Origin of the sequence: Kribbella sp. NPDC050241 (assembly GCF_044459685.1) — a bacterium.
In the GTDB taxonomy this organism is placed as follows: domain Bacteria; phylum Actinomycetota; class Actinomycetes; order Propionibacteriales; family Kribbellaceae; genus Kribbella.
On record NZ_JBITJE010000005.1, the window covers coordinates 1 to 197932 of the forward strand.

Sequence of the window (197932 nt, forward strand, 5' to 3'; positions counted from 1 at the left end):
GTACTGCGACCGGGAGGTCGTGGGAGAGTAGGACGCCGCCGGACATTCACACTGTTAAGGGCCACCCCACAAGGGGTGGCCCTTAACATTTGTCCGGACAACTTCGGCACACGAGCCGCCTGCAGGGAAGCCCTCGATGGGGCTGATCGTTGTAGGTGGCGGTACGTTTGTCCGATTACTGCACTTCAGCATCGTTAGGAGTCACCGTGGCGACGCCACCTCGCAATCCTCACTCCGGTTCAGGGGACCGTCGCGGTTCCTCCGGAGGCAGCGGCCGTTCCGGCCGTGCCGGTGGTGGGCGTTCGGACTCCGGTTCCGGTCGTTCTGGGTTCGGTTCGGGTCGTTCCGGCTCTGGGGGCCCGCGCTCCTCGGGCGGTGGGCGTGCCGGCGGGACTGGTGGCTCCAGCAGCTCTGGTGGGCCGCGGTCGTCTGGTGGTTATCGGGGCGCCTCGAGTCGCGGCGACGGACCACGGGCCGGTGGGCCACGTGGGGGTTCGCGTTCTGGTGGGTCTTACCGGGACGGGGATCGTGATGACGCGCGTTCCGAGAACCGGCGGGGTTTTGCCGGCGGACGTGGCGATGACAAGGGTGACCGGGATCCGTTCGGTGGTCAGCTGTCCGGTCAGGGCGGCGGTGGACGCGGCTCTGGTCGAGACGACCGCTCTGGCGGTTACAACAGGGACGACCGAGGCGGTGCGGGCCGTAGTTCCGGCGGCGGCCGCGGTGGTCCCCGTCGAGACGACCGTAACGAGCGCTCGGGCGACCGCGGCGGCTACCGCCGCGACGACAGGTCAGGCTCCGGTGACCGCGGCGGCTACCGCCGCGACGACCGGGGCGGCGACGATCGCGGTGGCTACCGACGGGACGACCGCGCTGGGCGCGACGACCGCGGTGGCTTCAAGCGTGACGAGCGTTCCGGGTCAAGCGACCGTGGCGGCTATCGCCGGGATGACCGTTCTGGGACCGGGGACCGCGGCGGGTATCGCGGGAATGACCGTTCCGGGGGCGGGGACCGCGGCGGGTATCGCGGGAATGACCGCGCCGGGGCCGGGGACCGCGGCGGGTATCGCGGGAATGACCGCGCCGGGGCCGGGGATCGCGGTGGTTATCGCCGTGATGAGCGTGGCGGCAGTCGGCGCGACGACCAGGGGTTCCGGCGTGACGAGCGTCCTGGCGCTGGTGATCGTGGTGGCTATCGCCGTGATGAGCGTGGCGGTGACGACCGTGGTGGCTACCGGCGCGACGACCGATCCGGGCGCGACGACCGTGGCGGTGCTCGGCGGGACGACCGTTCCGGCTCTGGCGACAGAGGCGGCTTCCGTGGAGCTGACCGGTCTGGAGCTGACCGGTCTGGGGCTGACCGGTCTGGGGCTGACCGGTCTGGGGCCGGCGATCGGGGCGGATTCCGGCGTGATGAGCGTGGTGGGTCGCGGTCTGACGAGAGGTCTGGGCGGGGCGGTGCTCGTGGGGGCGGGCCGGCTCGTGGCGAGCGTGGCGCGTTTCGGCGGGATGAGCGTGGGGGTGACTCGCGCGGCCGCGGTGGTTCTCAACGCGACGGGCGGGATGACCGCCGCGGCGGGTTCCGGCGGGACGAGCGTGGCGAGGAGAAGGCCGGCCCGCGTCGAGACGACCCGGCGATTCCGGAAGGGATCACCGGAGCCGAGCTCGACCGTGGTGTGAAGGCCGAGCTGCGGTCGTTGCCGCGGAGCCTCGCCGACCTCGTCGCGCAGCACCTGGTCGCGTCCGGGCGGCTCCTCGACGACGATCCCGAGCTCGCGTACAAGCACGCCCGCACCGCACGGCGGTTGGCCGCGCGGCTCGGCGGCGTACGGGAAGCTGTGGCGATCACGGCGTACCTGGCTGAGCATTACGACGAGGCGCTGACCGAGTTCCGGGCGGTACGGCGGATGACCGGGAACCATGAGGTTCTCGCGATGATGGCCGACTGCGAGCGGGCGCTCGGGCGGCCGGACAAGGCGCTCGCGCTGGCGCGGGACAAGCACGTCCACGACGTGTCGGAGGCCACGCAGATCGAACTGCTGATCGTGGCGGCCGGTGCGCGCCGCGACATGAAGCAGCTCGCGGCGGCGATCCAGACACTCGAGGTGCCGGAACTCACCAAGCGCACGCGCGCCGAGTGGTTGCCGCGGCTGCGCTACGCGTACGCCGACGCCCTCGAAGCAGCCGGACGCACTGAAGACGCGCTCGAGTGGTTCCACCGCGCCGCCGGCGCCGACGCCGACGGCTCCACCGGCGCCGCCGAGCGAGCCGCCCAATTGGAAGGCCTCGAGTTCACCGACCTGGACGAAGACGACGACTACGACGAGCCCACCGACGAAGCAGACCTGGTGGACGAATCCGAGCCCACCGACGAGCCCGAGCTGGTAGATGAAGCCGAATCCATCGGCGAGCCGGAGCTGGCGGACGACCCCGCCACAACCGATGAAGCCGAATCGGCGGACGAATCCGCCCTAGCCGATGAAGCCGAGCTCGCGGACGAGCCCGAGCCCGCCGACGAAGCCGACCAGGCCGATGAAGTCGAGCTCGTGGACGAGCCCGCCGACGAAGCCAACCTGGTAGATGAAGCCGAGCTCGTGGATGAAGACGACGTGCCCGCCGACGAGGCAGAGTTTCCGGACGAGCCCGCGCCGGCCGACACCGAAACGCCCGAGAAGCCGGAGAACTAACCGCATAGCCGCGCTGCGCGCGGCCGCGGGGAGCTGAAGAGCCTACGGCGCGCTGGAGCTTGGCGCAGGCGCACCGAGCGGGTTTGTGCGGTGATGGAGAGCGGGAGTGGCACGGCGGGCGCTCGAACGTGGCGCAGCCGTGCTACACGCGTTTGCGCGGCGGTGGGGGAGCGGCCACGGCCGCGAGACTGCGCCGCGTGTCGCCGGGCGGTGATGAAGACGCACATGGCGGGAGCGTGGCGTCGCCGAGGGCATGAGCACGCTGGCACGGAGCTTGCGAAGCACGAGACTAACGGAGCCGCGTCAGTGTGCGGTCGGATGGGCTGCGCGGGGGCTCGTGAGTTGCGGTGGGATGCGTGCGAGGGCACGGAAGCGAGACTGTGGGGCGGTGAGGTTCTGCTTGTTGGTTGATGCGGGGAGAATGGGGTGATGGGTGAGAGTTTGGGTGGTTGGGCCGGGGCTTTGAGTGCCGAGGCTCCGGTGGGGGTGTTGGTGGGGAACGCGCTCACCAAGGGGGCTGCTCGGTTGCAAGGGGCGGTTTTGATGGTGGAGAAGGGTGAGGACGACGCCATCCACCAGGTTCGGGTTTCGTGCCGGCGGTTGCGGAGTGATCTGAAGCTGTTTCGGAAGTTGCTGGCCGGCGACTGGTCGAAGGAGCTGCGGAGCGACCTGTCCGCGTTGGCGAACGCGTGTGGGGAGGCCCGCGATCTCGAGGTGATCGCGGCGCTCGTTCGTGAGACCGCGAACAGCGAGGACGACGAGGAGCACGTCGAGACGATCCTGACGACGCTGACGGTGGGCCTCGATCGGGCTGCCAAGCGGTCGGCCGAGGTGGTGACCGGTGAGAGTACGGCGGAACTCCTGCAGACCCTCGAAGTGGTCGCGGCCGCGCCGGACCTCAAGCCCGATGCGAGCAAGCCCTGCGGCGAGGTCCTGCCTGAGCTGCTGGCCGCGGCGAACGAGGCGTTCACGCAGGAAGCCGACAAGCTCAAGCCCTGGACAGTTGACGACCACTGGCACGAGGTGCGGCTGTTGGCCAAGAGAGTCCGGTACGCCGCCGACACCAGCGCAGCTGTGCTCGGTGACGAAGCGAAGGCGACCGCGACCCAGGCCGCCAAGTACCAGGAGTTGCTCGGCCAGCACCAGGACCACTGCGCCGCTGCAGACGCGCTGACCGCCATGGCAGCGGACGCAGCAGCCCAGGACGACCCAGAGCTCTCGTTCACCCTCGGCCGCCTCACAGAGCGGCACCGCGCCGCCCGCAGGCCCCTCCGCGAAGAGTTCCTGAGCCTCTACCACAGGCCCTAGCCGGTCACAGCGTCCGGAACAGCAGCCCGACCCGCGGCTTGGGGCCGAACGATGTCGCCTTCTGTGGCAGCACAACGCCTTGCGCGGCGGAGCGCAGTACCTGGTCCATCCGGGGCGCTGTGAGCTCCACAACCGCCTGCTGCGGGCCAGCCAGCGCCAGAGCGTCTGACAGTGCGTGGTGGAAGCTGATGTCTTCCTCAACGACGCCCCACACCGGCAGCAGCTCCCGATGCAGCATCGAGACCGTCGGAGCCTCCTGCCCGGCGGTCGACCGCACTGTCACCCAGCTGGACCCATCCGTCACCGCAATCCGGTCGGGTACACCCTCTACGCGTCCAGGTAGCACCTGCCAGCCGGCCGGCGTACGGGAGCGGACCGTGGCCAGGTCCAGACCCGGTATGACGCGGTGGATCGGGTCCAACGTGAGTGGGTGCCGGCCGTGGTCGACGAGCATGGCCAGACCGACCGACGCCCCCTGCCGTCCGGGCTCACGCTTCTGCCGTTCCAGGTACGCGGCATAGCGGTGGTGGCCGTCGGCAATGAGCGCCTCGTGCTTCGACAGTTCGCCGGAGATGGTTGCCAGCACAGCTGGGTCCTCGATGCGCCAGATGCGGTGCAGGGCGGTGCCGTTCTGCGTCTCGGCTTCAACCCACGGCTCTCCGGCCCGTGCGGCGTCGACAGCGTCGCTGGCCGCGCCTCCGTCGGCGTACGCGAGCAGGATGGGCTCCAGGTCGGCGTCCGTGGCCTCCATCAGCTGGAGCCGGTCGTCGACCCAGTGCGGCATCACATCCTCGTGGGGCAGCACCACTCGGCGGGCCGGATCCAGGCTCAGTGACCCGACGAGGCCGCAGAGCAGCGCGCTGCCCAGTTGCTGCTCGTACACGTAGAGGGCGGGCCGTGGGTCCTGCACAACCACACCGGCGCGTTGCCAACCGGCGAGCCGTCGGGCCGGCTCGTCGTACCGGCCGGAACCGAGCTCCGGATCGCGTGGAAGGATGAGCCTCACCATGTTGTGCAGATCAGAGTCAGTCAGCCGCCGGACGATGGCGGGTTCGAGTACGTCGTACGGCGGCGAGGTGACGGCGCCGAGCGCGCTCACCTTCCCGGCCACGAACCGCCAGGCACGCAGTGGGTCGAGTCGTAGCACGCTCCCCCTCGAATCCGGCATGGGCGGCATCGTACGGCGGGAAGCATGAGCGCGGAACGAAATGCGCCCCCGCCGCTGTCGGCGTGTGACGAACCGCTCGCCAGCCGGTACGACGTGGCGCTGCTCGACCTGGACGGTGTCGTCTACGTCGGGCCGGACCCGGTTCCGGACGCGCCGGAGAACCTGCGCAAGGCCTCCAAGGAGGGCATGCGGATCGGCTACATCACCAACAACGCGAGCCGGCCGGCGCGGGTCGTTGCCGAGCACCTCGCGTCGTTCGGGCTGGAGGTGATCGCCGACGACGTGGTCACGTCCGCGCAGGCGGCGGCGAAGCTGGTCGCGAACGACTTCCCGCAGGGCTCGCCGGTGCTCGTGGTCGGCGGGGAAGGGCTGTACTCCGCGCTGGAGGAGTACGGGATGAACCCGGTCCGGAGCAGCGACTCGCATCCGGTGGCGGTGGTTCAGGGATTCCACCCGGAGGTGAACTGGGTGATGCTCGCGGACGGCGCGCATGCGATCAACGAGGGCGCGAAGTGGTACGCGACCAACCTGGACCTGACCATCCCGACCGCGGCCGGGATGGCACCGGGCAACGGGACGCTGGTACAGGCGATCCGGGCCGCCGTCGGCGTGGACCCGATCGTGGCGGGCAAGCCGGAGCCGCCGCTGCTGGAGACGAGCATCGAGCGGCTCGAGGCGAATCGGCCGTTGATGATCGGGGACCGGCTGGACTCCGACATCGCGGGTGCGCACGCGGTCGGCGTCGCGAGCCTGTGGGTCGCGACCGGTGTGAACGACCCGCACGACCTGGCCCGCGCGCCGAAGAACCAGCGTCCGACGTACATCGCGCCCGGCCTGGGGGCGTTGGCGCAGAAGCAGCCGGGTGTGACGGTCGAGGGCGGCAAGCACACGTGTGAGGGCTGGACTGCCGAGGTGGTGAACAACGCTGTGTCGGTGAAGGGCGAGGGCGCGCCGTACGACGGCCTGCGGGCGATCCTGTCCGCGGTGTGGGCCGCGGTCGACGCGCCGCCGAAGCCGGCCGCCAAGACGGCGAAAACCGCCGGCCGCAGCCGCCGCCCGCTGCCCAAGCCCGCTCCGACCCCCGACTCGATTGCGATTGACGCCGCGCTCCACCGCATCGGCCTGGAAACCTGAGGCGCTAAACCGCTCAAGGGCGGTGGCTGGGTGGTGTTGGGGTGGGGAGGCGATACCGTTGCTGGGACGAAGCGAGGAGGCAGTCATGGTTCTGGACGCACTGCGAGGCTACGTACAACTGGCGAGCGGACTGACCGAGGTCACCAGGCAGAGAGCCCAGGCGGCGGCGAAGGCACTGCTGCAGCAGACCGGCGCGGACACGCTGACGACCGGGCTGACCAGCAAGGTGAGCGAGCTGACCGACGAGATCGTTGCCACCAGCAAGAGCAACCGTCAGCTGCTGCAGGCGATCGTGTCGAACGAGGTCGAGGGCGCGGTGGCGCGGCTCGGGTTCGTTCGCTCGGAGGAGGTCGCAGGGCTGACCCGCCGGGTGCAGAAGCTGGAGAGGGAGCTCGCCGAGGAGCGTGCCGCCGGGCCGGCCGGCGATGTCGCCGTACACGCACCGAAGCATCCGGCCAAGAAGTCCGCGGCGAAGAAGGCGGCGAAGAAGGCTGCCGCGAAGAAGGCGGCGGCCAAGAAGACGGCGAAGAAGGCGTGACGTGACCGAGCATCCTGGCGAGCAGTTCCCGCCGGACGTCGACCCCGACGTCGAGCCGGGGTTCGAGCCGCACCCGGCCGAGGAGGCGCCCGCCGTCCCCGACTACGACGCCGAGCCCGGCTCACAGAGCTTCGAGTACGCCGACGAGGCAGGCGAGGCATCCGGCGACCAGTCCGGTGAGCCTGGGCATGTGGATCCGGCCGAGGTGGAGTTCGGGCCCGAGTTCGCCCGCGAGCCTGGGCAGGAATACGAACACCCCTACGAAGCCGAATCAGCCGAACCCGAGCACCAAGCCGAACCCGAGCACCAGGCCGAGCCCGAGCACCATCAGGCCGAGGCCGACCAGCACGAAGGTGAGGCGGGGCATCCGTTGGTGGATGAGGTGATGGGCCGGCTGGACGAGTTGCGCGAGCGGCCCGTGGACGAGCACGCCGAGGTGTACGCCGACCTGCACGAGCGACTGCAGAGTGCCTTGGTGGAAGCGGATGCCGAGCACGGCGACCGTGGCTGACCGGAAGGTCTGAGTGGCCAAAGGAGTCAAGCGATCCCGGCTGGACGCCGAGCTGGTACGGCGCGGCCTGGCGCGGTCCCGGGAGCACGCTAGTGAGCTGATCGCGGCGGGCAAGGTGAAGGTGTCCGGCACCGTCGCCTCCAAGCCCGCGACCGGTGTCGGTGCCGACGCCCCGATCGTCGTCGACACCTCCGAAACAGACGACCCCGGCTACGCGAGCCGTGGCGCGCACAAGCTGGTCGGTGCGCTGGAGGCCTTCAGCGCTGTTCAGGTGAAGGGTCGCCGGTGCCTCGACGCGGGCGCGTCCACGGGCGGATTCACCGACGTACTGCTGCGCAACGAGGCAGCGCACGTGATCGCCGTCGATGTCGGGTACGGCCAGCTGGTGTGGTCGTTGCAGACCGACGAGCGGGTCACGGTGATGGACCGGACCAACGTCCGTACGCTCACCCTCGACGACATCGGCGGTGAACCGGTTGAGCTCGTCGTCAGCGACCTCAGTTTCATCTCGCTCACGCTCGTTCTGCCCGCGCTGATCGGGGTGGTGACGCCGGACGGCGACCTGATGCTGATGGTGAAGCCGCAGTTCGAGGTCGGCAAGGAGCGGCTCGGCAAGGGCGGGGTCGTCCGCGACCCGGAGTTGCGCGCGGACGCGGTCCGGAGCGTCGCGGCCAAGGCCCAGGAACTCGGCTGGGGTATTCAGGGAGTGGCCGCCAGCCCGTTGCCTGGTCCGTCAGGAAATGTCGAATACTTCCTGTGGATACGCCGGAATGCACCGCCTCTCGATGAGACGATGCTCCAGACCGCCATCGAGCGCGGTCCGCAGTGAAGGAGGCAGGGTGGTAGAGCACGAGCCGCGGCGCGTGCTGGTGGTGACGCACACCGGCCGGGAGCAGGCGGTCGAGGTGGCCCGGGCCGCGCACCGGCTGCTGACCGACGCCGGTCTGCAGGTCCGCCTGCTCGGCGACGAGGCCGAGGCGCTGAAGCTCGAGCCGGCCGAGGTCGTGGACGACCACGAGAAGGCTGCGCTGGACGTCGAGCTGATCATGGTGCTCGGCGGTGACGGCTCGATCCTGCGCGGTGCCGAGCTGGCCCGCCCGCACGGTACGCCGGTGCTCGGGGTGAACCTGGGCCATGTCGGGTTCCTGGCCGAGGCCGAGGTGGACGACCTGGAGCGGATCGTCCAGGTGGTGGTCGATCGCAGCTACACGGTCGAGGAGCGGATGACGCTGGCCGTCGAGGTCCGGCTGGCCGGCGAGCTGATCTTCGACACCTGGGCGCTGAACGAGGCGAGCATCGAGAAGGCAGCCCGCGAGAAGATGCTCGAGGTGCTGGTGGAGGTGGACGACCGCCCGCTGTCCCGCTGGGGCTGCGACGGCGTCGTGGTGGCGACACCCACCGGCAGTACGGCGTACGCGTTCTCCGCAGGTGGTCCGATCGTCTGGCCCGAGGTCGAGGCGATCCTGATGGTGCCGCTGAGCGCGCACGCGCTGTTCTCCCGGCCGATCGTGGTGGCACCGACGTCGCGGCTGTCGATCGAGCTGGTCCCGTCCTGGCATGGTCGCGGCGTGCTGTGGTGCGACGGCCGCCGGATGGTCGAGGTGCCGCCGGGTGCCGAGATCGAGGTCCGGCGCGGCACGACCCCGGTCCGGCTGGCCCGGGCGCACGAGGCGCCGTTCACCGACCGGCTGGTGGCGAAGTTCGACCTCCCGGTGCTCGGCTGGCGCGGCGCCGCCGAGCGCAAACGCAACGGCAGCACCAACCGCAACGGCGACAACGGCAACGGCAGCAACAGCCAACAGGAGACCTGATGCTCTCTGAGATCCGCATCACCGGGCTGGGCGTGATCGAGGACGCCACGCTGGACCTCGATCCGGGGTTCACCGCGGTGACCGGCGAGACCGGCGCCGGCAAGACGATGGTCGTGACCGGCGTGAACATGCTGCTCGGTGGGCGTGCGGACAGCGGCCTGGTGCGGCACGGGACCCGTCGCGCCCGGGTCGAGGGCCGGGCCAGCGGCGTGCCGAAGTCGATCGTGCAGCAGGCCGAGGACCGCGGCGGCGAGCTGGACGACGACGAGCTGCTGATCGCCCGCGAGCTGTCCGCCGAGGGTCGCTCCCGCGCGTTCCTGGGCGGTGCATCCGTACCGGTGTCCGTGCTGGGCGAGGTGTCCGGCGATCTGGTCGCGATCCACGGCCAGGCGGACCAGTGGCGGCTGCTGCAGCCCGCGCGGCAGCGCGAGACTCTCGACACCTTCGCCGGGAAGCCGCTGCTCGTGCCCTTGCAGGAGTACGTCGCTGCCTACAAGCGCCACCGTCAGGTCGAGGCCGAGCTCATCGAGCTGACCACGCGCCAGCGTGATCGTCTGGCCGAGGCGGACTTGCTGCGCTTCGGCCTCGACGAGGTCGCGAAGGCCGAGCCACTGCCGGGCGAGGACACCGAGCTCGCCGCCGAGGAGGACCGTCTCGCGTACGCCGACGGCCTGCGTACGGCGGCCACCACGGCAGCCGACGCGCTGGCCTCCGAAGAGGACCAGGACTCCACCCGGCCGAACGACGTACTCGGTCTGCTCGCCCTCACCAAGCAGGTGCTGGACGCGGAACGCGAGCACGACCAGAAGCTCGCCGATCTCGCGGACCGGGCCGGCGAGCTCGGTTACCTGGCAGCTGATCTGGCCGGCGAGCTCTCGTCGTACGCCGCTGATGTGGACACCGATCCGGCACGGCTGGCAGTGGTGAGCGAGCGGCGGGCGTTGCTGACCAGTCTGGTTCGCAAGTACGGCGCTGACCAGGGCACTGTGGACGAGGTGCTCGAGTGGACAAAGCGGTCCGCATCCAGACTGGCCGAGCTGGACGGCAGCGACGAGCGCGTCGAGGTCCTGACCGCTGAGCTGTCCGAGCTCGACGCGAAGCTCACGGAGCTCGGCCGGCAGATGCGGGAAGCGCGGATCGAGGCGGCCGAGCGACTCGGCGTCGCAGTGTCCGAGGAGCTGACCGGACTGGCGATGCCGCACGCGAAGCTGTCGGTCGAGGTGCACGAGACCACGGCCGGGCCGTTCGGCATCGACGAGGTCGAGTTCTGCTTCGCGGCGAACCCGGGCAGCCCGGCCCGCCCGCTGCAGAAGGCCGCGTCCGGCGGTGAGTTGTCCCGGGTGATGCTCGCGCTCGAGGTGATCCTGTCCGACACGCATCCGGTGCCGACGCTGGTGTTCGACGAGATCGACGCCGGGATCGGAGGCCGGGCCGCGGTCGAGGTCGGCAAGCGGCTGGCCCGGCTGGCGGAGAAGACGCAGGTGATCGTGGTGACGCACCTGCCGCAGGTCGCCGCGTTCGCGGACCGTCACGCTGTGGTGCTGAAGAGCGACGACGGCTCGGTCACCACGAGTGGTCTGGTCGCGCTGGACGAGGACGCGCGGCTGAAGGAACTCTCCCGGATGATGGCCGGCCTGGAGAATTCCGACGCCGCCCAGGCGCACGCCGAAGAATTGCTCGCGCTCGCCGCCGAACGGCACAAACCGCGGAAGAAGAATCGTCCCAAAGGATGATTTGACGCACAGTCACCGTTAATTCAGTGCGTGAAGGAGGCCTCGCGCGGGTAAATGGACCGGATAGGGGCTCTTGACATGGCAGGATGAGAGCGCGATGAAACTGCCCAGCCTGCGGAGAGCACGACCCACTGAACTGCCCGGGACCACCGGTGTGGTCCGGCTCGATCGCCGTACCAAGAATCTCACCAAACGGCTCAAGCCGGGCGAGATCGCCGTCATCGACCATGTCGACCTGGACCGGGTCAGCGCCGAGGCGCTGGTCGACTGCCGGGTCGCCGCCGTCGTCAACGTCGCCGACTCGATCAGCGGCCGGTACCCGAACCTCGGCCCGGAGATCCTCGTCGAGGCCGGGATCCCGCTGGTGGACGGGGTCGGCCGCGAGGTGTTCTCGGTGCTGCACGAGGGCGAGCGGGTCCGGCTGAACGAGGGCTCGCTGTACCGCGGCGAGGAGGTCGTCGCCAAGGGCATCACGCAGGACAGCATGTCGGTCGCGGAGCTGATGGACGAAGCCCGGTCCGGACTGTCCACGCAGCTCGAGGCGTTCACCGCCAACACACTGGAGTATCTGCGCCGCGAACGTGATCTGCTCCTCGACGGTGTCGGCGTACCCGACATCCATACGCCGATGGACGGTAAGCACGTGCTGATCGTGGTCCGCGGGTACGACTACCGCGAGGACCTGGTCGCGCTGCGGTCGTACATCCGCGAGTACCGGCCGGTGCTGATCGGGGTCGACGGCGGCGCGGACGCGCTGGTGGAGAACGGCTACGTCCCCGACCTGATCGTCGGCGACATGGACTCGGTCAAGGACGAGACGCTGAAGAGTGGCGCCGAGGTGGTCGTGCACGCGTACCGCGACGGCCGGGCGCCCGGCTCGGAGCGGCTGGAGCGGCTCGGCGTGGACTCGATCGAGTTCCCGGCCGCCGGCACCAGCGAGGACGTCGCGATGCTGATGGCCGATTCCAAGGGCGCCTCGCTGATCGTCGCGGTCGGCACCCACAACTCGCTGGTGGAGTTCCTCGACAAGGGACGCCCCGGCATGTCGAGCACCTTCATCACCCGGTTGCGGGTCGGTGCCAAGCTGGTGGACGCCAAGGGTGTCAGCCGGCTGTACCGCAGCCGAGTGTCGACCATGCAGGTGGTCGCGCTGGCTGTGGCCGGCCTGTTCGCGCTCGGCGTGGCCTTGGTCGCCGCCGGCGCCGACGACGTGCTGTGGTCGATCCTGCGGGCGCGCTGGAGCGACTTCGTCTACTGGATCCGGGAGCTGTTCACGTGATCGACTTTCGCTACCACATCGTCTCGATCGTGGCGATCTTCTTCGCCCTCGGCGCCGGTGTGGTGCTGGGTGCCGGACCGCTGAAGGGCACCGGCAGCGAGCTCGTCCAGAGCCAGGCCGAGAAGGACCGCCAGCAGCTCGCCGACGCGCGGGCCGAGCTGGTCCAGGTGAAGGCGCTGGACAAGTACCGCGACGACTTCGTCGCCAAGGTCACCGCCGGGCTCACCGACGGCAAGCTGGACGGCAAGCGCGTCGTCGTGGTCACGATGCCCGGCGCCGACGGTGATCTGACCAACGGCCTGCAGGACGAGCTGGAGAAGTCCGGCGGCCAGGTGACCACCCGGGTCTCGCTGGACGCGAAGCTGTTCGACCCCGGTCAGCGTCAGCTGGTCGAGCCGCTCGTCACCGATCTGGTCACCGCGGACACCCCGTTCCCGCCGGACAGTACGACGTACGAGCGGGCCGGGCTGATCCTGGCGCGCGGTGTCGCGGCCAAGGAAGAGGGCAGGCCGGCCGACGCCGAGTCGACCAAGATCCTCAGCGGGCTGACCGGCGCCAAGCTGTTGTCGCTCAAGCCGTCGCAGATCAAGGACCGGGCCAGCCTGATCGTCGTGGTCGCCGCGAAGCCGCCGACCCCGACGCCGGACAACTCGTCGTACAGCGACGCGGTGGACTTCATCACCGGCCTCGACCAGGCCAGTGGCGGGGTCGTGGTGGCCGGTACGCCGGAGACCGCGCAGAACGGTGGTCTGCTCAAGGCCTTGCGGAGTGACTCCGAGGCCACCAAGATCGTTTCCTCTGTGGACGTGGCCGACATCCCCTCCGGTCGGATGACTGTTGTCTTCGCGCTGGCCGAGCAGGCGACTGGCAAGGCGGGGCAGTACGGCGCCATGGACGCGAAGAACGGCGTAGCGCCGTCGGCCGTACAGACGAAGGACAACTGACGTGGGAATTCTGAGCGCTGCCGTCGCGGCAGCCGCCACCGCTGCGCTCGAGCGCGCCGCGGAGAAGCTGCCCAAGGAGAACCGGGCACCGTTCCAGCGGACGAACCACCGGGGCGAATCGGTCACCCTGCTGGAGGGTCCGATCGCGGTCCTCGGTGCATTGGCCGGTGTCGCCGCCGCCGGGAAGACGCCGGGCAAGGTGAAGGCCGCCGCGATCCTCGCGGGCTCGGTCTCCGGCGCGGTCGGCGCGTACGACGATCTGCGCGGGACCACGCAGGCCAAGGGTTTCCGCGGCCACCTCAGTGCACTGAAGCGCGGTGAGGTGACCAGCGGCGCGGTGAAGATCCTCGGCGTCGGTGCCGCCGGCCTGGCCGCCGCCGCATTGCTGCCGCGGAAGTCGACCGGGGCGAAGGCGCTGGCCGGTGTTGTTGCCGACGGCGCCTTGATCGCGGGTACGGCGAACCTGACGAACCTGCTGGACCTGCGGCCGGGCCGCGCGCTGAAGGCCGTGGCCGCGGTGAACGCTCCGCTGGCGGCCGTGAACGGGCCAGCCGGCGCGGTCGTCGGTGCGGCTGTCGCCTCGGCGCCGTCCGACCTGGGTGAGCGCTCGATGCTCGGCGACTGCGGCGCGAACGGTCTGGGCGCGATCACCGGGACGGCGCTGGCAGCCTCGTTGCCGCGGCCGTTGAAGACGCTGGCGCTGGCCGCGGTCGTCGCCCTGAACCTGGCCAGCGAGAAGGTCAGCTTCACCAAGGTCATCGCCGAGAACCCGGTGCTGGACAAGATCGACCAGTGGGGCCGACGACCCAGGTGAGCACGGGCGGTCGGGTCGCCCGCGCCGCACTGCTGATCGCCGCGGTGACCGTGCTGGCGCGGGTAGTGGGATTCGGCCGCTGGCTGGTGTTCTCCAAGACTGTCGGCGCGGGTTGCCTGGCCGAGGCCTACGCGACCGCCAACCAGCTTCCCAACATCCTGTTCGAGGTCGTCGCCGGTGGAGCCCTGGCCGGTGCGGTGATCCCGGTGCTGGCCGGCCCGGTCATGCGCGGCGATCGCGGCGCACAGGGCCGGATCATCGGCGCGCTGCTGTCCTGGTCGTTCGTGCTGCTGGCGCCGTTCGCCTTGCTGTCGTGGGTTCTGGCGTCCAGCTACACAGGTGCGATGCTCGATCCCGGTGCGGAGTGCGCTGGTACCACCGCAACCGCGACGCGCATGCTGGTGATCTTCGTGCCACAGGTGTTCGGTTACGCGATCGCTGTGATCGCGACCGCCGTTCTCCAGTCCCACAAGCGCTTCGCAGCCGGCGCGTTGGCGCCACTCATCTCGAGCGTGGTGGTCGTTGGCACCTACCTTCTCTTCGCGGCGTACGCTCCTGACGCGGATGCGGCGTCGCGCGATGCCACCAATTTCCTGGCCTGGGGAACCACAGCGGGCGTCGCTGCGCTCGCACTCACGGTGCTGATCCCGATGCTGACGCTGCGGTTGCCGATCAAGCCCACGCTGCGGTTGGACCCTGGTGTCGGTCCAGTACTGCGGAGGCTCGCGCTGGCCGGTCTCGCCGTACTGATCGCGCAGCAGCTCACGTTCGTCGTCACCACCTATCTGGCCAACCACAGAGGCGTTGCGGGCAGCATTGCCGTCTACTCCTGGGCGAACGCGGTCTACCTGCTGCCGTACGCCGTACTGGCCGTGCCGATCACCACAGCGGTGTTTCCGCGGCTCGCTGCGGCGTTCGACTCGGGGGAGCGCTTCGAGGTCTACGCCTCTGCGTCGACGCGCGCAGTCATGCTGGCCGGTGGGGTCGGCGCCGCGCTGCTCGTCGGTACAGCGGTTCCGGTCGCGAGGATCTTCGCGTACGACGACGGTGCGGTGCAGGAGGCCCGAGCGACGTCACTGGGCAACGCTCTGGTCGCCTTTGGTCCAGCTGTCATCGGATTCGCGGTGCTGATGCACGTCGGCCGAGTGCTCTACGCACGGCACGCGGGCCGCGAGGTCGCTGTGGTCACGTCTGCCGCGTGGCTGCTGGTGGCTGTGGCCGGTGTGGTTCTGACGACGTCATGGGACGCCGTTCCCGCGCTGGCGGCCGCGATGTCGGTCGGCATGGTCGTCGGTGCGGTCGTCCTGGTGGTGGTCCTGTGGCGTGAGGTCGGTCCAGCCGTGCTGGCCGGACTGACCCGTGCCACGCTGGCTGCGCTGGTTGGCGCCGTACTGGCTGGTGCCGCGGGCTGGGCGGTCGCTCTGCCCGCCGCCGACGCCGGAGTGGGCCGAGCACTCGTGTTCGCGGTCCTCGCCGGCCTGGCCGTCGTCATCGTGTACGCCGCCGTCGCGGTCGCAATTGATCGCGCGGACACCGTCGCACTGCTCCGCCGGAATCTCGTAGAGGAGACGCAATGAGGATCGGCCTGCTGCTCGCGGAGTCGCGGGGTGGCATCGGGCAGCACGTCGCCTCACTGGTACCGCGGTTCGTGGCAGCCGGCCACGAGGTCGTCGTGTGCGCACCGCCCGGTACTGCGGAGCACTTCGACTTCGGTGCTGCCACGGTCGTGACGCAGGCGACCGCGCTCCGCGGGTCCGATGTGATCCACGCTCATGGCTACCGCGCCGGCATGGCCGCGCTGCGGGACCGGTCGCGGCTACGGCCGCTGGTCGTCACCTGGCACAACGCGGTGATCGCGCCTGGACCACGTGGACTGGTCATGCGGCTGGGCCAGAGGCTCGTGGCCAAGGGCGCGGACCTGACTCTAGGAGCCTCTAGCGACCTGGTGGACCTGGCGAAGAGCCTGGGCGCCCGGCAGGCGCGGCTGGCGCCCGTCGCGGCTCCAGCGCTCCCAGAGGTCCGTACGCCGGCCGCCGACGTACGTCAGGCACTCGGACTCGGGGACCAGCCTCTCGTGGTCACTGTGGGTCGCCTGGCGCCGCAGAAGGACTATCCGACCCTGCTCGCCGTGGCTGCCCGGGTGCACGAGTCCACTCCGGACGCTGTGTTCGTGGTTGTGGGCGACGGACCGCTGCATGACAACCTGCAGGCGCGGATCGACGCTGAGCAACTGCCGGTGCGATTGCTGGGACACCGGTCCGACGTGGCTGACCTCCTCGGCGCGGCCGACGTCTTCCTGCTCACCTCCCACTGGGAGGCCCGCGCCCTGGTCCTCCAGGAGGCGATGCAGGTCGGCGTACCGGTGGTGGCGACGGCGGTCGGCGGCGTACCCGAGCTGGTCGGCGACAGCGCCGTACTGGCGTTCCCCGGCGATGCGGACGGGCTGGCCGACGGGGTCCGGGCGGTGCTGGCCGAGCCCGACACGGCGAACGCTATGCGGACGCGGGGCCGGGAGTTGGCCGCCAGATGGCCGGACGAGGACGCCGTGGCGAAGAATCTGCTCGACATCTATGCGGGTCTCGTTTCGACCACCCCTTGACAGCAGGTAGGCTGAAGGCCCGTGGACAGGGCTTCGAACTCCCAGCAGACCAAGCACGTTTTCGTCACCGGTGGTGTGGCGTCCAGCCTCGGCAAGGGGCTGACAGCGTCAAGCCTCGGCAGTCTGCTGACGGCACGGGGCATCCGGGTCACCATGCAGAAGCTGGATCCGTATCTCAACGTGGATCCCGGCACCATGAACCCGTTCCAGCACGGCGAGGTGTTCGTCACCAACGACGGCGCCGAGACCGACCTGGACATCGGGCACTACGAGCGTTTCCTCGACCGCGACCTGTCCCAGGTCGCCAACGTCACGACCGGCCAGGTCTACTCCAGCGTGATCGCCAAGGAGCGCCGCGGTGAGTACCTCGGCGACACCGTCCAGGTCATCCCGCACATCACCAACGAGATCAAGGAACGGATGCTGGCGATGGCCGGCGCGGACGTCGACGTCGTCCTGCACGAGATCGGCGGCACCGTCGGCGACATCGAGTCGCTGCCGTTCCTCGAGGCGGCCCGTCAGGTCCGGCACGACGTCGGCCGGGACAACGTGTTCTTCCTGCACATCTCCCTGATCCCGTACCTGGCGCCCAGCGGTGAGCTGAAGACCAAGCCGACCCAGCACTCGGTCGCCGCCCTGCGCTCGATCGGTATCGCCCCGGACGCGGTCGTCTGCCGCGCCGACCGGCCGATCCCGGACGGCGTGAAGCGGAAGATCTCGCTGATGTGCGACGTCGATCAGGAGGCCGTGGTCGCGGCCGTCGACTCGCCGAGCATCTACGACATCCCGAAGGTCCTGCACACCGAGGGCCTCGACGCGTACGTCGTACGCCGGCTGAACCTGCCGTTCCGCGACGTCGACTGGACGCGCTGGGACGAGTTGCTGCGGGTCGTGCACCACCCGAAGGACGACGTCACCGTCGCGCTGGTCGGCAAGTACATCGACCTGCCGGACGCGTACCTCTCGGTCGCGGAGGCGCTGCGGGCGGGCGGCTTCGACAACGACGCGCGGGTGAACCTGCGCTGGATCGCGTCCGACGAGTGCGCCACCCCGGAGGCGGCCGCGCGGTTGCTCGGTGACGTCGACGCGGTCTGCATCCCGGGCGGTTTCGGCGTCCGTGGCATCGAGGGCAAGATCGGCGCGATCCGGTACGCCCGCGAGCAGGGCATCCCGATCCTCGGCCTGTGCCTCGGTCTGCAGTGCATGGTGATCGAGGTGGCCCGCGACCTGGCCGGCTTGGTAGAGGCGAACTCCAGCGAGTTCGACCCGGACGCCGAGCAGCCGGTGATCGCGACGATGGAGGAGCAGAAGCACATCGTCTCCGGCTCTGGCGACCTCGGCGGCACCATGCGGCTCGGCCTCTACCCGGCGAATCTGGCCGACGGCTCGATCGTCCGCGACCTGTACGGCGCTCCGTCCGTGCAGGAGCGGCACCGGCACCGGTACGAGGTGAACAACGCCTACCGGGACAAGCTGGAGACCGCCGGCCTGGTGTTCAGCGGACTGTCCCCGGACAACGAACTGGTCGAGTTCATCGAGCTGGACCGGTCGCAGCACCCGTACTTCGTCGCCACCCAGGCCCACCCCGAGCTGCGGTCCCGGCCGACCAAGCCGCACCCGCTGTTCTCCGGCCTGGTCGCCGCGGCGCTGGTCCGCCAGCGCGAGTCCCGGCTGCCGGTCGAGGAGCCCGCCGTCGCCAAGAAGACCGCGGCCAAGGCCAAGCCAGAAGCGGTCAAGGCTCGATGAAGGAGCACCCCGAGCTGCGGTTCGGCGGCGGGCTGGAGGACGTCCCCGAGCGGTGGCCGGTCTCCTCGTCCGAGGTGGTGCACGAGACCGGCCGGGTGATCTCGGTACGGCGCGACACCGTGCAGCCGGACGGTCGCGACTCGTTCGTGCGTGATGTGGTCGTCCACCCCGGCGCTGTCGGGGTGGTGGCCCTGGACGGCGCCAACCGGATGCTGCTGGTCCGCCAGTACCGGCACCCGGTCGGCTACCGGCTGCTCGAGCCGCCCGCGGGGTTGCTCGACGTACAGGGCGAGCAGTACCGGCTCGGCGCGGAACGGGAACTGTGGGAGGAGACCGGCACGAAGGCCGCCGACTGGCGGGTGCTCGTCGACGCCTTCACCTCACCCGGCCTCACCGACGAAGCGATCCGCATCTTCCTGGCCCGCGACCTGTCCGTGGCCCCCGAAGCCTTCGAACGCCGCCACGAGGAGGCAGACATGGAGACGGTCTGGGCCCCCTTGGTCGACGTCGTCGGCGCCGCCCTGGCCGGCCATCTCCACAACCCCATCCTCGTCATGGGGTCCCTCGCCGCCTGGACCGCCCTCAACGGCCCCGGCTTCGACTCCCTCCGCCCCGCCGACGCCCCCTGGCCCGCCAAGGACCACTGACGCCGGGGCCTGCTGACCCCGGGTTCGCCAACGCCCGCTGGCGGGTTGTTTGACGGGTGGCGGGACAACTTGCCGTCAGTGGTGAAAGAAGCCGCCATCGGGCGGCGGTTCCGGAAGCTGCTGGGGGTTGACCTGCGGGGCGGGCGAGGGTATTTGTTGCTGACAACGATGTCACTCCGCCCCGTTCCGACGTCGAAGGTTGGCCGCTCATGCGCCGTTCCGCCCCGTCCCGTCGTGCGAGCTTTCTGCTCGCCGGTGTTCTGATCGCAGCGTTGGCTCCCGCGGCTCAGGCCGTGCCGTCGCCTGGAAGCCCTGGAAGCCCTGGAAGCCCTGGTTGGCCGACCACCGCGCCGCCGCCTGATCCGGCGGTTGTGGGATTGCGGGCGCCCGAGGTGGTCGGGAGCAGCCGGATCACCACGGTGTCGGCGGATCCGGCTGACCACGTGGATCCGTTGATCGGTACGTCGAATCTCGGGGACGTGTTCCCGGGAGCGGTGACGCCGTTCGGGATGTTCTCGTTCAGCCCGGAGACGAGCCGGGGGAATGCGTACCGCACAGCCGCGCCGGGTGGATACCTGTACTCCGCGACCACGATCCGCGGGCTCAGCCTCACCCATATGAGTGGCACCGGATGCGCCGGTGGCTCGGGCGACATCCCGATCTTCCCGTACGTCGGTGACGTGACCAGCTCGCCGCAGTCCGACGCGAAGGACGCGATCTACGCCAGTACGTTCGACCACGCCAACGAGGTCGCCGAACCGGGCTACTACAAGGTGGGCCTCGACTCGGGAGCGACCGCGGAGTTGAGTGCGACCACGCGGACCGGCTCGGCCGCGTTCACGTTCCCCGTGGACAAGGCGAAGTCCCTGCTGTTCCGTACGTCGAACTCCGAGGTCGGCTCCAGCGACGCGGACATCAGCATCGACCCGGCCACGCGCACAGTCTCCGGATCGGTGACGAGCGGCAACTTCTGCGGCTACCTCGCCAGCGTCGGCCGCCGCAGCTACTACACCCTGCACTTCGTCGCCGAGTTCGACCAGCCGTTCAAGAACCAGGGCACCTGGACCGACACCACCGTCACCCCGGGCAGCACCAGCTCCCGCGGCGGTACGTCGTACGGCGTCGACGGCTGGATGCCGCCGGACAAGGGCTCCGGCGGGTACGTCGGGTTCGACAGCAGCAAGGTGACGATGCGCATCGGCATCTCGTACGTGAGCAAGGCCAACGCTCTGCAGAACCTGCGCGCCGAGAACCCGCGCGGTACGTCGGTCTCGGCGACCGCCGCGAAGGCCAAGCAGGCGTGGCGAACGCAGCTGAGTCGGATCGAGATCACCGGCGGAACCGCGGACCAGCGCACCACCTTCTACACCGCGCTGTACCACGCACTGCTGCACCCGAACGTGTTCAGCGACATCAACGGGCAGTACTGGGGTTTCGACCAGAAGCCGCATCGCCTCGCGCACGGCCAGCAGGCGCAATACGCGACCTTCTCCGGCTGGGACGTCTACCGCTCGCAGCTGGAACTGCTCACGTTGCTGGAGCCGCGCAAGGCCGGCGACATCGCGCAATCCTTGCTCAACCAGGCGTCGCAGAACGGTGGGATCTGGGATCGCTGGACGCACGCCGCCGGGAGTACGTCGGTCATGACCGGAGATCCGTCCGCGCCCTCGGTCGCCGGGATCTACGCCTTCGGCGGCACGAACTTCGATGCCCGGGCGGCGCTCGAGTCCTTGGTGAAGGCGGCGACCGTGCCGACCGAGAAGGACCTGAGCTCGGCCGGCAAGCCGGTGATGTCGATCGGCCAGCGGCCGTCGCTCGACAAGTACCTCGCGCTGCACTACGTCCCGACCAAGTCGAACGCCTGGGGCGGTGCGGTCGAGACGCTCGAGGACGTGACCGCCGACTTCGCCCTGGCCCAACTGGCCCAGCGCACCGGCGACCAGGCGACGTACCAGCGCTTCCTGGACAGGTCGCAGTACTGGCAGAACGTGTTCAACCCGGAGAACGGCGGCTACATCCAGAACCGGGACGACAACGGCGCCTGGCCCGCGTTCACGCCGTCGACGGGTGACGGGTTCGCCGAGGGGAGCAGTGCGCAGTACACGTGGATGATCCCGCACAACCGGGCCGGGCTGGTCGACGCGATGGGTGGTGTGGACAAGGCCAACCAGCGGCTGGACGCGTTCTTCAAGAACCCCGACGGCACCTGGGCGCTGACCGGCGCCGGCGAGTTGCACGCCGAGATGGACAACGAGCCGTCGATCAACACGCCGTGGATCTACAACTACACCGGTAAGCCGTACCAGACGCAGGAGACGTTGCGCCAGGCAATGAATCAGCTGTGGAACACCGGCACCGGCGGCATTCCCGGCAACGACGACCTCGGCGCGATGTCGTCCTGGTACGTGTGGACCGCGCTCGGGCTCTACCCCGACGTACCGAGCCGCGCGGAGCTGCAGGTCGCGGCGCCGCTGTTCTCGCAGGCTGTCGTCCACCGGGACGGCGGCCGCACGATCCGCATCAACGCTCCCGGTGCGGACGCGCCGTACGTGCAATCCCTGGAGTTGAACGGACTTACGACGACCAAGTCGTGGCTGCCGGAGTCGTTCGTGCAGCACGGCGGGACCCTGGACTTCACGCTCGGGACGACGCCCAACACCCAGTGGGGTGCCAGCGCGGCGGACGCACCGCCATCGTGGCGGACCGGTGAGATCCCGTTCCAAACCTCAACGGACGCGAGCCGAGTGGTCGTTGCCCCCGGCACCACCAGCGCGCCGATCGCGGTGAAGGCACACCGACTCAGCGGGACGGCTCAGGACGTCAGCTACACAGTCACGACTCCGACAGGTCTCACTGCATCGCCGGCCAGCGGCACCTTCCCTGTGGACCAGGACGGCAGCGCACCCGTGACGATCACGGCGGCCGTCGGCACACCCAACGGCCGCTATCCGGTGACCGTGTCGATGAAGGCAGCCGACGGCACGCTGCTTCCGCAGGTCGGCTTCACGGTGGTCGTCGGTCAGCCCAACTCGTTCTTCGTACTGCGCGAAGGTGTCGCCACCTCAGACGACACAGGCGACCACACCGAGGCCGATTTCGATGGTGGCGGCGTGAGCTACTCGCGACAAGCGCTGGCTGCGGCCGGGCTGGCACCCGGTGGTACGACCACTGTGCAGGGCCTGAGCTTCACCTGGCCCGACGTACCGACTGGTGACCCGGACAACATCCCGGCCGACGGGCAACTGCTCAACCTGGACGTCCCGGCCGGTACGACGAAACTGTCGTTCGTCGGCAGCGCGGTCAACGGCAACCAGGAGGGCAGCGCGACGCTGACCTACTCCGATGGCACCACCAGCCAGGTCGACCTGTCCTTCAGCGACTGGACGCTCGGCGGGGGTGGCGACACCGTCCACTTCGGCAACGTGATCGTCGCGACCACGCCGTACCGGAACGAGTCGGGCGGGGGAAGGGACGACGTCACCACGCACATCTTCGCGACGGCGCCCGTGACCTTGACGAAGGTTCCGGTCAGCATCACGCTTCCGGAGAACCGCGACCTGCGGATCTTCACGCTGGCCACCGGCTGAGGGGATTGACCATGGCCAACGCCGGCCCGGACACGAACGGCAGCCAGTTCTTCCTCGTGTTCGCGGACTCGCGGCTGCGCCCGGACTACACCGTTTTCGGGTCCGTGGACCGGCTCGGCCTGAAGGTCCTGGATCGGGTCGCGGCCGGCGGCGTCGTACCGACCCCGGAGGACCCGGCGCCGGTCGACGGTGCGCCTCAGCGTAAGACCGACATCCTGGTCGCCCGGTCGCTCGGCGTCAGGTAGTCAGCTCAGGCCGATGCCCACGGCTTCGCCGCCGTCCTCGACCAGGGCGGCGGCGACCAGCCGCGCGTTGGCCGTGAGTTCCTCGTCGGGGATCTTCGGCAGCATGTCGTCCCAGGCCGCGATCATCGCCCCGCGGAGCTGCATCATCCCGGCCGGCCGCGCCAGGAACCACAGATGGAAGTGCTCGCTCCCGTCACCCCACCGGCTGAAATGCGTCCGCCCCACGCCATCGATCTGCCGGATCGCGTTCGCCACCCGCTGGATCAGCGGCCCCAGCGTCGCGGTCAGCTCCGGCGGCAGGTTGTCCAGCCGGTAGTGTTCGTGCGGCTCCAGAATCGCTACGAACGGCAGCCCACCCGCCGCGAAGGTCTTCAACTGCCACTGCTCGTCTCGCCAGATCGCGAACCGATCCGGATCCGCACACTTCGGACACGGCTCGCCGCCCTCCTCACCCCGCCGCGGCGGCTCCGGCAACACCGGATCGGCCAGCGGGACGACCTGGAGATCTCCCTCGAACGGGAAGAACGGCCCACCCAGCAAGGGCTCGGCTGACATGCGCTCGCCGTACGGAAGGCGGCGGTGGTACTCGGACGGAAGCTCGGTCATCCCCGCATTGTGCCCGACCGGCAGGACCGGGTCAGCTGGGTTCCTTCGCGGCCGCGATGACCCGGGTCAGGCGTTCGTGGAGCTGCATCAGCTCGTCGACGTCCATGCCCAGGCGGTCGACGATTGCCGGTGGCACCTTCAGCGCCTCCTTGCGAAGGTCCCGCCCTTTCTCCGTCAGGGAGACGGCGAGTGAACGCTCATCCCTGGTGTCCCGATCCCGGCGCAACAGGCCCGCGCTCTCGAGACGTTTGAGCAGCGGGGACAGCGTCGCCGGCTCGAGCTGCAGCATCCCGGACAGGTCCTTGACCGAGACCGGCTCGAACTCCCAGAGCGCCAGCATGACGAGGTACTGCGGGTGCGTCAGCCCCATCGGCTCGAGGACGGGCCGGTAGAGCGCGATGACGCTGCGCGCGGCGATCGCCAGCGCGAAGCAGACCTGGTGCTCGAGCGCCAGCGGGTTCTCGAGGTCGGTCTGTCTCATCTGTCGTTCGGCCACACCGTGAGTGTACCAATCTTGCGTACGCTAATGGTTAGTACACTAACTAATGAGGAGGAACGATGGCCCGAGAGCACGTGCTGGTCGATGGCGACTGGCTCGAGAAGCAGCTGGACGATCCCGCCGTGGTGGTCTTCGAGGTGGACGAGAACAGTGGGGCGCACGCCGCTCGGCACATCCCGGGTGCGCTCGCCCTCGACTGGCGGATCGATCTTCAGGACCCGCTCCGACGCGACCTGATCGGCCAGGACGCGTTCGAGCAGCTGTTGACCACGCACCAGGTCACGCCGGACGACACGGTGATCCTGTACGGCGGGGACAACAACTGGTTCGCGGCGTACGCCTACTGGTACTTCAAGCTCTACGGTCATCGCGACGTACGCCTGCTCGACGGTGGCACCAAGCGCTGGGAGCTCGACGGGCGGCCGCTGACCGATGCGGAGACCGTACGTCGGCGTACTCCGCGCCCGGCCGCCTACCGCGCACAGCCCGCCGACGGAAGCCTGCGGGCCTACCGGGACGACGTCATCGCCGCCATCGGCAGGGACAGCATTCTCGACGTCCGGTCGCCGGCTGAGTTCTCCGGCGAGATCCTGGCCCCGGCGCACTTTCCGCAGGAGCAGCCTCAGGTTCCGGGCCATGTTCCCGGCGCGGTCAACGTGCCGTGGTCGCAGGCCGTGGCCGACGACGGCACCTTCCGCACCGATGCACAGCTTCGCGACCTGTACGCCGGCGCCGGACTCGCGCTGGCCGGACCCGGCGGCGAGCCTGCCTCCGACATCGTCGTCTACTGCCGGATCGGCGAGCGCAGCGCACACAGCTGGTTCGTGCTGCACGAGCTGCTGGACCAGCCGTCGGTCAAGAACTACGACGGTTCCTGGGTCGAGTACGGCTCTCTGATCGGTGTGCCGGTCGAGGTGTGACGATCCCCTCGCGGCCGTTGCAGACCTCTGCAACGGCCGTGCAACAGGGCAGCGGACCATCTCCTCACGACCCCCACAGGCCAGGAGATCCGATGAACCGCACCAGCGAAGGCCACTGGAAGCGAGACGTCATCACCGCCTTGTGCCGGCAGCTCTACGCCCTCGCGAAGCGCGAGGAGGAGGCTGCGGCGGACGAGGCCGCGCGTACGCCGTACTGGGCGTCGCTCCCGGCATCGGTCGAGGCACATCGGAGCGCGGCCCGGATGCTGCGGGCCGATGCCGACCGCCTCGAGCTCGAGACCCGGCCCTGGGGCGTTCCGATCTGAGGAGGTGAGTCCCGTGTTGATCGAGAGCTCAGAAGTGGATGAGGTGGTGCTGGCCTGCGAGTCGTCGGAGTGTGACGGCCGGCAAGGCGAGCACGAGTCCGAGACCGTGGCGTACTGGGAGACGCCGGACTCCGGCACGCTGGTCACCCGGACGTCCTGCCGGCGGTGCAGCCTGGCGACGATCATCCGGCGATGGGTCGGCCCGGCCCGTCCGGAATCCCACGACTGCGGCTACTACACCGGCGCGTCGGGCTCCTGCTCCTACTGCAGCTGGTGATGACAGCTGCGTGGCCGGACCTGGCCACACTCCGGCGCGACCAGGTCTCCGGCGACGTCACCTCTGTTGCCCTGGTCAACGAGTGTCTGAACCGGATCGCCGAGCTCGACTCGCGGCTGGGCGCCGTACTGGCGCTCAACCCGCTGGCAACGACGGACGCGGCCGCCGCGGACGAGCACCTGACACGAACAGGCGAGGTCCTCGGTCCGCTGCACGGGATCCCGATCCTGGTGAAGGACGTGTTCGAGACGCGCGGGATCCCGACGAGTTTCGGTTGCCACGCCTTCCGCGACTACCTTCCGGAGGCCGACGCCGAAGCTGTACGGCGACTCCGGGCCGCCGGCGCGATCATTCTCGGCAAGACCGCGACCCCGGACTTCGCGATGTCGTGGTTGTTCGACTCGTCCATCGGCGTCCGGACCGTCAACGGCCGGTCGCCGCTGCACGATGCAGGGGGCTCCAGCAGCGGGTCGGCGGTCGCGGTCGCGGCCGGACTCGTGCCGGCCGCACTCGGGTCCGACACGGGCGGATCCGTGCGAGTCCCGGCCTCCTTCAACGGGGTGGTCGGAATGCGGCCGACCCCTGGCCTGGTGCCGGCCCACGGGCTGTCCGCGTTGGTGTCGATGCAGGACACCCCAGGTCCACTGACCAGCTGTGTCGACGATGCCGAGCTCCTCCTGGCCGTGCTCTCCGACGGGCGATTGCCGGTGAGCGAACCGACGCGACCGCTGGAGAGCTACCGGCTGGGTCACCTCCTCCGGCCGGACGGTCCGGTCGGGTGGGACGGCTCGGACCAGGTCTCGACAGTGTTCGGCAAAGCACTCGCACGACTCGGCGTCCCGGTTGCCGACGTCGAGGTGCCGGCGCTCGAAGGGTTGCTGCGGGACAGCTCGCCGTACGTCGTTGCGGCGCGAGCGGACCTCGACGCCTTCCTCGCTTCGCGGCCGGCGCTTCGGGGCAGGTCCTTCACCGAGCTGTACGACGAGGGGGTCTTCCCCGAAGAGCTGGATCTTGCCGAGCTGCTCGCGACCCGCTCGTCACCCAGTGTTCGGGGTCGCGTGGAACTGCTGGCCGGGCGGCGTCGGCTGCGCGAAGCGATGGTCAATGTGATGACCAGCCGCGGCCTCGACGCACTCGTGTACCCGACGGTTCGCGTGCCTGCGCCGCGGCGGGACCGGGACCGGCTCCGACTGCCGAGCCGCGCGCTGCCCGTCAACACCTTGGTGGCGTCCCAGGCCGATCTGCCGGCGTTGACGCTGCCGGTGGGCAGAACGGACGAGGGCCTGCCGGTCGGCCTCGAGCTGCTCGGACTCCCGGCCAGGGATGCGGGCTTGCTGCGCCTGGCGCGGCTGGTGGAGCGGGCCTCAGACGCCCAGCCGGCGTTCGAGTGCCGCCCATGAGGCGCTGTCCGCGACGAGCGGGAGTTCGTGGTCGCGCGCGTGCCACGCGGCCGAGACGATTGCCTGGAGCAACCGATGTCGCGCGACCGGACGTCGTACCGACAGCACGCCCTCGGGTGACAGCTCGACGGCGTCGTCGGGTCCGGGCCGCCGGCACAGTCCCGGTTGGAGCAGACCCGACAGGTCGAATCCGAAGTACGTCGGTCGCGCGTTGTCCTCGGCGAAGGCCAGGTCGCGCAGGGTGCTGGCGCCGCCCAGCACGAACATCGAGTCCACGCCGGCCGCGCCGGCCCCGGCGATGTCGGTGTCCAGGCGATCGCCGACCATGATGGTTTCGGAACGATCGGAGCCGAGTCGGGAACGGGCGAGGTCGAACAGCGCCGTACCGGGCTTGCCCGTCACGTGCGGGGCAGCCGGCGTCGTCGTCTGCACCGCGCCGACGAAGGCGCCGTTGCCCGGCGACAGTCCGCGTGAGGTCGGCACCGTCGCGTCGAGGTTCGTGGCGACCCAGATCGCGCCTGCCTGAACCAGGTACGCGACCTCGGCCAGGTCGCGCCAGGTCACGTCCTGCCCTGCTCCCTGGACAACCGCGTCGACTGTCTGCCCGTCGGCGAGCTCGGTGACCCGAAGTGGTGTCAGACCTGCCTCGGTGAGTGCCTCAGGTACGCCGGGTCCACCGACGGCGAAGACCGGCGCTCCTGGCCGGAGCCGTTCGGCCAGGTACGCCGCAGCCGCCTGTGAACTGGTGACGACGGACCAGCCTTCGTCGCTGAGCCCCAACTCGCGCAGATGCTCGCGAGCAGCGGCGGGGGAGCGGGACGCGTTGTTGGTCGCGAACACCACTGGCACCTGGCCGGCGATCATCGCGTTCAGACTCGGAACCGCACCCGGCACTGCCTGTGCACCGCGGTACACCACACCGTCGAGATCGCAGATCACCCCGCGGTACTTCGCCAGTACCGGCTGGGATCTGTCGATGACGGCTGTGTCGTGGAGATGGCTCACGAAGCGGCTCCGCCGGACACCAGCGCGGCGGCCACGGCCTCGCTGGCCTGCCTGCAGTTGTCGAGCAGTACGCGCTCATAGTCGGCGCCACGGCTCCAGGCCTCCGCGGCCGCGGAGATCAGCGGGCGTGAGAATCCGAAGGTCACTCGCCACGGTTGGCCCGGAACCGAGGCGATGGCCTCCAGGTGCGCGCAGGCTCGGTCGAGAGGTTGCCCGCCGGAAAGCAGCAGTACGCCGGGGGTCTGTGCCGGAACACCCTTCTCCAGCAGGGCCACGGTCCTTCGAGCGACCTGCTCGGAGTCCGCCGGCACCGGGTTCGTGAGTCCGGGCACGACCATGTTGATCCGCAGCAACAGGTGGTGCGGATCGACGCCGACCCGGTCGAGCTCGGCGCGGAGGGCGAGCAGCGCGTTGGTCGTGACGGCCTGGGTGACACCGATGCTGGACGCGCCGAGCTCCGGCATGGCGATCGTGAGGACGGGAAGGATTCCCTTGGCCTGCGCCGCCGCCGCGCCCAGCGCCAGCGTCTCGACACCGACGTGGACAGAGCCGCGCGGAACGTCAAGCGGTGAAAGGTTCTCGCGCCACTCGACGAACGACGCGCCCGCTGGTACGTCGGCCTCCGCCGACGTCATGCGCACACCAATCAGTGGCGCGGCCTCCGTCGTCCCGAGCGCGGTGAACGTCCCAGGAGTCAGCAGCACCGCGGAGACGTAGTTGCTCAGGCCTTCCGTCCGCAGAACCGCCTCAGCGAAGAAGTGAGCCTGGTCGGCGCCGACGAGAGCCTCGGCGTACTCGTCTACGACCAGCATTCCCTTGGGTGGTGCCAGGATCGCGGCGGCGGTCTCGTCCATCGTGGGCATTTCGGCCTCCCTGCAACGAATGTACGGCGTTGCATCGACGCTAAGTGGCTGTGCGCACGATCGATTCACCCGCGGGGCTGAGTGTGTGGGTGATCCGGCGTACGACTCCCACCCCCGCGGTCACCCCTCGGGTGGATGCCGCGTGGCGGAGGCAATGGTGTGCTCGGGGCAGCCCACCCCTGCCGCGAGGAGTGCCCATGCTGACCGAACGCCAGACGCTGACCCAGTTCCTGACCGAGGACCGTCGTCGTCACCCCGGTGCGAGCGAGGAGGTCGACTCGCTGATCCTCGACGTCGCGCTGGCCTGCAAGGCAATCTCGAAGCGGGTCGCGTCCGGTGCGCTGGCCGGCGTACTCGGCGCTGCCGGGGCCACCAACGTGCAGGGCGAGCAGCAGCAGAAGCTCGACGTACTGGCCAATGAAATCTTCGTGCGCACCAACGAGTGGGGCGGTCTCGTCGCGGGCATGGCGTCCGAGGAGCTCGAGGCGCCGTACCAGATCCCGGCGCACCATCCGCGCGGCAACTGCCTGCTCGTGTTCGACCCGCTCGACGGATCCTCCAACATCGACGTCAACGTCTCGGTCGGGAGCATCTTCTCGATCCTGGCCGCTCCCGTCACCGGCCCCGACGTCCAGGTCGCCGACTTCCTCCAGCCCGGAACCGAACAGGTCGCCGGCGGCTACGCGATCTACGGTCCGTCGACCGTTCTGGTGCTCACCGTCGGAACCGGCGTGCACGCCTTCACGCTGGACCCGGGTCTGGGGGAGTTCTTCCTGACCCGCCAGGACATCAAGGTGCCGGAGGCAACGGCCGAGTTCGCGGTCAACACCTCGAACCGCCGGTTCTGGGAGCCGGCCGTGCAGCGCTACATCGACGAGTGCCTGGCCGGCACGACGGGTCCGCGGCAGAAGGACTTCAACATGCGCTGGGTCGCCTCGCTGGTGGCCGAGACGCACCGGATCCTGACCCGTGGCGGCGTGTTCCTGTACCCGCGCGACTCCAAGGACCCCGCACAGGAAGGCCGGCTGCGGCTGCTCTACGAGGCGAACCCGATCGCCTTCCTGATCGAGCAGGCCGGCGGCCGCGCGATCACCGGACGCGAACGCGTACTCGAGGTCACGCCCACGCAGCTGCACCAGCGGATCGGGCTGATCTTCGGATCGCGCGAGGAGGTCGACCGGATCGAGCGGTACCACGCCGTGTCCGGCGGCGACCCCGAGCAGCAGGGCAATCCGTTGTACGGCTTCCGCGGTCTGTACCGCGCCACCGCCTGAGGAGTTGGTCCCATGTCAGCCAAGCACCCCGTCGTCGCGATCACCGGCTCGTCCGGAGCCGGCACCACCTCGGTGATGCGGACCTTCGAGCAGATCTTCCGGCGCGAGCAGGTGAACGCCGCCTTCGTGGAGGGCGACAGTTTCCACCGCTACGACCGGATGGGGATGAAGGACGAGATGACCCGGGCGTTCGCCGAGGGGGATCACACCTTCAGCCACTTCGGTCCCGACGCCAACCTCTTCGAAGAGCTGGAAGGGCTGTTCCGGCAGTACGGCGAGAGCGGCGGTGGCCGCGTCCGCAGGTACCTCCACGACGAGCAGGAGGCAGCGCCGTACGCGCAGGATCCCGGGACGTTCACACCCTGGGCCGAGCTCCCCGGTGCTACGGATCTGTTGTTCTACGAGGGTTTGCACGGCGCGGTGGTCACCGAGAAGGTCGACGTCGCGCAGCACGCCGACCTGCTGATCGGCGTCGTGCCGGTGATCAACCTGGAGTGGACCCAGAAACTGCATCGGGACAAGGACAAGCGCGGCTACTCGACCGAGGCCGTGACGGAGACGATCCTGCGGCGGATGCACGACTACGTGAACTACATGTGCCCGCAGTTCTCCCGTACGCACGTGAACTTCCAGCGGGTGCCGGTGGTCGACACGTCCAATCCGTTCATCGCGCGGACGATCCCGACGCCGGACGAGTCGATGCTCGTGATCCGGTTCAAGGACCCCCGCGGGATCGATTTCCCTTACCTGCTGTCGATGCTGCACGACTCGTTCATGTCGCGCCCGAACACCATCGTCTGCCCCGGCGGAAAGATGGATCTGGCCATGCAGCTGATCTTCACCCCGATGCTCTGGCGCCTGCTCGACCGCCAGGCCAAGACCCGCTGATCCCTGTTCCCCGAGGTTCTGGAGGCTCCCTTTCATGACTGTTCGTGTCGGTATCAACGGCTTCGGCCGGATCGGCCGCAACTTCTACCGTGCCGTCCGTGCTTGCGGGGCCGACATCGAGATCGTCGGCGTCAACGACCTGACCGACCGGTCGACGCTGGCGCACCTGCTGAAGTACGACTCGATCCTCGGCCGGCTGGACGCCGACGTCCGGTCGACCGACGCCGCGATCGTCGTCGGCGACGCGTCGATCGTCGCCCTGGCCGAACGCGATCCCGGGAAGCTGCCGTGGAAGGACCTCGGGGTCGACCTGGTGGTCGAGTCGACCGGCTTCTTCACCGACGCGAACCTGGCCCGCGCGCACGTCGACAGCGGCGGCGCCCGGAAGGTGATCATCTCGGCACCCGCCTCCAACAACGACGTCACGATCGTCATGGGCGTCAACCACGACCAGTACGACGCCGCAGCGCACACGGTGATCTCGAACGCCTCCTGCACCACGAACTGCCTCGCGCCGATGGCCAAGGTCCTGCACGAAGGGCTCGGGATCACCAAGGGCCTGATGACCACGATCCACGCCTACACCGCCGACCAGAACCTGCAGGACAACATCCACCAGGACCTGCGCCGGGCACGGGCTGCCGCGATCAACGTCGTACCGACGTCGACCGGGGCTGCGAAGGCCATCGGGCTGGTGCTGCCCGAGCTGAAGGGAAAGCTGGACGGGTACGCGATCCGGGTGCCGGTGCCGACCGGATCGGCGACGGACCTGACCTTCGACGCGGCGCGGGACACCTCCGTCGAGGAGGTGAACGAGATCGTCCAGGCGGCGGCCGAGGGAGATCTCAAGGGCTACCTTCGCTACTCCACCGACCCGATCGTCTCGTCCGACATCGTCACCGATCCGGCGTCCTGCGTCTTCGATGCTCCGCTGACCAAGGTGATCGGCAACCAGGTCAAGGTTGTCGGTTGGTACGACAACGAGTGGGGTTACTCCAACCGGCTCGCCGACCTCGTCGCCCACGTCGGCGCGAGCCTCTGAGCCGACGCCAACCAGCGACGACGACGTACGAGTACGACGGCTCACCCTTTAGTCATCACTTTGGCGGCGCGGGCCATGACCGGCCGGCCTGGTTGGTGATGCCACCAGCATGCTCAACCAATCGACGGTGATCGAGGACAAGGGAGCGATGGTGGCACCGTGTCCTTCGGGGAGAGTCCGTGGGTCCTCTGGGACGGCGACAACCACACATCCAGCAGCGGCAGCTGACGCGATGCCGTTCTGCGAATCCTCGATCGCGACGGCGTTGTGCACGTTCACTCCGAGTCTGGACGCCGCAGTCAGGTACGACTCCGGATGGGGCTTGGGGTATGCGACCTCGTCACCGCACAGCACTAGGTCGAAGGTATCCGGTGGAAGCTGTGCGAGGACGACGTCGACCAGCACCCGATAGCTCCCGGTCACCAATGCGGTGGGGATCCCGTGGGAACGTACGCCGGCGACCAGCTCACGGGCCGCCGGGCGCCAAGGAACACCGACTGAGAAGAGTTCCTGTGTCCGGTCGAGCAGCCACTTCGCCAAGCGTTGGTCGTCGCCGTCGACCCCGATGTCGTCTTGGATGATGCGGACGGTGTTGAGCAGGTTGCTGCCGACGATCCGGAGCCGTGCCTGCGGAGACAAGGTGCCGCCTAGCTTGCTCGCCAGGTCCTGAAGGCTGACGTCCCAGATGCGTTCGCTGTCGAACAAGGTTCCGTCCATGTCGAACAGGACCGCTTGGAGGGCTGGTTGGTTCAAGATCGGGTCTCCTCGTGAGGTTCATGGGACGGGAACGGATCCGGTACTGGGCCGGATGACTCGAGCCGGGTGATCGGTGGTGACACCGTCTGCGCCCCAGGCGATGGCTCGGTCGACTTCAGTTCGGGTCGGCGCCGGCCAGAGGCAGTACTCCAGCCCTTTGTCGTGGGCCTGCTTGATGAGCTCCGGACTGCTTCCCTGCCATCCGACCCCGACCCACTGGGTACCGATGGCGAGTGCCTGCTCCAGCAGTTCTTCGGACCCGGTCTCGGACAACAGTGCGCAGCGTAGGTCGCCGAAGGCCTCGGCGAGGGGTTCAAGCCTCTCGGCGTGGAAACTGATCGGCTGGATCTGCTGTCGCAATTCCGCGCGGTCGGCCAACTGGCGGCGCAGTGGCTCGACCACCGCGTCGGTTTTGATCTCCGCCAGGATCGTGATGTCCAGGGCTTCGATCGCTTCTTCGAGGGTGGGGATGTGCTCGCCGTTGCCGGCGTCCAGGCGTTGCAGTTCGGCGAGACTGAGTTCATCGACTGCGCCGTGACCGTTGGTTGTGCGGTCGACTGTCGGGTCGTGAATGAGGACGATGTGACCGTCTTTGGTGAGGCGCAGGTCGAGTTCGACCTCGTCCACGCCGTCCTGGACAGCGCGAAGGTAGGAGGGGATTGTGTTCTCGGGCATGTAGCCCATGGCGCCGCGGTGACCGGTGATGCGAAACGGTGCCACCGGTGTCAGCCCTCGTCTCCGGCGAGCTTGTCGTACTTCGGTTTGATCTTCTCCGCGCCGGCCTTGAGCTGCTCTGCGACGCCGTCCAGCACCTGTTGGGCCGGCTGATTGTCGCCGTAGATCTTCTGCAGCCCCCCGTAGATGATGGGTGAAGCGTTCTGCACGTAGGCGTCGACCTCATCGAGCTGGCCGGCCTGCGCCAACTGGGCGATGGCCACGCCGCGGTTGGGGTCCTTCTTCAGCGCGGTCTGGTATTCGGACCGACTCACTGCCTCCTTCACGACCGGTAGGTAACCGGTGCCCAATGACCAGGTTGCGGCCGATTCTGGTGAGGAGAGGAACTTGATCACTTCCCAGGCGGCTTCCTTGCGCTCCTTGGGTATGCCCTTGAAGATCGAAAGCCCGCCGCCGCCCGTGGGTACTCCATGGGTGACTTGTTCGGGCAGTGGGCTGACGCCGACCTCGAACTTGGCTGCCTCGTAGGTGCCGGCCAACGCCCCGGTCGAGTTCATGTAGGTGCCGACGAGGCCGTTGTTGAAGTTCGTCCCATAATCACGGGAGAGGACGGCCATCTTGTCGTCGAAGATCAGCTTTCGCATCCAGTCGGCACACTCGACGGCGCCGTCCTTGTTGATGGTGACGTCGAGGCCCTTGGAGATGCGTCCGCCGAACTGCCACACGCTGGCTTCGAATTCCCAGCTGTCACCACCGGACAGTTCGGTCACCTTCACGGGCTTGCCGGCGGCCTTCTGCTGGATCAGCGCAGGTCCCCACTCCCGCAGTTCTGTCCAGGTCTCAGGTCCGCGGTCGGGTAGTCCGGCCTTGGCGAACAGATCCTTGTTGTAGTATATGATCGGTGTGCTGCGGGCGAACGAGATCCAGTACAGCTTGTTCTTGATCACGCCGGCGTCGAACAGGTTCGGGTAGAACGACGCTGTGAACGCGTCGTCGACGTAGCTGTCGAGCTCTTCGAGCGTTTCGTTGAGGAAGAAGACCTGCCAGGCAGTCTGACCGAACGCCATGATGTCGGGGACGGCCTTCGCTCGCAAAGCGGCGGTGACCTTGGAAGTGGCGTCGAAGTAGTTCCCTTGGAACTGTGCTTGGGCGTAGATGTCGTTCTGTGAGTCGTTGAACTTGTTGATCAGCTCGTTCAGAACGTTGCCCGGCTTCCCGTTCCACGAGCTCCACAGGACGACCTTCTGACCGCGTTTGCGGTACTTCTCCGGCACCTTGACGTCGACTGCAGCGAACCCGCCCCCTGCTCCGCCGCCACCGCCACCTGAGCAGGCCGCAAGAGCAGGAGCTGCGAGAGCGCCGGCGCCGGCCAGTTGGAGCAGTGAGCGTCTGCTCAACCCGGTCCCAAGGCTGAGGGGGGAGTTGTTTCCGGACATGTGATGTGGTCCTTCCAGCTGTGACGGCAATGAGTGGGTCAGCCCTTGATCGCGCCGCCGGAGAATCCGGCGACGATGTAGCGCTGTGCCAGGAGGAAGACGATGATCATGGGTGCGGCGACCATGACGGTGCCGGCCATGATGGCGCCCCAGTCGTTGTAGCCCTCCTGGGATTTCAGGTAGAGCAGGCCGACCGGCAAGGTGCGCATCTGGGTTGTCGTGGTGATGATCAGTGGCCAGATGAAGTCGTTCCATACTTCGATGACCGAGATCAGCGTGACGGTGATCATCATCGGCCGAGACATGGGCACGACCAGTTGGAGAAGGATCCGTAGGTGGCCGGCTCCGTCGACGCTGGCGGCCTCGAACACCTCGCGCGGGAGGCTCATCATCTGTTGGCGTAACAAGAACATTCCGAACGCTGATCCGGCCCCAGGGATGATGAGCCCCGCGTAGGTGTCGACCCAGCCGAGGTGGGAGGCGGTCAGATAGTTGGGCAGTAACGTGATCGTGCCCGGGGTCATCAGTGCGCCGAGCAGCAGGAAGAAGATGCCCCGCTTGAAGGGAAACGGCAGGAACGTGAAGGCGTAGGCGGAGCCGGTTGCCAACAGCATCTTGATGGTGGTTCCGATGACGGTGACGACAATCGAGTTGATGAAGAAGGATCCGAACGGCGCGTCGTGCCAGGCGTTGGCAAAGTTCGACCAGTGCAGGTGCTGCGGGATCCATTGGAGTGGGAAGCGGTAGATCTCGCCGCTGGGTTTGACCGCTGAGCTGAGCAGCCAGTACAGCGGCATGATGAAGACAGCAGCGATCAGCACCAGTAGTGCGTAGATGACGATCTGTCTGGAGACTGCTCTGCCGGCGATGTCTCGCCGTGCTGAGGTGTTGGCGCTCACTGGTAGGTCACCTTCCGCTCGGCGAATCGGGTCATCAGGAAGGTGATCGCCAGCAGGATGATCAGCATGACCACTGCCGCGGCAGCTGCCAGGCCGGCATCGGATGCCTGGAATGCCTTCTGGTAGATGAACCAGCTCAAGGTCGTCGAAGAGATGCCTGGACCGCCCCCGGTCATGATGGCGGTGACGTCATAGGCCTGGAAGGTGCCGATGACCGATGTCACGACCAGGAAGTAGGTGACCGGGGACAGCAGCGGCACAGTGACGTAGCGGAAGCGCGACCAGCCACCCGCACCGTCCAGCGTCGCGGCCTCGAACAGGTCACTGGGGAGGTTCTGCATGCCGGCGACGTAGATGATCGCGCAGAAGCCGATTCCCTTCCAGAGGTACACCATCACGAGGGCATAGAGCGAATAGTGAGAGCTGGTCGTCCACTGAGGTGAGGTGATCCCCAGTGGCTCCAGGACTGCGCGCAGCAGGCCGAAGCTCGGGTCGAGGATGAACAGCCAGAGTGTGGCGATCGCAGCCCCGGAGACGATGTGTGGTGCGAAGCTGACCGTTCGCACCAGACCACGGCCGATGAGTCGCTGGTTGAGGACCAAGGCCGTTGCCAGTCCCCCGACAACGGCACCGACAACGATCAGTGCCACGAACTTGAACGTGTTGAGCAGCACCTGGGCGAAGTCGGAGCTGGTGAACAGCTCGCGGTACTCCGCCGGACCGGCCCAGGTCGGACTCGGAGAGATCATGTCCCACGAGGTGAAGCTCAGATAGAGGTTGTAGATCACCGGCCAGTACGAGAAGACCAGGATGAGTGCGAGGTTCGGTCCGACCAACGCCGCGAAGAGAAAGTACTCCTTGCCGTGCCGCTGTAAGGCACGTTTCCAGTGCGGAGCAGCCTTCGCGGTTGCCGACGCTGTGACCGTGCCAGTTCGGCCGGCCAGAATGCCGGTCACGGCGCTGCCGCCGGTCGAGGTCGCCGCCGGCAGCGCGTGCCGGCGATCAGGGGGTGTCGTTCCATGCGAAGAGCCTCTCGGTATCGCTCATCTGATCGGTCCAGTGGAAGCGAGTGGACATCGAATTAAGGCACTCGCGGCGCCCGCCTGACAATGACTCGAATCAATATGAGGTCTAGAGTGCTCACATGAGCGATACCGGCGATGGTGCTGACCTGCAGAAGATTGACGGCCGGCGACTACGCGGCAAACAGAGCCAGATGCTGTTGATGGCTGCGGTGGCGAGGCGCTACTACCTCCAGGAGCGTTCTCGCGTGCAGATCGCGGAGGAACTCGGCCTGTCCCGGTTCCAGGTCGGCCGGCTGCTGGAACGGTCTCGGGAGACTGGCTTGGTCCGGATCGAGATCGGCCTGCCCGATGACTTGGAGATGGATCTGTCCGTCCAGTTGCAGGATCGCTTCGGACTGCGGTACTGCGCCGTGACCCAGGCGCCGGCCGACTCTCCGGAGTTGTTGCGGGGCATCGTCGGGCAAGCCGCAACCTCGCTGCTGCAAGAGATCGTGACCGATCGCGACGTCGTGGGCATTTCATCTACCCGCACGCTGATGGGACTCCCAGATCCTCCGGGTGGATTCAGCAGGTGCGCTGTCGTGCAGATCACCGGCGCGGTGTCGCGAATCGACGCGTGGGACGTGATGGAAGCCGTACGTCGGTTCACGCGGGCCGGTGGGGGACCGGCCTACCTCTACTACGCGCCGATGGTGTGTCCGAGTGAGTCAGGTCCGGAAATCTATCGGAAGCAACCCGACTTCGTGCGCTGCCAACAGCTGTTTCGTGAGTTGACAGTCTGCGCCATCGGCATCGGCGCGTGGGGCGATGGACTGTCGACGGTCTATGAGGCAGCGTCGGCACGCGACCGGGAAACTGCTCGAGAGCTGGGGGTGTGTGCAGAGGTCGTCGGACACCTCCTGGATGATCAAGGCCGCAAAGTGCAGACGCCGCTCGACAAAAGGATGATCGGCATCTCCGAAGCCGAGCTGCGTTCCGTGCCCACGCGGATCGGTATCGCCTTCGACGTACGCAAGAGTGACGCCGTTCGAGCCGCGCTGACATCTGGACTGATCAACGGGATCGTCATTGATCACGACCTGGCTGAGGCTGTGCTCCTCGGCGCCCCATGACACGGATCCCGACCGTGACGTGGCCAGCAGGTTGCCTCGGGCAAGGATCGGTTGCTGAAGCAGTGGGTGACGAGTCGGGCGAAGGTAAGTCCCTCCCCGGCATTGACGTTGTTCAGCGACCGTTCAGGACCCGGTGAGTGCGGTCGTACGCCGTGGCGCTGTGATGCGCCCGGGCCAGCAGCGTGCCGGTCACCAGACCCAAGGTGGTCCAGAGAACGGCCAGCGTGCCGAGTGACCTGAGCCGGAACTGCCAGACCAGGCCGGCCCCGACGTCAGTGGGAATCGCGTCGGGGCCGGCCGGCAGTCCGGCGAAGAGGACGACGCAACCGGCGGCCACTACGCCGACGATGCTCCAGGAGAGGCGAGTGGTCGACCACCCGCGCCGCCGGGCGGCGCGGACGACGGCGAGCAGCGCTGTGACCGTCAGCGCCGCGATGGCGATTGCGCAGCCGTAGAGGAGCGTGCGTTCGGTGACCGTGTCCGGGTCGCCGACGGCCGGCGGGTTGGCGGGGTACTTGAGGCCGGGGGCGAGGGCGAAGATCGTGAAGCCACCTCCGGCCACGACCAGCGCGCTGGTCAGGTCGCTGAGCTTCGACGACCGGCGGAAGCGGCTCAGGGCGACGGCGTACAGCACGGACAGCAGGAGGGCGGCGACGATCACCGCGATCGCTCCGCCGACCTGCTGAAGGCTGCGCGAGACGAGCTCGGCCTCATGCGTATGTTCGCCCTGCGCGTGGTCGGCGGCGGCGCGGCTCTCCTCCACCTCCAGGGCGAGCCGGACGGTCGGTTCGACGACCACGAAGCTGAAGACCGCGGCGACCCCACCCGCCGCGAGTCCGCCGGCGAGTGAGGCACGAAAGGTTGACGGCCAGAGGTTCATCGCGGCGTCCCTAGTGGCAGGGCACGCCGAGAATGTGGCGTCCGTCGTGGGTGAACTCGTGGACGTACGGCGCGACGGTGGACAGCACCGCACCGTTGTCCTGGAGCATGAGATACAAGGCGATCAACGACAGTACGGCGATCAGATACGCCCAGACCGGGATGCGCTCGGCCGTCGTGGTCACATTGCTCATGTGTCGGGCTCTCCTTCGGTGTGTGATGAGAGTGCTCGGCGATAGACCTCGAGGTGTTGCTCGGCAGTGCCGGACCACGGGTACGCCGCGGCGACGGCCGGCCCGCGCCGGGCCAGCCGGTGCCGGGTTGCTTCGTCGTCGACCAGTCGCGCCAGACCCTGTGCGAGTGAAGCCGCATCACCCGCGCCGGTCATCAGTGCGTCCTGCTCGTCGGTCAGGAACTCGTGGAAGACGTCGATGTCGGACGTGACGACGGGGAGTCCGGCGGCCATCGCCTCCAGGACCACCAGACCCCAGCCCTCCTTCATCGAGGGGAACGCGAAGCCGTCCGCGGCGCCGAACCACTCCGGCAGCTCCTCGTCGGAGACGGTGCCGAGCAGTACGACGTCCGTACCGAGCCGCAGCCCGCTCGGCTCGAGCGAGTCGAGCACCGTCTCGCGGTAGGCCCGGTAGTCCTGGAAGGAATGACCGCCGATGATCGCCAGCATCGGCGGATTCGGGTGCGTCGCCTTCAGCCGGGCCAAGGCCTCGACGAGATAGGCGGTGCCCTTGCGCGGCTCGATGCCACCCACGGTCAGATAGACGAAACGGTCGCCGGCGTTGATCCGCTGACGCAGCTCCTTGCGACGCAGCTCGCTGACGCCGGCGCCGAACCGGTCGGTGCGGACGCCGTTGGTGACGATGCGCGCCTCGACTCCGTAGTCGCGCAGCAGGAGGCCCTGCCAGAGCTTGCTGACCACGAGTACGTCGTCCGGCTCGAGGATCGCGTTGCGCTGGCAGTCCATCAGCGCCTGTGTGGTGAAGTCGTCGACGTGGTGGACCGTGCGGATCAGCCGGAACGGCGTACCCGCGTCCCGGACCCGAGCGGCGGCCCGGGCCGAGATGCAGTCCTGGCTGTGCACGATGTCGAACTGGTCGCCGATCTCGGTGAGGAAGTCGGTCAGCGTCGCGATCGACTGGAACACCCGCTCCTCCAGCGTCGGCGCCGGTGGCGGCGCATCGACCAGCCGTACCGGTACGTCGACCTCCCGGAAGAAGCCCTTGCCCTGATCGGACAGCGCGATCACGGTGACGTCGACCCCGGCGGCCTGCAGTGCTTCCGCAAGCTCCAGCGTGTGCACGACACCACCGCGTGGTTTCACCGAGTACGTCGTGAGTGCGAGGCGTAAGCGATCCACCGCAGCCACCGCCTACAGCTCCGCCGCAACCAGAGCGGGGTCGCGCAGTGCGATCGCGGACGCGGCGAGCGCCGCCCGGGCAGCCGTCTCGGTGACGATGCATCCGGCTCGGCGCAGCGTCTCCTGCTGGGACGCGAACCCCTGCGGGTCGAGCTCGGTGCCGAGCACATAGGCGACGACGATCGCGCCGGAGCCGGTCACCTTCTCGATTGCGGGCGCCAGCATGCCGGCCGGATCGTCGTGCGCGCCATCGCCGATCACGACGTCGAGGAGAACCGCGGCGACACCGTCGTCGTCGACCTGACGCTCCAGGAACTCGATCCGGGCCTGCGGATCGATCATCGGGTGCGGCCGGCCCACCGTGTACTCCTCCTCGCCGAGGTCGAGGAACAGATGCGAGTCGGGCTTCGCCGAGTCGACGGTGAGCGACTTGTCCAGCGGGACGTTCGAGTGGATCGGCCCCAGGTGATCGGTGGCGATCGTCAGAGCCTCGTAGCAGAGCGTTCCGCCGCTGTAGAGACCGACGACCTTGCGTCGCGTCGGTGCCAGCCCGGTGATCAAACTTGCTACCTGCTCAGCCGTCCCCTGAACCAGGTCCGGAGTGGATCCGCCGACCAGAGCGATCGTCTCGGCGGCGCCTCGTTCGAGGGTGTTGACCACTGTCACGTGGTCGGGAGTGGAGAGGCTGTCCCGCAGGCCCATCAGCGCGGCGACCGTGGGCTTGGACGGCACCTTCAGCAGCCGTTCTGCGACCTCACGGGACGGCGGCTTCGACACCAGCAGGATCGCCTGCGTCCGCTCGTCCGCGTCGAGCGCGCGCAGCGCGGACTCGGCCATCAGGCCGCCGACCTCGGGAGACAGGTCGCGGCCGCCCACGCCGATGACGTGCGAGACGCCGATTCCCCAGCGGTCCAGCAGGCTCATCACCTCTTGCGCGCCGGTCCCCGCGGCGGCAACGATGCCGACCGGTCCGGCGCTGACCCGGTTCGCGAACCCGAGTCCGGCGCCGGCGATCATCGCCGTACCGGCACCGGGACCCATCACCAGCCGGCCGAGGTCGCGGGCGCGTTGCTTGAGCTCGATCTCCTCCTGCAGCGGAACGTTGTCGCTGAAGAGCAGCACGTTCAGACCAGCCGTCAACGCCTTGTGGGTCTCCAGAGCGGCGTACGAGCCCGGCACCGAGATGATCGCGACGTTCGCGTCCGGCCTCTCGGCCAGCGCCTCGCCCAGATCGGTCGCGTTCGGTACGTCGCCGTCCGCCTCCTGCGCTGTCGCGGCGAAGAGTGTCTCCGAGGCCGTCTCGAGCGCTGCCGTTGCCGAGTCGTCGTCCTCGGCCCGGACGGCCAGGACGAGATCGTTGGCCGCCGCGCCCTCCACATCGCCGGCGATGCCTTGCTCCGCAAGGGTCTCGAGGTTGGCGGGGGTGGCCATCAGGGCCCAGCCCCAGGACACTCCGGGCGATCCGAGGATCGCGCGGGTGGCCTCGAGGAGGCGCACGCTGTCCTTGTAGGAGTTCTTGCGTACGGCGACGCGGGTGCTCATCCGACCAGCTCCTTGGTGGTGGCAGGGATGGGGACGTCCTCGGTCAGGATCCGAGTGCCACGGGTGCCCTCGACGATTCCGTGCGGCTCGTCGAGGGTCGCGTAGACGAGTTCAGGGGTGGTGATGGCCGCGAAGCGCGGCCGCTCGACCGAGGCCGAGCCTTCGACGAACTTGATCGCGGCGCTCATCTTCGGACCCATGCTCCCGGGCGGGAACTGCCCGTCGGCCAGATGGCGGCGGGCCTCGGTCACGGTCAGTTGCTCGACGGACCGCTCCTGCGGCGTACCGAAGTCGAGCTTCACCGATGGGACACCGGTGACCATGACGAGTGCGGTCGCGTTCGCCGCGACGGCGATCCGCTCGGCGGCGAAGTCCTTGTCGATGACCGCGTCGACGCCGCGGTAGGCGCCGTTCTCCTCGACTACCGGGATGCCGCCACCGCCCGCAGCGACGACGATGTGACCCGACTGGGTCAGCGCCGCGACGGCGTTCGCCTCGAGGATCGCCTGCGGGGTGGGGGAGGGAACGACCCGGCGGAAGCCGCGGCCCGCGTCCGAGACCATGGTCCAGCCGCGCGTGGCCGCGAACTGCTCTGCCTCGGCCTGCCCGAAGAACGGCCCGATCGGCTTGCTGGGGGCGGCGAACGCGGGGTCGTCGCGGTCGACGACGATATGCGTGACGACGGAGACCGCGCCGGAGATCTCTCGGCCGCACACCTCGTGCAGGGCCAGGCAGATCAGGCTTCCCAGTGCTCCCTGGGTCATCGCGCCGAGGGAGTACAGCGGCTGCGCCGGCACCAGCCGGGCACCTTCCTCGTGCTGGATCGCCAGGTTCCCGACCTGCGGCCCGTTCCCGTGCACGATGATGATCTGCCAGCCCTTGCGCAACAGCGAGCGAACGGACTTGGCCATCGCCAGCGCGTTCGAGTACTGCTCGTCCAAGGTGCCCCGCTGGTCCTCGCGGGTGAGTGCGTTGCCACCGAGGGCGATGACCGCGATGTCGCTCATAGATCCGGCTCCCACTGTCGTGCACGTCAGCTGTGCGTCCGCCTCGTTCGGATGGCACAACATAGCAGATGGACGTGTCGTATAGTAGACATCGGGGCGACCGACCAGGGAGAACTGCGATGACTGACGAGATGACCGCCCGTGCGCTCCGATCCTCCTGGCGAGCCTCGGAACAGAGCCTGTACTCGATCGGTGGCGGCGACGTCGAGCGCTATCAGCTCGCGGTCCGGCTGGTCCGCGCGATCGTCGACGAGCTGGGTGGCGTCGGGTCGACCGACGAGCTGGTCGACCGCTGGCCGCAGGCCGGGGAGATCGTGGCCGGCGCATTGGAGGGCACGGGTCTCACGCTCGGCGCACTGCCGTTGGATCAGGTCGCGGGTGCGGCCTTCGCGCTGCGTCACGCCGCCCTGCAGGCCGAAGAGACCAGGCGAGCCAGGACCGAGCTGATCGCCGCGGCGAGGGCTGACGGTGCCGACTGGGTCGTCCTGCATGAGACCGGTGATCTGCTGGCCGGATTCGCGGATCCCTACGGCTCCACCCGGATGCATCTCGGGTCCGGTCTCGCGATCGTCGCCGCGGTGCAGCCGGATCTGACCACGGGGGTGGCGGTTCGCACTCTGACGGTCGTCCGGCTCGACCCGCGCACCGGCGACCTCGTCGACGACGATCCCGGCATCGCGGACCTCCAGTACTCCGACAGTGCGTCGTTCCGCAGCGGAGAGGCCGCGCTGCGTGAGGTCGTGGAGGAGACGGCCGCGGCCGAACGTATCGGATGATAGACGAATGTATCGGTCAGGAGATACGGTAGGTCAATTGCGCTCCGCGAACCCTCGGCCACGTCGACACGCTCGGAAGGACCTCCCGTGACCCAGACGGCACAGACCCGCACCCCCATCGCCACCGTCGACGACGGCAGTCGGCTGAGTGACCTGATTCTCGAGCTCCAGGAGAAGGGGCTCACGGTCAGCGGCCCGCTGGAGCGCAGGCCGGGCGGTGCCGGGCCCTCGGACGCGGGCATGATCTGGGTCGAGGGCACGCCTGTCACGGTTCCGGTCGACGCCGCGTACGTCGCCAACACGCCGTACTCGCTCGAGGCGGAGGACTCCGGGCACGGGATCTACCGCGACGGGGTGCGGCTGGCTTCCGCGACACCGGCTGGGCGGCCGCGCTTCTACGACCTGGAGACCGCGGACGGTACGCCGTACTGGAAGCTCGCGCTGATGCATCTGGACTCGCTGGCGAGCACCGTTCTGCAGACCTGTGCGTACTGGGGCAACGACGACCAGTGCAAGTTCTGTGGCATCGGCGTCTCGCTCGCATCGGGTAACACGGTCAAGGTGAAGCGGCCCGAGCAGCTCGCCGAGGTCGCGGTCGCCGCCCGCGACCTCGACGGTGCCGTGGACATCACGCTCACCACCGGATCGACCTGGGGCAAGGACCGCGGCGCGTACTACGTCAGCAAGTGTGGCCACGCGATGAAGGAGGCCTCCGGGTTGCCGGTGGAGGTGCAGTTCGAGCCGCCGACCGATCTGGCCGTCATCGACAAGGTGCACAGTCTGGGCATCGACTCGCTCGGCATCCATGTCGAGTCGTTCGATCCGCAGGTGCTGGCCAGGGTCGCTCCGCCGAAGGCCCGTACCGGTATCGAGCGCTACTTCGAGACCTGGGAGTACGCCGTCGAGCGGTTCGGCGAAGGCCAGGTGTCGACGTACGTCATCCTCGGCATGGGCGAGGATCCCGAGGTCACCCTGGCCGGCTGCAAGCGGGCGATCGACATCGGGGTCTACCCGTTCATCGTGCCGCTGCGCCCGGTGCCGGGGAGCCTGATGGCCGACTCCGTCCCGCCGAGCCGCGCCTACACCGAGAGCATCGCCCGGGTGGTGGCGCCCGAACTGGTCAAGCGAGGACTGACCGCGGACAAGGTCTCGGCCGGTTGCGCGCGGTGTCAGGCGTGTTCGGCGCTGGGATCCCTCGAGCGAACCATCCAGCTGGGTATGCCCGGCCTGCCGGTGCGAAGCGCATCATGACCACGCGGTCGGCCGAGATCGGCGTCTGGCGGGCTCTCGACCGTGATCTGGCCAAGCACTATGCGATCCGGCAGCGGGTCTTCGTGCTCGAACAGCGGATCATGGAGTTCACAGACCTCGATCCGCACGACCGGGACACCGGCACCATCCATGTGCTCGCCGCCCAGGGGTCCTGTGCGGCAGGCACTGTGCGGCTGTATCCGCTGGACGGCGAGCTGTGGCAGGGCGACCGGCTGGCCGTCCTTGCCTCGCACCGGTCGTCGATGGTCGGGGCCGAGCTCGTTCGCTTCGCGGTCGCGACGGCCGGCGGGCTGGGCGGTGCGCAGATGCTCGCGCAGATTCAATTGCCCAACGTGCGCTTCTTCGAACGTCTCGGCTGGACGCGTGCGGGCGCGGCAGCGCCGTACTGCGGGCTACCTCATCAGCCGATGGTCTACGACCTGACGCAGGCGCCGGTCACCACCTGGCCAGGCCGACCGGACGAGCTCGTCCTCGAGCCGCTCGCCGAAGTACAGGACCTGCGCGCCGGCTAGGCCCACAGGCCGGTGATCGTCTCGGTGGCCAGGTCCATCAGGGTCGCCTTGCGGCCGCCGGATCCGATCGTCAGCAGACTCGTCTCGGTCACCTCACCCACCTGCGCGCAGACCAGGTCGTGGGCCTCGAACACCGCCGCACAATCCGCTGCGCGCTCGGCCGGAGTGGTCAGCCAGAACGCGTACGTCGGGAAGGCGATCAGCCAGCGCAACGGGTCGGTGTCGGCCGGGACGGGCATCCGGTCCAGGTCGATGTGGGCGCCGTGGCGGGTGAACTCCAGGAGCATGGCCAGCGAACCGAGCGCGCCGGCCATCGATACGTCCTTGGCCGCCACGGCCAGGCCGTCGTCGGCCACCTGGGCGAGCAGCCGGACATCGCGGGCCAGGGTCTCGGCCTGCTCCTCGATCGAGGTGAAGAACGGGAAGTCCGGCCGCATCGTGCCGTTCAGGCACGCCGCGAACATGACTGCCTGACCCGGTCGTACATGGGCCATCGAGAGCGGTGACCGCACCTGTCCGAGGGCGAACGCCGACAGTGAGGTGTCGGTCTCGGCCCGGGTCAGGTGGCCTCCGACGATCGGTACGTCGTACATCCTCGCGGCGTCGGACATGCCGCGGAACACCTCGGAGACCTCGGCGTCGCGGCCGATCACCGTGTTCACGATCGCCTTCGGAACGCCGCCCATCGCGGCGACATCGTTGACGTTGGCAAGCACACTGGCGACGCCCGCGCCGTACGGGTCGGACCGTACGAAGGGTGGCGAGATCGCCTCGCCGCAGACGACGGCACGTGCTCCGTCGAGCTTCACCACGGCACCGTCGTCACCCGGGCCGTGGAGGGGATCGCCGGTGTCGACGAAGCCGGACACCTGGGCGATCGCGCCCTTCCCGGATACCCCCGCGTGCTGACGGACGACCGCCACCACCTCGTCCACTGCTGGCGCCGGCTGGATGCTGGTGAGGGTTGGCTCGGTCATGGTTCGTATCCTATAATAAACGTCCATATCGGTCGAGAGATATCCGCTCCGGCTGTCATCCCTGGAAAGGCCACGTGATGAGTCAGACTCCCGTCGTCGAGCTGCCGGCCGCCGTTGATGTGATCAACATCGGGCTCCCCCTGTTCGAGAGCGCGCTGCGCGATCAGGGGCTGCCGGTCATCGGCGTGGACTGGCGGATCCCGGGCGGCGGCGAGGCGCGGACCGTGGCGGCCCTGTCCCGGCTGCTCGGCCCGCAGGCGGCCCGGATCGACCAGGCCAACGCGGAGGTGCTCCGGCGCCTCAACGAGGGCGTCCCACTGCTGGTCGGCATCGACCGCGCTGGTGCCGTCATCGAGGGCATGGGCGAGCGCGACATCCTGCACTGCGGCCCGTCCATCGCGTGGCAGGACATGCCGGATCCACTCCAGCGCTCGGTGCGGGCTGCCGTGGTGGCGGAGGGCTGGGCTCCTGATGTGGCGGCCGCAGGACAGCTGGTCGAGTCGGGCGAGGTCCGCCTGGCGCCGGCCAACGAGCATCGGACCGTCGTACCGATGGCGACATCGATCGGTCCGTCCGCGCCGGTGTACGTCGTACAGAACGAGCTCGGCGGTGTGACGGCGTACTCGAGCATCAACCAGGGATCGGGGGCAGTGCAGTGGTTCGGGGTCGACAGCGACGCTGCCATCGAGCGGATCCGCTTCGTCCGCGACAAGGTGGGGCCGGTGCTGGCGGAAGCGCTGTCGAACCACGGGCCTGTGGATGCGTTCGCGCTCGCCGCACAAGGCGTTCCGATGGGCGACGACGTACACATGCGAGTGCAGGCGACGACCAACCTGTTCCTGCGCGACCTGCTGCCTTACCTGGTTCGGGGTACGCACCCGGCGACGGCTGAGGTGGCGACCTTCCTGAGTGGCAACCACCTGATGTTCCTCAACGTGGCCATGGCCGCGGCGAAGTCGCTGGTGGAATGGGCCGGCGAGGTGCGCGAGTCGAGCATCGTGACCACGATGGCCCGCAACGGGACGACGTACGGCGTACGCCTTGCCGGCGGTGGCGACGACTGGTTCCTCGCGCCCTCTCCGCCGATCCAGGATGCCTTGTACTATCCGGGTTTCGGCCCAGAGACGAGCGCGCCGGACATCGGTGACAGCGCGGTACTGGAGCTGGTCGGACTGGGCGGACCGGCGGCGGCGAACTCGCCTGCCGTGGCAGGCTTCCTCGGTGGCAGGATGTCCCACGCGATCGCGGCCACCCGGAGCATGCAGCGCATCTGCGCGGGGGAGAGCCCGCGGTTCAGGCTGCCGATCCTCGACAACGTCGGTACGCCGGTCGGTGTGGACGTGCGCAAGGTGGTCGAGCTGGGCATCACCCCGGCCGTGAACACCGGGATCATCCACGCGACCGCCGGGACCGGACAGGTCGGTGCGGGCGTGGCCTGGGCTCCGATCGAGTGCTTCACCGACGCCTTGCTCGATCTCGACCGACGTCTCGCGCCTGACGCGTGACAAGCCACCTAGCGCCGATCGTCGCCGGGGCGGGCGTCGCTGCCGCCCATCCCGACGGCGCGTACGGGACCGTTGTCGGCACCTTCCGGCACGGTTGCTACGTGCAGGTCCACGGTGGCATGTACGCCGTGGCCGGACCTGCCGTCGCACCCGGGCCGATCCACCTGATCGTCGAGCAGGCTCCCGCTCGGGTACCGGAAGGACTCGCGGTCTGGCGCGACGGCGGTCGGTTGCGCTCGACCGAGTGGCAGATCGACCTGGCCGGGGCTGCTCTCTTCAGGCCACGGATGCCCGGCCCGCGGGACCTCCAGCTGGCGGCGTCCGCGCTCAATGCGATGCGCGGCCGGCTCGCTGTGCCCGACGATCTCCACTCTTGCTGGGACTCCGTACGCCGTGCCGTGGCCACCGACGATCTGACCGCGGCCAGGGAACTGCTCGAAGGTCGTGGCGGCGGCCTGACACCGACCGGCGACGACGTCCTCGCGGGCATCCTGCTGGTGCACGCCTGGCGAGGCGACGATCCACAGGGGCTGTCGGAGGTTGCGCGGGCCGCGGCCACCACGAACCTCAGCCGGTCGTTCCTCACTTGGGCGGCACAGGGGCAGAGCCTGTCGCCCGTGCACGACCTGATGGCGCACGCGGCAGCGCACGATCAACCGGCGTTCGTCCATGCGGTCGCGACGGTGTCGGCGATCGGCGGATCGTCAGGAGTCGCGCTGCTCTGGGGCATCGGACTGGCCGCCGGCGCGGCCGGCACCCTCAGGAGTTGGCCCGCGGCAGCCGCCCCGCCTGCGCAAAGCACGACCTGAGCTGGCGGGGGAGCGTTGCCTCCAGGCGACGCAGCGCCGTACGTGCCTCGTCGGGAGCTCCGACCTCACCGAGGAGCAGGAGTGAACCGGTCTGCCGGGCGACAGTGGCTGCCTCCTCGCCGCGTCCGAGCAGATGGAACGCCAGGGCCTGGTACTTGAGTGAACTCGCCGCACGCGCGGCCACGAGCAGCGCTTCAGGGTCCTGGAGCCCCATCCGGCAGGCCACCTCGCGGACCCGCAGGTCCGCTCGCCACCGGAACGGCAGCCAGTGCTCGATCAGGCGCCCGGCCATCTCCAGGCGTTCGGCCGCGCGGTCGGCCTGGCCGTCCAGACGCTCGCTGTCCGCCAGCGAGCAGAGGGCATGCAGTTCCTGCTCGATCTGGAGGCTGCCCGCCTCCACCTCACGGGACTGACTCAAGGCCAGCTCCGACAACTCGTGCGCCCGGAGCGGCTCGCCCAGTTCGCGCCACACCCAGGCCAAGGTCGTGTTCGTCCGCGCTCGGTAGAACGAAACGTCGTACCGCTCCAGGATCTGCGCCTTCGTCTGCAGGACGGTCAGGGCGCCGGACAGGTCGCCGACGTTGCCCCTGGCCAGGCCGGCGAAGAACAGTGCCCGCAGCAGTGGATGGAACGCGCCGATGCTGTTCGAGACCGCGACCGCGTCGTCGAGCACCTCGATGGCCTCGCCGTACCGGTCGGCATGGGCGAGCAGGGCGCCGAGACAGCTCGACACCGAGGCCTTCACCGCTCCGTCCTCGTCGCCGTTCTCGTTCAGGGCCCGCTCGTAAGCGCGATGGGCGGCGTCGAAGTCGCCGGCCCAGTGCTTGGTCCGCCCGAGCAGATTCCATGCGCTCGGTCGGGCGCCGGGCATCCGGGACGCTTCGTCCGCGCGCGCCACCGCCTCCTCGACGTCGCGTCGGTAGTACGCCGTCCAGCCGAGCCGCTCGACCGCGGTGGCCCTGAGCGAGCGGTCACCTCGGGCGACCGCGAGCGCCTCGGCCTCCTGGTGATCGTCCGTCGCCGCGTCGAAGGCTCCGAGCTCTTCCTCGGCCGCGCCGCGTCCGATCAGCGCGAGCCCTTCGAGCTCTTGGTCGTCTGCCTGGCGGGCGGTGTCGAGGGCGTTCGTGAACAGGCGCACGGCATCGGCGTTCGCAAACGAACGGCGGGCCAGGGTGGCCGCTTCGTACCACGACCTCGCCGCGGCCTCGGTCAGTCCGGCTCGTTGCTGGTGATGTGCGCGCAGCTCCGGTCGCGCCGAGAAGATCTCCGCCAGCTGACGGTGCCGCAGGACCCGGACCGGTCCCGGGAGGTTGTCGTACAGCGCCTGGCCCAGGATCGGCGGCGACGAGACGAACAACTCGTTGCGAGAGGCAAGCAGTCCGGCCGCCATCGCCTTCTGCAAGGTGGGCATCAGGTTGACCGCCGGGCGGCCGACGAGCTGCTCGAGGGTGTCGACGTCGAACGCGGTCCCGATCACCGATGCGGACTGGAGTAGTTCCTCGACGTCGCTGCCACTGCGCCGTACCCGGTCCAGGACCATCGAGCGCAGCGTGCCAGGGATCTCCGCCTTGTTCTCGCCGCGGGTGAGAGCGGCGAGGACCTCGACCACGAACATCGGGTGGCCCTGCGTCAGCTCCCAGACGAAGGCTGCCTCGGTGGCACTTCCAGCCTGCTGTGCCAGCAGCGCCACGTCCGACTCGTCAAGCGGACCGAGCTCGACCAGTACGCCGTTGCCCGCCAGTGCGCGCAGCTCCGGGTCGAGGCGGTCGGACGGAACGGTCGCCACCACGAGGAGTGGTACGTCGTCGATCGTGTGCAGAAGCCACTGAAGTGCCTCCACCGTGGCTGTGCCGGCGAGGTGCAGGTCGTCGAAGTACAGCAGTAGCGGCCGGTCCTCCGCGGCGGTCGCAAGCACATGGCGCAGCGTGTTGAGGATCCGTCGATGCTCGATCTCCGGACTCGCACGCCGGTACTCCGTGACGCCCACGACGTCACGCAGATCCGGCACCAGCTCCACCGCGGTGTCCGTCCAGGAACCGAGCATGGCCGGCAGGGCATCGGGAGCGGTGGAGAGAAGAATCCGGCTGAGCACGGTGAGGAGCGGCTGGAGCGGTGAGGATCGCTCGCCCTCGAAACAGTCGACTCTGATCGCCCGCGCGCCGCCGCGCTCGGCGTAGTCGGCCAGCTCCTGCGCGAGCGAGGAGCATCCCGAGCCGGGACTTCCGGTGACGACGATCGATCCGGCCTGTCCGGCGGCCACGACAAGCCACCGGTCGACCATGGCGGCGTACTCGTCCTGTCTGCCGATCAGGGTGGAGCTGCCCGCGACGGACGCTGGGCGAGGCGTCAGGATCGGTCCGGGGTCGGCGCCGCTGACGATGGCACTGAACAACGCGTCGGTCTCCGGGCTCGGCTCCACCTCGAGCTCGCGGCGCAGCTCGAGCCGGAGCTCGTCGTACGTCTGCAACGCCGAGGCGCGGTCGCCGAGGTGCCACTGCGCGTTCATCAGCGCGCGGCCGGCCTGCTCGTCGTGGCGGAAGCGGGACAGGACCGACTCGGCCTGGTTCGCGATCTCGCTCCACATCCCGAGCCGGGCCTGGGCATCCCAGCTGGCCCGGTTCAGGCGGCGGGCGAGCGCGTCCACGTGGCGCTGCTGGTCCTCGGCCCAGGTCCGTTGGGCGACGGCGGGAGGCAGCTCGGGATGGCCACGAGTGAGCAGGCCGAAGGCACGGCGCGCCGCGGTGACCGTCACGGCCGGGCTCAGGGCAGCGCGGGCCTGGGCCGATTTGGTCAGCTCCTCCAGGAGCGCGAGGTCACTGGTCCACGCCCGTCCGCAGTTGAAGCGGTAACCGGTCGACGAGGAGCCGGTGATGACGTCGGATCCGGCCGCCCGGCGCACCCTGCTCACCAGCGAGGCGATCACGCGGTCGGCACTGTGCGGAGCGTCCTCGTCCCAGAGGGCGTCCACCAGAGCGTCGATGTCCACGAGCGCGCCACTGGCGGCGACCAGCCGGCGCAGCAGGATCCCGGCCCGGCCGGCCGGGATCGGGCCGAGCTGACGACCGTCCGCGTCGGTGACCGTCAGGGCCCCGAGCACGTAGACGGTCGAGGGCGCCGCATGGCTCGGCATCAGGATGACGCTCCTCTCTCCCCAGTTTCTCCGACCATCTCCTATGGTATAAATACATCACTGATAGTGGAGGGCGGGTGGTCCTCCCGGGCGAGTCGGCTGGAGAGGCAGGCGCAATGGCTGGAGCTGGTCCGAGCTTCCTGACGCTGCCGGAGCGACCCGCCAAGCCACGGTCGGCCGGGCTGACCCATGTCTTGGACAAAGGGTATTCCCTGGACCGGGTGGAGTCCGTACTCAAGGCGTACTCCGGCTGGATCGACGTCTGGAAGCTCGGCTGGGGTACGGCGTACATCGAGCCCGCGCTGGCCGAGAAGGTCCGGGCGCTGCGCGACCACCAGGTCAAGCCGTGCACCGGCGGCACGCTGCTCGAGATCGCCTGGCTGCAGGGCCGGGTGGACGAGTTCTTCGAGTTCGCGACCTGGGCGGGTTTCGAGTGCGTCGAGGTGTCCCGGGGGAGCACGGACATGCTGCTGGCCGAGAAGCACCGGATCATCCGGCAGGCCCGGTCGCTCGGGTTCGAGGTCTTCGCCGAGGTCGGCAGCAAGAACCCCGGTGACGCTGTGTCCGCGGCCGAATGGACCACCGAGCTCGAGACGGATCTGGAGGCCGGCGCCGGCTGGCTGGTGGCCGAGGGTCGCGAGAGCGGCACCGTGGGTCTGTACGACGCGGGCGGCTACCTCCGCGAGGACCTGCTCGACGCGCTCGCCTCGTCCGCCGCTGCCGAGCTGATCATCTACGAAGCGCCGCAGCGAGCGCAGCAGGCGGACCTGATCCGGCGGCTCGGCCCTGAGGTGAACCTCGGCAACATCGCGGTGGACGACGTGATGGGCCTGGAGACGTTGCGCCGCGGACTCCGCTCCGACACGATCGGGCTCGGCGCGACGCTGGAGAGCTCGGCTCGTGCGCACTGAGGAGCCGGACCTGATCGAGCCGACGGATCCGGGCGCACCGAATGTCATCCCGTCGCGCTACCGCCAGGTCGCCGTCGCGGCCGTCCCGACCCTCGACCCCGTCTGGCTGACCGATCACTTCACCGATCGCGAGGTGTACTTCCGGACCCGGTTCATCGTGGCCCGGCACGAAGGTCGCGTCGCGCTCGTCGAGGTGGACCGCAAGCCGTCCGCGGACCTGTTCACGCTGACCGTCGCGGCCCGGGTACTGGCCGGCCCCGACGACTGCGCCGTGGTCGTCGACGAGACCGTCGACACCGCCGTTCCGTCACAGCTGGCTGCCGCCGCGGAGGCCCTTCCCGGCGTCCGGTGCGTCGTGGTCGAGGGGTCCTACTCCCACGTGAGCTTCATCCTGAACCCGGCACCGATCCGGATCAGGCTGGTCGACGTCGTTCCGCCCGGCCCGGCCAAGTTGCTCGACCAGGTACGCCGGGTGCTCGCGACGGCGGAGGATCTCCCGCCGATCGTCGTCGTACCGGATCTGGTCGACAGTCGACGTCTTCTCGCCGAGGCGTACGACGTACCTCCGCGCGATGTGCTGATCCCGTGCCGTGGGTCGGGGATGGACTTCCCGGGCAGCACGGTGTCGTTCCTGGACGAGCGACCGCCGGAGCGCGGCTGGACGCTGCTCGGGTGTGAACGGTCCAATCAGATCCACCAGTGGTTCTACGGCAGCACGCCTGAACGCGTCGACATTTGTCCGCGCCAGTGGCTGACGGCGGACGGCCGGCGTACGCTCACCCGCTGCTGCCTGCTCCAGGAGGGCATCGAGAGCGAGCCGACCGGAACGGTCGTGCCCTGGGGTGCCTCGCTGGCCGAGGTTCGCGCGGCGCTCGAGACGATCGTCGATCGGTCGGGGGTCGCATGGACGCACATCTGATCGATTCCGCGGTCTTCGGGCACCAGTGGAGTACGGCGGAGAGCCGCGGGATCTTCGCCGAATCCACCCGGGTTGCTCGGTGGCTCGACGTGATCATCGCGCTGGCCGAGGCCCAGGCGGACGTCGGCATCATCCCGGCCTCGTCGGCGGCTGCCATCGCTGGGCTTCGCGGCGACGAGCTGGATCTGGAAGCCGTTGCGGAAGGCACCCGGACGACTTCGCACTCGACGCTCGGCCTGATCCAGGTGCTGCAGCGGATGCTGCCCGCGGACGCGGCCGAGCACGTGTACTACGGCACCACCGTCCAGGACATCTCGGACACCGCACAGGTGCTGGAGATCGCGGAGGTCGGCGAGCTGGTCTGGCGGGACCTCTGGGCGATCGAGGCAGAGCTCCTGGCTCTTGCCGCGCGGTACCGCGAGACGCCGATGCTTGGCCGCACCCACGGTCAGCCGGGGGCTCCGATCACGTTCGGGTTCAAGGCTGCGACGTGGGCCGACGAGATCGGGCGCAGTCTGGAACGTCTTCGCCAGGGTCGTGACCGCTGGCTGGTGGCCGAGCTTGGTGGAGCGGTCGGCGTGCTCGGGTTCTTTGGTGCACAGGCGTTGCCGCTGCGGGCGGCGTACTGCGATCGACTCGGGCTGGCCGAGCCGGCCATCTCCTGGTTGACCACTCGCGATCGGCTCGCGGAGTTCGCTCAGGTGATGGCCGTCGCGGTCGGTGCGATGGCCCGGATCGCCAACGAGGTCTACATGCTCGCCCGCGCCGAGCTGGGCGAGGTGCGCGAGCCGACACCGTCGACCACGGTGGGCAGTATTTCCATGCCACACAAGCGCAATCCCGAGGTGTCCGAGCAGATCGTCACCCTCGCCCGGCTGGTTCGATCCTCGGCGGGTGTGCTCGCCGAGACGTTGATCGGCGAGCACGAGCGGGACGGCCGCTCGTGGAAGACCGAGTGGGTCGTGCTGCCGGAGCTCAGCCATTACGTTCTCGCCGCGTCCGGTATGACGCGGTCGCTGGTAGGCGGGCTCGAGATCGACCCGGCACGGATGCTTGCGAACCTGGCGGCGACCGGGACGGCGTCCTCGGAGCGGCTGCTGAGCGTGATGTCGGCGCGGCTGGGTAAGCACCGAGCGCAGGCCACGCTGCAGGACGCCTACCGCGCCGCGATCGGCTCCGGCCGTTCTCTCACGGCAGTGCTCGACGGGCAGATCGAGCCCGCCGAGCTGGCCGAACTCGACCGGTTCGACACCGGCGCCGCTGCTGCCATGGCCGACGAGGTGGTGGCACGCGCCACCCGACGCCGGGCCGGGGAGAGTGCGTCGTGGCGCTGACCGACCTTCCCCGCGTGCCGCTCGGGACCTTCCCCACTCCGCTGCAGTACGTCGCGGATCTCGCGGGTACGCCGGGACTGCGCGACGTACTCGTCAAGCGGGACGATCTGACCGGGTTCGCCTGGGGTGGCAACAAGGTGCGCACCCTCGAGTACGTCCTCGGGGACGCGGTGTCGCTGCACGCCGACACCATCGTGGTCGCGGGCGGTCCCCCTTCGAACTTCGCCGCTCTCCTGGCCGTTGCTGCCGCCGGGCAAGGCATCGCGGTCGTGCAGGTCTGCTACGGCAACCCGCGCGATGGTGCAGCCGCGCTGGCCTTGTCGAGAAGAGCAGGCGCGGCCGTGGAGTTCACCGGCTCCGCCGATCGCAGCAGCATGGACGAGTACGCGGGCGCGCTGGCCGGACGGCTACGGGCAGAGGGTCGGCGGCCGTACGTCGTACCTCGCGGGGGAGCGACACCGGTAGGCGCATGCGGGTTCGCCGTCGCCGCCGCGGAGTTGGTCTCGCAGTTGGCCGAACGACGGATCGGCGCCGCGAGCGTCGTGATCCCGGTCGGCTCCGGAGGCAGCATCGCCGGACTGCTCGCCGGCCTCGCGTCGACCACTGGGATCGAGATCGTAGGTGTCTCGGTCTCCCGGCCCGTCGCGGAGATCGAGGCGCAGGTTTCGACTCGCGCGGAGGAGTGCGCCCGACTGATCGGCGCCACCGGCCCGCTGCCGCGCTGGCGGGTGGTCGACGGACGCGGCCCTGGGTACGGCGGCGGATGGCCGGAGGCTGACGAATTGGCGGGCGCCTTGTTGCAGCACAGCGGTTTCGTCGCCGACCCGGTCTACAACGCGAAGGCGCTGTTGTGGCTGAGCAGTCATCGCAGCGAACTGTCAGAACCCGTCCTGTACTGGAGCACCGGTGGGGCACTCGCCGCCGCCGACGAACTCACCACCCCGGCAGCCACCCCCACGGCCGTCGGCGAGGAGGCAACGTCATGACTGCGGTGAACTCGGGCCGACGGGTCGAAGGGCCTTCCAAGGACCGCCCCGCGCAGCAACTCATCGACGCGGGGTTCGCTTGGGAGATCGCGGACGCGCCGCTGCTGCACCACGGTCTGAACATGGCCGACATCGCCCACGTACTCGACCTCCGCCACCGGCACATCATCCCGGAACGGGCGGCCGCGGCGCTGCTCGGCGTATTGCTGGACACGCATCGCACCAAGCCCGAGGACTTCCCGTACGACGCGGCATACGGCGAACCGTACAACTCGCGCGAGCGCCACTTCGTCGCCACGATCGGCGACGACGCCGGCTGGTTGCACGCCGGCCGGCCCCGGCGCGAGGCGGCCCGGGTCGCACTGCGGATCCTCCTGCGCGGACTGACCGCCCGGCTCGCGGTCGCCGCCTCCGAGTTCGCCGCCACCTCGTGCCGTACGGCGGCTCGCTATCGCGAGGTGTACATGCCGGACCAGACGTACCTCCAGCAGGCGCAGCCCTCGACGTTCGGCCACTACCTGCTCGGGTTCGTGCCGCCGGCGATCCGGGACTGCGATCGGTTGATGGACGCCCTGGCCCAGGTCAACACGAGTCCCGGCGGCGCGGGGTGTGTCAACGGCAGCCGGTTGCTGGACGACCGGCGGGTGATCGCGGACCTGCTCGGGTTCGACGACGTGATCACGCACACCCGCGACGCGATGTGGCAGACCGACACCTTCGTCGATGTGCTGAGCACCAGCGTCAGCTTGCTGTCCAACCAGTCCAAGCTCGCCGAGGACCTCGAGATCTGGTCCAGTCAGGAGTTCGACTACGTCGACCTGGCCGGCCCGTACACCCGTGCCTCGGTGCTGATGCCACAGAAGCGCAACCCGTACGCGTTGTCGATCGTTCGCGGCGGTGGCGGCGTACTGATCGGGCGGCTGACCGGATTCCTGGCGGTCGTGAAGAGCCCGTCGGCCCGCAGCGACAACCTGATCTTCGCGTACGGCGAGATCCCCAAGGCGGTCGAGTTCGCAACCCGGATCACCGCGCTGATGGAAGGCGTGGTGGACACGCTCAGCGTCAACGAGGACCGGATGTGGCAGCGGCTGGAGGAGGGGTACACGCAGGCCACGGATCTGGCCGAGTTCGTCATGCTTCGGTGCGGCCTGGACTACCGGGCGGCGTACCTGGTGGTGGGCGAGGTGGTGCGCGAGGCCAGCCGGCGCGGGGTCCGGGGTGTCGACATCAGTTCCGAGGACCTCGATCGCGCGGCGACGTCGGTCGTGGGGCGAACCCTGGATCTCGATGCCGAGGAGATCAGGACGGTCCTCGATCCGCGGGCGATCGTCGCGACCCGCAGCGCCCTCGGCGGCGCCGCGCCGGAGGCCGTCCAGTCGATGACCGAGGAGTACCTGGCCAAGGCCGTGGACCTCGGCTACCGGGCGAATCACGCGCTCGAGAAGTACGCCGCCGCGGAGGCCCGGCTGCTCGCCGAGGCGGAACAGGTGGCCGCCGGACGGAACGACTAGGTCGTGTCCGGGCCCGTTGCAACGCCGTGCAACACCTGTGCAACAGCAGGGGGCAGCATCCGTTCATGGACACGTACATCGCTGGACCTGACTGCTGCGGATGCCGATTCGAGCAGAGTGCACCGGCGCACCATCGGCGCCTGATGTCCCTGGAGGCGCAGCCGATGACCTCCTTGGTGGAGCTCATCGAGATGGCCGCCACCTGGGGTGAGATCGAGTACGGCGAGTTCGAGCCGGTGATCCCCCCGAGCGAATGGATCGACTTCGCCGAAGCGCACGCGTGGACCGACGGTGACCGCGTGTTCGACGCGCTGGTGGCACTTGCCTCCCTGGTGCCACCAGCGCGCTCCACGGCCGGCGCCAGAGCCGTGCCCGTGCTGGTTTCGGTGTGAGACCCCGAGAGGAATCCCGATGACCGATGCACCCCGGATCGCGATCAACGGCCTCGGCCGGATCGGCCGCGCGCTGCTGCGCTCCATCATCGCCCGTGACTCGTTCGTCGACGTCGTCGCCGTCCATGACCTGACCCCCGCCTCGACGCTGGCCTACCTGCTCCAGCACGACACGGTGCACGGCCGGCTCGGCGTACCGGTGGTGGCGACCGACGACGAGCTGATGGTCGGCGACCGGCGGATCCGGGTACTGCGGGCGAACCACCCGGGGAACCTGCCGTGGTCGTCGCTCGGGGTCGACGTGGTCGCGGAGTGCAGCGGGCACTTCACCAGCAGGGACCGGGCCGGAGGGCATCTGCGGGCCGGCGCGAAGCGAGTGGTGATCTCCACCCCGACCGACTCGGCGGAGGCGACGATCTGCCTCGGCGTCAACGAGGCGAGTCTCGACCCGGACTCGGACCGGATCATCTCGAACGCATCCTGTACGACGAACTGTGTCGCGCCGATCCTCGCGATCCTCGACGAGGCCTTCGGAGTCGAGGGTGGCTGGGTCGACACCGTGCACGCGTACACGAACGACCAGCAACTGCTCGACCTGCCGCACCACGACCTGCGCCGATCCCGTGCCGCGGGCCAGAACATCATCCCGACCGGAACAGGTGCGGACACCGCGCTCGCGCGTGTACTGCCGCACCTGAAGGACCGCGTGCACAGCGTCGCGGTGCGCGTCCCGGTGCCCGACGGCTCGCTCAGCAATGTCGTGGGCATGCTCCGCGGCCGGGCCGGCACAGAGCAGGTGCGCGACGCGTTCATCCAGGCCGCGCTGTCCGAGCGATGGTCCGGCATTGTGGGCGTGAGTGACATGCCGATGGTCTCCAGCGACGTGATCGGCGACCCGCGGTCCTGCGTCGTGTCCCTGCAGGACATCGAGTCGCACGGCGACGCCGTCCGCGTGTTCGGCTGGTACGACAACGAGTGGGGCTACGCCAACCGGTTGCTCGACCTGGTCGAGATGGTGACGCTGCGCACCAACGTCAGGCGCCCCGTGACCGACCTGGGCACACCCCACTCCGCTCTGGTGCGCTGATCAGTTCCGGCGTTCGGGGAGCGACACCCAGACCGCCTTGGTGGCGCGGCCGGACGGGTTGCGCCAGGAGTGGCTCTCCTCGGAGCGGAAGTGCAGCGAATCGCCCGCGGTGAGGCGGTAGGTCTGAGCGCCCACCGTCAGCTCCAGCGATCCTGACTGGACATGCACCAAGGTCTCGCCCGCCGAGCGCCGTTCGTCATCGGCCGACTGTGCGCCCGCTGCGATCTCGTTGACACTCGCCGTCAGGTCGAAGGGCCCTGAGTCCGCGGAGATCGATCCGAGCACCACATCTCCATCGTGTGACGTGTGGATCCGCCGCTGGTCCTTGGGGGTGAAGGCCACTGGCGTGGCCGGAGCGTCGGTCTCGTCGATGAAGTGCGCGACCGGCACCTGGAAGGCCGCCGCCAGCTTGAGCAGCGTGGTGATGGTCGGGACCATCGTGCCCTGCTCCACCTTGTGAATCGCGGCCGGCGACACGTCGGAGCGCTCGGCCAGCTGCTGGAGTGACAGTCCGAGCCGGGCGCGCAGAGCGCGCAGCCTCGGGCCGATGCCGGAGACGACCTCGGAGACGGCGGACTCCGACAGAGGGGGCCCGGTGGGTCGCTCGGCCGGCGCGTCGTCGCGGGCCCGTGCGGGCCGCTGCGATGGAGGTGTCACTGGTCGCTCCTTCGTCGTCTGCCGGTCGACCCCGGCGTTTAGTAGACGCAGTCTATCCGATGGTTGACGGATGTCTGTGTGTCTCATAGTGTACTAGCTTATCCGATAAGAGATTCGGAGTCATTCCACCGGACGCGAGGAGAACCGCTTGTGGACGGCATTCACGACATGGGTGGCACCCACGGCTGGGGCACGGTTGCGGTCGACCCGGACGAGCCCGTCTTCGCCGAGGACTGGCACGCCCGCACGTTCGCCCTCAGCCTCGCGTCGATGGGCGCCTCGGGGACCAACCTGGACGCTTTCCGGCACGCGCTCGAGCGCCTGCACCCGATCGACTACCTGTCCGACGGGTACTACGGGCGTTGGTTGTGCGCTGCCGAGCTGCTGCTGGTCGACAGCGGTGTGCTCGCGCCGGGTGCGGTCGAAGCCCGTGCACGTCGCCTGGCCGGCGAGGACGTCACCGAGCCGGCCGGCACCGAGGTGAACAAACCGTCGTACCAGCGTGGTGGGCCCGGTTCGTTGCGGCAGATCGACGACGAGCCGGCCTTCGGCACCGGGCAGCGCGTCCGGGCCCGTGAGCTGTACAAGTCCGGCCACACCCGGATGCCCGCGTACGTCCGCGGTCGCACCGGGACCGTCGAGGCCCGCCGTCCGGCCGCCGTGCTGCCCGACAGCACGGCGCATTTCACCGGCGAGGACGCCCAGCACGTGTACACCGTTCGCTTCGAGTCCACCGAGCTGTGGGGCCCGGACGCCGAACCTTCGACCCTGCTCATCGACCTCTTCGAGAGCTACCTGGAGGAGAGCCAGTGAGTTCTGATCCACGTTCCGTCGACCGGCCACCGGCCGCCCTGCGCGCCGAGGCGCTCGAGGAGCTGCTCACCGAGCGCGGCCTGGTGAAGACCGAGGTACTCGACGGTTTCATCAATCGCTATGTGAACGACGTCGGCCCGCTGAACGGCGCCAAGGTCGTGGCCAAGGCCTGGGTCGATCCGGACTACCGTGAGCGGCTGCTCGCGGACGGCACCGGTGCCATCAAGGAGCTCGGCTTCGCCGGTCCGCAGGGCGAGCACATCGTGGTGGTGGAGAACACCGAGGAGGTGCACAACCTCGTCGTGTGCACTCTGTGCTCCTGCTACCCGTGGCCGGTGCTCGGGCTGCCGCCGGATTGGTACAAGGATCCGGCGTACCGGTCCCGGGCTGTCCGGGAGCCGCGGGCGCTGCTCGCGGAGATGGGGCTGCAACTTGCCGACGACATCGGCATCAAGGTCTGGGACTCCAGCGCCGAGAACAGGTACTTCGTTCTGCCACGCCGCCCGGCGCACACCGAAACCCTGTCCGAGGAGGAGCTCGCCGCCCTCGTGACCCGCGACGCCATGGTCGGCGTCGCCGAGGTGGTCTCATGACCGCGGACGCACTCGAAGACACCGTTGCCGGGCTGCCCCGGTCGAACGGCGAGCTCGTCTTCGCGCAACCGTGGGAGAGCAGGGCCTTCGGGATCGCGGCGGCCTTGGCCGATCAAGGGCTGTTCACCTGGAAGGACTTCCAGGAGAACCTGATCGCCGAGGTGTCCCGGCGCGAGGCGGAGCCGGGGGAGTACAGCTACTACGACCGTTGGCTCGGTGCGCTCGAGGCGCTGCTGTCCGAGCGCGGTGTGGTGTCCGCGGACGACATCGACGTTCGCGCCGACGTTCTCTGTCATCGGCCCGCGGGTCATGATCATCGCGACGACGGCCATGGCGACCACACGCACTGACGGCCAGGTGGCAGCCGACCGCACCGTCGAAGGTGTCTGGCACGGCGGATACCACTGCTCCGTCGAGGCCGGGTCCTTCACGATCGAGGTCGACGAACCCCTGAGCGTCGGCGGCACCGACCTCGGACCCCAGCCGACCGACCTGCTCCTCGCCTCGGTCGCCTCCTGTTTCACGCTGGCGCTCAGCTATGCGGCGCGGAAGCGCTCGATCGAGCTGACAGAGCTGTCGGTCCGCGCGACCGGCACGTACGACGGGTTGCAGTTCGGCGCCATCCGGGTCGACGCCCGGATCGGTGCACCCGAGGCCGAGCTCGAGCGCCTGGTCGAGGTGGCCGAGCGGGTCTGCTACGTGACCAACACCCTTCGCTCCGGTGTGCGACTGAGCACCCAGGCGGTGTCCACCGCCGCTGTTCCTACTGACGGAAGTGAGTACTCGTGAAGATCGTTGTGATCGGCGGCGGAGCCGCCGGCCTGGGGGTGGCCGGTGCCGCCAAGGGCCAGGATCCGTCGGTGCAGACCGTGGTCTACACCGAGTACGAGGACGTCGCGTACAGCCCGTGCGGGATCCCGTTCGTGCACGGCAAGGAGATCGAGTCCTTCGAGAAACTGTTCCTCGCCACCAAGGAACAGTACGTTGCCCAGGGCATCGACGTGCACTACGAGACCACCGTCGAGAGCATCGACACCCGGTCGCGCACGATCAAGGTCGGCGGCGAGGGCGAGGTCGGCTACGACAAGCTCATCCTCGCGACCGGCTGGAACTACGACACCCCGGACATCCCCGGTGTCGAGCTCGGCGGCATCTACCACGTCAAGAACATCCGCGCCGCGATGGAGTGGGACAAGTACCTGGACACGGTCGAGTCGGCCGTGGTGGTGGAGTCCGGCCCGATCGCGATGGAGATGGTCTCGGCCCTGCAGCACCGAGGCATCAACGTCACGCTGGTCGATCCCGGTCCGTGGCCGATGGCCGACGTGATCGACCCGGACATCGTCGAACCGGTCCGCAAGGACTGGGCCGACTCGGGCGTGACGCTCAAGTTCGGCGAGCGGGTGACCGCCTTCCACGGCACGGACACGCTCACCCACGTCAGTACGACGTTCGGCGACGTACCGGCGCAACTGGCCGTCATCGGCAGCCACAAGGTCGCCAACACCGCACTGGCCGGCGCCGCGGGGATCAAGCTCGGCAGCACCGGCGGCATCGCGGTCGACCCGCGCATGCGCACGTCCGACCCGAACGTCTTCGCCGCGGGTGACTGCGCCGAGATCCCGCACGGTGTCTCGAACGTGCCGCTGCAGGGACTCTCGGGCAGCCACGCGTACGCGCAGGGCAAGACGGCCGGCATCAACGCGGCCGGCGGCAACCGGGTGCACAACCCGGTCTACGTGCCCTGGGGAATGCTCGCCGGGCAGTGGATGATCGGCGGAGTCTCGTTCGGAGAGACCCTCGCCACCGCGCTCGGCCTGCCCTTCGTGACCGGTGTCGCCGACGGCATCACCCGGGCGCGCTACTACCCGGGCGTGAAGCCGATCAAGGTCAAGCTGCTGGCGGATCCGAAGACCCGGCGGCTGATCGGCGCCCAGATGATCGGCGGCGAAGGGATCAAGGAGCGCGCGGACTTCCTCGGCATCGTGGCCCGGACCGGCGTCACCATCGACACGCTGGCGACGATGGAGAACGTCTACTCGCCCGCGATCGGCGCGCTGAACGAACCCATCGCGATGGCCGCGCAAGCGCTCGTCGCGAAGCTCTGAGGCGGCCGGCATGTCCTTCTTCCGCTGGCTCCGCTCGAACTCCGAGCACGCCCTGCTCAGCGACGCACAACGCCGCGTGGCCGCCAGGTACGACGCCAACCCGCCGGCCCGGCCACACGGACTCAAGGACCGGTGGTGGCGACAGGTCTTCGCCCCCGTGTACCGGTTCCTCCCCTGGGGCCTGCGCCGGGCCACCATGCAGGCGATGCCCGGCAGCCACCGGATGGGATGGCCGAAGCCGGAGTACCTCCCGCCCGGCGACCAGTGAACCCCTGCACCCGACCCGGGCGCAGGTCCTCCCATCATCTCCGCACCGTCAACACCTCGAAGGAGTCAGCATCATGCCGAAGACGGTCACCATCGAACCGCCCCAGGAGGGCGACATCCTCTTCGACGTCGAGGAGAAGGTATTCCCCGACTACCAGGCCAACGAAGGCGACAAGGCGTACGTCTTCATGCACACCGTTCCCTTCGAGGGTTCTGTGGGTCTGGTCAACATGCTCACGGCCACCCGGCTGCAGCGGAAGGGGTTCGACCTCACCTTCGTTCTCTACGGACCCGGCGTCCTGATGGCGTCGGCGGCCCGTGGTTACCCGGCCGTCGGCAACGAGGGCTTCCCGGGCAACCTGGGCTACAACAAGCAGTTGCGGACGCTGATCGACGAAGGCGCGAAGGTCTATGCGTGCCGGTTCGCGATGGGCGCCCTCTACGGCATGCGCGAGGACGACCTGATCAAGGGCGTCACTCCGTTCAACCCGCTCGACGTACTGGACGCGAACATCCAGGCCTGGCGTGACCGCGCCCTGGTCCTGGCGACCTGGACGGTCTGACCCAACGGTGCCCCGCAGCGAGGCTGCGGGGCACCGTCGTTTTCCCAGCATCTTCACTGCCGGAACCAGGCCACCAGGTCTGGATCCTCGAACCCGTCCGCCACCAGATCCGCCCCGGACAGATCGTCGTCCCGGGTGTACTCGTTGTGGGCGGCAACAACACGGAGGCCGGCCGCGACAGCCGCCCGTACGCCGTTCTGCGAGTCCTCGACGGCCACAGTCCGCTCGACCGGACAGCCGGCCAGCCGCAGCACCTCGTCGTACGCCGCCGGGCTCGGCTTGAGGTCGGGTATTTCGGTGCCGGTGACAACGATCTGGAAGCGGGGACCGAAGACCCGGTCGAGCAGTGGCTCGACCCACGCCCGAGTCCCAGTCGTTGCCACATGCACCGGTACGCCGCCCGCCTCGAGGTCGTCGAGCAAGCGGTGAACTCCTGGCCGCGCCTGCACCTTCCCGTCCTCGATCAAGTCCCGCATGATCGCGGTCTTGCGAGCATGTAAGCGCTCCGCCAGGCGCCGGGCATCCTCGGACGACCGACCCGCCTGCTCGAACCAAACTGCCAGGCGTCTGGCTCCGCCGGTGATCCGGAGGAGCCTTCCGTACGTCGCGATGTCCCAGTGGTCGGGCAGTCCCGCCTCCTCGAAGGCGGCGTTGAAGGCGACCCGGTGGCCATCGCGTTCACTGTCGACCAGCGTTCCGTCGACGTCGAACACGACAGCGGCCAGCCGGTTCACCTCAGGTACCGCAGGTGTTCGCGGATCCGCTCGACCACCACCGGCACGGTGAAGCCGTGATGCGCCATCACCTCATCCCCGGGACCACATGTACCGAACTCGTCGATCCCGATGGCCAGGTCGACCACGCCTTTCCAGCCCATGGTGCTACCGGCCTCCAGGCTGACCGTGGTCGCGTGCGGATCCGCGACGTACGTCGACCGGTCCATTGCCGAGACCAGGCGAACGTCGTACCCCTCGGCGGTCAGCGCCTTCGCGACCTCCACGCCGAGGCCGACCTCGGATCCGGTAGCCACGAGCTCGACCGCGACGCGCGGGCCGTGGTCATCCAGTGGCGTGGTCTGGGGGAGCGACTGACGGGACAGGATCAGAGCGGTCGGTCCGTCGGTCCGCTCCAGCGCGAGGTGCCAGGCCCGTGCGGTTTCGGCGTCGTCGGCAGGACGCAGTACCTGCAGTCCGGGGATCAGGCGCAACGACTCGATCTGCTCGACGGGCTGGTGAGTGGGACCGTCCTCGCCGACCGCGATCGAGTCGTGGGTCAGCACGTGGATGACCGGCTGCCGCATCAGGGCGGCGAGCCGGAGCGCGGGGCGCAGGTAGTCGGCGAACGCGAGGAACGTGCTGCCGTACACCCGGAATCCGCGGTGCAGGCTGAGTCCGTTCATGACCGCGGCCATGCCGAACTCCCTGATTCCAAAGGCGATCGTGGAGCCGGAGTAGTCGTCTCGCGTCACCACGGCACCTCCGGTCGCAGTCCCGGTGGAACCTGCGAGGTCCGCCGAGCCGCCGACCAGTTCCGGCATCAGCGCGGTCACCGCCTTGAGGCAGGCTTGGGACGACTGCCGCGTGGCCCGCGGCGCATCGCCGGGGACCGCGAGCAACGCATCCCCGAGGCCATCGGGCAGTTGCCGAGCCTGACTGCGGTGGAATTCCGCTGCACGCTCCGGCGTGTACGCCGCAACCGCCGCGTCCCACGCGTCATGTTCGCGCGCACCTGCCGCGGCCAGCTCATCGCAGACAGCCCGCACCTGCTCCGGAACAGCGAACGGCGCATGCTCCCAGCCGGCCAGTCGTTTGGCCTCCGCGGCCAACTCCTCACCGAGCGGCGAACCGTGTGCCTTCGACGTACCCGCCACGCCGGGCGCGCCGTGACCGATCATGGTCCGGACGGCGATGAAGCTCGGACGTGGGTCGGCCTTGGCGAGGGTGATCGCTGCGTCGACGGCGTCCACATCGGTGCCGTCAGCAACCGTCTGTGTGTGCCAGCCGTACGCCGCGAAGCGGGCTGCCTGGTCATCGCTGCAGGACCGATCGACCGCTCCGTCGATGGTGATCGAGTTGTCGTCCCAGAGCACGACCAGCCGGCCCAGGCCAAGGTGCCCGGCGAGGGAGGCGGCCTCGTGGCTGATCCCCTCCATCAGGCAGCCGTCGCCGACGATCGCGTACGTGTGATGGCCGGTGATCTCCGGGTAGCGGGCGTGTTCCATCCGCTCCGCCAGCGCCATCCCGACCGCCATGCCAAGTCCCTGTCCGAGCGGACCGGTGGTGCACTCGACCCCGGCCGTATGACCGAACTCGGGATGCCCGGGGGTGCGCGACCCGAGCTGCCGGAAGTTGCGCAGCTCGGCCTCGGGAAGGTCGTACCCGAAGATGTGCAACAGGCCGTACAGGAGCGCGGATCCGTGCCCGGCCGAGAGAACGAAGCGATCGCGATCGGCCCAGTCCGGTGCGGCCGGGTCATGGCGCAGGTGCCGGCTCCAGAGCGCCCACGCCATCGGCGCGGCGCCCATCGGCATACCGGGATGCCCCGAGTTCGCGGCCTGCACCATGTCGACGGCGAGGAACCGCAGGGTGTCGACAGCGAGCCGGTCGGTCTCGACGGACGGCGGTGTGGACCGCTGCAGGAGTTCGGTCATCAGGCAGCCTCCTCGTTCCGTGCAGCACTCGCCGCGGCGGCGCGCAGTTGCCGTACGGCCGCTGCTTTCCCGTCCTGGTGGGCGTACATCCAGGAACCGGAGATGAAGACGTCGGCACCGGCGGCAGCTGCGCCGGTGATGGTCTCGGCGGTGATCCCGCCGTCGACCTCGAGTTCGATCGGCAGGCCGGAGTCGTCGATCATCCGCCGCAGCCGCGCCACCTTCTTCTCGATCGAAGGGATGTACGCCTGACCGCCGAAGCCGGGGTTGACCGTCATCGCCAGTACCAGGTCGGTCTCGGTCAGGACGTTCTCCACCAGGTCGGCGGGCGTGTGCGGGTTCAGAGCGACACCGCTGCGGGCGCCGAGGTCCCGGATCCGGCCCAGGGTGCGATGCAGGTGCGTGCAGGCTTCCGCGTGCACGATGACCAGCTCACAGCCCGCCTCGACGTAGCGCGGCAGCAGTACGTCGGGCTCGACGACCATGAGATGCGCCTCGAAGGCGACCCGGCTGTGCTGCTGGGCCGCCGCGATCACGTCCGGGCCGAAGGTGAGGTTCGGGACGAACACCCCGTCCATCACGTCCCACTGGATCCGGTCGACGCCGGCGTCGCACAACTCGCGGATCTCGTCGCCGAGACGGGCGAAGTCCGCGGGCAGGACCGACGGAACGATCAGCGGCGGGGGAACGCGAGGGGTGGGTTCGGTCATGGGTGCGGCCTTCCTGGTCGGAGAACTCCCAGCGGACCGCGCCAGACCCCTTCCGGCACTCACCCGGCCGGGTGGAGATGCGGGTGAATCCCCCTGAGAACACAAGGTTTCCGGGCCTGCTCCGCTTAGTCTTGGTCTATGACGGCACCGCTGCGACTGGTCCTGGTGGACGACCACGAGATGGTGCTGCACGGCCTGGTCGCGATGCTCGGTCATTTCGCCACCGAGGTGGTCATCACAGGACAGGCGACCACAGCCGCGGCGGCTCTCACGCTGGTCGCCGACGAGCGGCCCGACGTCGTGCTGTGCGACGTGCGGATCGGGAAGGAGAGCGGGCTCGATCTGTGCCGTCAGATCACCGCGCAGTACCCGGAGACCAAGGTCGTGCTGCTGACGGTGTACGACGACGAGCACTACCTGTACCAGGCCTTGCGGGTCGGTGCCTCCGGCTACATCCTCAAGCGGATCGACGGCCAGGAGCTGGTGGCGCATCTGCGCCGGGTGCGCGACGGCGAGACCGTCATCGACCATGCGCTGGCCGGCCGCGTGGCACTGTCCGCGGCGCGGCTCAACGCGGGGGAGTTCTGGCCCGGCGCACACCTCGGCCTCACCCAGCGCGAGTCGGAGGTGCTGGAGCTCCTCGTCTCCGGTCACTCCAACAAGGGCGTCGCGAGCAAGCTCGTCGTCAGTGAGGACACCGTGAAGACCCACATCCGTGGCCTGTACCGCAAGCTCGGAGTCTCCGACCGCAGCGGCGCCATAGCTGTCGCTCTCCGCGAGGGTCTGTTCCGTTGACCACCGCCACAGGCGCCGTGCCCACGGCCGCCGAGCTCGCGAGCTTGCTGCGGGCCGACGGCGTACTGCTGCTGGCCAGCGACGGGCAGGAGCTCACGGTCGCTGACCTCTGGCCGCCGCACCCGTCGGCAGCCGCGTTGAGTATGCCGGTCGGCTTCGGAGTGACCGGACAGGTGGCGCGCAACGGCACACCAGTTGTCCTTGCATCCGACTCGCCGCGCAATGCGCTGCACCGGCAGCTGTTGCGGCTGGAGCCCCGGCAAACCGTCGCCAGGATGGTCCTGCCGCTGCGCGGTCTGGAGGACCGCATCGTCGGCGTACTGGCGGCACATCGCAGTCCGCGCCTGCCGTTCGGTCCCGACGACCTCGCCGTCGCCGAGCCGTACGCCGCCGTGCTCGGGCTGCGGTTGCATGCCGAGCAACTGTGGCTGGCGGTGAACCGCCACCGGACGGAACGCGACCGCCTGATCAAGCAGGCGATCTCGGCCCAGGAAGCCGAGCGCCGGCGGATCGCCTTCGATCTCCACGACGGTGTCACGACAGCCCTGGCGTCGATGGCGTTCCACCTCTCGGCGGCCGACCTGACGGTCTCCGAGCTCAGCGACCCCAAGGCTGCGACACCGGCGAAGCAGGAGCTCGAGCGGGCCCGGGCGGAGCTCGTCAGTGCCCGGGAGCTGGCCGATCTTGCCTATCATCAGACGCGCGCCGCGATCTCCGGTCTGCACAGTCTCGTGCTGGACGACCTGGGCCTGGTCGCGGCGATGGAGTCCCTCGTGCAGACGGCGGCGAGTGGCGGGGAGTCACCCTCGATCGACCTGTTGGTCGATCCTTCGGCGGCTCTGGACGTGATCCCCGACCACGTCGCCGCGGCCCTCTACCGGATCGCCCAGGAGGCACTCGCCAACGCGGTCAAGCACGCCGAGGCCGATCGCGTCGTCCTGTCACTGCGGCGGGTCGGCGACTCGATCGTGTTCGGCTGCGCCGACGACGGCAAGGGCTTCGACCCCGCGGAACGGCGTACCGCCCGCGCATGGGACGCGGACGGTGCGCAGCACTTCGGGCTCAGCTCGATCGCGGAACGCTGCGCCCTGATCGAAGCGTCACTCCGGATCGAATCGGTGCCCGATCGAGGGACGACGGTGCTGGTCGAGCTGCCGTTCTAGCGGATCGCCTGGCCGGCCTGACGGCAGTTGTCCACCAGGATCTGCTGGGCAGTCGCCACGTTCCGTCCGTCGCCACCCCAAGCGCTCAGGGCGTCACTGACCAGCGCGCGCCCGAACGAGAAGGTGACCGGCCACGGGCGATCGCCGAGGCGGTGCAGTTCCCGGAGCGCCTCGCAGACGTGACTCGTCGGCTGACCCCCGGACAGGAACGCGATTCCGGCCACCGCGGGCGGAACTGTGTCGGACAGAACGCCGAAGGTCGCGGCGGCAACTGTGCGTGCGGTAGCAGCGGGGGCATCGAGACCCGGCGTGACGAAGTTCGGCTTGAGCACGATGCCGGACAGGTCGACCTCAGCCTGCGCCAGTTCGTCGAAGAGAACGCTCAGGGCCAGGCTCGACGCCTGTGCGGACGCACCCAGGTTGTGGTCGCCGGTGCACAGAACCTCCGGCTCGACGATGGGGACGATGCCGTGCTGCCGGCACAGGGCGGCGTACCGCGCGAGCGCGTGACCGTTGGCCCGCGCCGAGTACGGCGTGATCGTGGCGACGTCGAAGACCGCACGCCACTTCGCGAACGCGGCTCCGCGCTCGGCGTACGACGCGAGCCGGTCACCCAGGCCGTCGAGCCCCTCGGTGATCAGCGCTCCGCCACCACCCGGCAGCTTGCTCGTGCCGGTGTCGACCTTGATACCGGGCAGGATGCCCAGCTCGCGGGCAGCCTGCGGGAACGGGCGGCCGTCGCTGAGGTCCTGACCGAACGTCTCGTCGCACCAGATCACCCCACTGATCGAGTCGGACAGCCCTTCGGCGGTGATCAGCAGCTCGCGGTAGTCCCGTCGCGCGTTCTCAGTCGATGCGATGCCTTCCTGTTCGAGCCGGGACGACATGGTCTTGATGGACTCGTCGGCGGCCAGGATGCCGCGACCGGCGTGGGCCATCCGACGGGCGGTGTCGGCGAGGGTGGGGAGGTCGGTGCGCAGCGTCGTGGTCATGCAGAGCAGCATGCGGTCGTACGACGGCGCCGTACTCACCCCTTCGGGCGAGACCGGGTGTGAAACGCGGCCGTCCCCACCCGCTCGGGATCGCAGACATGCCGCAGGAACAGGCGGCTCGCGGCGGTCGGGTCGGCGGTGGTGCACAGATGCCACGGCCGATCGACAGGAGTCCCGGGTACGGCGTACGGCGCGAGCTCGCCGGCGTCGAGTTGCCCGAGCACGGCCTCTTCATGGACCAAGGTCAGGCCCAGTCCCTGGCGAGCCGCTGCGACCGCCGCCCCTGACGTCCCGAGGGTCAGCAGCGGTGGCGCCGCTTGGAGCCGGCTCAGCAACGAGAGCGTGGTGTCTCGCGTGCCCGAACCCTGGCCGGTGAGCAACCAGGTGGTGGTGAGCGGGTCTTCGTCGCGACCGGGCCGGCCGACCAGCACCAGGCGGTTCGCCCGGCGGGCGCGCGTGACCAGGCCGGACCCGCGCGGCGGTCGTCCGGCCAGGACGACATCGACGGCGTGGTCCCGGGCGAGGGTGAAGAGCTCGTCGCGGGGGAGGACCGACAGCGACAGCTCGACCTGCGGATGTTCCTCGGCGAACGACGCCATCAGCCGCGGCAGGACGTACTCACTCGCGGTCGCCACCGCGCCGATCCGGAGCCGGCCTCGATCGGCGTCGTGAACGGCACTGGCCGCCTCGGCGAGTAGACCGAGCAGCTTGCGCGCGTACGACGCGAACGTCTCGCCGGCGTCCGTCGCGACGATGCCACGGCCGGACTTGGTGAACAGCGCCGTGCCCAAGGCCGTCTCCAGCGCCGCGATCGCGGCGGACACCGCGGGAGGCGTGACGTGCAGAGCCTCGGCCGCCGCGCGGATGCTGCCGCCCTCGTAGACCGCGAGGAAGGTCTGAAGGCGTCCCCAGGTCGCGGCGGCCGGTAAGTTCATTGTGCACCTATCGCTTAACGGTAAGCGGAGAAGTCTCAATTGTAGTTGACGTATTGCAGGGCGCACGCTGGTGACTCGACAGCTGGAAGGAGCGATCGATGACCAAGGAACGCTGGGACCCGGGGGTGCAGAGCTACGCCGGGATGGGGTACTGGAACCCGGACTACGAGCCGAAGGAGACCGACGTACTCGCCGTCTTCCGGGTGACACCGCAGGACGGCGTCGAGCCGATCGAGGCCGCGGCCGCCGTCGCCGGCGAGTCCTCGACGGCGACCTGGACGGTGGTCTGGACCGACCGGCTGACCGCGAACACCCACTACCAGGCCAAGGCGTACCGGGTGGACGCCGTCCCCGGACGGCCGGGCGAGTACTTCGCCTACATCGCCTACGACATCGACCTGTTCGAGGAGGGGTCGATCGCCAACCTCACCTCCTCGATCATCGGCAACGTGTTCGGCTTCAAGCCGCTCAAGGCATTGCGGCTGGAGGACCTGCGGATCCCGGTCGCCTACGTCAAGACGTTCCAGGGTCCCGCCCACGGGATCGTGATGGAACGCGAGCTGCTCAACAAGTACGGGCGCCCGTTGCTCGGGGCAACCATCAAGCCGAAGCTCGGGCTGTCCGCCCGCAACTACGGCCGGGTCGTCTACGAGGCCTGCCGCGGCGGGCTGGACTTCACCAAGGACGACGAGAACATCAACTCGCAGCCGTTCATGCGCTGGCGGGACCGCTTCCTCTACGCGATGGAGGGTGTGAACAAAGCGGTGGCCGAGACCGGCGAGGTCAAGGGCCACTACCTGAACGTCACCGCCGGGACGATGGAGGAGATGTACAACCGGGCCGAGCTGGCCAAGGAGCTGGGCAGCGTCGTCGTGATGATCGACCTGACCATCGGCTACACCGCGATCCAGTCGATGGCGCACTGGGCCCGGCAGAACGGCGTACTCCTGCACCTGCACCGGGCCGGGCACTCGACGTACACCCGGCAGAAGACGCACGGCGTGAGCTTCCGGGTGATCTCGAAGTGGTGCCGGCTGATGGGAGTCGACCATGTCCACGCCGGGACCGTCGTGGGCAAGCTCGAGGGTGACCCGGCCACGACCCGCGGCTTCTACGACACGCTGCGGGACGACCACGTGCCGGCCAACCTGCAGAACGGGATCTTCTTCGACCAGGACTGGGCCTCGATGCCCGGAGTCATGCCGGTCGCGTCCGGTGGCATCCACGCCGGCCAGATGCACCAGTTGCTCGACCTGTTCAGCGACGACGTCATCCTGCAGTTCGGCGGCGGCACCATCGGCCACCCGTTCGGCATCGCGGCCGGCGCAGAGGCCAACCGAGTCGCGCTCGAGGCCGTCGTCAAGGCCCGCAACGAAGGTCGTGACCTGCTCCGCGAAGGACCCGACGTACTGCGGATCGCCGCCAAGTCCTGTGCACCACTGGAGGCCGCGCTGTCCACCTGGGGCGACGTCACCTTCGACTACACCAGCACGGACGCACCGGACATCGTTCCGACCGCCACGGCAAGTCACTGAAGGGAGCACGATCATGCAACTGCGTCACGGGACCTTCTCCTACCTGCCCGCGCTGACCGACGACGAGATCGCCGACCAGATCCGCTACGCCTTGCGCAACGGCTGGCCGGTCTCGGTGGAGTACACCGACGACCCGCACCCGCGCAACGTCTACTGGGAGATGTGGGGGCTGCCGCTGTTCGACCTGGACGAGCCCGACGGTGTCCTTGCCCAGATCAACGAGTGCCGGGCGACGTACCCGAACCACTACGTCCGGGTGCTCGCGTACGACGCGAGCCTCGGCCGGCAGACCACTGCCATGCACTTCATCGTCCAGAAGCCCGCCGAAGAGCCAGGATTCCTGCTCTCCCGGGTCGAAGGGCCGGACCGGACCCAGCGCTACGCCCTCTCGTCGTACGCCACGACGCGACCGGCCGGAGCACGCTACGGGGACGGGTGACGGATGGACACGCCGAAGGGCTTCGGTGTCCCTCGCCCGGTTCCGGAGGCGGCCGCCGAGGCCGCGGAACCGGAGGTGCTGACGGACGACGCCGAGCTCGACCTTTCGGTCGACGAGGCCGCGGCCAGGGTCGAGGAGACCCTGGCCGCCCTCGACGCGGAGCTGGTCGGGCTCGCCCCGGTCAAGCGCCGGGTCCGCGAGATCGCCTCGCTCCTGCTGGTGGACCGCGCACGTCGTCAGTTCGGGCTGACGTCGTCGCGGCCCACGCTGCACATGAGCTTCACCGGTGGACCCGGGACCGGGAAGACGACGGTGGCGCTCCGGATGGCCGCGATCCTGCACGCGCTCGGGTACATCCGTGCGCCGCGGGTGCACACCGTCACCCGCGACGATCTGGTCGGTCAGTTCATCGGCCACACCGCGCCGAAGACGAAGGAGGCGATCGCCCGGGCGGCCGGTGGGGTGCTGTTCATCGACGAGGCCTACTACCTGTTCCGGCCGGACAACGAACGCGACTACGGGCAGGAGGTGATCGAGATCCTGCTGACCGAGATGGAGAACGAGCGGGGTGACCTGGTCGTCATCTTCGCCGGCTATCCGGACCGGATGGCGACGTTCTTCTCGGCCAACCCCGGCCTGAGTTCGCGGGTTCCGCACCACATCGGCTTCGACGACTACAACCACACCGAACTCGTGCAGATCGCCGACCTGATGCTGACGTCGGAGAACTTCCGTTTCGACGACGCCGCGCAGTCCGCGTTCTCGGAGTACCTGACCAAGCGGATGCGACGGCCTCGGTTCTCCAATGCCCGCAGTGTGCGCAACGCGATCGAGCGATCCCGTCTCCGGCAGGCCCGGCGGCTGGTCGAGCTCCGGCGCCCGTTGCGTAAGGAGGATCTGATCACGCTGACGGCCGAGGACATCTACGGCAGCAGCGTGTTCCTGGCGGATACGGCTGGCGAGGCTCAGTAGGGCGTGCCGGTCTGCCACCGGCGGGGAAGTGTGTCCAGTGCCCGGCGGCCGGCCGGCTTGACTCGTCGGGTCGGCGCGGCCGACGTCACCCGGCCTTCGACCTCGTCCCAGAGCGCGTCGAGTTTCGCCCAGAGCACGTGCGTGCAGTAGCCCGGAAAGCCGGTGTGTGGCAGGTGTGGGTGCGGCCGGGTCGGCGAGGTGGCGATCGCCCGCGTGAACCGTTCGCGCAGTCGGGCGTCGTCGCCGGTCTCGAGGTGCTCGGCGAGCATCGCCGCCAGACGGCGCTCGGCGGCGATGGTCCGGGCGAGGTGAGTGCGGACCCCGGCCCACACCGAAGCCCACGGCAGGGGGACTGTCTGGGCTTGGCCGTACTCCTTCGCCTTGGCCTTCACCAGCGTCACTTCCAGTCGACGGATCGCCCGCAGGTGGTCGCGGACCTCGGCCCGACCGGCCGGGAGATGCTTCGCGATCGACGGAAGCAGAACCCGGGTGGCCGCGGCCGTGTGGCGGCTGGCTTCGGCGAGGAACCTGTCGGTGTTCATCCGGGCCTCGCCGGGCTGGCCCGGCGACCCGCGATGTGCGGCGGCCTGCAGCAGATTCAGCAGAGCAGCGTGGCGTTCTTCGACTTCACTCAAGAGTGTTCGCATCGGTGCACCTCGCGAGCTGGGGGCTGGGAGCTCCGAGTCTCCGGCTCCGTTCACAAGCGCACAAGGCTGATCTTCGGCTCACCCCCGCACTCACCCGTCAGGCGGAAGGGAGGCGGGGAGAACGCTTGTAGATGTAGGTGGTGGACATGAGGACCAGACGCGGCGCGGGCGAACTCGAGGGTGCGGTACTCGCCACGTTGTGGGCCGCCGAGCGACCGTTGTCGCCGGTCGAAGTGCATGCCGCGATGGCCGGCGACCTCGCCTACACCACGGTTCACACCATCCTGACCCGGCTCGGCCGCAAGCGCCTGGTCGCCCGCGTGCAGGCCCGCTACCACCCGACCAAGGACGCCGCGGAACTCGTCGCGGAGCAGATGCGCGCGGCTCTGGAACTCGGAGCGGATCAGGCCGAGGTCCTCCGGCGCTTCGTCCGATCGCTGGACGGAGCCGACGTGGCCGCGGTGCGAGCCTTGCTGGCCCGAGAATGAACGCATGGACAAGCCTGCGTTGGCGGATGTGCTGGGCCTGGAGTCACACCCCGAGGGCGGGTGGTACCGGGAGACGTGGCGCTCGGAGGTGGAGTTCGAACCCGAGGGGTACGGCGGAACGCGCGCCAGTGCGACCGCGATCTACTTCCTGCTCGCGCCGGGCGAAGAGTCGCGATGGCACCAGGTGCGCTCGGCGGAGATCTGGCTGTGGCACTCGGGCGGCCCGTTGACCCTCGAGTACGGCGAAACCCCGGAAACCGCTGAGGCGGTCACCCTGGGACCGGACGTGCGCGCCGGCCAGCGACCTCAGGTGGTGATCCCACCCAACGCGTGGCAAGCGGCACGTCCGGCCGACGACGAACCCGTCCTGGTGTCCTGTGTGGTCTCACCAGGGTTCGACTTCGCGGACTTCAGGATGCTCTAGGCACTCAGGTCTGCGGTACGGCGGCCTCGCCGGTGGTCACCTCCGGAAGATGTTCGCGCACCATGTAGCCGCCGGCGCAGACCAGCCAGACCGAGGACAGCAGCAACGGGACCGTGGTCATCAAGGTGCCACCGGCAACGAACGTGCCGTCGGAGACGAACACCCCGAAGGCACCGGCGAAGGACACCACCGCGGCCAGCAGGCCCAGGTACCCGAGCCAGTTCGGCATCAGCCGGGTCCGCAGTACGCCGATGCCCGCGGCGGCCAACGGCAGAGCGGCCGCGAAGCCGATCATCGTGCTCATCACCGCGGTCACCTCGAACAGCATCAAGGAGAAACCGGCGTCCCGGCCGTCGACGCCGAAGGCGGTCGCGCCGGTGAGGGCGGCGTTCACGAAGATCGCGCTACCGACCAGCACCGAGCCGGCCAGCAGGGCGAGGTGGACGTCACTGCGTTCGGCCCGCTCCCGCATCGCCTCGGCGAACGCGGCGGCGAACCAGATGATCAACCCCGCCGCAGCGCACCACATCAGCGAGCCGATCAGGATCGAGTTCCGGTGGTCGGTCAGCCAGCCGGTGATGGTTCCGTCCGAATCGCCGACCGTCGGAGGGGTGCCGGGCAGGAATCTGCCCAGGAGAGCCAGGACGACGAAGGCCAGTCCGGCGAAGCCGCCCCAACGCAACTCATGTCGCTCAGTCATGGGGAAACACCTCCACAGCGCACCGCACGATGTGGTGCGTCTACTGCCGATGTTCCCTCGTTCCGGCGGGGATTCAAGGGGTGCCGTCCGGCGAACAGGCGCGTCGTCGGACGGCTCCGCCGATCCCTATCCGAGAACCGTTGCCAACGCCTCGTACCCGGGCAGCAGATCGACCCCCTCAGGCCCCAGCAACTGGATCGCGACGTGGTCCGCACCGGCCTCCAGATGTGCGTTCAGACCGTCGGCGACCTCCACCGCCGAACCGTGCAGCACCATCGCGTCGACCAGCCGGTCACTGCCGCCGTCGGCGATGTCGTCCTCGGTGAACCCGAGCCGCTTGAAGTTCGAGGTGTAGTTGCTCAACTGCAGGTACGACGCCAGCCGGTCGCGAGCCGTGGACCGCGCGATCTCGTCGTCGGTCTCCAGCACGATCATCTGCTCCGGCGCGAGCAGCACCCCGCCGCCGAGGGTCCGGCGCGCTTCGCGGGTGTGCTCCGGCGTCGTCAGATACGGCAGCGCGCCGGCAGTCCGGCTGCCCGACAGTTGCAGCACCTTCGGGCCGAGCGCGGCCAGAGCTCGCCGGTCGGCCGGCACCTTCGCGTCGTCCAGCTCGTCGAGGTAGCTCACGATCGTCTCGTACGGCGACCGGTACTCGCCGGTCCGCTCCCGGTGGCCGATGCCGACCCCGAGCAGGAACCGCCCCGGATGCTCGCCCTCCAGGCGGTGGTACGACGCCGCCACCTCGGCCGCCGGCGACTTCCACATGTTCACGATGCTGGTGCCCACAGCAACCGAACTCGTTGATGCGAGCAACACTTCCGCATCGCGCAGGTCCGCCTCGGGCGATGCCCCCAGCCACAGGGTGCTGTACCCGGCCTGCTCCAGCCCGGCCGCCAGTTCCGGGCCCCAGTGCGGCGATCCGTGCCAGACCCCGAACCGTCCCAGTTCGACCGCCACGTCGTTCTCCTCTCGTCGACCGATCTCAGGGTGCAACCCGGAGCGGGCGGGCTCCACGGACAAGCATCCCCGACGACGCGGAGGGGGCGTCAATGATCGTTGTCACGTCAAAGGTGGGCGGCGATCTCCGGGACCCGTCGCCGCAGGTCCTTCAACCGGTGTTCGGTGCGCTCGGGTTCGCCGACGGTCGCGAGGTTGAGCATGCCCGGATCGCCGGCCAGTTGACCGGCGCGGATGACGCGAGCAGACCGTTGCGCGCGCAACGGAGCGCCCTCGAGGATCTGCAGTGGCGTGAACACGTCACCGCCGTACGCCTCGGCCATCAGCCGCAGTCGGCCGGCCTGGTAGGCGGGATCCATCGGCATCGCGAGTGGCGCTGTGTTCCAGGCGGTGAAGGCGATGTCGTCCAGCGGCACACCCGGGCCGGCCATGTCCCAGTCGATCACGCCGCTGAACCCGTCCTCGGTGCCGATCCAGTTGTAGTACCCGTAGTCGTGCATGCAGATGATCTGGCCGGCCGCGAGTTCACCGCGGCTCGTTCGCCAGACGACCTCGCCCACAGGCCGGTACGACGCGACTACGCGGTGGTACTGCGCGAGCCAGTGCATCGCGTCGGCCAGCACGTCGTCGGGCACCTCGGGGCCGTACGACGTACCTGGCAGGAAGTCGAGGATCTCGCGTCCGCTGTCGTCGAAACCGTGCACCCGCGGTACGCCGGTCAGTCCGGCGGCGGCCAGGTGGTCGAGCAGTCCATGAACGGCCGGCGTCCACGGTCCGGTGGCCCGCCGTACGGTGTCGCCGACGCGGACGGCACCACCGACGTTGCCGCCCGGCAGAGCGATCTCATGCTCCATGTCACGACCTTCCTCAAGCGTTTCAAACGGGGCACCGGACGAGCGACGGACGCTGCCCTTCCGGGCAGTGCAAAACTGGCGTTAAGACAGAAATGGAGATTGCGTCAAGATTGCGCAAAGCCTGCGGGATAAGGGATTCCGGCGTAAACGTCACGGCCCGCTACGGCGTCCTACAAGAGTGTAACCGAACCGCCGGGCAATGATTCAGCGAGTCGTGTCACGATCAGACCATCCGATCAGGTGGTATGAACTTCGCGGGCTTACACTCGGCAGCGACCTGGCAGCACACCCCTCACCGCCGGGCCGCGGACACAACGACGTGGGCCGCACACCTGGAATGTGAAAGAAGGGCGAGTTGTGAAGGTCGGAGTTCCGAAGGAAGTCAAGAACCACGAGTACCGGGTGGCCATCACCCCGGCCGGTGTGCACGAGTTCGTGCGCAGCGGGCACGAGGTTCTGATCGAGCGGGATGCGGGGGCCGGTTCGCTGATCCCCGATGACGAGTTCGTGGGGGCCGGGGCACGGATCCTGCCGACAGCGGACGACGTCTGGGCCGAGGCCGAGCTGGTGCTCAAGGTGAAGGAGCCGGTGGCCGAGGAGTACCACCGGATGCGCAAGGACCAGGTCCTGTTCACCTACCTGCACCTGGCCGCCAGCCGCGAGTGCACCGACGCGCTGCTGACGTCGGGGATCACCGGTATCGCGTACGAGACGGTCCAGCTCTCGGACGGGTCGCTGCCGCTGCTCGCCCCGATGAGCGAGGTGGCCGGTCGGCTCGCTCCGCAGGCGGGTGCCTACCACCTGATGCGCAGCGGCGGTGGTCGCGGTGTGCTGATGGGTGGCGTCTCCGGTGTGCACCCGGCGCGGGTCGTGATCATCGGCGCGGGTGTCGCCGGGATGAACGCGGCCGCGATCGCCCTCGGCATGCAGGCGCAGGTGCAGTTGTTCGACCGCAACATCGCGCGGCTGCGCGAGGCCGACCGGATCTACCAGGGGCACCTGCTGACGATCGCGGCGAACGCGTTCGAGATCGAGAAGGCCGTGCTCGAGGCGGACCTGGTGATCGGTGCGGTGCTGGTTCCGGGGGCGAAGGCACCGAAGCTGGTCAGCAACGACATGGTCAGCCGGATGAAGCCGGGCAGCGTGCTCGTCGACATCGCCATCGACCAGGGCGGCTGCTTCGAGGACTCGCACCCGACGACGCACGCCGACCCCGTGTACCAGGTCCATGACTCGTTGTTCTACTGCGTCGCGAACATGCCCGGCGCGGTCCCGAACACCTCGACGTACGCACTCACCAACGTGACCATGCCGTACGCCGTCGAGCTGGCGAACCTGGGCTGGCGGGAAGCGCTGAGGCGCGACCACAGCCTCGCCCTCGGTCTGAACACCTTCGACGGTCAGGTCACCTACGGCCCGGTCGCCGAGGCGCACGACCTGCCGCAGCTGAAGCTCGACGAGGTGCTGGTCTGAGCATCGGCCGGGCGGTCAGCGCGTACCTGGACCACCTCACGGTCGAGCGCGGCCTGGCTGCGAACACCCTGGCGTCGTACCGGCGTGACCTGCGCCGGTACGGGGGTTACCTCGCCGCGGCCGGGATCGACGATCTCGGCCGCGTCACCGAGGCCGTGGTGAGCGACTTCCTGATGCGGCTGCGGGAGGGCGACGCGGACCATCCGCCGCTCACCGCGTCGAGTGCGGGCCGCACTCTGGTCGCGGTCCGGGGGTTTCACCGGTTCTGTCTGCGTGAAGGGCTGACCGCAGTGGATCCGGCGGCCGCGGTGAAGCCGCCGGCGCCACCGCAGCGGTTGCCCAAGGCACTCTCCGTCGACGAGGTCACGCGCATCCTCGCCGCGGCCGCGGGAGCCGAAGCGGAACCCGCCGTACTCGCAACGCGGGACGCGGCGTTGCTGGAGTTTCTCTACGGGACCGGCGCCCGCATCTCCGAGGCGGTCGGACTGGACGTCGACGACATCGATCTGGAAACCGGTGCGGTGCTGTTGCGCGGCAAAGGCAGCAAGGAGCGGGTCGTCCCGGTCGGGTCCTACGCCCGGGACACGTTGTCGGCGTACCAGGTCCGTGGACGTCCGGATCTGGTGCAGCGCGGGCGCGGTACGCCGGCTCTGTTCCTCAACGCGCGAGGCGGTCGGCTGTCGCGGCAGAGTGCATGGACCGTACTGCGCCGGGCCGCACAGCGCGCAGGGATCGCGAAGGAGATCTCACCGCACACGCTGCGCCACTCCTTCGCCACCCATCTGCTGGACGGCGGCGCCGACGTCCGCGTGGTCCAGGAGCTCCTCGGCCACGCGTCCGTCACCACAACGCAGGTCTACACCCTGGTCACCGTCGACAAACTCCGCGAGGTCTACGCGACATCACATCCCCGTGCCCTGTCGTCCTGAGCCTCCGGCACCGCTCACCACCGCGGGAGCCCCGGCAGGGCCGATGCGGTCGTTTCAGGGACGGTGTGCGATCATCTGACTACGGTTGGTCATCCTGGCGCGGTGATGGACCGCGTCTGGAGGCATGTCGACAAACCACCCCACCCCGGTGCGGAGTGGCTGGTTGAGAGTGCTTGAATGCACGCTTACAGTCGCTGGGATCGCCCGTATCGGTTGAAAGGTTTGACGAGTCATGAACGAGTCGACATTCCCGGGCACCGAGCAGCTGCCGACGCCTGCCCAACCGATCGCGCCGCAGCGGAATCTGACCGTACCCGACAACTATGCGGAGATGCCCAGGCCGACGGCCAAGCTCACCGCGGAGGACATCGCACCTGTGACTGATGCGCACGGCCCGAGGAACAAGATCGGGCCGACCGGCCGGCCACTACCGGACCTGCCGGTGCCGCAGCGGCCGGACAAGACCGGCCCGGCCCAGGTCATCGCGATGTGCAACCAGAAGGGTGGCGTGGGCAAGACCACCACCACGATCAACCTCGGCGCGGCGATCGCCGAGACCGGGCGCAAGGTGCTGCTGATCGACTTCGACCCGCAGGGGTCCGCCTCGATCGGCCTCGGCGTCCAGCCGCACGACCTGGAGCTGTCGGTCTACAACCTGCTGATGCAGCGCGACATCACCCCGAACGAGGTGATCCGGCCGACCCGGGTGGAGAACCTCGACCTGCTGCCGGCCAACATCGACCTGTCCGCGGCCGAGGTACAGCTGGTCCAGGAGGTCGCCCGGGAGTACACCCTGCAGCGGGTGCTCGAACCGATCATCCCCAACTACGACGTGATCCTGATCGACTGCGCACCGTCGCTCGGTCTGCTCACGGTGAACGCGCTGACCGCGTCGAACGGCATCGTCGTACCGCTGGAGTGCGAGTTCTTCGCGCTGCGCGGCCTGGCCATGCTGACCGACACGATCGGCAAGGTGCAGGACCGGCTCAACCCGAAGCTGGAGATCGTCGGCATCCTCGGCACCATGTTCGACGGGCGTACGACGCACGCCCGGGAGGTCCTCGACCGGGTGGTCCAGGCCTTCGACGAACGCGTCTTCCACACCGTCATCCGGCGTACCGTGAAGTTCCCCGAGACCACGGTCGTCGGCGAGCCCATCACGACGTACGCCCCCTCGTCCCAAGCGGCTACCCAGTACCGCGACCTTGCCAAGGAGGTGCTGGCGCGTTGTCCCGCCGGGTGAGCCTGCCAGGTGCCAGTGAACTCTTCGGGGGTGCGGCACCGAAGCAGACCAGACCCGAGAAGCGCACCACCACAGACAGCCCGACGCCGGCCGGAGTCCGGTCGCGCACGGCTGTCGTCGACGACCGCAAGTCCAGCGGTCGGATCCGGCACGACACGAAGATCACCGTGTACGTGACGGAGGAGGAGCTGATCGGCCTGGAGAAGACCAGACTCGCGTTGCGCGAGGAGCACGGCCTGAACGCCGATCGCGGCCGGATCGTCCGGGAGGCGATCGACGTGCTGCTGGCCGACTTCGTCGACCACGGACCGGACTCGGTGCTGGTACGGCGGCTCAAGGCCTCGGAGTGACCGTGGCGCCGGACTCGCTGCCTCTCGACCTGGGCGCGGACGACGCTGCCCCGGCTGTTGCCGAGGGCAAGGGGTTCAGCGTTCACCTGGTCAACTTCGAAGGGCCGTTCGACCTGCTGCTGCAGCTGATCAGCAAGCACAAGCTCGACATCACCGAGATCGCGCTGTCGGTCATCACCGACGACTTCATCGCGCACATCAAGGCACTCGGGTCGGAGTGGGACCTGGACCAGACGTCGGAGTTCCTGCTGATCGCGGCGACGCTGCTGGACCTGAAGGCGGCGCGGTTGCTGCCGAAGGGCGAGGTCGAGGACGACGAGGACCTGGCGCTGCTCGAGGCCCGGGATCTGTTGTTCGCGCGTCTGCTGCAGTACCGCGCGTTCAAGCAGATCGCGGCGCTGATACACGACCGGATGGCGGCCGAGTCGCGGCGGTTCCCACGGGCGGTCGGGGTGGAGCCGCGGTTCGCCGAGCTGCTGCCCGAGGTACTGCTGGGGATCGATCCGGCCGGGCTGGCTGCGCTGGCTGCTCGCGCGCTGGCTCGGAAGGACAACCTGCCGGAGGGCGTGTCGCTGGCGCACCTGCACGCGCCGACGGTCACAGTCCGCGAACAGGCCCTCGTCATCGTCGACCGCCTCCGTCGGCAGCGCAGCACCACGTTCCGTGCGCTGGTCGCTGACTCGCCGGACACCGTCACCACGGTCTGCCGCTTCCTGGCGTTGCTGGAACTCTTCCGCGAAGCCGCCGTCGCCTTCGACCAGGTCACCCCGCTCGGCGAACTCACCATTCGCTGGACCGGCACCGACGAAGGCGAGATCGACGTCAGCGACGAGTTCGACGAACTCCACCCACCCGACCCCGAAGACGGTGAAGCCCCCAAGGTCGCCGACGACCCAGACTTCCTGGAACCCGCCGAACCCCCCACCGACGACGACGAGACGGTGCCCCAGTGACCAACCCCGAAGACACCACCGTGGCCACCGCCTCCACCCAAGACCCCACCGCCTCCACCGAAGACCCCACCGCCTCCACGGACGACGCCACCTCTGCTGACTCCGGTTGCCAGACCGCTCCCCAAACCGGTTCGGGGAGCGACTCAGCCGAGACCGGGGAGGACAACCTGCCGGAATCGGGCAGTGGCGCTCCCCAGATCGCAGATGCGAACCTGGCGGACCGGGACAGCGGTTCGGCCGAGGGCGACCTGGTGGGGGATGACGAGGAGCACTTGTCTCCGGGGCAGACCGAGGTGCCGGTGGGGGATGAGGTTGTTGTTGATGACGACACCATGCGGCGGGCGTTGGAAGCGATTCTGATGGTGACGGACGAGCCGTTGCCTGTGCTGACGTTGGCTCGTGCGGTCGGCCGCCCGACCGGTGACATCTCGGCAGCCTTGAACACGCTGGCCGAGGAGTACACCGAGCAGGGCCGCGGGTTCGATCTCCGTGAGGTGGGTGGCGGTTGGCGCTACTACACCCGCGTCGAGGCAGCGCCGTACGTCGAGCGCTTCGTCCTCGACGGTCAGCAAGCACGCCTGACCCAGGCCGCACTCGAAACCCTCGCGGTCGTCGCGTACAAGCAACCCGTCAGCCGGGCGCGCGTCTCCGCGATCCGTGGCGTGAACGTCGACGGGGTCATGCGCACGCTCGTCGCCCGCGGCCTGGTCGAGGAGGCCGGCGCCGACACCGAATCCCAGGCGATCCTCTACCGCACCACGACGTACTTCCTCGAACGCATGGGCATGCAGTCCCTCGACGACCTCCCCGAACTGGCGCCGTACCTCCCCGAAATGGACGACATCGAGGAAGAGCTGGCCGCCCAAACCATCCCCGCCCCCACCAACCAGCCCACCGACGACCCCACCGAACCACCAGCCACCGAGGCCGCCACCGCGACCGCCGAAGAGCCGGAAGAACCCGAAGAATCCGAGGAGCCGGGGGAGTCGGGGGATGAGATCCCCGCGTACGTTGACGGAGGCGAACTCGTCGAGCGCGAGCCTGAGGACGAGGCGGATCCCGGGATCGACGGAGATCTGGAGGCCGCAGATGCCGAGGACTCTGGGATCGACGGGGATCTGAGTACCGTCGAGGCGGATGAGTCTGGTGAGGACGCAGCTGCTGCCGCTGGGCCGGCACCGGTCGGCGAGCACGCGGACCAGGCGGCTGCCGGGATTGACGGCGACCTGAGTTCCGCTGGCGCGGATGATCAGGACTCCGGCTACGCCGGCCAGGGGGCTTTCGACGGGCCGGGTGAGCTCGAGGGCGAGGATGCCGCGAGCTCGGCGTACGACGCTGGTCGCGCGGACGCGGGTGAGCCGCAGTCTGCGGACGAGGCGGACGCCGGGATCGGCGGGGACCTGAGTTCCGCTGGCGCGGAGGATTCGGACTTCGGCTACGCCGGTCAGGGGGCTTCCGACGAGCCGGGTGAGCTCGAGGGCGAGGTTGCCGCGAGCTCGGCGTACGACGCGGATCCAGCGGACGCGGGTGAGCCGCAGTCTGCGGACGAGGCGGATGCCGGGATCGGCGGCGACCTGAGTTCCGCGGGTGCGGATGATCAGGACTCCGGTTACGTCGGTCAGGGGGCTTTCGGCGGGCCGGGTGAGCTCGAGGGCGAGGTTGCCGCGAGCTCGGCGTACGACGCGGGTCCCGCGGACGCGGGTGAGCGGGAGTCCGCGGATGAGGCGGACGCTGGGATTGACGGGGACCTGGACGTCGCGGTGCAGGATGACGCTGCGGATCAGGACGAGATCGCGGACCAGGACGAGACCTCGGATGCAGGCGGGACCTCGGGTGAGGACGGGTGGGGGGCTGGTGGGTCGGGTGCTGTGGATGACGGGGACGGCGAAGGCGTGAGTGGGTTGGATTCTAGGGTGGTTGGGGTTCGTCGGTCTGATGGGTGAGGACGGGGTTCGGCTGCAGAAGGTTTTGGCTCAGGCGGGGGTGGCGAGTCGGCGGAATGCCGAGTTGCTGATCGAGCAGGGGCGGGTCGAGGTCGACGGGGCGGTGGTGACCGAGTTCGGGGTGCGGGTGGATCCGGAGGTTTCGGTGATCCGGGTCGACGGGGAGCGGATCCCGCCGGTCAGCGCGCACGTGTACCTGGTGCTCAACAAACCCCGCGGCGTCGTCACCACGATGGCGGATCCGCAGGGCCGGCCGTGTATCGCGGACTACGTGCAGGACCGGCCGGAGCGGTTGTTCCACATCGGGCGGCTCGACACCGACACCGAGGGGTTGCTGCTGCTGACCAACCACGGTGAGTTCGCGCACCGCCTCACGCACCCGTCGTACGAGGTCTCCAAGACGTACGTCGCCGAGGTCGAGGGCAACGTCAAGCCGGCAGTACTCCGCACGCTCCTCGATGGGATCGAACTCGACGACGGCCCGGCGCAGGCGGACACGGTGAAGGTCGTCTCCAGCATCCGCGGCCGCACGCTGATCCAGATCAGCCTGCACGAGGGCCGCAACCGCATCGTCCGCCGCATGTTCGACGCGATCGGCCACCCGGTCAAGCGCCTCACCCGTACGGCGATCGGCCCGGTACGCCGAGGCAACCTCCACACCGGCGAACTCCGTCCACTCGACCCTAAGGAACTAGGCCAACTCCTGGACCTCGTCGACCTCTGATCCCCAGAGCGCCCGCACCGAACACCGGAAACTGTTCGTCGCTGGGTGCACCTTTGTTTCCGAAGATCGCGCTATCTAGCGCAGAGCGAGGGCGACCAGGCGGCGGAGCGTGCGTAGTTCCGACCGCTCGTGCCAGGCGAGGCGGCGGAGGACCTTCACTGTCGTCCACACCTCGCCGTCGACCCGCCGTACCAGGTCCGCCGGCATCGTGGCGACGGTACGGCGGACATGCTCGGCTGACTGCTCCAACTCGTCGGCCAAGTTCTCCAACGGCTCCCGGTAGGGCAGACCGAGCGACGGGAGGTAGTACCGGCTCTCGGTGTCGACGATGTGCCAGGCGAGTTGCCGCACCGTCCGCCACGCGGCGAACGACGGCAGCACCCGATCAGCATCATCGAAGTCGAGCATCGCGGGGGAGCAGGACGAGATCAGCGCAGCCGTCTCCCGCCGGCTCTCCTCGAGAAGCTTCAACGTCGCGGCCCGTTCGGCGCCCGCCGCAGGAACAAGATCCCGCTCGAACGCCTGCTCGTCACCCACCACCCGCTCCACCACCACACACCGCAGGTCGGCTCCGAGCTCCGCACCAAGATCGCGGAGCGCCGCAGCTTCGTCGGCACCCTGCCCGCAGCGCCCCCACCGCTCGGGCTCGAAGACCCACGCGGCTGTCCCGTCGTCGATCGCCAGCTGTACGCCGGACTCGACGTACGCCCGCACGTCCGTCACCCACCGGATGCTAGCCACGAGCTCAGACACAACAGACAGCCGCTGCCCAAGCCAGTGGGCAGCGGCAGTCCCGGCTCCGCCGGCCGCCCGCCGCCGATCTTCCGCTTGTAGACCTGATCCACCAGTTGGCCCGACCTTCAGCGTGCAGCCCCCGGCCAGCGCCGGTGGCGCCGCACTCGCCTGGCCCGGCACGCCCGCTTCATCTCTCTATCCCAGGAAATTCCTACCTGCCCCGATGCCAGTCGCTTGCGGAAAGTCAGGTGCGTACGTCCGTTCGGGCCGCGCTGGTTGACATCAAAGGGGTAACGCCGGGGAACGGCGCGCCTGAGACATGGCCCGGTTGTCGGAGCGGCACCGTACTGTGGGGTGTGTGAACCGGCGAATCTTCGGTCTGGAGAACGAGTACGGCGTCACCTGTACCTTTCGCGGTCAGCGCCGACTGACCCCCGACGAGGTGGCGCGGTACCTGTTTCGGCGCGTCGTGTCCTGGGGGCGGAGCAGCAACGTGTTCCTCCGCAACGGGGCGCGGCTCTATCTCGACGTGGGCTCCCATCCGGAGTACGCGACCGGCGAGTGCGACTCTGTCACCGACCTGATCGCGCACGACAAGGCCGGTGAGCGGATCCTCGAGGGTCTGCTCGTGGACGCGCAGAAGCGGCTGCACGACGAGGGCATCTTCGGCGACGTCTACCTGTTCAAGAACAACACCGACTCGGCCGGAAACAGCTACGGCTGCCACGAGAACTACCTGGTCAGCCGGCACGGCGACTTCGCCAAGCTGGCCGACGTACTGATCCCGTTCCTGGTCACCCGGCAGCTGATCTGCGGTGCCGGCAAGGTGCTGCAGACGCCGCGCGGCGCGGTCTACTCGGTGTCACAGCGGGCCGAGCACATCTGGGAGGGCGTCTCCAGCGCGACCACCCGGTCCCGGCCGATCATCAATACCCGCGACGAGCCGCACGCGGACGCCGAGCGGTTCCGCCGGCTGCACGTGATCGTCGGCGACTCGAACATGTCCGAGACCACGATGCTGCTCAAGGTCGCGAGCACCGACCTGGTGCTGCGGATGATCGAGGCCGGCATCGTGATGCGCGACCTCACCCTGGACAACCCGATCCGCGCGATCCGCGAGATCAGCCACGACATGACCGGCCGCCGTGAGGTCCGGCTGGCGAACGGGCGCGAGGCCAGTGCCCTCGACATCCAGGGGGAGTACCTGACCAAGGCGCGCGACTTCGTCGACCGCCGCGAGCTCGGGACGCCGGCCGTCGAGCGGGCGCTGTCGCTGTGGGAGCGGACGCTGAAGGCGATCGAGTCCGGCGACCTGAGCGGGATCGAGCGCGAGATCGACTGGGTGATCAAGTACCGCCTGATCGAGCGCTACCGCCAGCAGAACAACCTCGGCCTGGCCAGCCCGCGGGTCGCCCAGCTCGACCTGGCCTACCACGACATCCACCGGCCGCGCGGGCTGTACTACCTGCTCGAGCGCAAGGGCGCGGTCACCCGGGTCGTCGACGACCTGCGCGTCTTCGAGGCGAAGTCGGTGCCGCCGCAGACCACCCGGGCGCGGCTGCGCGGCGAGTTCATCAAGCGTGCGCAGGAGCGCCGCCGCGACTTCACCGTCGACTGGGTGCACCTGAAGCTCAACGACCAGGCCCAGCGCACCGTGCTCTGCAAGGACCCGTTCAAGTCCCACGACGAGCGCGTCGAGAAACTCATCGCCAGCATGTAGTCGCAGGTCAGGTACGTCGCTGAGCCGGGTGACTGTGCGTGGCGTGACCGAACGGTGACGCGGCCGGGCGGTGGCGGGGTTGGTCGCGCAGGCTAGGGTTGGCCGCGTTGTTGCCCCCTGTGTGTCGAGCGGCGCGGAGCGCGCCGGGATGTTTCGAGGTGCTGGTTTCGTGCGCAAGTTGTTGAGTCTGGTCGTTGTGGCGGTACTGGGGTCCTCCCTGGTGGCCTGCGGATCGGATAAGCCCGAGTTCGGGGCGGGCGGGATCAAGGTGACGTCTGACTTCGGCCAGAAGCCGACCGTCACCCATCGCGAGGGTGACCCGGAGAAGAGCCTGGTGACCCAGGTCCTCAAGGAGGGCGACGGTCCCGAGGTCAAGAAGGGCGAGTTGCTCACCGCGAACTACCTCGGTCAGATCTGGCGCGACGGAAAGGTGTTCGACAACTCCTACGACCGCGGTGCGCCGTCGTCGTTCCCGATCGGGGTCGGCGGCGTGATCGGCGGCTGGGACGAGGGTCTGGTCGGGAAGAAGATCGGCAGCCGGGTGATGCTGTCCATCCCGTCCGACAAGGGCTACAAGGAGCAGGGCAACGAGCAGGCCGGGATCAAGGGCGACGACACGCTGATCTTCGTCGTCGACCTGGTCGGCGCGGCCGGGAACGACACCCCGCTGGACGCGACGCCGGCCACCTCGGCGGCGACCAAGATCAAGATCACCGGCGGACTGAACGCGGAGCCGAAGGCGACCGTCCCGGCCGGCTTCAAGGCGCCGGCCAAGCCGGGCAAGCCGGTTGTGATCGCGCTCGGCAAGGGCAAGCCGATCGAGAAGGGCAGCCAGCTGATCACCCGGTACGCCGTCTTCGACTACGCCGGCAAGAAGCAGGCCAGCACCTGGGACGGCCAGCCCGCCACCCAGACCTCGCCGGCGCAGCCGCCGGCCCCGACCGACCAGCTCCAGGTCGGACCCGGCCCGAACGGTCAGGCCGGTCCGGTCGACGGCCTGGCCGGTATGCCGATCGGCAGCCGCGTCCTGGTCGAGCTGCCCCCGTCGAAGGACGCCTCCGGCAAGTCCATCTCCGCCTTCGCGGTGATTGACGTACTGAACGCGTTCCCGGCTCCGAAGCAGCAGGGCCAGTAGCCGTTCACCTCAAGGGCCGGTCTCCCCAGGTGGGGACCGGCCCTTGGTGCGTTCAGCGGCGGAACCAGCGGGTTGTGTCGGGGTGGAAGGTCAGCGCCAGCGCAGTCACCACCGCGGTGATGTGCACACTGCGCACCGCAACTGAGGCCACGAACTCCACAGACCACTGCAGCGTCGTGAAGTCTCCGCCGTCGAGCAGCCAGGTCACCGGTCCATAGACGAGAGACGCGATACCGACCGTGCCCAGCAGGCCGGCCAGGAGGTAGCGCGACCAGGGGACACCGTGGCGGAAGAATCGGTCGATGACGACGAACAGTGCGCCGTAGATGAGGCTGCGGACGGCGATCTGCATCACCAGAGCCGACGGTGACACACCATCTGCGATCGCCCCGGCGACTCCGACCACCGATTCCGCAACCCCGGCACCGACCGCGAGCAGCCACATCAGAGTGGCCCACCGAGCGGTCAGCGGGGCTTCAGGAGCAGCGATGATTGCCATGCTTCCAGCGTGACCGCCGCAGCCGCCCGGATCAGGAGTACTGAGACCCCACTCCAGGTGGTGGAACGTCTACCAGACCCGCTGCGTGCCGCCCAGCCGCCGCCGCTGCCTCGAAGTACGCGCGGTCGCCGTCGAGGTCCCGTCCCATCGTCGACAACTTGACCGGTGCGGCCCGCAGAGCGTCGTACAGGCCGTCCAGTCCGACCCGCACGACCCGGTGCCGGGCCTTCAGCGGCTCGGCTGCGTCCCGTACGGCGTCCCCGAAGTCACCGGTCAGATCGGGTACGACGACGTCCGCCGGCTGCAGGGCGACGCGGCCGTACGCCGTCAGGCTGTGGTGTGAGATCCCCCGGTGCCGCGGCCGCGGGTCCGCCTCCGAGATCCGCAGCGACGCCACAGCCCGCCCGTGGAGCGTCCCGATCGCGTTGACCGCCTCACCGGACTGCACACCGGAGAACCCCCAGCGAGTCCCGGTCCCGAGGTTGCCCGGCCCCTGCGTCAGTACGACGAGCTCCGCCGCCAGCACGTGTACGGCGGTCAGCAGACCGGTGTGCACCGTGACCGCCTCCCGATCGCCGCCGTACGCCTGGCCGACCGTGACAGTCCCACCCAGCCACCCGCTGTCCCGCAGCGACGCCACAGTGCGCGAGAAGGCGAGTGGCAGCGCCCCACCGTCCGTCATCACGTACACGACCCGTGTGGTCGGCCGTGCCTCGTACACCCCGGCCAGTACGGCGGGCAGCGCCGAATGCAGGTCCGCCACCACGACCGGCGTACCGAACAGGTCGTCGGCGTCACGCAGTACGTCGTGGTCCGGTGAGTCCTGCTCGTCCGCGCCGAGCACCATGGTCTGCAGCGGCGTGTACCGGGCCTTCACCAGGTGACCGCGCTCCGGACGGTCGGCCGGCAGCCGGTCCGGTAAGGCGACCACCAGCGCGTAGCCGCCCGTTCCGAGGCCCTTGTCGAGCGCGCCGACGTTGAGCAGCACCCGGTCGCCGGCGTTCGGCGTACCGACCAGGTCGGGGTAGGCGAGAGCGCGCACAGACTGTCCGCCGACCGTCACAGTCAGTTCAACCGCACCAGCCCAGCTCCGCCCGACCGCACTCACCACACCGTCCCGCCACCGAATCACAGGGCGAGAGTAGCGGGTCGAACCGGTGTTCGAAGATTTCGGTGCGGGAGGGCGGGATTTGACGCTCTCAGGCCGTAAGGTGGTCGGGTGTCGGCGCGCAAGAGTGAGCGACTGCTCAATGTGGTCATCTGCCTGCTGGTCGCGCGCACCTACGTGACGAAGGAACGCATCCGCGAGGTCGTCGAGGGGTACGCGGGCCAGACCGACGACGCCTTCGAGAAGATGTTCGAGCGGGACAAGGACGAACTGCGCGACCTCGGCATCCCGATCGAGATGGGCACGATCGACAAGTTCTTCTCCGACGAGGTCGGCTACCGGATCCGCCGGGACGTGTTCGAACTGCCCGAGGTCCACCTGGAGCCGGACGAGGCCGCCGTACTCGGCGTTGCCGCCCGCGTCTGGCAGCACGCCAGCCTGGCCGAGGCGACGACCTCCGCGGTGCTGAAGCTGAAGGCCGCCGGGATCCAGACCGACCAGTCTGCGCTGAGCGCGATCGAGCCGCACGTCGGCGCGTCCGAGCCGGCCTTCGACCCACTCTGGTCGGCGGTCGTGAGCCGGACCGTGGTGCGCTTCCAGCACCTCCGCAGCGGCGCCTCGGAGCCGACCACCCGGACCCTGGAGCCGTGGGGGATCGTCTCCTGGCACGGCCGCTGGTACGTCGTCGGCCGGGATCGCGACCGTCAGGCGACCCGGATGTTCCGGCTGTCCCGGATCGGCGGGGATGTGAAGACGGTCGGCGAGCCGCGCGCGTTCACCGTGCCCGAGGGCACCGACTTGCGTTCACTGGTGTCCGAGCTGGGTCCGCCGCGTCCGACGTCGGAGGCGAAGGTCCGCGCCCGCACCGGTTCCTGTGTCAGCCTGCGCCGTCGCGCCAACGCCATCGAGCCGTACGAGGAGGGCTGGGACCTGCTGCACGTCCCGTACGCCGACTCCGGCGTGCTCGCCGAGGAGATCGCGTCGTACGGCCCGGATGCGGTCGTCGAAGGCCCTGGAGACGTGCTGGACGGCGTCTTGTGGAGGCTGCGGACGGTGGCGGGCGGATGAGTAATGCTCGGGATCAGGTGCAGCGGTTGCTGGCGTTGGTGCCTTATCTGCGGGAGAACGACGGCGCCCGAGTCGACGATGTCGCGAAGGAGTTCGGCGTACGGCCGAAGCAGATCATCGCGGACCTGAAGGTGCTGTGGTTCTGCGGTCTGCCGGGCGCGCAGATGGGCGATCTGATCGAGATCGACATCGAGGCCGCCGAGGGCGACGGCGTCATCCACATCAACAACGCCGACTACCTGGCTCGCCCGCTGCGGCTGGCCGCGGACGAGGCGCTGGCGCTGCTGACCGCGCTGCGGACGTTGCGTGAGGTGACGGCCGGAAACGACCGGGACGCGGTCGACCGCGCGATCGGCAAGCTGGAGCGCGCAGCAGGAGAGGCCGCGGCGGCGAGCGAAGGCGCGGCCGCTCATGTGCACGTCGAGCCGGCCGACCCGGGGATCGCCGACACCGTGAACCGCGCCCTGGCCGGGAAGCGCCGCCTGCACCTCACGTACGACGTACCGTCGCGGGACGAGACCACCGAGCGGGACGTGGACCCGATGCGCCTGGTCGTCTCGGAGGGGCGTACGTACCTCGAGGCGTGGTGCCGGCTGGCCGAGGATGTGCGGCTGTTCCGCCTTGACCGGATCGCGGCTGTGAAGCTGCTGGACCTGCCGAGCGAACCGCCGCCCGAGGCGACGCCACGTGACCTGTCCAACGGGATGTTCCAGCCGTCCGAGCGCGACCTGCTGGCGACGGTGAAGCTGGACCCGCCGGCCCGCTGGGTCGCCGAGTACTACCCGAACGAGTCCGTCGAAGAGGGTCCCGGCAACTCCCTGATCGTCAAGCTCCGCGTCGCCGACACCGGCTGGCTCCAGCGCCTCGTCCTCCGCCTGGGCGGCGCTGCCACAGTCCTTGACCCACCCGACCTCACCACCCAGATAGCCGCCACAGCCCGAGAAGCCCTCGCGGCCTACGACGACTAACCCACCCCAGCCACCCGCCCGTCCCCGGCCTGCCCGAGTGCGTTTGAGGGAATGTCCCCTCAAACGGTGCCTTCTCCGTTCGTATGGAAGGGGAGCGGGCATAACCCGAGGGGAGATCCCCTCTCCCTCCGCGCGTGGTCGTGTGAGCGCGTCCGGAGGAGGCACCGGGAGGGCGGACTGTGCATTCGGACAGGAAGTGTCAAGCAGCCCGCAGTGCACCTGAGCTGAAACGCCTCGCGCGTACGGTGTATCGCCGGTGCACTACCTGTCCATCTGCACATCAACAGCCGCAGGGCCGGACCGGGGAGCGCGGTGTACCGGATTCGGCAGGCAGAACTCCCCGATCTCGCTTCGACCCGGCCGGCATCGCCAGAAAGTCGGGGTATCCCCCAGATGCGGCCAGGCAACGGATGCTGAGCGTGAGCTCGCGGCGCACGACGACACCTCCACCCCCGCGCCCCGCCCGAGCCCGGGCAGCGTCCCCGCCGCGCGTGCGGGCATTTGAGCGGATATCCCCTCGGGTTGCACGTTCTCCCGTCGAATTACGACCGGACAAGCGGCAACTTCAGGGGTTGTCCGTTCAAACTCACCGCGGTGAGAGAAGGTGAGCCGGAGCCGGGAGGCCAGGGGGACAGCCGCGCCGGGGGAGGGGCTGGGGTGGGATAGCGGGGCCGGGGACAGCGGGGCCGGGGGAGGGCTGGGGACAGCGGGGCGGATCAGTTCTGGCTCAGCTGTTTTTCCAACGGAGCTCGGAAGCGTGGGGTGACTCGGACGCCGGACAGCCAGGTGGTCCAGCGGGCGGCTTCGGCTTCGATCAGTTGGGTGGTTTCGCGGCCGACGTCCTCGAGGAGCTGGAAGCGAACCTCGCCTGACTCGGGCTGCCCCCAGCCGCCGACGATGCGGCCGTCCGCCCAGATGGTCGGGCCGATGTTGCCGGTGTTGTCGAACAGCTTCGCCTTGTGCTCGCCGAGGTACCAGTCGCGGTCCTTCCAGCCCATCGGTGTCGGGTCCAGCGTGGGCAGGAACGCGACCCACGGCTCCACCGGCACCTCAGGCGCCTCGTCGCCGGGCAGCACGTACCCGACCTGGCCGTCCAGATCCACCGCGACCGCCTCGACCGCGGTCAGCGCCTTCTTCGTCTGGCCGGCCGTCCACCCACTCCACCACTGGAGGTCCGCCGCCGTACCCGGTCCGAACGTCGACAGCCACGCCCGCGCCAGCGTCACCCGGGCCTCCTCAGCCGCAGGCTTGTCGCCGAGTCCGCCAGGCAGCCAGTCCTCCGCCGGCGACCAATGGTGCTGACCGCTCAGCCACGTCCCCAGCGGCCGTCCGCGCACGATCCGCCCCTCGGCCGACAGCTGGAACAACACTCGGCTCGTCACATACGGCTGAGCGGCGTACGCCTTGCCGACCGCCAGGTTGAGCCGGGTCCGCAGCCGCGGCTCGTCGGCGGACAACTCCTGCGCCGTCGCCGATCCGCGCAGCGTCAGCGCAGTCGCGGCTGACTCTTCGACCGCCCGCAGCCACTTCCCGGACGCGTCCGCGTCGGGTCCGACCCCGGACTCGGTCAGGTGCTTGACCAGCAGCTTCCGCTGCTTGACCGCGATGTCGTCGGTGCACGCCGCCTGGACGATCGGCGCGAACGGCGTCGGTACGACGAACACGGTCCGGCGCATGCCGAGCATCCGGATCAGCGTGCGGTCGTCGTACAGTGCACGCTCCGTGCCCAGCACATCACTCCCTGGTACGCGAGCGGCCACAGACAGGTGCACGGTGGCCGGATCGGTGGCGTGCAAGGCGACCATCGCTGCCGCAGCTTCCACCGGATCCGCCGCGTGGCAGGAAGACAGCAGGCGATGCCGCCGGCCCAGCCGGGTCCGCCGCTCCTCGACCCCGATCCGCAACATCAACCGCCCCCTCATCTCGCCGTACCACAGCCTTGTCCCCGCGGACCCTGCCCACTCGCCGGGCCGGGCATGTCCCGCTGGAGACACTCGGTTTTACCATCACGTTCCGACACCGTTGTCCGCCGAGACGCCACGCGGGGCGTGGGCGATGCCCGGGAACCGGCTAGGCTCCTGGGTATGTACTGGTTCCTGCTCTTTCTCGCAGTCGTGGCGGTGTGGCTATCCGTCCTCGCTCTGCTTGCGAAGAAGGTATGGGGCCAGGCCAAGGCGCTGACGCGTGAGTTGGTCGCCGCCCAGTCCAAGCTGGAGGCAGCGCAGTCCGCGGCCGGGTCCGGACAGACCCATCGGGGCGAGCACGCCCCGGCGTAGTATTCGGCCCACGACTCAGCGTTGAGCCACCAGGCAAGTGTGTGTGAAAGGGAGATCGACATGGCAGCACCGCTCATCGGTATGCCGCAGGGCGCGGAGTGGCTCGTCATCCTCGCGATCGTCGTGCTGCTGTTCGGATCGGCCAAGCTGCCGGCGCTGGTCAAGCAGCTCGGCAAGTCGAAGAAGATCTGGGAAGAGGAGGTCGGCCCGAAGAAGAAGGACTCGGAGCTGACCGAGGGCAGCAACGAGTCCGCCCAGGCTCCGACACAGCAGGCGGCCCCGCAGGCCCAGCCGGCGCAGCAGCCGAACCAGGTCAACGGCCAGGCGCCGGGCGACGGCCTGCCGCCGACGCACACGGCCAACTGAGCCGAGCGCCCCAGCTGTGTCAATGGTGAAGTTCGGGCGGCGTAAGGAGAAGAAGGAGCGCCGCCCGAAGGACGACGAGGGTCGGATGACCCTGCGCGAGCACATCATCGAGCTGCGCAACCGCCTGCTCATCAGCGTGCTCGCGATCGTGGTGGGGACCATTGTCGGCTGGGTCTTCTACAACCAGGCCTTCGAGTTCCTGACCAAGCCGTTCCTGACCAGCGTCGCCGAGATGGCCAAGGACGCGGGGAACGTGAAGACCCCGCAGCTGACGTTCCCCGGCGTCGGAAACGCGCTGACGTTCCGGATCAAGATCTCGGCACTGTTCGGGCTGATCCTGGCTTCGCCGGTCTGGCTCTACCAGTTGTGGGCGTTCATCGCGCCAGGCCTGCACCGCAACGAACGTAAGTGGGCCTACCTGTTCTCCGGGATCGCCGCTCCGCTGTTCGCGGCCGGCATCTGGGTCGCGTACTGGACCCTGCCGAAGGGCATCGAGATCCTGCTGGGCTTCACGCCACTCGACATCCAGAACCTGGTCGAGCTGCCCGACTACCTCGACTTCGTGCTGCGCACGATGATCGTGTTCGGCGTCGCCTTCCTGATCCCACTCGTGGTCGTGCTGCTGAACATGCTCGGTGTGGTGCCGTCGTCCGCGCTGCGCCGGTTCCGGCCGTACATCGTGCTGGTGATCTTCGTCTTCGCCGCGGTCGCCACACCGTCGGGTGACCCGTTCACGATGTGCCTGCTGGCCATCCCCATGTGTCTGCTGTTCTTCATTGCCGAGGTGATCACGCGGATCCTCGACAAGCGCAAGGCCCGCAGGGCCGAGGAACTGCTGGCCGACTGATGACCAGACGGATCGCGCTGGTGGTGAATCCCACCTCCGGCCGCGGCCTCGGTGCCCGCGTGGCTCCGGTGGTCCGCGAACGCCTCGCAGCGGCGGGGATCACCGTCGACGTTCACGCCACTACCTGCGCGGAGGACGTCGGCCGGATCTCGGCCGAGGTGGTCGCGTCCGGTGCGGACGCGGTCGCGCTGATCGGTGGCGACGGCACCGTCCATCTCGGCGCCCAGGTGCTGGCGAAGTCCGGGATGCCGTTCGGCGTGATCCCGGCCGGCACCGGCAACGACTTCGCCCGCGGGATCGGCGTACCACTGAAGGATCCGGCCGCGGCGGCCGACCTGATCGTGGCCGGCAAGACCCGCGCGATCGACCTCGCGGTGGCCAAGGACGAGTACATCACCACGGTCGTGGCCGGCGGCTTCGATTCGCTGGTGAACAGGCGCGCCAACGCGATGAGCTGGCCGAAGGGCAACTCTCGCTACACGATCGCCACCCTGGCCGAACTACGCACGTTCAAACCCCTCGAGTACGTCGTCACCGTCGACGGCGAGGTGATCGAGACCAAGGCGATGCTGGTCGCGGTGGGCACCGGGCCGACGTACGGCGGGGGACTGCAGATCTGTGCCGGCGCGGAGATCGACGACGGACTGCTCGACGTGACGATCATCCAGCCGGTGTCGCGGTTCACCCTGCTGCAGATGTTCCCGAAGCTGTCCAAGGGCACGCATGTCGGCCACCCGATGCTGCGAACGGCGCGCGGCCGCTCGGTCCGGATCGAGTCGCCCGGGATCACGGCGTACGCCGACGGCGAGGTGCTCGGCCCGCTCCCGGTCGACATCGGCATCGCTCCCGGTGCACTGACCGTTTTCGCCTGAGACACAATCTTCACGGAGTGAAGTGTTCTCATCTCTGCCTCTGGTCTGATAGGAAAGCTTCCTAACAGTAATCCTCGGACGCCCCTCGGAGGAACCATGCAGACCCGCCCCACGCGCAGGACCGCGCTGCTGCTCGGACTGACCCTAGCGGCCGCCCCGGCTACCGCCCTCGTCTCCCGCTACGCCTCGCCCGCCGACGCCGCGGTCCAGGCGACCGGCCTCGACGATCCGGCGAAGAAGGAGATCGCGATGCAGATCGTCTGCAGCGCGGAGAACTCCTCGCTGGACTGGGAGGCGCAGTACACCTACATCGAGGACATCGACGACGGCCGTGGCTACACCGCGGGCATCATCGGGTTCTGCTCGGGCACCGGCGACATGCTCGAACTCGTCGAGCTGTACGCCGACCGCAAGCCGGGCAACGTGCTGCAGAAGTACCTGCCGGCCCTGCGGGACGTGGACGGCAGCGACTCGCACGACGGTCTGGACCCGAACTACACCAAGGACTGGAAGACGGCGGCCAGCGACACCGCGTTCCAGCAGTGCCAGAACGACGAGCGCGACCGGGTCTACTTCAACCCGTCGGTGTCGCGGGGCAAGTCCGACGGACTGCGCATCCTCGGCCAGTTCTGCTACTACGACGCGATCGTCATGCACGGTCCCGGCAACGGCGGCACCAGCTTCGGCGGCATCCGCAGTCGCGCGCTGCAGACGGCCAAGCCGCCGGCGCAGGGTGGCAACGAGACGACGTACCTGAACGCCTTCCTCGACGCCCGCGTTTGGGCGATGAAGCAGGAGGAAGCCCACAGCGACACCAGCCGCGTCGACACCGCCCAGCGGGTCTGGCTCGGCAACGGGAACCTCGACCTGAACACCCCACTCGACTGGAAGGTGTACGGCGACCCGTACCACATCGGCTGATCCTCGACCGCCGCCCGACCGCCCTGCCCGGCGGTCGGGCGGCGGTCATCTGCCGTAGGCGGCCAGGAAGATCCGTACGCCGCTGCGGACCAGGTGATCGATCTCGTCCTGATCGACCGGAACCGCGCCGTACCAGGTCCGGTTCTGGACGGGACCGGTGACAAGGACGCCGAGGAACTCGGCCGCCTCGACCGGATCCGGTACGTCGAGCAGGCCGCGCTGGTGCAGTGCCTCGAGCCGGTCGGCCAGGGCGGTCCTGGTCGGCCGGTCCGCCAGCAAGCCTGGGAAGTGGGCCGCCTCGGCGATCATCAGCCGCAGGATCTCGGTCCGCTCGGCCGACTTCGCCACCTCGGTCGCGAACACGCGCCCGAAGCGGAAGAGCGCGTCTTCGAGGTCGGTGACGTCGTCGATGGTCTCCTGCAGCAGTGCCTCGAAGCCCTTCTCGTGGCCCGCGCGCGTCTCCGCGATCGCCGCCAGGAACAGCCGCTCCTTGTCGCCGTAGTAGTCGTAGATCGTGCGCTTGGAGACACCGGCCTCGGCGGCGATGGCGTCGACGCCGGCGCGGGCGTAGCCCTCGGCGAGGAAGACCTTCAACGCCGCGCGTACGATCGCGGCCCGTTTGGCCGGCGACCCTTCCCTGACCACCGTGGGTGCTCCTCCCCGATCGACTACACCGTGCAGTGTAGCGCTACTACACTGCACGGTGTAGTGTGCTGTGGATGACCGACGTTGCCCTGGATCGATCGATTCTGAAGCTCGGCGGCGTGGTGATGGTCGGAGCCCTCACCCCGCTGCTCGACATGACAATGGTGACCGTGGCGCTGTCCCGGATCGCCGCCGGTTTCGGCGCGTCTGTGGTCACCGTCCAATGGGTCAGTGCGGCGTACCTGCTGTCGATCGCGATCACGATCCCGACGACAGGCCGGCTGGTGGAGCGGTTCGGTGCCCGGGCGATGTGGCTGACGGCGCTGGCTGTCTTCTGTGCCGGGTCGGCGCTGTGTGCCACGGCCTGGTCGGCGGGCAGTCTGATCGCGTTCCGCGTCCTGCAGGGGCTCGGTGGCGGCATGATCATCCCGCTCACCATGATGATCCTCGCCAAGGCCGCCGGTCCCGACCGTCGTGGCCGGGTGATGAGCCTGGTCGCGATTCCCGCCCAGCTCGCGCCGATCGCCGGTCCACCGCTCGGTGGCCTGGTGGTGGACACGATCGGCTGGCGGTGGATCTTCCTGGTCAACCTGCCGATCGGGCTGACCGCGATCGCACTCGCCTGGAGGACCGTTCGGGCCGACGCCGTACTTCGCTCGGCTGGGCTGGACCTGATCGGGCTGGCGCTCGTTTCACCGGCGATCGCGCTCCTCGTCCTGTCTCTGAGCGGTACGGCGACGTGGCCGTCGGCGATCGGTGGTGTGCTGCTGCTCGCGGCGTTCGCGGTGCATGCGCTGCGGTCGACGATGCCCTTGCTCGACCTGAGGCTGTTCCGCCACCGTCCGGTGACCGTGGCGACAGTGCTGAACTTCTTGTCCCGCTTCTCGGTGTTCGGCGCGATGCTCCTGATGCCGCTGTACCTCCAGCAGGTTCGTGGTCACAGTGCACTGGAGGCGGGGCTGCTGCTCGCCCCGCAGAGTCTGGGCACGATGCTTGCCCTGCCGTACGTCGGCAGGGCGACCGACCGCATCGGCGCCCGGCCCGTGGCTCTCGCCGGTGTCGGGATCACCGTCGTCGCGACGTTCGCCTTCACGCAGGTGACGGACACGAGTTCGTTCGTCGTCCTCGCGATCGCCTTGCTGGTCTGGGGGATGGGCATCGCGGCGGCCACTGTGCCGGTGTCGGTCGCGGCCTATCACGGTCTGGACCCCGCGGCCATCCCCAGCGCGACGAGTCTGATCACCACGGTGACGACCCTCGGCGCTTCGGCCGGAGCCGCCGTGGTGACAGCGATCCTGCAGTCGCGTCTCGGTCATCACGCCGGCGATCCCGCAGCGGCGTTCGCGGACACGTTCTGGTGGGTGCTCGTCTTCACGGCCGTGACGTTGCTCCCGGCAACGATGCTTCCGGCGCGAGGCGCCTAGCTCCCGGGGATCGCCTTGGGTTCGGCGCGGTCGGTCCGAGGGTCGGCCTCCGCGCGCCGGCGGAGCATCGAGACCATGGTGGCGAGCTGCTCGAGGTTCTCGGCCGGGAGGACCGAGCCGACCCAGGTCATCAGCTCGGCGTCGACGGTGGGTGTCGCCGCGGTCAGGATCTCGGTGCCGGCGGGGGTGAGCTCGATCAGGGAGGAACGGCGGTCGCCGGGGTTCGCGATCCGCCGGCAGCGGCCCGCGGCCTCGAGGCGGTCGACGGCCTTGCTGGTGGCTCCGACCGTGATCGCGGCCCACTGCGCCAGGTCGTAGACCCGGGCGGTACCGCGGGACGCCAGGAAGCGCAGGAACTCGAACTGGCCGAGCGGCAGGCCGTGCTCGGCCTTCAGTCGGGCGTCGAGGACGTTGTAGAGCCGCGTCTCCAGCCGGACCAGGTCCGTGAACAATGATGTGAGATCAGTCACAGGCAGATCCTGCTTCGTGGGAATTAGGTTCCTTGGAATGTAGTTATCAGGAACTGTATTCCTTGGAATCTATCACTGAGCGACGGAGACCGACGATGAGCCAGGACCAACGCGCTGCGGCGCGATCGATGATGACCAAGCGGGACCCCGACCGGACCCCGGCGCAGGAGCGGGCCGACTTCGACGCGATCTTCGCCGACCGTCCGCTGGGCGACGACGTCACACTCACTCCCCGCACACTGGGCGGCCGGCCCGCTCTGGATGTGCAGGTCGCGGGTGCCGATGGCGACGCGGTGATCCTCTACCTGCACGGTGGCGGTTATGTGGTCGGTTCGGCCCGGACCGGGGCCAACCTCGCCGCGCCGCTCGCACGGCGTACCGGTCTACCTGCGGTGTCGCTGGAGTACCGGCTCGCGCCGGAGCATCCGTTCCCGGCCGCGGTGGACGACACGTTGGCGGCGTACAAGGAACTGCTCGGGAGTGGCCGGCCAATTGTCATCGTGGGTGATTCGGCTGGCGGGGGAGCAGCGCTCGCCACCTTGGTGGCCGCACGCCGTGAAGGTTTGCCGCTGCCGGTGGCTGCCGCCGTCTTCTCGCCCTGGGTCGACCTGACGTTGTCCGGCGAGAGCATGGACGCGCGAGGGGACCTCGACCCGCTGTTCAGCCGTGCACACATGTCCGGGTACGCCGAGCATTACCTCGCCGGTCACGATCCGAGCGACGAACTGGCGAGCCCGCTGCTCGCGGATCTGACCGGTCTGCCACCGCTGCTGATCCAGGTCGGTTCGGCCGAGGTCCTGCTCGACGATTCACTCCGCCTGGCGGTCCGCGCGGCGCAGCACGACGTCGACGTCAGCCTGGACGTCGTCGCCGGCGCACCGCACGTCTACCCGCTGATGGCCGGCGTCATGGACGAGGCCGACGAAGCCCTGGACCGGGCCTCTCATTTCCTGACCCTGCGCCTTCCTGTGGGTGGCGTCGCATAGCCTGGGGGTATGAGCACCCCGTCCGAGAAATATGCTGTCTTCCGCTCGGACCAGGAGCATCCTGCGGTGAAGGAGTTCAGGGCGCTCTACGACTTCGAGCTGGACGAGTTCCAGCTGCGCGCCTGTGCCGCCCTCGAGGACGGCCACCAGGTGCTGGTGGCGGCGCCCACCGGCTCCGGGAAGACGCTGGTCGGCGAGTTCGCCGTACATCTGGCCCTGCAGCGCGGGCAGAAGTGCTTCTACACGACACCGATCAAGGCGCTGAGCAACCAGAAGTACGCCGACCTGGTCAGCCGCTACGGCTCCGACAAGGTCGGCTTGCTCACCGGCGACAACTCGATCAACTCCGAGGCGCCGATCGTCGTGATGACGACCGAGGTCCTGCGCAACATGCTGTACGCCGCGTCGACCACCCTGCTCGGACTCTCGTACGTCGTGATGGACGAAGTGCACTACCTGGCCGACCGGGCTCGTGGCGCGGTCTGGGAAGAGGTGCTGATCCACCTGCCCGACTCGGTCTCGGTGGTGTCGCTGTCCGCGACCGTGAGCAACGCGGAGGAGTTCGGCGACTGGCTGGAGACCGTCCGCGGCAACACGGTCGTCGTCTTGGAGGAGAAGCGGCCGGTGCCGCTGTTCCAGCACGTGATGGTGGGCAAGCGGCTGCACGACCTGTTCGCCGGCGAGGCGCCGACCGCCCGCGTCGGTGCGCCCAAGCCCGCGAAGTCCGGCAACCCTGCGAAAGCCAACCAGGTCGACATCAAGGACCTGGTCAACCCGCAGCTGGTCCGGATCGCTCGCGACGACAACCGGATCTTTCGGGACGACTCGCGCAAACCCCGGCGGCGGCGGGATCTCCCGAAGAGCCGGCCGACCCGGACGCACTTCACGCCGTACCGGTCCGATGTGGTCGAGGAGCTGGACGCGGGCGCCTTGCTGCCGGCGATCTACTTCATCTTCTCCCGCAAGGGCTGCGAGGATGCGATGCTGCAGTGCCTGCGGTCCGGCCTGCGGCTGACCAAGCCGAGTGAGCGGGACGAGATCAAGCGGGTGCTGGCCGAGCGGACGGCAGACCTGCCGGACGAGGACCTCGGCGTGCTCGGGTACCACGATTTCTCCGAGGCGCTCAGCCGCGGCATCGCGGCGCACCACGCGGGCATGCTGGCCGCGTTCAAGGAGGTCGTCGAAGAGTTGTTCGCGCGCGGCCTGATCAAGGTCGTGTTCGCTACCGAGACGCTTGCCCTGGGCATCAACATGCCGGCGCGCACCGTCGTCCTCGAGAAGCTTTCGAAGTGGAACGGCGAGGCGCACGTCGACATCACGCCGGGGGAGTACACGCAGCTCACCGGCCGGGCAGGTCGCCGTGGCATCGACGTCGAGGGGCATGCGGTCGTGCTGTGGCAGCCCGGGTTCGATCCGCGCGCAGTCGCCGGTCTGGCGTCGACCCGTACGTATCCACTCCGCTCGTCGTTCTCCCCGTCGTACAACATGGCGGTCAACCTGGTCCGCCAGGTCGGGCGGACGCGGGCGCGCGACATGCTCGAGCTGTCGTTCGCGCAGTTCCAGTCCGACCAGGCCGTCGTCGGTCTGGCCCGCCAGGTGCAGCGCAACACCGAGGCGCTGGAGGGCTACAAGGAGTCCATCGACTGCCACCTGGGCGACTTCCTCGAGTACGCCGATCTGCGCCGCAGGATCGGTGAGCGCGAGGCCTCCGGATCGAAGCGGCGCAAGCTGGACCGCCGGGTCGAGGCGCAGGAGTCGATCGAGAAGCTGCGGATCGGCGACATCGTCCGGATCCCGGCCGGCCGGAGTGCGGGCTGGGCCCTGGTGCTCGACCCGGGCATGCGGTCGGAGCGCGAAGGCCCGCGGCCGACCGTGCTGACGCTTGACCGGCAGGTCCGCAAGCTGTCCATGATCGACTTCCCGACCCCGGTCGAGGCGATCGGCAGCCTGCGGATCCCGAAGAAGTTCAACCCGCGCAACCCGCAGCAGCGGCGCGAGCTCGCGCAGGTACTGCGCACCCGCTCCGACATGCTCGGTGAGGACGGGCCGCCGTCGCGCGCCCGCGGCAGAGACGTCGTCAGTCACGCCGACGATCCGGAGCTGCAGGAGATGCGGGCGCAGTTGCGCGCGCATCCGTGCCACGGGTGCTCGGACCGGGAGGACCACGCCCGCTGGGCCGAGCGGTACTTCCGGCTCGACCGGGAGAACCGCGAGGTGCAGCGCAAGATCGAGCAGCGGACGAACACCATCGCCCGTCAGTTCGACCGGGTCTGCCAGGTGCTGGACGCGCTGCACTACCTGGACGGTGACAAGACCACCGAGGCCGGCGATCGACTGGCCCGGATCTACACCGAGCTCGACCTGGTCGCCGCCGAGTGCCTTCGGCAAGGAGTGTTCGACGACCTGGCCGTCCCGGAGCTGGCCGCGTGTCTGGCCGCCCTCGTCTACGAGGCGCGGTCGAAGGACGAGCCGACGTCGCCACGGTTGCCGCGCGGCGACGTACGACTGGCGCTGGAGCGGATGGGGTCGATCTGGCGGGATCTGTCCGCGCTGGAGCGGGACATGCGGGTCGACTTCCTGCGGTCGATGGATCTCGGGTTCTGCTGGCCGGCGTTCCGATGGGCGTCCGGTGCGTCGCTGGCCGAGGTGCTGTACGAGTCCGACCTGGCCGCGGGCGACTTCGTTCGTTGGGTGAAGCAACTGATCGATCTGACCGAGCAGGTCGCGGACGCGGCCGGCCCGACGCCGCTGCGCAGTACGGCGCGGGCCGTCGTCGACCAGATCCGTCGTGGTGTGATCTCGTACGCCTCGATGGTCGACGAGCCCTAGAACGAACCTTTGCGGTGACAGACTTCACGGGCACTACACCCCTGCCCTGAACACCCGAAGGAGAACACGTTCGTGGAGCTGACGCGCCGGAATCTCGGCAAGCTTGTGCTCGCAACCGGGGCGGTCGCCGCCGTCGGCACCGGAGCCGGGACGGCCCTGAGCCGTTCGGCCGATGCCGCCGCGACCTGGAAGACCACCGGCACCGCCGTGTCGGCGTTGGCCGGCTTCGACAACCAGATGAAGGCCTTCATGCTGGCCCGCGGGGTGACCGGCGGGCAGCTCGCGGTGACGTACAAGGGCCGGCTGGTGCTTGCCCGCGGCTACAGTACGTCGACCGCGCTGACGGTCCAGCCGACCTCGCTGTTCCGCGTCGCGAGCGTGTCGAAGATGTTCACGGCGGCCGCGATCATGAAGCTCGTGCAGGACGGCAAGCTGAGCCTGACCACGCCGGTCGGCAACATCATCGCGATCACGCCGCCGACCGGTCAGACCAAGGACACCCGCTGGTCCGCGGTCACGATCAAGCGGCTGCTGCAGCATCTCGGCGGGTTCGACCGCGACGTCTCCGGCGACCCGAACTTCAAGGACGCCATCATCGCCAAGGCCCTGGGCGTCCCGATGGAGCTCCAGCACGCCGACGAGATCAAGTACATGGCCGGGCAGAAGCTCGACTTCGCGCCGGGTAGCAAGTACGCGTACTCGAACTTCGGGTACGTGCTGGCCGGCCGCGTGATCGAGAAGGTCAGCGGGCTGAGCTACGAGACGTACGTGAAGCAGAAGTTGCTCGCTCCGTTGAAGATCACCCGGATGGCGCAGGGCTGGACCATCGCCAAGCACACCGGCGAGGTGCCGTACGAGTCGCAGTACACCGGTCCGACGGTGCTCGACAACACCGGCAAGATCGTTGCCGCGCCGTACGGATCGTTCAGCATGCGCATCCAGGACTCGAACGGCGGCTGGATCGCGAGCGCTCCGGACCTGGTCCGGTTCGCGAAGATGTTCGACGCGTCGTCGAGCGTGCTCAACACCACGTCGCTGAACAGCGTTTGGGCCAAGCCCGAGATCGGCATCCAGCCCGACGGCTGGTACTACGGCCTTGGCTGGCAGATCCGTCCGACCACGAGCGGCGGCACCGGCCGCAACACCTGGCACACCGGAAGCATGCCCGGCACCTTCAGCATCGTGGTCCGCACCTACAACGGGATGAGCTGGGCCGCCTTGTTCAACCGCCGTGACGACCCCAGCGGCAAGTCGTACGGCGACATCGACGCGGCGCTGTGGACCGCTGCCAACGGTGTGAAGACCTGGCCGACCAACGACCTCTTCCCGACCTACTTCCCCTGAGTTGCGGCGTTTCGGCCGAGGCCGAACAGCGTTGCCGGTCCGAACAGACGACTCCTAGCGAACCCCGTCTGGCGGGTGCGGCTCACCGCCTCGGGCTGCTAGAACATCAATGCTCTGAAGTGCGGCGTACTGACCTGAGCCTCGCCGGCCATCTCGGTCAGTACGCCGCGCACTGTGTCGATCGCTTCGTCGCCGAACCTGCGGCGGAGCTTGCGTTCATAGGCCTGGTGGAACTTCCGGGCCGCCTGCAGTACGGCCTCGCCTCGGTCGGTGAGGTGCAGCAGGCGGGCCCTCGCGTCGGACGGGTCCGCGCGGCGTTCGAGGTAACCGCGGCGTTCCATGTCGTCGACGATCTGGCTCGCGCCCTGCTTGGTGATCTCCAGCCGCGCCGCCAGCCCGCTGATCGTCGTCGGTCCGGCACCGAGCGTGCGCAGTACGAAACCGTCCGACCGGCCCTGGTCGTCGAACCCTTGCTCCGCCGTCGCCGCCCGCAGCGCGCCGACGAACTCTTGGTCCGCCAGCACCAGCAGGATCCCGAAATCAGGCTTGCCCGAACGCGTCATGACCGCCATGATAGTCAAGCCGACTTGGTCAAGTTGGCTTGACTATCTCTGATAGGGGGAAGCAATGCAGGTCATTCGCGCTACCGAGGCGCCGCGGTTCCGGTTGCCCGGGGTCGAGTTCACCGGACTGGCCGCGCCGAGCCGTGGGTCCGCCGGTCTGTGCACGTGGAAGCTGACGATCGATCCCGGTGTCCGCGGCGATGCGCCGCACACCATCGACCGCGACGAGGTGTTCATGGTGCTCAGCGGCACCGTCCAGGTCACCCCGGACGGCGAGAAGCTCGCGGCCGGCGACGCGGTCGTCGTACCGGCCGGCGAGCCGATTTCACTGACCAACCTCGGCGAGGACATCGCCGAGCTCCACGTCGCCATCACCGCCGGCTTCACCGCCACCGTGGCCGACGGTACGACGATCCAGCCGCCGTGGGCTCAGTGAGTCAGCATCGTCGCAGTGGTGCCGAGTAGGTGGTGTTGCTCGTCGTGGCGACGTAGTAGTCGGTGACGTAGGAGCCGTCGCTCAGCCGGTTCCACACCGACGTCGTACCGACCTTGGAACCAGGGCGCTGGCAGGTGACCCACGCCAGCGACCCGACCGGCAGTAGGCCCGGGTACGTGGCGTACGACGTTCCCGGGCCGTGCCGGCGGCTCAGGTTGTCGACGGTCGTCTGGAACGGGTTGCTGCAGCCGGGGATCGGTGCGCTGTAGCCGGGCTTGGTCGGTGTCCTGGCGTAGTAGTCGGTGATGTAGGTCCCGTCGATCAGCTTGTCCCAGACCGTGGTGACGCCGATCTTCGGGCCGAACGTCTGGCAGACGATTCGCACGCCCGCGTTCAGGGCGATCGTCCCTCGCACCGGATAGGAGGTCCCCGGGCCGCTGTAAGTATGGATCGTCGTTCGGACTGTGTAGGAGTACCAGACCGAGGCGACGGGTGCGTCGAAACTGTCGTTGTCGATGTTGAGGGTGACGCCGCCGTACGTCTCGGTGTGATCGCCCCGGTACTGCTTGGCTCGCTGGCCGATGAGCCAGTAGCGGTTGGAGATCAGCGGCCAGTTCGTCAGCGACGAGCTGAGGTTCCAGCGGGCGATCCAGACTGCGTCCGGCCGGGCGTACGCGGTCGAGTTGTAGACCTCGGCCAAGTGACGGGCACCGGAATCCTGGTGTGCGTAGACGCCGGAGAGGAAGCCGCGGCGGTGCAGCTCCTTCGTCCACGACGACAGGAACCGCAGCACTGTGGCCCGGCAGGTCGCGTCGGCTGTGTTGTAGTGCTCCATGTCGGCGTAGATCGCACTGCCCGCCAGTAGTCCGATCGCTCTGGCCTTGGTGACCGCGTCACCTGCCAGGAGTGCTCCCTGTGCGGCCGCGGACGCTGCGGTGATCTTCACCGCGTTCGAGCGGAACGTGCAGGGAGCCTGGTAGCCGAGGTAGATCGGGATGAGACGCCAGCCCATGCGGGTCACACTGCTGACCCAGCTCTGGGTGAGCTGCGGCTGTGCACAGCTCCGGTTCACCCCGCCGACGTAGATCCCGATCGCCTTGTACGGCGATGCCTTCCATGCAGTCATCTGCGCAACAGTCGGCGCCGTACAGGTGTCGAACGCGAGTCCGGTGAACCGGGTGGCCGTCGTACCGGCTCCATAGGTGAGCGGCGTGGTGGGCTCAGCCATGGCCGACGCTGACGGGCCTAGTAGTAGTACGGCAACCGCCGCGGCGGCCACCTTGAATCTGATCCGCTTCATGAGCGGCACCCCCCGGTCTCAGTAGACGGCCGCGGGGTGGGCCTAGGCAAGACCTCTGAAGATGATCGCCAGCGTCCGCTCTTGAAGGTCTGTAGACCACGTGCTGTGCTGCGCGGCCTGGGTGGTTGCTGTCAGCAAGGCCATCACCTCGTCCACCCGGACAGTGGGCCGTACCTCGCCCGCCTCCTTCGCCTGCTCGAGCAGCCGTTCGATCTCGTCGGTCAACCCACGCAACGCGTCGCCGATGTCGAGCTCCGGGCCGGCGAGCGCGGCTACGACAGTCCGGGTTCGGATGGCTTCGTCCACGACCGCGGTCAGGAACTCGAACAAGGTGGACTCGGCCGCCAGTTTCGTCACTCGCCGGAGCGACTCCTTCATGATTGCCACCAGCAACGCGTCCTTGGTCGGGAAGTGCCGGAACACGGTGCCGACCGCGACACCGGCCCGGATCGCCACCTGTTCGGTGGTCGCCCTCGGTCCGTGCTCGGCGAACGCCTCGGTTGCGGCGGCCAGGATCGCCGTACGGTTCCGCTGCGCATCGGCCCGCGCCATCCGACCTCCGGGACTAGAAACCTGAGTGGCCACTCACTATAGTCGGTGCTGAACCTGAGTGGTGACTCATCTTCTGGAGGGTGTTCATGCCGGAACTGCACGCGGTGGTCGAGCGGATGGGCCAGGGGTGGCTGGGTGATCCGGGCGCCATGGACGACCTGCTGGCCGACGACGTGGTGATGGAGGTGCCGTTCGCACCAGGCGGGCCGATGCGGTGGGACGGGCGGGAGGAGTGGCTCGCGTTCGCGGAACCGGCGCGGTCCGGGTTCCCGGTGCGGTTCGACCGCTTCACCATGCTGGCGTTGCACGAGACGCTCGATCCCGAGGTCGCGGTGGTCGAGTACGAACTGGCCGGTGAGATCACCGCCACCGGGCACCGCGGTGCCGCCCGCTTCATCGGCGTACTGCGGGTCCGGGACGGGAAGATCGCGGGCTGGCGCGAGTATCAGAACACCGCTGCGATCCAGCAGGCGTTAGGTTGAGTCTGTCATCGCGTTGCCGAGCCGGGAGGACTGTGGAATGCCGGACATCGTGGAGTTGGGGGAGCGGCCGTACGTCGCGCTGCGGGGCAAGGTCGCCATGAACCAGATCAGTGCGTTCGCGGACCGGATGCGCGAGGTGATCGACTGGCTCGCCGCCCGGGAGATCGCGCCGAACGACGCACCGTTCTTCAAGTACGACGTGGTCGACATGGAAGCCGGCCTGGTCCTGGAGATCGGGTTCCCGGTCGACGATCTGCACAGCGGTGAGGGCGAGATCGTCACCGGCGTCCTCCCGGCCGGGCGCTACGCCAGTACGACGTACCACGGACACCCGGACGGTCTGGTCGACGCCACCCGCGACCTGCTGGCCTGGGCGGACGACAAGGGCCTCGAGTGGGATGCCGACGGCGACAGGTGGACCGCGCGGCTCGAGGTCTACAAGTCCGACCCACGCGAGGTCCCGGACATGGCCGAATGGGACACCGAACTGCAGTTCAAGCTGAAGGATTAGTGGGCCGTTCCTGGGTGAGGTACTAGGTGCCCACCGTTCTCGCCGGCCTGAGCCGTCTCGACCCCGAGCGGATCCGCCACGTCGCCTCACCCCTGATCGAGCTCGGCTGCGCCCTCCATGTGCTCGCCGAGCCCGCCCACCACGATCGCGTCGACTGGGCGGCCGCCGTACGACTGCCCGACGTACTGCGGTGTGAGTTGTCGCAGTGGACGTGGACTGTGCGGGCTGTCCGGGCGCGGTTCTTCGCGACGAGCAGAGGGATCGGGATGCCGTCGTGGCAGGACGAACTGGCGGCGCTGCGGGCTCGGGCGCCGGAGGAGCTCGCGGCTGAGTTGGTGCGGCCGTTGCGTGGGCGTCCGCTGAGCAGTCGGACTACAGACACGGACGCCGTACGCCACTGGGCCCGCAGCCGGGGTCCCGCTGTCGCTGCGCTGGTTGATTCGTTGCTGAGTGATCCGGAGGAGCCTGTACGTCGCTTCCTCGATTTACTCGATGCTTGCTGGGAGGAGTGGTTCGCTGCGGTGTGGGAGGAGTCGCGGGACGCGCTGGCGGCGCGTGGGCGGCAGGACCGTGATCTGGCGATGCGGGACGGCGTACTGGCGATGCTGCGGTCGCTGGATGGGTCTGTCTCCGTGCGCGATCGGGACAGCGCGGTGGTGCAGAAGGTGCAGAGCAAACGGATCGATCTGTCGGAGCGGTCGCTGTTGCTTGTCCCTAGCAACTACATCGCGCCGCATCTGTTCCTGGGGGAGATCCCTGGGGAGCCGCTGACTGTGATCTACCCGGTGGTGGGCGTCGGGACCGCCGTACCGACCGCTCAACAGATGCTCGGTCGCCTGGAAGCCCTCGCCGCCCCCGACCGCCTTCAGGTCTGCCGAGCCGTCGCCAGCGAACCGCGGACGGCCGGCGAGATCGCGGCGTTGTGGGGCCTTCACCCGACTCAGGTGACGCGCCACCTCCGAGCCCTCACCCGAGTCGGCCTGGTCACCGCCGAACGCCAGGGTCGCTTCGTCGCCTACCGCCTGGACGAATCCGCCCTCAACCACCTAGGCGCGGATCTCCTCAACCTCATCATGCGCTGAGCGGGATGTCGCGGATCGTCCGCCAGGAGTTGGGTGCGTCCGATCCGCACATGAGCTGGACCTCGGTGACCAGCATGGAGATCGGGAGGTGTCCGCGGACCTGCCGTTCTACTGCTCTCAGCTCGGTTGGGGTGCCGTCTCTCGCCACGGTCAAGTGGGGCATCAGGTCCTGGAACTCACCGCTGTACGCCGGGTAATCGGGAAACGCCCGGAACACGGCCTTGGTCAACGCCCGGAACGGCTCGGCGGGATCGGGCGCCAGCCACAGGACGTCCTCGTCGAACCAGCCGGTCGCGTTCCAGCCAGCCCTGAACCGCGGCACCGTGCGCACAGCGTCGGCGAGGGAGCGGAGCACGTCCTCATCCAGCGCGGCCGGCGGAACGAACGGGTACAGCACCGTCACGTGCGCAGGGACACCCCACGCCGCGGCCGGGTCGAACCTCGCGCGATGTTCCTTGACGGCGGCTTCGGCCGCCGGGACGGCAACCACAACCGCCGAATCAGTCCCCTCGAACATACCGGCCACGCTAGCCGAGCCAACCCCCTGAAGACATCGGCACAGGAATGCTTCGGTGGCTGATGCATTGACGGGATCTGTCAGTCCACCGGGCGGATGGGGCGGGCGGTAGTTGGGTGAGGGGGTGACAGCTTCTCTTCCGCCTGCCGTACGTCGGTTGATCGGCGCGACTCTCGTCAACACGTTCGGGAATGGTGTGTACGCCGCCGTCGGCGCCCTCTACCTCACGCGGGCAGCCGGCCTGTCCGTCGGACATGTCGGCATCGGCCTCACCATCGCCGGTCTGGTCGGGCTCGTGGCCAGCACTCCGCTCGGCGTGGTCGCCGATCGTCTCGGACCGAACCGTGCGTACGTCGGCTTCCTCGTCTTGCAAGCGATCACGATGAGCGCGCTGACGCAGGTCCGCTCGTTCGTCCCGTACATCGTGGTCGCCGGGATCACCGCGATCGCCGACTCCGGTCAACGTGGCGCGAAGGGAGCGCTGATCGCGGGTCTGTCGCCGTCCGACCAGCGGGTCCGCACGCGGGCGATCCTTCGCGTGACGACCAACATCGGCATGGGTGCCGGCATGGCTGTTGCCGGCGTCGTTCTCGCGGTTGACCGGCGTGAGGTGTACGTCGCCGCACTGCTCGCCAACGCGGCGACGTACGTGATCACCGCGGCTCTGGTCCGCTTCGGCCTGCCCGAGGTCAAGAAGGTGTCGTCGGCAACCGGTCCGTCCGGACTGACCGCGTTGAAGGACCGGCCGTTCCTCGCCTTCGTCGCGTTGGACGGCGTACTGAGCATGCACAACGCGATGGCACAGATCGCGATCCCGCTGTGGGTGGCGACCGCGACCGACGCGCCGCGCTGGCTGATCGCCGTCCTGCTCGTGATCAACTCGGTCGCCGTGATCCTGCTCCAGCTCCGCGTTGCCCGAGGCACCGAACACCTCCCCGGCGCCGCCCGGGCCGGCCGCCGGGCCGGCGTACTCCTCGCCGGAGCCTGCGTCGTCCTCGCTCTCACCGACGTCACCTCAGGCGCCGTCACCGTCGGCCTCCTGGTCGTCGCAGCCCTCATCCACGTCCTGGGCGAGATGCTGCAGTCGGCAGGCGGTTGGGGCATCAGCTTCGAACTCGCCCCACCCGGCGCCCAGGGCCAATACCAAGGCGCCTATGCCATGGGTCACCAAGTCGGCGACCTCATCGCACCGCTCATCCTCACCACCATCGCCGTCAGCTGGGGCTGGCCCGGCTGGTTGCTGACAGCCACCATCTTCCTGATCACCGGCACCCTGCTCCCGATAGCCGTCCGCAAACACCCCCACTGGCCCACCACCACCGAACGCCACCTGGCCACCACCACCTGACGGCCGTTCAGGCGGCGGCTGGTTTCAGGAGGGTGCGGAGGGAGCGGGCTGCGGTGAAGCCGGCTCGGTTGGCGCCGATCGTACTGGCGGACGGGCCGTAGCCGACCAGGTGGACTCGGGGTTCGAGGACTGTGTGGGTGCCGTCCATGCGGATTCCGCCGGAGGGTTCCCGGAGGTGGAGCGGGGCGAGGTGGGCCAGGTCCGCGCGGAAGCCGGTGGCCCACAGGATTGCGTCGACGTCCAACCGTCGCCCGTCCGCCCAGTCGACGCCGGTGGAGGTGATGCGGGTGAACATGGGGAGGCGGGTGTAGACGCCGCGCTCCAACGCAGCCTGCTCCTGCTCCCGGAGGTGGAGGCCGGTCACGCTGACGACGCTTCGTGGGGGGAGGCCGGCGCGAACGCGTTCCTCGACCTTGGCCACGACCTTTCGCCCGTACTCCGGGTTGAAGTCCTCACCGGTCCGCCACTCCGGCGGCCGTCGGGTCACCCACGTGGTCGTCGCGACCTCGGAGATCTCAGCGAGCAACTGCACCGCCGACGCGCCACCGCCAACGACGAGCACATGCTGCCCCGCAAACTCAGCCGCCCCGCGGTAGTCCGCCGTGTGCAGCTGCCGCCCACGAAAGCTCTCGATCCCCGGATACCAAGGAATGAACGGCCGATTCCACGTCCCCGTCGCGTTTACCACAGCCTCCGCACGATAGGTGTCAGCGGACGTCCGCACCTCGAACAGCCCGTCCACCTTCCGCACGCTCTCAACGCTGACAGGCCGTACGACGGGCAACCCGAACCGCTTCTCGTAGTCCGCGAAATACCCCGGCACGAACTCATTGGCACGGGCATCGGAGGCACTCGGCGGCACTGGCACCCCGGGCAGATTCGCGATCCCGTGGACGTCGTACATGGTCAGCGAGTCCCACCGGTGCTGCCACGCTCCACCGGGCGCCGGATTCCGGTCGAGTACGACGACCTCGTCGTACGGCGTGAATCCCATCCGGACCAGATGGTAGGCAGCCGACAGTCCGGCCTGCCCGGCGCCGATCACCACCACCTCGACCTCTCGCACCTCACGTCCAACGTCCCGGCCGGGCGGCGTCTTCCCGGCTAGCGTTTGTGGCATGGATCTCACCGCCGCGTACGGCTTCCGGATGGACTGGATCGTGAGCTTCGTCGCGGTGGCCCGCCACGGCGGCTTCTCCGCTGCGGGCAAGGCGGTGTTCCGCGGCCAGTCCCGGATCAGTGAGCACGTCGCCGAGCTGGAGCGCGCTCTCGGCGTCCAGCTGTTCGACCGCACGGCTCACCCGGCGCGCCTCACCCCGGAAGGACGGGCCCTGGTACCGCACGCCGAGGAGATTCTTCGCCGCCTCAACGACCTGGCGTCCGCCGGGGGAGAGGTTCGCTTCGGCACGTACCCGAGCGCCGCGGCGTGGCTCTTCCCGCAGGTCGCGCAGCGCCTCCCGGCAGAGGTTCGGCTGCACCTGGTCGAGGGGCCGAGCATCGAGCTCGAGGGCGCGCTCGGCCGGGGCGAGGTGGACCTGGCGATCCGCCCGGTGCATCCGCTGGTCGCCTCGGAGTCGCTGGACCACGAGGTCCTCTGGACCGAGCCGCTGGTCGCTGTGTTCCAGCAAGGCCATCCGCTGGCCTCCGCGGAGTCGGTCGGGCTCGACCAGTTGGCGAACCTGCCGCTGATCTCCATCGGGGAGACCTCCGGTGGACGCCAGTTCGAGTCACACCTGGCCTTCGCCTCCGCCGGGCTCAATCCCGAGAGTGTCTACCGCACCAACCAGCCCCAGACGCTGCTCTCGCTGGTCCGCCACGGCTTGGGCACCGGGGTCACCAACGCACTCGCCGTCACCACCGCGAACCTCACCGGCGTACGCCTGGTCCCGATCAGGGACGCGGGCGTCGAACGGCAGGTAGCAATCTTCGTGCACCGCGACCGGCCGCGGACTCCCGCCCTGGAGCAGGTCATCGCCGCGGTTCAGGCCGTGCAACCGCCGACCTGGCCCTAGGGCAGTGTGGCGTCACACAGCTCCAGGCAGCGCGTGAGCAAGGCATCCTGCAGGTCAACGTCGTACGCCTGCGCGTTGACCTCGATCGCCTTGCGGTCCTGGAAGAACGTGCCGGTGACGAGCGCTTCCGGATCGTCCGACACCGCCAGCCAGGCGGGGGTATCGGCGCCCTGGGCAACGGTCAGCGGCGCGGCGTAGCCGCTCATCTTCGTGCTCACCCACCCGGGATGGACCGCGTTCGACAGCACGTCCGGCCACCGTCGGGCCAGCGCGAAGGCCAGCGCGGTCATCACCAGCTTGGAGTCGGCGTACGCCGCGTCCTGCGTCCACTCGTCCTCGTGCTGCAGATCGTCGAGGCGGACCCGGCCGCGGGAGATCGAGTCCGAGCTGACGAACACGATCCGCCGCGGTTTCGGCAACGACGCCGTCAGCAGCAGCGGCGCCAGCGCGTTGATCTGAAATGTCTGCTCCAAACCGTCCTCGGTCACCGGCCTGCTCTCGTCCTTGGAACCCCATCCCGCGTTGTGTACGACGACATCCGGCGCCCCGAGCCGCAGTACGTCGGCCGCCATCTCACGCGTCGACCGCAGTGACGACAGCTCACCGACCACGAACCCAGCACTGCCGCCGCGTTCCGCGCTTCGTGCGTGCCGGATCACCTCGTGGCCGTGCGCGTCGAGGACCCGGGCGATCTCCGCTCCGATCCCGTCGTTCGATCCTGTGACCAGAATGCGGCTCACCGTGAGCCTCCCATCGTGACAGGCACCCCATCGGGTGCGACCAGTTGCTGTTCACCCGGCGCATCGAGGACCAGCCGGCGCGGCCCGAGAACTGCAGGACCGGCAGCCGACAGATCGTTCGGCACGATCGGTACGTCGAAGCTGAACACCTCGAGCACCGCCGGACCGGCCTGCAGATACGTCATCAGGAACCCCCGTGGATCCCCGTGATGCCTGATCTCGCCGATGACCTCGAACCCGAACCGGTCGCGCCAGAAGTCCAGCGTGGCCGGCAGGTCCGACACCGTCACCGCAACATGATCGAACCGTGGCTCCTCACCGGGGACCTGTGCGGCCTCGGCCGCCGCGAGCACCGGCGACGAGATCCGTTCGTAGCTCAGGTTGCCCTGGATGAACTCCAGCCGCGCACCGTCAGGGTCGAGGAAGAACGCGATCCGTACGTCGCCGAGTACGTCGAGGGGCTGCGACAGCACGGTCACCCCGGCCTCCTCCAGCCGCTTGATCTGCCGGTCGACCCCGGCCACCTTCATCCCGAGGTGCCGGATCCCGCCCTGCAGATCGTCGTTCACCCAACCGCCTTGGTTGCCGTCGGCCCCGACCTCGACGAGCTCGAGGACCACGGTGCCGTGGCCGAGCAACCGTCTGCGGTCGGCCGGTCGCGGAGCGTCCGGCAGCGGCCGGAAACCCAGCAGGGCTTGGTAGAAGTCGAGGGAACGGTCGAGATCGCGGCAGCCGATCTCGACCCGGCGCAGTCCGGGAGGCAGCGATGCGGGCATGGCAGGGAGAGTACCGTGACCGCTCACAGAATGGCAGCCCCGAAGTCTTGACAGCCGCGATTCCCGGGGCTGAGTCTGTGATCGCTCACAGAAATCCGTGAGCGATCACAGAATCGACTGATCCGGAGAGGTTCACCATGGCTCGTTCGACCATCGGACCCGCTGTCGGTCGCCGCAGCTTCCTGCGCGGAGTGGCCGGGGTGGGCCTTGCCGCCACCCTGCCGGCCGCCCTGGCCGCGTGCTCCGGCGACGATGAGCCCGCCGCGGCGCCCCAACCATCCGGCGACCCGGACGCGCCCGCCAAGCTGACGTTCTGGACCTGGACGACCGGGATCGACAAGGTCGTCGCGATCTGGAACAAGAAGAACCCGAACCAGCAGGTAACGGTCAGCGCCCAGGCCCAGGGCGAGGAACTGCTCACCAAGATCGTCACCGCGCACCGGGCCGGCAACCCGCCGGACCTGATCCACGCCGAGTACCAGGCGCTGCCGGTGCTGATCACCAACGGTGTCACCGCCGACCTCAGCTCGCTAGCCGGCGAGGTCAAGGGTGCGTTCACCGACGGCACCTGGGGACTCACGTCGTTCGGCGGCAAAACCTACGCGATCCCGCAGGACATCGGCCCGATGATGTTGTACTACCGGTCCGATCTGTTCGAGCAGTTCGGCCTGACCGTGCCGAAGACGTGGGACGAGTTCGGCGCGCTCGCCGAGCAGGTCCGGTCCAAGGACTCCAAGCGCTACCTGGCCACCTTCTCGTCCGGCGACCCGGGCTGGTTCGCGGGCCTGGCCGAGCAGGCCGGCGCGAACTGGTGGGCCAACGACAACGGCACCTGGACCGTGTCGATCAACGACGAGCCGACCAAGAAGCTCGCGAAGTTCTGGGGCGACCTGGTGAACGCCGGAACCCTGCAGGGCAAGCCGATGTACACGCCGGAGTGGAACAAGGCGATGAGTGACGGCACGCTGCTGGCCTGGCCGAGCGCCATCTGGGGTGCGGGTGTGCTCCAGGGCGTCGCGCCGACCACGAAGGGCAAGTGGACGATGGTCCCGATGCCGCAGTGGGAGTCCGGTACGGCGACCACCGGCTTCTGGGGTGGATCCGCGACCGCGATCGCGGCGAAGTCGAAGCAGTCGGCCCAGGCACAGAAGTTCGTCAAGTGGCTGAACACCGACCCGGAGGCGCTGGAGGCGTTCGTCTCCTTCGGTGGCATCTACCCGGCGGCGACCGCGGGTCAGTCGACGCCCGCACTGGCCAAGGCGCCGGCCATGATGCCCAACCAGCCGACGTTCTTCACCGAGGCGGCCGACATCGCGAAGACCGCCCGGGGCTTCACGTGGGCGCCGAACGTGAACGTCACCTACAGCCAGTACAGCGACCTGTTCGCGAAGGCGATCCAGAGCAAGGGCGATTTCGGCGCGGCCGTCGATCAGTTGCAGGCGGCATCGGTCGCGGATCTGAAGAAGCAGGGCTTCCAGATCAAGGAGTCCTGACGGTGGCTGTTCTGTCCGCCGCGGCCAGGACTCACCGACCGCGGCAGCGAGGCGGCGCCGCGCCGTACGTCTTGCTGCTGCCGGCGCTGGTGCTGCTCGTGCTCTTCCTGATCATCCCGATCGGCTACACGATCTGGCTCAGCGTCCGCGCGTCCCGGGTCACCGGTGGCGGCCTCGGGCTGCGCAAGGAGTCGTTCGTCGGACTGGCGAACTACGTCGGCGCCATCACCGACTCGGCGTACGCGCACTCGGTGCTGCGGATGCTCGGGTACGGCGTGATCGTGGTGCCGACGATGCTCGGTCTGGCCCTGCTGTTCGCGCTACTGCTCGATTCGCGCGGAGCCCGGCTCACGTCGTTCACCCGGCTCGGCATCTTCCTCCCGTACGCCGTCCCGGGTGTGATCGCCTCGCTGCTGTGGGGCTTCCTCTACCTGCCGGGAGTGAGTCCGATCCGCGCCGCGTTCGAGGCGGTCGGGCTGCCGGCGCCGGACTTCCTCGGCTCGGGCACCGTGCTCTTCTCGGTCGCCAACATCGGCATCTGGGGCGGGGTCGGGTTCAACATGATCGTGCTCTACACCGCGCTGCGCGGGCTGCCGGCCGAGCTGGACGACGCCGCCAGGGTGGACGGTGCGAGTGAGCTGCAGATCGCTTTGCGGATCAAGGTTCCGCTGATCGCCCCGGCACTGGTGATGACGGGGATCTTCTCGCTGATCGCGTCGCTGCAGGTGTTCAGCGAGCCGTCGACGCTGCAGCCGTTGACCGACTCGATCTCGTTCACCTGGGTGCCGCTGATGACGATCTACCGCGACGCCTTCGTCAACAACGACATCTACACGGCCGCAGCGGCCTCGGTACTGCTTGCCCTGGGCACCTTGGCCGTCTCGCTCGCGGTGCTGAGCTTCCTGCAGAAGCGCGCGTTCGGGGAGGACCGATGAGCACGGCGGTTCTGGAGCGGTCCGGCCCGACGGTGCGATCCACCGAGCGCGCACCCCGGCGTACGCGCTATCTGTCGACGGGGATCTTGTTGCTCGGGGCCCTCTACTGCCTGCTCCCGGTGGCCTGGGTAGTCATCGCCGCCACCAAGGGACCTGGTGATCTGTTCACCACGTTCTCGTTCTGGCCCAGCTTCAACGGCGGCTTCGGCTACAACGTGTCGCACCTGTTCGAGTTCCGCGACGGCATCTTCTGGAAGTGGGCCGGCAACAGCCTCCTGTACGCCGGGGCCGGGTCTTTGCTGTCCGTGGCGATCTCGGTGACGGCCGGGTACGCGCTGGCGAAGTACCGGTTCCGCGGCCGGGAGACGCTGTTCCGGTGCATCCTGGCAGGAGTCCTCGTCCCGCAGATCACGCTGGCGGTGCCGCAGTACCTGCTGATGTCGAAGCTCGGCCTGGTGAACTCGTACTGGTCGGTGCTGCTGCCGAGCATCGTCAGCCCGTACTGCATCTACCTGTCCCGGATCTACGCCGCCGCGGTGGTGTCGGACGACATGCTGGAGGCCGGACGGATCGACGGTGCGGGGGAGTACCGGCTGGCCTGGTCGATCGGGATGCCGCCGATGATCCCTGGCATGGTGACGATCTTCCTGCTGCAGTTCGTCGCGATCTGGAACAACTTCCTGCTGCCGTACATCATGATCTCCGACGACCGGCACTTCCCGATGACGGTCGGGTTGTTCTCGATGCTCAACCAGGGCGCCAGCCAGCCTGCTCTGTACTCGCTGGTGATCATGGGCGCGTTCCTGTCGGTGCTGCCCCTGATCGCACTCTTCCTGTTCCTGCAGCGCTACTGGCGCATCGACCTGGTCAGCGGCGCCGTCAAGGGCTGACCCGTTCCATCACTGATCAACGAAGGGCTATGTATGAGTGACGCGCGCTTTCCCGACGGCTTCGTCTGGGGTGCGGCCACCGCGGCGTACCAGGTCGAGGGCGCGGTGGACGCGGACGGTCGTGGTCAGTCGATCTGGGACACCTTCTGCCGGGTCCCGGGAGCGATCGCCGGTGGCGACACCGGTGACGTTGCCTGTGACCACTACCACCGGTACGCCGAGGACATCGGGTTGCTGGCGGATCTCGGGCTCGGCGCTTACCGGTTCTCGATCGCCTGGCCGCGGATCCAGCCCGACGGCTCGGGTGCGATCAACCAGAAGGGCCTGGATCACTATCGCCGGGTGGTGGACGAGATGCTCACCCGCGACGTCGTCCCGTACGTGACTCTCTATCACTGGGATCTTCCGCAAGCCCTGCAGGACAAGGGCGGTTGGCCCGTGCGCGCCACGGCGTACCGGTTCGCGGACTATGCGGCGGTGGTGCACGAGGTGCTCGGGGACGTCGTACAGCACTGGATCACGCTCAACGAGCCGAAGGTGTCGAGTCACGCCGGCTACGGCAGCGGCATCCACGCACCCGGGATCAAGGACTCGGTACTGCGTGATCGCGCCGTCCACCACCTCCTGCTGGCTCACGGCCTGTCGCTGCAGGCGTTGCGCGACGGCCGGCACGCAGCAGGACAACAGGTCGGCCTCACGCTGGATGTCAGCCCGGTCGCGCCGGCGAGCGACTCCCAGGCCGACGCCGACGCGGCCCGGCGGGTCGACGTCGACAGCCACCGGTTGTTCCTCGACCCGGTCCTGCGAGGCACCTACCCGATCCACCTCGATGCCGTGGAGGACGGCGACCTCGGACTGATCAGTGCGCCGATCGACTTCCTCGGGATCAACTACTACCGACGGATCCTCGTGCAAGCAGGTCCTACTGGTGACGAGACTGTCCTTCCCGACGGCGTTCCGGTGACTTCGGTGAACTGGCCGGTCCAGCCGGACGGCTTGCGTGAAGTACTGGTCGACCTGCAGACCACCTACCCAGCCATCCCGCCGATCTACATCACGGAGAACGGCGCGGCGTACGACGACGTACCGGCCGAAGACGGGACTGTCGACGACCCGCAGCGGGTGAACTACCTCCATGGCCACCTGAGTGCACTCCGTACTGCGATCGCCGCCGGCGTGGATGTCCGCGGGTACTTCGTCTGGACGCTGCTGGACAACTTCGAGTGGGCCGAGGGCTTCGCCAAGCGGTTCGGCATCGTCCACGTCGACTACGCGACCCAGATTCGTACTCCGAAGACCAGCGCGGGCTGGCTGGGGCGGGCGGCGCGCGCCAACGCCCTCCCCTCGGGAGACAGACCGGCCTGACATGATTGGGCCCGTGGCAGGCAGGGGGACGTCGAGCAGCGAACCCGCGGCTCACCCGAAATCACGGGGAGCGGCGCGGCGGGCGATGCGGCGTGGGCCGACCATCGACGACGTCGCCGAGCTGGCCGGAGTCTCGCGCGGCACGGTGTCACGGGTCCTCAATGGTGGCCACTACGTCAGCGCCGCCTCACTCGAGGCGGTCCGGCAGGCGATGGCCGACACCGGGTACACGGTCAACCAGAGCGCCCGCAGCCTGGTGACCAAGCGATCCAACGCGATCGGGTTCGTACTCTCGGAGCCGCAGGAACGGTTGTTCGAGGACCCGAACTTCAGCGTGTTGCTGCGGTCGTGCACGCAGGCCCTGGCCGACCAGGACGTCAGCCTGGTCCTGATGCTGGAGTCCAGCGACGCCGACCGGGACCGGATCCTTCGGTACGTCCGCGGCGGACACGTCGACGGCGTACTGCTGATCTCGTCCCACTTCGGCGACCCGTTGATCGCGGAGCTGGCCGAGGGCGGCGTACCGGCCGTTGCCTGCGGCAAGCCGCTCGCACCCGGCGACGTCCTCCCGTACGTCGCTGCCGACGACCGTGAGGGTGCTCGGCAGATGACGCGCTACCTGGTCGAGCAGGGGCACCAGCGGATCGGGATGATCAGCGCGCCGCAGATCGCCGGGGGACAGGAGCGGTTGCAGGGGTACCAGGACGTGCTCGGGCGGAAGGCGCTCAAGCGGCTCGTGGTCTCCGCGACCGACTACAGCCAGGAGGCCGGCCGGCAGGCGATGGCGAAGTTGCTCAAGGCCAGCCCGGACCTCGACGCGGTGTTCGCGGCATCGGACCTGCTCGCATCCGGGGCTCTGGTGGAGCTCCGGCGAGCCGGTCGGCGGGTCCCGGAGGAAGTGGCCGTCGGCGGGTTCGACGACTCCCGGATCGCGCGGGAGTCGGACCCGCCGCTGACCACGATCCGGCAACCGCTCGAGCTGGTGGCCCGGGAGATGGTGGAGGTACTGCTCCGCCGAATCGACGGGACCGACGATGGTCCTCGCATCCTGCCGACCGAGCTCGTCGTCCGGGCTAGCGGATGAACTGGTCCACGTAGTCGGCGCCGAGGCCGTTCGCGCCGTAGTGGTCGCGGCACAGCTGGATCTTGGTGAACGTGTCCTCGTAGCCGGTCTGGTTGCCGGCCTCGTCGACGTAGATCATCGCGCCGGAGATGTTGAAGAACGTGATCATCTCGGTGCAGTCCTCCGGCACCCGCAGCGTGTGGATCTCGCCCGGCGGCTCGTACACGAACGACCCGGTCTCCGCGACCCACTCGTGCTCGTCGTACTGCCACTTGCCCTTGATCACGTAGCCGAAGACCGCGCTCGGATGCCGGTGCCGGGACACGATGCCGGCCCGCGTCACCTTCAGCAGGTTGCACCACTGGCCTGTGACCGTGTTCAGCATCAGCGGCCGGAACCACACCCCGGGCGCCTGCTGAACCCACAACCGGTCGTCGTCGGGCACCGCGGGTACGGCGATCTCCGCCGGAACACCTGCTGAAACCGGGATCATCTCATTGGTCGCGGAGCGACCTCACCATTCAGGGTGAGGAGCAGCCGCGACTCCCTCCTCTCGGATATCGGGGACTGTCGGTCCTGGCTGATTGGATCGGAGACATGTCCAAGTACCGGGTCTACCCGACTCCCGCGCAGGAATCTGCATTGCTGGAGCACTGCGGGCATGCGCGGTACGTATGGAACCTGGCTCTTGAGCAGTGGTCGATGTGGACTCGCGACAAGGGCGCGACGCCGAACGTCAATGGGCAGTGCCGGCAGTTGACCGAGGCGCGGTCCGAGTTCGGCTGGTTGAGGGCGGGATCCGTCACGGTGCAGCAGCAGGCGCTGCGTGACTTCAACCAAGCCGTCACGAGCTTCTACGCAGGAACCCACCGGCGGCCGACCTGGCGCAGGGCCGGGCAGCACGAAGGTTTTCGTATCGTTGGTGGTCAGGCGTCCCGCGTGGTCAGGTTCAACAGGAAATGGGCCGCGGTCAACGTTCCGAAGGTCGGGTGGGTACGGTTCCGGTTGTCCCGTGCGATTCCCGAGTCGAAGTCGTACCGCGTCACCCGCGATCGAGCTGGTCGCTGGCATTTGGCTTTCGCCGTCGTCCCACCGCCGATTCCAGCTCCCGGCACGGGCGAGGTCGTTGGTGTGGACCGCGGCGTAGTGGTTTCCGCGGCGCTCTCCACCGACGAACTCCTGTCGTGCCCAGGACTGACGCAGCGCGAGCGGGTGCGGCTCAAATGCCTGCAACGTCGTCTGGCCCGCTGCCGTCGCGGTTCTGATCGACGCCGGCGGGTTAGAGCTGCGATTGCCAAACTGCATGCACGTGCCAGTGACCGCCGCAAGGACTGGGTGGAAAAGACCAGCACGGACCTCGCGCGGCGATTCGACCTCATCCGAGTAGAGGACCTGCGTGTCGCGACCATGACGAGGCGACCCGAGCCGAAGCCCGACCCCCGAGAACCGGGTAGTTATCTGCCGAACCGTCGCCGTGCCAAGGCCGGCCTGAATCGGGGCATCCTGGCCAACGGGTGGGGCGCCCTCGTACGTCGTCTGGAGCACAAGGCCGCGGGACGGGTCGAGAAAGTGAATTCTGCCTACACGTCGCAGACCTGCAGCGTCTGCGGGCACTGCGCGCCGGAGAACCGCGAGAGCCAAGCGGTGTTCCGGTGTGTGGCCTGCGGACATCAGGCGAAAGCGGACGTGAATGCAGCAGTCAACATCGCGGCCGGGCGGGTCGTCAGCGCGCGCAGAGGGACGCCCGTACGGGTCTCGCCGAAGCGTGAACCTCAACTCATTACCTCCGCGTAGTAGTTGGAATCCCTGTCTCTTACGGCTGGGAGGACGTCAAGTGCTCTGGTAGCCGCCGTCCACGGGCAGGACAGCGCCGGTGACGAACCCCGCGTCCGGGCCGGCCAGGAAGGCGATCGCCCCGGCGACCTCCTCGGGCTTTCCCCAGCGGGCCATCGGCGTACGGGAGATGATCCGGTCGGCGGCGGCCGGATCGGCTTGCAGTGCGGCGGTCAGGTCCGTGGCGATCCAGCCGGGTGCGACCGCGTTCACCCGGATTCCATCGGCCGCCCAGGCGACCGCGAGGGACTTGGTCAGCTGGACGATGCCGCCCTTGCTGGCGCTGTACGCCGGAACGAGCGGACCACCGAAGTAGCTCAGCATCGAGGCGAGGTTGACGATGCAGCCGCGGCTCGCGGCGAGCAGGTCGTGCGCGGCTTCGGACGCCCGCAGCGCGCCGGTCAGATTGATCTCGAGGACCTCCCGGAACACCTCGGGCCGATGCTCGTCGCCACGGCGGATGATGCCGGCCGCGTTCACCAGGATGTCCAGCCGGTCGAGCGAACCGATCAGTTGCTCGAGTGCGCCTGGCTCACGCAGGTCGACCTCCACCTCGGCCGGACCGGCATCAAGACCTGCGGCGACGACCTGCAGCCCGTCGGCGCTGAGTCGGCGTACCGTCGCCGCGCCGATCCCGCTGGTGCCTCCGACGACGAGAGCGGTGCGAGCGGACATGCAGCTCAGCTTCGTGGCCGCTCGTACGGGCGGCAAGAAGTACCCGCACGCCGGATCGGCCCGATCCGGAGCACGGGCCGGTCAAGGCTCGTCCGAGTGCCCGGAATCAGAGCCGTGGGTGGGGATAGTCGGGGGAGCGGTGCTGGAAGGTGAGGATGCCGGGATTGCGGATGACGCCGGCCTCGATCTCGATCGCGGGGCCGAGGGTGGCATCGGCGTGCCAGGCGGCGGGGCCGCCGAGCACCGGGCGGAGGAAGGGCAGCACGGCTTCGCTGATCTCCCAGGTCGCCGAGTTCCACAGGTACGACGGGCTGTGGTCGACGCCGTAGTACGTGATGTGGTCACCGACCACGAACGTCGGGTCGCCGAACCCGGTCGGCCGGGCCCAGCTGAACCCCATGCCCAGGTCGCACGAGACGTCGACGATCAGGCTGCCCGGCGCGAACTGCTCCAGATCCTCCTCGACCAGGAACGTCAGCGGGGCGTCCGGATCCTGCAGCACGCAGTTCACGACCACGTCGTGCTCGGCCAGGAATCCGGCCAGGGGCACTCTGCCCTCGTCGGTCAGCGCGTGGCTGAGGCGCGGGTCGTCGTTCTCGGGGTCGTCGTGGTCGAACTGGATGATCCGGGCCGAGTGGATCGGCGAACCGACCGCGGTCACGCCCCGCCCGGTCAGGACGTCGACGTCGTGCACGCCGTGCGCGTTCAAGGCGGTGACGGCTCCCCGGGCGGTCGCGCCGAACCCGATCACCACCGCCCGCAGCCGGCGCCCGTAGTCGCCGGTCGAGCCGATCAGCTCGAGCGCGTGCAGCACGGAGCAGTAGCCGGCGAGCTCGTTGTTCTTGTGGAACACGTGCAGGCTGAACCGGCCGTCGGCGGTCCAGTGGTTCATGGCCTCGAACGCGATCAGCGTGAGTTCGCGGTCGATCGCGAGCTGGGTGACCTTGTCGTCCTGGACGCAGTGCGGCCAGCCCCAGAGCACCTGTCCGGTCCGGAGCTCGGCGAGATCCTCGGGCTGCGGCTTGGGCAGCAGTACGACGTCGGCCACAGCGATCAGTTCGTCCCGGTCGACGACCCCGGCCACGGACTTGGCCAACTGCTCGTCGGAGATCCCGAACCGCTCGCCGTACCCGGACTCGAGGACGATGCGCCGCCGCAGCTCTTCGTCGATCCGGTCGAAGTGGTGCGGATGGATCGGCAGCCGGTACTCGTTCTCCTTGCGGGAACGGCCGATGACGCCGAGCGTTGACTGGTCCACGAGGGCCCCTTTGGTTACGGCCTGTTGTAGCACAGACCGGCCGGAGGCCGTTCAGTCGACGCTGCTGTCGATGCGGCGGTGGTAGCGCTGGCCGGCCTTGCCACCGATCAACGCGGCGAGCAGCGTCACCACGACAGCCGCCACGACCGCGATCACTCCACCGGTGGTCAGGGTCTCGTTCGCAATCGGCACCGACGGCAGGTCCACCCGGTCCAGTACGTCGTACTGCGAACCGGCCAGCGCGGCGATCGCCGCGACGACGACCGTCACCAGGAAACCGATCAGCCAGACGCCGAAGCCCTGCCGCGCACCGTCGAAGCGGGCAAGCCGGCCGGCGACGTACCCACCGTTGTAGTAGGCGATCGCGAGGATCAGCAGCAGGACCGCGCCGGACGCGATGCCGATGGTGCCGGCATCGGACTCGGCCGCGTTCCAGTCGATGGTGGTCGCATAGTCGACCGCCGCCGCGACCGCGCCGACGATCCCGGTCAGCAGCGCGATCAGCCCGATCGCGACCAGCCAGCCGAAGAAGGCCGAACCGCCCTTGAAGCCCCGGTACGCCGGGTCCACCTCGGTCGCGGCGGACGTCCGGACGTTCGCCCGGTGCAGCGGCTGCGTGTCCCGGTCGTTGTCAACGTCGTCGTCGACGTAGCCCACCGGCCGCGAGTCATGGTCGTGCTCGCCGCGGCGCAGCGAACGCGTCTCGTCGACCTGCTGAGTGTCAGTGTCGTCCCGATACTGCTGGACCATGGTCAGTTCTCCTCACCAGACAGGCCCCGTGTCGCCCCATCCGGTACCCCTCAGGGGCGTCGACCATGCGTGGTGAGTCAGTGACCGTCAGTCCAGCAGGGTGTCGATCTTGTCGTGGTAGCGCTGGCCGGCCTTGCCGCCGAGGATCGCGAACAGCAGCGCGAGGACGACGAGGGTCGCGGCGGCGACGATCCCGCCCATGGCCAGGGTGTCGTTGGACAGCGCCACGTCCGGCCGGTTCAGATCGTCCAGCCAGCCGTACTGGCTGTTTCCGAAGGCCCCGGCACCGGCCGCGAGCACCGAGAACAGCAGCGCGAGCATCCACACCCCGAAGCCCTGCCGGCCGCCGTCGAACCGCGCCATCCGGCCGGCGACGTACCCGCCGGTGAAGAACGCCAGGGTCACCATCAGTACGACGACCGACGCTGCGGTGATGCCCGCGGCCCCGGGCTGGGCCTCGGCGTCAGCGCGGGAGTAGTCCAGGACCTCCGCCGTACCGACCGCCGCGGCGGCCGCGGCCGCGAGCAGCAGTACCGACATCGCGATGGAGATCAACCAGCCGAAGAAGGCAGCGCCGAACTTGAAGCCGCGGTAGGCGAGCAGGTCCGGGTCGGTGATGGGCTCGGTGGTGGCCGTTGGTAACGGCATTTGGGTCGGGACGATCGTGACGTTGCTCATCGCACGGTGCGCCGCGGCGCGTGCCTCCTCGTAGCGCTGGGTGGTGGTCGCGTCCGAGTCGGGCGCGGCCGAACCGGGGGCAGTCATGGTGGCGGCGTCGCCGGTGTACTGCGCTGTGGCGGTGTCGCCGTACTGCTGAGCCATCTCCGCTTCTCCTCACTGGTCAGCCTCGCGCCAGACCTACCCAACGGAGTCTGGTCCGACACTGCCGGAGGGCGGATTTAACCGGCCCCTGGTGTGGGCTCACTGTCCGTCGCCGGGTATCGGCGGGGAGTGAAGACCAGGGGTCCGGCCGGGCGGGGCACGGTGCGGGTCTGGGACGACCCGATCAGTAACAGGCAGCGCATGTCAACCTGCTCGGGGTCCAGTTCGGCCAGCGTTGTCACGGTGATCGACTCCCCGGGACCGCCCACATCCCGGCCGACGACGACCGTCGTACTGGGTGAACGGTGTTCGAGCAGCAGGTCGCGGGTGGCGCCGACCTGCCAGGTCCGGGACTTCGACGCGGGGTTGTAGATCGCGATCACCAGGTCTGCCGCGGCGGCCGCGGTCAGCCGCCCGGCGATCACGTCCCACGGCTTCAACCGGTCCGACAGCGACAGCACGCAGAAGTCGTGCCCGAGCGGTGCGCCCACCCGGCTCGCGACGGCCTGCGCCGCGGTCATCCCGGGCAGCACGCGTACGGCGATGTCGGCGTACTCGGGCTCGGACGCGACCTCGGTGACCGCACTGGCCATGGCGAACACGCCGGGATCACCGGACGAGACCACAACCACCTTCGAGCCCTTCCGGGCCAGATCGAGGGCGAACGCGGCCCGCTCGGACTCGACCCGGTTGTCCGACCCGTGCTTGCGCTGACGAGCGCGGTCCGGCAGTCGGTCGACGTACGGGCCGTAGCCGATCAGGTCGTCGGCACTCGCGATCGCCGCCCGGACCTCGGGTGTCATCCACTCCGGCCCAGCCGGACCGAGTCCGACGACGGTGACGGATCCGTCCGTGGCGGTCTTGGGTGCCGGCGCGGTAAAGGTGTTGTTGATCGGACTCGGGAGCAGCGCGAGCGAGAAGTACGGCACGCTCTCGGGATCCACCTCGGCCAGGGGAGCCGTGCGTTGCGCCTCCGTCGTCGCACGTTCGACATACCAGGCCTCGTCGGCGCGCCCGGCCAGCTCGAACGCCTCCCGCACGTTGTCGAACGTGCGGCCGAGCTTCATCACCGCGGCCGCATCCGTGTTCCGGAGCCGATCCGCGAGTACGTCGGGCGGCAGTGTGCCCGGCAGCACGGTGAGGACCTCGTCCCGCTCGCACAACGGTCGCCCGAGTACGGCGGCCGCCGCGCTCACCGACGTCACGCCGGGGACCACCTCGCACGGATACCGGTCGGCGAGCCGCTTGTGCATGTGCATATAGGACCCGTAGAACAACGGATCGCCCTCAGCCAGTACGACGACGTCCCGGCCGGCGTCGAGATGCGCAGCCAGCCGGGCCGCGCAGTCGGTGTAGAAATCGTCCATCGCACCCTGGTAGCCGCCGGGGTGATCGGTCGTCTCGGTGGTCAGCGGGTAGACCAGGTGCTCCTCGAGCTGGCCGTCCCGCAGGTACGGCGCCGCGACCGAGCGCGCGATGCTGCGGCCATGCCGCGCGCTGTGGAACGCGATCACGTCGGCGGCCCCGATCAGCCGGGCTGCCTTGACCGTGACCAGTTCGGGGTCGCCCGGGCCGAGCCCGACGCCCCACAGTCTGCCTGTCACTCTTCCTCGCTTGCGATGGCGTTGACGGTGGCCGCCGTGATCGCGCTTCCGCCTCGGCGGCCGCGGACGACGAGGTACTCCAGGCCGAGGTCGTTCGCCGCCAGCGTGTCCTTGGAATCGGCGGCACCGATGAAACCGACGGGGATGCCGAGGATCGCGGCCGGTCGCGGCGCGCCGTCCTCGAGCAGCTCGAGCAGCCGGAACAGCGTGGTCGGCGCGTTGCCGATGGCAACGACCGAGCCGGCCAGGTGGTCGTGCCAGAGATCGACGGCCGCAGCGCTGCGGGTGGTCTGCAGCTGTTGGGCCAGTTCCGGGACACCCGGCTCGCTCAGGGTGCAGATGACCTGGTTGTCCGCGGGCAGGCGCCGCCGGGTGATGCCGGCTGCCACCATCTGCGCGTCGCACAGGATCGGTGCGCCGTTCTGGAGGGCGGCCCGGGCGTTCTTGACCACGTTCGGCGACCAGGCCAGGTCAGCGACCAGGTCGGTCATTCCACAGGCGTGGATCATCCGGACCGCCACCTGCGCGACGTCGGCCGGGAGGTCGCCGAGCGCGGCCTCCGCCCGGATCGTCGCGAACGACCGCCGGTAGATCTCCGCGCCGTCGCGCACGTACTCGAACCCGCTCACCACGTCCCCATCCGCTCACCGTCGATCACATATCCGTTGCCCACGGCAAGTACGTCGACGAACTCGCCGGCCGGCTTGCCACAGCGCCGCTCACAGCCGGACCAGTGCATCGGCCGCTCGTGCCGCGGCAGCCGTGGCGTCACCCGCTCGGCGTCGGCCCGTACATCTGCCAGCGCCTTCGCACACCCAGGCTGCCCCGCACACGCTGTCACACCGTTCCAGGCCGATTCAGGATCTGTGACCAACCCAACCCCATCCAACCCCGCACCAGCCTCCGCCGGCACCACGACGGACCGCCAAGGAGTCACCCTCAAGTCCTGACCCAGGTGGGCGAGCACCGCGGACTGTTCCTGGCTGAGGCTCCCGAGTGGCACCGTCACCACCAGCGCAGTTCCATGCTTGCCTGCTGCGACTGTGGCCACAGCAGTCGGCAGCTCTTCCGTAGCCTGCAACCCCAGGCGGTCGAGGATCCGCTCCTCACCACGCTCGAGCTCCGCGATCCGCCACTCCTGCCCCTCACGCTCCTGCCGGAACGCCTCAGCCGCTGCGACCATCACCTCAGCCACATCACTCCAGCCCACCCGCACACCGCGAGCGCCAAGGCTCAACAGCCCTTCACGCTCATCCACCGCCCGCACGACCACATCCGCCCGCACCCCGGCCAGATCCCCGCGTCCGTCATCCAGCGCGAACAGGAACCGCCCAGGCAGCTCAGCCAACCCAGGCCGGGCACACAGCTCCCGGTCCACCGCAGCCGCCACCGGCAGAACGTCGTACCGGCTCTCCTGGTCCAGACCGGAGAGCGGCGACGCCAGAATGTTCCGCACGCGCTCATGCGGCATTGACGGCAACAGCCCGGCCTCGAACAACCGCTGAGACAGCTCCACCGGCGCATCAGGCGCGAGTCCGCGGATCTGCACATTCGCCCGCGACGTCAGCTCGAGCCGCCCGCCCCCAAGGTCCGCAGCTGCCGTCCGCAGTACGTCGAACTGGTCGGAACGGACCACGCCACCCGGCAGGCGAACGCGGGCAAGGCCTCCGTCGGCAGCCTGGTGCACCGCCAGCACACCCGGGCACCGATCCGTCTGAGTCCTCGACACAACCGCGATGCTACGTCCCCGCCTCCTGTGCTCTGGACCACAGCAGCACTCCGGCGGTCAGCGCCGCGCACACCCCGCCCGCGACCATGACGGTCGACACCGACCAGGCGTCCACCACCAGACCGCCCAGCAGCGCCCCGGTGGAGAGCACGGCCTGGAACGAACCGGTGAACAGGACGGTCGCCGCCTCCCGCGAGGCCGGTGCAGCCTTGGCGAACATGTTCATCGAGCAGACCGGCACACCGCCGTACCCGATGCCCCACACGATCAGCAGGGCCAGGGCTCCCGCCGTACTGCGACCCAGGACCGGCAACAGGAGGGTCGCGGTGGCGATGCAGGCGGCGCATCCGGCGAAGGTGAGGTGGACGTTGCGAGCGACCGCCGTACCCGCGATGAGGTTGCCGACCAGGCCGGCTGCGCCGTACGCCAGCAGGAATACACCGATCAGCTCCGGTCGGACGACCTCGCGGAGGAAGGGCGTCACGTAGGTGTAGGTGGCGAAGTGCGCCGTCACGACCATGCAGGTGACGACGATCGCGCCCTTGCTGCGGCGGAGCGCATCCCGGAGTACGACGAGCCTGGTCACCTGCAGCGGCGGTAGCGGCGGCACGGTGAGGTAGAGAGCAGTGAGCGCCACCAGGGACAGCACTCCGAGCACGGCGAACGACGTACGCCAGCCGGCCAGCTCACCCAGGACCGTGCCCGCCGGTACGCCGACGACCGAGCCGAGGGGGACTGCGGAGAAGATGACTGCGGTTGCGCGGACGGTCCACCGTTCTGGGACGAGTCGCGCGGCCAGACCGGCGCCGATCGACCAGAAGCCGCCGACCGTCAGGCCGACGAGGAAGCGGGCCAGCAGTTCGATCCAGTAGACCGGCGCGGCCGCGGCGAGGAAGCCGGCGACCGCCAGCAGAACCATCAGTGCGCACAGCATCAGCCGCCGGTCCAGCCGAGCGGTGGCGACTGTGATCACCGGCGCCGCGACGCCCGCGACCAGGCCGGGCATGGTCATCAGCCAGCCGGTGCGTCCGGGCGTGAGTGCGAAGGTGGACCCGATCGGGGTGAGCAGTCCGATCGGCAGCATCTCCGTGGTCGTGATCGTGAAAATCCCCAACGTCACCGCCACAACCGCGAACCACCGGACCCCCGCCACCCGCGTCTCAACAACAGTCATGCCCACCACCCAACCGCCCACCCACTCCCCCACACTCGCGACTTCACGACACCGCCCTGCACGTCGCATTCCCGCTACCAAGCCGACGGAGAATGATCGGCACGAGATGATCTGGCAGTAGATAATCCCGCGTTACCCTGGAGGTTATGGCGAAGACCCCAGTCCGCACGGTTCCCGACCTCACCGGCTACCTCACGCATGCCGGTCATGTGCTCGAGACGCAGTTGTCCGCTGCCCTCGCAGAGATCGGACTGACGGTGCGGATGCAGTGCGTACTGCGGCACGCCCTGGAGGAGGAGCGCACCCAGATCCAGATCGCCGAACTGGCGTACATGGACAAGACCACGATGGTCGTCACCGTCGACGCGCTCGAAGAGGCCGGGTACGCCGAACGCAAGCCCTCCGCCACCGACCGCCGCGCGCGCATCATCGCGGTCACCCCGGCCGGCGCCAAGATCGCCGCCGAGGGGCAGCGCATCGTCGACCGGGTCCACGCCGACGTCCTCGAGGCCCTCACCGCGAGCGAACGCAAACCCTTCGTCGACGCGCTCGTCGACCTGGTCGACGGCCACCTGTCCGTGCCGGTGGAAGCGGTATCGGTCCGCCGCGCCCGGCAACGAACGAGGTAGTCCACACTGCGAGGTGGTCCACCAAAAGATCGTCTAGTACGGAACTATCTGCTACCGTCGTACTTGTTCTGCTTCGAGCTGGGCAAGGAGATGGGTGATGGCAGTGGAAACGGCGGTTCAGGCGGGGCGTCCGGTGGCGGCCGGACGGACGAAAGCCCTGCTGGTGTTGTGCGTCATGCAGTTGATGATCATCCTCGACGGCACCGTGGTGACGGTCGCGTTGCCGACGATCCAGAGTGATCTCGGGTTCTCCCAGGCCGGCCTCGCGTGGGTGATGAACTCGTACCTGATCGCCTTCGCGGGACTACTCCTGCTGGCCGGACGGATCGGGGACCTGATCGGAAGCAAGCGGGTCTTCCTGGCCGGACTCGGCTTGTTCACGGCAGCGTCCTTGCTGTGCGGTACGGCGGGCAGCGCGGAGGTGCTGATCGCGGGCCGGTTCCTGCAGGGAGTCGGCGGAGCGCTCGCCTCGGCCGTGATTCTCGGCATGATCGTCGGCCTCTACCCGGCGCCGGGCGAGCAGGCACGCGCGATGGGTGTCTACAGCTTCACCTCGGCCAGTGGTGCGTCGATCGGTCTGATCCTTGGCGGTGTGATCACCCAGACCGTCGGCTGGCACTGGTCCTTCCTCATCAACGTGCCGATCGGCCTCGTCTCGCTCGCGTTCGCCGTACGGCTCCTGCAAGGAGAGAAGGGGCTCGGTCTCACCAAGGGCGCCGACGTACTCGGCGCGGTCTTGGTCACCGCGGGGCTGTCGCTCGCCGTCTACACGATCGTCCAGACCGCCGAGCCGCACGCGGAGCTCGCGCGCACGCTTGTCCTGGCCGCCGCGGCGGTCCTGCTCCTGGCCGCGTTCGTACTCCGTCAGGCCCGGAGCACGAATCCGCTGCTGCCACTGCACATCTTCCGCAAGCGCCAGACCACGGTCGCCAACGTCGTAGTCGTCCTGCTGTTCGCGGCCGGCTTCGGCTTCCAGTTCACCACCGCGCTGTATGTGCAGCGGGTCCTGGGCTACGACTCCCTCACCACCGGCCTGGCGTTCCTTCCGGCGCCGATCATGAACGCGCTGATGTCGCTGTCCATCGCGCCACGCCTGACCGTCCGTTTCGGCCCACGCATGATGCTGACCGCCGGACTGACAGCCTTCCTGGCCGCCCTGCTCTGGATCAGCCAGGCACCGGTGGATGGTTCGTACGTCGTCAACGTCGCGCCCGTCCTCGCGGTGATGGGAGCCGGCATCGGCCTGGCCATCCCGGCAGCGATCATGCTCGCGATGTCGGGCGCCGAAGCGGGCGACGCCGGACTGGCCTCCGGGCTCAACAACACCGCACAGCAGGCCGGTGCCGCGGTGGGGACCGCCGTACTGGCGACTCTGGCCGCGTCCACCACGACCAGCCGGCTGGCTGATAGTGCGAGCGACGTACTGGCGCTACGGGACGGCTACGGAGTCGCTTGGCTCGCCGCGGCGGCCTTCGTCCTCGGTGCGCTCGTGCTGTCGACCACTCTGCTGAGGGCTCCGCGGAACTGACCGGCCGCTACTGTTGTCGGCCGTGAGTACGACGAGGAACCCGGACCGGCTGGTCCTGTTCAGCGACGCGGTCGTCGCCATCGCCATCACCCTGCTGATCCTGCCGCTGGTCGAGGTGGTCACCGAGTCCAAGGCGGAAGGGCTGGACGCGCCCGAGGTGATCACCGAGCACTGGCCCCAGCTGTTCTCGTTCCTGCTGAGCTTCGTGGTGATCGCGAACTTCTGGCTCGGCCACCACCGGGTGTTCGAGCACGTCCGCGCGTACACCTCACCGATGATGCGGCTGAACCTCGCCTGGTTGCTCACGATCGTGTTCCTGCCCTTCCCGACCGAGATCGTGGGCACCTACGAGAGCGACCGGTTCACCGCGGGGCTCTACACCGGGACGATTCTGGTGCTCAGCATCTGCCAGTCGGCGCTCACCTGGATGATCCATGGGCATGCGGAACTCGAGAACCCGGACAACCCGGTCGGCACCCGGGAGCTGGTCGGCTCCCTGGCGCTGACCGGGTTGACGCTGATCGCCTTCCTGCTCGCGACCCTCGTCCCGGGGGTCAAGTTCTACGCGCTGCTCCTGCTGATCCTGTCCCCGGTGGTAGTGCGGGGCTGGGACCTGGTGCGGAAGGTCAGCTGATCCCGGCCCAGAAACCGCAGTGGTGCTCGGCGCTGAGGTTCACCGGCTGGATGCCGGTCTGGTCCGTGGGAGCCAATGAGAGCCCGGTGACTGTGCGACTCGTCGTGGGGGACCAGTGCGGCCGGTCGGGGCCGTTCGGGTTGCCGGTGCGGGCGAACGCCGTCCAGTAGTCGATCATCTGGTTCGACAGCTGCTGCTGGGGCTCCGAAAAGGGGAAGTCGTAGCCGCCGAGGCGGAAGAGGTACGGCAACTCCGCGGCGTGGATGGCGCCCAGTCCGTCGTCTGCGAGGGGCGAGTGCTTGTCTGCGAACTCGTACGCATACACCGGCACGCTGCGGGCGGCCTGCTGATCGCTGGCGATCTGGGTGCAGGACCAGATCCGGTCCGTGGTGACTGCAGTCCACGCCGCCGCGGCGGACTCGTACCGGCTGAGCGGGTACTCACGCAGTACCTTCGCTGCCTGCCCTGCGCCGACCATGTTGGTCACCAGTTGCGGGTAGTTCTCGGCCGTGACGTCGCCGAAGGCAACCAGCCACGCTGCGGCCTCGTCGTGGTTGTTGCCGGACAGGACCGGCACGCGGTGGAACAGTCCGGCCTTCAGCGCCTTGGCGGGACTCAGTGGCATCGTCGCAGTGCCGCCGTACGCGACCTGGGTGAACTGGAGCATGTCCTCGACCAGTACGTCGGACTTCGCGGACCGGAGGCAGGCGAGCATGGACTGGCCGGGTGTGCAGCCGAGCTTGTCCTTGTTGCCCTCGGCCCATTCCTTGCCGTTGGCCTGGACTCTGCTCACCGGGACGAAGGGGGCGTCGGCCGCCTGGCCCGGGTACTGGCTGTTGTCGTCCCAGTTGAAGTTGCACGAGCCGCTCTGCATGATCGCCTTCGCGAACAGGCCTGTCGCGGTGGGGGAGGTGAGCTGCGCGCACACGCTCATGCCGCCGGCGGACTCACCGGCTACTGTGACGTTGCGCGGGTCGCCACCGAAGGCTCGCGCGTTCCGCTGCACCCAGCGCAGTGCTGCCTGCTGGTCCTGAAGGCCGTAGGTGCCGGACCCCGGCAGGCCCGGGTAGCCGAAGAACCCGAAGATGCCGAGGCGGTAGTTGATCGTCACCACGATCACATCGCCACGGGCGGCCAGCTTGGACGCGCCGTAGTTGTAGCCGGCGCCGGAGAAGAAACCGCCGCCCGGAATCCACAGCAGCACGCCTCGCGGCTTCGCCGACTTGGCTGCGGGGGTCGTGACGTTCAGGTAGAGGCAGTCCTCGGCAGAGGCGCCGTCGGGCACTTCCGGGTTGGCCTGCTGCGGACACGGGTTGCCGATCTTGGACTGCCGTACGCCGTCCCACGGCTTCGCGGGTTGCGGGGCCTTCCACCGCAACGGCCCGACCGGCGGAGCGGCGTACGGGATCCCGTTGTAGACAAGCGCATCCCCGACGACCGTGCTCTGCACGAGCCCGGCATCCGTCCGTACGACGGTCGGTTCCGCAGCCGCACTGGGCTGCGCCGCACTCACCAGAAGAGCGGCCGGAGCAAGCCCGGCCGCAAGTATCACCAAGAGTCTCTTCGTCATACCCGAAACCCTCGGCGCAACCCCCCACCCGCCGCGTCGGCCCGAAGTCCAGACCGCCTACACCTTTGGTCTAACCGCCCTACGCCTCCCTCACCCCCGCCGCCGAAGGCGGTGTGCTTTTCAGGGCGGCGCAGGCGTCTTACCTGTGTCTTCTGAGCAGGTAGGTGTCCATGATCCAGCCCTTGCGGTCGCGGGCTTCGGCGCGGACCTTCTCGATCTCGGGTGCGACTTCGCGGAGTGGGCCGGAGATGAGGAGCTCGTCCGGGGTCCCGAGGTACGCGCCCCAGTAGATCTCGGCGTCCTCATCGACGTACGACGTGAACGCCGTCTGCGCGTCCAGCATCACGACCACGTCGTCCACGTCCTCCGGCCAGGCCTTCGCGAGTCGCCGGCCGGTGGTGATCTGGATCGGCCGGCCGACCTGGTTGAGTCCGACCCGATGCCGTGCGGCCAGCGTCGACACACTGCTGATCCCAGGAATCACCTCGACCTCGAACGCCAGGTCGCCGCGAGCCAGGATGTCATCCAGAATCGCCAGCGTGCTGTCGTACAGCGACGGATCGCCCCAGACCAGAAACGCGCCCACCTCATCCTCACCGAGGTTCGCCGCGATCAGCTCAGCGCACACATCGGCCCGGCGCCGCCGCCAGTCGTCAACGGCTTCGACGTACGCCGAAGTGGTCCGATCCCGCTCGGGGTCGCGGCCGACCGCCACGCGGTAGTCCTTGTCCGTGGCGTACCGGCGCAGGATCTCCTCGCGCAGGTCCACGAGCTCCTGCTTGACCTCGCCCTTGTCCAGCACGAAGAACACGTCGACCCGGTTCAGCGCCGCGACGGCCTGCATCGTCACCTGCTCCGGATCGCCCGCACCGACCCCGATCACCACCATCTCCCGCATGCGCGGCAGCCTAGACGTCCGGGAGCGAGACCAGCGAAAGGGTCAGGCGTTCCTTGCCGGGCTGCTCCTGGAGGTGGGGTTCGAGGAGGGCGTTGAGGCCCTCGCGAAGAGTGGCGAGATCGTCGGCGTCGACGTACAGGGCGAGTTGGCTGTAGCCCAGCTGCTCGAGCCGCGGGTCGAGGTCGCCGCGCTCGACGAAGCGGTCGAAGTCGGCGGCGAGCCGGGTCAGCATCAGCAGGAACGCCTGCCGGTGCTGCTCCGGCGTCATCGCGTGCGCCTCCCGCTCGTCGATCCGCCCGACCTTCGTCTGGTCCAGCGACAGCGTGCGCTCCGTCGTACCGCGGACCCGCCGCTCGCGCACCACGGTGAGATAGCCGGCCTCGATCAGTACGGCGACGTGCCGGTAGAGGCTCGTGGCCGGGACGTCCGGCAGGTCGTGCTTGAGCTCGGTGGTGGTCAGCTCGCGGCCGAGCACCCGCTGCACGATCCGCCAGCGGACCGGGTGCAGCAGCAGATCCGCCACCGGTGTCGGCGACTCCTTCATGGCCAGGCCTCCCATTGATCCCAACTTTGGTAATAATATCTCGAACGGAAGCATTCGCCCTCGACCGAGGAGACTGTGCAGGCAGGGCCCGGGAGAGCACACTGAGCTCAACCGCCCCTGAAGTTGGCCGACAGGGGAGGAGCGCAGTCGTCATGGCTGTGTGGTGGGGGAATGCGTGGAAGATCGTGCTCGTCGCCATGCTGGTCGCTGCGGCAGGTGGCTGTGGTGAGAAGCAGACCGACGGGGGCGGGACCGCGTCGGACGTGGTCCGGATGCGCAGTGTGAGCGAGGAGAGCGGCACCTCCGAGACCTACGAGGTCATCGCCGATCAGAGCGGGAGATACCGGCTCACGGCGGTCAGCGGTCCGGATGCCGGGGTGTTCCAGGTCTGGGACGGGAAGGCCCTGCTGATGCATCTTCCGGATGAGTCCCCGCAGTACCAGCGGTACGAGAATCCCGATCGAAACGAGATTCCTGTCGCCACGTGGTTCTACCGGCCTGACAGCGACGAGTTCCGGAAGTTCTGTCCGGGAGCGGAGAAGCTGGGCACCAAGACGCTGTTCGACCGGAGCGCGGTGCGTTACCACTGCGACGAGGTGGTGCCTGGCGAGACCGATCCGACCGAACCTCGGGAGGCGCGAGAGATCGCGCTCGACGAGAAGACCGGCCTGCTCATGGCCGACGGCACGGACTCCCCGACGGAGGTCACCTTCGGCGTCGATATCAAGCCGGACACGTTCTCCACTGAGGTGCCGGCGGGTGCCGAGACATTCCCGACAGAACTGCCCGACGGAGAGGAGGAGGCACCGGGGATGTACCCCGCCGAGCTTCCGGCCGTCGGTGGTGGCTTCATCAACACGGCTCTTTACGCCGGCAGTCCGTACGTCGTCGTGTCGGGACCGGCGGACGGGATCCGCGCCACACTCGCCCGGGTGCTGCCGATGACGCGCGCCGGCAAACCGGCCGTGGTGGGCTTCCTCTTCGCAGCTCCCGATGAGGACTGGAAGGGCTCGCTGCTCAACCCCGAGGACGAAAAAGCCTTTGTCGACTCGATCCTGAAGACGGCGGGAACGTTCCCCGCCCCGGTCGGCGTCGATATCAAGGGCGCGGCGGCGGCGTCCTTCGCGAGCAGCCCGACGGACGTGACGATCGCGCTCGTGACGGCCGCCGGTCCGTTCGCGCACGTGACGCTGGCCAGCGACGTGTCCGACGCCGAGCTGCGCAAGTGGATCGCCGAACTGTCCTGATCAGTGGGTGACTGCTGTTGTGAAGCGGGCGGCTGCTGGGCCGGTGAGGTGGCCGGGAGGGAGTGAGCGGCCGGACAGGATCAGGAGCAGGTCCTGAGCCCCGCCGGTGAGGGGTTCGCCGGTGCCGAAGGTCCAGTCCAGGTCGGTCGCGCGGAGCTCGATGCCGGTGAGGTCGACGCCGAAGTACTTGAGCTGGCGTGGCTTCAGGTCGCCGAGGATGTGGCGCAGCCGGTCGGCCGGCACGGTCCGGTCGATGCCGAGGGCAACGGTGATGTCGAGGCCGTGGATCACGTCGTGGGACAGCGCGCCCTCGTACCCACCGCCCGGCGGCTTCCACCCGTGGTCGACGTTGTCGCGCAGGCAGGCCGTCAGCTCCGCCGCGCTCAAGGTCGCCGCGTCACGCCGGGCGGCCAGATCGGCGTACCGATCGAACTTCCCGCGCGCCTTCACCATCCCCAGCAGGAACTGCGGTGTGGAGTAGCGGAACGGCATGGTGATGTGGGCAACGACCTCGCGCACCCGCCAGCCCTCGCACAGGCTCGGCTTGTCCCAGTCGTCCGCGGGCAGACCGGCGAGGACGCCGGCGAGGTCGGTCCGTTCACCCGCGATGTCCGCTCGGATGTCAGTCATGAGCAATCTCCTTTCGTCCCACCGACGAACGGATCAGGCCCGGACAGACACCTCACTCAACCTTCTGCGCAGAAATCGGCGCTCCGCATCCGTCCCGGCCAGTTCGATCGCCTCCCGGTACGCCGATGCCGCCTCGGACCAGCGCCCGAGGCGCCGGAGGAAGTCCGCTCGGGTCGCCGGGAGCAGGTGATAGCCGGTCAACGGACCCGCGGCCAGGTCATCCACCAGCCGCAGCCCCACGCCTGGCCCGTCGGCCATGCCGATGGCGACGGCGCGATTGAGCGCGACCACCGGCGTCTGCTTGAGCTGTCCGTACAGTGCCGCGATCTGCGGCCAGTCCGTGTCGACCGCCGTCCGCGCGGTGGCATGACAAGCGGCGATCGCGGCCTGCACCTGATACGGCCCCCGTGCGCCGCGGCGGAGCGTCGCCTCGAGAAGTGCCTCGCCCTCGGCGATCAGATCGCCGTTCCACCGAGTCCGGTCCTGGTCCTCCAAGGTGATCAGCTCGCCGTCGGCCGTCAGGCGGGTGGAGCGGCGCGCGTCGTGGAGCAGCATGAGGGCGAGCAGTCCGGCGGCCTCCGGCTCGTCCGGCATGAGCTGCACGAGCAGCCGCGTCAGCCGGATCGCCTCAGCACTCAGACTGCTGCGGACGACATCGGAGTACCCCTCGTTGAACAGCAGGTAAAGGACAGCCAGTACTGCGGGCGTCCGCTCGGGCAGGAGATGCGACGGTGGGACTCGGTAGGGGATGCCGGCGTGCTGGATCTTCTGCTTGGCCCTGGTGAGTCGCTTGGACATAGTTGTCTCCGGCACCAGAAACGCCCGGGCGATCTCCGCCGTACTGAGTCCGGCCAGCGTCCGCAGTGTCAACGCGACCCGGGCCTCCATGGCCAGCGCCGGATGGCAGCACGTGAACATCAACCGCAGCCGGTCGTCAGGTACGTCGTACGGCGGGTCAGGTTCGTCGGTCATCGCAGCCACCTCCTGCAGTTTGGCGGTGCCGACCGCTTCCCGGCGTAGCCAGTCGACCGCCCGGTTGCGTGCGGTGGTGGTCAGCCAGGCACCAGGCTTGTCCGGTACACCGTCCCGCGGCCAGCGCTCCAGGGCCGCGGCGAATGCCTCCTGCGCGGCCTCTTCGGCGAGCTCCCAGTCACCGGTCACGCGGATCAGGGTGGCGACCACCTGGCCCCACTCCTGCCGGTAGATCTCCTCGAACGTCACCTCACCCCCGGCGGTGGCTCCAGCACCGGGCGGATCTCGATGGTGCCGTAGCCCGCAGCCGGGTGCTTGGCGGCGATCTCGATCGCCTCGTCCAGGTCGGCACAGTCGATCAGCACGAAGCCGCCGATCTGCTCCTTGGTCTCCGCGAACGGGCCGTCGGTGAGCAGCAGTTCGTCGTTGCGGACCCGGACGGTCGTCGCCTCCGCCGGCGGCCGCAGCCCGGCACCGCCCGCGACCACGCCGCGTTGCTCCATCTCCTCCGACCAGCCGCCGCAGCCGTCGTTCGCATGCGACTCGTCACCACAGATCATCAGCAGGTACTTCATGGTCTTCCTCCACAGCCGGTCTCACCCCACCGACGAACGGTCCGGACGGAAACAGACAGCTCCACCGTAGTTCGTCCAGACCTGGCTCAAACGACCTGCCGGGACTAGCGTCGGCAGCAGTGGACCACCCGGGGAGGGGAATGGCTATGACCGGCCGAATTGTGCACTTCGAGGTTCCGTACGACGACGGTGAGCGAGCGCGAACGTTCTACCGCGAGGCGTTCGGGTGGAACCTGATGGAGATGCCCGACATGGACTACACGATGGCCTCGACCGGACCGGTGGACGAGCAGGCGATGCCGTCCGAGCCCGGCTTCATCAACGGCGGGATGTTCCAGCGCACCGCGGAGCTCACCCGCCCGGTGCTCACCATCGATGTGTCGGACGTGGACGCCGCGCTGAAGACCGTGGAGAGCCTCGGCGGCAAGCAGGTCGGCGAGAAGCTGGCCGTCGGCGACATGGGCTTCGCCGCGTACTTCGAAGACCCCGAAGGCAACGTCCTAGGACTCTGGCAAACCGCTTGATCCCTTAGCGTCACTTCAGGCACCTACACTGCGGATGTTGGCTCCGGTGGCGTCCGTGGGAGGACTGAATGCCTGACCGTACCCAGACCATCGCGTATCCGGCACCGGGATCGCGGCCGTCGCGGCGCGACCCGGCGCCGCTGGCGCCGCACGTGATCGTGCTGTTCGGCGCGACCGGTGACCTGGCCAAGCGCAAGCTGCTGCCCGGTCTGGCGTATCTGCAGCAGTCGAAGTTCGCTCCCGACGTACGGATCATCGGGTCGGCGACCGAGGACCTGACCGCGGACGAGTTCCGGGCCCGGGCGCGCGACGCGGTGGAGAAGTTCGGCACGCACCGGATGAGCGACGCGGAGTGGGCGCAGTTCGCCGACCGGCTCGACTACGTGCCGGTGACCGCCGGCCCCGAGGCGCTGGCCGCCGCGGTCAAGTCGGCGGAGGCGCTGCTCGGCCCTGACGCCTGCCGCCTGCACTACTTGTCCGTGCCCCCGAAGGCGGCCCAGTCCGTGATCGCGATGCTGCGCGACGCGGACCTGGTCGACCATGCGCGGGTGGTGATGGAGAAGCCGTTCGGCGACGACCTGGCCAGCGCGATCGACCTGAACGACTTCGTGCACGAGACCTTCGACGAGTCGCAGGTGTTCCGGATCGACCACTTCCTCGGCAAGGAGGCGGCGCTCAACATCCTCGCGTTCCGGTTCGCGAACGGGTTGTTCGAGCCGATCTGGAATCGCAACTTCATCGACCACGTGCAGATCGACATCCCCGAGTCGCTCGGGCTGGACCAGCGGGCCACGTTCTACGAGCCGACCGGCGCGTTCAAGGACATGGTCGTCACGCACGTACTGCAGGTGCTGTCCTTCGTCGCGATGGAGCCGCCGACCGCACTGGAGCCGCGGGCGATCTCCGAGGAGAAGAACAAGGTCTTCCGCTCGATGCTGCCGATCCAGACCCAGGACGTGGTCCGCGGCCAGTACGGCGGCTATCGCAACGAGGACGGGGTCGCGCCGGACTCCGACACCGAGACCTTCATCGCGATGAAGGTCGGCATCGACAACTGGCGCTGGGCCGGCGTGCCGTTCTACCTGCGCACCGGCAAGCGGATGGCCGAAGGCCAGCGGATCATCTCGATCGCCTTCAAGGAGGCCCCGAAGACGATGTTCCCGGCCGGCTCCGGCGTCGGCTCGCAGGGACCGGACCACCTGACCTTCGACCTGGCCGACTCGTCCCGGGTCTCGCTGTCGTTCTACGGCAAGCGCCCCGGTCCGGGGATGAGGCTGGAGAAGCTCTCGATGCAGTTCTCCACCCAGGAGACCGAGAGCGCGGGCGACGTACTCGAGGCGTACGAACGCCTGATCCTCGACGCCATGCGCGGCGACCACACCCTGTTCACGACCGCGGAAGGCATCGAGTCGCTCTGGGACCGCTCGGCCCTGCTGCTGGACGATCCGCCGCCGGTGAAGCCCTACCAGCCAGGCACCTGGGGCCCGAACGCGATCCACCAGTTGATCGCGCCCCGAGCCTGGCGTCTCCCGTTCGAACGCGAATGGCGAGAGCGCAAGCAGTAGTTCTTCCCGGCGACTCAGGCATTGCCGCCGCGAAAACCTAGGCGCACTATCGAGGCGTGATGTAGGTCACAAACGCCTCGAGCGGTTAGGGGGTAGGAGGATGACCGGGACGAAGACCCACCTCACGGGGGAGCGGGCGCCCTGTGGGCGGCTCGGCGATGCGGACCGAAGCCAGGAGGACGACTTCGAGGGCTTCCGGCTCGACGACATGCACTACGCCTGCGGCTGCCGGCACATGCAGCACGAGTTCCATGACGGGAGTGTGCGGATCCGGACCGTCCGGCACGACGGCAAGGTCCTGTCCGACGAGCACAGCGGCGAGCACGAGGCCTGATGACCACCTTCCATGACGTCGTGGTCATCGGGGGCGGCGGCGCCGGGCTGCGTGCTGCCATCGCGGTCGCCGAGACGAACCCTGCACTGCGGGTGGCGGTCGTGTCGAAGGTCTATCCGATGCGCAGCCACACGGTCTCGGCGGAGGGTGGCGCCGCGGGCGTTGCCGCCGACGACGACAGCCTCGACGAGCATGCGTACGACACGGTGTCCGGCAGCGACTGGCTCTGCGACCAGGACGCGGTCGAGGCGTTCGTCGCCGAGGCGCCGCGCGAGCTGCTCCGGCTCGAGCACTGGGGATGCCCGTGGAGCCGGCAGCCCGACGGGCGGATCGCGGTCCGGGCCTTCGGCGGCATGAAGAAGAAGCGCACCTGGTTCGCCGCCGACCGGACCGGCTTCCACCTGCTGCACACGCTCTTCCAGACCGCGCTCTCGTACTCCGACATCGTCCGGTACGACGAGTGGTACGTCACGAAGATCCTGGTCGACGACGGCCGAGCGTACGGCGTGGTCGCGATCGAACTGGCCACCGGGCGGATCGAGACCATCACCGCGAGCACGGTGATCGTGTGCACCGGCGGGTGCGGACGCGTCTACCCGTTCACCACGAACGCGAACATCAAGACCGGTGACGGCATGGCGCTGGCGTACCGGGCCGGTGCGGCGCTGAAGGACATGGAGTTCGTGCAGTACCACCCGACCGGCCTGCCGTTCACCGGCATCCTCATCACCGAGGCCACGCGTGCCGAAGGCGGCTGGCTGCTGAACAAGGACGGCTATCGCTACCTGCAGGACTACGACCTCGGTACGCCGTCGCCGACGCCGGTCATGCGCAGCATGGAGCTCGGCCCACGGGACCGGTTGTCCCAGGCGTTCGTCCACGAGGTGGAGAAGGGCCGGACGACGGATACGCCGTACGGGCCGGTCGTCCACCTGGACCTGCGGCACCTGGGCGCGAAGCTGATCGACGCCAAGCTGCCGTTCGTCCGCGAGTTGTGCACGAACTACCAGAACATCGACCCGGTGAAGGAACTGGTGCCGGTGCGGCCGGTGGTGCACTACATGATGGGCGGGATCCACACCGACATCCGGGGCGCCACGTCGCTCGAGGGCCTGTACGCCGCCGGCGAGGTGGCCTGTGTCAGCATCAACGGCGCCAACCGGCTGGGGTCGAACTCGTTGCCGGAGTGTCTGGTATTCGGCACCCGGGCCGGCCGGGCCGCCGCGGTGTTCGCGGGCCGCTACCGGGTCGCCGTACCCGAGGCTGTGCTGGCGCAGGGCCGGGACGAGGAGCGGCGGCTGTCCGGGGAGTTGGCCCGGCGGGCCGAGGGCCATGAACGGATCGCGGACATCCGCACCGAGATGCAGACCACGATGGAGAACGGCGCCGGGATCTATCGTGACGGCGACTCGCTGGCCAAGGCGGAGCACAGGCTGGCCGAGCTGCGGCTGCGGTACCAGCACGCGGCGATCGACGACCACAGCACGAACTTCAACACCGAGCTGATCGCGTGGCTCGAGCTGGGGTTCATGCTCGATGTTGCCGAGAGCATCATCGCCTGCGCGCTCCGCCGGGAGGAGTCGCGCGGCGCACACCAGCGCACCGACTTCCCGGCCCGCGACGACGATCGTTTCCTGGCGCATTCGCTGGTAAGCCGTCAACCGGACGGCACCGGTCGCGTCACCTACCTACCGGTGACCATCACCCGCTGGCCGCCGGGCGAACGCGTGTACGGGAGGTAGTGATGGCAGACGAGATCACCCTCGAGGTCGCGCGCTTCCGGCCTGGGGTGGACACCGAACCGGTCATGCAGTCGTACCAGGTTCCGCTGCGTGAGCAGTGGGCGGTCCTGGACGGCCTGAGCTACATCAAGGACCATCTGGACGGCACGCTGTCCTTCCGGTGGTCATGCCGGATGGGCATCTGCGGCAGCTGCGGGATGACGGTCAACGGCGATCCCCAGCTGAGCTGTGCGACCTTCCTCACCGACTACGCGCCCGGACCGATCCGGATCGAGCCGCTGCACAACTTCCCGGTGATCCGCGATCTGGTCGTCGACATCGGCGACTTCATGGACAAGCTGCCGACCGTGAAGCCGTGGCTGGTCCGGGATGTGCACAGCCCGCTCGAAGAGGGCGAGTACCTGCAGACACCGGAGGAAATGGAGGACTACCAGCAGTTCAGCATGTGCATCAACTGCATGCTGTGCTACTCGGCCTGCCCGGTGTATGCCCTCGACCAGGACTTCGTCGGTCCGGCGGCGATCGCGCTCGCGCAGCGCTACAACCTCGACTCGCGGGACGAGGGTGCCGACGAGCGGCTCGCCGTCCTGTCGTCGCCGGAAGGGATCTGGTCCTGCACCTTCGTCGGCGAGTGCAGTGCCGCGTGTCCGAAGGGCGTGGACCCGGCGGGCGCGATCCAGCGGTACAAGCTGACCGCGGCGACCCAGGCGATCAAGGGCCTGCTGATGCCGAGGAGCCGGCGGTGAGTGTGTACGAGCGGCCGGTCCACCTGTTGTGGTGGCTCGAGCGCCGCTCCTACCTGCTCTTCGTGCTCCGCGAGTTGAGCAGCGTGTTCGTCGCGTGGACGGTGGTCTACCTCCTGCTGCTGGTCAACGCGGTCAGCGACGGGCCGGCGTCGTACCAGCGGTTCCTGGACCGCAGTGGCGAGTGGTGGATGGTCGCGATCAACGTGATCGCGATGCTGTTCCTGCTGCTGCATGTGGTGACCTGGTTCGGGCTGGCGCCGCGAGCCATGGTGGTGAAGGCGCGCGGGCGCCGGGTGCCGGCGCGGCAGATCGTTGCCGCGCACTACCTTGCCTGGTTGGTGCTGTCGGCAATCGTCGCGTGGCTGGTGCTGCAATGAACCACCGTCGCTCGCCCGAACCGTTGCTGTGGATGCTGTTCAGCTCCGGCGGCATGGTCGCGGCGTTGATGCTCCCGATCCTGCTCTTCCTGTTCGGCGTCGCGTTCCCGCTGGACTGGCTGACACCGCCGACGCATGCGCACCTGTTCGCCGTACTGCACAATCCGCTGACCCGGCTGGTGCTGTTCGGCCTGTCCGTCCTGGCTTTCTTCCACTGGGCCCACCGCTTCCGCTACACCCTCTACGACGGCCTACAGCTCAAGCGCTACGCCGTACCAATCGTGATCCTGTGCTACGGCGGCGCGGTCGTGGGATCCGTCCTGGCCGCCGCACTCCTGCTGACGGTCTGACCCGACTGGTGGTGTCCAAGCAGTAGCCTCAGTCGAATGGGAACGCCCTCGAACGTTCTTCAAGTAGCACTGCTGGCCCTGTTCGTACTGCCAGGGATCACGTATCAGTTCCTCCGCGAACACTGGCGCGGCCCGGTCCCCTTCACCCGAGACCCCAAAGCAGTACTACGAGCAACCACCCGATAACCCACCGCACCCGCACTGCCCACACGAACCACCGCCCCGCAACCGGAGCCCCAGGCACCACAGCAACCACCGCCGCAACCGGAGCCGCAGGCACAGCAACCACCGCCGTAGGCACCCACAGCAACCTCCCGCCAGAACCGTTGGCACCCACGGCAACCACCGACATGGGGGGTCCGGGGGGCGAAGCCCCTCCGGGCGGGGTGTGGGGGTCGCACCCCCACAAAACACGACGGGCGATCCAAGCCTCGCGCACTCCGCGAGCATGAATCGCCCAGATCGTCCGCGCCCCCGGCAGGATTCGAACCTGCGCACCCGCCTCCGGAGGGCGGTGCTCTATCCCCTGAGCTACGGGGGCTCAGGAACGTGCAGAACAGTAGCAGGAAAGTGCGCTGAGTCCCGAATCGGGTGCGCTCCGCGCGGCGCCCGGCGTACCGGGCCCAGGTGGGTCACCGAGCTGGGTGCCCGGGGCACCCTGACCGGACCCTGGATCGCCGGTGTGGAGGGATCGACTCGGGCGGATTCGGAGTCATAGTGGTGGTAAGTCCATCTGTGGAAAGGAAACCTGAACTCATGGCTAGCACACTGGTTCGCCCGTCGAGCGGTCGCTGGATCGGCGGTGTCTGTGCCGGACTGGCCCGCAGGTTCGGTATCTCGGCCAACACGATGCGGCTGATCTTCGTGGTCAGTTGTCTGCTCCCGGGCCCGCAGGTCCTGATCTATCTGGTGCTCTGGATCCTGATGCCGTCGGAGTACTGACCCCGGCGGTCCGCACCCCCGGTGCCCCATGGCAACCTGGCTCGTCATGAGAGCAGGCAGGTGGCGCCGGGCGGGTGCGACGGCGGCCGCCCTGCTCCTCGTGACGAGTGTGGCCGGCGGCTGCCAGGTCGGTCCCGCGCCGCCCGGTCCGGCCGAGATCCGGACCGGTCCGCCGCCGTGGGACGCGCCGCGTGACGGGGTGTCGTACATCGACAAGGCGGGGTTCGAACGTCTCCCGCTCGACTTCTCCGGCCCATCGCCGTACACGGTGAAGATCGCGGTCTCGGTCGACGGCAAGGCGGTGCAGGTGCCGGCCGGAGTCGGCGTCGACCGGGTCCGCGCCGAGCAGGCCGCCGTACATACGCATACCGCGGACGGCCTGGTGTACGTCGAGGCCAAGACGACCGCCGAGCGTCCCACTCTCCAACAGTTCTTCACCCTCTGGGGCGTGAAGTACGACGGCAGCTGCCTGGCAGACGCCTGCACCACCCTCACCGTCACCGCCAACGGCAAACCCGTCCCGTGGGACGCCGAACTAACCCCCAACACCCAATTCCAGATCACCGCGACCCACTGACAGTGATGGCCTGGCTGTCCCGGGCGTGTACCGGGCTGTGGATGGTGAGTCAAGGGTTTCGGGGCGGGGCCATTAGGCTGAGGCGGTGACTCCGGAACAGCTCGCTGCGAAGATCCTCCAGGCCCTGGCCGCGCTCGCCGACGACGGGACCATCACCGTCGAGGGCGGGCTGCCGCGCGAGCTGAAGGTCGAGCGGCCCAAGAACCCCGAGCACGGGGACTACGCCACCAACGTTGCCATGCAGCTGGGCAAGCGCGCCGGGCTGAACCCGCGCCAGTTCGCGGAGCTGCTGGCCGGCAAGCTGCAGGACGACGACGCGATCACCGCGGTGGAGATCGCCGGTCCGGGCTTCATCAACATCCGGGTCGCGGCCGACGCCCAGGGCAAGATCGCGCAGGCGATCGTGGACGCGGGCCCGGCGTACGGCGGTTCCGACAGCCTGCACGGCCAGACGGTGAACCTGGAGTTCATCTCGGCCAACCCGACCGGCCCGCTGCACCTCGGCCACACCCGCTGGGCCGCCGTCGGCGACGCCCTGGCCCGGGTGCTGACCGCGGCCGGCGCGAAGGTCAGCCGCGAGTTCTACATCAACGACCGCGGCGCCCAGATGGACAAGTTCGGTGCCAGCCTGCAGGCTGCGGCCCACGGCGAGCCGATCCCCGAGGACGGCTACCACGGCGAGTACATCCTGGATCTCGCCAAGCAGATCGTCGCCGAGGTCCCAGGCATCACCGACCTCCCCGCCGACGAGCAGGTGGTCGCCTTCCGCGAGGCGGGGTACGAGCGCCAGCTGAAGGAGCAGCAGGCGCAGCTCGAGCACTTCCGGACCAAGTTCGACGTGTGGTTCTCCGAGCGCAGCCTGCACGAGCAGGACGGTGTCGGCCACGCGATCGAGAAGCTCCGTGAGCAGGGCCACCTGTACGACGCCGACGACGCGCTGTGGATGCGGACCACGGACTTCACCGACGACAAGGATCGCGTCCTGATCCGCTCGAACGGCGAACCGACGTACTTCGCCTCCGACGCGGCGTACTACGTGAACAAGCGCGAGCGCGGCTTCGACATCTGCATCTACCTGCTCGGCGCCGACCACCACGGGTACGTGAACCGGCTGAAGGCGATCGCGGCCTGCGCCGGCGACGACCCCGAGCACAACATCGAGATCCTGATCGGCCAGCTGGTGAAGATCCTCAAGGGCGGCGAGGAGATGCGGCTGTCCAAGCGGGCCGGCACCATCGTCACGCTGGCCGAGCTGGTCGAGGAGGGCGGCGTCGACCCGCTGCGGTACACGTTGTGCCGCTATCCGGTCGACTCGCCGCTGACGCTGGACATCGAGGAGATGACCCGCCAGGTCAGCGAGAACCCGGTGTACTACGTGCAGTACGCGCACGCCCGCCTCGCGTCGATCCTGCGCAACGCGGACGAGCTCGGCATCAAGCTGGACGAGTTCGAGCCGGGCCTGCTGAGCCACGAGCGCGAGGGCGACCTGCTCCGCGCGCTGGCCGAGTTCCCACGGATCGTCGCGACCGCGGCGGAGCTGCGCGAGCCGCACCGGGTCGCGCGCTACCTGGAGGACACCGCGTCCGCCTTCCACAAGTTCTACGACAGCTGCCGCGTGCTCCCGCGCGGCGACGAGGAGGTGGAGCCGGTGCACAAGGCTCGCCTGACCCTGGTCGGCGCGACCAGGACTGTGGTCGCCAACGGGCTGGACCTGCTCGGCGTCTCCGCACCGGAGCGGATGTGAGGGCGCACGAGGCGGGGGCCCTGCACGCGCAGGCCGGGCACCGCGGCCCCGCCTGGCTGAGCACCCCGCGCGGCGTCAACGACCTGGTCCCGCAGCTGTGGTCGTCCACGGCGAAGAAGTCCGGCGAGGGCTCGCTGGTGATCGGCGGTGTCGACCTCCGCGACCTGGTCGCCGAGCACGGCAGCCCGGCGTTCGTGCTGGACGAGGACGACTTCCGCGCGCGCGCCCGCGCGTTCAAGCACGCCTTCAAGGACTTCGACGTGTACTACGCCGGCAAGGCGTTCCTGTGTACGACGGTCGTCCGGTGGGTGATGGAAGAAGGCCTGAACCTGGACATCTGCAGCGGGGGAGAGCTGGCCGTCGCGCTCCGCGCCGGCGCCGACCCGAAGCGGCTCGGGTTCCACGGTAACAACAAGTCCGAGCAGGAGCTGGCGCGGGCACTCGACGCCGGCGTCGGCCGGATCATCGTCGACTCGCAGCACGAGATCACCCGGCTGATCGAGCTGGCCCGGGAGCGGAACACGACCGCACCGGTGATGATCCGGGTCACCGCGGGCGTCGAGGCGCACACCCACGAGTACATCGCGACCGCGCACGAGGACCAGAAGTTCGGCTTCTCGATCACCTCTGGTGCCGCCTTCGAAGCCGTTGCCCGGGTCAACGAAGCGCCGGAGCTGGAGCTGCTCGGCCTGCACTCGCACATCGGCTCGCAGATCTTCGACTCGTCCGGGTTCGAGGTCGCCGCGAAGCGCGTGATCGCCTTGCACGCAAGGGTTTCCGAGGAGCTCGGCGTGGACATGCCGGACCTCGACCTGGGTGGAGGCTTCGGCATCGCCTACACCACCCAGGACGACCCGTCCGACCCGGCGCAGCTGGCGACCGAGCTGGGCAAGATCGTCGAGCACGAGTGCCGCGCCTTCGAGGTCGAGGTGCCGAGGGTCTCGATCGAGCCCGGCCGCGCGATCGTCGGCCCGGCCATGTGCACCGTCTACTCGGTCGGTACGGTCAAGGAGGTCGAGCTCGACTACGGCGCCTCCCGGTCCTACATCTCGGTCGACGGCGGCATGAGCGACAACATCCGCGCCGCGCTGTACGACGCCGACTATTCCTGCACGCTCGCCAACCGGTACTCCGACAGCGAGCCGTCGCTGGCCCGCGTGGTCGGCAAGCATTGCGAGTCGGGTGACATCGTGGTCAAGGACGAGTTCCTCCCGTCGGACGTGCGGCCGGGCGACCTGATCGCCGTACCGGGGACGGGTGCGTACTGCCGGTCGATGGCGAGCAACTACAACCACGTACCGCGGCCACCGGTGATCGCGGTGAAGGACGGTCACACGCGGGTCGTCGTACGCCGGGAGACCGAAGACGACCTGCTGGCACTCGACATGGGGGCGGACGCGTGAACGAGAAACCCTTGAAGGTCGGCCTGCTCGGTTGTGGCGTGGTCGGCACGGAGGTCGTGCGGATCCTGACCGAGCAGGCTGATCACCTCGCCGCCCGGGTGGGCGCCCGGCTGGAGATCGCCGGCATCGCGGTACGCCGGGCCGGTCGCGAGCGGGACATCGCCGTCGACCCGTCCCTGGTCACCACCGACGCGCAGGCCCTGGTGTCGCGCGGCGACCTGGACCTGGTGATCGAGGTGATCGGTGGGCTGGAGCCGGCTCGCGGGCTGATCCTGTCCGCACTCGAGCACGGCGCGTCCGTGGTCACGGCGAACAAGGCACTGCTGGCGGAGGACGGCCCGACGCTGTTCGCGGCTGCGGAGAAGTACCAGCGTGACCTGTACTTCGAGGCCGCCGTGGCCGGGGCGATCCCGATCCTGCGGCCGCTGCGCGAGTCGCTCGCCGGTGACGACGTGACCCGGGTGATGGGCATCGTCAACGGCACCACGAACTACATCCTGGACAAGATGGACAGCACCGGCGCCGGGTTCGACGAGGCGCTGGAAGAGGCCCAGGCGCTCGGGTACGCCGAGGCCGATCCGACCGCGGACATCGAGGGCTTCGACGCGGCCGCGAAGGCGGCGCTGCTGGCGAGTCTGGCCTTCCATACCAGGGTTTCCATCGCCGACGTGCACCGCGAGGGCATCACCGACGTGACCGCGACGGACATCGCCTCGGCCCGCGAGATGGGCTGTGTGGTGAAGTCGCTGGCGATCTGTGAGCTGGACGAGACGACCGACTCGGTCAGCGCCCGGGTGTACCCGGCGATGATCCCGGCGAACCACCCGCTCGCCTCCGTCCGGGACGCGTACAACGCCGTCTTCGTGGAATCCAAGGCAGCCGGGCAGCTGATGTTCTATGGTCGTGGTGCCGGCGGCGCCCCGACGGCCAGCGCAGTCCTCGGGGATCTTGTGTCCGCCGCGCGCAACCGGCTCAAGGGTGTGCCGGGGGTCGGCGAGTCGTCGTACACCCAGCGGGCCGTGCGGCCGATGGGTGACGCGGTGACCCGCTATCACGTGTCGCTGGACGTGGCCGACAAGGCCGGTGTGCTGGCGGCGGTGGCCCACGCCTTCGCTGAGCACGACGTGTCGATCCAGACCGTCCGCCAGGAGGGCCGGGGGAGCGACGCACAGTTGGTGGTGGTCACCCACACCGCGACCGACGCCGCATTGTCCGCAACCGTGGAGACCCTGCGCGACATGGACATCGTTCGTGAAGTCAGCAGTGTGATGCGGGTGGAAGGCGGATAAGGGATGGCTCAGCAGCGGCCTCATCAATGGCAAGGCGTGATCGAGGAGTACCGGGACCGGCTGCCCGTTTCGGCGGACACTCCCGTGGTCACGCTCGGCGAGGGCGGGACGCCGCTGGTGGCCGCGCAGTGGCTGAGCGAGCAGACCGGATGTGAGGTCTGGCTCAAGGTCGAGGGCAACAACCCGACCGGCTCGTTCAAGGACCGCGGCATGACGGTCGCGATCTCGCTCGCCGCGCAGGCCGGTGACAAGGCCGTGGTGTGCGCGTCGACCGGCAACACCTCGGCCTCGGCCGCGGCGTACGCCGTCCGGGCCGGGCTGGTCCCGCTGGTGCTGATCCCGGCCGGCCGGATCGCGAAGGGCAAACTGGCGCAGGCCATCGTTCACGGGGCCCGGCTGGTGACCATCGACGGCGGCTTCGACGACTGCCTGCGGATCGTCCGCGAGCTCGGCAAGCACTACCCGGTCGCGTTGGTGAACTCGGTGAACCCGGTCCGCCTGGAGGGCCAGAAGACGGCGGCCTTCGAGGTGTGCGACGCGCTCGGCGACGCACCCGACCTGCATCTGCTCCCGGTCGGCAACGCGGGCAACATCGCGGCCTACTGGAAGGGCTACCAGGAGTACGCCAAGGACAAGCTGGCCTCGCGGACCCCGCAGATGTGGGGTTTCCAGGCCGAGGGTGCGGCCCCGATCGTGCGCGGCGCGATCGTCGAGAAGCCGGACACCGCCGCGACCGCGATCCGGGTCGGGAACCCGGCGTCCTGGACGCTGGCCGAGGCCGCCCGGGACGAGTCCGGCGGCCGCATCGAGATGGTCACCGACGAGCAGATCCTGACCGCACAACGTGAGCTCGCCGCCCGTGAGGGCGTGTTCGTCGAGCCGGCGTCGGCGGCCGGTGTCGCCGGATTGCTGCACGCGAAGACGAACGGATGGCTGCACGGCGGCTCGACCGTCGTGATCACTGTCACAGGCCATGGCCTGAAGGACATCGACACGGCGCTCGATCACGCGAAGGTGGACGAGTCCCCGGTCACACCCCCCGACACCGACGCCGTCGCGCGCGTCGCCGGCCTCGCCTGATGCCGGACCAGGTCCGGGTCCGGGTGCCCGCGACCAGCGCCAACCTCGGCCCGGGCTTCGACGCCTTCGGCCTGGCCTTGACCCTGTACGACGACCTGGTCGTGACGCCCGGTGGATCCGGGGTGACTGTCGAGGTGACCGGATCCGGTGAGGGCGAGGTGCCGCTGGACGAGTCGCATCTGGTGGTCCGTTCGATCCGTGCCGGCCTGGATGCGTTGGGTGTGCCGGTGCCCGGATTCACGGTGCGGTGTGAGAACCGGATCCCGCACGGCCGCGGGCTCGGGTCGTCATCGGCCGCGATCGTCGGCGGACTCGCGGCGGCGTACGGGCTGGCCGGCGTACCGGTGGATCGCGATCGGATCGTCGTACTGGCGAACGAGATCGAAGGGCATCCGGACAATGTGGCCGCGGCCGCACTGGGTGGATTCACGATCGCGTGGACCGAAGGGGACGCCGGACGGGCGGTCAGGTTGGACCCTGTGGACGGGCTCGCCGCGGTGGCCTATGTACCCGACAATCGCGTGCTGACAAAGGAGGCGCGCGGATTGTTGCCTGGCGTTGTTTCCCACACTGATGCGTCCGCGAATGCGGGGAAAGCGGCATTGTTGGTCGCCGCGATGACAGCGCGCCCGGAGTTGTTGCTGATCGCGACCGAGGATCGCCTGCATCAGGAGTACCGCGAGCCCGCGATGCCGGAGAGCCTGGCGCTGGTGCACAAGTTGCGGGGGAGCGGACTGGCCGCGATCGTCAGCGGTGCCGGCCCGACGGTCGCCGTACTGGGCCGCCCAGCTGAAACCTCTGCGCCGGCAGGTAAAGCCGCAGGTCAGCCTGCATTCTTCCGCGGTACGCCGGACGCACCGGACGGCTGGACGCGGTACGACCTGGCCATTGATCCAGTCGGCGTACAGGTCTGGTCGATGGAGTCCGGATAGCGTGCCGGGGCCGAAGGGGAATGATCGGCAATTGACACACGTTGTACCCCTCGAGTCAGCAGAACGACCCACAGTGGTGCTAGTCTCGACTCACCCGATCCCCTCCAGGTGATCGGTGAACTCTCGCCACGATCCGGGCTGTGCTCCCGGCACCCTGTGTTGTGTGGCGACCCTCCTGCGGACTGATCTTGCGCCGCCTGCGCCGGAAACGTCCGGAGGGACTCAGATCGAGCGAGAGCCTCTTGATACCCACGTCGCCGTTTCGTCGGTCGTGGGTGATGATTCCGGGCGATGAGCCTTTCAGGGACATCGTCCATCCGTGTGGGAAGGACCTCACGTGACAGAAACTGTTGAAGCCTCCAGCGGAGCCGGTACGTCACCGGCCCCGGGTACTGACGCCGCGGCCACCACCGCCACGCGTCGCCGGAAGGCCGGAGGCGGCCTCGAGGGCATGCTGCTCCCCGAGCTCAAGCAGCTCGCCGGGACGCTGGGCATCAAGGGCACCGGCGCGCTGCGCAAGGGCCAGCTCATCGAGGCGATCAAGGCCGCCCAGGCCGGTGGCTCCACGGGCGGTTCGCGCCCGAAGTCGAGCCAGCCGACCCTGGACGAGGGTGCCGCCGAGGCGCCCACGGCCGACGCCCCGGCCGCTCGCGCCGGGCGGGCCGAGAAGCGCGAGGGTGGCAGCCGCCGGACCCGCGCCGCGGCCGAGAAGACCGTCGGCCAGAACGGTGCCGGCCAGTCCGGTGCCGACCACGCCACGGCAGCGCCGGTCGCGGTCGAGGCGCCGGCCGCGCAGGCTCCGGCGCAGGACAGCACCGCGCAGAACGGCTCCGCCCCGGTCGAAGCGGCCGAGCCGCAGTCGGCCGAGCCGAAGGCCGAGCAGGGCGGTGAGAGCCGCAACCGTGACAACCGCGACGGTGACCGCAACCGCGACCGGAACCGCGACAACACCCGGGACGCGAACCGCGACGCGAACCGTGACGCGAACCGTGACGCGAACCGTGACCGGGACAGCCAGAACCGTGACGGCAACCGCGACCGCAACCGGGACACCCAGACCCGGGGTGGCCAGGACCGCGACAACCAGCGGAACCGGCAGGACCAGAACGACCGCGGCGAGGAGGGCGAGGGCCGTCGCCGGCGCCGCCGGGGCCGCGACCGGGACCGGGACCGCACCCGGGAGCCCCAGAGCGGTCGCGACAGCAGCCGGAACCGCGGCCGCGGCGAGCGGTTCGACCCGGAGCCGACGATCAGCGAGGACGACGTCCTCGTCCCGGCCGCCGGCATCCTCGACGTCCTCGACAACTACGCGTTCGTCCGGACCAGCGGCTACCTGCCCGGCCCGAACGACGTGTACGTCGCGCTGTCAATGGTGAAGCGCTACGGCCTGCGTAAGGGTGACGCGATCACCGGTGCGGTGAAGCAGCCGCAGGAGGGTGAGCGCAAGGAGAAGTTCAACCCGCTGGTCCGGATCGACACCGTCAACGGTGCGGACCCGGAGATCGCCAAGCAGCGGCAGGACTTCAACAAGCTGACCCCGCTGTACGCGACCGAGCGGCTGCGGCTGGAGACCGAGCCCGGTGTGCTCACCACCCGGATCGTCGACATCGTCAGCCCGATCGGCAAGGGCCAGCGCGGCCTGATCGTCTCGCCGCCGAAGGCCGGTAAGACGATGGTGCTGCAGGCGCTGGCGAACGCGATCACCACGAACAACCCCGAAGTGCACCTGATGGTGGTGCTGGTGGACGAGCGGCCCGAAGAGGTCACCGACATGCAGCGCACCGTGAAGGGCGAGGTCATCGCGTCGACGTTCGACCGTCCGGCCGACGACCACACCACGGTCGCGGAGCTCGCGATCGAGCGAGCCAAGCGGCTGGTCGAGCTCGGCCACGACGTCGTCGTACTGCTCGACTCGATCACCCGGCTCGGGCGGGCGTACAACATCGCGGCACCGGCCAGCGGCCGGATCCTGTCCGGTGGTGTGGACTCGTCCGCGCTGTACCCGCCGAAGCGGTTCTTCGGTGCGGCCCGCAACATCGAGGACGGCGGCTCGCTGACCATCCTCGCGACCGCGCTGATCGAGACTGGCTCGAAGATGGACGAGGTGATCTTCGAGGAGTTCAAGGGCACCGGCAACATGGAGCTGCGGCTGCGCCGCGAGTTCGCCGACCGGCGCATCTTCCCGGCCATCGACGTGGTCGCCTCCGGCACCCGCCGCGAGGAACTGCTGATGAGCAAGGACGAGACCACCGTGGTCTGGAAGCTCCGCCGGGTGCTGTCCGCGCTCGACGGCCAGGCCGCCCTGGAGCTCCTGATCGGCAAGCTCAAGGAGAGCAAGTCGAACATCGAGTTCCTGCTCCAGGTCAACAAGACGACCCCGTCGGCCGGCGGCGCCCGCAGCACCGACGACGGGAACTGAGAAGCAGTCGATTACCAGTTTGCCGCCCCCGGGTGGCAAACTGGTCTGTCGGTTCCGGTTCACGTCTGCATCCGCGGGCGACCCGGGGCACCTGAACCTAGGAGATCCTTTGAAGAGCGACATCCACCCGACGTATGTGGACACCACGGTGACCTGCACCTGTGGCGCCACGTTCACCACGCGCTCGACCGCGGAGAACGGCGTGATCCACGCCGACGTGTGTTCGCAGTGCCACCCCTTCTACACCGGCAAGCAGAAGATTCTTGACACCGGTGGCCGGGTGGCCCGCTTCGAGAAGCGGTACGCCAAGAAGTAGCTGGCGAAGGCGATGGGCGAGGTGTGCCTGCGGACAGCGCAGGCCACCTCGCCTTCGCGTGTTGTGCGGCTGCGCTTCGCTTGCCGCGAGCGGGGGCTTCGCCACCCGCACCCCCTTTGCGCGGGGCTGGCGCGGTTCGGATATCGGGGCGTTGCGAGAGGAGGAGTGCGGGATGTTCGAGGCGGTTCAGACGCTCAAGGCCGAGTACGCCGAGCTGGAGCGGCAGATGTCGGATCCGGCGCTGCACTCCGACCAGGCCAACGCCCGCCGGGTCGGCAAGCGGTACGCCGCGCTGGCGCCGGTGGTCCGCACGTACGACGAGTGGCTGCGGACCGCGGACGACATCGGCGCAGCCAAGGAACTGGCGGCCGAGGACCCTGCGTTCGCGGAGGAGGCGGCGAAGCTGACCGCCCGTCGCGAGGAGCTGGCCGAGCGGCTGCAGGTGCTGCTGGTGCCGCGGGACCCGAGCGACGACAAGGACGCGATCCTCGAGATCAAGGCCGGTGAGGGCGGCGACGAGTCGGCGCTGTTCGCCGGCGACCTGCTGAGGATGTACCTGAAGTACGCCGAGTCGCAGCACTGGAAGACCGAAGTCCTGGATTCCGCGGAGTCGGACCTCGGTGGCTACAAGTCGATCACCGTCGCCGTCAAGGCCAAGGGCACTCCGGAGCCGGGTGAGGCGCCGTACGCGAAGCTGAAGTTCGAGGGCGGCGTGCACCGGGTCCAGCGGGTGCCGGTGACCGAGTCGCAGGGCCGGATCCACACCTCCGCGGCCGGTGTCCTGGTGCTGCCGGAGGCGGAGGACGTAGACGTCGAGATCGACCAGAACGATCTGCGCATCGACGTGTTCCGATCGTCCGGTCCGGGTGGGCAGAGCGTGAACACGACCGACTCGGCCGTCCGCATCACCCACCTGCCGACCGGCATCGTGGTGTCGATGCAGAACGAGAAGTCCCAGCTGCAGAACCGTGAGCAGGCGATGCGTGTCCTGCGGGCCAGGCTCCTCGCCGCCGCGCAGGAGGCCGCCGACCAGGAGGCGTCCGACGCCCGCCGTTCGCAGATCCGGACCGTCGACCGGTCCGAGCGGATCCGCACCTACAACTTCCCGGAGAACCGCTTCTCCGACCACCGCGTCGGCTACAAGGCGCACAACCTCGACCAGGTCCTCGGCGGCGACCTGGCACCGGTGATCCAGGCGCTGACCGACGCCGACCTCGCCGCCCGGCTCGAGGCCGTCGAATCCCAGTGAGCACCAAGACCCTGGTCGCCGACGCCGCGGCCCGGTTGCGCGACGCGGGCGTCGCGTCACCTGACTTCGACGCCGCGGAACTGCTCGCCTTCGTGACTGGCACCAGCCGACTCAATCTCGGCGACCCGACCGAGGATCAGGTACGCCGGTACGACGAGCTGATCGCCCGCCGCGCGCATCGTGAACCGCTCCAGCACCTGACCGGTACGGCGGCCTTCCGCTATCGGGAACTGGCGGTTGGGCCCGGCGTCTTCGTGCCGAGGCCGGAGACCGAGGTGATGGTCGGCTGGATCCTGGACCGGCTGGCCCATGTACCTGAGCCGCTCGTCGTCGACCTGTGCACCGGCTCCGGCGCGATCGCGGGTGCGGTCGCAACCGAACGTCCCGACAGCACGGTCCACGCGGTCGAACTGTCGCCCGAGGCCTGCGTCTGGGCCCGCCGCAACCTGGCCGGCACCGGTGCGACCCTCCATGAGGGCGACATCGATGGTTGCCTCCCGGAGTACGACGGTCAGGTGGATGCGGTGATCGCGAACCCGCCGTACATCCCGTTGACCGCTTGGGAATCTGTCACCGCCGAGGTCCGCGACCACGACCCGGCATTGGCCCTGTGGTCCGGAGATGACGGCCTCGACGAGATCAAGGTCGTCGCGACGACCGCGGCCCGCCTGCTCAGACCAGGTGGCTGGTTCGCCTGCGAACACGCCGACGTACAAGGCGAATCAGCTCCGGCCGTGTTCACCGCCACCCGGTCCTTCGCCGAGGTCCGCGACCAACTGGATCTCTCCGGCCGCCATCGCTTCAGCACCGGCCGCCAGATCTAACACCTACTCGTAGACCACGAACTCCGGGCGGGGTTCGAGGGCGAGGACCTGGGGTGGCGTCATCAGCGGACCGTGCCGGGTGTCTTCGGTGTAGAAGAGTTTGAAACCGGCGTGCACAGACGGTGGAAGGGTGGCCGTGAGCTTGCCCCAGGTCTCGAGTTTGTCGGTGCGGGCGCCGATGCCGTCGACAGACTTGATCGTGACGACGCCGGGGTGTTTCGTCAGCGCCTTCTCGTTGCTGACGATGCGGGTCGAGAGTTGGTGGAAGACGAACACCTTCTCCGGCAGGTTGTTCGCGCGGACCAGACCCGACAGGTACGACGCGATGCTGTCGAGCTCGGCGCCGGTCGTATGACCGTAGACCCGGCCGGGGACCTGACCCGGACCGACCGCCCACTCGGGGTCGAACGCGAGGCCGACGTCGGGTTCCTTCAGCCAGCGTTCGAGCCGCTTCACCTCGGGCAGGATCTTCGCCCGGCCCGGCTGGATGTCCAGCAGCAACAACATCCTGTGCTTGCGCGCAACCGTCAGGTACTCGTCGATCGCCGCGTCCGCCAGCCGTCCGCGATACAGCCCGTCCTTGCCCGGCGACCCCTTCGCGACCACCGCGATGAGCTCCATCACCGGCTGCGGTGTCCGCCCGACGGCGTACGACTTGGAGAGCTTCTCCAGCGTCGCCGCCTTCTTCTCCAGGTCCTTGTCCAATGGCCCGAGTGCGGGTGAGCCCGGCAGGCCGACGTACCCGACGAGTTGGTACTTCGGGAAGATCACGCGCCCGCCCCGCGGCAGGCCGCCGTTCCCCGACGGAGGCGGGAGAGGCTGTGGTGTGGCAGGAGCGGACGGACTGGGAGTGGTCTTCGCCGGTGCCGGCGCGGAGCCGACACTCGCGGGCGCGTCACTGCAGGCAGCCGCGCCGACCAGCACACTGGCCATGGCCAGCACCTCACAGACTTTCCGCATCGCTCCAGCCAACCACGAGCGGCGGGGCGTCACCCCAGACGAGGTCGACCAACTCGTCCGGCCGCAGGTTGCCCGTCACGCCCGAAGAATAACGCGGAGCAACTAACCGGCTACGTAGGCGTCGATCTCCTGCAGCAGGGCGTGCTTCAGGGAGTCCTCGGCGAACGACACCCGCACGGCGGTCTTGGCGAGCTCGGCGGCACCAGCCTCGTCGAGCTCGAGCAGACGGGCGGCGACGGCGTACTCGTTGGTCAGGCTGGTGCCGAACATCGGCGGGTCGTCGGAGTTGATGGTGACGACCAGACCGGCGTCGACCATCGCGCGCATTGGGTGCTCGTCGTAGGACGCGACCGCGCGGGTGGCGATGTTCGACGTCGGGCTCACCTCGAGCGGGATCCGGTGCTCACCCAGGTAGTCGACCAGCGCCGGGTCCTGCATGGCCGACGTACCGTGGCCGATCCGCTCGGCCTTCAGCACCCGGACCGCGTCCCAGATCGTTTCCGGACCGGTCGTCTCACCCGCGTGCGGCACGCTGTGCAGTCCGGCGGCGAGCGCGGCCTCGAAGTGCGGCTGGAACTGCGGCCGCGGTACGCCGATCTCCGGTCCGCCGAGGCCGAACCCGACCAGGCCCTCGGGCCGGATCCTGGTCGCGATCCGCAGGGTCTCGTCGGCGCCTGGCACCCCGTCCTCACCGGAGATGTCGAAGATCCACCGCAGCGTGATCCCGAGTTCCTTCTCGGCCGCGACCCGCGCGTCCTCGATCGCCTCGCAGTACGCCTCGGGCGCGATCCCACGGACCACCGACGTGTACGGCGTGCAGGTCAGCTCGGCGTACCGCAGGTTCTGCGCGGCCATCTCGCGGGCGACCTCGTAGGTCAGCAGCCGGACGTCCTCGGGCGTCTTGATCAGCTCGACGACGCTCAGGTAGACCTCGATGAACTTGGCGAAGTCGGTGAACTGGAAGTACTCGGCCAGCGCGGCCGGGTCGGCCGGCACCGGCGACCCGGGGTGCCGGGCGGCGAGCTCGGCGACGATCCGCGGCGACGCGGACCCGACGTGGTGGACATGCAGTTCGGCCTTCGGCAACCCGGCAAGGAACTCACGCGACACAGTCATGCCGGGATCCTAGGAGTCTCCGGCGCGATCCGCCGGAAAGCTCACAATCACTTGTCAGGATCCGCCGGGCCGTGGCCCGGCTGGAGTCGCAGGGGTCGCGGGTGGCACGATGCGGTGCGTGAGTGAGCGCTTCGACTTCACCGGCGACGAGCTGGCACCGGCCTATCGAGCGGCCGTGGACGCCATCGAGGCCGGCGACCTGGTCGTCCTTCCGACCGACACCGTCTACGGGATCGCCGCGGACGCCTTCAAGGCGGACGCCGTCCAGCGGCTGCTCGATGCCAAGGGCCGTGGCCGGGACATGCCGCCGCCGGTGCTGATCTCGGTGGTGGAGTCGCTGGACGCGCTCGCCACCGACGTCCCCGACGACGGCCGCACGCTGTGCCAGGAGTTCTGGCCCGGCCCGCTGACGGTGATCTGCCACGCGCAGACCTCGCTGATGTGGGACCTGGGCGAGACCAAGGGCACGGTCGCGCTGCGCGTGCCCGACCACGAGAACACCCGCGAACTGCTCTCCCGGACCGGTCCGCTCGCGGTCAGCTCGGCGAACAAGAGCGGCCGGCCCGCGGCGCTTGACGTGTACGACGCCGAGGAGCAGCTGGAGGACACGGTCGCGGTCTACCTGGACGGCGGTACGGCGACCGGTGGGCAGCCGTCCACCATCGTCGACATCACCGGCGACACGCCTCACGTCGTACGGCTCGGTGCGCTGTCGCTGGAGCAGCTCCGGGCCGTCGTCCCGGGCGTCACCAGCTACCTGGACGACGACAAGCCGGACGAAGAGCCGGAAGAAAAGCAGGACGAAGAGCCGGAAGCGAAGGCCGAAGAGCCGGAAGCGAAGGCCGAAGAGCCGGAAGCGAAGGCCGAAGAGCCGGAAGCGAAGGCCGACGAACCGGAAGCGAAGGCCGACGAACCGGAAGCGAAGGCCGACGAACCGGAAGCGACGCCGGACGAGACCGATGAGAAGCCAACCGAAGAGCCCGTTGCGGCGTCCAACGAGCAGGACGACGACAAGCCGCCGTCCCCAGCCAAGGACGACGAGAAGCCGTCCGAACCGGACGATGTGAGGCCTGCGGACTAGTGCGCGAGTATCTGCTGGTCCTGTTCGTGGCGATGGCCACGACCTTCCTGCTGACCGGCGTGGCCCGGCAGATCGCGCTGCGGTACGGCGCCGTCGCGAAGGTACGGGCCCGCGACGTGCACAAGGTTCCGATCCCGTACTTCGGCGGCATCTCGATCCTCGGCGGCCTGATCGCCGCGTTCGCCGTCGCATCCAACCTGCCGTTCCTCGGCAACAGCCTGCAGGTCGCGCACGACGCCCGGGCGATCCTGATCGGCGGCGTGGTGATCTGCGCCGTCGGCGTGGTCGACGACCTGTACGAGCTGGACGCGATCACCAAGCTGGCCGGCGAGGTGCTCGCGGTCGGCGTGATGGTTGTCCAGGGCATCCAGTTGTACTGGCTCCCGCTGCCCGGCGGTGTGGTGTCGCCATCGCCCGCGCAGCTCGCCGTACTCACCGCCGGCATCCTGCTGGTGTCCTGCAACGCGGTGAACTTCGTCGACGGCCTGGACGGCCTGGCCGCCGGCGTCACCGCGATCGGGGCGACCGCGTTCTTCATCTACTCCTACCTGCTGAACTTCGAGCAGAACCTCGACCGGGCCACGACCTCGACCCTGATCACGGTCGCGCTGGCCGGTGCCTGCCTCGGCTTCCTGCCGCACAACTTCTTCCCCGCCAGGGTCTTCATGGGCGATTCCGGTGCCCTGCTGATCGGCCTGATGCTCGCGGCGTCGACGATCAGCCTCACCGGCCAGATGGATCCGAACGCGGTTCCGTACGAGGTCGGCGGCTCCAGCCTGCTGCCGGCGCTGCTCCCGCTGGTCCTGCCGATCGCCGTGCTCGCGATCCCCGCGCTGGACCTGACGATGGCCTACGTACGCCGTACCAAGGCCGGCCGGTCGCCGTTCGCGGCGGACAAACTCCATCTGCACCACCGGCTGATGCAACGTGGCCACTCGCACCGTCGCGCGGTCCTGCTGATGTACCTGTGGACCGCCCTGATCGCCTACGGCGTGGTGGTCCTCGGGCTCGTCCTGTTCTGGTGGACAGCCCTGATCGTGCTGGCCGTCGCGGTCACCGCGGTCCTGCTCACCACCGGTCTGCCGAGGCGATCCCGGAAACCGCTCGCCAAGGTCTGACCCAGAACGACCAGGGACCAGACCACTCGTCGGTGTGGCCTACCGATAGGGTGTTCGTGTACAGCGGCAGGACCGCTCGTTTTGCTGACCGCGCAGACTTTGTGCTAGTTTTCACAAGCACCAGCAAAGAACAGCGACACCCCTGACCCCGCCCACCCGACGACCGAGCCGCGAGACCCGGTCGCCAGCAGGACGGAACCAGCAGATGGCTCCCTCGGCTCACAGCCCGAAAGTCGCCGGCCAGGCCACTCGGCACCCGGCGCTGGCAATGCTGCGCGGCGCTCTGATCGCCGCGCTCGTCGTCGGCGTCAACGCGGCCGCGGTGTCAACCGTCGCGGCCGGTCTGCCCGGCCTGTGGGGCGCGTTGCTGGGGTTCTTGATCGTCGTCGTCTTCTCCGGCGCGGGCCTGCTCGCGCTGCACCTGTCCCGCCGGACCTCCCCGACGACGCAACTCGCCGTCGCGATGGCGTCGTACACCGGCCGGATCGCGATCTTCGGCGGCCTGCTCGCCGTCGCGCTGAGCTCGGACGGCCTGGCCCGGCACGTGAATCTGACCGTGCTCGGGATCTGTGCGCTGGTGGTCGTGATGGGCTGGATGGCCGGCGAGATCTGGGCCTGGTCGCGGCTGCGCATCCCGATCTACGACCTCGACGGCGAGGTCACTGCATGACCACCTTGGGTAGCGGCTTGAACGAGCGGAGCGAGTTCATCATCAAGCACCTCCCTGCTGTGGTGAGGGTTACGGGAGCCGATGTGACCGGTCGTGTCGCGGACTGGTACCTTTCGGGTGCCAATGAGCGAGCACGAGGATCCGAAGCCATCACCCGGCAATGCGGGCGACGGCTGGCGGGTCCTGTCCTACTTGATCGGCGGAGTCGTCGTGTACGGCGCCATCGGGTTCGGGTTGGATCGCCTGCTGGGCACCCAGTTCTTACTCCCGGTGGGCATCGTCCTCGGTGCCGGGCTCACCGTTTTGTTGCTGCACTTCCGGTACGGGTCGCGGTCCTGACCCCTGCCGGGTCTGACGTTGTTGACCGCCATGCCCTGAGCCGCCCTGCCCTTAGCCACAAGGCGTCCGACTTGAGCACGACGCGAGAGGAGACCCGGTGATTGCCGGCGTTCCGACCGAGTTCAACCCGCCCGGTCCCGAAAGCTTCGACCTTCCGCCGATCATCGACGGCGTGGACTGGTTCACCAAGCCAGTGCTGGTGTCCGCCCTGACTGTCGTCGTGATCGTCTGGTTCTTCTGGGGTGCGTCCCGCAAGGCGGCGATCGTGCCGAGCAAGCTGCAGTTCGCCGGTGAGCTCGGGTACAACTTCGTCCGCAACTCGATCGCCCGCGACGCCATCGGCAGCGCGGAGTACATGCGCTTCGTGCCCTACCTGTGCGGCCTGTTCTTCTTCATCCTGCTGAACAACGTCGCCGCGACCGTCCCGCTGGTCCAGTTCCCCACCTTCAGCCACATCGGCTGGGCGTACACGGCGGCGATCATGACCTGGGTGATCTACAACGCGGTCGGGATCAGGAGGCACGGCGTCTGGGGCTACTTCAAGCTCCAGACCATGCCGGCCGGTGTGCCGGTCTGGCTGTTGCCGCTGATGATCCCGATCGAGTTCATCTCGAACATCCTGGTCCGGCCGGTCTCCTTGAGCCTGCGGTTGTTCGCCAACATGTTCGCCGGCCACATCCTGCTCCTGGTCTTCGTGCTCGGCGGCGAGTACCTGGTCTTCGAGACCGGCAACATCGCCCTGGCCGGCGTCGGCGTCGTGACCTGGTTGATGGGCCTCGCGATCGCCGGTCTGGAGCTGTTCGTCCAGTGCATCCAGGCGTACATCTTCGTCGTGCTGACCGCGCAGTACATCGGCAGCGCGATCGCCGAGGAGCACTGATCCGCAGTACCTGCACCGCCCCACAGACCGTAGTAACGGAAATCCGGATAGCCGCTATCCGTACCGAAAGGAACACACTGCAATGACCGCACTCGACATCACCGGCAACATCGCAGTACTGGGTTACGGCCTCGCCGCGATCGGCCCGGGCGTCGGCGTCGGCCTGATCTTCGCCGCCGTGATCAACGGCACCGCGCGGCAGCCGGAGGCGCAGAGCAAGCTGCAGTCGATCGCATGGATCGGCTTCGGCGTGACCGAGGTGCTGGCGATCATCGGTATCGCGCTCGCCTTCGTCTTCCGTACCTGAGCTACTTTCCTCCGACTGACAGGATTCAGACATGTTGACGAAGGTGCTACCGCTGGCCGCGGAGGGTGAGCAAGTCAACCCGCTGGTGCCACACACCGCCGAGATCATTTTCGGTTTCGTCTTCCTGATCCTGCTGGCCATCGCCTTCGCCAAGGTCGTCGTGCCCAAGTTCGAGAAGGCGTACGCCGATCGGACCCAGGCGATCGAAGGCGGGATGGATGCGGCCAAGCAGGCCCAGGCCGAGGCGAAGGCGGCTCTGGACAAGTACAACGCGCAGCTGGCCGAGGCCCGGCAGGAGGCGGCGAAGATCCGCGAGGACGCGCGTGAGCAGGGTGCGCAGATCATCGCGGAGATGCGTGAGCAGGCGAACGCCGAGTCCGAGCGGATCGTCACGCACGCGCGGACGCAGATCGACGCCGAGCGGGCGCAGGCCGTGGCCTCGCTGCGGGCCGAGGTCGGCACGATGGCGACCACGCTGGCCGGCCGCATCGTTGGGGAGTCGCTCGAGGACGAGGCGCGTCAGCGTCGCACCGTCGAGCGGTTCCTGGCCGACCTCGAGGCCTCCGAGTCCGCACGTCAGGCCGTCGGAACGGACGGCTGATGCGCGGCGCATCGAACGAGTCACTCGCCAAGGCCCGGGAGGCCCTGGCGGGTGTCACGGTGACCGATGAGCTCGGTGCCGAGCTGTTCTCGGTGGCCAAGCTGCTGGACGGCACGGGCGCGCTCCGGCGCGCACTGACCGACCCGGCCCGGCCGCGGGACGCCCGCGTCGCGCTGGTCCGGCAGTTGCTCGGCGGCAAGATCTCCACCCCGGCGGAGGAGGTCCTGACCACCGCCGTGGCCGGCCGCTGGGTCAGCAGCCGCGACCTCGCGGACGCGCTGGACCAGCTCAGTGTCGAGGCCGAGGTGGCGTACGCCGACACCCGGCGCAAGCTGGACGACGTCGAGGACGAGCTGTTCCGGCTGGACCGGATCGTCGCGGTGGAGCGGGGGCTGAGCGACAAGCTCAGCGACCACAACATCCCGCTGACGGCCCGGCAGCAACTGCTCGCCGGACTGCTGCAGGGCAAGGCCGACGCCGCCACGATGCGGCTGGCCGAGCGTGCGGTGGACGGACGCGGCCGGAGCTTCGCGGCGTCGCTGCGGTCCTACCAGGTCGCCGCGGCGGCCCGGCGCAACGCCAGCATCGCCACCGTCCGGGTCGCGACCGACCTCTCCGAGGCCGAGCGCACCCGGCTGGCCGAGGCACTCGGCCGTCAGTACGGCCGGGACATCCAGCTGAACGTGATCGTCGACCCCAACGTGGTCGGCGGCGTGCGGGTGGACATCGGCGACGAAGTGATCGACGGAACCATCGCGGCCAGGCTCGACGAAGCGCAACGGCGCATCGCGGGCTGAACCCCCTTAACGACATAAAGCGGCGCTAGGGGTCGGGAAAGCCTTTAGAGCCACAACAGGCCAGCAGGGTCAAGGAAGCAGGAACACAATGGCTGAGCTCACGATCAGGCCGGAGGAGATCCGGGACGCCCTGGATCGGTTCGTCACCGAGTACCAACCGGCGGAGGCGGCCCGCGAAGAGGTCGGCACCGTGGTCGACGCGGGTGACGGTATCGCGCACGTCGAGGGCCTGCCCTCGGCGATGACCAACGAGCTGCTCGAGTTCGAGGACGGCACCCGGGGCATCGCGCTGAACCTGGACGTCCGCGACATCGGTGTCGTCGTCCTCGGTGAGTTCGACGGGATCGAGGAGGGCCAGCAGGTCCGCCGGACCGGCTCGGTGCTGTCGGTGCCGGTCGGCGAGGGCTACCTCGGCCGCGTCGTCGACCCGCTGGGCAAGCCGATCGACGGCCTGGGCGAGATCAAGGACCTCGAGGGCGACCGTGCGCTGGAGCTGCAGGCGGCCGGCGTGATGGACCGCCAGGAGGTCCGCGAGCCGCTGCAGACCGGTATCAAGGCGATCGACGGGATGATCCCGATCGGCCGCGGTCAGCGCGAGCTGATCATCGGTGACCGCAAGACCGGCAAGACGGCGATCGCGGTCGACACGATCATCAACCAGAAGGCGAACTGGGAGTCCGGCGACCCGAAGAAGCAGGTCCGCTGCATCTATGTCGCGGTCGGCCAGAAGGGCTCCACGATCGCCGCCGTCCGCGGTGCGCTCGAAGAGGCCGGCGCGATGGAGTACACCACCATCGTCGCCTCCCCGGCGTCCGACCCGGCCGGCTTCAAGTACGTTGCGCCGTACACCGGCTCGGCCATCGGCCAGCACTGGATGTACCAGGGCAAGCACGTGCTGATCGTCTTCGATGACCTGACCAAGCAGGCCGAGGCGTACCGCGCGATGTCGCTGCTGCTGCGCCGCCCGCCGGGCCGTGAGGCGTACCCGGGTGACGTCTTCTACCTGCACAGCCGTCTGCTGGAGCGCTGCGCGAAGCTGTCCGACGAGCTCGGCGCCGGTTCGATGACCGGTCTGCCGATCATCGAGACCAAGGCCAACGACGTGTCGGCGTTCATCCCGACCAACGTCATCTCGATCACCGACGGCCAGATCTTCCTGCAGTCCGACCTGTTCAACGCCAACATCCGGCCGGCGATCGACGTCGGTATCTCGGTGTCCCGGGTCGGTGGCGCCGCGCAGGTCAAGGGCATGAAGAACGTGTCCGGCTCGCTGAAGATCGACCTGGCCCAGTTCCGCGCGATGGAGGCGTTCGCGATGTTCGCGTCCGACCTCGACGCCACTTCCCGCCGGCAGCTCGACCGCGGTCAGCGGCTGGTCCAGCTGCTCCGGCAGCCGCAGTACTCGCCGTATCCGGTGGAGGACCAGATCGTCTCCATCTGGTCCGGTACGACGGGCAAGTTCGACGAGGTTCCGGTCGACGACGTACTGCGCTTCGAGCGGGACTTCCTGGACTACCTGCGCCGGGAGAGCAAGGTGCTCGACAGCATCCGCGAATCCGGTCTGTTCGACGACGACTCGGCCCAGGCCGTGACCGAGGCGCTGAACGCGTTCAAGCCGACCTTCCAGACCTCCGAGGGCACCCTGCTGGGCACCGAGGCGGAGGCCGAGGCGATGGACGAGGCGGACGTCGAGCAGGAGCAGATCGTCCGGCAGAAGCGGGGCTGATCGACCGTGCCAGCCAATCTGCGGGAGCTACGCGATCGCAAGGCCTCGGTCTCGACGATCAAGAAGCTCACCCGGGCGATGGAGCTCATCGCGGCGTCCCGGATCGTCAAGGCGCAGCAGCGCGCCCAGGCGGCCGGTCCGTACGCGCGTGAGCTCACCCGTGCCGTGTCGGCGGTGGCGACGTTCTCGAACGTGGACCACCCGCTGACCACCGAGAAGCCCGACCCGAAGCGGGCGGCGGTGCTGCTGATCACCTCCGACCGCGGTCAGGCCGGGGCCTACTCGGCCAACGTGATCCGTGAAGGGGAGCGGCTGAACCAGCTGCTGCGCGAGGACGGCAGAGAGGTCGTCCCGTACCTCAGCGGCCGCAAGGGCATCGCGTACTACACCTTCCGGCAGCGCGAGGTCGCGCAGTCGTGGAGCGGTGACTCCGACGCTCCGTCGTTCGCCCGTGCGCGGGAGATCGCCGACGCGCTGATCGAGGCCTTCCTGACCCCGACCGAGGAGGGCGGCGTGGACGAGATCCACATCGTCTTCACCCGCTTCGTGTCGATGCTGACCCAGCGCGCGGACGTGATCCGCCTGCTGCCGCTGGAGGTCGTCGAGGGCGAGGAGGCGCCGGCGGCGGACGACGTACTGCCGCTGTACGAGTTCGAGCCGTCCGCCGAAGAGGTGCTCGACGGGCTGCTGCCGAAGTACGTCGCCAGCCGGATCCACTACTGCATGCTGCAGGCGGCCGCTTCCGAGCTGGCCAACCGGCAGCGGGCGATGAAGTCGGCGACGGACAACGCGCAGGACCTGATCGAGAAGCTCACGCGGGACCTCAACCAGGCCCGCCAGGCCCAAATTACCCAGGAAATCAGCGAGATCGTCGGTGGCGCCAGCGCGCTGGCCGACGCGAACGCCGGGAGCGAGTGAGAGAGATGACTGCCACGGTTACCGAGAAGAACAACGAGGCCGGTTCGACTGCCGTCGGTCGCGTCGCCCGGGTGATCGGCCCGGTCGTCGACGTCGAGTTCCCGGCGGACGCGATGCCCGACATGTACAACGCGCTCGAGGTGGACATCACCCTGGGCGACGTCACCCAGACGATCACCCTCGAGGTCGCGCTGCACGTCGGCGACAACATCGTCCGGGCGATCTCGATGAAGCCCACCGACGGCCTGGTCCGCGGCGTCGAGGTGCGCGACACCGGCTCGGCGATCTCCGTTCCGGTCGGCGACGTCACCAAGGGCCGGGTCTGGTCCGTGACCGGCAAGTGCCTGAACCAGGACGAGTCCGAGTTCGAGATCGCCGAGCGCTGGCCGATCCACCGCAAGGCGCCGGCCTTCGACCAGCTCGAGTCGAAGACCGAGATGCTGGAGACCGGCATCAAGGTGCTCGACCTGCTCACGCCGTACGTGCAGGGCGGCAAGATCGGCCTGTTCGGCGGTGCGGGTGTCGGCAAGACCGTGCTGATCCAGGAGATGATCTACCGGATCGCCCACAACTTCGGTGGTACGTCGGTGTTCGCCGGCGTGGGCGAGCGGACCCGTGAGGGCAACGACCTGATCAACGAGATGGAAGAGGCCGGCGTCTTCAAGGACACCGCGCTGGTCTTCGGTCAGATGGACGAGCCGCCGGGCACCCGGCTGCGGGTCGCGCTGTCCGCGCTGACGATGGCGGAGTACTTCCGCGACGTCAAGGAGCAGGACGTGCTGCTCTTCATCGACAACATCTTCCGGTTCACCCAGGCCGGTTCCGAGGTCTCCACGCTGCTCGGCCGGATGCCGAGCGCGGTGGGCTACCAGCCGAACCTGGCCGACGAGATGGGCGTGCTGCAGGAGCGGATCACCTCGACCCGGGGTCACTCGATCACCTCGATGCAGGCGATCTACGTGCCCGCGGACGACTACACCGACCCGGCGCCGGCCACCACGTTCGCGCACCTGGACGCGACCACCGAGCTGTCGCGTGACATCGCGTCGCGTGGTCTGTACCCGGCCGTCGACCCGCTGACCTCGACGTCGCGGATCCTCGACCCGCAGTACATCGGCCAGGAGCACTACGACGTGGCCGTCCGGGTGAAGCAGATCCTGCAGAAGAACAAGGAACTGCAGGACATCATCGCCATCCTGGGTGTGGACGAGCTCTCCGAAGAGGACAAGATCACCGTCGCGCGGGCGCGCCGGATCGAGCAGTTCCTCTCCCAGAACACCTACATGGCGGAGAAGTTCACCAACATCAAGGGCTCGACCGTGCCGCTGAAGGACACCATCGAGTCCTTCAAGAAGATCACCGAAGGCGAGTGCGACCACATCGCCGAGCAGGCGTTCTTCAACGTCGGTTCGCTCGAGGACGTCGAGCGCAAGTGGGCCGAGCTGCAGAAGGAAAACTGACATGGCCGACGAATCTGCCAAGCACCTCGAGGTCGCGCTGGTCGCCGCCGAGCGGACCGTGTGGCAGGGTCAGGCCAGGATCGTCATCGCCCGCACCACGGACGGTGACGTCGGGATCCTGCCCGGCCACGCGCCGCTGCTGGGCCTGCTGCAGGGCGGCACCGTCCAGGTGCGGACCGTCGACGACGAATACTTCGTCGCGGCCGCGCCGGACGGCTTCATCTCGGTGGCGAACGACCGGGTCTCGATCCTGGCCGAGAACGCCGAGATGGGTCACGACATCGATCTCGAGGAAGCCCGGCGCGAACTCGAGGAAGCGCTGGCGACCGGCAGCGAGACCGATGCGGACTCCGACGAGGTCCGCCTCGCCGAGGCCCGGGTGAGGGCCGCCGAGAAGACGGCCTGACGGTACCTGCCATAATCGAACATCGTCACTGACAGTACGGTTCTCCGGGGGTGCCCGGGGCAGTACGCTATCGGGCACCGGGAATGAGGTCGGCAAGGTATGAGGACAGTCCTCGATGTCGTCGGGGTCTGTCTGCTTGCCGCCGTACTGCTGATCATCGCGTTCGCGTGCCGCCGTCGCTGGTTGTCCAGGGACGGCGGCACTTTCGATTGCAGCCTGCAGTTGGCCGAGAAGGACCACGGCCGCGGCTGGGCCCTGGGCCTGGCCCGCTACGTCGGTGACGAGCTGCAGTGGTTCCGGGTCTTCAGCCTGGTCTGGTGGCCGAAGCTCGTCGTCAACCGCCGCCAGCTCGAAGGCATCACCACCCGCCGCCCGATGGGCAACGAGCCCCTCGTCACGTACGCCGGCCACGTCATAGTCGACGCCGCCCTCCAAGACCGCACAGTCCACTTCGCCATGACCGAAGAAGCCCTCACCGGCGTACTGGCCTGGGTAGAGTCCGCCCCACCCAGCAGCCAGACCTACCACTGACCCCTGCTCAGCCGAGGCTGAAGCGGAAGTGGCGGGGGCGGGGTTGTAGGTCGTGGGGTGGGAGGATCGGCGCGCCGCTGGTCGGGCTGCCTAGGCCGTGCTGGAGGGCGTCCAGGGTCATCCAGAGTTGATCGGTGGGTACCAGGTCTTCTCGATGCCGGGCGTCTGCCAGCTCGGCGAGGGTCCATCTGCGGAGAGTCAGGGCAAGGTGCGGCTCGGCGGTCAGCGTGAGCTTCCCGGCGGTCCCGGACAACTCGGCCCACCGGACGTCGCCGCGTGCGCCGTTCTCCTGGGGGTAGATGTACGGCACCTGGAAGTCGTCGATCGTCGAGGTGTAACGGCCGACCCGCGCGGCCGCCCGGGAGTCCGGGTACGCCTGCCCGGGGCCGAGCCCGAACCAGGTCACGCGGTCGAACCCTGCCGGCAGGCCGAACGTCACCCCGAGGCGCGCCCACGGTACGGTCCACTCGCCGACCGGCTCGACTTCGACGTCCGCGGTCACCCGGTCGCCGTCCGAACTCCAGCGGTACGTCGTGAGCACCCGAGCGTCCGTGGCCGCGGCGCCGACCATCGTCACCACGACCAGTTCGTCCCCGGCCGGCTCCACTGACACGGTCCGGTACCGCAACCGATGCAGCCCGGCCGCAGCCCATCGCGCCTTCCGATCTCGCGTCGTCGCGTCCCACGTCCGGGCGTCATGTTGGGTAGGCGCCCGCCACAACTCCAACGGCACGTGCACCACATCCCAGCCGGACAACCCGAGCAGGCGTCCGGTCCTCCCGCAGAACCGCCCACTCCCCAGCCGGACCTCGCCCTCCGGCCCGCCCCGTCTGATGGGCTGGCCCACCGGACGGTGGGTGGGGGCCGGCGGCGGCGCGAGTCGGGTCTGGCTGAAGGCGATCTCGTGGCCCGTGGATGCCCAGGCGGTGTCGGTGTTCAGTACTGCGCGGACCGTCAGCCAGCGTTCACGGTTCTGCATCGGCGCGGTGATCGAGGGCAGGGGGACGGTTGCCTCGCCGCCTGCTGGGATCGTTGGCAGGTCCAGAGTTCCTCGGGCGATGACCTCGCCTTCGTCTGCGGCTGACCACTGGAGTGACAGGTGTGACGTGTCCAGGACGTCGTACCTGTTGGTGAGGTGCAGGGTGTTGGCGGTGATGGTGAGGTGGACGGGCTCGAAGGCCCTGCGGACTTCGAGGAGGACTGGCTGGGGTGTGAGGTCGGGGAATACGAGGCCGTCGAGGACGTAGTTGCCGTCGTGCAGCTCTTCGCCGAAGTCACCGCCGTACGCGTAGGTGCCGTCCGGACGCAGGATGCCGTGTTCCATCCACTCCCAGAGGAATCCGCCCTGGCACCGCTCGTACCGGTGGAACAGTTCCTCGTACTCCGGCAGTCCACCAGGACCGTTGCCTCCGGCATGCGAGTACTCGCACAGCACGAACGGCATCGCCCGCCGCCGCGCGTCCAGCACCGGATCGTCGAGCGGCGGCTCGGCCCGCTTCCCGATCTCCTCGACCTCGGCGTGAGCGGCGTACATCCGGCTGTACACATCCACGTCCGCACAGCTCGGATCGCCTTCGTAGTGCAGCGGTCGCGACGGATCCCGCTCCCGCGTCCACTCCGCCATCGCGGTGAGGTTCCGGCCGATCCCGGCCTCGTTGCCCAGCGACCACATCACCACGCACGGGTGGTTCTTGTCCCGCTCGACCATCCGCCGCATCCGGTCCACCGACGCGTCCAGGAAGCGCGGATCGCCGGCCGGGTTCCCGCGCCAGTCCAGCAGGAAGAAGCCGTGTGTCTCGTAGTCGCACTCGTCCATCACCCAGAACCCGAGCTCGTCGCACAGCTCCAGCAGCCGCGAGTCCGGCGAGTAATGACTGGTCCGGATCGCGTTGATGTTGTGCTGCTTCATCACCAGCAGCTCCTGCCGCAGCCGCTCCTCGGGTACGACGCGACCCAGCACGGGATCGTGCTCGTGCCGATTGACCCCGTGGAACAGCACCCGCCGGCCGTTGACCGTGAGCACCCCGTCGACGATCGCCACCGTGCGGAACCCGATCCGCAACGCGACGCTCTCACCAGCCGTCTCCACCACGGCGTCGTACAAACGCGGCATCTCCGCCGACCACGGCTCGACTCCCGGGATCGTCAGCCTCTGGCCGACCGGCACCTCGACATCCAGCTCCGCGATGCGCACGACCGCGCCCGGCCCGGCCTCGACCTTCAGGATCCCGGCACCATCCGCGTAGTCAGCGTGCACGAAGACATCGCCGACCCCGTCGACCGGTCGCGAGATCAGCGTGACGTCGCGGAAGATCCCCGGCAGCCACCACATGTCCTGATCCTCGAGATAACTCCCGGACGACCACTGATGCACGCGGACCGCGAGCACGTTCCGCCCCGGCCGCAGTACGTCACCGACCGCGAACTCGGCAGGCACCCGGCTCCCGCGCGTCACCCCGAGCTCCACCCCGTTCAGCCACACCCGCGCACACGAGTCGACGCCGTCGAAGCGCAGTACCGTCGGTCCACTCCACGACGACGTCAGCTCGAACACCAGCCGATGGTCCCCGGTCGGGTTCTCGGTCGGCACGTACGGCGGATCGACCGGGAACGGATACGCCTGATTCGTGTACGCCGGCCGCCCGTGCCCGTGCATCGGCCAACTGGACGGCACCGGAAGAACGGCCCACTCCGAGTCGTCGAAGTCGTCCCGCTCGAACCCATCCGGCGCCTCGGCCACCGACTCCGCAAGGCGAAACCGCCAGCTCCCATTCAGGCTGATCAACGGTGCGTCGGTCTGGATCGCCGCGCGCGCAGGCAGAGCGCCGTACCCAGGTCCAGGGTCTTCGTAGTAGGTCATTCGAACCTTCCGATGCGGTAGGTGGCTCGTAGAGGGGCGGTGGCACGTCTATCGGCGCCCCAGACGCCCGCTGGCGGCGTTGTCGTCGTCGCGCAATGCTCCGCATTGCTCTCCTCCTCCGCCTTGCCAGCGAACGACTGGACCACCGCTAGCCGCACCACCGCCCCTCGACGAGCCACTAGCATGCTGAGCATGACGACGGCGAGTGCGGGAGAGGGCCCACGCCAAGGGGTCCGGCGGCAGCCGTCGGCTGAGCAGCTGCGGCTGCTCACCAAGGTTGCGAAGCTGTACCACGAGCAGGGCGTGCGCCAGCCACAGATCGCCGCGCAGCTGCACATTTCCCAGCCGCGGGTGTCCCGGCTGCTGAAGCAGGCCGTGGTGGCCGGCATCGTTCGTACGGTCGTGATCCCGCCGAGCGGCGTACACACCGAGCTCGAGGACGCGATCGAGCAGCGCTACGGGCTGCGCGAGGTGATCGTCGTCGACGCCAGTGGTGAGGACGACGCGCACATCATCCCGGCGCTCGGCGCGGCCGCGTCGGTGTACCTGGAGACCACGCTGACCGGCGGTGACCGGATCGGCATCTCGTCCTGGAGTTCGACGCTGCTCGCCACGGTCGAGTCGATGACGCCGCGGTCGACGCAGGTGGCGGAGGAGGTCGTCCAAGTCCTCGGTGGCGTTGGCAACCCGGCTGCTCAGGCGCGCGCGGCCCGGCTGGTCGGCCGGCTGGCGGATCTCACCGGCGCCGCGCCTGTGCTGCTGCCGGTGCCCGGTCTGGTCGGCAGTGTGAGCGCGAAGCGCACGCTGATGAAGGACCCGGTGGTCACCGAGGTGATGGATGCCTGGTCGCGACTCACGCTGCTGCTGGTCGGGATCGGCAGTCTCGAGCCGTCTCCGCTGCTGAAGGAGAGCGGCAACGCGATGACCGCCGAGGACCAGAAGGTACTGCGGGACCAGGGTGCGGTCGGCGACATCTGCCTGCGGTTCTTCGACGAGGCCGGCAAGCCGGTCCGCTCCGAGCTCGACCAGCGGGTACTCGGTCTGTCGGCCGCTCAGGTCCGCAGCGACGACCTCCGCAGCGTCGGCGTCGCGGGCGGCATGCGCAAGTACGCCGCCATCCGCGCCGCGCTGCTGGGTGGATGGGTCGACGTCCTCATCACCGACCGCTCGGTCGCCGAGCGCTTGGCTAACGAGCATCGACCCACACAGTCATAGGACCGACCGTCCGATTCGCCCACGCGTAGTAAGGGATCGCGGTCAACGTCTGCCCATCCCGCGCCGGCACCTCGACCGTCGTCACCCCGCCGAGCAGCTCCGGCCGTTCCCGCTCGACCAGCTCGCCCGCCACCACAGCCGTCTCATCCAGTACGACGTCCTGGTCGACCTGCTCGAAGCAGTACACCAACGGCCCACGCTCGATCGCCACACACCCGCGCACCGAATCGATCCGGTCGTCTGGCTCAGTACGCCGCGCCTGTACCGGCAGTTCCAGCACCACTTGGTCGCCAACAGACCACTGCCGTCGTAGCGGTCCGGAAATGCTGGAACCATCTGCCCAAGCAGGGACGCGAAGACCCAGCGTCCAAGGCTCCGCAGGCGTCTCGCTGATGGTCACCGTCACCCGGCCGTGCCACGGATAGCGCGTCGCCATCTCGAACCCGACCCTGCCAACAGGCAACTCAGCGGTCACGACAGCCGGTGCGTAGAGGTGCACCTGCACTCCATCGGCGTCCGACGTCGCCACGAGCTGGTCGAGCGACGAGAGCGTACGCATCACGTTCGGCGGGCAGCACGCGGTCCCATACCACGGCTGCCTCCCCGCAACCGCGGAACGCTGATCGTCGGCGTACGCGTGCTGCCGCACTTTCAACGTGTTGACGTAGAAGAAGCTGTCACCGCTCAGCGAGACCCCTGAGATCACCGCGTTGTACAGCGTCCGCTCGATCAGGTCGGCGTACTTGCTGTCGCCGGTCGCGAGCAGCAGCCGCCAACTCCATTGCACGCTGGCGATGGCCGCGCAGGTCTCGCAGTACGCCGTGTCCGGTGGCAACTCGAACGGGTCGCCGAACGCCTCGCCGTACCACCTCGACCCGACGCCACCGGTCAGGTACGTCTGGCTGTCGGCCATCGTCTGCCACGTCTCCCGCAGCGCATCGAGCAGCTCGGCGTCACCAGTCTCGACCGCGACATCGGTCGCTCCAGACGCGAGGTACAAAGCACGTACGGCGTGCCCCGCGAGTGTCCGCACCTCGCGCACCGGCAGATGGTCCTGGAAGTACGCCGGCCCGTGGTGCCCCGGTGGCGCCAGCAACCCACGCCCTCGCGCCTCGACGAAGTACGACGCCAGCTCCAGGTACGACGCCGTCCCGGTCTCGCGGTAGAGGTCGACCAACGCCATCTCGATCAACGGATGACCGTCGACGCCTTCCAAGCGCCCGGGCCCGAAGGTCTTGCAGAGCAGATCGGCGAATCGGCGCGCGACATCGAGCAGCGTGCGATCGCCGGTGGCGCGGGACTGGGCGACCGCCGCCTGCAGCAGGTGACCCGCGCAGTAGAGCTCGTGTCCCTTCTCCAGGTCTGCGAAGCGCCGGCCGCCGAGTGCCAGTCGCGTGTGCGTGTTCAGGTAGCCGTCCGGTTCCTGTGCCTGTGTGACCAGTGTGCTCGCAGTCGTCTGCCAGGATGCGAGATCGTCGGCCGGCTCCCGGGCCTGTTCCCAGGCGACCGCCTCGAGCCACTTGTAGACGTCGGTGTCGGCGAAGAGCTTCCCGGCGAAGGGCGGCTCTTGTCCGGCCGCGCGACGGAAGTTGCCGAGAGTTCCGGCCTCCTCGAGCCGCATGCCGGCGGCCGGGATCGTCGACGTCCGGTTGATCTGCTGGCGCTCCCGCCAGAGGCCGCCGGTGATCTTCGTGGCGCCGAGGGGGAGTGGGCGAAGGGGCATGGCTGACAGGAAACCATCAGGGCGAAGGCCCCGGCAAGACTTCGATGCAAACGATTGCCGACGAGCGATCTCGTGACTGCAAACGATTGCAAATCGTCCGCGTCATGCTCTTGACACTCCTTCGTAACCTCGGCAACCATGAGGCCGTCGATCCATTCGATGCCGACTAGATATTCACATCTGGTGCTCAAGCGGCAGCCGCCCCTGCGAAAGTGAGGCCCAAAGTGAGGCGTGGACGATGACCGAAATCTCCTCCGGCTGGACCCGGCGAACGTTCGTCGGAACGACCGCCGCCGTCGGCGCCGCTGCCTGGATCGGCAACGCCCCGACGGCCTCGGCCCAGACCGTCGCGACGGCACGCGCCGCGGCCGCCGACGATCAGCTCCCCGCCTTCCCCGGTGCCGAGGGCGCCGGTAAGTGGGCCAAGGGTGGCCGCGGCGGATCCGTGTACGAGGTGACCACGCTCGCCGACTCCGGCCCGGGATCGCTCCGCGAGGGCGTCGCCGGCTCGGACCGGACCATCGTGTTCCGGGTGTCCGGCACGATCGAGCTGAAGTCCCAGCTGCTGATCGCCGGCAACAACCTCACCATCGCCGGCCAGACCGCACCCGGCGGCGGCATCTGTGTCTCCGGGTACGGGACCGGGGTCAAGGGCAGCGCGCACGACATCGTGATCCGCTATGTGCGGTTCCGGCTCAGCGACCGCAACGAGATCGCCGACGACGCCTTCAACACCAACGTGCCGGGCTCGGTCAGCCCGGAGATCCGCAACCTGATCATCGACCACTGCTCCTTCAGCTGGGCCGTCGACGAGTGCCTGTCGCCGTACGGGAACTTCGACGTCACGATCCAGTGGTGCATCGTCTCCGAGGGCCTGGCCCTGTCCGCGCACCCGAAGAACCGGCACGGGTACGGCGGTATCTGGGGTGGCGAGCGCAACACCTACCACCACAACCTGATCGCCCACCAGGGCGGACGGCAGCCGCGGTTCGGCTACACCGAGGGCATCAACCTCGAGGTCGATCACTTCAACAACGTGGTCTACGACCACGGCTACACCTCGGTGTACGGCGGTGAGTGGGCCAACGGCATCAACATCGTCGGCAACTACTACAAGCCCGGCCCGACCACCGTGGGCGAAGTGGCACCGGTCATCCTGAGCGCCAACCGCGGCGGCCAGTGGTACGTGGCCGGCAACCACGTCGACGGCTATCCCGAGGTCACCGCGCACAACCGGCGTGGCATCCGGTACCCGATCGGCGGCATCGTCGAACTGTCCGAGCCGCAGCCGATCCCGGGGACGTTCGAGCCGCAGCCGGCGGCCAAGGCGTACGACGCCGTCCTGGCGAACGCGGGCGCGATCCTGCCGCGGCGGGACGCGGTCGACGAGCGGGTCGTCAACGACGTCCGCAACGGCACCGGCCGGTTGATCAACTCGCAGAAAGAGGTCGGCGGCTTCCCGTCGCTGGTCCAGACCGAGGCACCGCTGGACTCCGACCACGACGGCATCCCGGACTGGTGGGAGCAGGCCAACGGCCTGGACCCCAACGACCCGTCCGACGCGCAGAAGATCGCGCCGAACGGCTACACCTACCTGGAGAACTACCTCAACTCGATCGTGCCCGACCCGGTCGGCAACCCGAGCGTGTGGATCACCAGCCCGCGGCACAACCAGACGATCCCCGGCCGGACCGCTCCGACCGTGACCGTCCAGGCGGATGCGGCCGCGGACAAGGGTGGCGAGCTCGCCATGGTCGAGTTCTTCGCCGGCGACCAGCTGATCGGTACCGCGGCCAAGGCGCCGTACAAGATCGAGTGGAAGAACGTTGCTGACGGCACCTACTGGCTGACCGCGCGGGCAACGGACCGGAACGGGACAGCGACCCAGTCGACCGCGGTGCCGGTGCACGTCAACCTTCAGGCCGGTACTCCGGGCTGGACGTCCGCCTCGGTCGGCAAGCCGGTGGTACAGGGGTCGGGCAGCCTCGACGGCGGGATCCTCACGATCAAGGGCTCCGGCCGGATCCTCGGCCGGTCCAGCAACTTCCACTACGTCTACCGCAAGCTCCAGGTCGGCGGTGCCGGATCGGTCGCCCAGATCTCCGCCCGGCTCGACAACCTCGCGAAGGTTGCCAACGGCATCACGGCCGGCCTGATGATCCGCGACAGCCTGGACCCGGCCGCTCCGTTCATGTACGGCGGCGTCGGGTTCGGCGTGGCCGGCGGGATGGGCACGGTCGGCGACAACGCGAGCGGAGCGCCGGACGTCACCGACGACGGCGGCATGAAGGCGCAGGCGATCCGGATCCAGACCGACGGACCGATCCCCAGCGTCGGTCCCTGGCCATGGGACGACAGCTACCTCGACCCGACCAAGCAGTACTGGCTGCGGCTGCTCCGGCGCGAGCGCCCGCAGGCCAGGGAAGTCGAGTTCGAGGCTTTCATTTCTACCGACAAGACCACGTGGGACCGCTTCGGCTACGAGAAGCTCGTGATGCCGAGCCGGACCTTCTACATCGGATTCGCGATCGACGGCGGCAAGATCGACAACGATCTCGTCGACTACGGGACCGCGAAGTTCAGCAACATCTCGGTCGAGCAGTGAGGCAGGAAGTGACCATGTCCCGAGAGCAACGCACGTTCGACCGGCGCCGGCTGCTGCAGGGTGGCCTCGGTCTCCTGGCAGTGGCGACGGTCCCTGGCTGCGGCTTCTTCGACACCAAGCCGGCCGGCTCCGGCGCGCAGGTCGCCGCGGCCGGCGAGAAGGAGTCGCCGATGCTGAAAGCCCTGGTGGACAAGGGTTCCCTGCCACCGTTGGAGCAGCGGCTGCCGAAGAACCCCCCGGTGATCAAGCCGCTGGAAGGCAAGGCGCAGTACGGCGGCACCTGGCGCTCGGCCATGCTGACCCAGGAGGACACCCAGTGGCTGTGGAACGGCCTGGCGTACGAACCGCTGGTCCGCTGGAAGCCGGACAAGACCGGCAAACCGGGGTACGACGAGATCGAGGCGAACGTCGCCGAGTACACGGTCGATGCCGACAGCAAGGAGATCACCTTCACGCTGCGCGAGGGCCTCAAGTGGTCCGACGGCAAGCCGTGCACGGCGGACGACATGCTGTTCACGCTGCTCGAGGTGCAGTGCGACACCGGCCTGCACCCGGACGGCATCTACGACGCCTTCGCCTCGCCCGACACCGGCAAACTCGCCAAGATCGAGAAGGTCGACGACCGGACCGTCAAGCTCACCTACACCGCGCCGCAGCCATCGCTGATCAGCCAGATCGCCGACGGCATCTTCCTGCGCGAGGGCGCGTACGGGATGCTGTTGCCGAAGCACTACTTCCAGCAGTTCCACCTCAAGTACAACAAGAGTGCGAACGCGCTCGCGAAGAAGGCCGGCGTCGGCAGCTGGACCGACCTGTTCGCACAGAAGCAGAACCCTTGGACGAATCCTGACCAGCCGACGCTGGCGCCGTGGAAGGTGACGACCGCGCTGGGCAAGGGCTCCGCGGTCACCCTGACCCGGAACCCGTACTACTGGAAGGTCGACGACCAGGGCCGGCAGTTGCCGTACATCGACGCCTGCCGGGTCGAGGTGGTCCAGGACGCCCAGGTCGAGCTGCTGAAGGTGATGAACGGCGAGTTCGGCATGCAGTACCGCAACTTCGGTACGCCGCAGAACAAGCCGGTGGTGGCGCAGAACCGGGAGAAGGGCGGCTACCGGATCTTCGAGGTGCCGACCGAGCTCACCAACACGATGGTGATCGGCATCAACCAGACGCACAAGGACCCGGTGAAGCGCGCCCTGTTCGCGAACAAGGAGTTCCGGATCGGGCTGTCGTACGCGATCAACCGCAAGGAGATCATCGACGCCGTGTACGCCGGCCAGGGTGAGGCCTGGCAGGGTGCTCCGCCGAAGGATTCGCCGTACTACAACGAGCAACTGGCCACGCAGTACCTGGAGTTCGACGTGGCCAAGGCGAACCAGCACCTGGACGCCGCCGGGCTGACGAAGAAGGCGGCCGACGGACGTCGGCTGGGCGCGGACGGGAAGCCGGTGTCGGTGACCGTGCTGGTGAGCGAGTCGTTCCCGGATCACGTCGAGGCGATCGAGTTCGTCAAGAAGCGCTGGCTCGCGGTCGGGGTCGAACTGCGGACGCAGGCCGTCAGCGAGGACCTCTACAAGGAGCGGGTCAAGGCCAACGACCACGACGCCGGCACCTGGACCAGTGGCACCTTCGTCCTCCCGACCGGCACCGGCGGTGACCACTACTGGGTTCCGACCAATGACGGCAGCGCCCGGTACGGCGTCGGCTGGGCCCAGTGGTACCAGACGCACGGCGAGGAAGGCATCACGCCGCCGCCCGAGGTGCAGAAGCAGCTCGACCTGTTCACCAAGGCCCGGCAGGAGCCGGATGCGGGGAAGACGCTCGAGCTCGGCAAGCAGGTGCTGCAGATCGCGGCCGACCAGTTCTACTACATCGGCACCAGCAGCGTCCCGAACACCTACGGCGTCGCGAAGAACGACTTCCACAACGTCCCGGACCAGATGATCGAGGCAGTTGCCCCCGGCATCGTCCACCCCGAACAGTTCTCGATCGGGGCATAATGCTGCGTTTCCTCGTCCGGCGGCTGCTGTGGATGGCGGTGACGCTGGCGGCCATCTCGTTCGTCACGTTCGTCGTCATCAAGCTGCCGCCGGGCGACTACACCTCGACGGTGATCGCCAACGCCGAGGCCCGCGGCCAGGACATCCCGGACTCGCAGATCGCCGAGCTGAAGCGACACTACGGGCTGGACAAGCCGTTCCTGGTGCAGTACCTGACCTGGATCTCCGGCGTGGTGCTGCATGGCGACCTCGGCCAGTCGTTCGCCTGGAACCAGTCGGTGGCCAGCCTGATCGGCAACCGGGTGCTGCTGTCGATGGTGCTGTCGATCGCGAGCCTCTTGTTCGTCTGGGCGATCGCGTTCCCGATCGGCATCTACAGCGCCCTGCGGCAGTACTCGCCCGGTGACTACGTCGCGTCGTTCCTCGGCTTCATCGGGATGGCCGTGCCGGAGTTCATGCTCGCGCTGGTGATGATGTACGTCGGCTTCCGGTACTTCGGCCAGAGCGTCGGCGGACTGTTCTCACCGGAGTACGCCGATGCCGCGTGGAACCTGGGCAAGCTGCTCGACCTGGTCTCGCACCTGTGGGTCCCGATCGTCGTGGTCGGCGTGGCCGGCACCGCCGGGCTGATCCGGATCACCCGGGCCAACCTGCTCGACGAGTTGCACAAGCCGTACGTCGCGACCGCGCGGGCCAAGGGACTGCCGGAGTGGCAGCTGTTGCTCAAGTACCCGGTCCGGATGTCGCTCAGCCCGTTCTTCAGCACGGTCGGCTGGTTGCTGCCGGGCCTGATCAGTGGCGAGACGATCGTGTCGGTCGTGATGAGCCTGCCGACCAGTGGTCCGCTGCTGCTCGGTGCGGTGAAAAGCCAGGACATGTACCTGGTCGGCAGCTTCGTGCTGATCCTCAGCACGCTGACGGTGATCGGCACGATGCTCAGCGACCTCGCGCTGGCCTGGTGGGATCCGCGGATCCGCGCCCGGTTCCAGAAGGGATAGGCCGGATGCTCCAGCAGAATGCCGCACAGCAGACCACGGTCTCGCAGACCCAGTGGCGGTTGATGTGGCGGCAGTTCCGCCGGCACAAGCTGGCCCTGATCGGTCTGGTCGTCCTGGTCCCGATCTACTTCGTCGCGGCCTTCGGGGGGTTCTTCGCGCCGTCCGGCAGCGACACCGCCCACACGTCGCTGCCGTACGCGCCGCCGCAGCGGCTGAACGTGTCGACCGAGCACGGCCTGTTCGTCTACGGCTTCTCGTCCACCCGCAACGACGAGACGTTCGAGCAGACCTTCACCGTCGACAAGTCCAAGATCATCGACGTCGGCCTGTTCGTGCACGGCGACGAGTACAAGATCCTCGGCGTGATCCCGTCCGACATCCACCTGATCGGCCCGACCACGGCGAGCGACCCGTTCTTCCTGCTCGGGGCTGACCAGTCCGGCCGGGATCTGCTGTCCCGGCTGATCCTCGGCGCGCGGGTCTCGCTGTCGATCGGCCTGGTCGGGGTGTTCGCCAGCTTCCTGCTCGGCATGCTGATCGGTGGCATCTCCGGGTACCTGGGCGGCCGGGTCGACAACGCGATCCAGCGGGTCATCGAGTTCATCATGTCGATCCCGACGCTGCCGCTGTGGATGGCCCTGTCGGCTGCCCTGCCGGGCAGTTGGGGACCGTTGACCCGGTACTTCGCGATCACGGTGATCCTCTCGCTGATCGGCTGGACCGGATTGGCCCGCGATGTGCGGGGCCGGTTCCTCAGCCTGCGCGAGGAGGACTTCGTGATGGCCGCGCGGCTGGACGGTGTCGGCCGCGGCGGGATCATCTTCGGCCACATGGTGCCGTCGTTCGCCAGCCACATCATCGCGTCGGTGTCGATGGCGGTGCCCCGGATGATTCTCGGCGAGACCAGCCTGTCGTTCCTCGGCCTCGGTCTGCAGCCGCCGGCGGTGAGCTGGGGCGTTCTGCTCGAGGGCGCGCAGAACATCCGGGCCGTCGCCACCGCTCCCTGGCTGCTGACCCCGGGCCTCGCGGTCGTGGTCGTCGTACTGGCCATGAACTTCGTCGGCGACGGTCTCCGTGACGCCGCGGATCCCTACAAGTAGGAGGACTCCGATGGCTATGCCTTTGCTGGAGGTCCGGGACCTCAGGACTCACTTCGAGCTCGAGGACGGTGTGGTCAAGGCCGTCGACGGTGTCGACCTGACCGTACGGCGCGGTCGCACGCTGGCCGTGGTCGGTGAATCGGGCTGCGGCAAGAGCGTCACCGCACGGTCGATCCTGCGCCTGGTGGAACGGCCGGCCCGGATCGTCGGCGGCGAGGTACTGCTGTACGGCGACGAGTCCGCGGGCGACCCGGAGGATCTGCTGGCCGCCAAGGACAGGCGGCTGCGGCAGGTGCGGTGGGCCGACATCGCGATGGTGTTCCAGGAGCCGATGGCGTCGCTCAGCCTGGTGCACACCATCGGCGACCAGATCGTCGAGGCGATCCGGCTGCACGAGAACGTCGGCAAGGCCGTGGCTCGCGGACGAGCGATCGAGTTCCTCGGCCGGGTCGGCATCCCGGACCCGAACCGCCGGGTCGACTCGTACCCGTTCGAGCTCAGCGGCGGCATGCGGCAACGCGCGATGATCGCGATGGCCCTGTCGTGCCGGCCGCGGCTGCTGATCGCGGACGAGCCGACCACCGCGCTCGACGTGACCACGCAGGCCCAGATCCTCGACCTGCTGCAGGATCTCCAGGAGGAGTTCGGCATGGCGATCATGCTGATCACGCACGACCTGGGAGTTGCCGCACAGGTCGCCGACGAGGTCGCGGTGATGTATCTCGGCGAGGTCGTCGAGCACGGTCCGGCCACCTCTGTGCTGACCCGTCCCAAGCATCCGTACACCCAGGCGCTGGTGCGCTCGGTGCCTCGGCTCGGGCAACGCGGTCGGGACCGGCTGGCCGCCGTACGGGGGAGTGTGCCGCCGCCGTACGAACGGCCGTCGGGATGCCGGTTCCATCCACGCTGCGACGCGTTCATGGCCGGCAAGTGCGACGAGATCGTGCCCCTCCGGGTGCGGTCCGGCGACATCGACGTCGCCTGCCTGCTGTACGGCGAGGAGGGCCGATGAACCTGCTGACAACCGAAGGCCTGACCATGCATTTCCCGCTGCACAGCGGGTTCTTCGGAGGAAACCGCGGCGTGGTGAAGGCGGTCGACGGTGTCGACCTGTCGATCCGGGCCGGCCGGACGCTCGGCCTGGTGGGCGAGTCGGGCTGCGGGAAGACGACGCTCGGCCGCTGCATCGTGCGCGCCTACGAACCGACGTCGGGCAGCATCATGTTCGACGGCGTCGATCTGGCTCCGCTCACCGAGAAGCAACTGAAGCCGTACCGCGCGCAGGTGCGGCTGATCTTCCAGGACCCGCACTCCTCACTCAATCCGCGCAAGACCCTGCGCGACATCATCGCCGAGCCGTTGCGGGTGCACGGCGGCGGCAGTCGCGACGAGATCGACGACAAGGTCGGCGCGTTGCTGCGTCGTGTCGGGCTGCGAGCGGAGTACGCGCACCGCTACCCGCACGCGTTCAGCGGCGGTGAGCGGCAGCGCGTGGTCATCGCGCGCGCACTGGCGACGGACCCGCGGCTTGTGGTCGCGGACGAGGCGGTCAGTGCGCTCGACGTGTCGGTCCGGGCCCAGATCCTCAACCTGCTGAAGGACCTGCAGGAGGAGTCCGGCCTCACCTACCTCTTCGTCTCCCACGACCTAGGCATCGTCGAGCACGTCGCCGACGACGTCGCCGTGATGTACGTCGGCAAGCTCGTCGAGAGCTCATCGACCGAAGAGCTCTACACCAAGCCCCTGCATCCCTACACCGAGGCGCTGCTGAGCGCCGTCCCGGATCCCGATCCGGCCTCGCGCGGACAGCGATCGCGGATCGTCCTGCGCGGCGAGATCGCGGATCCGTCCAAGGTGCCGGCCGGCTGCCCGTTCCATCCACGGTGCGGGTACGCCGAAGCGCGGTGCCGCACCGAAATACCTCAGCTGCGCGAGATCGGCGGCCGGCGGGTCGCCTGTCACTTCGCCGAACAGCTGGATCTGAAGGGCGTCCTCGCGGACGCCACCGCCCCTTAGGAAGGCTCACCATGTCCGACACCCAGAACGCCCCCGGCAACAGTCCGGAGGACAAGACCCCCGGGTTGTCCCGGCGCGGCTTCGTCCGGAACACCGCCCTGATCGGCGGTCTCGCCGCCCTCGGCGGTGCACTCCAGGCAGCCCCGGCGGCGGCCAGCTCGACCACCGCCACCCCGCGCGCCGGCGCCCGGTCCGCGGCCGGCACCGTCGAGATCCCGAACAAGTACGGCAAGCCGTTCTACGTCGACGACGACGAGGTGTTCGTCTTCGCGGTCAACTTCAAGCCGTTCGAACTCGGCGGCGACGACGACGGCCGCGAGGCGACCCGGTACTTCGACGCCGTCTTCGGCGACGCGATCCGGGCCAAGTTCCCCGAGGTGAAGCTGAAGTACGCCACCTGGGACTACCCCATCCGATACGAGGACATCGCCAAGGCCGGCCGGGTGCCGGACCTGATCATCGACGACCCGCGGACCCGGATCGACCGCGACCTCGAGCCACTCGGCTGGGTCCAGGACATGACGTCGATGGTGCAGCAGGCCGGGATCGACCTGTCCGCGCTGAACCTCGGCTCGGTCGAACTGGTGAAATCACGCTCCGACGGCGGCCTGTACGGCGTACCGCTGTTCATCGACGAGCACGTGCTGCTCTACAACAAGCAGATCTTCGACAAGTTCGGCGTCCGCTACCCGCGGGCCGGGTCGACGTACGACGAGATCTACAAGATCGCCAAGCGGCTGACCCAGCAGGACGGGATCCACCACTACAAGGGCTTCATGCAGCACCCGGACAACTACCTGGCGCTGAACCAGCTCGGTCTGTACCCGTTCGTCCCCGGCGACAGCGAGCAGCCGGCCCCCGAGGACATCAAGGTGAGCCTGACCACCACGGAGTGGAAGCGGGTCGCCGACAACATCCACCGCTTCCTGATGCTGCCGGGCAACGGCTTCACCACGGTGGACGACTTCTTCAAGGGCGACATGAGCTTCCCGGGACACCTGGCGATGGCGGTCCACACGCTGTCGAAGCTGAACGCCTACGCGCTGAGCTCGCTGTACGTCGAGGAGGACGACGCGGAGGACTACGCCGAGTGGTCCAAGAGCGTGAGCATCGGCGTCACCTCCATGCCGGTGCTGTCGCGTGGCTCGACCGCGATCTACCAGCCGAACGCGCGGGCGGCCTACATCCCGCCGCAGTCGCAGCATCAGGCCGAGTCCCTCGACATCCTCAAGTACCTGGTGTCGGAGGAGGCGCAGACCCGGCTCTCGTCGTACGGCGTGAAGGCGGTGCGGCAGACGGATGCGGTCGTGAACGCGTTCGGTACGGCGATTCCGGAGCTGCAGGGGATCGACACGTCGGGCGTGTACTGGGGTGACAACGCGGTGGTGAAGAACTACCAGAACACCGAGTACTGGGACATCCCGCTCTACAAGGTGTTCCGGCAGCACGTGCTGATCGACGGGATGGACGTCGACTCGGCGCTGCAGGTGGCCGAGCAGCAGGACATCCCCGACTACATCAAGGCGCAGGTCGCCGCCGGATTCACATGGTGATCGATCCACGCTTCGACGGTCGCCTCCGCGACGGCGTGGCGCTCCTGCCGACGCTTCACCCGGGCGACAGTCACGCGGCGACGCTGGTCGAGACTCAGGCCGGTGATCTGTTGTGCGCCTGGTTCAACGGGCCGGGGGAGGGGGAGCCGGACACGAACATCGTGCTGTCCCGGCTCCCCGCCGGCTCGGACATCTGGACGGTGCCTGTGCCGATGTCTTCGGACCCGGACCGATCCGAGCAGAACCCGGTGCTGTTTGTCGCGCCGTCCGGGGAGGTGTGGCTGCTGCACACCTCGAACGAGCCGCACGACCAGAGCACCTCCCAGGTGCTGCGTCGCGTCTCGCGCGACGGCGGGCTGACCTGGGGGCCGAGCGATGTCCTGTTCGACCAGCCGGGCAGCTTCGTCCGCAACCCGATCGTTGTCCTGAGCAACGGTGATTGGTTGCTTCCGGCCTACGACTGCGACAAGTCCGCGGAGACCACAGTCGTCCTGCTGAGCACAGACCAAGGCGTGACTTGGACGCGGATCGATCTCCCTGATGCGATCGGGCAGGTGCAGCTGAGTGCGGTCGAGGTCGCGCCGGGCGAGCTGCTCGGGTACTTCCGCAGTCGTGCGGCGGACCGGATCCACCGGTCCGTGTCGAAGGACAGCGGCCGGACCTGGTCGGCGCCGGAGCGCACTGCATTGCCGAACAACAACTCGGCGATCCAGGTGCTCCGGTTGGCCGACGGCCGGCTCGCGCTCGTGTTCAACGACTCGTCGGCCGAGCGGGATCAGTTCCGCTGGGTGCCCGACGGGAAGGGCGGCGTACGGCGGAAGACGCTGCGGACTCCGCTGACCCTGGCGCTGTCCGAGGACGACGGCGCGTCCTGGCCGTACTGGCGGAACCTGCAGGTGCAGGACGAGGAGTACCGCGACAACGAGTTCGGTTACTCGTACCCGACCTTGTTGCAGACCCGCGACGGCCGGCTGCACGTCGCGTACTCCTACCTGCGCAAGACCATCAAGCACGTGATCCTGACGCCCGGCTGGATCGAGGCGGGAGACCGACTGCCATGACTGTGGAGCGGTGGGGAGTGCACGAGCTCACCCTGACCGGACCGGCCGACGGGAACCCGTTCGCCGACGTCGAGTTCCGGGTCGCCTACCGGTACCGGAACCGGGTGCTGACGGTGGACGGATTCTACGACGGCGACGGGGTGTACCGGGCGCGGTTCAGCCCGGACCGGGAAGGGGAGTGGTCGTACGTCACGAGCAGCTCCGCACCCGAGCTCGACGGTCATCGCGGTACCTTGCTGTGCATACCGCCCGGCCCGCGCAACCACGGGCCGGTCGGGGTGCGCGGCGCACATCACTTCGCGTACGCCGACGGCAGCCGGTACGACTGCATCGGTACCACCTGCTACCACTGGACGTACCAGTCCAAGGATCTGCAGGAGCTGACGCTCGCGTCGTTGCGGTCGGCACCTTTCGACAAGGTGCGGATGTGCCTGCTGCCGACCGACGGCATGCGCCCGGAGCGGACACCGTTCGCGGGGTCCACACCGGGGTCGGTCGACGTCAGCCGGTACGATCCGGCGTTCTTCGCCGACTTCGAGGCGCGGGTCGCGGACCTGCTGTCGCTGGGGATCCAGGCCGATCTGATCCTGTTCCACCCTTACGACCGCGGGGTCTGGGGGTTCGACCGGATGACGGCTGCGGAGGATGCGGCGTACCTGCGGTATGTGGTCGCGCGGCTGGCGGCGTACCGGAACGTCTGGTGGTCGCTGTCGAACGAGTACGACTTCAACCGGGAGAAGACGATCGCGGACTGGGATCGCCTGCTGCAGGTGGTGCAGCAGTACGACCCGTACCAGCGGCTGCGGTCGATCCACAACGGGACCAAGATGTACGAGGTCTTCACGCCGTACGACTTCGGCAAGCCGTGGATCACCCACCAGAGCGTGCAGCACTGGGACGGCGCCGAGGTCGCCGCGTGGCGGGCGTGCCCGAAGCCGGTCGTGATCGACGAGATCGGCTACGAGGGCAACGCTGGGCGTCGGTGGGGGAATCTCACCGCGGACGAGATGGTGCACCGCTTCTGGCAGGGCATGACGGCCGGTGGGTACGTCGGCCACGGCGAATCGTTCGTCGATCGCGAGACGCGAGCGTGGATCTCGGTCGGCGGTCGGCTGTACGGCGAGAGCCCGGCGCGGATCGCGTTCCTCCGCTCGGTGTTCGCCGAGCTGCCGCGGCTGCCTTCCGGCGACGTGGATCCTGAGTGCTGCGTCCTGCACTACCTGGGCGACCGCCAATCGTCGGCCGTCGAGCTGGACCTTCCTTCCGGCGATCCCTTCCAGTTCGACCTGATCGACACCCGGGCACTGACCATCACGCCTGTCGCCGGTTCGTATTCCGGCTCCTGCCGCATCCCGCTCCCGACTCATCCCTACCTAATCCTGCGAGGCACTCGATGACCGAGGTTGAACGCTGGGGCGTACTCGAGGTGCAGGTCGACGGCCCGGTCTCGACGGTGTTCCGGCACGAGTCCGGCGAGTCCGCCTACACGGAGTCCTTCCAGGCCGACGACCGCTGGCTCATCCGCTTCATGCCCAGTCTGGAAGGCACTTGGCACTACGCGCTGCCGGGCTCCGCCGTCGCCCCGCACGCGTTCACCTGCACCCCGGCGACGTCGTCCGGGCCGATCCGCTCGTCCGGCACCACCTTGCGCCGTGCCGACGGGACGGCCTACCACCCCCTCACCACCACGTGGTTCCACCTCGACTCGACCGGCCCCGGGGTCGGCGACCGCTGCGCCGCCGCGTGCCGCGCTCTCGCCGCCTCCCCATTCACCCGGGTCCGACTGCGCGCCGACAACCCGCAGCACCTCGAGGCTCAGGTCCGCGACCTGCTCGCGGTAGACATCGACGCCGAGATCCTCTTGCCATCCGACGAGCCGGCGATCCGTGACCTGGTCAACCGGCTGGCTGCCTACCGCAACGTCAGCTGGTGCCTATCTGCGACCCCGGCCGCGCGCCACCTGGCCGAGCTGATCGCGGAATGCGACTCCAGCAACCACCTGATCGCCATCCACGCTGCACCAGAAGCCGTAGACCCCGGTCCACCCTGGTTCACCCACCTCAGCGTGCCGCTCGAGAACCTGCGCGGCGTCTCGGCCCTCCGCCGCGACTACGCCAAGCCTGTCCTCGTCGACGCCTGCGGCTACGAGGGAGACGGCACCTCGCCAGCCACCAGCCTCAGACCGGAAGAGCTGCTCACCCGCATCTGGGAGGGAACCGTCCGAGGCGCCCACGTCACCCACGGCGAGTGGTACGTCGGCTCCGACGGCGGACCGTGGTCGGCAGGCGGAGTCCGCCCGACCGGTGTGGTCGCGAAGCGCCTGCGCCTGCTCCGCGAGGTCCTGGACGAGCTGCCCGACGGAGTGGAGCCCATCGACGATTACCGGGACGCTCCGACTCTCGCCGTACCTGGCAGCTACTACCTGCAGTACCTCGGCGAGCACCAGTTCCCCGAGCGCACCTTCACTCTTCCCACCGGCACCTACCAGGTGGACGTCCTCGACGTCTGGAACCACACGGTCCGCCGCACCCGCGAGACAGTCATCGACACCCTCACCGTCCGCCTCCCTGGCACCCAGTACCAGGCCATCCAGATCCGCCGAGCCTCCTGATGCCAGCCCTCACGTCCGGTCCCCGCACCGCTGAACTCCGGCGAACCTCCCACGGAGTAGTCCTCCACATAGGCACAATCGACGCCAGTACGCCGTACCTGGAGCGCCCGGTCGCCGAGCTGCTGACGTGCTCATCCGGGCGACCATGGCAGCCCAACGTGATGCAGACGGAGGGTTGGTGGATCTCGCGGCGGCCGGGTGAGCATCGGGCCGGCTGCCGCACCGGACCCGTCGCGGTCGAGATCCGACTGTCCTTCGACGCGGTCGATCGGCTTGACCTGGAGCTCCGGTGGCGCAACACCGGCCAACGGCGGTTGGGCGATCTGGCCGTCGGCCTGATGCTCGACCTCGGCCGCGTCACTGACAGCCAGCTGACCGTCCCCGGGCTGATCTACAACGACAACCCGTCGGCGGACCCGGCGCGCGCCGTACCCCGGATCGGTCCGGAGCCCGGTGGGGGCTTCGTCGCCGAGGAGGACCGGCTTCCGATCCCCGGCGTGAACCTGGAGTGGCGGACCGGTCGCGAACGCCGTTGGCTGAGCGTCTTCTCCCGCCCGGAGCCGCGGCGATCCGGCGACGGGCTGGTCCGCTACGGCTCGCTCGGGGTCATCCGTCAGGAGGGCCCTGTCATCGCGGCGCTGAGCGGCGTACTGATGTTCGACGGCAAGCAGGACGTCCGGTACGTCAGCAAGGCCGAGACGGAGTCGACCGAGGACGGCTACCTGACGTTGCGGCCGGGGGAGGAGTACGTCCAGCGGCTGGTCGTCGGCTGGGGACCGCAGGAATATCGCGGGCACGCCTTCCGCGAGCTCGTCCGGACCGGCCGCTCACTCTTCACCGATCCTGGCGCGCACCCACTGGATTTGGACGAGGTCGTCGCGCGCAAGACCATTGCCCTGGACAACAGGTGGTACCGGGACGGGACTGTGGCCGGATACACCAAGTTCAGCGACGTCGTCGGCAACGGTCCCGCGAAGGTACGGCACTTCATGTACGGCTGGACCGGCCAGGCACTGAAGCTCGCCTGGTGCGACGCCCGGCTCGGCTTCGAGAGCGGCGACCGGACCAGGATCGACCGCTGCCGCGCGGCCGTCGAGTTCTACCTCGCGGGAAGCTCGACACGAACGCCTGGGCTGCGGCACAACGCGTACCAGGTCGGCAGCCGCCGCTGGACCAGTTTCCGCAGCGGCGGCCGCGCGATGGTCTCGAGCCGCGCGTACGGCGAGACGATCGCGGACCTGGCGGAGATCATCACACTGTTTCGCGCCGAGGGTGAGCCGGTACCGCCGTCCTGGCCTGATGCGCTCGCCGGTGCACTGAAGTTCCTGCGCAGTGCGCTGCTTCCCGACGGCACGTTCCCGATCGGGTGGCGTCTCGACGGCAGACCCGCCGCGTCCACACTGTCCGCGGCCGGCATTCCGTGCGTACTGGCGGCGCTCAAGGCGTCCGTCGTGCTCGGGGACGACTGGTTGTTGTCGGAGGCAACGACGTGGCTGACTCGGTATCACGGGCAGCACGCGCGGACTTTCGACCGCCCGTTCGCGCGCTCCACCCTCGACGCCGCGTGCGAGGACAAGGAGGCGGGGATGTACTACTTCCTCGCCGCGTACGAGTTGTTCCGCCTGACGGGGGACGACCTCTATGCGCGGTGGGCCGAGGTCGCTGCAGACTGGCTCCTCACCTGGGTCTATGTCTGGTCGCCGGAGTTGGACCTCGACTCTCCGCTCCGAGCGGCCGGCTTCAATGCGATCGGCTGGCCGGCGGTCAGTGTTCAGAACCATCACCTCGACACGTTCTTCCCGACGTACGAACTACTGGAGTTCGGCCTCACCACTGACCGCCCCGACCTTGCCGCCGCAGCCCGCACCACGATGGGTGCCATGAGCCAAGGCATCTCTGCGGGCCCTGGTGATTGGGGTTTCCAGATCCGTGGCGAACAAGGCGAAGCGTTCTTCCAGGCCCACTGGCAGCGTCGAGGCCACAGCAACACCTGGAACCCCTCCTGGGTGATCGCCGTGCCGCTCGCCAACGCCCTCCGCATCCGCTCCCTGGAGCCGCATGACTGACCACGTCATCACGGAGTACGGCGCCCGCCCGGACCAGGACTGCACACAAGCCATCGAACTCGCCATCAAGGCGTGTGAGCTGACCGGTGGCCGGGTCGTGGTGCCCGCCGGCCTGTTCCTGACCGGCCCGATCCGGCTGCGGAGCAACGTGGAGCTCCAGGTGTCGGCGGGAGCGACCTTGCGGTTCTCGACCGAGCGTTCGGCGTACCCGATGGTCCGTACCCGGTGGCAGGGGATCGAGTGCTGGAGCTACTCGCCGCTGATCTACGCGTACGACGAGGTGAACGTCGCCGTGACTGGGACCGGGACACTGGACGGTGCTGCCAGCTCGGACAACTGGTGGCGGGACACCAGGCCGGTCGACGACTGGAACCGGCTGCTGCGAATGGTGGACGACGGCGTACCGGTCGACGAGCGGGTGTTTCCACCTGGGCACGGATTCCGGCCGAGCTTCATCCAGCCGCACAGCTGCCGTCGGGTGCGGATCGAGGACGTACGGATCGTGAACGCGCCGATGTGGGTGGTGCACCCGGTGTTCTGCACCGACGTCCTCGTCCGAGGTGTCACCATCGACAGCCGCGGCCCGAACAACGACGGCTGCAACCCCGACTCCTGCCAGGACGTCGTGATCACCGGCTGCTCCTTCGACACCGGTGACGACTGCATCGCGATCAAGTCCGGCCGCGACGCCGACGGCCGGCGCGTCGCCCGCCCGTCGGCGAACATCCTGGTCGAGTCCTGCCGCTTCGGCACCGGCCACGGCGCCCTCACCATCGGCAGCGAAACCTCCGGCGGCATCCACACCATCCACGCCCGAGACCTCCACATCACCGGCCCCGCCATCGACCACGCCCTCCGCATCAAAAGCAACCCCCACCGCGGCGGCCTCATCGAGCACATCACCCTCCAAGACACCCAAGTCGACTCCGTCACCACCTCCGCCATCCACATCACCACCAACCACGCCACCCCCACCCCACCACCCACCCCCTTCCCCCCAACCGTCCGCCACATCACCATCACCAACCTGCAGGTCCACTCCGCACCCCGAACCCTCGAGATCCACGACACCCCAACCTCCCCAGTCACCGATCTGCGCCTACTTCCCTGACTGAAGTTGCCTGCAGCAACATCCACAACCCTGCGCCAGCTTGTGGACAAGTTGGTCTTCGTGGAACCCCTTGTGGATAAGGGGTTCTGGGTTTTGGAACTGTCGGTGGGCGTGGTTAGTGTTGTCGGTATGGAACTTCTGGGTGAGCGGCCGATCTGGTCGATGAGCGGCAGCGAGATGCTGACCGCTCTCGACGAGTTGGAGGCCGACCTCGCCCGCCGTCAGACCTACCGCCTCCAACTCATCGCCGCCCTGGACACCACCGGCCACGCAGCCGACCTCGGCGCCCACGACACCGCCCAACTCCTGGCGTTCCGCTACCGCCTGGACCGCCCCACCGCTCACCGAGACGTCCGCCTGGCCAGAGCCCTGCCCAAATACCCAGCCGTCACCACCGCCCTCACAGCCCCCGTCGACAACGTGGCCTCAAGTGCCGAGTCCGAGTCCGAGTGCGACGACGACATCGCGAACGGGCTGACGGAGCCCGAGGCCGTCACCAACAGCCCCGACGCCGGGGAGACCGCCCGCGCCGACGCTGACACGGGCGAGGACGACGGCGCCAGCGAGGGCGAGGGCGCCAGTGCGGGCGAGGGCGCCAGTGCGGGCGAGGGCGGAGGTGAGGGCGGCGCTGGTGAGGGCAATGGTGAGTGTGCGGGTGCGGGCGGCGAGGATCGCTCGACCGCGTGGCTGCTGCGGCCCGCCCAGGCCGAAGCGATCGTGTCCGCCCTGGAACGCGTCCCCACCACGGTCCCGGTCGAAGACCTCCAGGTCGCCGAACAACAACTGGTCACCCTGGCCCGCCACCTCACTCCCAGCGAACTGCGCAAAGCCGCCAAGCAGATCCGCGACCTCCTCGACACCGACGGCGCCGAACCCGATGAGCACAAGGCCTACGCCCGCGAATCCCTGGCCCTGATCACCGCCGAGAACGGCCTCAAGTTCCGTGGCTACCTGGCCAACGAGAACGCCGAACTCCTCCGCACCCTCATCCACACCGGCGCCCGCCCCCACAAAACCCTCGACGGCGAACTCGACCCCCGTCCCCGCGAAAAGCGCCAAGCCGACGCCCTCACCACCGCCCTAACCCTCGCCGCCACCGCCACCGCCACCGCCACCGCCACCGCCACCGACTCCGGCTTCACCCCACCCACCCCAGCACCCCCCACCCCGGTCCCAGCGCGATCCACCACTCCCGCCCCCACCACCGGCAACCCCGCCACCAACCCCGGCGCCACCACACTCACCGCACTGCCAGCTGGCGCGACCGCGCCCTCGCCGCAACCCACCGCCACTGTCACCGAACCGGGAACCACCGCCGTCGTTGGGGCCGGTGCCGGCACCAACGGCACGGGAATCATCCAGACTGCTGACCACGCAGCCACCACCGCCACCGGCACCTCCGCCGGTGCGACGACTGAGTCCGGCCGTGGTGCGAGGCCGGCTGGTTGGGTTCCGGGGTTCGGGGCGAAGGCGAACATCACCGTCACCATCGACCTGGAGGACCTGAAGTCGGCTGCCGCGGAGGCCACCGGCGGACTCGTCTACGGCGACAACCTGTCCGCGGCCGCGATCAGACGCCTGGCCTGCGACGCCAACATCATCCCGCTCGTCCTCGGCTCCAACTCCGAACCCCTCGACGTCGGCCGCTCCGAACGACTCGTCACCCGCGCCATGCGCCGCGCCCTGAACACCCGCGACAAAGGCTGCGTCGTCTGCGGCGCCCCACCCATCCAGTGTGACGCCCACCACCTACGCTCCTGGCTCGACGGCGGCGAAACCGCCATCTGGAACCTCGTCCTGCTCTGCCGCCGCCACCACATCGACCTCCACGCCGGCCACTGGACCATCACCATCACCAACGGCAAAGTCCACGTCACCCGCCCCACCTGGGCCGACCCACCACCAGCCCCTGATCATCGACAACGCGAACCTGTCCCACCATCCCCAACCACCAGACCGCGCTCAGCCGCACCTCCCAACCCCCAGGTCAAACCCCTCCGCGAACGCCTGCCCGACGACGGTCCGCGCGTCGACCCGTGGTCAGGCGAACTCTGGTCGGACGGAGTGCGGTTAGACGCACCGCGGTCGGACGCAGTGTGGTCAGACGCACCGCGGTTAGACGCAGTACGGTCAGACGCACCGCGGTTAGACGCAGTACGGTCAGACCGGCCCCGGATAGACGCAGCGCGGTCGGACGACGCCGCGCGCATGGACAGTACGCGGTCGCGGGAGGGGCGTGAAGGCGATGCGTCAGGGGTGACTACGCGCTCAGGCAATCGCCGCACCGATGCTGCGGCTCTCCGAGATGCTGCCCGTCAAGCGATCTGGGGCGACACCTCAACGAGCCAGTCGGACGCGCACACTGTCCTCCCCAGCACCCCAGCCATGCCCGCGGAAGCAGCCCATCACGATCCCTGGGCTGACCCAGTACCCCCAGCCCCCATCCGCCCGCGCGGAACGTGAAGCTCTGCACTGGCCAGCCGTGCTCTGCCACGTCACATCCATGCGTGGGTGTGAAGGTCTGCACGGATCCGTCTGCCGTTCTGCTTCCCGCGACGTCAGTCGTGCCTGTGCGGGAGCGTGATGAGCTGCACGAGCCCGCTTGGCGCTCTGCTTGCCGCTACGTCACCTGCGTGCGTGGGGGTGTGAAGGTCTGCACGGATCCGTCTGTCGTTCTGGCTCCCGCCACGTCAGTCGTGCCTGTGCGGGAGCGTGATGAGCTGCACGAGCCCGCTTGGCGCTCTGCTTGCCGCTACGTCACCTGCGTGCGTGGGGGTGTGAAGGT

General features: G+C 68.7%; 193 protein-coding genes and 1 tRNA gene. 134 read left to right on the top strand and 60 right to left on the bottom strand.

The genetic code is table 11. The features are described 5' to 3' along the window. The first annotated feature begins 579 nt into the window (after positions 1–579). The 3 genes from ACIBG5_RS23595 (at position 580) to ACIBG5_RS23605 (ending at position 3995) form a co-directional block, all read left to right on the top strand. Positions 580–1680, top strand: a complete 1101-nt coding sequence (locus ACIBG5_RS23595; protein ID WP_396393636.1) for a hypothetical protein — start codon at positions 580–582, stop codon at positions 1678–1680. Continuing rightward, complete coding sequence (locus tag ACIBG5_RS23600; RefSeq protein WP_396393637.1) at positions 1677–2687, top strand: hypothetical protein; 1011 nt, start codon at positions 1677–1679, stop codon at positions 2685–2687. The genes ACIBG5_RS23595 and ACIBG5_RS23600 overlap by 4 nt, the downstream gene beginning before the upstream one ends. Positions 2688–3116: 429 nt before the next feature. Then, entirely contained in the window at positions 3117–3995 is an 879-nt protein-coding gene (locus ACIBG5_RS23605; RefSeq protein ID WP_396393638.1) for a CHAD domain-containing protein, read from the top strand. Positions 3996–3999: 4 nt separating this feature from the next. Here the strand turns inward: ACIBG5_RS23605 and ACIBG5_RS23610 are convergent, their stop codons facing one another. After that, positions 4000–5163 carry a DUF1015 domain-containing protein gene (locus ACIBG5_RS23610; RefSeq protein WP_396393639.1) on the bottom strand — a complete coding sequence of 388 codons (1164 nt, stop codon included), beginning with the start codon at positions 5161–5163 and terminating at the stop codon, positions 4000–4002. A gap of 24 nt (positions 5164–5187) precedes the next feature. On the opposite strand from ACIBG5_RS23610, the gene ACIBG5_RS23615 reads away from it, so the two are divergent. The 15 genes from ACIBG5_RS23615 (at position 5188) to ACIBG5_RS23685 (ending at position 22751) form a co-directional block, all read left to right on the top strand. After that, positions 5188–6297, top strand: a complete 1110-nt coding sequence (locus ACIBG5_RS23615) for an HAD-IIA family hydrolase (RefSeq protein ID WP_396393640.1) — start codon at positions 5188–5190, stop codon at positions 6295–6297. A gap of 85 nt (positions 6298–6382) precedes the next feature. Then, entirely contained in the window at positions 6383–6835 is a 453-nt protein-coding gene (locus ACIBG5_RS23620) for a polyhydroxyalkanoate synthesis protein PhaF (protein ID WP_396393641.1), read from the top strand. 1 nt (position 6836) lies between these two features. Then, complete coding sequence (locus tag ACIBG5_RS23625; protein WP_396393642.1) at positions 6837–7346, top strand: hypothetical protein; 510 nt, start codon at positions 6837–6839, stop codon at positions 7344–7346. Positions 7347–7359: 13 nt separating this feature from the next. After that, positions 7360–8175, top strand: a complete 816-nt coding sequence (locus ACIBG5_RS23630; protein ID WP_396393643.1) for a TlyA family RNA methyltransferase — start codon at positions 7360–7362, stop codon at positions 8173–8175. 10 nt (positions 8176–8185) lie between these two features. After that, positions 8186–9157 carry an NAD kinase gene (locus ACIBG5_RS23635; RefSeq protein WP_396393644.1) on the top strand — a complete coding sequence of 324 codons (972 nt, stop codon included), beginning with the start codon at positions 8186–8188 and terminating at the stop codon, positions 9155–9157. Further along, positions 9157–10890: a DNA repair protein RecN gene (gene recN, locus ACIBG5_RS23640; RefSeq protein WP_396393645.1), complete on the top strand. Its 1734-nt coding sequence runs from the start codon at positions 9157–9159 to the stop codon at positions 10888–10890. The genes ACIBG5_RS23635 and recN overlap by 1 nt, the downstream gene beginning before the upstream one ends. Before the next feature lie 97 nt (positions 10891–10987). Further along, complete coding sequence (gene steA / locus ACIBG5_RS23645) at positions 10988–12169, top strand: putative cytokinetic ring protein SteA (protein ID WP_396393646.1); 1182 nt, start codon at positions 10988–10990, stop codon at positions 12167–12169. Beyond that, positions 12166–13113, top strand: a complete 948-nt coding sequence (locus tag ACIBG5_RS23650) for a copper transporter (RefSeq protein WP_396393647.1) — start codon at positions 12166–12168, stop codon at positions 13111–13113. Before steA ends, ACIBG5_RS23650 begins: the two co-directional genes overlap by 4 nt. A 1-nt stretch (position 13114) precedes the next feature. After that, positions 13115–13927, top strand: coding sequence for a hypothetical protein (locus tag ACIBG5_RS23655; protein ID WP_396393648.1), 813 nt, complete (start codon positions 13115–13117; stop codon positions 13925–13927). Beyond that, positions 13906–15504: a murein biosynthesis integral membrane protein MurJ gene (murJ, locus tag ACIBG5_RS23660; protein WP_396393649.1), complete on the top strand. Its 1599-nt coding sequence runs from the start codon at positions 13906–13908 to the stop codon at positions 15502–15504. Before ACIBG5_RS23655 ends, murJ begins: the two co-directional genes overlap by 22 nt. After that, entirely contained in the window at positions 15501–16526 is a 1026-nt protein-coding gene (locus ACIBG5_RS23665) for a glycosyltransferase family 4 protein (RefSeq protein WP_396393650.1), read from the top strand. Before murJ ends, ACIBG5_RS23665 begins: the two co-directional genes overlap by 4 nt. 21 nt (positions 16527–16547) lie before the next feature. Then, complete coding sequence (locus ACIBG5_RS23670) at positions 16548–18272, top strand: CTP synthase (RefSeq protein WP_396393651.1); 1725 nt, start codon at positions 16548–16550, stop codon at positions 18270–18272. Next, positions 18269–18919: an NUDIX domain-containing protein gene (locus ACIBG5_RS23675; protein WP_396393652.1), complete on the top strand. Its 651-nt coding sequence runs from the start codon at positions 18269–18271 to the stop codon at positions 18917–18919. Before ACIBG5_RS23670 ends, ACIBG5_RS23675 begins: the two co-directional genes overlap by 4 nt. 371 nt (positions 18920–19290) lie before the next feature. Then, positions 19291–22506, top strand: coding sequence for a GH92 family glycosyl hydrolase (locus tag ACIBG5_RS23680; RefSeq protein WP_396393653.1), 3216 nt, complete (start codon positions 19291–19293; stop codon positions 22504–22506). Positions 22507–22517: 11 nt separating this feature from the next. Then, positions 22518–22751: a peptidylprolyl isomerase gene (locus ACIBG5_RS23685; protein ID WP_396393654.1), complete on the top strand. Its 234-nt coding sequence runs from the start codon at positions 22518–22520 to the stop codon at positions 22749–22751. On the opposite strand, the gene ACIBG5_RS23690 is transcribed toward ACIBG5_RS23685, so the two are convergent. After that, on the bottom strand, positions 22752–23357 hold the full coding sequence (locus ACIBG5_RS23690) for a hypothetical protein (protein ID WP_396393655.1): 606 nt from the start codon (positions 23355–23357) through the stop codon (positions 22752–22754). Between the two features lie 31 nt (positions 23358–23388). Then, positions 23389–23853 carry a MarR family winged helix-turn-helix transcriptional regulator gene (locus ACIBG5_RS23695; RefSeq protein ID WP_396393656.1) on the bottom strand — a complete coding sequence of 155 codons (465 nt, stop codon included), beginning with the start codon at positions 23851–23853 and terminating at the stop codon, positions 23389–23391. A 62-nt stretch (positions 23854–23915) separates the two neighbouring features. Here ACIBG5_RS23695 and ACIBG5_RS23700 point away from each other — a divergent pair, with 62 nt between their 5' ends. The 4 genes from ACIBG5_RS23700 (at position 23916) to ACIBG5_RS23715 (ending at position 26779) form a co-directional block, all read left to right on the top strand. After that, entirely contained in the window at positions 23916–24776 is an 861-nt protein-coding gene (locus tag ACIBG5_RS23700) for a sulfurtransferase (RefSeq protein WP_396393657.1), read from the top strand. Positions 24777–24868: 92 nt separating this feature from the next. Beyond that, complete coding sequence (locus ACIBG5_RS23705) at positions 24869–25102, top strand: hypothetical protein (protein ID WP_396393658.1); 234 nt, start codon at positions 24869–24871, stop codon at positions 25100–25102. A gap of 13 nt (positions 25103–25115) precedes the next feature. Next, complete coding sequence (locus ACIBG5_RS23710) at positions 25116–25379, top strand: hypothetical protein (protein ID WP_396393659.1); 264 nt, start codon at positions 25116–25118, stop codon at positions 25377–25379. After that, the gene (locus tag ACIBG5_RS23715) at positions 25379–26779 is read left to right on the top strand and encodes an amidase (protein ID WP_396393660.1); all 1401 of its coding nucleotides are present in this window, start codon (positions 25379–25381) and stop codon (positions 26777–26779) included. Before ACIBG5_RS23710 ends, ACIBG5_RS23715 begins: the two co-directional genes overlap by 1 nt. Here the strand turns inward: ACIBG5_RS23715 and ACIBG5_RS23720 are convergent. Then, a complete protein-coding gene (locus ACIBG5_RS23720; RefSeq protein WP_396393661.1) occupies positions 26744–27784 on the bottom strand; it encodes an HAD-IIA family hydrolase in 1041 nt (346 codons plus the stop codon). The two genes, ACIBG5_RS23715 and ACIBG5_RS23720, sit on opposite strands and share 36 nt — an antisense overlap. After that, positions 27781–28647, bottom strand: a complete 867-nt coding sequence (locus tag ACIBG5_RS23725) for a class I fructose-bisphosphate aldolase (RefSeq protein ID WP_396393662.1) — start codon at positions 28645–28647, stop codon at positions 27781–27783. The genes ACIBG5_RS23720 and ACIBG5_RS23725 overlap by 4 nt, the downstream gene beginning before the upstream one ends. Positions 28648–28844: 197 nt before the next feature. Between ACIBG5_RS23725 and ACIBG5_RS23730 the strand changes: the two genes are divergently transcribed. The 3 genes from ACIBG5_RS23730 to gap are packed head-to-tail and all read left to right on the top strand — an operon-like array spanning position 28845 to position 31851. Further along, a complete protein-coding gene (locus tag ACIBG5_RS23730) occupies positions 28845–29921 on the top strand; it encodes a class 1 fructose-bisphosphatase (protein ID WP_396393663.1) in 1077 nt (358 codons plus the stop codon). Positions 29922–29933: 12 nt separating this feature from the next. Continuing rightward, on the top strand, positions 29934–30809 hold the full coding sequence (locus tag ACIBG5_RS23735) for a phosphoribulokinase (RefSeq protein ID WP_396393664.1): 876 nt from the start codon (positions 29934–29936) through the stop codon (positions 30807–30809). A gap of 34 nt (positions 30810–30843) precedes the next feature. Further along, on the top strand, positions 30844–31851 hold the full coding sequence (gap, locus tag ACIBG5_RS23740) for a type I glyceraldehyde-3-phosphate dehydrogenase (RefSeq protein WP_396393665.1): 1008 nt from the start codon (positions 30844–30846) through the stop codon (positions 31849–31851). Between the two features lie 48 nt (positions 31852–31899). Here the strand turns inward: gap and ACIBG5_RS23745 are convergent, their stop codons facing one another. The 5 genes from ACIBG5_RS23745 to ACIBG5_RS23765 form a co-directional block, all read right to left on the bottom strand. Continuing rightward, entirely contained in the window at positions 31900–32604 is a 705-nt protein-coding gene (locus ACIBG5_RS23745; RefSeq protein ID WP_396393666.1) for an HAD family hydrolase, read from the bottom strand. A gap of 21 nt (positions 32605–32625) precedes the next feature. Further along, positions 32626–33291, bottom strand: coding sequence for a glycerophosphodiester phosphodiesterase (locus tag ACIBG5_RS23750; RefSeq protein ID WP_396394161.1), 666 nt, complete (start codon positions 33289–33291; stop codon positions 32626–32628). Positions 33292–33332: 41 nt separating this feature from the next. Then, positions 33333–34679: an ABC transporter substrate-binding protein gene (locus tag ACIBG5_RS23755; RefSeq protein WP_396393667.1), complete on the bottom strand. Its 1347-nt coding sequence runs from the start codon at positions 34677–34679 to the stop codon at positions 33333–33335. A 77-nt stretch (positions 34680–34756) separates the two neighbouring features. Beyond that, entirely contained in the window at positions 34757–35617 is an 861-nt protein-coding gene (locus ACIBG5_RS23760; RefSeq protein ID WP_396393668.1) for a carbohydrate ABC transporter permease, read from the bottom strand. After that, a complete protein-coding gene (locus tag ACIBG5_RS23765) occupies positions 35614–36573 on the bottom strand; it encodes a carbohydrate ABC transporter permease (protein ID WP_396393669.1) in 960 nt (319 codons plus the stop codon). Before ACIBG5_RS23765 ends, ACIBG5_RS23760 begins: the two co-directional genes overlap by 4 nt. Before the next feature lie 188 nt (positions 36574–36761). Here ACIBG5_RS23765 and ACIBG5_RS23770 point away from each other — a divergent pair, with 188 nt between their 5' ends. Then, positions 36762–37754 carry a sugar-binding transcriptional regulator gene (locus ACIBG5_RS23770; protein ID WP_396393670.1) on the top strand — a complete coding sequence of 331 codons (993 nt, stop codon included), beginning with the start codon at positions 36762–36764 and terminating at the stop codon, positions 37752–37754. 112 nt (positions 37755–37866) lie between these two features. On the opposite strand, the gene ACIBG5_RS23775 is transcribed toward ACIBG5_RS23770, so the two are convergent. Genes ACIBG5_RS23775 through ACIBG5_RS23795 form a run of 5 tightly spaced genes read right to left on the bottom strand, consistent with a single transcriptional unit; the run spans position 37867 to position 42554 of the window. Then, positions 37867–38634 carry a CbtA family protein gene (locus tag ACIBG5_RS23775; RefSeq protein ID WP_396393671.1) on the bottom strand — a complete coding sequence of 256 codons (768 nt, stop codon included), beginning with the start codon at positions 38632–38634 and terminating at the stop codon, positions 37867–37869. Positions 38635–38644: 10 nt separating this feature from the next. Continuing rightward, complete coding sequence (locus ACIBG5_RS23780; protein WP_396393672.1) at positions 38645–38827, bottom strand: CbtB-domain containing protein; 183 nt, start codon at positions 38825–38827, stop codon at positions 38645–38647. Continuing rightward, positions 38824–40005, bottom strand: a complete 1182-nt coding sequence (locus ACIBG5_RS23785; protein ID WP_396393673.1) for an MSMEG_0565 family glycosyltransferase — start codon at positions 40003–40005, stop codon at positions 38824–38826. Before ACIBG5_RS23785 ends, ACIBG5_RS23780 begins: the two co-directional genes overlap by 4 nt. Positions 40006–40017: 12 nt before the next feature. After that, entirely contained in the window at positions 40018–41547 is a 1530-nt protein-coding gene (locus ACIBG5_RS23790; RefSeq protein ID WP_396393674.1) for a hypothetical protein, read from the bottom strand. Beyond that, positions 41544–42554, bottom strand: a complete 1011-nt coding sequence (locus ACIBG5_RS23795) for a carbamate kinase (RefSeq protein ID WP_396393675.1) — start codon at positions 42552–42554, stop codon at positions 41544–41546. Before ACIBG5_RS23795 ends, ACIBG5_RS23790 begins: the two co-directional genes overlap by 4 nt. 119 nt (positions 42555–42673) lie before the next feature. Between ACIBG5_RS23795 and ACIBG5_RS23800 the strand changes: the two genes are divergently transcribed. The 3 genes from ACIBG5_RS23800 to ACIBG5_RS23810 all read left to right on the top strand — a co-directional run bounded on the left by ACIBG5_RS23800 (position 42674) and on the right by ACIBG5_RS23810 (position 45114). Beyond that, a complete protein-coding gene (locus ACIBG5_RS23800) occupies positions 42674–43330 on the top strand; it encodes a hypothetical protein (RefSeq protein ID WP_396393676.1) in 657 nt (218 codons plus the stop codon). Between the two features lie 87 nt (positions 43331–43417). Further along, the gene (locus tag ACIBG5_RS23805; RefSeq protein WP_396393677.1) at positions 43418–44581 is read left to right on the top strand and encodes an MSMEG_0568 family radical SAM protein; all 1164 of its coding nucleotides are present in this window, start codon (positions 43418–43420) and stop codon (positions 44579–44581) included. Then, a complete protein-coding gene (locus ACIBG5_RS23810; protein WP_396393678.1) occupies positions 44578–45114 on the top strand; it encodes an MSMEG_0567/Sll0786 family nitrogen starvation N-acetyltransferase in 537 nt (178 codons plus the stop codon). The genes ACIBG5_RS23805 and ACIBG5_RS23810 overlap by 4 nt, the downstream gene beginning before the upstream one ends. Here the strand turns inward: ACIBG5_RS23810 and ACIBG5_RS23815 are convergent. Next, positions 45111–46091: an AIR synthase related protein gene (locus ACIBG5_RS23815; protein WP_396393679.1), complete on the bottom strand. Its 981-nt coding sequence runs from the start codon at positions 46089–46091 to the stop codon at positions 45111–45113. The two genes, ACIBG5_RS23810 and ACIBG5_RS23815, sit on opposite strands and share 4 nt — an antisense overlap. A gap of 77 nt (positions 46092–46168) precedes the next feature. Between ACIBG5_RS23815 and ACIBG5_RS23820 the strand changes: the two genes are divergently transcribed. Both ACIBG5_RS23820 and ACIBG5_RS23825 read left to right on the top strand, forming a co-directional pair. Next, positions 46169–47596 carry a DUF1116 domain-containing protein gene (locus tag ACIBG5_RS23820; RefSeq protein ID WP_396393680.1) on the top strand — a complete coding sequence of 476 codons (1428 nt, stop codon included), beginning with the start codon at positions 46169–46171 and terminating at the stop codon, positions 47594–47596. Beyond that, positions 47593–48405: a DUF2877 domain-containing protein gene (locus ACIBG5_RS23825; protein WP_396393681.1), complete on the top strand. Its 813-nt coding sequence runs from the start codon at positions 47593–47595 to the stop codon at positions 48403–48405. The genes ACIBG5_RS23820 and ACIBG5_RS23825 overlap by 4 nt, the downstream gene beginning before the upstream one ends. On the opposite strand, the gene ACIBG5_RS23830 is transcribed toward ACIBG5_RS23825, so the two are convergent. Beyond that, positions 48356–51535, bottom strand: coding sequence for an ATP-binding protein (locus tag ACIBG5_RS23830; protein ID WP_396393682.1), 3180 nt, complete (start codon positions 51533–51535; stop codon positions 48356–48358). The two genes, ACIBG5_RS23825 and ACIBG5_RS23830, sit on opposite strands and share 50 nt — an antisense overlap. A gap of 116 nt (positions 51536–51651) precedes the next feature. On the opposite strand from ACIBG5_RS23830, the gene ACIBG5_RS23835 reads away from it, so the two are divergent. From ACIBG5_RS23835 to ACIBG5_RS23865, 7 genes are all read left to right on the top strand, one after another. Then, positions 51652–52446 (top strand): phosphosulfolactate synthase, encoded by a 795-nt coding sequence (locus tag ACIBG5_RS23835; RefSeq protein ID WP_396393683.1) that lies wholly within the window; start codon positions 51652–51654, stop codon positions 52444–52446. Next, the gene (locus tag ACIBG5_RS23840; protein WP_396393684.1) at positions 52436–53365 is read left to right on the top strand and encodes a hypothetical protein; all 930 of its coding nucleotides are present in this window, start codon (positions 52436–52438) and stop codon (positions 53363–53365) included. The genes ACIBG5_RS23835 and ACIBG5_RS23840 overlap by 11 nt, the downstream gene beginning before the upstream one ends. Further along, positions 53350–54699: an adenylosuccinate lyase family protein gene (locus ACIBG5_RS23845; RefSeq protein WP_396393685.1), complete on the top strand. Its 1350-nt coding sequence runs from the start codon at positions 53350–53352 to the stop codon at positions 54697–54699. Before ACIBG5_RS23840 ends, ACIBG5_RS23845 begins: the two co-directional genes overlap by 16 nt. Then, positions 54690–55685, top strand: a complete 996-nt coding sequence (locus ACIBG5_RS23850) for a pyridoxal-phosphate dependent enzyme (protein WP_396393686.1) — start codon at positions 54690–54692, stop codon at positions 55683–55685. The genes ACIBG5_RS23845 and ACIBG5_RS23850 overlap by 10 nt, the downstream gene beginning before the upstream one ends. Further along, positions 55682–57196, top strand: coding sequence for an argininosuccinate lyase (locus ACIBG5_RS23855; RefSeq protein WP_396393687.1), 1515 nt, complete (start codon positions 55682–55684; stop codon positions 57194–57196). The genes ACIBG5_RS23850 and ACIBG5_RS23855 overlap by 4 nt, the downstream gene beginning before the upstream one ends. A gap of 164 nt (positions 57197–57360) precedes the next feature. Then, a complete protein-coding gene (locus ACIBG5_RS23860) occupies positions 57361–57588 on the top strand; it encodes a hypothetical protein (protein ID WP_396393688.1) in 228 nt (75 codons plus the stop codon). Between the two features lie 19 nt (positions 57589–57607). Further along, positions 57608–58675, top strand: a complete 1068-nt coding sequence (locus ACIBG5_RS23865) for a type I glyceraldehyde-3-phosphate dehydrogenase (protein ID WP_396393689.1) — start codon at positions 57608–57610, stop codon at positions 58673–58675. Here the strand turns inward: ACIBG5_RS23865 and ACIBG5_RS23870 are convergent, their stop codons facing one another. Further along, positions 58676–59332 (bottom strand): helix-turn-helix domain-containing protein, encoded by a 657-nt coding sequence (locus tag ACIBG5_RS23870; RefSeq protein WP_396393690.1) that lies wholly within the window; start codon positions 59330–59332, stop codon positions 58676–58678. A gap of 150 nt (positions 59333–59482) precedes the next feature. Between ACIBG5_RS23870 and nthB the strand changes: the two genes are divergently transcribed. From nthB to ACIBG5_RS23905, 7 genes are all read left to right on the top strand, one after another. Next, positions 59483–60145, top strand: coding sequence for a nitrile hydratase subunit beta (gene nthB / locus ACIBG5_RS23875; protein WP_396393691.1), 663 nt, complete (start codon positions 59483–59485; stop codon positions 60143–60145). Further along, entirely contained in the window at positions 60142–60738 is a 597-nt protein-coding gene (gene nthA, locus ACIBG5_RS23880) for a nitrile hydratase subunit alpha (RefSeq protein WP_360446379.1), read from the top strand. Before nthB ends, nthA begins: the two co-directional genes overlap by 4 nt. Next, on the top strand, positions 60735–61088 hold the full coding sequence (locus ACIBG5_RS23885) for a nitrile hydratase accessory protein (RefSeq protein ID WP_396393692.1): 354 nt from the start codon (positions 60735–60737) through the stop codon (positions 61086–61088). Before nthA ends, ACIBG5_RS23885 begins: the two co-directional genes overlap by 4 nt. Continuing rightward, positions 61069–61527, top strand: coding sequence for an OsmC family protein (locus ACIBG5_RS23890; RefSeq protein ID WP_396393693.1), 459 nt, complete (start codon positions 61069–61071; stop codon positions 61525–61527). Before ACIBG5_RS23885 ends, ACIBG5_RS23890 begins: the two co-directional genes overlap by 20 nt. Next, positions 61524–62846, top strand: coding sequence for an FAD-dependent oxidoreductase (locus ACIBG5_RS23895; RefSeq protein ID WP_396393694.1), 1323 nt, complete (start codon positions 61524–61526; stop codon positions 62844–62846). The genes ACIBG5_RS23890 and ACIBG5_RS23895 overlap by 4 nt, the downstream gene beginning before the upstream one ends. 10 nt (positions 62847–62856) lie before the next feature. Continuing rightward, positions 62857–63114 (top strand): hypothetical protein, encoded by a 258-nt coding sequence (locus ACIBG5_RS23900; RefSeq protein ID WP_360446387.1) that lies wholly within the window; start codon positions 62857–62859, stop codon positions 63112–63114. Between the two features lie 73 nt (positions 63115–63187). Beyond that, the gene (locus ACIBG5_RS23905) at positions 63188–63676 is read left to right on the top strand and encodes an MSMEG_0572/Sll0783 family nitrogen starvation response protein (protein ID WP_360446389.1); all 489 of its coding nucleotides are present in this window, start codon (positions 63188–63190) and stop codon (positions 63674–63676) included. Positions 63677–63729: 53 nt separating this feature from the next. On the opposite strand, the gene ACIBG5_RS23910 is transcribed toward ACIBG5_RS23905, so the two are convergent. The 3 genes from ACIBG5_RS23910 to rpe are packed head-to-tail and all read right to left on the bottom strand — an operon-like array spanning position 63730 to position 67036. Then, entirely contained in the window at positions 63730–64410 is a 681-nt protein-coding gene (locus ACIBG5_RS23910) for an HAD family hydrolase (protein ID WP_396393695.1), read from the bottom strand. Continuing rightward, positions 64407–66326, bottom strand: a complete 1920-nt coding sequence (gene tkt / locus ACIBG5_RS23915) for a transketolase (protein WP_396393696.1) — start codon at positions 66324–66326, stop codon at positions 64407–64409. Before tkt ends, ACIBG5_RS23910 begins: the two co-directional genes overlap by 4 nt. After that, complete coding sequence (rpe, locus tag ACIBG5_RS23920; RefSeq protein ID WP_396393697.1) at positions 66326–67036, bottom strand: ribulose-phosphate 3-epimerase; 711 nt, start codon at positions 67034–67036, stop codon at positions 66326–66328. The genes tkt and rpe overlap by 1 nt, the downstream gene beginning before the upstream one ends. Before the next feature lie 138 nt (positions 67037–67174). Here rpe and ACIBG5_RS23925 point away from each other — a divergent pair, with 138 nt between their 5' ends. Together ACIBG5_RS23925 and ACIBG5_RS23930 are read left to right on the top strand one after the other, a co-directional pair. Next, positions 67175–67831, top strand: a complete 657-nt coding sequence (locus ACIBG5_RS23925) for a response regulator (RefSeq protein WP_396393698.1) — start codon at positions 67175–67177, stop codon at positions 67829–67831. Beyond that, positions 67828–68994 (top strand): GAF domain-containing sensor histidine kinase, encoded by a 1167-nt coding sequence (locus ACIBG5_RS23930; RefSeq protein ID WP_396393699.1) that lies wholly within the window; start codon positions 67828–67830, stop codon positions 68992–68994. Before ACIBG5_RS23925 ends, ACIBG5_RS23930 begins: the two co-directional genes overlap by 4 nt. Here the strand turns inward: ACIBG5_RS23930 and ACIBG5_RS23935 are convergent. Continuing rightward, on the bottom strand, positions 68991–69986 hold the full coding sequence (locus ACIBG5_RS23935) for a class I fructose-bisphosphate aldolase (protein WP_396393700.1): 996 nt from the start codon (positions 69984–69986) through the stop codon (positions 68991–68993). The genes ACIBG5_RS23930 and ACIBG5_RS23935 overlap by 4 nt on opposite strands. A 35-nt stretch (positions 69987–70021) precedes the next feature. Continuing rightward, positions 70022–70921: a LysR family transcriptional regulator gene (locus tag ACIBG5_RS23940; RefSeq protein ID WP_396393701.1), complete on the bottom strand. Its 900-nt coding sequence runs from the start codon at positions 70919–70921 to the stop codon at positions 70022–70024. Between the two features lie 98 nt (positions 70922–71019). Between ACIBG5_RS23940 and ACIBG5_RS23945 the strand changes: the two genes are divergently transcribed. Genes ACIBG5_RS23945 through ACIBG5_RS23955 form a run of 3 tightly spaced genes read left to right on the top strand, consistent with a single transcriptional unit; the run spans position 71020 to position 73867 of the window. Beyond that, positions 71020–72456 carry a form I ribulose bisphosphate carboxylase large subunit gene (locus tag ACIBG5_RS23945; protein WP_396393702.1) on the top strand — a complete coding sequence of 479 codons (1437 nt, stop codon included), beginning with the start codon at positions 71020–71022 and terminating at the stop codon, positions 72454–72456. Between the two features lie 13 nt (positions 72457–72469). Then, the gene (locus ACIBG5_RS23950) at positions 72470–72895 is read left to right on the top strand and encodes a ribulose bisphosphate carboxylase small subunit (protein WP_396393703.1); all 426 of its coding nucleotides are present in this window, start codon (positions 72470–72472) and stop codon (positions 72893–72895) included. Positions 72896–72898: 3 nt separating this feature from the next. Then, positions 72899–73867: an AAA family ATPase gene (locus tag ACIBG5_RS23955; RefSeq protein WP_396393704.1), complete on the top strand. Its 969-nt coding sequence runs from the start codon at positions 72899–72901 to the stop codon at positions 73865–73867. Here ACIBG5_RS23955 and ACIBG5_RS23960 read toward each other — a convergent pair. Further along, the gene (locus ACIBG5_RS23960) at positions 73861–74514 is read right to left on the bottom strand and encodes a hypothetical protein (RefSeq protein WP_396393705.1); all 654 of its coding nucleotides are present in this window, start codon (positions 74512–74514) and stop codon (positions 73861–73863) included. The two genes, ACIBG5_RS23955 and ACIBG5_RS23960, sit on opposite strands and share 7 nt — an antisense overlap. Before the next feature lie 146 nt (positions 74515–74660). On the opposite strand from ACIBG5_RS23960, the gene ACIBG5_RS23965 reads away from it, so the two are divergent. Beyond that, complete coding sequence (locus tag ACIBG5_RS23965; protein WP_396393706.1) at positions 74661–75002, top strand: BlaI/MecI/CopY family transcriptional regulator; 342 nt, start codon at positions 74661–74663, stop codon at positions 75000–75002. Between the two features lie 4 nt (positions 75003–75006). Further along, positions 75007–75426, top strand: coding sequence for a cupin domain-containing protein (locus ACIBG5_RS23970; RefSeq protein WP_396393707.1), 420 nt, complete (start codon positions 75007–75009; stop codon positions 75424–75426). 4 nt (positions 75427–75430) lie between these two features. Here ACIBG5_RS23970 and ACIBG5_RS23975 read toward each other — a convergent pair whose 3' ends face one another. The 3 genes from ACIBG5_RS23975 to ACIBG5_RS23985 all read right to left on the bottom strand — a co-directional run bounded on the left by ACIBG5_RS23975 (position 75431) and on the right by ACIBG5_RS23985 (position 77937). Beyond that, on the bottom strand, positions 75431–76126 hold the full coding sequence (locus ACIBG5_RS23975) for a DUF4386 family protein (protein ID WP_396393708.1): 696 nt from the start codon (positions 76124–76126) through the stop codon (positions 75431–75433). Positions 76127–76252: 126 nt separating this feature from the next. Next, positions 76253–77083 carry an LLM class F420-dependent oxidoreductase gene (locus ACIBG5_RS23980; protein ID WP_396393709.1) on the bottom strand — a complete coding sequence of 277 codons (831 nt, stop codon included), beginning with the start codon at positions 77081–77083 and terminating at the stop codon, positions 76253–76255. Between the two features lie 107 nt (positions 77084–77190). Continuing rightward, positions 77191–77937 carry a phosphotransferase gene (locus ACIBG5_RS23985; RefSeq protein ID WP_396393710.1) on the bottom strand — a complete coding sequence of 249 codons (747 nt, stop codon included), beginning with the start codon at positions 77935–77937 and terminating at the stop codon, positions 77191–77193. Between the two features lie 357 nt (positions 77938–78294). On the opposite strand from ACIBG5_RS23985, the gene ald reads away from it, so the two are divergent. The 7 genes from ald (at position 78295) to ACIBG5_RS24020 (ending at position 85552) form a co-directional block, all read left to right on the top strand. Next, positions 78295–79410 carry an alanine dehydrogenase gene (ald, locus tag ACIBG5_RS23990; protein WP_396393711.1) on the top strand — a complete coding sequence of 372 codons (1116 nt, stop codon included), beginning with the start codon at positions 78295–78297 and terminating at the stop codon, positions 79408–79410. Beyond that, positions 79407–80339: a site-specific tyrosine recombinase XerD gene (gene xerD, locus ACIBG5_RS23995; protein ID WP_396394162.1), complete on the top strand. Its 933-nt coding sequence runs from the start codon at positions 79407–79409 to the stop codon at positions 80337–80339. The genes ald and xerD overlap by 4 nt, the downstream gene beginning before the upstream one ends. A 232-nt stretch (positions 80340–80571) precedes the next feature. Beyond that, positions 80572–81582, top strand: a complete 1011-nt coding sequence (locus ACIBG5_RS24000; RefSeq protein ID WP_396393712.1) for a ParA family protein — start codon at positions 80572–80574, stop codon at positions 81580–81582. After that, positions 81567–81932 carry a hypothetical protein gene (locus ACIBG5_RS24005; protein ID WP_131356301.1) on the top strand — a complete coding sequence of 122 codons (366 nt, stop codon included), beginning with the start codon at positions 81567–81569 and terminating at the stop codon, positions 81930–81932. The genes ACIBG5_RS24000 and ACIBG5_RS24005 overlap by 16 nt, the downstream gene beginning before the upstream one ends. A gap of 2 nt (positions 81933–81934) precedes the next feature. After that, positions 81935–82885: a segregation and condensation protein A gene (locus ACIBG5_RS24010; RefSeq protein WP_396394163.1), complete on the top strand. Its 951-nt coding sequence runs from the start codon at positions 81935–81937 to the stop codon at positions 82883–82885. Then, entirely contained in the window at positions 82882–84828 is a 1947-nt protein-coding gene (scpB, locus tag ACIBG5_RS24015; RefSeq protein ID WP_396393713.1) for an SMC-Scp complex subunit ScpB, read from the top strand. The genes ACIBG5_RS24010 and scpB overlap by 4 nt, the downstream gene beginning before the upstream one ends. Further along, positions 84818–85552 carry a pseudouridine synthase gene (locus ACIBG5_RS24020; RefSeq protein WP_360446569.1) on the top strand — a complete coding sequence of 245 codons (735 nt, stop codon included), beginning with the start codon at positions 84818–84820 and terminating at the stop codon, positions 85550–85552. The genes scpB and ACIBG5_RS24020 overlap by 11 nt, the downstream gene beginning before the upstream one ends. A gap of 75 nt (positions 85553–85627) precedes the next feature. On the opposite strand, the gene ACIBG5_RS24025 is transcribed toward ACIBG5_RS24020, so the two are convergent. Next, positions 85628–86275 carry a DinB family protein gene (locus ACIBG5_RS24025; RefSeq protein WP_396393714.1) on the bottom strand — a complete coding sequence of 216 codons (648 nt, stop codon included), beginning with the start codon at positions 86273–86275 and terminating at the stop codon, positions 85628–85630. Positions 86276–86645: 370 nt separating this feature from the next. Between ACIBG5_RS24025 and pafA the strand changes: the two genes are divergently transcribed. Both pafA and ACIBG5_RS24035 read left to right on the top strand, forming a co-directional pair. Then, positions 86646–88007 (top strand): Pup--protein ligase, encoded by a 1362-nt coding sequence (pafA, locus tag ACIBG5_RS24030; RefSeq protein ID WP_112239386.1) that lies wholly within the window; start codon positions 86646–86648, stop codon positions 88005–88007. A gap of 169 nt (positions 88008–88176) precedes the next feature. Then, positions 88177–89142: an FKBP-type peptidyl-prolyl cis-trans isomerase gene (locus tag ACIBG5_RS24035; protein ID WP_396393715.1), complete on the top strand. Its 966-nt coding sequence runs from the start codon at positions 88177–88179 to the stop codon at positions 89140–89142. Between the two features lie 52 nt (positions 89143–89194). Here the strand turns inward: ACIBG5_RS24035 and ACIBG5_RS24040 are convergent, their stop codons facing one another. Together ACIBG5_RS24040 and ACIBG5_RS24045 are read right to left on the bottom strand one after the other, a co-directional pair. After that, positions 89195–89641, bottom strand: coding sequence for a hypothetical protein (locus tag ACIBG5_RS24040; protein WP_396393716.1), 447 nt, complete (start codon positions 89639–89641; stop codon positions 89195–89197). A gap of 31 nt (positions 89642–89672) precedes the next feature. Further along, on the bottom strand, positions 89673–90773 hold the full coding sequence (locus ACIBG5_RS24045) for a DUF3866 family protein (protein WP_396393717.1): 1101 nt from the start codon (positions 90771–90773) through the stop codon (positions 89673–89675). An 87-nt stretch (positions 90774–90860) separates the two neighbouring features. Here ACIBG5_RS24045 and ACIBG5_RS24050 point away from each other — a divergent pair, with 87 nt between their 5' ends. Further along, on the top strand, positions 90861–91817 hold the full coding sequence (locus tag ACIBG5_RS24050) for a helix-turn-helix transcriptional regulator (RefSeq protein ID WP_396393718.1): 957 nt from the start codon (positions 90861–90863) through the stop codon (positions 91815–91817). Then, positions 91814–92785, top strand: coding sequence for a helix-turn-helix transcriptional regulator (locus ACIBG5_RS24055; protein ID WP_396393719.1), 972 nt, complete (start codon positions 91814–91816; stop codon positions 92783–92785). The genes ACIBG5_RS24050 and ACIBG5_RS24055 overlap by 4 nt, the downstream gene beginning before the upstream one ends. Before the next feature lie 716 nt (positions 92786–93501). On the opposite strand, the gene ACIBG5_RS24060 is transcribed toward ACIBG5_RS24055, so the two are convergent. Further along, on the bottom strand, positions 93502–94692 hold the full coding sequence (locus ACIBG5_RS24060) for a winged helix DNA-binding domain-containing protein (RefSeq protein WP_396393720.1): 1191 nt from the start codon (positions 94690–94692) through the stop codon (positions 93502–93504). Between the two features lie 177 nt (positions 94693–94869). Between ACIBG5_RS24060 and ACIBG5_RS24065 the strand changes: the two genes are divergently transcribed. The 5 genes from ACIBG5_RS24065 to ACIBG5_RS24085 all read left to right on the top strand — a co-directional run bounded on the left by ACIBG5_RS24065 (position 94870) and on the right by ACIBG5_RS24085 (position 98067). Next, positions 94870–95061, top strand: coding sequence for a hypothetical protein (locus tag ACIBG5_RS24065; protein ID WP_131356273.1), 192 nt, complete (start codon positions 94870–94872; stop codon positions 95059–95061). Positions 95062–95121: 60 nt separating this feature from the next. Then, complete coding sequence (locus ACIBG5_RS24070) at positions 95122–95427, top strand: twin-arginine translocase TatA/TatE family subunit (protein ID WP_396393721.1); 306 nt, start codon at positions 95122–95124, stop codon at positions 95425–95427. Between the two features lie 22 nt (positions 95428–95449). Continuing rightward, a complete protein-coding gene (gene tatC, locus ACIBG5_RS24075; protein ID WP_396393722.1) occupies positions 95450–96274 on the top strand; it encodes a twin-arginine translocase subunit TatC in 825 nt (274 codons plus the stop codon). Next, positions 96274–97146: a diacylglycerol/lipid kinase family protein gene (locus ACIBG5_RS24080; protein ID WP_396393723.1), complete on the top strand. Its 873-nt coding sequence runs from the start codon at positions 96274–96276 to the stop codon at positions 97144–97146. Before tatC ends, ACIBG5_RS24080 begins: the two co-directional genes overlap by 1 nt. Before the next feature lie 96 nt (positions 97147–97242). Further along, on the top strand, positions 97243–98067 hold the full coding sequence (locus tag ACIBG5_RS24085; protein ID WP_396393724.1) for a chitosanase: 825 nt from the start codon (positions 97243–97245) through the stop codon (positions 98065–98067). 45 nt (positions 98068–98112) lie between these two features. On the opposite strand, the gene ACIBG5_RS24090 is transcribed toward ACIBG5_RS24085, so the two are convergent. After that, positions 98113–98712 carry a TetR/AcrR family transcriptional regulator gene (locus ACIBG5_RS24090; protein ID WP_396393725.1) on the bottom strand — a complete coding sequence of 200 codons (600 nt, stop codon included), beginning with the start codon at positions 98710–98712 and terminating at the stop codon, positions 98113–98115. 74 nt (positions 98713–98786) lie between these two features. Here ACIBG5_RS24090 and ACIBG5_RS24095 point away from each other — a divergent pair, with 74 nt between their 5' ends. Then, positions 98787–100136 (top strand): DHA2 family efflux MFS transporter permease subunit, encoded by a 1350-nt coding sequence (locus ACIBG5_RS24095; RefSeq protein ID WP_396393726.1) that lies wholly within the window; start codon positions 98787–98789, stop codon positions 100134–100136. Here ACIBG5_RS24095 and ACIBG5_RS24100 read toward each other — a convergent pair. Beyond that, complete coding sequence (locus ACIBG5_RS24100; protein WP_396393727.1) at positions 100133–100606, bottom strand: MarR family winged helix-turn-helix transcriptional regulator; 474 nt, start codon at positions 100604–100606, stop codon at positions 100133–100135. The genes ACIBG5_RS24095 and ACIBG5_RS24100 overlap by 4 nt on opposite strands. 95 nt (positions 100607–100701) lie before the next feature. Between ACIBG5_RS24100 and ACIBG5_RS24105 the strand changes: the two genes are divergently transcribed. From ACIBG5_RS24105 to ACIBG5_RS24115, 3 genes are all read left to right on the top strand, one after another. Next, a complete protein-coding gene (locus ACIBG5_RS24105) occupies positions 100702–101592 on the top strand; it encodes an alpha/beta hydrolase (RefSeq protein WP_396393728.1) in 891 nt (296 codons plus the stop codon). 9 nt (positions 101593–101601) lie between these two features. Continuing rightward, positions 101602–104421: a DEAD/DEAH box helicase gene (locus tag ACIBG5_RS24110; RefSeq protein ID WP_396393729.1), complete on the top strand. Its 2820-nt coding sequence runs from the start codon at positions 101602–101604 to the stop codon at positions 104419–104421. A 72-nt stretch (positions 104422–104493) separates the two neighbouring features. After that, on the top strand, positions 104494–105765 hold the full coding sequence (locus tag ACIBG5_RS24115) for a serine hydrolase domain-containing protein (protein WP_396393730.1): 1272 nt from the start codon (positions 104494–104496) through the stop codon (positions 105763–105765). A gap of 98 nt (positions 105766–105863) precedes the next feature. On the opposite strand, the gene ACIBG5_RS24120 is transcribed toward ACIBG5_RS24115, so the two are convergent. Next, on the bottom strand, positions 105864–106328 hold the full coding sequence (locus ACIBG5_RS24120) for a MarR family winged helix-turn-helix transcriptional regulator (RefSeq protein WP_396393731.1): 465 nt from the start codon (positions 106326–106328) through the stop codon (positions 105864–105866). Positions 106329–106392: 64 nt separating this feature from the next. Between ACIBG5_RS24120 and ACIBG5_RS24125 the strand changes: the two genes are divergently transcribed. Beyond that, positions 106393–106764 carry a cupin domain-containing protein gene (locus tag ACIBG5_RS24125; protein ID WP_396393732.1) on the top strand — a complete coding sequence of 124 codons (372 nt, stop codon included), beginning with the start codon at positions 106393–106395 and terminating at the stop codon, positions 106762–106764. Position 106765: 1 nt separating this feature from the next. On the opposite strand, the gene ACIBG5_RS24130 is transcribed toward ACIBG5_RS24125, so the two are convergent. Then, positions 106766–108064 carry a glycoside hydrolase domain-containing protein gene (locus ACIBG5_RS24130; RefSeq protein ID WP_396393733.1) on the bottom strand — a complete coding sequence of 433 codons (1299 nt, stop codon included), beginning with the start codon at positions 108062–108064 and terminating at the stop codon, positions 106766–106768. Between the two features lie 42 nt (positions 108065–108106). Beyond that, the gene (locus ACIBG5_RS24135) at positions 108107–108616 is read right to left on the bottom strand and encodes a TetR family transcriptional regulator (protein ID WP_396393734.1); all 510 of its coding nucleotides are present in this window, start codon (positions 108614–108616) and stop codon (positions 108107–108109) included. Between the two features lie 86 nt (positions 108617–108702). Here ACIBG5_RS24135 and ACIBG5_RS24140 point away from each other — a divergent pair, with 86 nt between their 5' ends. The 3 genes from ACIBG5_RS24140 to ACIBG5_RS24150 are packed head-to-tail and all read left to right on the top strand — an operon-like array spanning position 108703 to position 110691. Next, complete coding sequence (locus ACIBG5_RS24140) at positions 108703–109098, top strand: nuclear transport factor 2 family protein (RefSeq protein WP_396393735.1); 396 nt, start codon at positions 108703–108705, stop codon at positions 109096–109098. Between the two features lie 37 nt (positions 109099–109135). Next, entirely contained in the window at positions 109136–109609 is a 474-nt protein-coding gene (locus tag ACIBG5_RS24145) for a GyrI-like domain-containing protein (RefSeq protein WP_396393736.1), read from the top strand. 26 nt (positions 109610–109635) lie between these two features. Further along, positions 109636–110691 carry a DUF5937 family protein gene (locus ACIBG5_RS24150; RefSeq protein ID WP_396393737.1) on the top strand — a complete coding sequence of 352 codons (1056 nt, stop codon included), beginning with the start codon at positions 109636–109638 and terminating at the stop codon, positions 110689–110691. Here the strand turns inward: ACIBG5_RS24150 and ACIBG5_RS24155 are convergent. Then, entirely contained in the window at positions 110681–111208 is a 528-nt protein-coding gene (locus tag ACIBG5_RS24155; protein ID WP_396393738.1) for a 2'-5' RNA ligase family protein, read from the bottom strand. The genes ACIBG5_RS24150 and ACIBG5_RS24155 overlap by 11 nt on opposite strands. A gap of 124 nt (positions 111209–111332) precedes the next feature. On the opposite strand from ACIBG5_RS24155, the gene ACIBG5_RS24160 reads away from it, so the two are divergent. Next, positions 111333–112556, top strand: a complete 1224-nt coding sequence (locus tag ACIBG5_RS24160; protein WP_396393739.1) for an MFS transporter — start codon at positions 111333–111335, stop codon at positions 112554–112556. A 7-nt stretch (positions 112557–112563) separates the two neighbouring features. Here ACIBG5_RS24160 and ACIBG5_RS24165 read toward each other — a convergent pair whose 3' ends face one another. Continuing rightward, positions 112564–113676: an oleate hydratase gene (locus ACIBG5_RS24165; RefSeq protein ID WP_396393740.1), complete on the bottom strand. Its 1113-nt coding sequence runs from the start codon at positions 113674–113676 to the stop codon at positions 112564–112566. Here ACIBG5_RS24165 and ACIBG5_RS24170 point away from each other — a divergent pair. Then, positions 113675–114568 (top strand): LysR family transcriptional regulator, encoded by an 894-nt coding sequence (locus ACIBG5_RS24170; RefSeq protein ID WP_396393741.1) that lies wholly within the window; start codon positions 113675–113677, stop codon positions 114566–114568. The genes ACIBG5_RS24165 and ACIBG5_RS24170 overlap by 2 nt on opposite strands. Here the strand turns inward: ACIBG5_RS24170 and ACIBG5_RS24175 are convergent. Next, positions 114565–115308, bottom strand: a complete 744-nt coding sequence (locus ACIBG5_RS24175; protein ID WP_396393742.1) for an SDR family NAD(P)-dependent oxidoreductase — start codon at positions 115306–115308, stop codon at positions 114565–114567. The two genes, ACIBG5_RS24170 and ACIBG5_RS24175, sit on opposite strands and share 4 nt — an antisense overlap. Continuing rightward, entirely contained in the window at positions 115305–116084 is a 780-nt protein-coding gene (locus ACIBG5_RS24180; RefSeq protein WP_396393743.1) for a VOC family protein, read from the bottom strand. Before ACIBG5_RS24180 ends, ACIBG5_RS24175 begins: the two co-directional genes overlap by 4 nt. Positions 116085–116221: 137 nt before the next feature. Between ACIBG5_RS24180 and ACIBG5_RS24185 the strand changes: the two genes are divergently transcribed. From ACIBG5_RS24185 to ACIBG5_RS24205, 5 genes are all read left to right on the top strand, one after another. Continuing rightward, on the top strand, positions 116222–117577 hold the full coding sequence (locus ACIBG5_RS24185) for an ABC transporter substrate-binding protein (protein ID WP_396393744.1): 1356 nt from the start codon (positions 116222–116224) through the stop codon (positions 117575–117577). 2 nt (positions 117578–117579) lie between these two features. Further along, positions 117580–118512, top strand: coding sequence for a carbohydrate ABC transporter permease (locus ACIBG5_RS24190; protein ID WP_396393745.1), 933 nt, complete (start codon positions 117580–117582; stop codon positions 118510–118512). After that, the gene (locus ACIBG5_RS24195; RefSeq protein WP_396393746.1) at positions 118509–119402 is read left to right on the top strand and encodes a carbohydrate ABC transporter permease; all 894 of its coding nucleotides are present in this window, start codon (positions 118509–118511) and stop codon (positions 119400–119402) included. The genes ACIBG5_RS24190 and ACIBG5_RS24195 overlap by 4 nt, the downstream gene beginning before the upstream one ends. Positions 119403–119435: 33 nt before the next feature. Further along, positions 119436–120767, top strand: a complete 1332-nt coding sequence (locus ACIBG5_RS24200; protein WP_396393747.1) for a GH1 family beta-glucosidase — start codon at positions 119436–119438, stop codon at positions 120765–120767. A gap of 85 nt (positions 120768–120852) precedes the next feature. Continuing rightward, entirely contained in the window at positions 120853–121851 is a 999-nt protein-coding gene (locus ACIBG5_RS24205; protein WP_396393748.1) for a LacI family DNA-binding transcriptional regulator, read from the top strand. Here the strand turns inward: ACIBG5_RS24205 and ACIBG5_RS24210 are convergent. Next, positions 121841–122323 carry a 2,4'-dihydroxyacetophenone dioxygenase family protein gene (locus ACIBG5_RS24210; RefSeq protein WP_393395433.1) on the bottom strand — a complete coding sequence of 161 codons (483 nt, stop codon included), beginning with the start codon at positions 122321–122323 and terminating at the stop codon, positions 121841–121843. The genes ACIBG5_RS24205 and ACIBG5_RS24210 overlap by 11 nt on opposite strands. Before the next feature lie 104 nt (positions 122324–122427). Here ACIBG5_RS24210 and ACIBG5_RS24215 point away from each other — a divergent pair, with 104 nt between their 5' ends. Continuing rightward, the gene (locus ACIBG5_RS24215) at positions 122428–123624 is read left to right on the top strand and encodes an RNA-guided endonuclease InsQ/TnpB family protein (RefSeq protein WP_396393749.1); all 1197 of its coding nucleotides are present in this window, start codon (positions 122428–122430) and stop codon (positions 123622–123624) included. A 36-nt stretch (positions 123625–123660) separates the two neighbouring features. Here the strand turns inward: ACIBG5_RS24215 and ACIBG5_RS24220 are convergent, their stop codons facing one another. From ACIBG5_RS24220 to ACIBG5_RS24255, 8 genes are all read right to left on the bottom strand, one after another. Next, entirely contained in the window at positions 123661–124338 is a 678-nt protein-coding gene (locus tag ACIBG5_RS24220) for an SDR family NAD(P)-dependent oxidoreductase (protein WP_396393750.1), read from the bottom strand. Positions 124339–124444: 106 nt separating this feature from the next. Continuing rightward, complete coding sequence (locus ACIBG5_RS24225; protein WP_396393751.1) at positions 124445–125596, bottom strand: N(5)-(carboxyethyl)ornithine synthase; 1152 nt, start codon at positions 125594–125596, stop codon at positions 124445–124447. Between the two features lie 51 nt (positions 125597–125647). Beyond that, on the bottom strand, positions 125648–126346 hold the full coding sequence (locus tag ACIBG5_RS24230; protein ID WP_396393752.1) for a hypothetical protein: 699 nt from the start codon (positions 126344–126346) through the stop codon (positions 125648–125650). Between the two features lie 87 nt (positions 126347–126433). After that, entirely contained in the window at positions 126434–127168 is a 735-nt protein-coding gene (locus ACIBG5_RS24235) for a hypothetical protein (RefSeq protein WP_396393753.1), read from the bottom strand. 77 nt (positions 127169–127245) lie between these two features. Further along, positions 127246–128772: a precorrin-2 C(20)-methyltransferase gene (locus ACIBG5_RS24240; RefSeq protein ID WP_396393754.1), complete on the bottom strand. Its 1527-nt coding sequence runs from the start codon at positions 128770–128772 to the stop codon at positions 127246–127248. Next, entirely contained in the window at positions 128769–129404 is a 636-nt protein-coding gene (locus ACIBG5_RS24245) for a precorrin-8X methylmutase (RefSeq protein ID WP_396393755.1), read from the bottom strand. The genes ACIBG5_RS24240 and ACIBG5_RS24245 overlap by 4 nt, the downstream gene beginning before the upstream one ends. After that, positions 129398–130501 carry a precorrin-3B synthase gene (locus tag ACIBG5_RS24250; protein ID WP_396393756.1) on the bottom strand — a complete coding sequence of 368 codons (1104 nt, stop codon included), beginning with the start codon at positions 130499–130501 and terminating at the stop codon, positions 129398–129400. The genes ACIBG5_RS24245 and ACIBG5_RS24250 overlap by 7 nt, the downstream gene beginning before the upstream one ends. A 10-nt stretch (positions 130502–130511) precedes the next feature. Next, positions 130512–131675, bottom strand: coding sequence for an MFS transporter (locus ACIBG5_RS24255; protein WP_396393757.1), 1164 nt, complete (start codon positions 131673–131675; stop codon positions 130512–130514). A 146-nt stretch (positions 131676–131821) separates the two neighbouring features. Between ACIBG5_RS24255 and ACIBG5_RS24260 the strand changes: the two genes are divergently transcribed. From ACIBG5_RS24260 to ACIBG5_RS24270, 3 genes are all read left to right on the top strand, one after another. Then, positions 131822–132304 (top strand): MarR family winged helix-turn-helix transcriptional regulator, encoded by a 483-nt coding sequence (locus ACIBG5_RS24260; RefSeq protein WP_396393758.1) that lies wholly within the window; start codon positions 131822–131824, stop codon positions 132302–132304. Between the two features lie 97 nt (positions 132305–132401). Then, the gene (locus tag ACIBG5_RS24265) at positions 132402–133832 is read left to right on the top strand and encodes an MFS transporter (protein ID WP_396393759.1); all 1431 of its coding nucleotides are present in this window, start codon (positions 132402–132404) and stop codon (positions 133830–133832) included. Between the two features lie 22 nt (positions 133833–133854). Continuing rightward, the gene (locus ACIBG5_RS24270; protein ID WP_396393760.1) at positions 133855–134466 is read left to right on the top strand and encodes a TMEM175 family protein; all 612 of its coding nucleotides are present in this window, start codon (positions 133855–133857) and stop codon (positions 134464–134466) included. Here ACIBG5_RS24270 and ACIBG5_RS24275 read toward each other — a convergent pair. From ACIBG5_RS24275 to ACIBG5_RS24285, 3 genes are all read right to left on the bottom strand, one after another. Beyond that, positions 134459–136036, bottom strand: a complete 1578-nt coding sequence (locus ACIBG5_RS24275; protein ID WP_396393761.1) for a carboxylesterase/lipase family protein — start codon at positions 136034–136036, stop codon at positions 134459–134461. The two genes, ACIBG5_RS24270 and ACIBG5_RS24275, sit on opposite strands and share 8 nt — an antisense overlap. A gap of 139 nt (positions 136037–136175) precedes the next feature. Next, positions 136176–136934 (bottom strand): precorrin-6A synthase (deacetylating), encoded by a 759-nt coding sequence (cobF, locus tag ACIBG5_RS24280; RefSeq protein ID WP_396393762.1) that lies wholly within the window; start codon positions 136932–136934, stop codon positions 136176–136178. Between the two features lie 10 nt (positions 136935–136944). After that, a complete protein-coding gene (locus ACIBG5_RS24285) occupies positions 136945–137478 on the bottom strand; it encodes a helix-turn-helix domain-containing protein (RefSeq protein WP_396393763.1) in 534 nt (177 codons plus the stop codon). Positions 137479–137630: 152 nt separating this feature from the next. Between ACIBG5_RS24285 and ACIBG5_RS24290 the strand changes: the two genes are divergently transcribed. Further along, positions 137631–138725 (top strand): hypothetical protein, encoded by a 1095-nt coding sequence (locus ACIBG5_RS24290; RefSeq protein WP_396393764.1) that lies wholly within the window; start codon positions 137631–137633, stop codon positions 138723–138725. Here the strand turns inward: ACIBG5_RS24290 and ACIBG5_RS24295 are convergent, their stop codons facing one another. Genes ACIBG5_RS24295 through ACIBG5_RS24305 form a run of 3 tightly spaced genes read right to left on the bottom strand, consistent with a single transcriptional unit; the run spans position 138726 to position 140902 of the window. Further along, complete coding sequence (locus ACIBG5_RS24295) at positions 138726–139355, bottom strand: maleylpyruvate isomerase family mycothiol-dependent enzyme (RefSeq protein WP_396393765.1); 630 nt, start codon at positions 139353–139355, stop codon at positions 138726–138728. A gap of 33 nt (positions 139356–139388) precedes the next feature. Then, a complete protein-coding gene (locus tag ACIBG5_RS24300; protein WP_396393766.1) occupies positions 139389–140576 on the bottom strand; it encodes an RNA polymerase sigma factor in 1188 nt (395 codons plus the stop codon). Next, positions 140573–140902 (bottom strand): YciI family protein, encoded by a 330-nt coding sequence (locus ACIBG5_RS24305; protein ID WP_360446535.1) that lies wholly within the window; start codon positions 140900–140902, stop codon positions 140573–140575. Before ACIBG5_RS24305 ends, ACIBG5_RS24300 begins: the two co-directional genes overlap by 4 nt. Positions 140903–141048: 146 nt before the next feature. On the opposite strand from ACIBG5_RS24305, the gene ACIBG5_RS24310 reads away from it, so the two are divergent. The 8 genes from ACIBG5_RS24310 to ACIBG5_RS24345 all read left to right on the top strand — a co-directional run bounded on the left by ACIBG5_RS24310 (position 141049) and on the right by ACIBG5_RS24345 (position 146726). Next, positions 141049–141426 carry a VOC family protein gene (locus ACIBG5_RS24310; protein ID WP_396393767.1) on the top strand — a complete coding sequence of 126 codons (378 nt, stop codon included), beginning with the start codon at positions 141049–141051 and terminating at the stop codon, positions 141424–141426. A gap of 68 nt (positions 141427–141494) precedes the next feature. Next, positions 141495–142991, top strand: coding sequence for a glucose-6-phosphate dehydrogenase (gene zwf, locus ACIBG5_RS24315; protein WP_396393768.1), 1497 nt, complete (start codon positions 141495–141497; stop codon positions 142989–142991). 100 nt (positions 142992–143091) lie between these two features. After that, positions 143092–143325: a hypothetical protein gene (locus ACIBG5_RS24320; protein ID WP_131356142.1), complete on the top strand. Its 234-nt coding sequence runs from the start codon at positions 143092–143094 to the stop codon at positions 143323–143325. Beyond that, positions 143325–145067: a fumarate reductase (quinol) flavoprotein subunit gene (gene frdA / locus ACIBG5_RS24325; protein ID WP_396393769.1), complete on the top strand. Its 1743-nt coding sequence runs from the start codon at positions 143325–143327 to the stop codon at positions 145065–145067. The genes ACIBG5_RS24320 and frdA overlap by 1 nt, the downstream gene beginning before the upstream one ends. 2 nt (positions 145068–145069) lie before the next feature. Next, positions 145070–145813 (top strand): succinate dehydrogenase/fumarate reductase iron-sulfur subunit, encoded by a 744-nt coding sequence (locus ACIBG5_RS24330; protein WP_396393770.1) that lies wholly within the window; start codon positions 145070–145072, stop codon positions 145811–145813. Beyond that, positions 145810–146190 (top strand): fumarate reductase subunit C, encoded by a 381-nt coding sequence (locus ACIBG5_RS24335; protein ID WP_396393771.1) that lies wholly within the window; start codon positions 145810–145812, stop codon positions 146188–146190. Before ACIBG5_RS24330 ends, ACIBG5_RS24335 begins: the two co-directional genes overlap by 4 nt. Continuing rightward, positions 146187–146540, top strand: a complete 354-nt coding sequence (gene frdD, locus ACIBG5_RS24340) for a fumarate reductase subunit FrdD (protein WP_396393772.1) — start codon at positions 146187–146189, stop codon at positions 146538–146540. Before ACIBG5_RS24335 ends, frdD begins: the two co-directional genes overlap by 4 nt. 36 nt (positions 146541–146576) lie before the next feature. Then, positions 146577–146726, top strand: coding sequence for a DUF6338 family protein (locus ACIBG5_RS24345; RefSeq protein WP_396393773.1), 150 nt, complete (start codon positions 146577–146579; stop codon positions 146724–146726). Positions 146727–147009: 283 nt separating this feature from the next. Here ACIBG5_RS24345 and ACIBG5_RS24350 read toward each other — a convergent pair. Further along, positions 147010–147081 (bottom strand) — tRNA-Arg (locus tag ACIBG5_RS24350). A gap of 215 nt (positions 147082–147296) precedes the next feature. Here ACIBG5_RS24350 and ACIBG5_RS24355 point away from each other — a divergent pair. The 11 genes from ACIBG5_RS24355 to prmC all read left to right on the top strand — a co-directional run bounded on the left by ACIBG5_RS24355 (position 147297) and on the right by prmC (position 159315). Then, entirely contained in the window at positions 147297–147482 is a 186-nt protein-coding gene (locus ACIBG5_RS24355; protein WP_131356108.1) for a PspC domain-containing protein, read from the top strand. Positions 147483–147528: 46 nt separating this feature from the next. Then, on the top strand, positions 147529–148059 hold the full coding sequence (locus tag ACIBG5_RS24360) for a hypothetical protein (protein ID WP_396393774.1): 531 nt from the start codon (positions 147529–147531) through the stop codon (positions 148057–148059). An 85-nt stretch (positions 148060–148144) separates the two neighbouring features. Then, positions 148145–149803, top strand: coding sequence for an arginine--tRNA ligase (gene argS / locus ACIBG5_RS24365; protein ID WP_396393775.1), 1659 nt, complete (start codon positions 148145–148147; stop codon positions 149801–149803). After that, the gene (gene lysA, locus ACIBG5_RS24370; RefSeq protein WP_396393776.1) at positions 149800–151206 is read left to right on the top strand and encodes a diaminopimelate decarboxylase; all 1407 of its coding nucleotides are present in this window, start codon (positions 149800–149802) and stop codon (positions 151204–151206) included. Before argS ends, lysA begins: the two co-directional genes overlap by 4 nt. Further along, a complete protein-coding gene (locus tag ACIBG5_RS24375) occupies positions 151203–152495 on the top strand; it encodes a homoserine dehydrogenase (RefSeq protein ID WP_360446547.1) in 1293 nt (430 codons plus the stop codon). Before lysA ends, ACIBG5_RS24375 begins: the two co-directional genes overlap by 4 nt. A gap of 3 nt (positions 152496–152498) precedes the next feature. Then, positions 152499–153575, top strand: coding sequence for a threonine synthase (gene thrC, locus ACIBG5_RS24380; RefSeq protein WP_396393777.1), 1077 nt, complete (start codon positions 152499–152501; stop codon positions 153573–153575). Next, a complete protein-coding gene (gene thrB / locus ACIBG5_RS24385) occupies positions 153575–154507 on the top strand; it encodes a homoserine kinase (protein ID WP_396393778.1) in 933 nt (310 codons plus the stop codon). Before thrC ends, thrB begins: the two co-directional genes overlap by 1 nt. A gap of 337 nt (positions 154508–154844) precedes the next feature. Then, positions 154845–156926 carry a transcription termination factor Rho gene (gene rho, locus ACIBG5_RS24390; protein ID WP_396393779.1) on the top strand — a complete coding sequence of 694 codons (2082 nt, stop codon included), beginning with the start codon at positions 154845–154847 and terminating at the stop codon, positions 156924–156926. 109 nt (positions 156927–157035) lie between these two features. Then, the gene (rpmE, locus tag ACIBG5_RS24395; RefSeq protein WP_130387310.1) at positions 157036–157242 is read left to right on the top strand and encodes a 50S ribosomal protein L31; all 207 of its coding nucleotides are present in this window, start codon (positions 157036–157038) and stop codon (positions 157240–157242) included. A 172-nt stretch (positions 157243–157414) separates the two neighbouring features. Continuing rightward, the gene (gene prfA, locus ACIBG5_RS24400) at positions 157415–158491 is read left to right on the top strand and encodes a peptide chain release factor 1 (protein WP_360446551.1); all 1077 of its coding nucleotides are present in this window, start codon (positions 157415–157417) and stop codon (positions 158489–158491) included. Next, a complete protein-coding gene (gene prmC / locus ACIBG5_RS24405) occupies positions 158488–159315 on the top strand; it encodes a peptide chain release factor N(5)-glutamine methyltransferase (protein WP_396393780.1) in 828 nt (275 codons plus the stop codon). The genes prfA and prmC overlap by 4 nt, the downstream gene beginning before the upstream one ends. 3 nt (positions 159316–159318) lie before the next feature. On the opposite strand, the gene ACIBG5_RS24410 is transcribed toward prmC, so the two are convergent. Then, a complete protein-coding gene (locus tag ACIBG5_RS24410; protein ID WP_396393781.1) occupies positions 159319–160248 on the bottom strand; it encodes a hypothetical protein in 930 nt (309 codons plus the stop codon). Positions 160249–160377: 129 nt separating this feature from the next. Continuing rightward, positions 160378–161391: an adenosine deaminase gene (locus ACIBG5_RS24415; protein WP_396393782.1), complete on the bottom strand. Its 1014-nt coding sequence runs from the start codon at positions 161389–161391 to the stop codon at positions 160378–160380. 109 nt (positions 161392–161500) lie between these two features. Here ACIBG5_RS24415 and ACIBG5_RS24420 point away from each other — a divergent pair, with 109 nt between their 5' ends. From ACIBG5_RS24420 to ACIBG5_RS24480, 13 genes are all read left to right on the top strand, one after another. Next, positions 161501–162472 (top strand): L-threonylcarbamoyladenylate synthase, encoded by a 972-nt coding sequence (locus tag ACIBG5_RS24420; RefSeq protein WP_396393783.1) that lies wholly within the window; start codon positions 161501–161503, stop codon positions 162470–162472. Further along, positions 162472–163590 (top strand): MraY family glycosyltransferase, encoded by a 1119-nt coding sequence (locus ACIBG5_RS24425; protein ID WP_360446556.1) that lies wholly within the window; start codon positions 162472–162474, stop codon positions 163588–163590. The genes ACIBG5_RS24420 and ACIBG5_RS24425 overlap by 1 nt, the downstream gene beginning before the upstream one ends. Positions 163591–163795: 205 nt before the next feature. Further along, a complete protein-coding gene (locus ACIBG5_RS24430) occupies positions 163796–164260 on the top strand; it encodes a hypothetical protein (RefSeq protein WP_396393784.1) in 465 nt (154 codons plus the stop codon). A gap of 123 nt (positions 164261–164383) precedes the next feature. Then, positions 164384–164599 (top strand): hypothetical protein, encoded by a 216-nt coding sequence (locus ACIBG5_RS24435; RefSeq protein ID WP_393395545.1) that lies wholly within the window; start codon positions 164384–164386, stop codon positions 164597–164599. 97 nt (positions 164600–164696) lie between these two features. Next, positions 164697–165479: a F0F1 ATP synthase subunit A gene (gene atpB / locus ACIBG5_RS24440; protein WP_396393785.1), complete on the top strand. Its 783-nt coding sequence runs from the start codon at positions 164697–164699 to the stop codon at positions 165477–165479. A gap of 82 nt (positions 165480–165561) precedes the next feature. Continuing rightward, on the top strand, positions 165562–165786 hold the full coding sequence (gene atpE, locus ACIBG5_RS24445; protein ID WP_131356058.1) for an ATP synthase F0 subunit C: 225 nt from the start codon (positions 165562–165564) through the stop codon (positions 165784–165786). Between the two features lie 31 nt (positions 165787–165817). Further along, entirely contained in the window at positions 165818–166387 is a 570-nt protein-coding gene (locus tag ACIBG5_RS24450; RefSeq protein WP_360446560.1) for a F0F1 ATP synthase subunit B, read from the top strand. Next, positions 166387–167184: a F0F1 ATP synthase subunit delta gene (locus tag ACIBG5_RS24455; RefSeq protein WP_360446561.1), complete on the top strand. Its 798-nt coding sequence runs from the start codon at positions 166387–166389 to the stop codon at positions 167182–167184. The genes ACIBG5_RS24450 and ACIBG5_RS24455 overlap by 1 nt, the downstream gene beginning before the upstream one ends. Positions 167185–167272: 88 nt before the next feature. Then, positions 167273–168910 (top strand): F0F1 ATP synthase subunit alpha, encoded by a 1638-nt coding sequence (gene atpA, locus ACIBG5_RS24460; RefSeq protein ID WP_360446562.1) that lies wholly within the window; start codon positions 167273–167275, stop codon positions 168908–168910. A gap of 6 nt (positions 168911–168916) precedes the next feature. Next, positions 168917–169828, top strand: a complete 912-nt coding sequence (locus tag ACIBG5_RS24465; RefSeq protein WP_360446563.1) for a F0F1 ATP synthase subunit gamma — start codon at positions 168917–168919, stop codon at positions 169826–169828. Between the two features lie 5 nt (positions 169829–169833). Continuing rightward, a complete protein-coding gene (gene atpD, locus ACIBG5_RS24470; RefSeq protein ID WP_360446564.1) occupies positions 169834–171288 on the top strand; it encodes a F0F1 ATP synthase subunit beta in 1455 nt (484 codons plus the stop codon). Position 171289: 1 nt separating this feature from the next. Beyond that, the gene (locus ACIBG5_RS24475; protein ID WP_131356043.1) at positions 171290–171694 is read left to right on the top strand and encodes a F0F1 ATP synthase subunit epsilon; all 405 of its coding nucleotides are present in this window, start codon (positions 171290–171292) and stop codon (positions 171692–171694) included. Positions 171695–171793: 99 nt separating this feature from the next. Further along, on the top strand, positions 171794–172225 hold the full coding sequence (locus tag ACIBG5_RS24480; protein WP_131356041.1) for a DUF2550 domain-containing protein: 432 nt from the start codon (positions 171794–171796) through the stop codon (positions 172223–172225). Between the two features lie 7 nt (positions 172226–172232). Here ACIBG5_RS24480 and ACIBG5_RS24485 read toward each other — a convergent pair whose 3' ends face one another. Next, entirely contained in the window at positions 172233–175085 is a 2853-nt protein-coding gene (locus ACIBG5_RS24485) for a glycoside hydrolase family 2 TIM barrel-domain containing protein (RefSeq protein WP_396393786.1), read from the bottom strand. A 192-nt stretch (positions 175086–175277) separates the two neighbouring features. Here ACIBG5_RS24485 and ACIBG5_RS24490 point away from each other — a divergent pair, with 192 nt between their 5' ends. Continuing rightward, the gene (locus ACIBG5_RS24490; protein WP_396393787.1) at positions 175278–176300 is read left to right on the top strand and encodes a sugar-binding transcriptional regulator; all 1023 of its coding nucleotides are present in this window, start codon (positions 175278–175280) and stop codon (positions 176298–176300) included. Here the strand turns inward: ACIBG5_RS24490 and ACIBG5_RS24495 are convergent. Continuing rightward, positions 176272–178023 carry a glycoside hydrolase family 127 protein gene (locus ACIBG5_RS24495; protein ID WP_396393788.1) on the bottom strand — a complete coding sequence of 584 codons (1752 nt, stop codon included), beginning with the start codon at positions 178021–178023 and terminating at the stop codon, positions 176272–176274. The genes ACIBG5_RS24490 and ACIBG5_RS24495 overlap by 29 nt on opposite strands. Before the next feature lie 238 nt (positions 178024–178261). On the opposite strand from ACIBG5_RS24495, the gene ACIBG5_RS24500 reads away from it, so the two are divergent. From ACIBG5_RS24500 to ACIBG5_RS24560, 13 genes are all read left to right on the top strand, one after another. Continuing rightward, complete coding sequence (locus ACIBG5_RS24500) at positions 178262–180628, top strand: Ig-like domain-containing protein (RefSeq protein ID WP_396393789.1); 2367 nt, start codon at positions 178262–178264, stop codon at positions 180626–180628. 14 nt (positions 180629–180642) lie between these two features. Continuing rightward, complete coding sequence (locus ACIBG5_RS24505) at positions 180643–182631, top strand: ABC transporter substrate-binding protein (RefSeq protein ID WP_396393790.1); 1989 nt, start codon at positions 180643–180645, stop codon at positions 182629–182631. Continuing rightward, complete coding sequence (locus ACIBG5_RS24510; protein WP_396393791.1) at positions 182631–183629, top strand: ABC transporter permease; 999 nt, start codon at positions 182631–182633, stop codon at positions 183627–183629. The genes ACIBG5_RS24505 and ACIBG5_RS24510 overlap by 1 nt, the downstream gene beginning before the upstream one ends. A gap of 5 nt (positions 183630–183634) precedes the next feature. Beyond that, positions 183635–184729 carry an ABC transporter permease gene (locus ACIBG5_RS24515; protein WP_396393792.1) on the top strand — a complete coding sequence of 365 codons (1095 nt, stop codon included), beginning with the start codon at positions 183635–183637 and terminating at the stop codon, positions 184727–184729. 10 nt (positions 184730–184739) lie between these two features. Further along, entirely contained in the window at positions 184740–185741 is a 1002-nt protein-coding gene (locus ACIBG5_RS24520; protein ID WP_396393793.1) for an ABC transporter ATP-binding protein, read from the top strand. Then, entirely contained in the window at positions 185738–186745 is a 1008-nt protein-coding gene (locus ACIBG5_RS24525) for an ABC transporter ATP-binding protein (protein WP_396393794.1), read from the top strand. The genes ACIBG5_RS24520 and ACIBG5_RS24525 overlap by 4 nt, the downstream gene beginning before the upstream one ends. 11 nt (positions 186746–186756) lie before the next feature. After that, positions 186757–188298 (top strand): ABC transporter substrate-binding protein, encoded by a 1542-nt coding sequence (locus ACIBG5_RS24530; RefSeq protein WP_396393795.1) that lies wholly within the window; start codon positions 186757–186759, stop codon positions 188296–188298. Further along, positions 188292–189359 (top strand): exo-alpha-sialidase, encoded by a 1068-nt coding sequence (locus ACIBG5_RS24535; protein ID WP_396393796.1) that lies wholly within the window; start codon positions 188292–188294, stop codon positions 189357–189359. The genes ACIBG5_RS24530 and ACIBG5_RS24535 overlap by 7 nt, the downstream gene beginning before the upstream one ends. Next, positions 189356–190756, top strand: coding sequence for a DUF5060 domain-containing protein (locus ACIBG5_RS24540; protein ID WP_396393797.1), 1401 nt, complete (start codon positions 189356–189358; stop codon positions 190754–190756). Before ACIBG5_RS24535 ends, ACIBG5_RS24540 begins: the two co-directional genes overlap by 4 nt. After that, positions 190753–191970 carry a DUF5605 domain-containing protein gene (locus ACIBG5_RS24545; RefSeq protein WP_396393798.1) on the top strand — a complete coding sequence of 406 codons (1218 nt, stop codon included), beginning with the start codon at positions 190753–190755 and terminating at the stop codon, positions 191968–191970. Before ACIBG5_RS24540 ends, ACIBG5_RS24545 begins: the two co-directional genes overlap by 4 nt. Positions 191971–192131: 161 nt before the next feature. Beyond that, on the top strand, positions 192132–194036 hold the full coding sequence (locus tag ACIBG5_RS24550) for a hypothetical protein (protein ID WP_396393799.1): 1905 nt from the start codon (positions 192132–192134) through the stop codon (positions 194034–194036). Beyond that, complete coding sequence (locus ACIBG5_RS24555) at positions 194029–195147, top strand: glycoside hydrolase family 28 protein (protein ID WP_396393800.1); 1119 nt, start codon at positions 194029–194031, stop codon at positions 195145–195147. The genes ACIBG5_RS24550 and ACIBG5_RS24555 overlap by 8 nt, the downstream gene beginning before the upstream one ends. 129 nt (positions 195148–195276) lie before the next feature. Then, a complete protein-coding gene (locus ACIBG5_RS24560; RefSeq protein WP_396393801.1) occupies positions 195277–197610 on the top strand; it encodes a DUF222 domain-containing protein in 2334 nt (777 codons plus the stop codon). Positions 197611–197932: the final 322 nt, after the last annotated feature.

Bases quoted from the DNA above. Each gene is read 5' to 3' on its own strand.
- ACIBG5_RS23595 (WP_396393636.1), top strand. From the start codon at position 580: ATGACAAGGGTGACCGGGATCCGTTCGGTGGTCAGCTGTCCGGTCAGG.
- ACIBG5_RS24130 (WP_396393733.1), bottom strand. From the start codon at position 108,064: ATGAAGCGGATCAGATTCAAGGTGGCCGCCGCGGCGGTTGCCGTACTA.
- ACIBG5_RS23885 (WP_396393692.1), top strand. From the start codon at position 60,735: ATGACCGCGGACGCACTCGAAGACACCGTTGCCGGGCTGCCCCGGTCG.
- ACIBG5_RS24510 (WP_396393791.1), top strand. From the start codon at position 182,631: ATGCTGCGTTTCCTCGTCCGGCGGCTGCTGTGGATGGCGGTGACGCTG.
- ACIBG5_RS23690 (WP_396393655.1), bottom strand. From the start codon at position 23,357: ATGACCGAGCTTCCGTCCGAGTACCACCGCCGCCTTCCGTACGGCGAG.
- ACIBG5_RS24165 (WP_396393740.1), bottom strand. From the start codon at position 113,676: ATGCCACAAACGCTAGCCGGGAAGACGCCGCCCGGCCGGGACGTTGGA.
- ACIBG5_RS23615 (WP_396393640.1), top strand. From the start codon at position 5,188: ATGAGCGCGGAACGAAATGCGCCCCCGCCGCTGTCGGCGTGTGACGAA.
- ACIBG5_RS24555 (WP_396393800.1), top strand. From the start codon at position 194,029: ATGACTGACCACGTCATCACGGAGTACGGCGCCCGCCCGGACCAGGAC.
- ACIBG5_RS24320 (WP_131356142.1), top strand. From the start codon at position 143,092: ATGACCGGGACGAAGACCCACCTCACGGGGGAGCGGGCGCCCTGTGGG.
- ACIBG5_RS24310 (WP_396393767.1), top strand. From the start codon at position 141,049: ATGACCGGCCGAATTGTGCACTTCGAGGTTCCGTACGACGACGGTGAG.
- ACIBG5_RS24530 (WP_396393795.1), top strand. From the start codon at position 186,757: ATGTCCGACACCCAGAACGCCCCCGGCAACAGTCCGGAGGACAAGACC.
- ACIBG5_RS24235 (WP_396393753.1), bottom strand. From the start codon at position 127,168: ATGGCTCAGCAGTACGGCGACACCGCCACAGCGCAGTACACCGGCGAC.
- ACIBG5_RS23855 (WP_396393687.1), top strand. From the start codon at position 55,682: ATGACTGCGGTGAACTCGGGCCGACGGGTCGAAGGGCCTTCCAAGGAC.
- ACIBG5_RS23970 (WP_396393707.1), top strand. From the start codon at position 75,007: ATGGACAAGCCTGCGTTGGCGGATGTGCTGGGCCTGGAGTCACACCCC.
- ACIBG5_RS24435 (WP_393395545.1), top strand. From the start codon at position 164,384: ATGAGCGAGCACGAGGATCCGAAGCCATCACCCGGCAATGCGGGCGAC.
- ACIBG5_RS24065 (WP_131356273.1), top strand. From the start codon at position 94,870: ATGTACTGGTTCCTGCTCTTTCTCGCAGTCGTGGCGGTGTGGCTATCC.
- tkt (WP_396393696.1), bottom strand. From the start codon at position 66,326: ATGACCGAACTCCTGCAGCGGTCCACACCGCCGTCCGTCGAGACCGAC.
- ACIBG5_RS23835 (WP_396393683.1), top strand. From the start codon at position 51,652: ATGGCTGGAGCTGGTCCGAGCTTCCTGACGCTGCCGGAGCGACCCGCC.
- ACIBG5_RS24145 (WP_396393736.1), top strand. From the start codon at position 109,136: ATGCCGGACATCGTGGAGTTGGGGGAGCGGCCGTACGTCGCGCTGCGG.
- atpE (WP_131356058.1), top strand. From the start codon at position 165,562: ATGACCGCACTCGACATCACCGGCAACATCGCAGTACTGGGTTACGGC.
- ACIBG5_RS24230 (WP_396393752.1), bottom strand. From the start codon at position 126,346: ATGGTCCAGCAGTATCGGGACGACACTGACACTCAGCAGGTCGACGAG.
- ACIBG5_RS24505 (WP_396393790.1), top strand. From the start codon at position 180,643: ATGTCCCGAGAGCAACGCACGTTCGACCGGCGCCGGCTGCTGCAGGGT.
- ACIBG5_RS24515 (WP_396393792.1), top strand. From the start codon at position 183,635: ATGCTCCAGCAGAATGCCGCACAGCAGACCACGGTCTCGCAGACCCAG.
- thrB (WP_396393778.1), top strand. From the start codon at position 153,575: ATGCCGGACCAGGTCCGGGTCCGGGTGCCCGCGACCAGCGCCAACCTC.
- ACIBG5_RS23935 (WP_396393700.1), bottom strand. From the start codon at position 69,986: ATGACCACGACGCTGCGCACCGACCTCCCCACCCTCGCCGACACCGCC.
- atpD (WP_360446564.1), top strand. From the start codon at position 169,834: ATGACTGCCACGGTTACCGAGAAGAACAACGAGGCCGGTTCGACTGCC.
- tatC (WP_396393722.1), top strand. From the start codon at position 95,450: ATGGTGAAGTTCGGGCGGCGTAAGGAGAAGAAGGAGCGCCGCCCGAAG.
- ACIBG5_RS24125 (WP_396393732.1), top strand. From the start codon at position 106,393: ATGCAGGTCATTCGCGCTACCGAGGCGCCGCGGTTCCGGTTGCCCGGG.
- ACIBG5_RS24520 (WP_396393793.1), top strand. From the start codon at position 184,740: ATGGCTATGCCTTTGCTGGAGGTCCGGGACCTCAGGACTCACTTCGAG.
- ACIBG5_RS23735 (WP_396393664.1), top strand. From the start codon at position 29,934: ATGTCAGCCAAGCACCCCGTCGTCGCGATCACCGGCTCGTCCGGAGCC.
- ACIBG5_RS23780 (WP_396393672.1), bottom strand. From the start codon at position 38,827: ATGAGCAATGTGACCACGACGGCCGAGCGCATCCCGGTCTGGGCGTAT.
- ACIBG5_RS24155 (WP_396393738.1), bottom strand. From the start codon at position 111,208: ATGTTCGAGGGGACTGATTCGGCGGTTGTGGTTGCCGTCCCGGCGGCC.
- ACIBG5_RS23620 (WP_396393641.1), top strand. From the start codon at position 6,383: ATGGTTCTGGACGCACTGCGAGGCTACGTACAACTGGCGAGCGGACTG.
- ACIBG5_RS24265 (WP_396393759.1), top strand. From the start codon at position 132,402: ATGGCAGTGGAAACGGCGGTTCAGGCGGGGCGTCCGGTGGCGGCCGGA.
- zwf (WP_396393768.1), top strand. From the start codon at position 141,495: ATGCCTGACCGTACCCAGACCATCGCGTATCCGGCACCGGGATCGCGG.
- ACIBG5_RS23830 (WP_396393682.1), bottom strand. From the start codon at position 51,535: ATGCCGAGCCATGCGGCGCCCTCGACCGTCTACGTGCTCGGGGCCCTG.
- ACIBG5_RS24450 (WP_360446560.1), top strand. From the start codon at position 165,818: ATGTTGACGAAGGTGCTACCGCTGGCCGCGGAGGGTGAGCAAGTCAAC.
- ACIBG5_RS23705 (WP_396393658.1), top strand. From the start codon at position 24,869: ATGAACCGCACCAGCGAAGGCCACTGGAAGCGAGACGTCATCACCGCC.
- ACIBG5_RS23715 (WP_396393660.1), top strand. From the start codon at position 25,379: ATGACAGCTGCGTGGCCGGACCTGGCCACACTCCGGCGCGACCAGGTC.
- ACIBG5_RS24085 (WP_396393724.1), top strand. From the start codon at position 97,243: ATGCAGACCCGCCCCACGCGCAGGACCGCGCTGCTGCTCGGACTGACC.
- ACIBG5_RS24255 (WP_396393757.1), bottom strand. From the start codon at position 131,675: ATGACTGTTGTTGAGACGCGGGTGGCGGGGGTCCGGTGGTTCGCGGTT.
- ACIBG5_RS24210 (WP_393395433.1), bottom strand. From the start codon at position 122,323: ATGATCCCGGTTTCAGCAGGTGTTCCGGCGGAGATCGCCGTACCCGCG.
- ACIBG5_RS23610 (WP_396393639.1), bottom strand. From the start codon at position 5,163: ATGCCGGATTCGAGGGGGAGCGTGCTACGACTCGACCCACTGCGTGCC.
- ACIBG5_RS24550 (WP_396393799.1), top strand. From the start codon at position 192,132: ATGCAGACGGAGGGTTGGTGGATCTCGCGGCGGCCGGGTGAGCATCGG.
- ACIBG5_RS23770 (WP_396393670.1), top strand. From the start codon at position 36,762: ATGAGCGATACCGGCGATGGTGCTGACCTGCAGAAGATTGACGGCCGG.
- ACIBG5_RS23730 (WP_396393663.1), top strand. From the start codon at position 28,845: ATGCTGACCGAACGCCAGACGCTGACCCAGTTCCTGACCGAGGACCGT.
- ACIBG5_RS24475 (WP_131356043.1), top strand. From the start codon at position 171,290: ATGGCCGACGAATCTGCCAAGCACCTCGAGGTCGCGCTGGTCGCCGCC.
- ACIBG5_RS24170 (WP_396393741.1), top strand. From the start codon at position 113,675: ATGGATCTCACCGCCGCGTACGGCTTCCGGATGGACTGGATCGTGAGC.
- prfA (WP_360446551.1), top strand. From the start codon at position 157,415: ATGTTCGAGGCGGTTCAGACGCTCAAGGCCGAGTACGCCGAGCTGGAG.
- ACIBG5_RS24330 (WP_396393770.1), top strand. From the start codon at position 145,070: ATGGCAGACGAGATCACCCTCGAGGTCGCGCGCTTCCGGCCTGGGGTG.
- ACIBG5_RS24345 (WP_396393773.1), top strand. From the start codon at position 146,577: ATGGGAACGCCCTCGAACGTTCTTCAAGTAGCACTGCTGGCCCTGTTC.
- frdD (WP_396393772.1), top strand. From the start codon at position 146,187: ATGAACCACCGTCGCTCGCCCGAACCGTTGCTGTGGATGCTGTTCAGC.
- ACIBG5_RS23960 (WP_396393705.1), bottom strand. From the start codon at position 74,514: ATGCGAACACTCTTGAGTGAAGTCGAAGAACGCCACGCTGCTCTGCTG.
- ACIBG5_RS24415 (WP_396393782.1), bottom strand. From the start codon at position 161,391: ATGACTGTGTCGCGTGAGTTCCTTGCCGGGTTGCCGAAGGCCGAACTG.
- ACIBG5_RS23815 (WP_396393679.1), bottom strand. From the start codon at position 46,091: ATGACCGAGCCAACCCTCACCAGCATCCAGCCGGCGCCAGCAGTGGAC.
- rpe (WP_396393697.1), bottom strand. From the start codon at position 67,036: ATGACCGAACCCACCCCTCGCGTTCCCCCGCCGCTGATCGTTCCGTCG.
- ACIBG5_RS24135 (WP_396393734.1), bottom strand. From the start codon at position 108,616: ATGGCGCGGGCCGATGCGCAGCGGAACCGTACGGCGATCCTGGCCGCC.
- ACIBG5_RS23675 (WP_396393652.1), top strand. From the start codon at position 18,269: ATGAAGGAGCACCCCGAGCTGCGGTTCGGCGGCGGGCTGGAGGACGTC.
- ACIBG5_RS24290 (WP_396393764.1), top strand. From the start codon at position 137,631: ATGGCTGTGTGGTGGGGGAATGCGTGGAAGATCGTGCTCGTCGCCATG.
- ACIBG5_RS24545 (WP_396393798.1), top strand. From the start codon at position 190,753: ATGACCGAGGTTGAACGCTGGGGCGTACTCGAGGTGCAGGTCGACGGC.
- ACIBG5_RS24120 (WP_396393731.1), bottom strand. From the start codon at position 106,328: ATGACGCGTTCGGGCAAGCCTGATTTCGGGATCCTGCTGGTGCTGGCG.
- ACIBG5_RS23820 (WP_396393680.1), top strand. From the start codon at position 46,169: ATGAGTCAGACTCCCGTCGTCGAGCTGCCGGCCGCCGTTGATGTGATC.
- ACIBG5_RS23965 (WP_396393706.1), top strand. From the start codon at position 74,661: ATGAGGACCAGACGCGGCGCGGGCGAACTCGAGGGTGCGGTACTCGCC.
- ACIBG5_RS24040 (WP_396393716.1), bottom strand. From the start codon at position 89,641: ATGGCAATCATCGCTGCTCCTGAAGCCCCGCTGACCGCTCGGTGGGCC.
- ACIBG5_RS24180 (WP_396393743.1), bottom strand. From the start codon at position 116,084: ATGCCCGCATCGCTGCCTCCCGGACTGCGCCGGGTCGAGATCGGCTGC.
- ACIBG5_RS23750 (WP_396394161.1), bottom strand. From the start codon at position 33,291: ATGGGCTACATGCCCGAGAACACAATCCCCTCCTACCTTCGCGCTGTC.
- ACIBG5_RS23940 (WP_396393701.1), bottom strand. From the start codon at position 70,921: ATGAACTTACCGGCCGCCGCGACCTGGGGACGCCTTCAGACCTTCCTC.
- ACIBG5_RS23605 (WP_396393638.1), top strand. From the start codon at position 3,117: ATGGGTGAGAGTTTGGGTGGTTGGGCCGGGGCTTTGAGTGCCGAGGCT.
- ACIBG5_RS24490 (WP_396393787.1), top strand. From the start codon at position 175,278: ATGACGACGGCGAGTGCGGGAGAGGGCCCACGCCAAGGGGTCCGGCGG.
- ACIBG5_RS24110 (WP_396393729.1), top strand. From the start codon at position 101,602: ATGAGCACCCCGTCCGAGAAATATGCTGTCTTCCGCTCGGACCAGGAG.
- ACIBG5_RS24430 (WP_396393784.1), top strand. From the start codon at position 163,796: ATGGCTCCCTCGGCTCACAGCCCGAAAGTCGCCGGCCAGGCCACTCGG.
- ACIBG5_RS23985 (WP_396393710.1), bottom strand. From the start codon at position 77,937: ATGGAGCATGAGATCGCTCTGCCGGGCGGCAACGTCGGTGGTGCCGTC.
- ACIBG5_RS24185 (WP_396393744.1), top strand. From the start codon at position 116,222: ATGGCTCGTTCGACCATCGGACCCGCTGTCGGTCGCCGCAGCTTCCTG.
- ACIBG5_RS23860 (WP_396393688.1), top strand. From the start codon at position 57,361: ATGACCTCCTTGGTGGAGCTCATCGAGATGGCCGCCACCTGGGGTGAG.
- recN (WP_396393645.1), top strand. From the start codon at position 9,157: ATGCTCTCTGAGATCCGCATCACCGGGCTGGGCGTGATCGAGGACGCC.
- ACIBG5_RS23790 (WP_396393674.1), bottom strand. From the start codon at position 41,547: ATGAGCACCCGCGTCGCCGTACGCAAGAACTCCTACAAGGACAGCGTG.
- ACIBG5_RS23945 (WP_396393702.1), top strand. From the start codon at position 71,020: ATGACCAAGGAACGCTGGGACCCGGGGGTGCAGAGCTACGCCGGGATG.
- ACIBG5_RS24215 (WP_396393749.1), top strand. From the start codon at position 122,428: ATGTCCAAGTACCGGGTCTACCCGACTCCCGCGCAGGAATCTGCATTG.
- ACIBG5_RS23955 (WP_396393704.1), top strand. From the start codon at position 72,899: ATGGACACGCCGAAGGGCTTCGGTGTCCCTCGCCCGGTTCCGGAGGCG.
- ACIBG5_RS24055 (WP_396393719.1), top strand. From the start codon at position 91,814: ATGAGTAATGCTCGGGATCAGGTGCAGCGGTTGCTGGCGTTGGTGCCT.
- ACIBG5_RS24525 (WP_396393794.1), top strand. From the start codon at position 185,738: ATGAACCTGCTGACAACCGAAGGCCTGACCATGCATTTCCCGCTGCAC.
- ACIBG5_RS24500 (WP_396393789.1), top strand. From the start codon at position 178,262: ATGACCGAAATCTCCTCCGGCTGGACCCGGCGAACGTTCGTCGGAACG.
- ACIBG5_RS23795 (WP_396393675.1), bottom strand. From the start codon at position 42,554: ATGAGCGACATCGCGGTCATCGCCCTCGGTGGCAACGCACTCACCCGC.
- ACIBG5_RS23775 (WP_396393671.1), bottom strand. From the start codon at position 38,634: ATGAACCTCTGGCCGTCAACCTTTCGTGCCTCACTCGCCGGCGGACTC.
- ACIBG5_RS24200 (WP_396393747.1), top strand. From the start codon at position 119,436: ATGAGTGACGCGCGCTTTCCCGACGGCTTCGTCTGGGGTGCGGCCACC.
- ACIBG5_RS23810 (WP_396393678.1), top strand. From the start codon at position 44,578: ATGACCACGCGGTCGGCCGAGATCGGCGTCTGGCGGGCTCTCGACCGT.
- ACIBG5_RS23865 (WP_396393689.1), top strand. From the start codon at position 57,608: ATGACCGATGCACCCCGGATCGCGATCAACGGCCTCGGCCGGATCGGC.
- ACIBG5_RS24285 (WP_396393763.1), bottom strand. From the start codon at position 137,478: ATGAAGGAGTCGCCGACACCGGTGGCGGATCTGCTGCTGCACCCGGTC.
- ACIBG5_RS24420 (WP_396393783.1), top strand. From the start codon at position 161,501: ATGCGGTGCGTGAGTGAGCGCTTCGACTTCACCGGCGACGAGCTGGCA.
- cobF (WP_396393762.1), bottom strand. From the start codon at position 136,934: ATGCGGGAGATGGTGGTGATCGGGGTCGGTGCGGGCGATCCGGAGCAG.
- ACIBG5_RS24080 (WP_396393723.1), top strand. From the start codon at position 96,274: ATGACCAGACGGATCGCGCTGGTGGTGAATCCCACCTCCGGCCGCGGC.
- ACIBG5_RS24495 (WP_396393788.1), bottom strand. From the start codon at position 178,023: ATGCCCCTTCGCCCACTCCCCCTCGGCGCCACGAAGATCACCGGCGGC.
- ACIBG5_RS24480 (WP_131356041.1), top strand. From the start codon at position 171,794: ATGAGGACAGTCCTCGATGTCGTCGGGGTCTGTCTGCTTGCCGCCGTA.
- ACIBG5_RS23685 (WP_396393654.1), top strand. From the start codon at position 22,518: ATGGCCAACGCCGGCCCGGACACGAACGGCAGCCAGTTCTTCCTCGTG.
- ACIBG5_RS24275 (WP_396393761.1), bottom strand. From the start codon at position 136,036: ATGACGAAGAGACTCTTGGTGATACTTGCGGCCGGGCTTGCTCCGGCC.
- gap (WP_396393665.1), top strand. From the start codon at position 30,844: ATGACTGTTCGTGTCGGTATCAACGGCTTCGGCCGGATCGGCCGCAAC.
- ACIBG5_RS23900 (WP_360446387.1), top strand. From the start codon at position 62,857: ATGTCCTTCTTCCGCTGGCTCCGCTCGAACTCCGAGCACGCCCTGCTC.
- ACIBG5_RS24220 (WP_396393750.1), bottom strand. From the start codon at position 124,338: ATGTCCGCTCGCACCGCTCTCGTCGTCGGAGGCACCAGCGGGATCGGC.
- ACIBG5_RS24095 (WP_396393726.1), top strand. From the start codon at position 98,787: ATGACCGACGTTGCCCTGGATCGATCGATTCTGAAGCTCGGCGGCGTG.
- frdA (WP_396393769.1), top strand. From the start codon at position 143,325: ATGACCACCTTCCATGACGTCGTGGTCATCGGGGGCGGCGGCGCCGGG.
- ACIBG5_RS24295 (WP_396393765.1), bottom strand. From the start codon at position 139,355: ATGACTGACATCCGAGCGGACATCGCGGGTGAACGGACCGACCTCGCC.
- ACIBG5_RS23700 (WP_396393657.1), top strand. From the start codon at position 23,916: ATGGCCCGAGAGCACGTGCTGGTCGATGGCGACTGGCTCGAGAAGCAG.
- ACIBG5_RS23890 (WP_396393693.1), top strand. From the start codon at position 61,069: ATGGCGACCACACGCACTGACGGCCAGGTGGCAGCCGACCGCACCGTC.
- ACIBG5_RS23800 (WP_396393676.1), top strand. From the start codon at position 42,674: ATGACTGACGAGATGACCGCCCGTGCGCTCCGATCCTCCTGGCGAGCC.
- ACIBG5_RS24535 (WP_396393796.1), top strand. From the start codon at position 188,292: ATGGTGATCGATCCACGCTTCGACGGTCGCCTCCGCGACGGCGTGGCG.
- ACIBG5_RS24000 (WP_396393712.1), top strand. From the start codon at position 80,572: ATGAACGAGTCGACATTCCCGGGCACCGAGCAGCTGCCGACGCCTGCC.
- atpA (WP_360446562.1), top strand. From the start codon at position 167,273: ATGGCTGAGCTCACGATCAGGCCGGAGGAGATCCGGGACGCCCTGGAT.
- ACIBG5_RS24070 (WP_396393721.1), top strand. From the start codon at position 95,122: ATGGCAGCACCGCTCATCGGTATGCCGCAGGGCGCGGAGTGGCTCGTC.
- ACIBG5_RS23845 (WP_396393685.1), top strand. From the start codon at position 53,350: ATGGACGCACATCTGATCGATTCCGCGGTCTTCGGGCACCAGTGGAGT.
- steA (WP_396393646.1), top strand. From the start codon at position 10,988: ATGAAACTGCCCAGCCTGCGGAGAGCACGACCCACTGAACTGCCCGGG.
- ACIBG5_RS23925 (WP_396393698.1), top strand. From the start codon at position 67,175: ATGACGGCACCGCTGCGACTGGTCCTGGTGGACGACCACGAGATGGTG.
- ACIBG5_RS23905 (WP_360446389.1), top strand. From the start codon at position 63,188: ATGCCGAAGACGGTCACCATCGAACCGCCCCAGGAGGGCGACATCCTC.
- ACIBG5_RS24305 (WP_360446535.1), bottom strand. From the start codon at position 140,902: ATGAAGTACCTGCTGATGATCTGTGGTGACGAGTCGCATGCGAACGAC.
- ACIBG5_RS24540 (WP_396393797.1), top strand. From the start codon at position 189,356: ATGACTGTGGAGCGGTGGGGAGTGCACGAGCTCACCCTGACCGGACCG.
- ACIBG5_RS23975 (WP_396393708.1), bottom strand. From the start codon at position 76,126: ATGACTGAGCGACATGAGTTGCGTTGGGGCGGCTTCGCCGGACTGGCC.
- ACIBG5_RS24105 (WP_396393728.1), top strand. From the start codon at position 100,702: ATGAGCCAGGACCAACGCGCTGCGGCGCGATCGATGATGACCAAGCGG.
- ACIBG5_RS24140 (WP_396393735.1), top strand. From the start codon at position 108,703: ATGCCGGAACTGCACGCGGTGGTCGAGCGGATGGGCCAGGGGTGGCTG.
- ACIBG5_RS23950 (WP_396393703.1), top strand. From the start codon at position 72,470: ATGCAACTGCGTCACGGGACCTTCTCCTACCTGCCCGCGCTGACCGAC.
- ACIBG5_RS24360 (WP_396393774.1), top strand. From the start codon at position 147,529: ATGAGAGCAGGCAGGTGGCGCCGGGCGGGTGCGACGGCGGCCGCCCTG.
- ACIBG5_RS24260 (WP_396393758.1), top strand. From the start codon at position 131,822: ATGGCGAAGACCCCAGTCCGCACGGTTCCCGACCTCACCGGCTACCTC.
- ACIBG5_RS24485 (WP_396393786.1), bottom strand. From the start codon at position 175,085: ATGACCTACTACGAAGACCCTGGACCTGGGTACGGCGCTCTGCCTGCG.
- ACIBG5_RS24060 (WP_396393720.1), bottom strand. From the start codon at position 94,692: ATGTTGCGGATCGGGGTCGAGGAGCGGCGGACCCGGCTGGGCCGGCGG.
- ACIBG5_RS24560 (WP_396393801.1), top strand. From the start codon at position 195,277: ATGGAACTTCTGGGTGAGCGGCCGATCTGGTCGATGAGCGGCAGCGAG.
- ACIBG5_RS24455 (WP_360446561.1), top strand. From the start codon at position 166,387: ATGCGCGGCGCATCGAACGAGTCACTCGCCAAGGCCCGGGAGGCCCTG.
- ACIBG5_RS23725 (WP_396393662.1), bottom strand. From the start codon at position 28,647: ATGCCCACGATGGACGAGACCGCCGCCGCGATCCTGGCACCACCCAAG.
- ACIBG5_RS24410 (WP_396393781.1), bottom strand. From the start codon at position 160,248: ATGGCCAGTGTGCTGGTCGGCGCGGCTGCCTGCAGTGACGCGCCCGCG.
- ACIBG5_RS24195 (WP_396393746.1), top strand. From the start codon at position 118,509: ATGAGCACGGCGGTTCTGGAGCGGTCCGGCCCGACGGTGCGATCCACC.
- ACIBG5_RS24205 (WP_396393748.1), top strand. From the start codon at position 120,853: ATGCGGCGTGGGCCGACCATCGACGACGTCGCCGAGCTGGCCGGAGTC.
- ACIBG5_RS23665 (WP_396393650.1), top strand. From the start codon at position 15,501: ATGAGGATCGGCCTGCTGCTCGCGGAGTCGCGGGGTGGCATCGGGCAG.
- ACIBG5_RS24355 (WP_131356108.1), top strand. From the start codon at position 147,297: ATGGCTAGCACACTGGTTCGCCCGTCGAGCGGTCGCTGGATCGGCGGT.
- thrC (WP_396393777.1), top strand. From the start codon at position 152,499: ATGGCTCAGCAGCGGCCTCATCAATGGCAAGGCGTGATCGAGGAGTAC.